This is a genomic window from Chitinophaga sp. S165, from assembly GCF_003182155.1.
Lineage (GTDB): Bacteria > Bacteroidota > Bacteroidia > Chitinophagales > Chitinophagaceae > Chitinophaga.
The window spans coordinates 1-230,686 of sequence record NZ_QGTG01000010.1 but is presented as its reverse complement, the minus strand read 5'-3'; the positions used below and the strand labels follow the sequence as shown (position 1 = coordinate 230,686).

The window sequence follows — 230,686 nt, the reverse complement described above, 5'->3', positions numbered from 1 at the left end:
ATGGATGTTATTACGCATCAAGACCTACCCGCCGCTTTATATTGGGTTTTTCGATCTTCATCTTTTACTGGATCGTGTTCGATTATATGAAGGCTTTCCCGAACTATCTGACGGGACCAGTTCATATCAAGGACATTTATGAAACGGAAAAAGCATGGTTCGGTGTCATGATGGATGGAGTGAGAGTAACGCCGAACGAATATTGGTTACATCATACCCAGGTATGGCTTGATGTGCTGACCGGATCATTTTATCTATGCTGGGTGCCGGTGCCACTGGCATTCGCTGCTTACCTGTTCTATAAGGACAGGCTCGCATTCCTTCACTTTGCGTTTACCTTTATTCTTGTAAACTGGCTGGGATATATCATCTACTATACTTATCCCGCTGCACCGCCATGGTATGTACAGTTGCACGGCTTTGACTTTATTGCAAGCACGCCGGGTAATACAGCCGGACTGGCAAGGTTTGATACCGCGTTGAACGTTAATATCTTCGGATCATTATATGCAAAGGGATCGAACGTATTTGCTGCTATGCCATCACTGCACTCTGCATATCCGCTGATCGTATTCTTCTACGCCAGGAAGACCACTAATCTGTTCTTCACGACCGTGTTCGGCATCATTGCATTGGGCATCTGGTTCTCAGCTGTTTATACCAGCCATCACTATGTACTGGACGTTCTGGCAGGTATTGCCTGTGCCAGTGCAGGGATTGCTTTATACAGACTGGTGCTGATGAGAAGTGTTGCTTATAATGAGCGGATCGGTAAGTATTATGCAGCTGTTACGAAGTAACTTTCTGCTTATTCAGGTTGCACAACAATTCATCTACCTCATTACCATAGTTACGTTTAAAGTTAAAACGCTTTGCTTTCAGGAGCATCTCCCTGGCAGTGTCTTCATCCTGTTCTTTCAGGGCGAGCAATGCCAGGTTCCGGTAGGCGTAGGCGTTACCTTTATTGAACTGTAGTGATTTAAGTATAAGCTCCCTGGCAGCCACGGGGAAACCCAGATGCATCAACACATAACCTTTATTGTTGTACGCATAGGCACATTCCTCATCGTATGCGATAGCCTGATCAAAATAAGAGATCGCTTCTACGTACAATTCCAGTTTAATACACTCAAAGCCAAGACTGTTCAATAGTTCGGACGATCCCGGATTTAACGACAGCGCATGTTCGTATAATCTTTGCGCCCACGCATGGTTACCCAGCTCACTATGGCAATGCGCTACTTCCGCGAGTACGCCTGTATGCTGCGGATGTTTCTTATGCACCTTCTCATAAAAGGGGAGGGCCTTCTGAAAATTCCTTTCCACTCTCCATGTAACGCCAGACAGCCATAACGCATTGATATGATCGGGCTGCATCTGTAATACCAGGTGACAAAGCGCCCGGCACTTATGTGTATCATTATACTGCAGCAGCGATTGTGCTTCCCTGAAATATCTCTCAACGGCGGCATTCTTCTGCTGCGGGCCATAAAACAGCCGGATCAGCGGATGGAAGAAACTGATGTGAGAAGTTTTGATGCGCGGACTACGGAAAGGGATATCTGTCTGTATATTTCTAAGTGCCCGGATCTGTTCCATGTAACCGTCGAAGATAATGCCGAGTGACTGGAATTTGTACTGACAACGGTTTTCTATGCTAAGCAGGGAGAGAATAATGTGTTGAGGATGAAGCTGTTCATCGCCCAGCTTTTTCTGGTAGTAGGCTGCATTCTCCAGCATCCTTTCTGCCTCCGTCATAATAGGCACTTTAGGCCTGTTACCGGTAGGGATAGGAGTGCCAGGACGTTGTTCCCAGTTCAGGGCGTGTAACCACTGGATCAGCTTTTCCCGGTCGGCGGTATCAATGGCGATATCGCTGGCATAAGAGTCCAGGATACCCAGCAGTATCATCTGGCTATCTATGTAAAAAAGTTTCCTTTCCAGGCTAAAAGTCCTGGCATAGGCAAATGCTGTCTTCAGTTCATAGGAGGAAGTCAAAAGCATCAGCAATGGTTAAGTACAGTATCAAATTTATATTATTTATGGGTATCTACCAGCTATCAAATTACCATAATTCAATGCGCTGATACCTCAATCCGGGGGCGTTTCCGGTGAACCATCACGAACGCAGCTCCTCCGTTAAAACAAGTATACCGTTTTTCGCTGCAATGGAATTGTAACTGAAGGGTTTATCTTAAGGAGAAGGGTTATAAATAGTTCAGTCCGTATAGGCGTTAGCCATTAGATAAGATCAGGGCCGATACAAAAAATAACGATCGTCCGGTCAATATTGCTGCTCGTAGTAAAAATTACGGCTACAATTTTAATGTTTGATATTCATATCTGCCAGTTTTTCAATAATTACTACCTTCAGCTTATGGAAGAATCAGACAAATTAAAAAGGGTCGTAGAGGCCCGTATGAAGCTGAAGGCCCGTTTTGAGGATAAGATCCGCCAAACGCCTTCCGTGGCTGATAATAAGCCTATGGGGTCAGGTAATCCTAACCGTCATGGTATGCCGGTCGTACCAGTAGGGCAGATTCTTACCCATAAGTGGCCTGTACTGGACCTCGGCATCGAACCCGAGATACCTCTGGATGAATGGCGGCTGATCATAGACGGCGCTGTGGAACATCCGGTGGAACTGACCTGGGACGATTTTTTAGCCCTGCCGCAAACAGAAGATACTTCCGACTTCCACTGCGTCACTACCTGGTCCAAACTGAATATGAACTGGAAAGGCGTGCGTTTACTTGACTTGGCAGCGCTGGCCCAGCCGAAAGAAAATGCTACCCACATCCTGTGTTATGGATATGACGACTATACTACCAACGTATCACTGGAAGAGGCGCTGAAACCGGATGTGCTATTAGTGCATACTTATGAGGGCGCACCTTTGCCAATTGAACACGGAGGTCCTGTAAGAATGATCACGCCACAGTTATATGCCTGGAAGGGATCGAAGTGGATCCACAGGATTGAATTCCTCACAGAAAACAAACTGGGCTTCTGGGAAGAACGGGGGTATTCCAGTACTGCCTACCCCTGGAGGAATGACCGTTATAGCTGACATCACTGCATGGAAAAGATTCAATATTCGCTGATATACTTTATGTATAAGAGCGGCACGTTCAAGACCAGTAAAGCGTATTTTTATCGTGCTAATCAATCGCTGGCCTTCGCGTTGGTCCTATACATCAGCGCACCCATTTTTGTAATATTTAACTTTGCACCGCCCACTGCTTTGGTGTTTGTTGTTTTTGTGATTACCTGTGTGCTGAGTCAGATCCTACTGGATCAAAATGTGTCAAAGCGTAAGCTATTTAAACACCGGCCAACATATCTGAACAGGCGAAAGTATCTGCGCCGATATTTTGTCTCAACAGCCGTCTATGCATTGCTGATCGCCGCGTGTTACTTTATACGGAAGTATAGTTAAATCTTTCAGTGCAAAATGGCGGGATATCGTTTCGCCATTTTGTTTATTATTATCTCATTCCACTGCCCCATATCTTTCTAATTGTTTGATTTTTATCATTAATACTTTGTTATGTGTAATTCTGTTGATGTGACGAATTGTAGCTTTGCCATCTCAAAAAGTGAGTACTCCGGGTGAACACATAACATAAATCACTAAAATAGGGGATGGAAATGACCAGGTTTGGTAATTTTTAATGAGCACAGATATTTTGAGCTTTGCATACTCAAATCAGAGTAATCATTAAAAATTCAAAAAACTCAACATGAAGTTTAGAAAAACCTTAGCTGCGATGTCCCTCTTTGTTTTAGCAGCAACTTGTATTGTAAGCTGTGACGATGATGATGATCAGAACACACCTCCAACCAATACTGCAGATGTAAGATTGCAGACCAATGAAAAGCTTGGAAAAATTTTGACAGACGCCCAGGGACGTACCCTGTATTCCTTTGCACTGGACGTAAGCGGGCAGTCAGCTTGTAGCGGCGACTGTATCGCTAAATGGCCTGTATTCTACAAAGCGGATCCTAGCCTTGAAACAGGTCTGGACGCGAAAGATTTTGGTGTGATCACCCGTGCAGACGGCGCAAAGCAGTCAACTTATAAAGGCTGGCCGTTGTATTATTTCCAGAACGATGCTAAAGCCGGTGATATCAAAGGTGACAGCGTAGGCGGTACCTGGTTCACTGCAAAACCTGACTACTCCGTAGCATTGGGTAAAGCGCAACTGGTGGGTAAAGATGGTGTTAAATACACCGGTAAGTATGTAGCAGGAGAAGAACTGACTGAATTCATCACCGATGCATATGGTAGAACATTATATCAGTTCTCAAAAGATTCTTTCAACATCAACAAATACACTAAGCCTGACTTCAGTAATGACGCCGTATGGCCAATTTACCAGCAGACTGCAGTACAAAATATTCCTACTATCCTCAAAAAGGCTGACTTTGGAGTGATAGATGTACACGGTAAGAAACAGCTTGCCTACAGAGGTTGGGCACTGTATTTCTTCGGTGACGACGAAACTAAAAGGGGTAACACCAAAGGTGTGAGCGTTCCGACACCTGGCATCTGGCCGATCAATAACAACGGAACGTTATCAGCGCCTAAAAAATAGTAGCTGATAACACCCCGCTGTCTTGACAACTGTGACAGAGAACTTATGTTACATGAACAGTGTAAACAGTTGTAGGTTTAGCAATGGCTGGAGTATTCTTACTTTAGCCTTTTTTTATTCTTCCGGTGTCAGCCACACCAGCCTCGCTTTCCTTTCTTTGCGTGTAGCTTCCAGTTTCAGCGTTACATAGGTGTTGGTCGTGCTGTTATAGTCAGATAGATTGAACACGGCTAATGCATGCGTTTCATCTTTTCTCAGTTTGCCAAAAAACAAACTCCTTTCGGGTGCCGGACTTCCGGTTACATAGGTAAAGGCCTGTCCGTTTGCAGGTACCCGCAAGGGCACTAAATCTCCCTTCTCCGGATGTGTGTTTTGTTCTGCATCATTCATGAAAATATACAATTTGCCCTTTGCGGCCAGATAAGCGAATGAGCGGTATTGGTCTGCCGCGATCAACTGTTGTGTGGACAGTTTTCTGTGAGCGATATAAAAAGATGGATAGGAACTGTTTTTAAGGAACTGCTTTTTAGGAATGAAGCTTGTATACAAAGCCTTGCTATTCACATCAAATGCCGTCACTGCTGCATTATCCAGCATGTAATAAGTATACGGGGTGGCATCTCTCGGCGTATGTTTTTCAGTACTCAGCTCTTCGTAAATGATAGAAAAGCTGCCGTCATCGTTGATAACAATATCCTGTGGCATTCCTGTAAACGTTTCTTTGGCCCCATACAGCTTCTTTTTTTGAACATCTGCCTCTGTCGGGTATATATTCACCTCCTGCTCGACTTTTGCCTTAAAAGGGTCTATAATGACCAGGAATCCTCCATAAGGCTGCGGGTTGGCATCCTCAATATGAGCAGTGCCCAGCAGCATCAGTTTTTTGGTGACGGGATTGAAGCGCACGACAGCGCTATCGGCGATCCGGTTGTCGGACAGGTCCAGCAATTCAGATGTCATACGTCTTCCTCCTTTGGTCAGGGTGGTCATCACCAGTTGTCCTTCCCTGTCATTGGACGCGATCTCGTTGTATGCAAATCCCAGGATGCACACCCGGTCATCACCTAATACGGCCATGTCCAGGTAGTTGAAGGATGCATATTTATATGCCGGCTGATAAAAGGCCCGGCTTATTTCCAGGTGTTCTCCGCTATATACCACTACCTCCATCTGATTTTTATCTGCCAGTTCATCCTTGAAGCGGTGGATAAATATGGCATAATTATCACTGGCCGGATCTTTACTTACAGAGAAGGAATTTACCGGATCAAACTCCGGGATCCAGCGTACATCTTTGAACGGGTACCGTTCCGCTTCCGCGATCTTTTCTTCCCTGTCCAGGTTGCCGTTATTACCGTCAAACAACAGTCTGTAAAGCACCGGCGTCCGGTCCTGGATCTCGCTGATCAGAACAGTAACGGTGCTGCCACTGGTTTCGAAAATAGCATTCACGCGTCCTCCTTTCAGCTTCTCGAAGGATGGATCATGGTGTTTATTGCCGGCAAGTTTATGGTCGGGATTGTAAACTGTAATGTCGATCCCGCTTCTGTTGCTCAGGCGTACTACAACAGTATTGCCGTTTTTAAGTTGGAGGAGTCTCGCATGACCGGATTCAGGTTCGTCAAATAAAGGTGTTTCAGCAACAGTTTTGAATTGCGCATAGGCAAGCGCCTGCAAGATCGTGAACAGGCACAATAGGGTAGTTCTTTTCATAGGTTCAGTTGTTAGGATAGTATTCGGAGTATAAAGGTATCAAAATTTCGGGCCTAGTTATCCATAAATTCCCAGGCGCTCTGGTAGGCGTTCTGCTGCTCTGCATAGGTAATAAACCCTGCATAGAATGGCAGTTGCGAAAGTGTGGCGCTGTCGCCTATGACCACCAGCTTCTTACGGGCCCTTGTCATGGCCACGTTCATACGCCGGATGTCGGACAGGAAGCCGATCTTATTGTCGTTATTACTCCTTGTCATACTGATATAGACGATATCCCTTTCCTGACCCTGGAAACTGTCGATCGTATTGACAGAGATCTTGTCCCCGTAAGACTGCAGTTCCGGGGAATGTTGCAGTTGTTCCTTCAGTAGATGGATCTGCTGTTTATATGGCGAAATGATGGCGATGGAAGGGAGGTCCTGTTGCTGGTAATGAGTATTAAAGCCCGTCACAAGCTGTGTCAGGTGTTTGAACAGAAAGGCAGCTTCCTCCGGATTGGTGGTACTGGTACCTTCTGTCTTCTCGTCAAATCCGCAACCGGCGGTATCCACGAAGGAAAGCGGCATGTCTTCAGGGAACAGCGTATGACCAGCTACTGAGGCATGCGCCTTCAGCTTATTTTCATAGAAGATAGCAGAAGAATAACCCATGATCATCTGGTGCATGCGGTACTGTTCTTCCAGCAGCACCACCGCTTCAGGATACAGGGCAGTACATTTTTCCAGCAGGGTGGTACTCAGGCCGTTCCTGGCTGCTTCGTCGGATTTGACAGTAGGAGATAGCTGGCAATGATCGCCCGCCAGCACTACTTTCTGCGCCTTGAGGATGGGTATCCAGCAGGCAGGCTCCAGGGCCTGTCCCGCCTCGTCGATGACGATGGTATGGTATTTCAGCTGGCGTACTGTATAGTGATTGGCGCCCACGAGGGTAGCAGTGATCACCTGGGCCTTTGCCAGCAGGTCGTCCATGATGTATTGTTCGGTATTTTCGATGGATTTCATGATGCTGCGGGCCTCGTCAAATAAAGCTTTGCGTTGCTCTCTTTCAGCCTTTCCGAAATTCCGCTTGTACTTGTGGGCCATATCCCTGAACTCATTGGCCTGCTTTTTCAGGCGTTTGATCTCCTTCATGCTGTTGTGCTCAGCCATCCGGCTGTCCAGCGTCAGGGCTGACAATCTCTCGGAAACACGGGCGGGATTACCCACACGCAGCACGTTAAGCCCTTCGTCGGACAGTTTTTCGCTCAGCAGGTCCACGGCGGTATTGCTGGGCGCTACTACCAGTATCTGTTTATTATCCTGTTTGATCAGTGCTTTGATGGCCTGTACGAGGGTGGTGGTTTTACCGGTACCGGGAGGACCGTGTACAATGGCCAGGTCATTTGCCGCCAGTATCCTGTTCACAGCCGCCTGCTGGGACTCATTGAGGCGGGGAACGGTAACGGAAGGGAGATTTTCCTGGAAGGTAGGTGGTTTCTCACCTGTCAGGATCCGGATAAGACGATCATTATCTTCCTTACTAACGCGTGTTTCAGCCTGTTTAAGGGCATTCTGCATCTCGTCGTAGCTGTTATCGTCAAACAGCAGGTCGATGCCTAGTTTGCCATTATTGGCCCACTCCGGCAGTTCATCTGTACGAAGCGTTATTTTCAGGCGATTACCGCCCTGGTAGGAGATGGTGCCCTCTACCCGGTCGGTTTTAGGATCATGGTTCGAAAAAAGGACTGCTGACACGCCAAAACGGAGCTGGTGCACAATATCCTGGTGCGTGGTACGCTCTACTTCGACAGTGAGATAGTCTCCCCGGCTCATCTCGGAACCTCTGATGGCAATAGGGTACCAGGTAAGTCCATTGGCCCTGCGTTCGGCTACGGACGTTGATGCTGTCATCTCCAGATATGCTTTCCTGTCTACTTCCCGCTCTGTTTTCAGTAATTCAAGCAGCTTTTTGAAATAATCCATGCCGCAAAGGTAAGACGAATCAGGAATAGATTGGGAGATGGAGGAATATGGCAATATATTTACATCATAACCACCATCCCCAATGTTAAGAGAAGCGGATAACTATTTCATGAAACAGGATGAACCTGTGAAAAGCTGCCTGCTGGCGCTTCGGGAAATCATCCTTCATTATGACGAGAACATTACAGAGGCCTGGAAATACGGAATGCCTTTTTACTGCTACAATAAGAAGATGTGCTGTTATCTCTGGACGCACAAAAAATATCTGCAGCCATATATTGGGATAGTAGAAGGTAAAAGGATAGATCATCCGCAGCTCATAATTGAAAAACGTGCGCGAATGAAAATAATGCTGTTTGATCCCGAGAAGGACATCCCTGTGAAAACGTTGAAAGGTATTTTAAAAGAAATGGTGGCCTTGTACAGATAATATCAGATAAAACACCGGATAGTGCGTACCCATCCGGCGTTTCCATTGATTATTTCTTCAGCTTATTAATAATGTTCGTTGTGTAACTCACATCCTTTGTAATATTTCCGTTCTGATCTTTGTTATTATAACTACATCCGAAAATGAATTCCATCATACCACTGCCAGGGGCAGAAGCGCGCAATGTATCTGCTATTTTCAGTTCTTCACCGGGTAATGTGGCCTGCCCGGCATTGATAGCACAACCGGCGCCCACACCGATCAGCACATTTTGACGATTGCCAATGCCATCGCCGTATGACTGTACCCACTTCATAACATCAGCAGCCTTATTCCAATAAGACATGGTCATGACGTAGTCGATATATTCTTTTGACCTTTTGATCTGGGCCAGGTTATAATTGTTATAATCAACTACGGACAGGATCCTGCCGGTCTTTGACGCGGGACCAACATATTTGCCCAGGGCAATGAGGCCACTGTCAATATTTGCCGTCCTGACATTACCATATTCCAGGTCAAGATCTATACCATCGAATTTCCATTTGTCCAGGGAATCTTTTACCACTTTAGCCATAGAATCGGCAGCAGCCGCAGATAGTTTTACCAGTCCGCCGGCAAAAGAAGTCGCTACTATCCTGATACCTCTCTTTTGGAGGGCATGAGCTTTGGTCAGCACGTCGCTCCACTCATTCTGACCGGATACGCCTCTGTGCTCAAATTCCCATGTTCCTTCGGCTGTTCTCCCAATGCCCAGGGTGAATATATTAACAACGTCTACGCTGTCAGGAATGGCGTCTAAAGGACCTACGGACGACCTGTCATAACAACAGCCTCCCCAGTATTCTACCAGGAGGGGCCTTTTAGTAAGTGTTTTACCATAAAAAGGGGAGGTCTCTTCGTGATTGGTGGTGTCTGGACCTGGTTCCGGCGGATTGTTAGTACCGTCTTTCTTACAGGAATGGGATAAAAAAAGTATTGTACCTAAACAGGATAGCAGCACAGTGTACTTTAACATAAAGTAGAATTTGGGTCTCATGTGTAAGCAGATAAATTTAATGTTGATGAATTGTTAAAATATAGGTATCAGCAATATCGACATCGGTAAATACGACCCAGTCAGCAGGTGTATAAAAGAAAGCAATAAAGTTCGGTGATTGGGAGGATATGAAGGCAATCGCTGATAGCAATAATAAACGCATGAAATAAGATATTCGTATAATCTGAAAGATTTTTCCATACAGAGTAGTCACTCTTTAACAGTTGACACCTCTTTGAACAACACGAAAGAAGATATATACCCTTATGCCGGGCCTGGAAATTAACATTTATCGCCATCCGGAAAGGCTTATAGGTAAAGCCGGACGCAGAAAAAGACAGAATGTTTACAGAATTAGCCCCGATATTTGGTTAAAGTCATTCGGGAACTTAGATATTGAAGGACAATGGAATTAACATATACGGAGTATCTCGCTGAAAAATATGTCGTTGACCTTTTTACCAGGTTGACATCCGCCTATCTGGTATATCACAATCTTTCACATACGGAACGCGTGGTGGTCCGGGCCATGGAAATTGCCGACTATTATGAGCTGAATAACAGGGACAGATTCGTCTTAAGTATGGCGGCATGGTTTCATGATACAGGCCACCTGGTAGCTGATATTGATTCACATGAAGAAGCTGGCGTACTGTTGATGAAAACTTTTTTCATGGACAAGGATGTTGACGCCAGATTGATTGACGTGATCTCTGATTGTATAATGGTAACCAAATTTCCGCCGGCGCCTAAAACGCTGCTCGAAGAAATTATATGTGATGCAGATACTTACCACTTCGGGACGAGAGAGTTTGAAATAACTGACAAACTTGTAAAGCGGGAATTCCAGTTAAGGACAAAGAAAAAATTTACTAACTGGTGCAATGATACTTTGAAACTATTAGAAACGCATCGTTTCTTCACTACCTACTGTCGCAATACACTGGAGCAGGGAAAACAGACAAATATCGAACGCCTGAAAAATGAAATCAGGTCTAATTAAATCCTGTTCACCAGTTTCTCTACAGATTTACTATTTAAGTTTGTACGGTCAAAACAGGATGACCTTCAACTGGTGTTTTCTTATTCCTACAACTGTTATACATCTTATCATGTACACATTTTCGGATAGGCATTAAGGGTTAATCTGAGAATTATTCAGGCTTTCTTGTAAAATATTATTTATTTTCTTTATATTGTCCTAATAAATTGAATAAAGGCCGAGAAGCCAATATTGAATATATGAAACTGAAATCTTATTAGATCCAGTTCCCGGGTTTTCGAGAGAATCCGGGAACGACCTACAACTATTGCTATACCTATGACTATGCCTATGCCTACGCACAGCATGCGAAATGCTGTATTGTGTCTTTTACTGTCTGTGATATTTCTGCTTCCTGATTTGTCAATAGCACAGGACACAGCTACTGCTATGAATGAAGCACCGTTGCCAGATCCGCTTTATCCGCATTATCCTGAAAAGACGAAAAAAGCCTGTAATGGTTTGCTGGCGGTGCCTGCCACATTTGTTGTATATGGTGCTGTTTCTTTGAAATGGAATAAGTTGAAAGAAGTAAATCATCATTTCAAAAAAGAAATGCATGAAGATGGAAAGCGGGAGATCAATGAAATGGATAACTATCTGCAATACGCACCGGCCTTTATGGTGTATGCCTTAAATACTGCAGGTGTAAAAGGCAAAAACAATTTTATAGATCGTACGATCATTTATGGAATGGCTAATGCCATGATGGGAGCGGTTGTTATGACTACCAAGAAATCTACGCACGAACTTCGGCCTGATGGCTCTAATTACATGTCGTTCCCTTCAGGACATACGGCTACTGCATTTGCCGCGGCTGAATTTATGCGGCGCGAGTATCAGGATGTGTCTATATGGTATGGAGTAGCAGGTTATGCTATGGCAGCGACTACAGGATATATGCGTATGTCGAATAACAGGCACTGGTTTAGTGATGTAGTAGCGGGAGCGGGTGTGGGCATATTATCTACAGACCTGGCTTATTGGGTGTATCCATCTATAAAGAAGTTGTTTAAGAACAAGAAATCAGACGGAGAAAATATAATTGTACCAACGTATCAGCAGGGGGCTATAGGTCTCAGTATGATACGTACTTTCAGATAAGCACGATTGATGGCAACATCCCCATAAAAGGGGGACCATATCCCCACATTTGGGGATATGGTTTTTTCCTGTTTATTTATTGACTACTGGCATTAGTCCGTTAAATTCTCCTGATACTTTGGCATCGCCATAATCGAGGATATATGTTATCCGGTAGCTTTCGCCCGGATCTTTTTTAATAGCTATTCTGCCACTCTGCAGGTCTGTCAGTTGTTTTCCGGTGCCGGGAACAATAGCGTTGTTTGTGAAGTTAGCGCCAACTACAACATCGGCAGCACTGAAGTTCACCTTTTTGTCGAATGCCGAAGAATCTGCCGGCATGAACGTATAGGTTTGTCCGTTCACAAATGTGTCTACCGCAAATGAAACGCCATCGATTTTACCCGAAAAGGCAGGATCATTGATATTTACATTGGAAACCAGCATCCTGCCTCCTTCTTCAACACTCCATTGTACACGGAATCCGAAAGGAGTTTCAGTAGTTTTTCCATCCTGTCCGTCAATAGTGAATTCGCTTTTGGGAGTGGGATTGTTGTTGTTGTCATCTTTGTCACAAGCAGTCAAAAGTGCTACAGCAGCAATAGCGCTGAAAAGTAAATTTCTCATTGTTTTGTTGTTTTAATTGAATTCAGGTTCTTAATGTATGGTTATCTATTCCATCGGAAGGTCTTGTTGTGTCTCTTGGCATAGTCCCGTGCAAAGATATATTACGGTATATTTCTGCGTTCGGTTTCTATAGGCAACAATGATGCCAGATCACGGAAGGAAGGAGGAATGAAAAAGGGCCGATCTTATCTGATCAGCCCCTTGATTTATTTTATTTGTTGGGTCCATTCTTTCATCACCTGCAGAATAGTTAGCAGTTCTTTCTCACTTATTATATAAGGTGGCATCAGGTATAACACGTTGCCGATAGGACGAAGCCATATACCTTTCTGTTGCGAGAATTCTTTGAATCCTGACAGGCAGGCTGCATCTTTCATTTCGAGCGCGCCTATTGCGCCTATTGTTCTTTTCGCAACAATAGCAGGAGAGGAGAAGGTGTCAAACTGTTCCCTGATGATAGTCTGTATGCGTGCTATTTTTTGCAGATAGTTTTCTTCTTCAATGAGGGTTATACTTTGCAATGCTACTGCACATGCAAGTGGGTTGGCCATAAACGTCGGGCCATGCATCAATGCTTTCTCATAGTTGTTACCCAGGAAGCTGTCGAATACTGCTGTTGTGGCAAGTGTGGCCGCATGTCCCATGTAACCGGCTGTCATGGCTTTACCGAGTATCATGATATCGGGTGTAACACCTGCATGTTCCGCCGCGAATAATTTACCTGTACGGCCAAAGCCTGTGGCCACTTCATCAAAGACAAAGAGTACGTTGTATTTTGTACAAAGGTCGCGTGCTGCTTTCAGGTAAAGCGGAGAATAGATATTAAAACCGCCTGCACATTGTACTATCGGCTCGACAATAAAAGCGGCAATATTTTGATGCTCTTGTTGCAGCAGCGCTTCCAGTGCATCAGTTGCTTCTTTTACCTGTGCAGCATCCGCATCAAATCCTCCTGTTGGGATATCCAATATGAAACCCCTTTTCAGTACATCTGAAAAAGCGCGTGTAAAGTCAGAGTCATCACTTACTTCCATTGCTTTGAAAGTATCGCCATGATAGCCATTACGTAATGATATGATCTTGCTTTTACCACTGTATCCAATATTCTTCCAGTATTGAATGGCCATCTTCAGCGCTACTTCCACACCGATGGAACCACTGTCGGAAAAGAAAACGTGATTCAAACCCGCCGGCGTAATGCTGACAAGTTTGGCTGCGAGGTCCAGTGCAGGGTTATGTGTCATGCCACCAAGCATCACGTGGGCAAACTTATTTGCCTGTGTCAGTAATGCGGCATTAAGCACCGGATGATTATAGCCATGTATAACTGCCCACCAGGAAGAAATGCCATCAATTAACGAACGGCCATCTTCCAGGTGCATGATCACGCCTTCTCCGGAAATCATCTTCGGTAATTCACTTACCAGCCTCATTTGTGTATAAGGATACCACAACATAGTCATAAAAATTCCCGGCAAAGATATACTTAATCTTCTTTTTCCTGCAGCACAGACAGGATGTTGCCTGCGGGGTCTTCAAACCAGGCTATCAACGGTCCGCCACTCTGGCGGCAAATACCTTTCTCATCCGTTTTAATAGGCTCGTCATATTGCAGGAACCGGACACCTTTTGCAGTGAGTGCATCTACAGCCTCGTCTATATTGTTCACCGGGAAATTGAGAACGGTAAACGTAGCAGGCGAGTGGTTCGGCTTCGGGTAAATGATGATGGGATTATTACCACTTATGTTAAGCTGCAACATGTCTTCCATTATTACGGCTACATCAAGCCCTAAAGTCTGGCCGTAAAATTCCTTCGCCTTGTCTGTGTCATTTACGGAAAAGCCACTGAATGCTTTGGTGTTTCTGAACATAGTCTTAAGGTTTGGTGAGTACTAAGTTAACATCAATAAATGGGCCTGACAGGGGGCAAATGCGGCATATAGGAGGGGAGTATTGGTCAATTGCTGCTTGATGGATAATTAAAAATGTTTATATTTGCGGCGCTTATCTATATACCTGGCCTCTATAGATGAAATAAATCAGATTCGTAACCCAAAAGGCTTCACATTCAGAAGTAAAGAAATGGAAAGAAAGTTGGTATCCCCCGTTGTCATTGACGACATACAACCTATTGTTGGGGCCGACCTTATTGAGGTGGCTACCGTTAAGGGGTGGAAATTAGTTGTTAAGAAAAATGAATTCAGCATCGGCGATCATGCGGTGTATTGTGAAATAGATTCATTCCTGCCAATCAGGGAGGAGTTCGAATTCCTAAGAAAGAGCTCTTACAGGAAGATGGGAGAGCAGGAAGGCTTCAGACTGAAAACAATGAAGCTAAGGGGACAGATCTCCCAGGGCTTATTATTGCCTGTTAGTTTGCTGGAAGGGTATACTTACCAGATAGGGGAGGATGTATCTGCTCGTTTAGGCGTCATTAAATATGAACCACCTGTACCGGCTGCATTAGGTGGCATCGCAAAGGGATTGTTCCCTTCTTTCATGCCTAAAACCGACGAGGAAAGAATACAGAACCTGAGCGGTCAGTACGAAGAGTTCAGGAAACATACATTTTATGTTACAGAAAAACTGGACGGTTCTTCTGCGACGTTCTACCTGAACGAGGGCGTTTTTGGTGTATGTTCCCGTAACCTGGACCTGGAAGAAACAGAAGATAACACCTTCTGGAAGATAGCAAGAGTTGAAAAACTTGAAGAGAAACTGGCTGCCCTGGGCAAAAATTTTGCTATACAGGGAGAGTTGATCGGAGAGGGCGTACAAGGTAATGCCTACGGCCTGAGAGGACAAACAGTAAGGTTCTTTAATGCTTTTGATATTGACCGATATGAATACCTGGGCCTGGATGAGTTTAAAGCGTTGTTTGCGTCATTGGGCTTGCAAACAGTACCTATCCTGGATGAGGAGTACGTTTTACCTGCATCTTTGGATGAGATGCTGACTATCGCAGATGGCGCGTCGGTGTTAAGCCCGAAAGGGAAGGAAGTAGAAAGGGAAGGATTAGTGATCCGGTCGAAAGACAGGAAGATCTCATTTAAAGTGATCTCAAATAAATTCCTTTTAAACGAAAGATAGAAAATAGTCCGCCATCGGCGGACTATTTTTTTATTAATTGAACCTTTTCAGGAAGTATCCTACAGTTAGTCCCCAATATGTGTTACCACCTGGTCCATTGTAATACCCCAACTCGGTGATGCCCTCGCTGTAAGTTACATTAAAGAAGAGACCATTTTTCAGTTCATAACCTACCAGACAGTTTATGCCCAGATCATACGGTTTTGCATAAGTGTCATAGGGAAAAGTACTATTTGCAGGTTCTTTACTTCTGAATTTTATGTTATTGTGATCGATGAAGTGGACTTGTCTTCCATCGATATCCATATAACCTGTTAATCTCTCTTTACCGGTTATGCCACGGCCAATATAGTGGCCTGCTCCAACAATTAGCTTCCCCTTACCGAGTTGTTGTTTAAATATTAGGGAGGCTTGTAATTCGAGATAGAGGAATTGTCTTTCTCTCTTGCTGTAGTCGCCATTTACCTCGTTATGAAAGGAATAATTGTAGCCCTTCCTGTTGAGCAATAATTGTGGTTGCAGATAAAATTTACTCCACAAGTGGTGGTCAGTTATCACGCCTGCGCGCCATCCTGATCTGGACGATACATCATACCCCCAACTTTCTAAATTTCTTTTAGGGACGATCGATGACAAATTATATCCTCCTATAATGCCCAGTGATGTTTGGGAATAGGTGGGTGACATGCAGGCAAGCAGCAAGGCTAACAATATAATTTTTCTCATGGGATGTTTTGACTTGATCGGATTATAATTGCAAACTTTCAGCTAATTGAATTTTTTAAAGAAGTAACCAACACTTAGTCCGAAATAATTGTTCTTAACCTTTACTTCCGAATCATAACCTAAGTTGGATAATCCAAGACTATAGACAGCATTAAAAAAAAGACCATTCTGAAGTTCATATCCAGCCTGGAAACTGAGACCGGCATCATAAGGTTTTTGATAAGCAGCTTTATTCTCTTCACCTTGTTTGCTGCTGAAGATTATATCTGTCTTCGTATCGAAATCTGATTTCTGATTGTCAATTATTACATAACCTTTATCATAATCCCTACCTTTTATACCACGGCCGATATATGGCCCTGCTCCTGCAAAAAATGAACCTTTGCCCCATTGCTGCTTAAAGATAAAATTGCTTTGTAATTCGAGATACAATAATCGTGAAATTGACTCATTGAAATAAACATATCCGGGCCTTGTGTCATCAAACGCTTTGGAATTTTCGCCTTTAGCATTCAATAATAATTGTGGCTGCAGGTAGATTTTCTTCCATAAATGATGGTCTGCAATAAGGCCCGCGCGCCATAGGGACGCTGATGATTTGTCCAAATATCCAACTGAATACGAATTGCTAAAATGTACCTCGGTCCGGTTATATCCTCCTATAATGCCTATGGACGTCTGGGCATAGGTGGGCAACATGCTGACAAACAGCAAGGCTAACAGTAGAATTTTTTTCATGAACGTATGGGTTTTAATGTTGGTGGAAAAGTAAGCCAATCGTTCTAAAAGAAAAGTTAAACAATGTTAGTTTTTATGCCGCGTTAACGTTATTTAACTATTCACTTTATAATATGGAGAGGAGTTAACATAGAGCAGAAAAACAAAGGTCAGGAAAAGGATATTCCTTTCCCTGACCTTTGTTAAGAAAGTACTTTTAGAATGTAATGGTAACTGGTTTTACGATCACAAACGTTTCACCTGTCACATAATGGACTGTCATCGTCACATCATATGTGCCTGGCTGATAGTACGCGTGATTTACAAGCAGTGTGTTCAATGCGGGCGGGGTCCCATCACCGAAATCCCAATCAACGGATTCAACAATGTCACGCTCACCGGGACCGGGTACAGACAGCAGGAACGAAGCAAGCCTTGCGCCTGGAATAGTCTGGCCTAATGGACGAATGAAGTAAAAGAAATCCGGTGTAACCACTGTACTTGTAACGGGGGTGCTTAATGCTGTTCTGTTAGTGGTAGATTGAGTGTTAGTATTTGCATACATGCCAATGCTTGCAAATACCATGAGGGTGGCTAACAATGATCTTTTCATAGTAAAAGGGGTGTTTTGGGTAACAAAGAAATAAAATATTGTCGCGGTAAAAGTAGATAGTTGCTGGTGATATAAAACGTTAAAATAACGCAGTTGAGTATATGCACTCAGCTATATGGCCGGCACATATACTCAACAAGAAAAAACAGACACGCTTACTACTTAGGCTATTGATAACTAATTATATAACGACTGAGCGTTTGTTCCAGTTAGTATCTTTCATAATGTCTGAGCCGATTGTTGATGGCCATAGTAGCCGGGCGATTAACAATATCAAAGGTAGCGGAAGCGCGTTGTTATCTTGTTCACCGAATGTGGGGAGCGGGGATCACCAAACATGGAAAAGAATGCCTCGCGAATGCGGACGGCCTTCTTTGTTAACGGATACTCACTACGCATAGAAAATACGTAGTCATCCATTAAAATGTGTTAAATTATCTTCTGCTTTCAACGGTATAAATAAAGCTGTCTGACTTGTAATATCCCATGTTCAGTTCAATAGGTTTTTCCGCCTGATCATACACGAAACGTTTACGGAATAATACTGGGCTACCCGTTTCTATCTCAAGTTTTCCTGCAATAAAATTATCTGCTGCCTTTGCACTGATCTCTTCTTTTGAGAGAGTGGCAATGACATTATAATCCTGTTCCAGTATCTCGTACAGGGGGCGTTTAAAATCCTCTTCACCAGTGAGACCGATGACAGGATGAAAATAAGACACAAAATAGACGAACGGACCTTCAGGGCGGCCTCTTAACCGTTCCAGCTTTAACACCTTTTCCTCCGGTTTGATGCCAAAGAAATGGGCGAGGTCCTCATGTGGTTTCACCCAGCTGATATGCAGTTCAAAATTCCTGATAGGAATGCCCCTGGCAGCCATTTCCTGCGAGAAGCTTTTCCAGTTCATAGATTTTGAGCTGACGGTTTTCTCCGACACCCTGGTGCCGATCCCTTTCTTGCGTATCAGCAGCCCCTCATATACCAGCTTGTTCAATGCCTGCCTGAGCGTAGTGCGGGAAATTTCCAGCTGCTGGGATAATTCCACCTCATTGGGCAGGAACTTGCCATTCCTGAACTGAGGATCTTCAATCATTTTCCGCAATAACTCCTCCGCCTGAACATGGAGGGGAACAGCACTGTTATGGTCAATAGAAAACTTCATATTCTCAAAAGTAATAGACTGGATCATAAAGGCTGCAAAAAATAATTTGCTTTCTATGACCATAGTCTATATGTTTGTACATATAAAATGTCTTAAAGCCCCTAATTTACGGTTGTTTTTCTAAACATGGGGTCATTTTAGATGTTTTATAAATAAAATGTATGTACATATAGCTTAATTATAGAAATATGGCAAAGTATTATCTGTTTTTGCTGATGTGGTGTGGTTACTATACCGCTGCAAATGCACAGGATAAACAACCCGCATTCACTTCAATAGAACTTAAACCTACCGTCGCTTACCTGAAACATGAAGGCCGGGCTGCGAGGATGGTGCGTCTCCTCTTCCACGGAGGAAAGAACAATGTGGCAGCTACCGCCTTCATTAGCTTCAACGGACTAAAAGACAGCATCCGGATCAATGGCGGCAGCGAAGGAATGAACGTTTTTGAACTCCCCCTGCCAGGCGGTCCTGTACAGCACGAAACACAGTTAGATGTGAAACTGGCTGCCAGCGGGAGAGAATACACCGCACACTGTATGGTGGCGCCTGCACCCGAGTGGAAAGTCTACCTGTTGCCTCACTCTCATGTGGATATCGGTTATACCAACGTGCAGGAGAAAGTAATGCGCCTGCATATGAACAATATCGACGAAGCAATAAAGATTGCCCAACGTACACAGGATTACCCCGCAGATGCTCGTTATAAGTGGAATACGGAGGCTTTCTGGGTAGTTGACCACTACCTGGCTGCTGCAGATGAAACGAAGAAAAAAGCCTTCTGGGAAGCCGTTAAAAAGGGTTGGATCAATATTGATGGTGCATATGCAAATATCAATACCAGTGTGACCGATTCCCGTCAGCTCATGCAGATGTTCCATACTGCCGTTAAAACCGCGAAAGAACATGGACTGGATATCAGTACGATGTTTCAGGGAGACATTCCGGGCGCCTCCTGGGGACTATCCAGCCAGTCTGCCATTACTGGTATCCGGTACTTCTGGGGTGCGCCTAATGCGGGCGACCGTATCGGGAACTCGCCTAAATGGCGTGACAGGCCTTTCTATTGGCAGTCGCCCGCCGGTGAGAAAATGCTCTACTGGCAAAGCGAGCCTTATTCGATCGGCTATACACTGAAAGGCAGCAAGATCCCTAACTTCTTTACTATAGAAGACCCTGTGCCATACTATACCGGTAAGCCTTCAGAGAACTTCCTGAACCCATATCTGTTTGACTATCTCGCAGAGCTGGACAGGAAGAAGTTTCCTTACAATATGACCATCATGACATGGGCTATGAGCGACAATGCACCCATAGACCCTGAACTGCCGGAAGCCGTAAAGGAATGGAATGAAAAGTTTGCCTCTCCACGGTTGATCATCACATCAGTAAAACAATTCTTTGGCGATTTTGAAGCGGCTTATAAGGATAAGATTCCTGTGGTGTCGGGCGACTATACAGAGTTCTGGACAGACGGTATCGCTTCCGCTGCAAAAGAAACCGGCTACAACAGGAATGCTTCCGAGCGACTGCAACAGGCAGATGCTATATGGGCGCTTCGTAACAAACCGGGCTATCCTGCAAAAGATTTTGACACGACCTGGAATAATATCCTACTGTTCAACGAACATACCTGGGGAGCTTACAATAGCATTTCTCATCCAAACGATCCTAAAGCCGTTTCACAATGGGGATATAAACGTTCTTTTGCTTTAAAAGGAAAAGAGCAATCTGCCGCCCTGCTGGCAGAAGCTGTGGAAGGACAAGCAATTGCCAATGCTGTGGATGTTTATAATACCATCGGCGATACCCGTTCCGAAGTGGTGGTCCTGTCTGCCGCACAAAGTGCTGCCGGAGACCTGGTAAAGGATATTAACGGAAAGAGCGTACCGTCCCAGCGACTGAGCACTGGCGAACTGGCGGTAATGGTAAAACAGATCGCTCCTTTCTCTAAACAGCGTTTCACTGTTCATGCAGGTAAAGCTTTTGCCAATACAAAGGCTGCTGTTACAAACACTACACTACAGAACGGCTTGTACAAAATAGCACTCGACGAAACAACAGGTAACATCATTCGCCTGGAGCGAACAGGCATCTCCCGTAACCTGGCCGATTCCGGTGGCTTAAACCAATATTCCTATCTGCCGGGCGATTCCCTCGCGAAGATCCAGTATGCCGGTCCCGCGAAGATCAGTATAAAAGAAAGAGGCCCATTGGTAGTTAGTTTACTTGTGGAATCTTCCGCGCCCGGCGCTAATGCTTTAAGCAGGGAAATAAGGCTGGCAGCAGGTGTAGATCGTATAGAGATCATTAACACCATCGATAAAAAAGCAGTCACTGCGAAAGAAGGCGTGCACTTCGCATTCCCTTTCAATGTAGCAGATGCACAGGTGAGATACAGTATCCCCTGGGGAAGTATTAATGTGGAAGCAGACCAGTTACAATATGCCAACAGGAACTGGTATACCGTACAGCGATGGGTGGATGTATCCAATAAAGACTACGGTGTTACCTGGTCAACACCCGATGCGCCGCTGTTTGAAGTAGGTAAACAAACAACGGCCGATCTGACAGGAGGATTGTACGATTCTCCGAAATGGATCAGCTTCACGGAGCAACATCCTGCACTATACTCATGGGTGATGAATAACCTGTGGCATACAAACTTTCGGCACTCACAGGAAGGCCCTGCTACGTTCCGTTACTATCTGCAGGTACATCATGCATATGATGCATTTGCTGTAAACCAGTCAGGACTAGCTAATCACCGGCCGCTGATAGCTGCCGCTGCAGCAGGAAATGCCGGTGAATCATTGTTTTTTAGCATCGATACTAAGCCGGTATACATAGAGAGTATTAAACCTGCCGATGATGGAAAAGGAGTGGTATTGTGGCTGGTGAATACATCAGACATGGCTGCCCCTGTCACCTTTACGGCGAAAGATAAAACTGCTGCCCTGAATATATGGGAGAGCAACATGCTGGAAGAATATAAACAGCAATTAACTAACAAAGTAACACTGCCTGCGAAAGGTATCATGATGTTGCGTGTGGAGACGAAATAACTGTAATACATGTCGAACAATGTAAAATCAAATCCTGCTACTGGCAGGATGGAAGATGAAAGAGAAAGCTGGCGTACTTCCGGGCAGTACCTGTTACCGTTGCAGCAAACGGAAACGCCAGAAGGATATAACATTTATCCGGCGCATGCTTTAGGTAAAGGAAAGATCAATGCCGGTTTTGAAACGCTGGCGGCCTGGATCATATCACAGCAGCAGGTACAGATAGATGGTTATACTGGTATACTATGGGATGAGGTGCAGACCTCGCTGGATGAGATCTTCAGCAGACAGGCGTTAAAAGTGAAATGGCATTTCGCAGCAGAAGCGCTGAAAGAAGAAGGAACGATCGAACAGTTGGTTGCTCCCTTCCTCGGTGAACGTGGCGCTGTGTGGGGTACACGTACTACCTTGCAGTTGTCTGATTTCTTTTATCCGGAGATGCTGGCCGCTATGCAGCCTGCCGCCGGGTACGACCTGCATATTGTAATTGGCCCTGGCGCTGCACTCGTAAAACCTGGTGTGCCATTGGTCTATCTTGATATGCCGAAAAATGAGCTGCAATACCGCATGCGCGCAGGTGCTGTGACTAACCTGGGCAGCAATAAAACAGATGCAGCCGCTGAGATGTACAAACGTGCCTACTTCGTTGACTGGGTGGTATTGAATGATCATAAACAATCGCTGGCAAACAGGGTGGCCATATTTGCAGATACGCAATGGGGCAACACACTCACATGGATAAAAGCGGCAGACCTCTATACCGGCATACAGCACATCTGCCGTGATACTTTCCGTGTACGACCATGGTTTGAGCCTGGCGCCTGGGGGGGGCAGTGGATGAAAGAACATATTCCACAGCTGCCACAGGAAGAAGTGAACCTCGCATGGTCTTTCGAAATGATCGTACCGGAGAATGGAGTATTGTTTGAAAGTGACAGTTATCTCTTCGAGATTCCTTTCGAATGGCTGATGTTCCTGCAACATACAGCTGTGCTGGGAAAACATGCGGACATTTTCAGGTATGAATTCCCTATCCGTTTTGATTTCCTGGATACCTTTGACGGAGGCAACCTGTCTATTCAGTGCCATCCTGCATTGTCTTATATCAGGGAGCAGTTCGGTGAAACTATCACACAGGATGAAACGTATTATATCCTGGATTGTAAAGAAGATGCCAGTGTATATCTTGGTTTTGCGAAGGATATTGATCCGGTACAGTTCAGGACTGCACTGGAATACAGTCAGCAGGAAGGCAAAGCTTTGCCGATCACAGATTATGTACAACAGCATAAGGCGAATAAGCATGACCTGTTCCTGATACCTAACCGTACCGTGCACAGCGCAGGAGCTAACAATATGGTACTGGAGATCAGTGCCACACCGTATATCTTCACGTTCAAAATGTATGACTGGGTACGCCCCGGACTGGATGGCAAACCAAGACCGATCAACATTGAGCATGCCTTTAAGAACCTGGACTTCAGCAGACAGGGAGAGGTAGTAAAAAATGAATTGATCTCCGTTCCGGCGCTGATAGAAAAAGGTACAGACTGGGAGTTATGGCATGTGCCTACACACCAGCAGCATTTTTATGATGTGCACCGCCTGGAAATAAATAGTGAGATCACCGGCAGTACAAATGGGCTCTGCCTTGTAATGATGCTGGTAGAAGGTACTGCTGTTGCAGTAAAGACAGCTAATGGAAAGGAAACAGTGTACCAGTATGCAGAGACATTCGTGATACCAGCAGCAGCAGAAAGTTATACCCTTGTTAATAAAGGACCGGGGAAGGCAAAGGTGGTAAAAGCCTTTATCAAAGAAGAACATCCGGTCTTCAGCACCATTCAGTTATGAAACAACAATCTAATTTTCTCCTCGTTATGACCACTGTGGTAGCCTCCCTGGGAGGTTTCCTCTTTGGATTTGATATGGCAGTCGTATCAGGTATACTGCCTTTTGTAAGAGTACAGTTCGAATTAACCGCCTTCCAGGAGGGATGGTTTGTATCGTCCGCACTGGCTGGCTGTATTGTGGGTGTGATCATCTCAGGTAATCTGAGCGACCGCCTGGGTAGAAAGAAACTGCTTTACATGGCAGCTTTGCTTTTCCTGCTGGCGGCCCTGGGCTGTTCCTTTCTTTCTGAGCTTTCCTGGATCATTGCAGCCCGTATTACAGGCGGGGTGGCAGTTGGTATTGCTTCGAGCATTGTGCCGCTATATCTGTCTGAAATTGCGCCGGACGATAAGCGGGGCCGTCTCGTTACCTATTACCAACTGGCCGTTACGATCGGCATCCTGGTGGCCTATTGCAGTAACGCACAGTTGCTGTCTTATGCAGAAGCACATAAAGCAGATACCGGCGGCGGCTTGATACACTTCCTGTTTGTACAGGACGTATGGCGCGGTATGTTCGGTCTCGGTATGTTACCTGCGGCCCTGTTCCTGTTAGGATTGTTATGGGTGCCTGAAAGTCCGCGGTGGTTGCTGCAACGCGGACGTACCAGTGAAAAAGAAGGGTATGCACCATTGTTCGCACCGGCTATGCGCCGGGCATTATTGATAGGGATATTATTGCCCTTGTTCTCACAGTTCAGCGGTATTAACGCCATCATTTATTATGGGCCTACTATCCTGAACAATGCAGGTATTACACTCAGTAATTCATTCATCAGCCAGATCATCTTCGGGGCTGCAAACGTCTTCTTTACCATCTTTGCGATCTGGAAAGTAGATAGTCTTGGCAGAAGACCGCTATACCTCTGGGGAACAGCAGGAGCTACTGTCAGCCTGATCTTGACCGGCATTTGTTTTTATACCGGCGCTACAGGTGTTGCATTACTTTGTTGCGTACTGGCCTTCCTTGCCTTCTTTGCATTTTCAATCGGCCCGCTGAAATTTGTGATCGCTGCGGAGATCTTCCCTGATAATATCCGGGCCAGGGCATTATCTTTAAGCATTATGGTGATGTGGATATCAGATACGATCGTAGGACAGCTAACACCTGTGCTACTGCGTAACCTGGGTACCGCACAGACCTTCTGGTTCTTTGCAGCATTCTGTCTTTGTGCGTTCATCGCCGTTTACAGACTGCTGCCCGAAACGAAAGGACAATCTTTTGAACAGATAGAGCAATATTGGAAAAACTCAGTGAAACAAACAGCATGAAAGAGACAGTGGTTTTAGGTGTGGATATTGGTGGCTCACATATTACAACTGCATTGGTGGATATGCATCGCAGGACTTTCCTGCCTGGATCTGTTCACCGTGAACATATCGACTCGCATGCCGGCGCTGATGAGATCATCAGTCGCTGGAGTTATGTCATGAAAAAAAGCATGCTGGCCGGCAATGGTGTTCATCATATTGGCATTGCTATGCCGGGCCCCTTCGATTATGAAGAAGGCATCAGTCTTATCAAAGGATTGCACAAGTATGAATCCCTGTATGGACTGAATGTGAAAGAATTGCTGTCGGCACAACTGGGCATCGATAAGAAAGACATCATGATCATGAATGATGCTTCTTGTTTTCTGCAAGGAGAATTGTTCAACGGGGCAGTGAAAGGAGAGAAGGAGGTACTTGGGCTGACGCTTGGTACAGGTTTCGGATCATCCGTAGCTGATAAAGGCATTGCACAGGAAGGAACTTTCTGGAAGACCCCTTTCCTGGATACCACTGCAGAAGAATACTTTTCCACCCGCTGGTTCCTTCGCCGTTATGAAGAACTGAGCGGTGAAAAAATAAAGAGTGTAAAAGAACTGGCCGGTATGGCGCAGCAATCGTCATATGCCCTGGATGTATTCCAGGAGTTTGGATACAATCTTGCCATGTTCCTGCTGGAGCAGCAGCCTATTCCTTCATTGGTAGTATTAGGTGGAAATATTGCCCAGGCGTTTGACCTGTTCCGCGCTAATCTCCAGTTTCATATGGAAGGCACCCGGTTTGTGGTGTCCCAGCTCGGGGAAGAGGCGATCCTCTTAGGCGCTGCCGGTTTCTGGGAATTAAATGGTAAGTGATATCTCTATTGTTGTTCCGGTTTGTAATATAGAATGACCACCCCTGAACTGAAAGTCCTGGCTTTCATGAATCTGAGGTAAATATTTTCTTCCATGTCCCTGAACATCGGTACGCCCTGTTGTATAAAGACAGGATGTACCCATATCTGGAATTCATCGATCAGGCCTTCCTGTATGAATGATCTGACTATGCTGCCACTGCCATAGATGATCATATCTTTACCGGGCGACTGTTTCATCTTCAGTACTTCTTTACCTGCGTTCTCTTTCACCAGCCTGGTGTTGCTCCAGGTAGCACTTTCCAGTGTCTGGGAGAATACGACTTTTGTATGATTGTTCATCATATCTGCGTATTCCAGCGCTATTCCGGTGAATGTCTTATTTGGCCAGTATCGCGCCATTCTCTCATAACTCACGCGGCCAAGCAGGATGGTATCTGTCTTACCCAACTGATCGCAGAAATAGATGGACATTTCCTCGTTCCACATAGGAAAGTGCCAGTCCAGCTCTCCATTGGTCCCCGCCATGAAACCATCGAGCGTAACATTCATAGATACGATTATCTTTCTCATTCAGTTAGAGTTCTTCTCAATTTCAAAGATAGGATGACTGGATAGGTTGAAGGGGTTGTATTCCGGACTTGTGAAGGGGTTGTTTCTGACATCTAAATTTCCTTATTTTTGCCATACAACCTGTTTATTAAATACTGATCCCAGATGAAACACATTTCCATTCTCGTGCCGGATGAGGCTGTATTAGGCACCATATCTGATACGCGTTACATGTTCACTACGCTGAATGAATTTCTCGAGGCCGATGGTAAGCCTGCCATGTTCAAAGTACAGCTGGTGGGCCTGACCCACGAAATACCTCTGAACCAGGGTCTTTTCTCTGTACATCCTGAAATCCTTATCAAGGACGTAAAAAAAACAGACCTGATCGTCATTCCTGCATTAAGCGGTAATCTGAAAGCGACCCTGGAAAGGAACAAAGCGTTCATTCCCTGGATCGTCGATCATTATCATAACGGGGCTGAAGTAGCCAGTTTGTGCATAGGTTCTTTCATGCTGGCATCTACCGGATTACTGAACGGGAAAGAATGTTCCAGTCACTGGGCTACTGCTGCCGAATTCCGGGCAATGTTCCCTGAGGTGGAGCTCATGGATGGAAGGATCATTACCGAAGAACAGGGTTTGTATTCAAGTGGCGGTGCTTCTTCTTACTGGAACCTGCTGTTGCATATCGTTGAAAAATATACGGACCGTGCGCTGGCCATCAGGATAGCTAAGTTGTTCGCACTGGAAATTGACAGGAAATCTCAATCACCTTTCGTGATGTTCAACGGTCAGAAAAAACATGAAGACGAGCCTATTAAAAAGGCGCAGGAATTCATTGAGTGTAATCTCACTGAAAGGATCTCTGTAGATGATCTGGCTTCTAAATTTGCTATTGGCAGAAGGCATTTTGACCGTCGTTTCAAGAAAGCTACAAACAATACACCCGCTGAATATATTCAACGGGTGAAGATCGAGGCCGCGAAGAAATGGCTGGAAAACAGCCATAAGAATGTGAATGAAGTTATGTATGAAGTAGGCTATAACGACACCAAATCTTTCAGAACAGTTTTCAAAAAGATCACGGGACTGTCACCTATCGATTACAGGAACAAATACAATAAAGAGGCTGTGGTAGCCTGACCTAGTCCAGGAAATTGGAGGTCAGCGTATCCCACACTTCTTTACCATTACCATTGAATACCTGTTTCAGTGCATACATGCCGAAACCTTTCGCCTGAGAAAATTCTATCTTGGGCGGCATCACCAGTACAGACGGATTTACAACGGCGTCTATCAACACAGGGCCGTCGTGTGCAAAGGCCTTTTCAAGCGCTGTATCCACATTAGTAGGATCTTCCAGGCGAATACCCTTTATACCTATCGCCTCGGCCATGCGGGCGAAATCAGGGTTCTTCAGATCGGTGCCAAAGGGTGGCAAACCTGCTACTTTCATTTCCATCGCTACAAAGCCTAAAGAGCTGTTATTGAAGACAATGATCTTGACCGGCAGGTTATATTGTGCAATGGTGAGGATATCCCCCATCATCATCGCAAAACCACCGTCACCTGAAAGGGAGATGACCTGTCTTCCGGGATAGGTCAGCTGTGCGCCGATAGCCTGGGGCATAGCACTGGCCATTGAACCATGATTAAAAGAGCCTAGCAGGCGTTGTCCTTTTTTCATCTTCAGATACCTTGCAGCCCATACAGTCGGTTCGCCTACATCTGCCGTAAAAATGGCATTATCCGCCGCCATCTCATTTATCCTGTGGGCCAGGTACTCCGGATGTATAGGAGACGTATTGAACTTGCCTAAAGCGTGATCGTCCAGCGATTCCCGGCTCTTTTTGTAATGTTCCACACATTTGTCCAGGTAAGAGTGATCAGTCTTTTGTTTTACCATAGGCAGCAGGCAATGAAGGGTTTCTTTTACATTTCCTACGAGGCCCAGGGAGATATTACAGCGTCTGCCCAGTCGCTCAGCCCTGATGTCAACTTGTGCAATTTTTGCACGGGATGGGAACCAGTCCTTATAGGGGAAATCTGTGCCCAGCATAATCACCAGGTCACTATGTTCCATAGCGTGATAACCGGAAGAGAACCCGATCAGCCCGGTCATGCCCACATCAAAAGGATTATCGTATTCCACATGTTCTTTTCCACGAAGGGCATGCACCATGGGGGAGAGCAGTTTTTCACCTGCGGCAATGAGCTCATCATGGGCGCCGGCACAACCGCTGCCACAAAGGAGTGTGATCTTTTCCGACTGATTGATCAGGTCTGCCAGTTTGCGTAATTCATTATCTGAGGGCCGTATGGTAGGACGGCTTATAAGCAGGTCATGTTCCAGCCCGTTGCTTTCCACCGTCTGCATGGCAACATCTCCGGACAGGGCGACTACTGCAACGCCTCCCAGTCCGACGGCATTCTGCATGGCGATCTGTAATACTCTGGGCATCTGCCTGGCAGAGGCGATCGTTTCGCAATAATGGCTGCATTCCCGGAACAGGGCCTCAGGCCGCGTTTCCTGGAAATAGGAGGTACCTACTTCCGTACTGGGGATCTGCGCAGCAATAGCCAGGACAGGGGCCATGCTCCTGTGGGCATCATACAATCCGTTAATAAGGTGCATATTGCCGGGACCGCAGCTACCTGCACATACGGCGAGTTTTCCCGTTAGCTGTGCTTCCGCACCTGCCGCAAAGGCAGCAGCTTCCTCATGACGATAATGAATCCAGGTTATCTCCTTATTTTGGCGGATCTCGTCTGTAATACTGTTGAGGGAGTCCCCAACTACGCCATGTACTCTTCTGACGCCGGCGGCTATCAATTGTTCAACTATTTGTGCAGCTATTGTTTTGGGCATAAACAAGGTGTTGTTTTATTAAATTTACATTTAAAATCAATGTCTTATACTTCGAAAAGGCAGTAAAGGGATTTAGACCAACAAGAACCACGATCTTTGCATCAAATACTGAAATGGTCACCATTTTTTTGCTGACGGATGTCTTATAATTGCTAATTAAACGTAAACGCCATGATCAACGTCTCAACAACTCCTGCCGGAACCAATTGTCTGTTATTGGGAATCTCACCGGAAGAGGCAGCGCAGATCAAATTGCCCACCAGATATATCGGCCGTAAGGAAGAGATCTACCAGGATTATCTCCGGTTGATAGATGAGCATCTTGCGGATATAATAGCGGGCAGGGTAGATGAAATGTTTGAACTGAAACAGTTTGCCGAAGCATTGTTCATTCATCCCACACATCTCAGCAATGTGATCAAAGAACATACCGGGTATCATCCCTGTTATTTCTATGAGCAAAAGTTGCTGAAGATGGCAAAGGAATTATTATTAGATAATAAGCATTCCGTAGCGGATGTTGCAGCGATACTTACCTATGATCCTTCCAACTTCACCAAATGGTTTAAATCGTTCGAAGGAATAACGCCTTCCAAATTCAGGCGCTTACATGAGCAACGATAGAAATACTGAAAAGGGTACCATTTTTCCTTAAATGATCACCATAACCAGGACCGCTGTTTGAGTCAACTTTGTATTGTAAAAACAAACACAGTACAAAATGAAAACAACGAAGAAAATAGCACTGGTAACAGGCGGTAGCCGCGGATTAGGTAAGAACACTGTGATCGAACTGGCTAAAGACGGACATAACATAGTCTTCACTTATCACAGTAAAAAAGAAGAAGCGCAACAGGTCATTGCAGAAATTGAGAAATTGAACGTAGAAGCTATTGCACTGCAACTCAATACAGCAGATACTAAATTATTCCCCGCATTTAAAGCTGAGCTGCAGAACGCGCTTAAAGACAAATGGGATACATCTAATATTGACTTCCTTATCAACAACGCCGGTATTGACCGTTACGGTATGTTCACCGATGTAACTGAGCAGGACTTTGACGACCTGGTGAACATCCACTTTAAAGGCGTGTATTTCCTCACACAAACATTACAGGACGTAATTGCCGATGGTGGAAGGATCATCAACATTTCCACAGGTCTGGCAAGGTTTGTAACACCCGGTTACTCCGTTTACTCTTCTACAAAAGCAGCCATTTTCAACTTCACGAAATACCTCGCTAAAGAATTAGGTGGAAGAAGGATCAACGCGAATGTTGTTGCTCCCGGCGCTATCGAGACAGATTTCACAAAGAGCGCTTTTGAAGCCCATCCCGGTGCAAAAGATTATATCGCTCAACATACAGCGCTTGGTCGTGTAGGCCTGGCGGAAGATATTGGTGGTGTGACTGCGTTCCTTTGTAGTGAAAGAGCAAGATGGATCACTGCACAAGCTATAGAAGTATCCGGCGGAATGTTTCTATAGGCTGTGGACCATGTACAGGAAAGGTTGTAAACGATCGTTTACAGCCTTTTTGCTTTAGCCAATATCGAACACGAGATGTCTCAAAAATGAACACATCTGTATATAGATAATGTATATTTCTGTTTATAGTAATTAACTGTAGATTGGCATTCGCTTGGCATGTTGGCATCCTGAATAATGACATTAAATAAACGAGATGTTTTTAAACTATATCAAGACTGCCTTCAGAAATTTTCTTCGTAACGGTAGCCATTTCTTTGTGAATATTACAGGACTGATGGTAGGCTTTTGCGCTTTCCTTCTGATTGCTGTCATTGTACAATATGCGAAAGAGTTTGATAGCTTCCACACTAAAAAGGATCGTATTTACCGTGTGCTGAGAGCTAGCCAGGGAGAAGCATCGGGTGGTTATGGTACTGGTGTACCCTTCCCATATGCAGCAGCTTTGCGGAAGGATTATTCCCAGTTGGAGAAGGTGGCGGCTATATATGGCGACAAAGATGTCCAGGTAACTATTCCCGGTACCGGAGCAGAAACGGGAAAGAAATTCAAGGAACGAAAAGGTACCTTTTTTGCAGAACCGGAGTTCTTTGAGATGTTTGATTTTAAAATGCTGACAGGAAATGCCGCCAGCGCCATCAGAGAGCAGAATACAGCATTGCTGACCCGGGAATTTGCGACAAGATATTTTGGTGACTGGAAGCAGGCCGTTGGTAAACACATCAGTGTATATGGACTGCACATAATGGTTACAGGCATATTGGAAAATCCGCCTGCCAATACGGATTTCCCATTAGGGCTTGTCATTTCTTATGCTACCCTGACACAGGTGGGTTTTGACCTGAATGACTGGGTGGGTATTACAGACAACTATTGCTTTGTATTGCCCAGGGCCGATTATGTAGCTGACCAATTAAATGGATTACTAACGGGCTTTGTATCGAGACATGTTCCTCCGTCCCATGCAGGTTACAAGTTGCTGCTGCGGCCACTGGCAGAAATGCATAGCGACAATCGCTTCGAGACATTCTCTGGTCGTGTATTCAGTAAAGAACTGGCAACCGCATTAAGCCTGATAGGTTTGTTCCTGCTGATCATTGCCTGCGTTAATTTCATCAATCTGTCTACAGCTAATGCCATTAATCGCGCAAGAGAAGTAGGAGTAAGGAAAGCACTTGGAGGCAACAGGCAACAGCTATTAATACAGTTCCTGGGCGAAACAGGTTTTACTTGCTTCATTGCCATGGCGGGTGCCATTATTCTGGCAGCTATCCTGCTTACACCTTTAAACAGACTGCTGGACATGAAGATATCATTACTGGTATTTTCGCCTGCTTCATCCATTGTATTTGTCGTGTTGTTGTGGGTTGTTGTAACCATACTGGCAGGTTTTTATCCTGCCCTTGTGCTGTCCGGTTTCAGTCCTATGAACGCTTTAAAAAGCAAGATAGGTATTGAAAGCATAAAAGGGATCAATCTGCGAAGAGGATTGGTCGTATTACAGTTCGTGATTGCACAGGTGCTCATCATTGGCACATTGATCGTCATTTCACAGATGAACTATTTCCGGAACGCAGATATGGGATTCAATAAGGAAGCTGTCATTACTGCAGGTTTTCCCAATGATAGTATTAACCGTTTGAAGCTGGACTACCTTCGTAGCGAGCTGCTGCATCAACACGGGGTAAAAGATGTGAGCTTCAGTATTTTTGCACCGACCGGTAATAATTTCTGGGCGACCGATCTGAGGTTGAGTACTAATCATACTGATGTAGCTGATATGGTCGTGAATATGAAACCAGCTGATACCAGTTTTTTTAATATCTACAAGTTTCAGTTACTTGCCGGCAGGATCTATTATGCTTCCGATACTATAAGTGAATTTGTCGTAAATGAAACCCTGGTAAAAAAGGCCGGATTCGGAAGTCCGGAAGCAGCTATCGGACAACGTATCACAATAGGGGGGCGTACACGACCGATCACTGGTGTTGTAAAAGACTTTCATGTGAGTTCCCTGCGGGAACCTATGGCGCCGGTGGTCATGACAACTATAAAGCGGAGCTACAGAACGGCCAATATCAAGATTGAAACAAAAAATGCTAAAGAAGTGGTGACCGCTATGGCGGGCATCTGGAACAAGACCTTCCCGGACTATGTCTTTGAGTATAGTTTTATTGATCAGACAGTGGCTGACTATTACAAACAGGAAGACCAGCTGGCGCAGCTCTTTAAGATCTTTGCCGGCATTGCGGTCTTCATTTCTTGTCTGGGACTATACGGCCTTATATCTTTTATGGCGGCACGTCGGAGAAAGGAGATCGGTATCCGCAAAGTATTGGGCGCAAATATTAGGGGCATCATCCTGTTACTTTCCAAAGAATTCCTTATCCTGATCGTTGTAGCTTTTGTGATTGCGACCCCTATAGCCTGGTATGTTATGGACAAATGGTTGCAGCAATTCAGTTTTGGCATCAGCATAGGAGCGGGTTTCTTTATAATCACACTACTGGCATCTGTTGGTATAGCCTGGCTTACGATAGGTCATTCCGCTATAAAAGCCGCTATTGCTAATCCCGTAAAAAGTCTGCGAACGGAATAATTGATGCAGGCAGAAATACAAAGAAGGAGGTGTCTCATTGTTGAGGTGCCTTTTTTTTCTTATTTGCAAGACGGGGTAGGAGAAAGTTACTGATATCTCCGGGATGTGGGGACGATCATCTACTGAAATTGGTGAAGAAGGAGCTGGATAAGAATACCCAGCTTTCATATCTCACGTTATGAAGAGACACGCTTATCGCATGTCTATCAGGTGCGCAATATAGTTACGTGTACCGGAATCTTCTATTAATAAGATGTTAAATAGTAGGAGTGCAGTATAGTTATTTACATTAAACTGATCATGTGAGTGCCCGTTGTTGTTGAGGATAGCTTTAAACCGATCTTTACCGCGGATCAAAGCTTGAAGTATCTGCAATAAAAAAATGACCGGAACAACGTTGTTTAATATAAATAATTATATATTGAGGGAATTTGTATATTTATAGCCATAAAATCCTGTGAATAAATAAAGTAGAAGTTTAATAGATAAATGCTAGCAACACGAAAAACAAAAATTGAGGAACGGCTCTCACAACACGGCATCAACAATTATCAGATCTCTTATCCGGAATACCTGAACTTTGATCACGACCTTTTTGCTACTCCCAGAGAGGTGGGTTGCAGGGTGATGATCCTTACTGCTATTGCTTACACGATACAGGACGAGACAAAGAAATACGGGATTGTTAAATGGTTAAAGGCAGAAAATATCTGGTCGCATGTCAGCGAAAAGGAAGTAGCATACCTGAATAGCAGAACATCAACGGAAGACGAGATACTGGACCTTTCCTGGAAGATAGAAGCTGCCTATATACTGGCCTGGGCGCTTGGACTGGTGGAGGATAAGCCTATGCCAGGTGAAGAGGCCACAGAGGAGCAGATCAATACCATGATCCAGCATCTGCCGGCGTTGGGAGAAGGGCTGGAAGGTTTTCTCAGTAGCCTGAACTTCCGTGACCCGGTCGAGATCTACGACGAGAATATCTTTTACGAACTGACTACCACTCATTTCAGGGATACATTGTTCAGCGGCGGGAAAAGCAGGGCTGACGTACATGTCCCGGCTTCATTTGAGCGGCACATGGCGCTGAACTGGCTAAGACGTTTCATGAGCATTCATGACTGGGACGATACAGATACATCTACCTGATATTATCCTTTCTTTATTTTTCGCCCGGTTACGGGCATGTGATACTCCTTTTCAGGGGTAAGTGGCTATTTTTTCCCATAATTCCGGCCGGCAAACTATATCTTGTTAGTAAAACCATTTTACTATGCAACGAGGGTATGTTCTTCTGGCATTGTTCTTCATATTGCCATTTTCCACCGTTATAGCCCAGGATACTGCGAAAACTTTCCATTTATGGCCTGATGGTGCTCCCGGGTATGAAAACCGGAAAAACGAGCCGGAAGAGGCCAAAGATTACTACGTTAAGAATATTCATAACCCCTCTGTCACCATTTATCTTCCACCGAAAGAAAAAGCGACAGGTGCAGCTGTTGTGATCTGTCCGGGAGGGGGCTTCCGTTTGCTGGTCTATAATTCCGAAGGACGAGACCCTGCCCGTTTCCTGAACAGTATCGGGGTGGCGGCTATCATCCTGAAGTATCGCTTATTCAGGGAGGAGAACTCTTCTTATACACTGGAGAAGGAGATCCGGCAGGATGCATACCGGGCCATGCGTTTCGTACGTAGCCATGCTGCCGAATGGGGTGTTGACACTAACCGGGTCGGTATCTGGGGATTTTCTGCAGGGGGAGAGGTCGTATCGCAGGTGGCATATGGTCCGGGTTACGGGAATCCCCATGCTAAAGACCCGATCGACCGTCTGAATGGCAAACCTGATTTCCAGATATTAGTATATCCGGGTCCCCTGGGCATTCCTGAAAAGGTGCCTTCAGATGCACCTAAAGCCTTCCTGATCGCTTCTAATGATGATGAATGTTGTTCTGCCCCTATTGTTAGTCTGCTGGAGCGCTACCGGCAGGCAAAGGTGCCTGTGGAGGCACATATCTTCGCTAATGGTAATCACGCCTTCAATATGGGTTACCGTTCAAATCTGCAATCTATCAAGGCCTGGCCCAGTTTACTGACAAACTGGCTGACGGATTGTAAGATCCTTTCGCCCGCACCTTCCTCCGTAAAATAAGACTCCTTCTTTATTTCAGCCTTATCAGATGCCGGTTCATATGGTGGCTGATAAGGCTTTATATTTTGAGACTTCTTTCCAATAACTCATTTATAAGCTGTAGTTAACCCATATATAACCCGTATATAATCCGTATCTTTTAGATATGGGTTATATACGGGTTATATATGGGTTATATACGGGTTATATATGGCTTATATACGGGTTATATACGGGTTATCTCTGAGAAAGCGCTATGACAGGGTATTTGCAAGGACAGTATAAATAGATATCTATGTACTATTAATTATAGCATGCTATTATAGTATATATTTAAATGTTATATGATGTCTGAAGACATTCTCAGGCAATAAAAAATATATCGGTATTTGACATTTTAATGACATTATTAGAGAGTGAGTACAGCCCATCGACAGGGCATAATCGATAAATTTGCATCGATGAATAAGAAATTAGACATTAAAAGAATTGAAAAGATCTCCAAAGCTTTAGGTGACCCATATCGTATCAGGATTGTAGAAGCTATCCGGAAAGAATCGGATTGGACGCCATGTACGATGGTCCTCGAGATGCTTGACCTTGCACAATCTACAGTGTCGCATCATATTAAGCAGCTGGTAGATGCGGATCTGCTGATAGCTGAAAAAGAAGGCCGTAATACCAAATACAGGATCAATAAAGAGGTTTTTGAGGATTATATAAGGTTCCTGTCGCTCTTCACTGCATAACGTTTATTTCCCCTTCTCCGGACTATGCGCAACAATTACGAAACATTAGATAACCCGGTATGGCATGCATTACAAACGACACATAAGGCGTTTGCACAAGGAACTCCTGCCGTTCGGCGATATGCAGCAGGTACACTGCAATTCGTTGGATGTGCTGACCCTCTGCATGCTGATCTGAATGAAATATTACCCTGGACTTCTGCCGGAGAAAAAATGATCATCATTGGTGAGTTACCTCCTTTGCCGGATAACTGGAAACTGCTTCGTCAGTTAGATTGTATACAGATGATCTGTGATCAACCAGTATCGCTGCTAACTCCTGATGTTGTTCCGCTGGATGATGTTGAAGAAATGCTGGCACTTGTTAACCTGGTACAACCAGGATTTTTTTACAGGGATACTCCTTTGCTGGGGAATTACTTTGGTATTCGACAGGAAGGAAAGCTGGTTGCCATAGCCGGTGAACGCACGAAGATAACAGGACTGGTAGAAGTGAGCGCCGTTTGCACCCATCCAGAGTTTACCGGAAGAGGATATGCACAACAGTTAGTAGCTCATATTGTGAACAGGAATGTGGCGAATGGAGATGCGTTGTATCTACATTTTCTGACGAGTAATGACAGGGCGAGAAAGGTGTATGAGCGACTTGGGTTTAGTGACAGGAGGGCAATTGTTTTTTGGGAGGTTGTGAGGGAGAGATGAGTCCCGGGAATACTTAACACACAACAATATCCAACCAATTAACATAAAGTTTATTCAAATGAGGATATTCGATCTTCATCGAATGTATTCAGGATTATAACTATTAAATCAAGGTGATAATTTTTCTTTTATCTTTTTTGATTTCAAGTCAGGAGAAAAAGTAATATGCCCGTAAGAAAAAAAGTCGCGATGTTAAAATAACAATATCGTCAATATTAAATAACGTCAAAGGACCATTCAAAAAATCTGTGCATTTGAATACGCAGGCTGATTTATACTATTGAAATCATTAAATTGCACCCCTTGAAAAAGCCATTTTTCTTACTGTTAACAACCAATCAAGTCTCACTTTATGAGCATTACAACCATTATCTGTACCTTACCTGAAATTCGTCATCAGTTAATTCAACTCATCCAGGACGAATTTTCAGTTCCTCAACAAATTTCGGAGAAGATATATGAGAAAAGATTAGATCCACACTTTCGAAGGTTTAAACCTAATATCTGTTTCGTAATTGAATATCCTTATGTGGATAGAGTTTACCGGGATAGCTATTACTCTTACTTTTCTTCAAAGCTAGGTGACTATAAAAAAGATTGCATCAGGTTATCTTTTTTTAGTGAAGAAGTGACAATAGATAAATTCAGGGATCAAGCTCAGTTCTCAGAACTTAGAGATTGGTATCTCGGATTTATGATACTAAGGCCTACAGTACCCAATGTTGTTGGTAGAAGCGTGATTTCACCTCTAGCATTAACGCAACATGACTTTTTATGTGTAACTGGCAAATTTCAAACTACAGTATGCTCAGTTAAATTTGAAGTATCTGGCTTCCCTCATTCTTCTCAGGATACAGAAACTATTACATGCGCAGAAACTTCTATTTGGGCCGTTATGGAATATTTCGCGTCTAAATATCCGGAATATAAGCCAGTACTTCCGTCGGCAATTATCAGTACCTTAAAAAACTGTTCCAATTTTCGGCAAATACCATCTGAAGGCCTTAATATAGATCAGATGGGATATGCTTTAAGGGAGTTTGGATTTGGAACTAAGATCTACTCCAAAACCAAATTTGGTGATAGATTCGAAAATTTGTTATCCTCATATATCGAAAGTGGTTTGCCTTTGATAGCTGCTATATCGAATGTACATAATGGGGGTACTGTAGGACATGTCGTACCAGTTGTCGGACATAATGGCTCAACTAATGCAGACATTGACCAATTACAGGAAAAAAACGAACATGATGCTAAAATAGCTTCGCTTTTGAAGCAAAGAAAAATTGTGATAATTGATAATGATGATATAGAAAGAGATTTTGTCTTGGTTGATGATAATCATCCGGTTTATCAGCTCGCTCTATTAAAGCGTCCGGTACAATACTATCAAAATTCGGTTTGGGCTGGATGTGAGATAGTTCACTTTTTAGTTCCATTGTATCCGAAAATATATCTGGACGCATTTGTAGCAAAGAAATATATCAAAACATTCCTGCTAGAGAATCAGCTTAATATCCCGGAGGGGACCGAACTTTTTTGTAGAATCTTTTTGACATCCAGCCGGTCCTATAAAGATTTCTTATCGCATGATCAGAGTTTTAACCCTGATTTCAGAGACTTCATTCTGGATACCTCGATGCCGAAATTTATTTGGGTTGGAGAAATTTCATCCAGAACGCTAATAAAACGAAAAAAAGCAAATGGACTTATAATAATCGACGCTACGGAACCTAAATTAACTAATTTTAATGCACTTATAGTTAGCGGTTATAATGACTGTTTTTATTATCGTGATGAGGGCAGTAAGGAATTAGTTAAGAATTCACTATCTTTGGGAGAATTTAACATATATACTAATAACTTGAGGAGCTTCTGATATGGCAAGTAAAATTAATAGGCGAGAAGAAATTAAAGCCAGATTATTTGCGGAAGGAAAAGCCGAAATAATGGACTCTTCCGAGGCATCAGAGATCAGAGAATCCATTAATGAATATATGGAACTAGTAAAAAGGGAATACCTGCAAAAGGAACGAGAATCTCAAATAGAGGCATCTCTACTTGTGTTAACAACATAAATCTATTACATTATTTAGAAAGGCCGCCATTTGGTGGCCTTTTTTTATCCCCACCTTTTTCCGCATAGCGTAAATCTTTTTTCCATTTGCGTAAATCATGAGATAGTTTCTTTAAGAATTTCGCGGTAGGTGTAAATACATCCGTCATTAAATTTTGTAAAGCAAATTATCCTCCATGAGAAAATATCTACTGATATTCTTCTGTTTACTGTTATGCATGAACTTTAATGCGCAGGCGCTTGATGAAGCCTCCGGCACTATTACCGGTTATGTAACCACATCTGATGGTGCACCAGCTGCCGCTGTTACTGTAGAGATAGAAGGTATGAAGCGTAACACCATTACCAACAGCAAAGGGTTCTTCCAGATTAAAAATGTAGCCGCTGGCACTCACCGTGTACGGATCTCTTTGATAGGTTATGAAACCGCTATTAAAGAAGTGATTGTGCAGGACAATGCCACCGTTGCTATAGAAATGCAATTGAAAATCTCCAACACGCAACTAAAAGAAGTTGTCGTATTGGACAGCCACAATAAAGTGGCGGATAAGAGCAGTGACTATGTCGCCCGTTTGCAGCTTGACAATCTTGAGAACCCGCAATCTTATAGTGTAGCTACCAAAGAACTCTTACAGGAAAAGAACGTCATGAGTTATGAAAGTGCCGTGCGTTCCATACCTGGTATGGTATTGAGCGCAGAAGACTATCAGGGATCTTCCAATGCCTTTGTACGTGGTTTCTCTACAAACCCATACATCCGTAATGGGATCTATTTTATGAACCTTGTGTCGGGAGATCCGCAGAATATTGAGCGGCTGGAAGCTATCAAAGGTCCTTCTGGTACGCTATATGGATCACAGGGTATAAGTTATGGTGGATTGATCAACAAGGTTACCAAAAAACCTTTCAGCACCCGTGCGGGAGAGGCCGGATTGAGCGTCGGTGGTTTTGGATTCAGCAGGTTGATTGCAGATATCAATACACCGGTAAATGAAGATAACATAGCCCTGCTTCGTGTGAATGCGGCCGCTACCTGGCAGCAAAGCTTCCCGAATAACGGTACACAACGTACGTTCCTGTTTGCACCAAGTTTCTCCTACAAGATCAATGACAAGCTGGATATCCTGATAGATGCCGAGTTGAATAGCAACAAACGTACAGCACTTATTGCATATCCGGTATATTCTGCAGGAGGTTATACCCGATATGATCAATTGCCGCTCGATTACTTTGCAGGATATGGTTCTAATAAAGCTGATTATCCTCCCAGCACAACCTACAATTTCTATACGCAGATCAATTATAAGTTAGGCAATAACTGGCGCCTGAGCACAAACATTGCTTATAGTGATTTCAATTATAACAGTGGAACTATCGGCCTTTATATGCAGGGACCGGATACGCTGCTGCGCGATATCTACGATTTCTACTGGCAGTATAATAGTGTCGAGATCCAGCCTAACCTTACAGGCGAATTCAAAATCGGCAGCGTAAAGAACAAACTGCTGGTAGGTCTGGATTATCAGGATATACAAACGCTTGCAACAGGTTACTCCATTTATCCGGTAGATACCATTGACCCGCGAGGTCCTTTTGCATCCTTCCCGATAAAGAAAGTGAGAGCATCTGACGCTTACAGCGATTCTTATTATGAGGCGGCTTTCAAACAGAAAACATATGGCGCTTACATTACGGATGTGATCAATTTCAACGACAGGCTAAACCTCCTGTTAAGTTTGCGCTACGACCATTATAAAGATGGCGGTTATCAATACAGTAATACGCCCGGCAGCGATGGAAGTGGTCCTAACACCAGTGCGCTCGCTCCTAAATTAGGTGTGACCTACCAGGTGCTGAAAGACCATGTTACTGTATTTGCCAACTATATGCAGGGACTAAATTATGTCGCACCAGATATGTCGGGTAAAACCTTTAAACCTGAAAGGGCCCAACAGGCAGAGGGAGGTGTAAAGATAGAACTGGCGGATGGTAAACTGTCTTCAACCATGAGTTATTATAATATCAGGGTAAAAGACATCGTGCGTACAGACCCTTCCAATCCTAACACTTCTATTCAGGATGGCACACAGGAAAGTAAAGGAGTTGATGTAGACATTATAGCAAGTCCGGTGAGAGGGTTGAGCATTGTGGCCGGCTATGCTTATAACAACAGCAAATTCCTCAAGTCTGACACTGGCAAGGAAGGCAAACGCCCTTATGGCACACCTGAAAACTCAGGTAATATATGGGTTAGTTATACACTGCCACAATCAGCATTGAGTGGCCTGGGACTGGGCGTTGGTGCGGTATATACAGATGATTTCTTTGGTACTGACGACAACGATATCACCATACCCGGTTATACTGTTTTCAATGCGAACCTGTTCTATAATCAGCCTAAGTTCCGTGCAGCCCTGAGTGTAGACAACGCAGGTGACCGCAGGTACTGGAATGTATTTGGCGCACCACAGATGACAAGAAGGCTGATAGCTTCTTTGACTTTCAGGTTCTAAGTGAAACATATATAAACCTATATAAGCCGGAGCTATTAAACTCCGGCTTTTGTTTTTTTAATTTTCCTGCCAGCATTTTTCAACTCGTTAAGATTAAATTGCAGAAGTACCAAAAGATAATCTTGATAGGGTCAATAAAATAACCCTAAAAAATAATAACCTGCTATTTTGATGGATTATTAAATGCCTGCGAAATAACATACGACACCGACGTTCGGGGATCCGTATCTGGCATTACTAACTTAGCATATTTTATCCCGCTTACTTCACTATTGGGGAGATCTTATTTTCTTCCTTATTACGAGGTTGTATAAGAGTGTCTTTGGGGGGAGTTTTTTTCGATACAGATACAGGAAAGTACTTATCCTTTTCTGGCTTCTTTAAATAAACAAGGATCGATACAATTAGAGCTAGAGACGAAAATATAAATGGAACATATCTGGTCCTGTAGATAAACTGTTTACTTAGAACATCATACTTCTCTTTTTGTATGGACATTTCTTTTTCCCTGGATATTTTCTTTCTTAGGTCTTCAAAGCCGCTGAATTGCCAACCATCATCACTTAGCATAGTACTTTCCTCTATGAAAGGTTTGATCAGGCTCTTTTCAATTAATTCTTTTTTTATAATTATTTTTTGAGTCTCATCATATTCGATTGAATTCCAGTTTAAAATTCCGTTTGATGACTTATGATAGAGGAGTATTTGCTCCGCCATTTTTTCCTGATCCGGGGACATAACAAATTGCGTTTATTCAACTATTGAATGAAGGGAATTATTTAATAATTACTTAAATTTACTAAAATAAGTAACCCCATGCAAAAGAATAGCTCCCAAGGGGAATTAGGCTTCAATATAGATGATAATAACACATTAAGTAATAGAAGTGTATTTACGATTGATTTTACGTCAGAAGATCTATTTGGTCATCATGATGCAGCTTACGAAGAAATATCTCTTCTGCAAAGTTATAGTGTGCGCAGAACTGATTGCCAGGATTTCTTCGATGAGAAACGCCAATTTATGATTCTATGCGCTCCAAAAGGAACAGGTAAAACAACTATTTGCAGGCTTTGGCAGTTGGACATAGACAAAAAAAAGAATACTATTAGTGATGTTAAATTCGATACAGAAGTTTCTCCCGATTTGAAAGACGCATCGTTGACACAATGGATAAGGGCCTGGAAACATCAGATCACGAAGGTAATAATATCTGGTATCGATGAAAAGATATTGCCTGTAGTAGATATTGAGCAAGTGGTTGAAATATCAGAAAGAAAGCAAAACAGGAGAAAGCGGTTATTTGAATTACTAATTGAAAATTTTAATTCGGTTCTTGGTAAAAATACTAAGGCTTTGACATACGAGGAACAAACTAATATGTTGGCCAGGCTGAAAGAAATGAGTGCATATAATATCTGGATTTTTCTTGATGAAATTGACCAGTATTTTACAAAAGAAGAGTATTCCATCAGGAAAGTGGGGGGAATGTTACTTGCGGCAAGAGAATTGACCGGGCATTTGTCTAATTTATACTTAAGGACAACAATTAAACCAAATGTATTGGCGATTCTTTTATCTAAAATTGACAATATCTCCAATATTCGGGAATTAATTGTGAATCTGTCTTGGAACGATGAAGGTATCCGGGCCATTTTGGCGAAACGTGTAGAGAGCTATTTGGAAAGAAGAGGGCTTTACTCAAAAGCGTCTGACCTTTTTCCGATAAAAGAAGTGGCCTTAAGAGAAGAGTGGCTTGTCAGCCAGGTATTCTCGACTAGTAACTTTGACTTGGGAAAGAATAATCGGCCGCCTCATAAAATCCTTTCGGTACTTTCCTTCAGACGCCCAAGATGGTTACTCGATTTGTGCAAAACGGTCACTAGCGGCGTTAAAGATAACAGCGTACGAACAATTAGCTTCGACTACGTTGAAGGCCGCCTACCCGATTACGGAAAGGATCGGATGGTGGATCTTACTACAGAATATGGAACGCAATGTCCACAGTTAAATCTTATTATACAAGGGTTTCGCAACCGTAAGTCTAGTTACTATTATCAGGAACTGGAGGATATGGTACAAGCAAATATAGCTTCGAAGATCAACGTTGAAATTGTGGGAGTATCTGTTCAATGCAGCGGCAGGCAAATTATCCAATTTCTCTTTGAAATTGGATTTATAGAACCAGTGAAATACTTTAAAGATAAATCATATGATGTGATCCATTTTGATAAGTCGCCGAATTTTATTGATGAGGAGGGAACAATTGATGCAAACCAGCCTGACTACGACTTGTTTTGGAAAATTCATCCGGCATTCAGAAATGCGTTGTTTTTAACTAAGCCTTCCAAAAACAACAGAAAATAAAAAGGAGCATTGAAATAACTGTGAATATTATAATGTAAGTTTTTTCAAAAGAAAAAGGCTTTCAGGCATTTGCCCGAAAGCCTTTAATCTGTAAAAGGAATATACTTAACTAACCACTATCAATGATACCCGTTATTCTGTCTCAGCGTAGGCGTACTTCCATTGGTGGAAAGATCGATCTGCCGCTGCGGAATGGCGAAGTATTCATTCGTCCCCTTTGCAAAGCTGGCTCCCTGAATATCCAGTGTTCTTGCCCCTTCAAAATTGAAGAAAGCATTCAGGACCTGGTCGGCGATTCCCCAGCGTACGAGATCAAAGAAGCGGTGCCCCTCCATGGCCAGTTCCAGCTTACGTTCAAAATAAACGGCTTTTAAGGCGTAATCCTGGCCTTTAGAGGCAAAGGTGCCTGCTGGGTAGGGCGCAACCTTATAACTGGCAGCAGGGACGTTAGAAAAGCCATTCATGGGGTTACTATTGTCCTTATACCTGTAAACTGTACTTGCCGGTTTAGCCGCACGTTCCCTGACGAGGTTCACATACGCTTCTGCGGCATCATAATTATGAAGTTGGGCTTCACATTCTGCCGCCAGCAATAGTACATCCGCATAACGGATCAGGTTATAGTTGATGGCATTACCCGGCGCCCATCCACGGGGATCGTAATACTCGTCCTGTGTTGCCTGCCAGTATACGTTCTTTTTAGGAGAGTAATGACCGGCAGTGGAAGCTTCCCTGATCCAGGTATCACCAGGATGTACACCCCAGTCAAGATAGGGAATACCCTGACGGCCTACTGTCCAGTCCAGGCGCGGATCGACGGTTTCTGTATTTACATTATGCGTATTGTAGCTGTCGAGGAAGGGCAATCCCTGGGGATCGGTAATGTAAGAGTTCACGAGGTCCTGTGTTGGCTGAAAAAATCCGCAGCAACTGAAAGGGCCGTTATAGGGATAGTTCAGCATTTGTCCCTGGTTGGCATTGGCCGAAGTACCTGAATTGTCATTGGCATCAAACTGTATGGCGAAAACAGATTCAGAAGTATTCTCGGTAGCAGCGTCGAAATTATCTTCAAAACGGTCCCTCAATGCATAAAGATCACCGCTTGATGTAACACCCTGTGTTGTGATCTGGTCAAAGAGAGGTTTAGCTTCTGTGAACTTGTGCTCAAACATGTATGTCTTCGCCAGATAAGAAGCGGCTGCCCATTTATTGGGTCTGCCTACTTCTGTTTGTGTAATGGCGAGGTTGTCCATGGCGAATTTAAAATCAGCTTCGATCTGAGGCCAGATGTCCTGGTCATTTGGCGCCTTCATATCTGTGGTCTTTTCATCTATCCACGGTACCATGTTAAACATCTTTTTCAGATCGGAATAGTAGTGGCCGCGTAGGAAACGTGCTTCGGCCGCTGCTTCTGTTTTTTCTGCTTCGGTCATGTCGGTAACATCAGGTAGTAGCTTCAGTACAGAGTTACAACGTGTCACACCCTCATAGTTTACCCGCCATTTGTCATTCAGGAAGCTGTTGGTAGCTCCTGCACTGAATCTGGCAAGGTCCAGGGTGGGAGGGGAATCGAAATGATCGCTGCCTTTATGTGCGTCACCGCCACACACACTGCCATAGATCCAGTTGTCGGGAGATACTGCAAAGCCCGCGCCTCCAGACAGATTGGTCATATCGCCATCTGTGAAGTCCTGTCCGTCAAGTGCTGCATAAGCACCTACTAACAAAGCATTGACGCCTTTCTTATTGGCAATGAGCTCTTCTTTCAGAGAAGAGGGGGGGACCCTGTCGAGAAAATCACTGCAGGAAGGCATAAGAATACCTATGCCTGTTATGAAGAGTATCGCTATATGTTTAGTCAGTTTCATGGTTTTCAAGTTTAACATCAGAACGTAAGATTCAGACCTGCCAGGAACTGGCGCTGACTTGGGTAAGTGCCTTCATCAATACCAAAACTCCGTACATCACTGCCGCCTATCTCCGGATCAATACCTGAGTACTTTGTAATGGTGAACAGGTTTGCCGCCTGTACATAGATGCGTAGTCTTTCGATATGCAGCCGGCCTCCCAGTTGTTGAGGGAAAGTGTAACCCAGCTGTATATTCTTACAGCGGAGGTAAGCGCCGTTTTCAACGTAGTAGGAGTTAGGCACGGCATTCGTGCTGAAAGAGCCTTCGCCTTCCTGTATCGGAGCTTTGGCATTCATACGGTCGGGCAGCCAGGAGTCATATAAAGCAGTTTTACTCTTAGCACCGTCAAATGAAGAGGAGAAGTCCGTCCACCATTTTACCTGGTTCCAGATCTCATTGCCCTGTACGCCAAACAGGAACATACTGAAGTCAAATTGTTTGTATGTCAGTCCCAGGTTGATGCCATAAGAAACTTTAGGGTTCGGGTTGCCCAGGAAGGTACGGTCATCAGCGTTTATCACTCCATCATTGTTTAGATCTGCATACCGGAAGCGGCCGGGAGCAGCATCTTCCTGAAAACTGGCCGATGGATCGCCGGTGGTTGATTGTGCTGACTGGTCAGCTTTATCAATGTCGCTCTGACTATTCCAGAAGCCATTGATCTTATACCCGTAGAAGCTGGAAATAGGCTGACCAACGGCATTACGGATGATGCTTTCTGCGAAGTTGCGGGGCTGGCTGTCAAAGTAGTCCACACCCTGCGCGATCTTCACGATCTTGTTTGTAAATGTGGTGAAGGTAACATTCGCATCAAACTTCAGATCTTTGGCAATGTCTGTATGGCTGCTTACAGTAAGGTCCACTCCCTTGTTCTTCATGTTGGCCACATTGGAGTAAGGGGCAGGTGCTGTACCATAGGTGCCTGGCAGTTCATTGTTGTAGAGCAGGTCTTTGATATTCTTCTGATAATAGTCTGCGGAGATCTCCAGTTTCCCGCCAAAGAGCGTCGCGTCTATACCAATGTTGGTATTAATATCGCTTTCCCACTTCGCATTCGGATTGCCGATCTGCACCTGTTGGAAACCCAGTACGATGCTGTTGTTCGTACCCAGCAGATCATAGTACGAAGTGTTCTTGTTACCGCCATAAAGTGTAAAGGCATTACCAGGAGTAAGGCTCAGCTGATTACCCATAATACCCCATCCTCCGCGTATCTTCAGGTCTGTTAACCAGCTGACGTCTTTGAGGAAAGATTCCTGTGAAATACGCCATCCTGCGCTGGCTGCAGGGAACAGTCCATACCGGTTATTGATACCGAATTTAGAAGAACCATCACGGCGCAGTGTTCCACTCAACAGGTACTTGTCTTTAAAACTATAATCCACTCTGCCGATGAGTGATAACAATCCCGCGGAATAGCGGTTAGCAGTAATGACCTGTCCACCGGCGCCTGTGCCGTTATCTACGTAATCAGGATCGAAAATGAAGAAGTCCTGGGTGGTGCCTATTTGCTGACGGGAACGCTCATCATAAGCTTCCGCACCTACCAGTATGTTGAGTGTATGTACTTTATTAAAGCTGTTATGATAATTCACGGTGTTTGTCCATGTCCAGTTATGTTCGAAGTTGCTGGACTCTGTATAGGCATTCACTCCCGCGTTCTCTTTGTTCTCGTATTGCGGATAGGTGAAGTTATGCCGCCATCCGGAATTGACCTCACCGCCAAAGCTGGTGTGGAAGGTGAAGTGGCGGAGGAAGTCGATATCAGCATAGATATTTCCGAATACCCTGTTCACCTGTCCACGGTCATTCCTGGTCCGGTACTGCATGGCAACGGGATTCATGGCATCTCCAAGCCCCAATCCGTTAGATCCGCCAAAATTGCCCCTGATGTCATATACAGAGATAATAGGCTGTTCACGTAAAGCCATGCCCACGGCACCACTGGCAGTAAGCAGATCTACGGTCGGGTTGTCTGTAATAGAGAAGGAAAGGTTTTCTCCTATGCGGATATTTTTACTGATACTGAACTGGCTGTTGGAACGCACGATATATCTTTTCAGATAAGTGTTCATCAGTGTTCCCTGCTGATTGAAATAGTTCAATGAGAAGAGGTAACTGCCTCTGTCGGTGCCTCCGCTGACAGACAGGTTATGACTGGTCATAGAGGCAGGATTGAAGATCTCATGGAACCAGTCAGTACCTTTTTTGTTAGCTTTTGTGATATAATAAAAACTATTATAATCGTCCTGGTCAGTATAGTTGGGATTAACATAATAGAGATCAGGATTTACGCGTGGATCACCTTCCGTTAATCCAACGGGCTGGATATAATCAGGTAATACTGGCGTTGCACCATTGCCATATAAAGTGTCGCTTAACGGAATGCCGGTGTTCTTATAACGCAGCCAACGCAGATTTGCCATTTCCTGTGAATTGAGCGTATTCCAGACATTACCGCCTTTCGGGTACTGGCGACCGTAATAAGCGTCGTACCTGATCTTCACTTTACCATTACCTTTTTTAGTGGTGATGATGATCACACCGTTAGAAGCGCGTGAACCGTAGATGGAAGCAGCACCAGCATCTTTCAGTACTTGCATGGATGCTACATCATTAGGGTTGAGGTCATTGATACTTTGTGTGGGCACACCATCCACTACGTAAAGGGGGCTGTTGTTGTCAAATGTATTTACACCACGTATGCGTACTACAGGTTCTTCGCCGGGCTGTCCGGAGCCAATAACGGTCACACCGGAAGCTTGTCCCTGTAGCTGACTGGTGACTTGCCCTGATGGCTGTTTTACCATTTCACCGATGTCTATGACAGTAACAGCACCAGTCAGGTCTTTCTTACGTTGTGCGGTATAACCCGTTACGATCACTTCGTTGAGTGTGCTTGTATTTTCTGTTAAGGTAATATTGATCTCTGATTGGGTGCCTACAGGAATTTCCTGCGACTGGTAACCGACAAAAGTGACTTCTATGATATCATTGCCGGTACCGGAAATATTAATTGTATAAGAGCCGTCGGCTGTTGTTACAGCACCAATATTGGTGCCTTTAACGCGAACGGTTACACCCGGTAATGCAGCGCCTTTTGCATCAGTGACCTTTCCGCGCACCGGCCGTTGGGCGGTCATGGTGGTGATGACCGGTGCTTTCTCCTTTGCTTTTACGAGGTAGAATTTCTCACGTACTTTTTCAAAGGAAAGATTGAAAGGGGCTAGTGTTCGTTCCAGCGCCTCTTCGGGTGATTTGCAGGAGGCAATATCTACGTTGTTTTTCTGATCGGTGATCAGTTCACTTTTGTAAGCGATGGAAATACCGAATTTTATTTCCGTTTGCCGGAATAATTGCCTGATGGATATTTTATCCTGCTGTTTAAGCAAGTGCAGAGCAGGCGTAGCGTCCGGACTATGAGCCAGCGCATGGGAGCATAGGGCGCCTGATACAAATACATGCATCAGCAGCACACGTAAACATTTTTTCATGTGCGATCTAATTTTGGTTAATAAAAATCTGGGTATCAGTTTTTCGCCTCGTGGTCTGTATTATCCTGTTTGTAAAAGCGTACATTAAAAGCTTTTTCAAACTGTATCAACATTGTATCTGCGTTATAAATGATCGGCATAGATCCGGAAACCTTGTATCGCAGCGCCCTGGGATCTTTTACCGTAACACGCCGGTCAAATACCTGCTGCATGAACAGTATCGCATCCGCAATAGTGTATTCATCCATGATCAATTGCCCACGTGTCCAGGCAATCACTTTCTCTGCGTCAGTCCTGCTTTTGGTATATTCTCCATCCGTTTTATCATAACGCAGCATTTCTCCCGGTTTGAGGTACAGTTGTGTCGGATGTTCAGATTGTTGTTCCGTGATATTCAGTTTAATACTTCCTTTATGTAAGACAACGGCAATTTTATTTCCGAAGTTATTCACGTTGAATTGTGTGCCTAATACTTCTACCGAGAGGTGATCATATGTGTGCACTATAAATCCTGTATGCTCTTTGGTATGCCGTACATTGAACCAGGCTTCACCGTCCAGCCATACTTCCCTTAGATGCGCTTCCTTCTGTGTATAGAGCAGGCGGGAACCAGCATTCAGTAATACTTCAGAGCTATCTGGTAATAGCAGTCTTTTTGTTTGTCCCGGCAGTGTGGACATACTCGCAGTAACAGGGCGGAATGATGGAGTTCTCATCGTTAGCCACAGTATGCCCATGAAAACGAACAAGAATACCGCTGCGGCATATTTCCATGAAAAGAGCCTGCGGAAACGGCTGACTTGGGGGGCGATGGGAGTTTGCAGTGCAGCTATATCATCCGTAGCAATACTGTCCCATATATTGTCCCACAGCTGTTCTTTCTGTGCTACTGTCATCTGGTAATCACGGAAATGAATGGACCTTACCAGCTGAACCGCAGCGTCGACGGTCGCTTTTTTCTCAGGATACTGTTTCAGCCAGTTGTCCCAGTAATAAGTATTCTTCACATCCGGGCGCAATACCCACTCCTGGAAATATTCATCCATGGCAAAGTCGCGGGCGGTATATAAATGGTACTGCTGCAAATGGTCGCTTTAATATAAAGAGACGGGGATGAAAAGAATCTCATCACTTTTGGAGAACTTTTTTTTAAAAATATCAGGGTGATAGATAAGATGGGGATTATCAGCTATTTACCGGGATGTAGTAAAAGGAGCAGAACTGCCGGAGGGAGTGTTTTTTTGAGCACACCGATGGCCTTTGAGATGGTATTGTAAACAGAATCAACCTTCATGGACATCATGTCAGCTACTTCCTGGTAAGAGAGCTCATGGAAAAAGCGCAGGTAGATGGCTTCCCGCTGTCTGGAAGGCAGGGCATTCAACGCGGCGTGCAGTTGCCGGACCTGTTCCTGCTGGTTCTCATCCTGTATGATAGCGTGCTCCCGGCTTGGGATCAGTTCAAAGTCAAAAGGGATTTCTGTTGTTTCTGCTCTGAAGCGACGGTCTCTTTCCAGGGTACGTAACAGGCGCCTGCGTAAGCTGGAGAGCAGATAATAACGGATATTCAGGAGTTGGTCTGCCAGGTGTTCCCTGGTCTGCCAGAGGTCATGAAAGAGCTCCTGGAGGCAGTCCCTGACCAGTTCTCCGTCACCGCAAAGATGGACGCCATAATGGTACAGATCATCGACGTACTCCTGGTAGATCATGGCAAACGCATCCCGGCTGCCTTGCCGGAAGCTGTTCCAAAGCTCTTCCTGGGGAGAAGGGGAGTGGGAAGCAGTGATATTTGTTTTTACTGCTTTCATACTGATTTAGTTGGTTGATATATTCCTCTAGCCAGAATAAATGTAAGCATTTTGAGAAAATATAGGAAGTATGTTGCCGGAAGGGGAGGTACCTTCAGGATAGAAATGCTTGTTCCCATGAAACCTCAACTCTCTTTATTACTCCTTTTATTGATTAGCCACCTTCTTCCGGCACAGGATACAACACAACTGATCTCCGTACATGACCCTGTGATGGCAAAGCAGGGAAACACTTACTACTTGTTTTGCACAGGCCGTGGTATAGCTGCCTGGTCATCCAAAGACCTGCAAACCTGGAAAAAGGAACCAGCTGTATTTACTGCGCCTCCACAATGGGCTGTAAAAACGGTACCAGGCTTTAAAGGGCATATATGGGCGCCGGACATCAGTTATTATAACGGAATGTATTACCTGTATTATTCTGTGTCAGCGTTTGGAAAGAACACTTCCTGTATCGGGCTGGCTACGAACAAAACACTGGACGCCTCAGATACAGCGAATTATAAATGGGTGGACCATGGGAAGATCATTCAATCATCCCCCGGGAAAAGCAACTGGAATGCTATAGACCCGAACCTGGTCGTGGATGCTAAAGGGCGTCCTTATCTCGCCTTTGGATCTTTCTGGGATGGGCTGAAGCTGGTGAAACTGAATAAAGACAGAATGAGTATTGCGGAAAGCCCTGATGCAATTCCCACTATTGCCAGCAGGAAGCAGTCAGCGGCCAAAGAGCTACCTGCCATTCCTGGTAACCCTCCGGATGCGGGGGGGAATGCCATTGAGGCGCCGTTTATTTTCAGGAAGGATGGTTACTACTATTTATTCGCTTCTATAGACTATTGCTGCAAAGGCGTGAATAGCACGTATAAGATGATAGTAGGTCGCGCGAAAGAACTCGAAGGACCATACCTTGATAAAACAGGGGTGGATATGGCGATAGGGGGAGGCACGGTCCTGTTACAGGGAGATGCTGCCTGGCATGGTGTAGGGCACAATGCTGTTTATAAGTTTGATGATGATCCGCATTATTACATGATCTTCCACGGCTATGATGCCGGGGATAACGGACGATCTAAGTTAAGGATCACGCGGCTGACATGGGACAATGCAGGCTGGCCGGTTATTACACTATAGCAGGCGTTTTTGCAGCCTTGACTTGATGATGTACACAACAATACCTGCCATTGTTACTGTGGCGCCGGCAAGCATCATATGCAGACCGGTAGAAATAAATATGCCTATCCAGATCATAATTGCGAGAATAACCGGTAGTGGGTACAAGGGCATATGCCATTTGAAGAAATTCCTTCCCTCTCTTTTGCTGAGCAGTATCAGGCCTACAGCCTGTGCAATGAACTGTATCATGATACGCATTGCGAGAATGGCGCTGATCACTTCTTTGATCTTGAATAGCAGGCTGAATATAAATGCGATCGCTCCTAAGAAAAGCAGCGATACATAAGGGAAATTTTTGGTAGGGTGAAGACGTGCGAATATTTTGAAGAAGGCGCCATCCTGCGCCGCTGCATAGGGAATACGGCTGTAACCCAGGGTAGCAGAGAATACGGAAGCGAAAGCCACCCAAAGTATCAGGATAGTGGCGATCCTGGCAGCCGTGTATCCGCTAAGTACCTCAATGAACTCACTTACTACGAACGGACTGTGTTGAACACGGTCAAACGGTAATACGGAAGCCACGCTGATATTCATACAGAGATATAGTACTGTGATGCCTGCAATGGAGATTAACATGCTGCGGGGAATATTCTTTTCCGGTTGCCTGATCTCGCCACCCAGATGGCAGACGTTGTAATAGCCGAGATAACTATAAATAGTTTTCACACTGGCAAAACCGAGTGCAGCTGCAAATGCAGCGTTGAGCTCCAGTCCGTCGTTTATGTGTTTAACAGGTTCCAGGAAGCGGCCATGTGCGATGCCGCCGGCAATGATCCACACCATAGTAACGAGAACGCCTACCCACAACAGTACACTGATCCTGCCGATAGTCTCGATATTGCGATAAAGCAGGAAAATGATCAGGATGACCATGCCACCACTGACGGCCTTCGTACCCCAGAAGCCTAAGGGGAAGATATAACCGGTGTATTGTGCAAAACCGATAGCTGCAGAGGCAATAACTAGCGGCGCCTGTATCATGGTTTGCCATACGAAGAGGAAACTCATGAGCTTTCCTGTTTTCGGACCGAAGCCCTCTTTCAGGAAATTGTAACTACCGCCAGCTTTTGGAAAGGTAGCGCCCAGTTCACTCCATACCATCGCATCGATGAACGATAGTACGGCCCCGGCTATCCAGGCATACAGGAAGCCCGGACCGTGCATGGCTTCAGCTACTACGCTCAATACAATGAATGGGCCTATGCCCACCATATCTGTCATATTAATAGCAGTAGCCTGTAACAGACTAATGCGCCTGGATAGTTCTGGTTGCTTCATTTGTGGCGTAAAAGTAAATATTTACACCGCAGCGAAGAAATATTTATTGAAAATTATCGATGTTTAGCATAATCCTTTCCCGCCGGGTGCTTTTCTTTTACTTCAATACTTTGTACTTCATCCATACAACATCTTCACCCAGTTGTTCCAGATGAGCCAGTTTAAGGTGTTTATACGGAATACTTTCAATAGTAGGCAGACCTGTATCATTAAAGGTAGCAGTACTCGTACCATCAGCGATAGGATAATAGAGGATGCTGAATTCATCTATCAAGCCGGATCTGTGGAATGAGCCATTGATGCCTCCGCCGCCTTCCAACATTATTTTATTGATATTAAAGTGCTGTTGGAGCTTTGTGAGAACAAGGGAAAGATCTACCTCAGTGGCGCCACCAAACAGGTAAGAAATACTTTTTGATTGCAGATACCCCAGGTATTCAGCCGCCACCTTTTCTGTCAGCACAACTATCAACCTGTCGCCGTCAAGATCATTGGAGTCCCATCCCAGCTTACCGGCAGCATCAAGTGCGATCACATAAGAATCTGCCTGTGCATCAGCAATGAAATCTGTTTTATCCTGTATTTTTCCAAAGCCAGATAAGTCGGGTAGTTCAGTCGCAAAATGTTGTTCCATTGTTACTCTTCCGCAGAACCATGCATCTGCGTTTTCCTTTTTTCCTCCTGTTTGTTCGTAGAATTCAACTCCTTTAAACGGTTTCCAGTTCTCTGTAATGATCCTGCCGTCAATTGAACAAAGCATGTGACAAATAACGTATGGTTTCATAATCCTCAGTATTATTATGGTACAAAGATGAGGCAAATTGACGAACAGGATCTGATGAAAAACAAAGTATACGTTACTCTTTTCAAAGATAGTGGCCTATTTGGTGCTCTTAACAAGTGCTTTGTTGTTTTTACCCCATTCATATACATCTCTATGGAGACGGCCTATATGGATCTATTGGCCTGAGTAAATTCAGGTGTTTTACTAAAGGGATTGTTTCTAAGCAGTTTTCAGTATATTGCTGATACATCCCGTTCCACGACAGAAAGCAAACCATATAAAGACAGCACCAATGAAACTATTGTCAACCTTTTTACTATTGACCGCCTTTTCAATAAGTAACTTGTATGCGCAGTCAATACCTGATTCTACCATCAAAAAAGTAAATGCGCTTTTTGAGAAATGGAATAAACCAGATGGGCCAGGATGCGTGATAGGCATTGTTCGGAATGATTCGCTGATCTATTCAAAAGGATTTGGCCTGGCTAATGTAGAAGATAGTGTTATGAACACTCCGCAGAGTATATACTACATGTGCTCTGTTTCCAAACAATTTGCAGGTTATAGTATAGTGTTGCTGGCAAGACAGGGAAAGGTGAAACTGGATGAGGATATTCATACGTATCTCCCCTGGATGCCTGATTTCGGGAAGAAGATAACAGTGAGGAACTTATTGAACCATACCAGTGGAATACGAGATGACATCCATATGGCCATTATAGCGGGTTTACCAATGGACGGAATGCTTACGCAGGAAATTGCATTGAACATACTGAAGGACCAGCGTTCGCTGAATTTTGATCCGGGTACAAAATATGCTTATTCCAATTCGAATTATGTGTTATTGTCTGAAATCGTTAAAGCAGTAAGTGGACGTCCCCTGACAACATTTGCAGATTCAGCGATATTCAGGCCGTTGTCAATGACCAGTACCCGTTTTGTGGATAACCCCAGGGAAATGATCAAAGGAAGGGCTGCTTCATATAGTAATGATGATGCAGGGCGTTTGGGGAACAGTTACCAGAATGTATACACATTGGGAGATGGTGGTTTATTTACCAATGTTGTTGATATGTCGCATTGGATCATGAATTTTTATACACCTAAAGCAGGAGACAGTAAAGATATTGAACAACTGACTGAAAAAGGGAAACTCAGATCAGGCAGGGAGATTAGCTATGCTTTAGGAGTTGCTGTAGATAAAGACAGGGGAAACAGGAGGATCATACATAACGGCGGACTGGCGGGCTACCGCACTGTTATTACTATATATCCGGATGTAAAAACAGGCTTCATTATTTTCTCTAATGCCGGCAATGGTGAAGTATATGGAAGGGTGGACCAATTGGCTGCACTTTTTATTCCCGAGGTACTCACTACTGATATTAACCGGACAACCGACCTGACGAAGAAGGACTCTGCAGATGCGGTACTGAAGGATACCATCGCGGCGAAGGCATTAACCGGTATTTACTACGCAGAAGATAGTTACCAGGCAAGGTTTACTGTGCGGGACGGCCGCTTGTGGATGAACGGCAATGACCTGATGATAAGAAAGGCAAAGGATACATTTTCATTATTCCGGAATATGCGGGTAGAATATGCATTTAACAGGAAGACCGAAAGCCTGGACCTTATCACACCTGTTTCTCCGGGAGAGCCCATTCATATGGTAAAAGTACATGAGGTGCCTTCCATGAGTGATGGACAGTTAAAAAACTATGTAGGGACCTATTATAGCCGGGAACTGGATTGTAACTATCATATCACGTTAAAAGATCACCAACTGTTTTTAAATGCGCACAAGCGGGATCCGGGGAGGATTACATTGACAGGCACTGATCATATGGAAAGCCCATATCCGCTGATGTACCATATGCTGATATTAAGAGATGCTAATAAAAAGATCAAAGGCTTTGAACTGAACATTGGCGGAACGACGCACCTGTACTTTGAAAAGACCAGATAGATCTGTTAGTCATTTATTGCTATTTCCCTTTTCTTCATGGGTGATAGCATTCTTCCAAACAGCCCGGCAATCAGCCTGATCCTCGCCATGATCTTTTTCTTGAGCGGGCTGGCGCCATGATCGAGCAAGAGGTCAATCACATCATTACGCCCGAAGGTGGCTGCGTAGGTAAGAGCAGTTGCACCATGGTCTGTTTCTGTGCTGACAGAAGCGCCTTTCTTCAATAGCAGTTTTACTATGTCTGTATGCCCCTTGAAGCTGGCACCCATTAAAGCGGTATGTCCCAGGTTATCTTTCAATTCTGTTTTAGCACCCGCTTTAAGTAGGAATGATACAGCCTCGCTATGATCATAATAGGCAGCGATGATCAGTGGTGTTGAACCCCTGTCATCTCTCGCATTGAGTTGCCCTTTTGCTACAAGCTCTTTCAGAACGAAAACATCGTTTGCCCTTGCTGCTTCGAATATGTCGAGTTCCATGGTTGTAATGTTTAAATGGTAAATGATGTGCAATATTATTTATTCTGTTCAGTTGGTAATACTGAATAGAATAATATCATGGCTGATAGATTTTGTCTATTGATTTGAACAATGTCAATTCGTTTTTTGATAGAGGTAATCTATAAGCCATTTTATTTCTTTATTCTCTTTTCTCATGATGAGCGCAAGGATACTTTTGTAACCGTAAACCAAACAAAAAAAAATACGCCTTATGAGTCAAGATCTGAATACAACGCAGAACGGGCAGGGGGGAGCCAATCAGGAGAATCGTCATCTAACAACACGTCAGGGACATTCTGTACACAACAACCAAAGCATGCGTACATTGGGTAACCGTGGGCCGGCTGTCATGGAGAATTACCAGTTCCTTGAAAAGATAGCTCACTTTGATCGCGAGCGTGTACCGGAAAGAGTAGTGCATGCACGTGGTACAGGAGCACATGGTGTATTTGAAGCTTATGGTACCGTAGGAAATGAGCCAGCTTCAAAGTATACCCGTGCAAAATTGTTCCAGGAAAAAGGAAAACAAACGCCTTTGTTTGTTCGTTTTTCGACAGTGATACATGGAGGTCATTCTCCCGAAACATTGAGAGACCCGAGGGGCTTTGCCGTGAAGTTCTACACAGAAGATGGCATATGGGACCTTGTAGGTAATAACCTGAAAGTATTCTTTATACGTGATGCTATTAAATTCCCTGACTTCATTCATGCACTGAAGCCGGATCCGATCCACAATCGCCAGGACGGTGGCCGTGTAATGGACTTCTTCAGTAATTCTCCTGAAGTGATGCATATGATCACCTGGGTATTCTCTCCGTGGGGTGTTCCGGCAAACTATCGTCAGATGCAGGGTTCTGGTGTAAATACTTACAAATGGGTGAATAAGGCAGGTGAAGCAGTTCTTGTTAAATATCATTGGGAGCCGGTAGCGGGTGTTAAGAATCTGACACAACAGGAAGCGCAGGAAATTCAGGCAGTGAATTTTAACCATGCAACGCAAGACTTGTATGACGCGATTGAAGCGGGGAATTATCCGCAGTGGGAACTGTTCGTACAGATCATGAGCGATGATGAACATCCTGAACTTGATTTTGATCCGTTAGACGATACTAAGATCTGGCCTAAGGAGCAATTCCCATGGTTGCCTGTGGGTAAGATGACCTTGAACCGAAATCCGGAGAATTATTTCGCAGAAGTGGAGCAGTCAGCGTTTGGCCCGGGAGTATTGGTAGATGGTCTTGAATTTTCAGATGACAAAATGCTAATCGGCCGTACCTTCTCTTATTCAGATACACAGCGTTACCGTGTAGGAACTAACTATCTGCAGTTACCTATCAATGCGCCTAAGAAGCATGTAGGCACTAATCAACGCGATGGTAATATGACATATAAGGTGGACGTTCCTGCAGGAGCTAACCCTCATGTGAATTACGAGCCATCCAGCCTGAATGGACTGGTAGAAGTACCGGAAACAGAAGTGGTTTATGAACCGACTTATGCTGCAGCCAGGATAGTACGTCAGAGTATTGACCGTACCAACAACTATAAACAGGCAGGAGAGCTTTACAGGTCATTTTCAGAACTGGAACGTGCAGATCTGATCAGCAATCTGGTAGGGACACTGGTAGCCGCTACGCCTGCGATACAACAGAAAATGGTTGAACATTTCTATAAATGTGATGAGGAGTATGGACGCCGTATAGAAGAGGGATTGAAGAACGTGAAGAAGTAGGGTAATTCAGGATGGAGTGTTGATATAGCACAGAATATACGGGATAAGCGAAAGGAAAAGGCCCGGTGAACGCCGGGCCTTCCTTTTTATACTGCTTCAATTAATTCCTTTCTGTTCTTTGTTTTCAACTTTTGCGGTACAGATGCAAGTATTTCTGTTTTCAGCGCTTCTATCATTTTTCGTTTCACAAAGTTTTTAGGTGTGATCAACCCAATTTCGCGAGCCGGTTCCGGCGCCTGGAAGTATCTCAGTTTCTCACGCTGTTTATCGGTCAGGTCATTCAAAGCCAGCTCTGGAAGGATAGTGGCACCATTGTTCTCATCTACCATTCGTTTAAGCGTTTCAATGCTTCCCGTATTGTACTCATAATGTTGTGAACCTTTGGTTGTTTTGCGGTGCTGACAGAGGTTTAAAACCTGATCCCGCATACAGTGACCATCATTCAGTATCCACAATTCTTCGATATTAATATCGGATGGTTTTAGCTTTTTCTTCTTGGCAAGTACGCTATCTTCAGAAACATACGCCACAAAGTTTTCATAGAACAATGGTGTTTCCGTGAATTGCGGTTCATGTATCGGCGTGGACACAATACCGCAATCTATTGCACCAAGCTTGAGTTGTTGTGTGATCTGTTCTGTATTCTGTTCGCTGACTATTAATTTAACCCCAGGGTATTTGCTGATGAATTGTGTGATGATCTTGGGAACGATATAAGGCGCTACTGTGGGGATGATACCGATCTTCAGCTCTCCCGTCAGCTCTTTGTTCCTGTCCATCACCAGATCCTGGATTTTCTGATATTCGGCTAACAGTACCCTCGCCTGCATAATGATCTCTGCTCCGATTTCTGTCGGTACCACCGGGGATTTGGTCCTGTTAAATATTTTTACGCCCAATGAGTCTTCCAGTTTCTGGATCTGCATACTGAGCGTGGGCTGTGTGACAAAGCAATTTTTCGCCGCCAGATTAAAGCTGCGATACGTATCTACTGCCACTATATATTCGAACTGTACTATTGTCATACAAAAATTTTATCCTGTGCAAAGATAGACATATCCGGGGTCAGCGTTTTATTGCTGCAACCATTGTCTCATAACCTGTAGCATTCTCCTGGAGCAATGCATAGTCGATAGGGTTTTTGCCAAACCTGTCTTTTTTAATAGGAGAGGCGCCGTGCTGTAGTAGTACCCTGATAATGTCGTTATGTCCAAATGTAGCGGCGAAGGTCAATGCAGTAGCACCGTTACCATTTTCAGCATCTACCACGGCTCCGTTTTCGAGTAACATCTCAGCTAACGCTGTATAGCCTTTAAAGCTAACGCCCATGAGAGCTGTATTGCCCATGCTATCCTGTATTTCGGTATCGGCGCCTGCCTCTAACAGCGCGGCTACGGAGGCTGTATTATTATAATAAGTTGCTAAAATGAGGGGAGTCGATCCTCTGGCGTCCTTTTCGTTTATCTGTCCGTCTTTGAGAAGATCGCCTAATACTGTTACGTTGTTGGTCCGGGCTGCTTCGAAGATATCCATGTCTTAATTGGTTTAATTACCAATATTAGACAAAGCTGCCGGAAAACGGCATGAGATCAGATAATATCATAGGCTATAGATTTCGTCTATAGATCCTGGCTCGCATGATAGTTAAAGTTGAATGGTATAATTCTTATATTTGTCTTCTGGTGGTATGGTTTAAGGGAAGAATGCTGCATGTGTCACGGCAGAGGTCCAGGTTCGATTCCTGGTTGCCACCGTTCTTTTAGGGAGATAATTTAAACGCCCCTTTTCGCCATTCATACCCCAGCCTTAACAACTGCAAGGCATAATGTTTATCCTTTTCAGTGCGAATATAGAAGCTTATCCACCCGGTATTTTTAAAAAAATGATGATCTTCCACATGTCCTTCCTTTATTAAGGTCGCTTTTAGTTGGCGGTTGAGGGGTAGATCCAATAGCCCATTGCCGTGTAAATGACCAATTTCTTTGTGTTTAAGATCGAACTGTATACCACCATATTTATGCGTGTGGCTAACAATATCGGGCCACTGCCGTACTTCCTCGGAGATCTCATCCATCCAGTTGAGTAACTCCATGTTGGTCATGAAAATGTAGACCTTCAGCCAGGTGTCAAATAACAATGGCAAACCGGGTACAAATTTCAAAAAGCCAAGATATTTAATAACGAATCTGAACATTAATGTTGCTCGCTGAGTAATTTGATGTGTTCCATTACCCGCAGATGTACATTCCGCGTAATGCTTTCAGCCCAGATATTATAATACCAAACCGGAAATACATGCAGCTGGTACCAGCTATTACCTGTTAGTGTGGTAGTGCCGTCGCCGTTGTCTTTCAAGATAAATTGCCCTTTCAGAATATCTATATGCCCCATAATTTCTGGGTCGCGCGGCTGTTGAGTAATAGCGAAGGTGAGATTTTTGTCCTTATCATAGGTGGTAATCTTCTCATCAAATATATAGCCATTACTGAAGATGCATTTACGTTCCGCTCCTGCATAATTTCCCGAAGCGGTAGCCTGCACCGGACTAGGCATGCCTATTTTGAACAACCAGTACTTATCGGGCGTCTCTATTCTTTCATATGCGACAACATATTTCCAGACTTCAGAAGCTGGCGCCTTTATGAGCATAGTATCGGCTACCATATTCTCAAAATGATGATGCATACGTACATCCGTAAAGAAAGTGAGTAATAACAAGAGGAACAAACTTATATGTAACGTGTCATTACGTTGTTTGAACATGCTTCTGCCTAAAAATAATCCAGTCAAGATAAATACGATGATAAGGGGCGATACAATGACCAGGCATATGGTACCTTCCCCCAGGAAAATGGCACTGAGCGCTATGCCGATAAGGGCATTTATTAAGGCCCTACCTATCAATTGTTTAGTGGTTAAATGCTGATGGCGCCAGTACCAGGCACAGATTAATCCCATCAAAATAGGCAGTGTTACAAATTCAGAGAAAACAAGGGTGTTGGCTTCAATCACCAGGAGCTTAGTAAGCCACATTGCACAAACAGCAAAGACGTTTGAAATGAGGTAGCCTTTCATCGTATAGGAGTTTTATACTTCAAAGGTATTAATTATTTAAAACTTTCAGAACATTTTGAAAATAAAATATGGTTATTCGCTATTGAATATAATGCTCCTGGCAAAAAACAACGGCACCATTTGCCTTCAAATGATGCCGTTGTTTATAGATTTTGCCGGGATCTAACCCATTTGAATTTTTTGCTGATGTATTTTTATCAGTTACTTGTCCATAATTATATACGCAGGATATGATTCACGATTGGGCAAACGAAACTCCTCATCGTAGGGTTGTGTACCCGCACCATTGTTGTATGAAGGCACACGATTTACACCAGTTGCCGTACTACCCCCAATACCATTGATAACGTTTTGGATGTTACCCGGACCAGCAAAACGAGTGATGCACATTTTTTCTAGGGTCACATTTGGGCTATTGGGTATTTCAAAGCCATTTTTCTTATTCACATTGCCGTCAGTTCCTGTGAAAACAGCATATGAACCCATTCCTATACTATGATGTTCTTTTACAGTATTCGCTACCTTGAATGCTGCGTAACCGTCAACTCTTCCTCCCTGACTACTCCAGCTTGCCTGATTTGGGGCATCGTATGGCGGTTCATTCTGTAAAAAATAGGTTCTGCCACGTTCTCCTAACCATAAGACCTCATATTCCTGGTAATGCTCGGCAAATAAGGCATAAAGTGTAACATCATCGCCGGTAACGATAAGTCCGTTTTTGCATCGGTCTCTTACCCAACGCGCATTTCCGCCACGTTGTGAACCATGGTCGGCACGCCACAGCCAGAAGTGGTCGCCCACCACATTGTTGCTGTTTATTTGCATAGATGCCTGTATCTGGATATTTTTTGATTGAACCCCGCCTACTCTGCATGTGATGTCTGTGAGCAAGATAGGATTGGCAGCATGATCTGCATTTGCTTCTTCATTACCGACTCTAACCTGATAAGTTGTACTATTAAAAGAATCCATAAGAAGTCCGGCAATGACAATTCCATCCTTGTCATCAGCATAGATACATCCCCAGGTATTTTTCTCAGTAGGTTCCAGCGTTACCGAAGCTATACCGGCGCCTAGCAATATGGCGTCTTTTCTATTCACCTGAATAGGAGCATTCAATGAGTAATGTCCTGGTGTGAAAAATACATTTTTGCCAGCTTTTAATGCCTTGTTGATTTCTACATCGGTATCGCCTTCTTTGGCAATGTACCAGTTAGTAAGCAGATCCTGAACTTTGCCTTTGCCCATGTCTGTTGTTGACCAGGAAGGCCCTACTCTGTCCTTTTGCCAGGCTGGAACAAATACTTTGTATTCACCATCGTCATCTATAAAAAGGAAAGGTTTTTCTCTGATAATAGGTGTAGCAGGAATAGGAGAGTTGATATTATCTGCTTGTGGAGGGTTGACGCAACCTTGCCAAACCATGTTATATGAACCACCCATAGCTCCCGAACCTGAAGGGAATACAGTGTTTCTTGTGTACCATTGTTGTTGTCCGCCCCAGTTAGGTCTGGATGATGTATAACAGGCGTCGGCGATAAAACCACCGCTACCCCAAAAGTTACTGCTTCCGATATCTGAAATATATTTCGAAGTGCTTTCAATTAACATTCTTCGTGCACTTGTTGATTGAGAAACTGTCCAGGAAAAATCCCGCATCACTGTCACGTTTTCTATAGAACGCCAAAACGTACAAGTAGCATTTGCTCCTCCTGAGAGGTGAGGTCTGGTAAAAATAGCGCCCAATTTAACATCTGCCGGTATCTTGCCTAAACCTCCAATGTGAGAATAGAATCCTAATTCTATTGAATTAGCCTCTGCCGATGATGCAGAACCCGATCCACCGGAATCGTAAGTCTGACCATTAACATTTGCTTTGAAATAGTATGCCTGACGCTTTGTAGTCCACTCGCCGTTGGGCCCACCCTGGCCAATTGAACTAAAGTGAGAATTCATTTCGTTCCGTGGAGTTTCTGCTTTTTCATATTTTCTGTCGTAGAAGTACATATTGTCACCAAAAATCTGCTTCTCCAGCGAAACTATTATCGTTATATCGTTGCGGGTAATTTTATAATAGTTTTCATACTTGTCTGCATTGGGCTTATTATCTGTAAATGTCAGTCTGGAAGTTGAACCTACCGGCACAAAATCAGATGCCAAGCGACTGCCACCTCTTGTGATTACATAATTTCCGGAAGACCCGAATGCCGACCATGATAATGTTACGCTATGTTTCTTTTTGTTGTAAACAATCTTGTTCTCTATCTTATTCTCCTGTTGTTTTTTATAAGGTGAATAGGAGGTTGCAAAACTGCCTGGAGTCAACATAAACATAAGCGCTGTAAACACAGGGATTACTTTTGTGCTCATAAGACTATTCTTTTTAATGATTTCTATTGCTTGTTATAACGTTGAATTTTTAGATTTCCCCAAGATGGTGAATAATCCTTTAATCTATTACTATATATTTTCAATTTTCCCAATTTTTCTCAGTATATATGTAACTCCTACTGTGATAAATACAAAGCGAAGATATTTACCCACTATTAGTCTTTCAAAATTTTCTATATATTGCTTAGAATGAAGCTGACAATGCCCCGTTGAATATGAAAGAAGTCTAAAAGCAAACCGTGTGACAATTTGAAAATTCCATGAATCAGGATTATATCAATATGTATACGAAATGAAAAAAAGCGTCTTTATACCTAATCTGTTTCTTCTGATAACTTTATTGTCTAACAGCATTATCTATGCTCAATCATACACTACGGCCGGCTATGCTCCTTTGAAAGCCGATGGTAAGGTCCACCCGCATATGAAAGGGTATTGGAAATCCGTAGGTGACGGTTATATTCTGGATGCCACAGGTGATAGTATCCTTTTATACAGTTATACTACTCATTTCTGTTATAAAGAAAAGAATGATTACATTGAAGGGCTACTCAATTCACAAGCCAGGTTTAAAACAGATGGCAGCCAGCTTACAATCCTTTCAACAGACTATGGAGGTAGGTCCGCCGATCTTCAAACACCGCACCATTACGTTCGTATAGCCAATCTTCCGAAAGGTACAATGACGTTCGATCAGATGAGGGGATCGGGGCCTGTAACTTTGTTTCAACTCTATATTGAAACTATGCGTGAGAATTATGCTTTCAGTAAGGAGCGACAATTAAACTGGGATTCTATTCAGTCAAAATATGGTAAACAAATAAGTAATACAACTACTAATGCGGAACTTTTTAAGGTGCTGGGGGAAATAGCGACGCTGACGAAGGACCAGCATACAAAGGTCATTGCAGAAGACGGAAAAACTCTCCAGTATCGTGGGGTGAGGAGCGCTGCACTGCTGGCGGAGGCTTTTAATAAACAATCCATCGTAAAGAACCTGGACCAATACTTTAATCAGTTCTTTGACACCGGTTATAAAAACATAAGCGACAGTCTGCTTCAAGGGAAGGGACAAAAGGTTACTAACAAACAGATTGAATGGGGGAGTTTAAATCAATCTGTAGGATATATAAATATTCATTCCTTTAACGGCTTTGCTCCGCGGCAATACTCACGGAAACAACAAATAGACTCCGTTGATGCAAGTATGAAAGACATCATTCGTTCATTACAAGACAAGGATGCGTTGATTATCGATGTCAGCTTTAATTTTGGTGGCTATGACGCGGCGTTTCTAGCTATAGCGAGCTTCTTTACGGAGAAGCCGGTTTACGCCTATACGAGCGAAGTTTTTAACAATGGCCGGTTCAATAAAGAATCTATGGTTTACATAAAACCATACGGTTCTGTTAGCTTTACAAAACCAGTATATATTCTGATGTCAGATATAAGCAGAAGTGCAGCAGAGGGGTTTGCTATGACTATGAAATCTCTTCCCAATGTCAAGTTGGTTGGTACGAATACATTGGGTACCTTATCGGCAATGTTAGGTAAATCTATCGGCGATTTTTATGTCACATTATCCAATCAACGATTTGTAGATGCTGATAGTAAGTGCTATGAAGTCACAGGGTTGATACCTGACATACCATTGGTCGTATTCCCGAAAGAGAATCTTTTTAATGGCCACATGGAAGCGGTCCGCGCGATTGTCAGCAGGATTGATAAACGCTGAATGCGATAGGTCGCAGCAGCCCAGCCTGACATTTCACTCACTTTGGTAACACCAGGATGATCTGGATAAATATCCTCCGTAAACATAGTATGTAGCTACTTGTAAACGTCAGTTATGTATTCTTCTCTACACTTGTAAACCAGCCCGCACTTATTGCAGGATAGATATGCCTGGTATGATATTCGAAACGCCTAAATGGTTATAGGGGAAAGCAGCCGGACTTCCTGTTAAGTCCGGAGCCTCGTCCCGATCAATTATGTCATTTAAGCGTTTTCTATGAGCAATAAAAATGTATTCACCCGCCGCCAGGCTATTGGCGGGATAAGTGCTGGTCTTGCCTCTCTGGTTGCGTTACCAGCATTCAGTTCACCAGGCACTTCTTCTTCAACAGATGTAGCTCCGGTATTAGAAGATCCGATAAATAAATACCCCAAGCCGCCCTTTAAGGAGCAATCACAGCCCTGGCCGGGACTGGCAGGTAAAATGGAACCCAGACCCGATCATGGAGAAACGAGTTACAAAGGATCAAACCGGCTGGCAGGAAGGAAGGCGCTAATTACCGGTGGCGACTCCGGTATGGGGCGTGCAGCTGCCATAGCATATGCACGGGAAGGTGCGGATGTGGCGATCAACTATTTGCCTGCTGAAGAAGAAGATGCAAAAGAAGTAATTGACCTGATTAAGAAAGCTGGTCGTAAAGCCGTTGCCATACCGGGCGATCTGCGGGATGAATCTTTCTGTCAGAAAATGGTAGCTGAAGCTGTGAAACAGCTCGGTGGGCTCGACATATTGGTGAATAACGCAGCACGCCAGCAAACCAAACCAAGTATACTGAATATATCGAGTGAAGATTTCGACGCAACAATGAAAACAAATATTTATGCGCCGTTCTGGACTACGAAGGCAGCGGTGCCACACATGAAGCCAGGAGCTGTCATAATTGCTACATCCAGTGAACAGGCATATGATCCGTCAGCGGAGTTGTATGATTATGCACAGACGAAAGCGGCGACGACAAACTATGTAAAGTCGCTGGCCAAGCAACTGGCGGAGAAAGGCATTCGTGTAAATGGAGTAGCGCCAGGACCTATATGGACCCCTTTACAGGTAAGCGGCGGTGCTACTATGGAAAAGCTAAAAAGTTTTGGAGGTGATACTCCGTTCAAACGTCCCGGGCAACCCGTGGAGCTGGCGTCCATCTATGTCCAGCTTGCAGCGAATGATGGTAGTTATGCTACGGGGCAGATCTACGGATCTTCCGGCGGAAAGGGACAACCATAAGATAATCGCATATAGCCGGGCGACCGGCTATATGGCTCCTAAAAAGGAGTAAGATGATGCTATTGGAAACTGTATCATTGGCTGTGTTCCTTACGGTATAGCGTCGGCCTGATATTCTTCTTTTGTTTGAAGTATTTGGATAAGTGGCTCTCATCGGTGAAGCCAAATTCATCTGCAATTTGCTTCAGGGACGTCTTCCCGGTAGCGATCCTTTTTTCAATCAGCTTCAGTTTATATTTCTCAACATATTCGCGGTAGCTCATTGAGAAATTGCGTTTGAAATAAGCGCTGAAGTAACTTGCCGAAATATGGAAATGGCCTGCAATACTTTTGATCTGTATGTCTTCAGGATTATAAATATGCTGGTGAATGTATGACAGCAAACGTTCCTTGCTGGGCTGCTCATTCGTCAGATCTGCATCCATTCTGAGCAACTCTTCCCTGACCATTCCCAAAATGGTCATTATCTGATAGAAAATAATAGCCGAATCAGAAAGGTCCACCTTGCACTTGTATGCGAGGATATTGGCTATGGTATTGCTTAAAATGCCTGAACAGGGTCCATTGAAAGTGATGATATTCTCTTTGAGCACCTGACTGCGGATCAGGTCTGTTGGATGGATCACAAGTGTTTCGTCGGTGGTCAGATGACGTTTCTGAGTAAAATAGTGATCGGTAAACCTGATAATGGCGAACCGGCTCTTTTCTTTAATATCGAAATAATGTTCGTCTTCCGGGCTTAATAAGAATAGGTTGCCCTGTTTATAAGGTAAGGCGGTCTTATTAATATAGTGATATCCCTGTCCATTAAGTATGTATATGATTTCAAAAAAATTATGCCCATGTTCGGAAGGTGCTTCTTCCGATGTTTGTTCTACTTCCTCCACGATCAGCGTTTCGAACTGCTTGATTTTTCCCATAACATAAATTTACAACTTTATAGCTGGATTGTACAAAAGCTAAAGGGTTCGCGTCACTGACCTTTGTATCAAAGAATATAATTATGGAATTATCTGATATTTTACTGTGGCGTTATGCTACAAAGGCAATGAACGGACAAAAAGTGAACAGTGATAAAATAGAACGCATCCTGGATGCCATCCGCTACGCACCGACGTCGAATGGTCTTCAGCCTTTTGAGATCATTGTTATCTCGAACAATGAGTTGAGAGAAAAGCTCCAACCAGTTATTAATAACCAGCAGGTAGTAACAGGCTCCTCTCATTTGATCATTTTTGCTGCATGGGACAATGTTACGCCGGAACGGGTTAACCGGGTATTCGACCAGGTTGTGGCGGAACGCGGTAATAGTCAGGGGCTGGTGGACTATCGCCAGTTTTTGTTGATGAAGCATACAGAACAAACAACCGATGATAATTTTAATCATGCAGCCAGACAAGCCTATATCGGTTTGGGATTTGGTTTGATAGCAGCAGCCAATGAAATGGTAGATGCTACGCCAATGGAAGGGTTTGACCCGCTTGCCGTAGACAAGGAACTGGGGCTTCCTGCCAAAGGTTTGAGGAGTGTTGCTATGATGGCTGTAGGTTACAGGGATGCAGAGAACGATTGGCTGGTTAATCTGAAAAAGGTTAGAAGACCGGTTGCTGACTTTGTAACTGTTTTGAAATAGCGTAACCAGTATTTATAGGGGCTTCAGTGGAAAATGCTTTCCTCACTGAAGCCCATTATTGTTCCCCCGATAATAAAGTCATTTATGGTTAATGCAGCATGAGAAAAGCTTTTATACCCTGTAACATCAATCCGGGGAATATCCCCAGCCAGCATAACAATCCCGCCATGATCACCAGTGTAATATAGGTGGAGAAGTGAAAGAAGGGATGTACAGGTTTGGGAATCGCTTCAGTTGACACCGTAGTAGAGAATAAAGTATTAATGATGCGCAGGTAATAATACAGGCCGATCACACTGGTAAGTACCAGCACCAATAATGGCAGCCAGACAGCTTGTTGTACACCTGCAGAAAGTACAAAGAATTTCGCCAGAAAACCAGCTGTTAAAGGGATACCTGCAAGAGACAAAAGGGAGATGGCAAGCACTGTTCCCATAATTGGCCTCCTCCAGATAAGCCCTTCATAGTTCTTAAGGTCTTCTGCTTCATGCTGGCTTGGCGACAGCATAATGATCACTCCAAAAGCAGATAACAAAGTAATGGAATATGCAGTCAGATAAAAGATAGCCGCTTCCGTACCGGCGTTATTACCGGGAAGAAAAGCTACGAGCAGATAGCCGAAATGTGCAATAGACGAATATGCCAGCAAGCGTTTCAGATTGGATTGTCTAAGTGCAAGTATATTACCCGTTATCATAGATGCAATAGCAATGACGGAAAAGATGGTAGTGGCCAGCTGATAATGCTGTAGCTGTATGCCTTGCGCAAAACGGAGCAATACTGCGAATGTTCCGATCTTTGAGATAGTGGCAATGAATGCTGTCACAGGAGAAGGAGACCCCTGATAAACATCCGCTGCCCAGAGATGGAAAGGGACCAGCGCAAGTTTAAAACCTACTGCAACAATGATTGTGCCCAGTCCCATCAGGAACAGGGGAGAAGACCCTATTGTCACTAACTTTTCGGCTATACCGGAAAACTTCATACTACCGGTTTCCATATAGATAAGCGCCATTCCAAACAACAGGAAGGCAGATGATAATGCGGCCAGTATCAGGTACTTCATGCCCGCTTCCACTGCGTTGTTCCTGTTACGCAGATAAGCTATCAGCGCATATAAGCTAACGCTCAATAACTCGAGACCAATGAAGAAGGATATAAAGTGCTGGCTGATCGTGAGGATAGCTGCACCCAGTGTGGCCAGAAACAGAAGTATGTAATATTCTTTGGGATTCTCTTCCCGTTCTTCAAAGTAGATGTACGAGAACAACCCTATCACCAATACGCAGAAGATAATAAGTCCCGTGAATACTGCCGCCTGCCCATCCACAATAAATAGCGGTGGTATTTCCTGTGGCAGTGTATCCCTGACATACCATGTGGCGAAGACAACAAGGCACATCATCAGGAATCCTACTACCTGGATAACAGTATGACTTAACCGGAAAGCGATCAGTAATATCACAATTACCGATGCCATTGCCAGTACAATGAAAGGAAGGAGGGCTGATAGTTGTAGCTCATTCATGGAGTAACGGATGAATAGTAGATAAATGTTGCACAGTGTCGATAACAGGTTGCGGGAAAAGGCCGAGTGCTACTATACTGATGCTTAGCGCGGCCATGATCACCAATTCCCTGGCGCTGATATCTCTTATCGGTTCAGTGGCAGTCTGTTGTCCCATAAATACTTTCTGCATCATCCGCAGCGAATACACGGCTGAAAGGATCAGCCCGAGCGTGGCTATGATACTGAAAGTTGGATGGGATGTGAATGTTCCCAGCAGGATAAAAAATTCTGCTATGAAATTACCTAACGCGGGAAGTCCGGCGGAAGCCATTGTAAACAATATAGCGATGCCTCCCATAGCCGGCATGGCCGTCCAGAGGCCTCCCATTTTTGTGATATCTCTTGTATGCAGTCTTTCCTTCAGCATACCTGCCATGACGAAGAGCGCGCCTGTGCTTAGACCGTGTGTAAGGATCTGCATGACCACTCCCTGCATGGCGATGTTACTAAAGGAAAAGATACCCACCAGCACAAAACCCATATGACTCACTGATGTATATGCGATCAGGCGTTTGAGATCAGTTTGTGAGAAGGCCAGTAAAGCGCCATAGATAATACCAATAACCCCGAGCAATATCATCCAGGGACCAATAGCGGCAGCACTTTCGGGGAAAAGCGGTAATACAAAACGAATGATGCCATAGGCCCCCGTCTTCAATAACAGGCCTGCCAGTACAAGGCTGCCTGCGGTAGGCGCCTCTCCATGCGCATCAGGTAACCAGTTATGAAAAGGTACTACCGGTAGTTTAATGGCAAACGCAATGAGGAAGCCCAGCATGATCCACATCATTACAGGCGAGCCAGTAGACGTACGCAGCAAGCTGAAATAATCAAAGGTGTAAGTGCCCGTCTGATCGCCATGAATGAAGTACAGGGCCAGCAGGGACAATAACATCAGCAGGCTACCCACCTGTGTGAAGATGAAGAACTTGAAACCTGCATAACGGCGGCGTGCATCACCCCATATGGTGATCAGGAAATACATCGGTATCAGCATGACCTCCCAGCAGAAATAGAAAAGTATCATGTCCATGGCAATGAACACACCACTGATACCTGCAAGGGTCCATAACAGGTTGAAGAAATAGAAGCCGGTTTTTTCCCTGATCTCTTTCCAGGAACAGAGTACAGCCAGGATACCGAGAAAGAACGTCAGGAGCAGCAATACATGGCTGAATCCATCCATTGCCACGTGGAAGCTGATACCTAGTGCCGGTATCCAGTCTGTCTGGTAGTTAATGAACCAGGACGTGTTATCCGGGAAGGCCTGGTAAATACGGAACAGCCAGCATGCGATCAACAGATCTGCGGTGACAGTAAGCAGGGCGATCCATTTGGCCAGTACTGCGGACTTCTGTGCCGTCAGCCAGCATAGTATGCCGCCTGCAAGTAATATGCATATCATCCATATCAGTATCATAACAGTAATTGTAAGGTGATGATAAACAGGATTCCCACCAGCACACCCGTCACATACCATCGTAATGAGCCGTTCTGAGATACGGAGAACAGCTTATTGAGATGCAGGTTGATATCTGCGATGGCTGTGTATACTTTGTCGGATACGTCCGCTTTATTAATACCGGTGATGAACAGGAAAGGCTTCACCAGTAATGTATCATACAGCTGATCGAACTTCCATCCTTTGAACAGGAAATTCCGTACGTCCATAAGACCTTGTGATTGCTTCCAGCGCATGAGCAGCGGACTTTCTCCGTAGTACAATACGTACCCGCTATAGATCCCGAAAAGAGATACCCCGACGGCGATCAGCTGGAATACTATTTCAGGCGGCAGGCCGGCCTTCAGTGTCGTGGCGGGCAATGCATGCGCTACATGTTCTGAAAAAATGGAAACGTGCAGCAGATTATGTGGCCATTCTATCCAGCCCGCTGCTATTGAAAAGAAGGCCAGTATCACCAGCGGAACTGTCATTGCTGCTCCCGGAAGATGGCCCGGTGTAGTTTTCATCTCTCCGAAGAAAACTACCAGTATCAGTCTGGTGGAGTATAATGCGGTGATAAACGCACCAGCCAGCCCAATAGCCCATAGTAACGGATGACCACCTTCAGCGCTCCACGCATACCAGAGGATCTGGTCTTTACTGAAGAAGCCTGCAGTGATCAGTGGTAATGCAGCCAATGCTGCTGCGCCTATTGTGAAGGTGTAGTAGATGACAGGCATTTTCTTTCTCAGCCCGCCCATTTTAAAGATGTCATGTTCATGGTGCAATATTTCTATGACAGCACCTGCGGCAAGGAATAATAAGGCTTTGAAAAACGCATGCGTGAAAAAGTGGAAGATAGCAGCGCTCCAGGCCCCTACACCAAGCGCCAGGAACATATAGCCGATCTGGCTGATAGTGGAATACGCGAGGATCCTTTTGATATCTGTCTGCACCATGGCGCTGCAACCGGCAATAAACAGGGTTACAGCACCGATGACGGCAGTAATATGCATGGCGGTAGGAGAGAGCTCAAATAAGGTATGCATCCTTGCTACCAGGTAGACGCCGGCGGTTACCATTGTTGCTGCGTGGATCAATGCACTTACGGGAGAAGGCCCCGCCATTGCGTCGGGTAACCACGTCTGCAATGGAAGTTGTGCAGATTTGCCGATACCTCCCGAAAGAAGTAACAGTGCAATAAGCGTAATGGTGGAAGAACCGCTGTTGAAATGTTCAGTAGCTTTCGTCAGGATATCAGGAATATACAATGTGCCCAGCTCTTTGAATAGCAGGAAGAGGCCGATGATCATGGCTGTATCGCCGATACGGGTGATCACAAATGCTTTGTTTGCCGCCCTGTAATTGCCCGGTGTTTCATACCAGAAGCCGATGAGCAGGTAACTGCATAACCCTACGCCTTCCCAGCCCAGGTACATTAAGACCAGGTTATCGGCCATTACTAACGTCAGCATTGCACAGACGAAGAGGTTCATACTGGCGAAGAAGCGGGCGTAGTCGCGGTCATGCCGCATGAATTCAGCCGAATAAATATGGATCAGTGCTCCTATGAACGTAATGATGCAAATGAAGACGAGCGACAATGCATCTACACGCAGGCTGATATCTGCCGATAAGTGATCGGTAAGGAACCAATGCCATAATATCTGCGTATATGCGCCTGACTCCGGAGGTGATTGCAGGAAGCCGGCGCTCAGGATCAGGGCGATGAGTGCAGAAGCGCAGATACTGCCGGCGCCTATACCGGCAATCAGGTTGCGGGACAGGTGTTTCCCCGCCATTGACAACACCAGGAAGCCAAAGAGGGGAAGAGCAGGTATCAGATACAGGTACTGTTGCATAAAAACTTAATCTTTTAGTGCTGTAAGCTGTTCAACATCCAGTGTCTTATGCTGATGCTGGATCTGCAACACCAGGGCCAGCGCAACAGATACTTCTGCAGCAGCCATAGCCAGGATGAACAGGTACATGATCTGTCCGTCCGCTTGCTGCCAGCGCGAACCTGCAGCCACAAAGGCCAGTCCGGCGGCATTGAGCATGATCTCAATAGAGATCAGCATGAAGATGATGTTCTTCCTTGTGAGTACGCCTGCCAGTCCCAGTACGAACAGGATCGCGGCGACTATTAAGACCGTATGTGCGTGAACAGTTGACATCAGTTCAGGTTTGGATATGTTTGAAGATATCTGTGCAGGTTCTTTTTCTTGTGCTTGCCGATATGTGCCGCGCCTACAATGCCTGTCATCAGCAGGAAGCCCACCAGCTCTACAGCAATGATGTATTCTCCGTACAGTGATAGCGATACCTCGCGTGGCGTCACCACAGCGGCCGGCATAGCAGTGGGTTGCGGTTGCAACAGCACTACGATCATCTCTGCCAGTAATACCAGTACCAGTATGGATGGCCCCAGCCATACCCGCAATCGCAGCCAACCCTTTTCCTGGTTAGCCGTTTCCTTACCGAGATTGAGCATCATTACCACAAAGATGAAAAGCACGATAATAGCGCCCGCATATACGATCACTTCCAGTGCGGCCGCAAAAGGTGCGCCCAGCGAAAGGAACGTAACGGCAATAGCCAGGAAGGATGCTACCAGGTATAGTAGTGCATGGATAGGATCATGACGGGTGATCACCATAATGGTAGCCAGGATCGCAACGAATGATGAGATATAAAAGACCAGAGACATATCTTGTGTATTTTCAGGGTAATAAGCTTTTTACATCTACAGGTTTTTCTTCGTCTTTCCCCTTACCTTTTTCTTTCACACCTGCATCAAGACCTGCTACGTTGTAGAAGTTATAACCGGGGTATTTCCCCTGGCTGTTGATAAGCAGGTCTTCTTTCTCATACACGAGGTCCTGGCGTTTATATTCCGCCATCTCGAAATCGGGAATGAGCTGAATAGCGTAAGTAGGACATGCCTCTTCACAATATCCGCAGAAAATGCAACGGGAGAAATTAATGCGGAAGAACTCCGGGTACCGGCGTCCTTCTTCCGTTTCAGTTGCCTGCAGGGCAATACAATCCACCGGGCACGCAGCGGCACACAGGTAACAACCTACACAGCGCTCACCACCATCCGGGTCTTTAGTCAGTACGATACGTCCCCGCCAGCGCGGTGGCAGTTCTACTCTTTTTTCAGGGTATTCGATAGTGACCTTCTTTTTGAAGAGGTGGATGAAGACCAACCACATTGTACGCAGGTGACTAATCATTGTTATTCGATTTTATGTTATTATCATTTAAGATCTAAGCCAGAGTGCAATTGCGCCGGTAACCAACAGGTTAAGCAGTACCAGGGGCAAGAGCAGTTTCCATCCGTAGCCTATCAGCTGATCATACCGGGGGCGTGGCAATGAAGCACGCATCAGGATGAAGATGCCGATGAATACAAATGTTTTGAGGAAGAACCATACAACGGGAGGGAGGAATGCAGGCCCAAGCCATCCGCCGAAAAAGAGTGTAACAGTCATGGCGGAGATCAGTGATATACCCAGGTATTCACCGATAAAGAACATCCCGAATTTCATCCCTGAATATTCTGAGTGGAACCCTGCTATCAGTTCACTTTCTGCTTCGGGGATATCGAAGGGCAGGCGATGGGTTTCTGCAAGACCTGCGATAAAGAAGATAACGAAACCCACAGGCTGTGTTACAATAAACCACATGTTCTCCTGTGCGGCTACAATATCTGTCAGGTTAAAAGACTTGCTCAGCATCACTACGCCCATGAGGGAAAGGCCCATGAACACTTCATATGCTATCATCTGAGAAGCGCCGCGCAACGCGCCCAGCAGGGAATATTTATTGTTGGACGCCCATCCTCCCAGTACAATGCTGTATACACCCAATGAAGACATGGCGAGGAAGAACATCAGTCCGACATTCAGGTCCGCTACAACAATTCCTGGTGCAAAAGGAACGATGGCGAGACCCATCAGTACACTGGCTACTACTATGGCGGGAGCGAGAATAAATACCCACTTGTCTGCGAATGGCGGGATCCAGTCTTCCTTGAAGAAGAGCTTCAAAGTATCCGCCAGTACAATAAAAAGCCCCAGTGGTCCGGCTCGGTTAGGTCCAAGCCTGTCCTGCCACATAGCGAGTAATCTGCGTTCCACCCAGATGAGCCCTGCGGCAATGTTCAGGAATACAAAGAGTACACCCAGAACGATCCATATGTGTTGCATTACAGTCATACAATTACAGTTGAGATGTTCACCCATGCTCCCCAGTCCTGTGCTTCCAATCCTGTCAGACCTGCGGGCAGCAACATGATGCCATCAGGTAATGATTCGTTGATTGAAAGCGGAAATGCGTATGTCTTTCCATTGGTCTTTACCGAAACAGGATCTCCGTTATTCAGCCGGGACGTTTCTGCGTCACGTTTAGATAAGGAGATGTAAGGTTCAGGGGAAAGCGATGCAATTCCCTTTGTATATATGCTCAGTTCACCGGAACCGAAGAGATGATACTGTGGTAACAGCATCCATTTGCCTGGCCGGGGAGCAAATGCGTCTGGAATATCTTTTGAGAAAACCGGTGCTGCGGTTGTTTGCTCAAACAAGCGGACACCGGGATCTCCACCTTTTAATGAACCGCCGGTTTCCTGTTGATATTTATTTACCGATTGGCAGGAGTTCCATCCGGGCGACCAGAAGAAAGGAATGAGCGGTGATGGCGGCATACCTCTGTATCCTTCCATTGTATAAGACAACGATGAATCATCATCCTGCAATGGTTGTGGCTCGCTTACGGATAGATTCGCCAGCATAGCAGTACGGCCGCTATAACGATGTGATTCCCGTGGAATACGGGCACCATGTACGCGATAGTCGTGTGGCGGCGCCACCCTGGATACGCCTGCGAACTGTGGCAGTTTGCTTTCCAGTGCCAGCATCAGGTCGTCCGGATGCTTGTCGTGGCCATTGGCAGTGATGGTCCTTGATGATTTAATGTCCGATAGCCATTTAAAGCTTTCTTTGATCTCTTTGTTGGCGGGCATGAACACCTGGGAACTACGTTGGGCGCGTGCTTCGTTATTCACGAAAGTGCCGTCTCCTTCAGCGAAGGTGGCTGCGGGGATAAGCACATGCGCTTTCTCGGTAGTGCGGTTATGTAGAGTATCGAGTACGATAATATTTTTGCATTTGCTGAAGAAGGCATCTACTTCAGCAGCCGGTATATAACGATACAGATCATTTTCGAGGATGATAGCTGTTACATTAGCTGCGTTCCGCACGTTGGCAACGACTCTGTCAAAAGAAGACGCCCGCATCATTGCAAGCCCCATGCTGTTACATTCCTGCATTACAAATGCAAGTCCTGCCTTCTTTTCATTCATGTCCAATGCTGCGGCAATATCAAACGCAGCCCTTATCAATGCGTTACTCCAGCAGGAAGTTCCGGTAATGATCACAGGATGTTTGGCCTGCTGCAGGGCTTTGCTGATGTTGCTGGCATGACTGATCAGCGCTTCACTTGCGTTAGGAACTTCAGGCAGAGAGGGGTTGAGTAGATGCGCGATCGCAAAACCTAACCTAGCGATATCATCAGGGGCTGCCTTCATCGTAGCTGTGGAGATCTCATCGAGCGGGGAGGGTAGCAGTGTGATGTTTGCCAGAAATCCTTTGTCTTCCTGCACCAGTTCTTTCACTGCGTTATCATGCCATGCGGGGAGCGGCACCTGTTCCGTGGAATGGGTGGCCGCAGTCTTCATGACTGACTGGCGCACTGCCAACGCCATTACCGGCGCTGTATTCCAGATGTCTTCGCCCAATACAAGAACGGCATCTGCCTGTTCAATCTCTTTCAGGGAAGGGGTATGAATGGTACCGGATTGCAGGATGTCCACTATTTTTTGTTCTATATATACCAGGTCATCCGTTATACCCTGGTAGAAGTTTTCCTTACCTACCAGTTCCATGAGGGCGAAATTGCTTTCAAGGGAAGCCCTCGGAGAACCAATGCCTATCAATGTATGCCCTGATACCAAAGTGCGCACGTGTTGCATCACTGCATCATGTCCGGCTGCTTCCACTGTACGGTTGCGGATAAGCGGCTGTGTGATGCGGTTCTCGCTGTTCACGAACTCATATCCAAAGCGACCTTTATCGCACAGGAAATAACCGTTCACTTCACTGTTATACCGGTTTACAACGTTACGTAGTTTACCATAACGTTCACCGGAAATTGTATTACAACCAAGACTGCAATGCTGGCAAACGGTGGGAGCATTGGTGAGGTCCCATTTGCGGGTATAGTGCTCTTTTAATGTCTTGTCTGTGAAAACACCTGTAGGACATACTTCTACGAGGTTGCCGCTAAAGGGACTTTGCAGTACGCCGTCTTTTTCCCTGCCAAAATAAACATGGTTATGTGCTGCAAAAACGTTGAGATCTTTTCCTCCTGCATAATCACGATAGTAACGTACGCAGCGGTAACACTGGATACAACGGTTCATTTCGTGATTGATGAGTGGGCCCAGGTATTGATTGGGATACGTACGTTTCTTAAACTCATAGCGCCGGTAGTTATGTCCTGTCATGACAGTAATATCCTGGAGGTGGCAGCTGCCGCCTTCATCGCATACAGGGCAATCGTGCGGATGATTGGTCATTAGCCATTCTACTACCTGGGAGCGGAATGCTTTGGCTGCAGCGTCTTCCACAGAGATGCGCATTCCATCTTTTACACCCTCCATGCAGCTCATCACGATCCGGCCACGGGTATCTTCTTCGTCTTTAAATACTTTGATCGCACACTGGCGACAAGCGCCGATGCTTCCCATGGCGGGGTGCCAGCAGAAATAAGGCAGATCAAGACCGAGGCTAAGACAGGCTTCCAACAGGTTCTTGCCAGCCTTCACATCGAAAGGTTTGTTATCAATATAAATTGTAGGCATGGTGAAGATGTATTTATACTATTCTTCGTTAGTCGTACGGACACTTTTTATGATGAATATGTTTTTCAAAGTCATCGCGGAAATATTTTAAAGCACTCTGTAATGGCTCCATCGCACCGGGCGCCAGCGCACAGAAGGTGTTACCGGGACCGAGGAGCTGCGTATGCATATCCAGCAGCTCAAGGTCTTCCTGTTTTCCTTCTCCTTGTTCGAGCGACCACAAGATCTTTTCCACCCAGGGCAGGCCTTCACGACAGGGAGTACAGAAGCCGCAGCTTTCCTGTGCAAAGAAGTGCTGGAGGTTATGTACAAAACCGACAGGGCAGGTATCGCTATCCATCACGATCATGGTGCCAGTACCTAAACGACTGCCGGCAGCTGCAACAGATTTATAATCCAGTTTGATATCGAGGTGTTGAGTGGTGAGAAAGTCTGTCGATGCACCGCCTGGTAATACGCCTCTTAGTTCTACACCGTTTTTCATACCACCTGCGTGCTCTTCGATCAGTTCACGCATGGTGATACCCATCGGCAGTTCCCAGGTGCCGGGTCTTTTTACTTTGCCGCTTACGCCATATAGTTTAGTGCCGCTATCTTCGCTATAGCTTAGTCCTTTAAACCAGTCAGCGCCGTTGTTGACGATATGGGATATGCAACACAGTGTTTCCACATTATTGACGATAGTAGGCTTGCCAAACAGGCCGCTGATCTGTGGGAAGGGAGGTTTGGCCCTGGGCGTGGCGCGTTTTCCTTCCAATGCATTCAGCAAAGCAGTTTCTTCTCCACACATGTAGCGGCCAACACCGGTGTGCAGGTGCATATCGAGATGGAAACCACTTCCCAGGATATCTTTTCCGAGGTAACCGGCATCATATGCCTCCTGGATACTCCTGCGTATTATCTCTGCCGCCTTATGATAGGCCCAGCGGAGGAATACATAAGAGACTTCCGCCTGGATGGCGTACGCGGCCAGGATCATCCCTTCCAGCAGCTGGTGCGGGTTCCCTTCCAGGAGTAACCTGTCTTTGAAGGTGCCGGGTTCCATTTCGTCCGCATTACAGATCAAATATTTTGGGTGGGGGGCATTGTCGCCCATGGGGACGAAGCTCCATTTGATACCCGTATTAAAACCTGCGCCACCACGTCCTTTCAGATTACTGTCCGCCACCAGCTTCTGAACAGCGGCAGGCGACATCCCGCTGCACACTTTGCGCAGGGCAGCATATCCGCCGGTCATTTCATATTCCTTCAGTGTGAGGGCCGGACGGTTCGGATGAATGTTCCTTGTAAGCGGGCGTTCCATTTTATTATGTATATTTTTTAAAGATATCGTCGAGCATTGCAGGCTCCACATCTGTGTACAGGTCTTTATCTATCATTATTGCCGGCGCACGATCGCAACAACCGAGGCAGACGTTGGGCAATAATGTAAAACGTTCATCGGGACTTGTTTCTCCCATGCGGAGTTGCAGCTTTTCTTCCAGTGCTTTACGCAGCGGGCGGTAGCCCATTACATAACAGGAGATGCTGTCGCAGATCAGGATGACGTGCCTGCCAACAGGCTGGCGGAAGATGAGATTATAGAAAGTAGCTACGCTGTCTACTTCAGCAGGGCTTATTTCCAGATAGGCTGCAATTGCTTCAACACTTTCATCACTGATCCATCCGCGGTGCTGCTGAACGATCTTCAAAGCCTCTATGACTGATGCTTTTTTGAAAGGCACCAGGCTTATTTCGTGATCTATTTCTTTTTTTTCTGTTGCTGTAAGCATAAAATTTGATTTCACTATCTGTCTATGTCTGCCAGCACATAATCCACGCTTCCCAGGATGGAAAGGAGATCTGCCACTGTATAACCTTTACTGATATACGGGATCATCTGCATGTGTGCAAATGATGGAGTGCGGATGCGTGTACGGTAAGAAGATGTGTTGCCATCGCTGACCAGGTAATAGCTATTGGCGCCTTTGGTAGCTTCCACACAGCTCATGGCTTCACCAGGCGGAATAACGGGTCCCCAGCTCACATTCAGGAAGTGGTTAATGAGGGTTTCAATATCCTGCATGGTATGCTTCTTAATGGGGGGAGTGGTGAGGGGATGGTCTGCTTTATAGGCGCCTTCCGGCATATTGTTGAGGCACTGTTCGATGATGCGGAGGCTTTGTCTCATTTCTTCGACCCTTACGAGAGAGCGGTCAAAACAGTCGCCATTCTGTGCAATGGGAATATCGAAATCAAACATTTCGTAGCCTGAATAGGGCCGTTTTTTACGGAAGTCCCATTCAAAGCCGCAGGCCCGCAATCCGGGGCCTGTCACGCCCCATTCGATAGCTTCTTCAAGAGTGTATACGCCGATGCCTTTAGTACGTGCCTTTATCAGGCTGTTCCGCAGCACCATGTCGTTGTATTGTTTGAGTTCTTTTGGAAAGTGGGTGATGAATTCGCGTACCAGCCTGTCCCATCCCTGTGGGAGGTCCTGGGCTACGCCGCCGATACGGAACCAGTTCGGATGCATGCGGTCGCCGCATACAGCTTCAATAATATCAAAGATCTTTTCCCGTTGGGTGAACATGTAGAAAACGGGAGATAGTTGTCCGAGGTCTTGTGCAAAGGTGCCGAACCATACCAGGTGACTGTTGATGCGGAATAGTTCGCACAGCATGACCCGGATCACTTTTACTTTTTCGGGCACTTTTATGCCGGCCATTTCCTCAACGGCGAGCAGGTAGGCCAGGTTGTTCATGACACCGCCCAGATAGTCTACACGGTCTGTATATGGGATGTAGGTGTGCCAGCTCTGACGTTCCCCCATCTTTTCAGCACCACGGTGATGGAAGCCGATCTCGGGAACGGCGTCTACGATCTCTTCACCATCCAGTTGCAGGATGATGCGTAATACGCCGTGAGTACCGGGGTGTTGAGGACCGATGTTGAGGAACATGAAATCGGAGTCTTCACTATGCGATTGCAGGCCCCAGTCTTCCGGCTTGAAACGGAGCGCTTCCTGTTCAATATCCTGCTTTTCGTCCCAGAGGCGGAACGGTCCCATTTCGGTGGCTCTTGCCGGATATTCTTTTCGGAGGGGGTGACCTTGCCAGGTGAGTGGCATCAGGAGGCGTGTCAGATGTGGATGGCCTTCAAAGCGGATGCCGAACATATCATAGATCTCGCGTTCGTACCAGTTGGCATTGGGAAAAAGAGTTGTTATGGAAGGCAGTGATGGGTATTCACCTGTTAATGCAACTTTGAGCCGGACGAACTCATTTTGTTTAAATGAGAACAGGTGATAAACAACGGTAAAATCAGCCACAGGGAGTTTCTCTTTACCGGCCCGGTCCCGTTCGTCTATACCACATAGATCGTACAGGAAGGGAAAGTTGTTTGATTTCAGATATTCAATAACGGAAACAATGTTACTCTTACTGGTCCATAGTGTGAGTATCCTGTCGGCGGTTATTTGCTGTTGAAGTGCATCCGGGCCGAAGCGTTGTATCAGTTGTGCGTGTATGTGATCCGTCTCCAGCATATTTATACCAATTTTATATTTCATCGACCCCCCGGAAGGAAGTCATATTAGAGCGTTCTTCACGTTTAGCTTCTTTCATTGAAAGCATATGAGGTTTGATGACGCCTTGTTCACCGATGGTCCAGCTGAGCGGACGGGCTTCCTTGCCTACTGCATCGGCCAGTAACATCAGTCCCTGCATAAATGCATCGGGTCTGGGAGGACAGCCGGGCACATACACATCAACAGGGAGGAATTTATCTACGCCTTGTACGACGCTGTAGATATCATACATACCGCCACTGTTGGCGCAGCTGCCCATGGATATGACCCAGCGGGGTTCCATCATCTGTTCATGAAGCCGTTTGATAATAGGGACCATTTTGATAAACACGGTCCCTGCAATGACCATGACGTCTGCTTCGCGTGGAGTACCGCGGATCACTTCAGCACCGAATCTTGCAACGTCGTATTTACTGGTAATGCTGGTAGCCATTTCAACGAAACAGCAGCTTAAACCGAAGTGGAATGGCCACATGGAATTTTTGCGTCCCCATCCCAGGAGATCCTGTACGGTGGTCAGCATAATACTTCTGCTGACAGCTTCTTCCATGCTGCCGTTTCCCGAGATATGGCCTGACTGATCGCCTGCTTTACTTAACCACCATTTCATTTTGTTTCTGTTTTAGTTTATGGGCTTTTAATATTTTTTTAGCATCGGCCCCGATGTTGAGAGCGCCGATACCCCATTCGTATATAAGGACAACAACAAGTTGTGCGATAAAGAGTGCTACCCCTACGTATCCGGGCCATCCCAGTTCATAGAAGCCGAGTGCCCAGAGCATAATAAAAACGGCCTCCACGTCGAAGATGACAAATAACATGGCGACCAGATAAAATTGTACGGAGAAACGAATGCGTGCGGAGCCTGTTTGCTCTATTCCACCTTCGTAGGGTCTATTGGTGGCGCGGTCATTATGGCGTTGACCTAATATATAGGACAAAGAAAGGATAGCAGCAAGTAGTATCACTACAAGGCCGGAATAGAGCAATAAAGGCCACAAGGGAATACTTTGTTCGTTTCCCATAACGTAAAATTTTTTTCCTGAGGGAGGGGTACAGCGTATCCACTCCTTTTTAATAAAAAGAAATTGGTCCTAAATCCAGTTGATGTACCAAATACCTGACGATAGCGCAGAAGTTGTACAGACAGTCTGATGTACTTAGCTGACGATGTAATGCTCGAGGTTCTGAATGATGAAGTCTTTGTTGTTGATGACATATTTCATAATGTCACCGATGGAGATAAGGCCTGTCAATTGATTGTTTTCGATAACGGGGAGATGGCGGATGAACTTATTCGTCATCAATTGCATGCAATATTCTAATTCTGTATCAGGTGTAACAAATACCGGGCTATCCGTCATAATGTCCCTGACTAGTGTTTCTTTAGAGGAGCGTCCTTTCAGGATGACTTTGCGTGCGTAATCCCGTTCAGTGAATATTCCTACCAGTTGTCCACTTTCGTCTACTACTACAAGTGCGCCTAGATTTCTTTCTTCGAGTACTTCCAGTGCTTCGTATACACTGCATGTGATGCAGGTTGTGTAAACCAGGTTCCCTTTTATTTGCAGGATATTTCTTACAGTATCCATAACAAAGAATTTAAGGAAGTGACTATACTATTAAGTTAGGCTTTTTTTGAATAATAACAACTTTAAATGTGGATTTTAAGTTTAAATGGCTGAAGAACGGCTACCGGATGGGGTCGCAGCGTTTTGTAATAAGTGTAAAAACGGGTATTATAGAAATATTTACCTTAATATATCGGCAATTATTATCTTGCGCCGTCTGTCAAATTGTTCGTAACGCTGTCGTATAGTACGCTGGCGCGGCTAATATGGATAAGTCTGTTGCCGGATCAACTCAAAGAAAATAATAGCTACTGATGTCCCGACCTATTAATCATCGTATTTTAATTATTGCCGCTTGCGTTTTATGGTGTATCTCCCTTGTTGCTGAATTTATTGGCATCAGCACGTATACATGGACCGGTGTGATAGCTGCTCCTGTACTTTTATTCGTGGGCATTGTATACTGGGCCAGGAACTACAAAGCAAAAAAAGGACATTATCCAAGAGGGGAATCTCTTTGGAAGAATATGACGACTTTAGGGGGCAGCGTCAGTTTGAGGCCTGCATATCTTAAAGAGAAATTCCCGGAATTTGTGACGTTCTGGTTTGCATTTTTAATGCTCATGACTTTAGCGGGATATTTAGTGTTTAGCCGTTCCGACGCATTTAAGGCTACTCAGGCTTATTGCGAAGCTAATCAGACCGTATTGGAAAAAACTGGTAAGATCAAGCGTTATGGGGTGTTCGTAACGGGATCAATTTCGACTTATAGTGCAAGGATATCATTTTCTATTTTTGGTGAGAAAGGGTATTTCGAAGGGATGGCAAACCTGGTAAATTATGACGGATCGTGGAAGGTCGAATCTGTGAAATTCTGATCAGATGCTGATGCAGCGCTTTTTGTAATGACGCACAAAAAAAATACGTACCTTGCTTTAAGATTCTCCTTAATAAACAACTCCAAAAAGAACTACTAACTTCTATCTGAGCGGAACAGTGTACGCGTATTGTCGAATGGGCAATTGAATTGAATAACCAATTTGTTACTATTGAGCAAATCCACGTGTTGACAATGCTTTTGTTAATGGAAAGCATGGCGTTGGACTATTATGTTCTAAACTACAGCATGGAAATATAACCTTTAGCTAGTCTTAGCTTTTGTCTGCTATTTATAGCATCCGCCATTTTATTCATCAACCAAAAACTCATACACCATGAAAAAGTTGTTCTTCTTCTTTTTACTTATTCCGCTATTTGTAACAGGGCAAACGAAAACAGTGCTGACAGCGAACCGCCTCTTCTCTAAAAATGATAAAGCAGTCCAGTTTGAGAAGGCGCTGACCAGCCATGCGCAGAAGTATCATACCGGAGATGTGAGCTGGCGGGTATGGAGCATTGAGTCCGGACCAGACTATGGTGGATATCTGATCACGGAAGGTCCCAGTACCTGGGATGCGTTGGATGGCCGTGGAGATATTAGTGACGAACATACGGCAGATTGGATGAATAATGTATTACCACTTACTGAAGGTCATGGTGAGGGAGGTTATTTTGTTTTCCAGGCGGATCTGAGTACTGTACAACTTACTGATTATGCCGATAAGATCGTTATAAACCATATTACGGCTAACCCGGGTAAGATCGCTGATGTGCAGGAACTGACAAAGAAACTGAAAAAGGTATGGGAAGCCGGTAAGGAATCTGTGGCAGTTTATTCTGTGATGGCATCCGGAGAACCGGGTTATATTGCCGTAACCCGTTTGAGGGATGGCTTTAAAGAATTATCCGTGGAATATCGTAAACCGTTAGCCGCAAGGTATGATGAAGCCTATGGTGAAGGTGCGTTCGATACCTGGTTGAAAGACTATGCAGAGGCGGTACAACACCGCTGGACCGAAATACTGATCTATAAACCCAAGTTGAGTTCTAAATAGATATTAAGGCTGATATGGAATAAAAAAAGGGGCAGATGGAAACATCTGTCTCTTGCATTTTAGGCGACACCTGAGTTTTTGAGATAGGAAAATGCATTCTCATTGTTTTATGTATATTTATTGCCATAATCCTATACACTATGCTGCTTACCAAAGAAATCTATCGTGACGATTCCTTCCAGCGAATTAAAAAGATATTTTACAATGAGAAAGATCAGATCATCGGTACTTTGGAGACCTTCAAAGGGAAGGAAGAGGGAGATGAATTTGGCAGATTGGATGTGCATGAATATACCGATGAAAGTTACCGTTTGATCCAATATAAAAATGATACAAAAGCTTATGCGCATTTTACTTCACAGGGACATAAGGTATTAGGCAAAAACGGTTGGTATTCGATAGAGGAAGCTGCTTCCGTTCAGGATTTCAAATATGAAAACGGGCTATTGCTGGCTAGAAATTGCCGTAGTGAAGATGGGACGACATATTCTTATCACTATACGTATCAGAATGGTGTGAAGGTTTCTGAGAAATCTGTAGCCGTAGATGGTACTGTAACAAAGATCAATTATACCTATCAGGGCAAGACCGTGTTGTCACAATCGACCATTATCAACGACCGGTTTTCTGATCAAATCAATTACAGGTATGACCAAAACGGTTTGTTAGTTGAGGAACAGAAATTTCTGAAGCATGGGGAAAGTCTTTTCTTATCTACGCAGAAAAACTTTTTTTATAATGCAAAGAAAGAACTTGAAAAGACAGAACATCATGGCAGGTATGATGGAAAAATGTACTTATATAAAGTAGAAGAAACGATCCGTAAGGGGAATGAGCGGAATATTAAACTTTACCTGATCCCGGAGGTTGAGATGGTGATCGGGCAATATGATATGGCAAGCATGCATGATTATATGAAGCGGTCACATATGGAGTTTGCTATTCCGATATTCAATAAAGAATACATCACGAAAACGAAGTTGCAATTGCTTGGTCATAATACTGAGACAGTTGATGAGCAGGGGAAGGTAATAGAATCGAAAGTTATAAATCCTGAAAATAATGAAGAGATAGGGAAGGTGCTGTACCGGAATGAGTATAATGAGAAGTCGCTGTTAGAGTTTGTAATTTGTTACCGGGTGCTGGAGAATGGGAAGGCGGAAGAGAGTAGCATCGAAAAATATTATTATAAAGAATAGGTAGGACAGTAGCGGGTTTGAGACCTTCTTGTGTTTGCATAGATACAATGTTGTATGCGCTGTTATCTTTGATATGAATCAAAAATAATCAGCATGACAGTTAATAGCTGATCTTTATGTACTGAGTGATACAGCAGAAAGCCGCCTTCAGTAGTTTGAGGGCGGCTTTCTGCTGTATCAACAAATGCTAAAGATTGTTTATTCTGCTTTTTATCGAATTAACGAGTCTGTGATCGGGTATTGAAATATTAGTTCATCCAACCTGATTACCAGGGGATTCATACTATAACACCCGACGTAACATAGCTGTAAACGTGGACTTGATCCGGAGGCATTCCGTTTGTCTGTAGAAGTAGTGATATCTGCTGGTGAGGTATGTGATAGTGCTTTAGGGCAAGGGAAGGACGGCTGAAGGGAAAGCCTGCAGGGGTAACATGTGGAAAATCTATGTTAAAATGTATTGTTCGGGTATTACGCTCAATGGTTATTCTTACTCATCAAAATACATCTTTAAGGCGGGGCGGTTTATTCGCGTTGTACAGCAGGCAGGGAAATGTGCGCATATAAAGGAGCGAACATTGCGTTGAATGACTGCTGATATATTACCTGTTGTTGAAGGTCTGATTTAGGCAGGACCGGTTGTGCTTGTGGAAGCAACACGGCTATCACATCAGCGGCCATATACTTGCTGTTGCAGGATGGGTTTTCCCCGTTTATTGCCCTGACCTGCAAGGTCACTACGAGTATTCCTCTACCGGGTACGTTCACCGGGAGTGTTGCGCCGGCAAAAGGTTCTGAAAGATCCAGCACGGTTATAGCAGTTTCGACATCGACTACCTGCTGTGTTCCAAAGTTTACGCGGGTGGCGATCACTTTTACCTCCAGGGCCGTGACGCCTTTAATTTCAGGCAGTACTTGTGCCGGAATGTGCAGCAGATCAGTACCTGATAATTCGGGTGCTATGGAAAAGAACCTTTCCGTACCGGTTTGCTGATTGAAGCGGAATCCCTTCAGAGCTGCCATGATGTTGTTACCCGACCGGATGAAGGCTTTGTTTAGGCGGTTGACATGACCGCCATCGCAATGAATATCCAGCTCATTAGTGAACGCACTGCGGATGAGGGCGCCTTTTCTGCTGGCTGCCCCGAAGCGCCGGGCGGCACGAAGGGTACCTGTTGTTTGTCTTACTGTTTCCGGCATACTGCGGAGGAAGTGTTCGCCGTCCCGGCAATAACCGATCACGTTCCCGAGCCTGCCGGTAAAAGTGATCAAAGATGTTTGTCTGGCCATTAAAAATGTTTTGGTGATGTATAAAGATATACTAATCCGTGCATTAGGTCCTGTGTGGAGAATTAAAGACTGTCTAATGTCCTTCGTGTTGATATTGTGAATTTTGTAATATTTGTAACGCGGGGTTTGATAATATTAACCACCATTCGGGTGAGGTTTTGAGACTGTCGAAAATCGAAAAGAAACGCCCTAATTTTGAATTTGCCCTTCTCAAGGGTATATTAGCTCAAAAACGTCCTTTAAGGCCCGATAATGAGCGATAACGACACCAAACGGCTTTCCCGGCTCACTGCCATCCTGATACAGTTGCAAACGAAACGGTTATTAACGTCAACCGAGCTGGCTGATAAATTTTCGGTTAGCGTCAGGACCATTTACCGGGACATAAAAGCATTGGAGCAGGCAGGCGTGCCTATCCTGACAGAAGAAGGGAGAGGGTATACGCTGATGGAAGGGTATAAGATCCCTCCCGTGATGTTTACAGAGAACCAGGCCAATGCATTAATACTTGCAGAGCAGTTAGTCCTGAAAACGAAAGATGCTTCATTTATCAGGGATTATTCAGCTGCTATTGACAAGATAAAAGCCGTATTAGGACATCAGGTGAAAGACAAGGCGAACCTGCTTTCTCAAAGGACCCAGTTTACACAGATCCTGAACAGTGAAAGGAATAGCAATAATCTATCAGAACTGCAATATGCACTGACAAATTTTTATCTGACTAAGATTGACTATACGAACGAACAGAACGAGACAAGCAGCCGGTTGATCGAGCCTTTTGCACTATTAAGTAACCAGGGAAGCTGGCTATTAATAGCATGGTGCCGGATGCGGAGTGAGTTCCGTTTTTTCCGTCTTGACAGGATCCAGAAGCTACATGTGCAAACAGAGCAATTTACCCCCCATAAAATGACCTTACAGGAATATTTTGATCGTTATCACTGACCCCTGACATAAGGCTGTCATATGTCCCCTTTAGCTTTGCAGCATAAACTTTTAAAAAATTAATTTTATGCTCAGTCAATTAGCGAACTTGAACTGGATCAGTGTTTTAGTGGCCTTTGTAGTGTATTTTTTACTAGGAGCCTTGTGGTTCACCCAGTTTTTCAGTAAGCCGTACAAGATCTCCCTGGGACGGGAAAACGAGACTTTAGAGAATAAACCTATCTTTATTGTCGGCCCGGCGATCTGTTCTCTTGTGATCACTGTAGCCAGCGCATTTTTGATCTATGCGTTGAATATCTCATCTGTTGGAGATGCCTTAATGTTTTCATTACTTGTTGGCATTGGATACCTGTTCGCGAATACAGTTAATATTGCCATCAACCCCAATATTCCACGGCCAATTCTTTATGGGATCATCAGCGGAGCTTATCATTTAACAGGTATTTCGATTGTAAGTATTGTTTTAGTTGTTATGAAATAATTATCCATGATGGAGAGGAAAGATATAGAAACTTTGACCCCAAAAAACAAGCAGCAATGGCGGCGGTGGTTAGAAAAGAACCATGATAAAAAGCAATCTGTCTGGCTGATACTTTATAAAAAGAGTGCGAACGTTACTACTATCAGCCGGAGTGAAGCTTTAGATGAAGCGCTTTGTTTCGGATGGATAGATAGTACTGCCCGGCCGGTAAACGATGATCAATTCATGCAGTCCTTTACCCGGAGAAAGCCCAATAGTGTTTGGTCGAAGATCAATAAGGGAAATGTGGAGCGGCTGATAGCAGAAGGGCTTATGATGCCGGCGGGTCACCAGAGTATTGAGGTGGCGAAGCAAAATGGCTCATGGTCGATCTTAGATGATGTAGAAGAGCTGAAGATTCCTAAAGACCTTACTAAAGCATTTAAGACACAACCGGGGGCAAAGGAATATTTCATGGGCTTAAGCAAGTCTGTCAAAAAAAGTATGCTGCAGTGGATCGTGCTTGCAAAACGCCCTGAGACGAGGCAAAAGAGAATTGAAGAAATAGCAGTACTTGCGGCGCAGCAACTGAAGCCTAAACAGTTCACGTGACAACCGTTGGTAGAATAATGCATATATTTACGTTATAACCTATACCGTGTAATTGCTTATATGAAACGCCTGTTACTGTTTTCCTTAATTCAACTTGCTGTTATGCAAGGTTTTGCACAGGATGCATTGATCCCTTACCGTGTGAAAGACAAATGGGGCTATGCTTCATTGGATGGTACACTCAGGATTCCCGCACAATATGATCGTTGCGAGTTGTTTCAAAACGGTTATGCAGCTGTCAATAAAGGCAGCATGGTGGGAGCAATTAATGCTAAGAACGAAGTGGTAGTCCCTTTCGACTATTTTATGATTTATTTTCCTGTTCCGGCGGAAAGGCGTTATCCAAGAGCAAACAATTACGCAGTAGTGGCTACCAGAGACAACAGATATGGTGTTTATGATATTGTCTCCCAACGCCTGATCCTGGATACTGTTTATAGCGGTGTAGATAATCAAGCGGGTACATTGTTCACGGTTGAGAAGAAGCGGCATGAAAAGGGCGTTTTTGACGTCAGCAGCCGGCAATGGATAGCAGAAGCGATATACTATGAAGCCGATCCTGTTTCTGATACCATTGTGAAGGTAGAGAAAGATGGAAAGGAGTTTGTGATACCAGTTCGTGACGGCAAGCCGGGACCAATGAGTGACTGGGCTGTAGCGTCTTTGTCACCAGTTCCGCCGCCTCCTGCTCCGGGAACATGGGAAGAGAAAGGCGAAGTTGTGGATGTAAACGGGTTGCCATCGAGATCTAAGCCAGCAGTACCCCGCCTTACGTTTAAAGAACAGCTGATACGTAAAGATGGTAGATATGGGTTCCGGTTCAATGCCCCATTTGCCGGTGACGTTATTCCTGCTATATATGACAGCATTGACTGTGCAAATGGGAGTGAGTCAGAAGGGTTGATGGCGGTTAAAAAGAAGGGCAAATGGGGAGTGGTGAATACAAAGAACGCAGTTGTTCTGCCTTTCATTTATGAGGGCCTTGATATGACCAGGGGCGATCACAGGAATGGTTTCTTCGTTATTGTAAGTAATGGTAAAAAGTCGATCATTGATAGGAAGGGCATCGTATTGGCAAGCGGACTGGATGATATTTACCTTACAGGCGCTGGTTTTGTACTGACTGCCGGAGAAGATCATGGTGTGCTTTTTACCGTTGAGGGAACGCAACCGCTGCTGGTCAAGCCTCAGTTCTATATTGTGATAACGCCGTCAAAGGAGGTGCCGCTGGGTAATGGAAAATCGATCCACGTTATTGATGTAGTAGCTAACAACAAGGCGCGCTCAAGAGGATATTTAGCTAGTACAGGACGGCTTTTCTTTGAAGATTAATTGAACCGTCAAAATGTTATCAACCCGTATCCATGTAAAGTTAGATAGATACGGGTTGATCGTTTTATAATTATTTATTGTGAAGCCTGAAATCAGCGAACTGCCCTTCCTCCCTTTCATTACCGCTGTAATGCAGGCCTAAACGCGGACTTCTGTCCCATTGAGGTAAAGAGCCTGCTGCAATATCTGAAGCGAGCTTAGTCCATGCTGCCGTACCTGTCTTATAGGAAAAGTCGCAGGTCTTGCCTCCGGACATTTCGATCTTCAATCCGATAGCAGACTTTGGTACCCTTGCTGCTTTTATAACCACACGTTGCTTATTTTCTGTTTTCCATACTTTAACACTGTCGCCTTCAATACCAATTCCTATAGCAGCATTTGCATCACCATAAAAGGCAAGTCCTTTAAGGGCCTTGTTCGTGTTAATAACAGTAGTTGTCATTTCAAAATTATCTGACGTTGGCCTAACCGTTAAAACAATGCCTGTAGGGTTTTCTTTCGTTGGTGCTCCTGACAGGTAAAGAGCCCCTTTTTGTTGCTTCACGACCGGAGTGGCATGGCGGAAGTCCCATTGCCAGTATCCGGACAGGTTACGGCGGTTAAAATCATCATAGAGATCTGCACTGTCGATGGAACTATGAGGCTGAGTTTTCAATTCAGGCCAGCCTGTTGCTCCCTGCCAGCTTAGTTCAGATAGTAAGCCCTCGCGACCCGTAAATACGTTACTTTTCTTATTATAGGCATGGTGTAAATAATACGTGCCACCGTTTGCTGCCGTCACGAAGGTGCCATGTCCCATACATTTCCAGGCGTCATTCTCGCTTAAGATAGGGTTACCGCTATATAGTTCATACGGGCCTTTGAAGTTCCGCGAACGGGCCACATTTACCGCATAACTGCATCCTTGTCCGCAACAATTACCAGCAGAATAGAACATGTAATAATAGTTATCCTTTTTCAGGATGCTTTGTCCTTCCATGCCGGCGCGATTGCTATCCTTGAGTAAAGAGAAAGGCTCACCTTCAGTTCTAAGACCGTCTTCCGATAGCTTATACCCCAGGAGCTCGATAGGCCTGTCTTCCAGTCCATATGCCTTAAAGGTAATGTAGAGTTGTCCTCCGTCGTTGAAGATAAAAGGATCTATTGCCTCTTTCCCGTGTTCAATTATTACGCCGTGGTCTGTAAATCCATGGTCAGGGTAGGGAGACGTAGCAACTCCGATAAAGGATTGGTTGTCCGACTTTCTTCTGGCGGTATAATAAACGAAATAGGTATTGTCGATCTTATAAAACTCAGGCGCCCAAAAGGAGCCGGTTGTCCATTCAGGCGCCTGGTCGAACACGTAGCCTGACTGACGCCAATCCTTAAGATTGGCAGACCTGTAAATAGGATAATAAGGCGCCCATTCTGATGATGTTCCTGTGGCGTAATAAACACTATCCACCCTTATTATTGACGGATCTGCAAAGTCGCCCGCAATAACTGGTCCTCCGGTTTGTGCATGAAGCGCAGCACAGTTTAACAAACAGAAAATAGAGAGTATGGAAGTAAGCAATCTTTTAGTCCGATCCATATGGTTCTGGTTATAAATATGATGTAATCAGGTCCTTGCGGCCAATTAGAACGGGTAAAATAAAAATTAAAACCGGTAAATTATAGATTATGGAACGGGGAGGGGCATAATTGGGCATGAAGCAGGAGAAGAGCTTAATTTTACTTAAGCTCTCTCAGTTTTGCAAGATCTTCATCGGTACGGTTACCATGAATGGCAATCTTACCAAGTGCATCCTCAATCCGGCTATATTCCGCATCTGTCAGTTCTACATCTGCTGCGCCAAGATTTTCGCTGATACGATCGGGGTTCCGTGAACCGGGAATAGGTACAATGAAGTCTTTTTTATGTAACATCCATGCCAGCGAAACCTGTGCCGGTGTAGCTTTTTTTGCTGTAGCAAATTGATGTATGAGGTCGAGCAGCGGCTGGTTGGCGATGATATTATCCCTGTTAAACCGCGTGATCACTCTTCTCGCATCCTGCCCGGTATATTGGGCGTCAGCATTCACTGTTCCTGATAAAAAGCCATTAGCCAAAGGAGAGAAGGGTACGAAGCCTATACCGAGTTCTTCACATACCGGAATGACATCTTTTTCAAATGTGCGCGCCATCATGGAATATTCACTTTGTATAGCGGTTAATGGCGTTACTGCATGTGCACGCCTGATCTCATCGGCGGTTGCCTGTGATTGTCCCCAGCCGAGGATCTTACCTTCCCTGATAAATTCGCCCATACAATATGCCACATCTTCAACAGGGAGATCCTTGTTCACCCTATGCTGATAATATAACTCTATGCGATCAGTGCCCAGTCTTCTTAAAGAGCCTTCCAGGTTAGTTCTCAGGTCCTGCATAAGCCGTTCCCTGGAGCTGTCTTCGCTATTCTTTTCGATAAAGAACTTGCTGGCAATAACAACCTTGTCACGGATAGGCTTCAATGCTTCTCCAACTAATTCTTCATTGGCGCCCATGGCATATCTTGCCGCTGTGTCATAGAACGTGCAGCCCAGGTCAAATGCCTGGTGAATAAGCCGGATACCTTCTTCTTTTCCGGGAGTGGGAATATATCCCTGGCTAAGTCCCATACAGCCATAACCAATGGCCGATACTTCCAATCCATTCAGTTTTCTTTTTTTCATGTCCTTTGTATTGATGATAATGTAAGGACACAAAGGTCACCTTAAAGGGCGCTCATTGTTAAAAAGAATCAAACTAAAAAGTATGATATTCAAACCTTATGTTTTCTGAGCGATTTAGGTGTAAGGCTGGTCATCCGTTTGAAAAAGTTATTGAAGTAGGTTGGGTATTCGAAGCCCAGGCTATAGGCGATGTCGGCAATACTCCAGTCGGTATGTTGCAGCAAGGCCTTCGCTTCTGCAATAATACGCTCCGCTATGTGTACAGAGGTGGGTTTAGCGGTAACGGTCTTTACCGAGCGATTAAGATAGTTAACATGCACGGAAAGGGCGGTAGCGAAATCCTGGGCCGTTCTTAATGTAAGAGGCGCTTTGGTGTCTTCTATGGGAAATTGACGTTCCAGTAATTCCAGGAACAAAGAGGTGATCCTGGTAGCGGCATTTTTCTCCTTCATCCCCTTTTGCGGCTGGATCCTCAATGCCTCGTGGATGATGAGCTCTACACAGCTTTTTAGCAATTCCTTCCTGAATGGATAGTCGTCGTCACTATGCACGGCTATCATCTTCTGGTAAAGCCCGGTTAGAAATACGGCCTGTTCATTGTTTACAGGGATGACGGCTATCCCGTCAAACCGGAATAGGGGCGATTTTTGTAAGAGCTCTTTACGTTCCCGGTTTACAATGAAGGCTTCGGTAAAGAGACAGGCATAACCTTTCCGTTCTTTCGAGCGATGAACAACAGTATGGGGTACATGGGGGTTGGCGAAAAAGAGGAAGGTGCCGTCTGTAGCGATGCTTTGATCACCATAGTGGATCACCATATCGCCGGTTACCAGCACTATCTTGTAATAATCGCGTCTGTCGTGAACATGCGTGGGCGTATCGGTACGTGAGACTTCGTAAACTTTAAAACCTTTCGATCTTAAACTTCCGCTATTAGTTTGTGAAGTGTCAGCTGCTTTATTTGTCGCCATCTCGCAAAATTAAGAAAATCAAACAAAGCAGTACAGCGATATATTATACCAGTGTGGCCGGGCGAAACTTATAACTTTGGTTTTGAAAATGCCATAAGTTAGTCCCAGACACACTGGTATTTAATGGTATTATCGTTTTACAGTAACTCTTAAGAATGTTGCGGGAATAGAAGTCTTACCAGGATCGTCACTCCTGTTCTCACGATTGAATAAGTCTTCGAGCTCACGCTGCAGGTCTGCAGCTTTACCATCTTTTTCCGCAGCGTCAAATGCATTCATGGTAGGACCATAATAGTTCCTGAATGTTTCGAGGAATGCGGAAGGAGGGTAGGGTGCATTGAAAGTATATGTATCCTTTTCGAACGAAATATTTTCCGCAGGAATACCTGCCTGCACAAACCGCTCGGTCACATGATTTTCCACGCCCCATAAGATAGGGCTGATAAACCCTTCCGGTGGAGGAGGTGTATAGGCCGCGCTGATCTTCAATATCTGGGCTACAAGTGTAGGATCGCCCGGAATCCAGTTACCCATAACAATGCGACCGCCGGGCCGTGTAACCCTTACCAGTTCTTTTGCTACATCAAATGGTTTTGGTGCAAACATGGCACCGAAAATAGATACAACGAGATCAAAACTTCCATCACTGATGCCTTCGAGGTTTGTAGCATCGCCTTCCCTGATGGTGATATTGGAGAGGCCTTCTTCCTGAATGCGTTTGTTACCCGCTGCGACAAGATTTCTGGCGATGTCCACACCTAATACTTTGGCGCCAAGTCTCGCTTCAGGAAGGGCTGTGGTTCCATCACCACAACCAAGGTCCAGTACTTCCATGCCGGGAGTGATACCGAGTTTACTAACCAATGCAGTGCCGCTTTCACGCATCGTTTCGGCAAGGCGTGTGAAATCACCTTTTTCCCATAATGCCTTGTTGGGATTCGCAGTAACAGGCTGCGTAGTTGTTGCTTCGCTCATGAGCTTTGTTTTGAGGTTAAAAATAGTGGGGCTCTATTGTGGTAGTAACAAAGAAGATAATGGGGTAAGGCGCGGTGAAGATACAAAGTTTGCAAATACAAAGAATATCTGTTGTCACATAGAATGCATGATCCGTAGCAGATCGGATTGTGATGGGGCTAAAAGTATAGGTAAAACGGGCATTACATCCTATGTAAGCCCGTTTTTAAAAATTTAGTTAAAGTTTGAAATGAAGTTATTTACCGGTCGCGAGCCGAAGTGCCGTATCCATTACAGGATCACGCTGTTGCAATATATCGGTGACTGATGGTACAATTACATGATCAGCAGGAATGCCTTTACCAGCTGCATAAGGATTTTGCAGGCGCATATGGTATCCCAATAATGGAACGTCCAAACCGAGGCGGGTATTAGGAAGGGTTACCATTGCAAAACCTCCGCTGGAATTACCCTGCATAGCACCGCCGCTTTCTTCTCCGATAAAGACAGCCCTGCGGTTGTCTTTCACAATGGCCGCAAATTCTGCTGTTACAGAGAAGCTCCGGCCGTTCTGTAGGATGTAGACGTTCCCACCGAAGGCATTTTCAGCAGGGTTGATCATTTCCAGCCCTTCCTTGAAATATGTGAAGTGATATTCATCTCCTTCTTTCTTCACAAACTGTTTGAGGTATTCCATTTCGGAAGGAAAGGTAGCTTGTGAAGCGAAAGAGTAAGGGCCGACACCTGCTACTGTAAGCTTGTCATAATACCGGAACGGAGCGCGGGCGATAAAGGTATTAAGCAGCATTCCTAGCCGGTCTGTTCCACCTTCATTATTGCGAAGGTCTATGATCAGCGACCGGACCTGTTTTTCCCGGATCTGGCGGAATGCGCTGTCCAGGAAATCCCTGAACGATGGCAATCCCTCATTTTCCATAAACACCGCAATACGTAACAATGCTACATCCTTTGCAGGAAAAGATATGCTGTAGGATGGTTCCGGAGATGTTACTGTTCGTATATCATTTGCGCTGACCGCTTTCAGTACGATCTTTCCTCTTTTTCCTGCCACTTCTTTATAACCGATGGTAAACTGTGGTGAAGGACCTGTAAATAGACCGTAATAGCCGGCAAAATCGGTATTCAGGGCGGCATACCTGGCACTCTGTACCGCGCCGTCTGCAAAAATGTTCCTGAAAAGGCGGGAAGTGATATCCTCAATATCTTCACCGTTTATACTGAGTATCCGGGTACCTGCCGGCAGTTCTTCCTTGCCGCCGTAAGTCTTCAGTACATAAGCATGGCCGTCTTTAAAATAGAGCTGGAGAGGCAGATAGCCATTTTCAAAAAAAGCATGGAGATCATCCGGCTTTTGTTCACGGTGGAACTTCGCATGACCATCGCCAATGGAAGCGATCAGCGGATTGACCAGCCTGAAAAACTCATACTCGGTCATTCCTTTTTTTAGCTGCTTCTCCGTAGCAGCAAATCGTTTGTCCAACTGTTCTTTTGACTGGAAGCGATATATACCCGGATGGGCTTCTTCCAGCGCCTGACGGATAATGGTAAGGTCCACCTTTAATTCCTGCGGTGAAAATACCCTTTGTGCAATGCCTGACAGACCTGTCAGCAACAACCCAAATCCCAAGATCATCTTTTTCATACAATTCAAGTTTTTTTTCACAAAACTAGACGGGACTTAGGGTTCCGTCGACCGCGCCGACAGGATTGAACGTATCTTTATGCAATTTCTGGTATGCCGACGGAGTCGTACCTGTCAGTTTTTTGAATGTTGTATTGAAGGTTGCCTTTGAATTGAAGCCGCAATCCATCGCGAGGCTTAATATGCTGTAATGTGCTGAAGCGGGATCTTCCAGGCGGAGTTTGACTGCCTCGATACGGTAGTAATTAACGAAATCGTGAAAAGTTTTTCCTGCCTGCTCATTAATAGCCTGCGAGAGATGGTGGCGGGATACCTTTAATTGCTCTGCAAGTGTAAAAATGGTCAGGTCGGGGTCAAGGAATGGACGTGCCGCTGTCATATGTTCCAGCAGCCTGTCATAGATGGTCTTCTCCGCTGCTGCCTGAAGCCCGGACTTCCTGTATTTCCCGTCGGTTGTCTGTTTTATGTCGCCGGGGCTGAATATTTCGGGCTGCAACAGACATTTGGCTGCCAGCCAATACACCAGGGCCACAACCAGGAAGTAGTTATAATGATAAAAATGTGTAATGACAGGTACCTGCCATTTTCTTCCATAAAACCCCAGGGCAGATACTACCAGGATACCCAGTATGCCATAGATGAACTGCCGTAACCACACCAACCGGCGATTGCTGATATCTGAAAAAGTGTTCTCTATTGTTTTCCCGAATTTCCTCAACAGGGCAAGCGACAGTAAAAGATACCCGGTGATCATACAAAGGCTTAACTGGTTCAGCCAGCCGAAATCGAGACGGCTTAATCCATCAAAGTCCATCAGCAATGCTCTTTTGGTTGCAGCACTTTGCAGCAGCCAGGGTGACAGGACGGCCAGGTAGAAAAGGAAGGGCAGTAAATGGACCGCATCTTTCAGCGCCAGCCGCTTGCCCCCGTCCGTCATCTTTTTTGTAAAGAGGTAAATAAGCGGCCCAAACAGGCTAAGCTGCAACCATGATATCCGGCTCAGATGAGGAAAGGTGAGGAAGAACTCCCGGGTATCGAAAGCGTTCAACAGCGCCTGAAAGGACACCACCAGCATAAAGCAGATCAGCAGGATACCGGCGGTGCTGTTCTTTTTGCGAATGAACAGCAGGAAGGCAAACAGTGCTGCATTGATCAGGCCTGCAGCTACAAAATAGCGGAAGAGAGAAACAGCTGTCATTTTTTTGAAATATAAATGAGCAATGAAAATCCCTCTAAAGACGTGTGTATCAGTGAAGAGTTGCTTTCGGAAAAGTTAAGAAAGATTGCCGCTAATAAAAATGGCCGCATCATATGCTGATGCGGCCATTTTTATGTAGTTGATATGAATATTAATTATCTGTTTTCTGTTCGGCCAGGAAGCTTACCACATCCCTGATCTCTTTCTTGGACAGGATCTGTTTCATATCGGGCATACTGGATTGCGCATATTTTTTATTCGCTATCTGATCTGCCGCAATAGTACGTTCGGTTTGTCCTTCTTTGATCGTTAACCCGGCTTTAGTTTCTCCCTGCAGAATGCCATTCAACTTTTTACCATCCTTCAGTTCGAGCGTTATCATGCCAAATCCGGGCGCTAAACGGGCGCTTGGGGTAATGAGTGCCTGCAGTATCTGTTCCCTCGAAATTCGGCCTGCAACACCATTTAAACGAGGGCCTGCGTTACCACCACGATCGTCATAAGAGTGACAGCGCATACATTGGGCATTTTCATTACGGAAAAATATCTGGCGGCCACGTCTTGGATCACCACCCTGCAAACAGCTGTTGTAAGAGGCCAGGAGTTCATCGGGCGACAACTTACTATTCGATGCTTTGTAACGGGCGGCAAGTGTAGTAGAACGGCTGCTGTCTATCGCTTCGCCCAGCTCCAGATAGATGTCCGGGTCCAGTTGTCCTGCATCCATCTTGTTCAGCAGGTCTGTCAGTGGCTTTTCTGTATACTGCACCGGCAGTTTACCCAGTGCGAGCAGGGCCGCTTGTTTTTCTTCCATGGTCTTGTTGGCAATTACGCCTGTGAGCAGGTTCACCATCACACTTTCGGAGATATGCATTTTTTCCAGCAGGTCAAGGCCGGATACGCGCACTTTCTTTTCCTTGTCTGACAGCGCAGCTGTAATGCCTTGTTCCATACCTGCGTCCTGCAGGGTTACCAGTGCTTCTAATGAAGCTACCCGCATATCTGCATCCCGGTCAGTTTTAACAGCTGCCAGCAGTTGAGGGCCTGCCTGTTTGATCTTTAATTTTGCGATGGCTTTGGCTGCGCTTACGCGTACCGGCAGCTCTTTATCCTTCAGGAGGGTAGTGAGCGGTGCGGTGGAAAGGTTCACTGCTGGCGCAGGATCTCTTTTTATTTCACCACGCAGTCTGCCATCTACACGGTCCAGTACAGATGGTTTGGCCCATACGCTTAAAGCGTCTATTGCTTCTGCACGCATTGGCGCAGGGCTGCCTGCTTTTTGTGCATAAGCCACCAGGTTATGCAGGGCAGCGTCTGTACCTACGCGCAGGTTCGCGTTGATAGCACGACGGATCAGTGCTTCATTTTTAAATGTGGTTGTGCCCAGCAGGTTAGCCAGTGCCGGCAATGCCTCTTTAATGGAAAGATCATCGTTGATAGCGCGGGCTGCTTCTGTTACAACAAATTCGTCTTTATCATTCAGGAATGCTGCAATACCAGGATGGCTCATCCTTCTCAATGCTACTACAGCAGCTATGCGCAGTGCACGGGAAGGATCGTTGGCCAGGGCTATCAGCGGTTCCGCCTGGCCTATGCGTGAAAGCGCCAGAGCGCCTGCATGCCTTTGATAGGCGTCTTCATCGTTATTAGCTTTCAGGAATGCGATCAGCGGTTGTACTGCCGGAGCGTATTGTATCCTACCTAAAGCTTCTGCAGCAAAGAAACGTGCGCGGCTGGCAGTATCTGCCAATACCGGCACCAATGCCGGTCCTGCTTCCTTATACTTGATATCACCCAGCCATTTGGCCGCCTGGGCACGTATTTCAGGATCACTATCTTTTAACAGGGGCAGTAATGTTTTGGCATACTGTTTATCCTGGCGGGCCAGCTGGCTAAGACCCCATATAGCATGCACTCTTGCCAGTTGGTTATCAGTCTGTTTCAATGCCTGCTCAAACAGCGGAGCGCCTTTTTGTTTGCGCTTCACCAGTTCAAACTGCGCTTTCAAACGAACGCGCATGTCGGGGTTCTTCAGCATTTCTCCGAGCTCCGATTCCTTACGTTTGCTGAAGTCTTCCGCCAGCAACGATTTGGTAGTTTTACGTTCAGGAGTATTAGCTTCTCTCTTATCATCCAGCTTCCAGATACGGCCATAGTTATGTGTATCCCAGCCGTCTATCCAGTCGGCTACATACAATGCGCCATCAGGTCCGAAGTCAATACCGGTAGCTAAGATGCCGCCCAGTACTTTCTTATGTTCACCCAGTTCAAACGTGGCGCCTTTCGGGTTCAGTTTAAAGGAGTGTATGCCAGAGTTGGAAGGATTGCCCACAAACTCCGCTACAAAGAAAGTGTTCTTGTAAGCCGCACCCAAAGCGGTACCGGGATTGTACACAAATCCCGCAGGACCGTTTACGAAGTTGCTGATACAAGGAGTGATATAAGCGGCTTGTCCTTCAAAACGAGGAACATACATCTTTTCATCCATCCATACCTTGTAGGTATTATTGTCCTCGTCGCGGTATTTACCGTATTGCCAGTTGCTGCGCCAGCCCTGGTCACCACCGTTCACCAGGTAAACCAGTCGCTCGCTTTCACCGGGATGATCGCCATCATTATCTTCACTGATGATATTACCGTATTGGTCAAAGGCAAACTCGTGTGTATTACGGATACCATGAGCGAATATCTCAAAGTCGCTGCCATCAGGATTGGAACGGGCCAGTACCCCGCAGTTGGGGAAAGACCATTGTTGTCCGTCAGGTCCTTTACCATTAAAACCGATATCACCTATCTGCCAGTAGATACGTCCATCAGGCCCCATTTCCACACCAGACATACCATGACCGCTAAAGCCTACATGGATGCCATATCCGTGGGAGATAGAAGTTTTCTCATCGGCAATACCGTCATGGTTTTTGTCTCTTATACGCCATAGGTCGGGGGCAACGGCAAGGAACAGATCATCGCCTTCGGCCAGTACGCCACCGGCAACATCGGTCACTTCATCATGAAAGTCGTCCACTACCATTTGTGCCTGGTCGGCCACGCCATCTCCGGATTTATCGTCCAGGCGGTATACATGTTCCTTTTCCAGGGTCAGGTCTCGCCAGTCGTGAGAGCTGTCGCCGTTCAGGTCTGCCAGCCAGCCGTTCTTTTTACTGTTCTCGGGCGACAGTTCCTTATGCAGGAAGGCGCGGCGTTCTTCTACCGTTTGCAGGCTGATGGAGGGTATTTCCCAGTCCCTGTGACCGCGTATGTCAAACTCAGAATGTTTCTGCCGGTCTGTGGTCGTATAATAAACCCTTCCCTGATCATCTACATCAATAGCGATGGGAGAGATCACAAGAGAGTCGATACCCCAGAGCGTAAGGGAAAGGCTGTCCGCCAGTTGAGGCTTTACTATGGAACCAATTGAGTCAGCCAGGTGGGCTGTCAGCGTGGAATCCATCTGTTTGATGCGCTTATCCGCCGGTCCACTGTCCTGTTTACAGGCCGGAAGGCAAGCCGCAGAGAAAAGCAGTGATGCCAGAATAGGATCTTTTAAAGCAAGCAGTTTTTTCATATGAGGAAGCATGATTGTCATATACACACGTTTTTTTAACGTCTGCGACTGATTAAGATAGGGCAAAAAAAATGTACAAGTGAATATTTTTTTTGGATGGAGATAGCTGGTCTTTCCGGGAAGGCATAGAAATGTGTCCGTAATCGGCTTGTGATGTCCATATCCGGACATGCTTTATTATGAAAAATATGTGGAATCTCCCTGTGATAAAGGATCTTTGGTTTTGGCAACCTTCTTGCAAATAAAGGAACAAACAAATCCCGGTTATGAAAAGATCTATTGTTATAATTATCCTGACGTTTTGTTACTCACTATCAATATTTGCACAGTCAGAACAGCATGGCATAGTAGCTACGCAAGCCACAAAAGTTGACAATCTGTTTAACGCATACAACAACATAAACACAAGTGGTGTGAGCATAATGGTTATTAGAGATAGCCAGGTCATTTATAACCGTTCATTCGGCCTGGCTGATGTTGAACATAAGGTACCCGCTACACCTCAGACTAATTACAGGCTGGCCTCTGTTACTAAACAATTTACAGCAATGGCTATTATGATACTGAAAGATGAAGGCCGGATATCTCTTGATGATCCATTAGTGAAATTTTTCCCCAATATCCATAGCTATGGAAAGAAAATAACGATCCGGCATATGCTGAATCACACATCCGGGTTGCTGAACTATGGAGATCTCATCCCTGAGGGAACGACTATCCCTCTAACGGACAAGGATGTATTACACCTGATAGAGCCGTTGGATAGTACTGATTTTGAGCCGGGAACGAAGTTCGCTTACAGCAATACTGCCTACTCCCTGTTAAGCCTTATAGTAGCAAAAGTATCGGGGATGCCTTATAAAGATTTTTTAAAACAGAGAATATTTGAGCCGCTTGGAATGACATACAGCATCGCCAATGTGATGGGCGATAGTATCTATAACAGGGCCTACGGATACGATCAGAAGGCAGATGGTCTGAAAATGAGCGATCAGAGTATTTATAGTTATATACTCGGAGATGGCGGTGTTTATTCTTCTGTAACAGATCTGTATAAGTGGAACGAAGCACTTTATAAACCCGTGCTGGTGAAGCAGGAAACACTGGATGAGATATTCACAATAAGTTCAAAAGAACACGAGCACTTAGGATATGGGTACGGATGGTACATAGATACAAAATACGGAAAAAAGAGAGTATCACATACAGGAGGTACCTCGGGGTTCTCAACTTATATTATCAGATATCCTGAAATAAAATTCTCAGTGATCATCCTGGCTAATCTCGACGAAGGGTTTACTGTGGCAAAAGTAGGAGACGCCATTGAGGATATTTACCTGAAAGAAAAGGAACTATCTGGTAGTAGCATATCATTCAGGCAGTGACATCTATACTGGCAAGCATAAATTGGAGGAGATGGAAAAGCCGGAGTATGATCTCCGGCTTCTTCTGATTATTATACCCGAACAAAGCAGTGCCTATGAATATTGCATATTGTCTGCTGCTTAGTAAGGTGTGCGGAAGATCTTCGCCCTGTAGAACTTCGCTCCGCTCTTTGTTCTGTAATACTGGAAAGTACCGGTACTGGAATAGAAATCAACATAACGGGTACACCAGGTAGGATCGGTTACCGGGTCAGGTAATTCAGTTGTTTTCTCTGAATCCGGACGGGTAAGTACAAAGATGCCTGAGTTCTGTCTGCTGATCGCTTTTACCATCGTTTTATTGATGCCTGTTGCGCCACCAGGACCATCAGTCAACACCTCAGTTGTTTTGTTAAAGGAGTAAACGCCGCCATTGGTGCTTACCCATAGAATGTTGTTGTCATTCAGGTCTCTGGCGATGTCATGACCGTAAGGATTACCGCTGCTGGTAGTATTGAACTTACCTCTTCTTGCAGGTAGCTCCGTTAACGTAGGTGCTGCAGCCGTTCCGCCGACCTGCATGGCAATCACAAAATCATTGCCTGTCGCCCAAAGGATATTCTCAACCGGGTCGTACAGGACAGAATGTGCTTTGTTCAGACGAACGGATACATGTATCAGATTATCTGTACCGGTAGAAGAAGCAAATAACAATACAGAGTCTTTATCAGTAGCTGCCACTGCGATGTTACCATTCGGAAGCAGTTCTACACCATGGGGATTGAACCCGAGATTATAAGCCCATTTCTTTGTGCCTTCCGGATATTTCGCGATGGTAACCAATCCGCTTGAACAGGAAGATACAAGATGATTGCCTCCCCATGCACTGATAGTACGTACTTTAAAATCTGTCGGAAGTCCCCAATGATCGATAGCATATTGGGAATAACCCTTCGTGGTTGCAGGCTTCCATGACCATTTAAGCGCACTGGCGCTGTTCCAGTCAGCAACAGCGGGATCATAGATCTCAATCTGATTGCTGGCCTGGTTGCCTGTCCATACCCAGTCATCAGCAGCAAGTGCTACCTGCTCTGTTCTGGATTGCGATACTTTTTGAGTAGTGTCTTTTGCTGGGACCAGGCTTTCCTGTGTGCAGCATACAAAGACCGATGCGATACTTAAAGCTAGTAATCTTTTCATTTCAGCATTGTTAGTGTTTTCAAATAGGAATTAGTATCCGTCATTCTGCGGCAGCAGATTTGGATTTTTAATGATCTCTGCATCAGGGACCGGGAATATGGCATGCGTTGGTTTCACATTTCTTGCGCCTATCGGATTATCGTCAGCAACTGATTTTACCGCATCTACCAGTGTTCCCCAGCGGGCGAGGTCCCATTTGCGCTGGAATTCACCTACAAACTCGATAGCGCGCTCTTTCATGATCTGCTGACGTACAGCATCCTGGCCGAGACCTTCCAGTGCATCAGACAGCCCGCCATGTTCCAGCCGTACTTTATTGATCAGCTGTAACGCTTCGCCTGGTTTACCCTGTTCGTTCATAGCTTCTGCGAGGATCAGCAGCACATCTGAATAACGTTGGAAATACAGGTTCTTGCCACTGTTACGGTCATTGGCCTGGAGGTCCCAGAACTTAGCGCCGAACCAGGGACGATCTGTCTTTAAGAAGCGGGTGAATGGCTGATCTCCAAAGCTTGTAGCCAGCGTAACATCCTTTCTCTTATCGCCCGTTTCAAACATCTTGATGAATGCATTGGAAGGGTAATAGTTTTCGTAGCCTCTCAATACTGTAGTACCAAAATCAACTCCGGCGTGTGTCTTATTGTTGGCATCTTTCAACGGCATGAACCAGGTATAATAATAGTTCACCTTCGTGTTAGTATTGCTGGCTGCGTTCCTCAGGAACTGGATCTCAAAAACCGATTCCTTGTTATTTCTGAACTTGTTGTTCGGATCAAAAATATCTGCAAAGCTGATCAGGCTATATACACCCAGATCAACTACCTGCTGTGCGTATTGCTGTGCATTCGGCCAATCCTTTTCAAACAGGCTCACTTTCGCAAGCAGAGCTAATGCGGCGCCTTTGGTGGTCCTGCCTACATCACTGCCTGTCCATGTTGCAGGTAAATTAGCAGAGGCGTCCAGGAGGTCCGTTTTTATCTGTGCCCTTACTTCTCTCACTGATGTTCTCGGCAGCTTGCTTACTTCTTCTACAGATGCTTCTGTCGTCCACAAAGGCACATCACCGAAGGTATTAACGAGCATATAGTAATAGAGTGCTCTCAGATATTTCGCTTCGCCTAACAGGCGGCTCTTGAGCGCATCAGGGATCGGTGCGGCAGATACGCGATTGATGACCATATTGGCATTGCTGATAGCCCTGTAACACTTGGTCCAGATCCCTGTAACATTACCCGGAGCTGCAGCCGTGAAGGTATATTCCTGCGTGAAATCGTTGGTCGGCATATACATGATCAGGTCTGTTCCCTGTTCAATTGACTTCCATAGATCTTCCTGTCCAAAAATGTCATTGAGCGCAGAGTAAACGCCATTCACTCCCTGGATACATTGTGCCTCCGTTGAGAAGAACTGGTCAGGCGCAATGATACTGTGAGGTTTTTCGTCCAGCATATCGGTACATGCAGAGAAAAACAACATGGTTCCGGCTATAAGAGATATTGATATACTTTTAAATTTCATGACATTACATTTTAAAATCCAACATTGATACCGAAGGCATATGTCCTTGCGTTTGGATAAGTCCCATCATCCTTTGCACGGACAGTGGAGCTAGTTCCTTCTTTATTCACTTCAGGATCGAAGCCATTGTATTTAGTGGTCAGGAATAAATTGGTACCCGTAAAATAGATACTGGCCGATTTGATGGCCTTAGGAAGGAATCGTTGAAGGTTATAACTCAGCTGCAGCGATTTCAGGCGGATGAGTGATGCATCGTGCAGGAACCTTGAACTTGGTACGTTGTCCCTTGAGTTAACCGCAGGGATATCGGAGGTCGGGTTTGACGGCGTCCAGCGGTTTGCCATATAAGCAAACTGATTGGTATACTCTGCACCGCTTCCCATGAAGAACTCGATATAGTTATACATCGTATTGCCCTGGTTGTACTGAAAGAAGATATCGAGTGACAGATCTCTGTAGGTGAATGTGTTGCCGAAGCCACCAAACAGTTTCGGATTAGGTGTTCCCAGGTAAACATAATCATCGATGTTCAGCAGGCCATCACCGTTCTGGTCGGCATAACGTGGTTTACCAGGTTTATAGAAGCCTGATGGAGATACCAGTGTACGCTCACCTTTAGCCTTTGCCAGCTCGGCGTCAATTTCCTCCTGGTTGTGCCATACGCCGCCATAGGTTGCTCCGAAGTTAGCGCCGATAGGTACACCTACTTTCAGATAATTTGTATTAGCACCATACCCGTTATTATCAATAGAAACCATTACGAGCGGACCGACATCCAATACTTTCTGTTCGTTGGTAGATATAGTCAGGGTGGATCTCCAGTTGAAGTTTTTGGTCTTGATGATATCGCCGGAGATCAGGAATTCAAATCCTTTAGATTCTGTCTTACCAAGATTGACCAGACGCTGGCTAAAGCCTGTCTGCTGCGGGATCTGTACACTTAGCAGCAGGTCCCTTGTTTTCGTCTTGTAATAGTTCGCATCCAGGTTAAGTCTGCCATCAAACAAAACCACATCAGCGCCTATATCGATCTGTGAAGAAGTTTCCCAGGTCAGATCAGGATTTGACAATAAAGACTGTGTAAAGCCTAATACAGGAGCAGGGGAGCTGCCGAATACATAACTGCCGGCATTGGGCGCCAGTGTAGCTAATGACTGATAGTTACCTATACCCTGATTGCCTGATCTTCCGACACTAAAGCGGAACGCGAGATCATTCACTACATTATGAATAGCCAGCTTCTGGAAGAAGGGTTCGGAAGAAGCTCTCCATTTCAGACCGAGAGAAGGGAAGAAGCCCCATTTATGATTTGCAGCGAAGTTAGAAGCTCCGTCAGAACGGCCCGTCAGGGTCAGGTAATAACGCTCTTTGAAGTCATAGTTGATGCGGCCGAGGTAAGACAGTCTTGTATTTTCTCCTGCGTCAGAATTTACACCACGATTTGCCTGGATAGAAGCACCAAAGTTGTTATACTTCATGATGTCGTCTGTAAGACCTGTTACTGAGATGTTCATCCAGTTGTTCTCACGATGCTCATATGTAAAACCACCCAGCACATTGATATGGTGATCGCCGAAATTGCGGTCGTACGTAGCTGTGTTTTCATTCAGCACATAGGTGGATGTACCCATTTGAGAAGATGCATTCGCTGTTGTATTTCCCGTGGCTACCTTGTTAGGCATGTAGGAAGGAACGAAGTAGACACTTTTATTGTTTGACAAACTGGTACCTACAGCCGACTTTAATTTCAGTCCTTTCACAACCTCTGCCTGCAGAAAAAGATTAGCCTGCAGATCATTTACTGTGTTGTAGTTTTCAGTCAGCGCTGCTACTGCAGGAGGCGTATCGATATCACCACCGGAATACCAGATCGGGTTGTATGACACAAAGGTCCCATCTGCTTTATATACAGGCATAGTAGGAGGAAGTGTGATCATTGAACCCACCCAACCTGAGTTGGCGCCATAGTTGACGTTGCCATCATCGATACGATAATGACTACCGTTCAGGGTCAGGCCCATATTAACGCGGTCAGAGAATTTTTTGTTCAGGTTCACTCTTCCCTGGTATTTTTTAAAACCGGTACCAATCACGATCCCTTGCTGGTTGATAACATTACCTGAGATAAAATAGGTCATTTTATCACTTCCTCCGGAAGTAGACAGGTTGTAGCTTTGATAAACTGCGGCGCGTGTTGTGGCGTCTGTCCAGTTTGTACCCTGCTCACCTACAATAGCAATGGCAGAATCAATATTTGTATAAACGGGCGCACGATTCTGGTCTTTCCTTGATTCATTAATGAACTCAGCAAACTGCCTGGCGTTCATAAGATCAAGTGTTTTCGGGAGCTTTTGTACGCCGGTGATCACACTAAGGTTTGTTTTGTCTTGATTAGGCACGCCTTTTTTAGTAGTGATCAATACTACGCCATTCGCAGCTCTTGAACCATAAATAGCGGTGGCGGAAGCATCTTTCAGGATATCTATAGAAGCAATATCTTCCGGGTTTATCGTGTTGAGGTTCGCAGCGTCAATAAGTCCGTCTATGACATACAACGGCTCGTTGGTAGCAGTGATGGACCGTGAGCCACGCACACGGATCGTTGTTCCTGCACCTGGTGCACCATTGGTAGATTTAACATCCACACCTGCTGCCCGGCCCTGCAACATCTGATCTACCCTGGTAACCGGCATATTGTCGATGTCTTTTGGCGAGATGCTGGATACTGCACCCGTCAGGTCTTTTCGTTGTACAGTACCATAACCTACTACAACAAATTCTCCCAGTTTTTGCTGATCTACTTTCAGTACTATCGAGAGAGAAGACTCACCGGTTATTTTTATTTCACGGGTAACAAATCCTGCATAGGAAATGACGAGTACATCACCTTCGGATACATTTTTGATGATAAACCCTCCGTCTGTATTAGCAGCTGTTCCGTTTGATGTGCCTTTTAACCGGATAGTTGCTCCTATTAATGCATTCCCTTTTTCATCCGTAACCTTTCCTGATACATCTGAAAAGAGTGAAGCGTTTATTTCTGCGGGAGCAGTAAAAGGTGCCTTTCTTGTTACTACAATCGACTGATCTTCCAAATTGTATTTCAATGGCTGATCATCGAAGATCTTTTGAAGTACTACAGCTAGGTCTTCGTTATTTACCTGGATATTTACGGGCCTTGTATTTTGCATGGTCTTCCTGGTGAAGAGGAAGTCGTAACCCGTTTGTGTGCTGATCTTGTCAAATACTTTTTCTAAAGAAGTGTTCTTTTCTGATAAGGTTACTTTTTGCGCAAATGTTGTTGCGCTAACCTGAAGCGTCGTTAAGATGATTAGCAAGGTTGTGAGCTTCATAATCAACAAGCTTTGACGTATACAGCGTATTCGCCGTACAGATTTGTTAAGGTAATTTGTGTACATTTGTAGTCTGGATTGGACATGCGAAGGACCCTCCGGCATCTTGATGGAGATCCGTCACATTGATTAATGATATTTAATTGTTAAACATTCCAGGTAATTGGTCATCCGGCGGCACCCGTGATGGCCTTTTTTATTGGAATATGGAATAGGTTATTAGTATCTATTATGGCATAACGGTGACCCTCCTTCCTTCAATTTTAAAGTGTATACTTTCTGTTTTTTGAAGCATTTGCAGTACCTGACTGATATTCTTGGACCGGGATATTTTACCATTAAATAATTCTTCGGATAATTTCCCTTCATATTTCACCTCTTCTATGTTGTACCAGCGTTCCAGCTTTCTCATGATATCTTCTATCTTCTGATCGTTGAAGCGGAAATACCCGTTCTTCCAGGCAACAGCCTCTTCCACGTTGGCTTCCTGTATTGTGAATTGATTACCGGTGAGTAGCAATTGTTGGCCTGGTTTTAGTACAGAAGCTTTTTCCGAATGGGTTGATTGTACTTTTACACTACCTTGTAATAAAGTAGTAACGACAGCAGGCTCGTTACTATAAGCGTTTAGATTGAACTGAGTGCCCAGGACCAGTACTTTTTCCTGCACTGTTTTTACGATAAAAGGTTTACCGGCATTATGGGCCACTTCAAAGTAGGCTTCTCCGCTTAGCTCTACCTCCCGTTCATTGCCTGTGAACCTGACAGGGAATCTTAATGATGATGCAGCATTGAGCCATACCATCGTGCCATCCGTCAGCTGTAATTTATATTGTCCTCCTTTAGGCGTTTCTGCTGTATTGAAGCCGGCAGGCTGATTGTCTGCATTGTTCGCTGCACGGTCGTAAACAAGCGCTCCTTCGTCTGTCTTGACTACGTTGATACCCGATTGTGTAGCCAGTGTTCCTTCCGCTGTATCATCAAGGGTGATCTTCTTTCCGTTCGACAGTGTAAGGACAGCTACATTACCACCCGGCGCAATATCCTGTTGTTCAGTTTGTGCCAGCTGTTTAACAGATTTTTTATTGGTAAATAATACGGTAACTATTGAAGCGCATATCAGGATACTGGCAGCTACTGCATAGCGTAATATTTTGCCGGCTAACCGGTATTTCGGACGGGGAAGTTTTTTAAAGATGGCTGCTTTAGTGGTGTCATAATCTATTTGCTGCAGATCATCTGACTGCTGCTGAATCAATTCATCATACAGGTTTTCAAGCAAGATCTTTTCTTCCGGTGTACAGGTCCCTTTGATATATTTATCTAATAGTTCCTCAACATATTTTTTATCCATATTATAAACAGTAATGTCCCGTTTATAATAAGACCCCTAACATGTACTTAGGTATACATCGCCTGAAAAAAATATTTTAGAAGAAGAAAAGCGAGAGGAAGGGAGATAGTTTAGTTCGCAGAGAGGTTAAAGTACGGTGCATGGTGGTTTTAACACTGTTTTCAGCGATGCCCATTTCATCAGCAATCTGTTTATGAGAGAGCCCTTGTTCGCGGCTTTTAATATATACTTCCTGCATACGGGGAGGCAGTTTTTCGATCTCCTGTTGCAGGCGGTATTCAAGCTCCCTGGAATCCAACTCATTCACAGTAGCGTTTGTACCTTCTTTAAAAAGGGATGTCAGCTCATCGACGAAAGCTTCTCTGCGATTGCCTTTGGCGATCGCTTTTAAGCACCGGTTGCGAACGCCGGTATACAGATACGCCTTCAGGTTACTTTCGATGTGCCATTGCTCTGATTGTGTCCAGATGACAGTAAACAGGTCCTGTATCACATCAGCGGCTTCATTTTCATCTTTGAGGATCTTCAGTGCATGGATGAACAGTACTTTCCAGTATCTGTTATAAATCTCGGTAAAAGCTGAATGGTCCCTTTCCTGTACCAGGAAAACGAGTTCTATGTCCGTTGTTTCACCGTGATCCGGCATGATGGTTTCTGATTTGTCCCAATTAATTTGAGGACAAGTTTACCAACTATACCGTTTAGCTTCAAGGCCGGGACCATTATCATTATATTAAATTAGTGTTAAACAGTGGTAACATACACATCACTGTTCTGCGAGCTCATAATAGCGCTGGGCTACGCCTCCTACGATTCCCAGACCGTTTACAATATTATTATACACGATCACTTTTTCGGATAATGGATCTTCATTTTTTTCCCAGGCCATGTATGCGCTATTCAGGTAATTGTAGCTATGATAAGTAAGAGATGTTACTTCCACGGCCATCTTCAATTTATCACCGTAGACGTTTGACCTGAGTACGAACCGCGGACTACGACCGTTGAATAGCGCATCTGTTATATAGAGATCGCTGCGCATTTCATCGTTGAACAACGGCAGTTCTGCTTCATCTGTTTCGAAATATTGCAGCTGTTTATGTAGTTCAATGTTACCATAACTATCTTTCCATTCGTAGATCTGGTACAACCGTATGCGGTAGTAGTTTTGTACATCCGGATCATCGTGCAATTGAACGGTGACAGTAGCCTGTGTTTGCCAGCCATTGACCTGGGCTACTACCAGTTTTGTTTCACCTATTTTCACTGTGTCGGGAATCTTATCCGTGCCTGACACTTCTGCAAACCCGGGGATGGCAGCTGTTACACGATATGATGCGCCTGCTCTGGGCAGGGTGTTAGCACGATAATATGTAAAGCCCTGATTCACGAAGGGTGTAAGTGTTTCTTTGAACGTTCCGTTCTCGTACAGGTCCACGGTGGCATTTTTAGCTTCCTGCATCGGCTCAAAGTTATGAAGACGGCCGGAGAAGGTTACCCGGGCAATCATGACGCTATCTTTATTCATGAGCAGGTTCAATACCGGTTTGTTAGACTCTTCAGGAATAGCGATGTCGATGTATTTTTCGCAACTGCTGATCGTGAGTATAAGTAAGAAAAATAAAAGAGATCTGATCTGCATGGTTAGAATTTTAAGCTATAGGAGAAACTGGGTGTAAGTGGTAAGAGTATTGTACCATAGAGCTGGACTGAGGCAGTGGTTGCTGAATATTTATCCACGAAGTAAAAGAACGGGTTCATTTTATTATATGCATTCAGCGCACTGATATTCCAGGTACGTATGTTGCCGTTCTTTTTTTGTTTGATGAAATTGATACCAAGATCGAGACGATGAAAGGCCTGGATCCTTACATTATTCCTGCTGCTGATATAGTCTATGGTTGGAGGAAAGGGAGAAGTGGTCGGTGTGGTTGGTCCGGTCGTCCACTCATAGCGGGCAACGGGGAGCGTGAAAGGAGAGGCGGATTGATATGTCCAGCTGCCCGAAACCTCAATATTCTTCCGGAGTTTGTACACAGTTACGATATGAAGATCATGGCGGCGGTCGTATTTATAAGGGAATGTACGGCCATAATTCACATCAGGCAACCGGCGGTTCGCCTTCGCCCATGTGTATCCGAACCAACCAGTAAGCCGGCCTGTTTTCTTTTGCAGCAGCAGTTCCAAACCATAAGAATCGCCCATACCTGCAGTTACCTGTTCCTGCCAGCTATCGCCTTTGCTACTGGTAAGATAGTCTGCGCCTTCCTTGTATTCTATTACGTTGTACATTTTCTTGTAGTATACTTCCGTAGAGAATTCAAATTTGTTTTTAAACAGGTTACGGGAAATGCCGAGTGCGTATTGATCTGACTGTTGCGGTGCTATTTTTTTTGTAGCAGGCACCCATAGATCTGTAGGCAGTGAAATGGAGTTGTTAGCCAGCAGGTGAATGTATTGGGTCATGTGGGTATAAGAAGCTTTCAGTCCCCAGTCGCCGGGCAAAAGAAAACGCATGCTGGCACGTGGTTGCAAGGAATGATAAAACCGCTGCTGTACGCTGAAGGCGCTCCAGTGAAGACCTGCATTGAGTTTCAGGCGACGGGAGATCTCCCAGTCGTCTTCTGCATATAAGTCTGTCTCCATGCCTTTAATGTTGCTGTTATTGTTGACTGTATCCACTGATACACCTGTCTCATTGGTTTGGCGCATACGAAAGGTGCCCGGCGTAAATACACGATACATGTATGCAGCACCCATCTTGATGGAATGGGCAGGAGAGGGACGGTAATCAACATCTGTTTTGATGCCATAGTCCCTTATTCCGGAATTTAACTTGAGTGAATTGCTGTAGATCTCTTCATCATACTTATCTTCTGAGTAAATAGCAGTATTGAATTGATAACTGCTACCGATCAACATTGTATTAGCAAACAGCTTCGGTGAGAAGATATGGTTCCAGCGCAGGGTACCGGTGATATTTCCCCAGTGCACATCCAGGTCTGAAGTACTGGAGCTATCCACAGCAGGATTCATGGCATAGGAATATTTATCACGTATCCTGAGCTTATCTTTTCCCACATAAAGGCTGAGATAAAGCTTATCCTTATCTGAAAACTGGTGATGTATTTTTGTATTTAGATCGTAAAAGAAAGCACGGAATTTCTCGGGACCATCTTCCATACCTTTTATGATCGGGCCTGCTATCAGATCAGGATATGAGCGTCGGCCGGATACCACGAAAGATGTTTTTCCTTTTTTCAATGGCCCTTCTACAGTCAGTTGTGTTGACAACAGGCCAATGGAGAAATCGCCGTGCAGCTGATGCATGTCACCGTCCTTTGTAGAGATATCTATTACGGAAGAAAGTCTGCCGCCATAACGTGCCGGAAACGCGCCTTTATAGAGAGTCACATCTTTCAGTACGCTGGTATTGAATGTGGAGAAAACACCCAACAGGTGAGAGGGATTATACAATGGCGCGCCATCCAGCAGTATCAGGTTCTGATCGGGCGTACCACCACGTACAAGCAGCGCGCTGGTAGCTTCAGTGCCCTGTTTCACACCTGGCAGCAGCTGCAGTGTTTTTAACAGGTCAGCTTCTCCCAACAGGCGGGGCATGGAACGTACCTGTGAGGCGGGCAGATTGATGCTGCTCATCTGGGATGATTCCTGGATCCGTGTTACGCGTGTGGCGCTGACTGTTATTTCCCCCAGCTGCGTTCTACTGGTTTGAAGCCTGAAATTGATATGCGTATTGCCGTTCATCGGAACGACAGTATCCAGTCGCTGGTAGCCGATGTAAGAAACTTGTATATGCAATGAGTCGCCAGGTACTGTGAGGCTGTAGAAGCCGTAGTTATTGGTGGTAGTACCGGCCTGTTGTTGCTGTGCTACTAAAGAAACACCGATCAGCTTTTCACCACTTACCGCATCTTCCACAAATCCACTGAGTGTTTTTGCGGGGCGTGGTTTCGGTGTAATGAGAATATTGCCGCCTTTCTGTTTGAAGTCAAGCTGTGTCCCTTCCAGTAATTCTTTAAGGATCGTTTCCAGTTGAACATCCTTATAGACATGTGCTTTCACCTGGAAGCCTTTTACGCGGGTAAACTCAAAGGATATCGGAATACTGGTTTCCTGTTCCAGTTGTTTCAGTGCGGCTTCCAGCGACGTGGCCGGAATGCTGATACTGACTTTAGGATTGGTCTGTTGCGCATGGGCGCTAAACCAGATGGTTAGCAGTACAAAGGTTAAATAATAACGCATAGATCGTATTTAAGTAAAGGCATAGTTTCCCCTGCCGCTATTGCAGCCGGTAATGGTTTGTAATAAATTGTTTGTTTTTATGAATTAGTGTATGGTCACTTTGCCGTTGTTGAGTGTGTATTTTAGTCCGCTGATATCATGCAGGACCTCCAGCACCTCTTGTGCAGAAGACTGGCTGCTGATGCGGAGGTTAAAGCGATAAGCAGCAACATCCGCTTCATTGAAAACTACCTGCAGGCTGTAGTAGTTCTCCAGCATGCGGGCCACTTCTGCAAAGGTGGCGTTGTTTAAAGATATATTGCCTTTACGCCAGTCTGCCATTTTCACTTCTATCGGCGTGATGATGTGCGTATCCGGCCGGTAGCTGAGTTGTTCTCCTGCTTTTACTGTGCCCAGCAGGTGTTTACTGTCGGACACCTGTACAGCTCCTGAACTGACGAATACCTGCATAGATGTTAATTGCCTGTATGCTTTAATGGTGAACTCCGTACCCAGCACTTTCGTTTGCACACGGCCCGGAACATTTACTATAAAAGGATGCTCTGTTTGTTGCGGCACGGAGAAAAAGGCCATCCCATCGGTCAGTTCTATTTCGCGGCCGGCTTTACCGAAATCTTTCGGGTATCGTATAGTGGTACCCGGTTCCAGCCATATCTCAGACTGGTCAGGCATTTGCAGTCTCATGGCGCCTTTACCTGCAGGAGCTTCCAATACAACGTATGCCGGTTCCTCTTTGTTACTATACTTTTTATACATCAAAAAGGTAGCTACCAATAAGGCGACAGTTGCGGCAGCCTGCCACCAGATCCTTCTGCTTTTTACAGTGACAGGTGTTATGGAATGTATTTCATCAGATGATATAACATCGAATATTCCTGCCTTCAGCGCATCTTTCATCGCCGATCTTTCCTGGCCATCGCGCCATACCTGCCCGTTTTCCGGGAAAGCCGCATACCATTGCTCCAGCAATGCTCTTTCTTCGGGCGTACAAATGCCGAGGGCATGCTTTTCCAGTAAGGACGTTATGATATGCTCATCAGGTTGCTTCATATGTGCCAGTGTTTATTAGACAGTGCTCAAAATGGGTAAGTACTATGCCGGGTAAAAATTTATTCCATAAAAAAGTTACCCAGTCCTTCACGGAGTTTCTTTAAGGCGGTAGATAGCTGGTTTTTAACGGTTTGTGTGGATATGCCCCGTTTCTGCGCGATCTCTTCAATTGAAAGGCCATGATCACGGCTATCTATAAATACCTCACGCATCTTATCGGGCAGGCGTGCCAGTTCACGGCGATAGCTGGCCTGCAGGTCTGTCTTCGCCATGTATTCACCTGCGCTATGCGTTATCTGCGGTAAAGCCTGGCCTGCCAGCTGCTGGTATTTTTCCCGGGTGTTTTCAGATTTCAGATGATTGAGGACCTTGAAGCGGACGGCTGCACGAAAGTAGGCGGGAACAGATTCATTGATCTGTATTTGCTCCCGCTTTTGCCAGCAATACACGAATACTTCCTGCACAATATCTTTGGCGGCGTCTTTATCGTATAAATGCCAGAAAGCGGTCTCAAAAAGGGATTCCCAGTAACGCTCATATAATTCGCCGTAGGCGGATACATTGCCTTCCATGACAAGCTGCCAGAGTGTAGCGTCGGAGATATGTTGCAGGTCAGACGGAGGCATGATGAGTTCACAAAATGGTGGCGAAGGTAATAATTATATAGGTAGATTTGTAAAATCGTTTTAAGGGGTTAAATTTAGCCCATATCGAGGTTTGTACCTATGAAATTGAGATCATTTTTTTCAAAATATAGCGGACGTATTATCATCTGCGTAGTATTATTGCTCTTGTGGATCTTTTTTATACCCGGTCAGGAAGCATATTATCTCAGAAATACGGTGAAGCATTTCGAACGTCACATTTTGCAGCCAGGCCTTTTAGGGCTTTGTATGCTATTGTTCCTTATTATCGCCGTGCTGAGAATTATCAATGTAAAACCGTTGAAGGATGCACTGGTTGGAGCCTTTGCTTCACTCATCGTGCTTATTATAGTAGCGTTTATTTTTGAACGGCTGTTGTTAAGCGGGCTCCTGTTTATAAACAGGTTGATTACAACAGACAGGGACATAGAAAAACAGTATGTTGTTAAGTTCTCTGATGATTCCGCTGGTGTAAAGCAGATGCTTATCTATGATCCCGTTACAGACGAATATTCCGGTGATGAGGTTTTAATTAGAAGCATTCGTCTGCAAGGCAATCCTCAAAAGGGTCCTGTTGCCGTTCTATTCGATAAAGGCATTTTTGGTATCGAACATCCTCACATGATTGATGTGAAACAGTAAGGTGAGCACAAGCGGCTTGATCTTTATTGTATACTGCAAATTTGTTATATTTGAGTATGTGTAAGATATCTATCCTGAAAATCCTGCTACCCTTATTTCTATCCTGTGCGGATGCCCCTGATAAGCTATCAGAACGGGAGCAACCGGTAATGCTTATGGATGATTCACTTGTCGAGGTAACTGATACGACTATCGCAGTCAGTGGGTCCAATATCAAAACTGGTAGCATCACTCCGGCGGAGGTTATCACATTCTCAAAAACGCTGAAAGGTATCAAATATAAATACAGTTCTACCGATCCTAAGAAAGGATTTGACTGTTCCGGCTTCATCACTTATGTTTTCAATCATTTTAAGATAGAAGTGCCCCGTACTTCTGTTGGTTTTACCAACGAAGGGCAGGAGGTCAAACTTGCGGATGCAACACCAGGGGATCTCATCCTCTTTACCGGGACAGATAGTACTATCAGAACAGTGGGACATATGGGGATCATCACGCAGTCGGGCGATAGTGTCGTATTTATTCATTCTACTTCAGGAAAAGCGAACGGGGTAACTGAAACAACGCTTAACCCTTATTATATGGGACGATTCGTAAAAGTGATACGGGTTTTCCAAAGTATTAAATAACTGTATTAGCAAGTTCTCCAACTTCTGTTGTTACACAGAAGCAGGAGAACAGCTTTTAAATAATTAAGCCATTTTGAAGATCACACGTTTTACAGTGTATCCTTCGTCAATTTTTTTGATACAAAACTCACCGACATAACCGGATGGTTCGTCACGGTAAATAAAATCAGCCCACACATACCTATCATTGATCCATTCCATTTCGGGCTTAATAGTCAGGTCTTTTAACCAGGTCAGGTCATTCAACCATTCTTTTCCATCAAAAGAGGAATCCTTTGGTATTTCATGGATCAGGTAATGGTCTTCCCAAACTACAAAGAGGGAATCTAACCAATCATCATATTCACTACCGATCAATTCAGTGGCATCATCTAATTTTCCGTTTTGCAGCAGTTGGAAATATTCAGAGATCAATGCTTCAACTTCTGGTTTGGCTGGTTCGTTTGTCCAGGTTTTCATGTTGTTTTTGGAGATTATTTGTTGGTGAAATAAAATATATTAGGGATAATTGAAAGTAGGTGCGTTATGAAAGTTATCCTGAAGCACAATAGGGTTTTTCAAATGAGATACTCTTTAAACCAGAGATTGAGTTTATTCGGAAAGCGAAAGGAACTATAATTCAGGCTGACGTTAAAATGGATCAATTATAACAGCACAGCGGATAATTGGACATATTAGTTCTTTCTTGATATGGATATGTAAAGCTTATTGCAATAAATCAAATGATTTGGCATCGATTTTTTCGGACTGTTTGTTGTTCGATTTTTGTACCGTGTTCCAAAACAAAAAAAGCGAAGCATTATCCTCCATAAATTGTTTGAGTCTTTCTCCGGGGGATTTAGAGAGCCATATTTTTAATTGCAGCTCTTTTATATGTTGAGGTGTGTCATTCATGTCCTAATAAATTAAAGGGATTTAACTTGAGTTTTTTAACCCATTGGTTAATATATGGCCAATCTAGTTGTTCAATAGCAGTAAGGTTTTTGATATCGTCCATCTGTTGTGGTGATTGAAAATCCTGTATCCAAATGAGCTTTGAAATAAGTAAATCTTCTGGAGATACCACATAGATTGGCATATCCAAAAAATCTACTTTCCTTCTTCTATTAAATTCTTCTTGCCTAAAAGCTTGGTTCTTTAAAATTACGAAATCAGCTTTAAAACCAGATGCATGATCAATGATATTGAACATACTTCGATTTCTAATTGCATCTTGTATTGCATCTTTGTCGCAATAATAGCCTTCTTGGAAATGCTGAATAAAGCGATCGATATTTTTTTCTTCAAGATGAATTATGAAGTCAAAATCTCTTGTCGCTCTTGGTACGATATATATACTCATTGCAACACTGCCAGAGAGCATATACGGAGTATTTGATTCTCTTAATACATCTATTATTTTTTGAAAAAATGCGATCATATGAGGTGTAATTTACTTTAAATCCTTCATTTAATCAAAGTGCGTTGATTAAGTAGTTGATTACTATTGGTATATAAATATATATAGCTGGTTCAATAGTTTAACATTTTAACATAATAAACGCATTATTATGCAATGCGTAAGCTAGGTGCTGCTTACGATTGTACGGTTTTTAGAAGCGACAGCGGAGAGGTTTAATGAATATGAAATATGCTGCCGGCGATATAATTCCAATACTTCGATGTTCTTGCGGTTTTGATGTATGTTAGATTCTTTGAGCAGGCTTTTTTTCTATTGACTGTGTTTGGAAATATAGCGACACGATGATCAACTATGTAGTTATCCTCTTTGAAATTCTCTTTTTTCTTTGCGGGTTCTACGCAATTTTAACCCGAAATGAAGCTCTTTTTAACCCCATTATACAAGGTTTATACAAGGCTTATCTTACGTTCATCTTACGTCTTTGAACGTAGGATGAACGTAAGATAAGCCTTGTATAAACCTTGTATAATCAATGTTTTATGGAGGTTTTTTCGGAAGAAAATTAAAGCTGGTGTGATCTTTTTAAGGCCGTTTTTTCGTATCTTCGCAAGAGTATAGCAGAGAGGTTGGAATTGCCTATGCGCCCCAGGCATTTTCAAAACAGAATAAATCTAAACTTTTTTTATCATTTATAAGTTGCATCATTTGCGACAGAAGAGAAGCGCCTTCTGTATGTCAAGTGCGTGTGCTTTGATGATCTTTATTTTTTAATCTTTAAAACTAAAATATGGCTTATGTAAAACGAAATATGTTCATAGATGGTGTGTCCGGCACTATCGCTAATCAAATGACCCTTAAGGTCAGAAAAGGGAAGACCGTCGTATGTGTTAAACGTGGTGCTGACACGATGGCGCCTACGGAGCGGCAATTAGTTGCGAGGGATAAGTTTGAAGATGCCTCTTTGTACGGGAAGGAGGCGATAGCTGATCCTATAATGAAACTGATGTATGCCGCAGCGGCAGAAGGCGGGCAAACTGCTTATAACGTCGCTGTTATGGATGCTGCCAGACCGCCTAAGATTGTTCTTATCAACACAGAAAAGTATAGCGGAGCTATTGGCGATGTTATCACTGTCGCTGTCAGAAATGTGGTCCGCGTTAAAGCAGTGGAGGTGAAGATTCTGTCAGCAACAGGGGATGAGGTGGAACAGGGAAAGGCTGTACCGGGTGGTGGTAAGTCTTATTGGACGTATGAAACTACCGTCGTTAATACTATATCGAAAGGTGTCCGTATACTGATCATGGCGACTGATTTTCCAGGTAATGTTGTCCATGCAGAGAAACTGATCTAAGCCGGGAAGTATTCTAACTGAGCAATACAAAATGTAGCGTTGTACTAAGAGTAGATAGGAGATTATTGTTTAAATTTAGAGAAAGCTCCCCGCCGCATGAAAAACTGGATACTTCTTTTTGCCCTTTTTACAAATCTTACAATGTACGGACAGTCCGGGTTATACACTATGGACGATAATAGTAAACTGATCATCAGTCCTTCGTATAAACCTGATTTCAGATATAGAAGGACAGATGGTACATCTGGCAGGTTATACAGGCAGAAAGACAGTTCTTTTATATCTGCTCCGGGGTGGGCGAAAAAAGAGAATCCAAATATTTTTGTATGGTTTAAGGGGGGTGATATTTCATTCAGTGAGAATGGAAAAGTGCTACATGGAAAAAAGGCAGTGCCCAGGAACATCCCGCTTACTTTTGGAGATAGTCTTTACGGAGAATTGTTTCTGCCGGTTAAGGGATCACCCAATGCTGTAGTGGTCTTGCAATTTGGCTCCGGACAAGAGTCCGCCGTTGCAAGTAATTATCTGCAATATTTGTTGCCGATTGATAATATAGCCGTTTTTGTATTTGATAAGAGAGGAACGGGGAAGTCTGCCGGTAAGTATACAGCAGACTTTATAACGATGGCCAAAGACATGGCTGCTGCCGTTGAGAAGATAAGAGAGCAGCCGGAAGTAAAGAAGATCCCTCTTGGTGTGATGGGCGAAAGCCAGGGAGGATGGGTTGTACCGCTCACAGCATCTCTCACCAAAGTAGATTTTGTTATATCGAGTTATGGATTGGCTATTAGTCCGCAGGAAGAGAACAGACAAGAAATGATCAATGGACTGCCAGATACGTCTTTTCTGCGCCCCGCATTAGAAGTAGCTGCTGTTACCGATCGTATTGTGAAAACTAAGTTTCGCGAAGGTTTGCAGGAGCTGGCGGTGCTGAAAAGTAAATACGGGAACGAGGAATGGTATAAAACACTCAATGGCGACTACACTGGTCTCGTGGCCAATGCCACTGAAACGCAAATGTCGCTGTATAAAGCAATGTTCAATTTTGATATTGACCTGGAGTATGATCCGATGCCTGCACTTAGAAAGGTGAAAGAACCTATGTTATGGGTGGTTGCCGGGAAAGATACAGAGGCTCCGAATACAGAAACCATTGCGCGACTAAAACAATTGCAATCAGAAGGATCGCATCTGGACCTCATCATATTCCCGAATGCAGATCATGGTATGATAGAAATAAGAGGGAAGGAGCTGCTGGGGAAACAATCCGATGGATATTTCAGACTGTTGAAAGACTGGATATTGACGAGGAAGATTAGCAGGCAGTATGGGGATGCGATACAATTGCCGTTTAAAAGGTAGTGTAGTTTTGCATCTATGAGCAGAATGCAGTTAATTGTTGAATAACGTCATGGATATGCATCCTCAACTTTATACACTAGAAGTTCATCGCTTTGGCAATGAATAACTTCAGATGAATTGTACACGTGAACTCTCCAAAGGAATGACAGATCTTCTTTTGTCATTGCAGAGAAATACAATTTTGCGGACAGTGTCCGCAAAATATCAGAATATACTTTATAAAAGTCTTTACATATATGGAGATGCCTTTCCCGATGAGATGTGATACCAGCTTTTTTAGATTCGCAGCAATCTCCTTATAAAGTCTTTGACCGTATTTTGAATGATGTTTCAATGGTACATCGCTCAGCTTCTATAGCTAACGTTCTGGCGAATATAGCGCGGGACTCATACGGATAATTTAAGAAACCAGATAAAGATCTGATTCCGTTTAATCTTTCAAGATATTAATGAAGTCTTTCAATATTTTTATCAGCGTAATGATTTAAATGCTGCCCTTAATTCTTCACTAAATGCTTTAGGCTGTTCCCAGGCTGCGAAGTGTCCACCCTTAGGGACTTTATTAAAATAAATGAGTTTCGGATATGCCTGTTTCGCCCAGTTTTCGGGGGCTGCATATATTTCATCCGGGAAAACACTTACGGCAACAGGGATGGTGACATTCCTCGGATCGAAGAAACCACCCTTTGCGATCTGAAAAGTTTCCCAATAGAGACGGGCTGAAGAAATAGCTGTATTTGTTAGCCAATACAAGGTCACATTATCAAGGATATCGTCTCGGGTAAGTCCTTCTTCCTTTCCATCAAAAACCCTCGCAATGAGCTCATAACTGCGAATATCATGATCAAGCATCCAGGCAGCTAGTCCGATAGGGGAATCGTCAATTCCGTAGAGCGTTTGCGGACGCAGGCCCATCTCCTGTGCATAAGCGATGCCCTTTTTAAAGAAGTAATCCAGCTGTTGATATGCATTCTTTTCATCAGCGGAAAGATCAGAAGGCATTACGCCGGCTGATAACGCTTTTGTAATAGCTGCCGGGACTGTTGCAGGCATGTTAGTATGAATACCCGCCAATTCCGGAGGAGCTATCAACGCCATTGTTTCTGAAACAGCATTACCCCAGTCTCCCCCCTGCGCTACATATTTTTTGTACCCCAGCCGCTTCATCAGTTCGATCCATGCTTTGGCGATGTGAACAGGTTCCCAGCCCGTGGCTGTTGGTTTGCCGGAAAAACCATGACCGGGAAGTGAGGGTATAACAACATCGAAAGCGTCTTCAGCAGTTCCACCAAAAGCTGTTGGATCGGTGAGCGGGCCAATGATCTTTATCTGTTCGATGATCGAACCGGGCCAGCCATGCGTAATGATGACGGGAAGGGCGTTCTTATGTTTCGAACGGACGTGGATAAAATGTATATCCACTCCATCTATATTGGTCGTGAATTGTGGTAAGGCGTTCAACTTAGCTTCGATCTTACGCCAATCATAGTCTTTTGCCCAATAGGCGGCGAGTTTCTGCATTGTGGCAAACTGCACTCCCTGTGACGCATCACTGACTGTTTCGGGTTTAGGCCACTTGGTAGCCTGCACACGCCGCCGTAGATCGTCTAGGTCTGCCTGTGGGAAATGTACCTGGAAGGGCCGGATCTCTTCAACGGAAGTGGATCCGGAGGAAGACGTTGTCTGCGCATCAACGTTAGTGCTCTGGGGGGCAATAGCTCCTGCCAGGATTGTACTTAGCAGGATTTTTTTGCTTGTTTTCATTGTTTTCGTTTTTACATTTTTTGAGTAAACGGCATGACGGGGCACTGCCGGTTTGTGGCTATTGTTCAACTGCGGATCAAAGGGAGGGAATTATGTTGGTGTTGGCTACCACTGTTTTAAACACGGAGGAGTTTAAATTGTTTGCGGAAGGATCAAGATAAGCAGATCGAAGACGTGAGATTAATTAATAACAAGAGGGGACGCATAACGCCCCCTCCAGATATTTTAGCCGCGGGAAAAAGTGTCTGTTTATTGGCAGGTAGGGCTATCAATGAACAGGAAACGATATGTGCCACAACCCTTGTCGAGATAGACGCCCAGGGCTCCAGTTGCAACGTTAAGTTTTTGTAACCTCGCTTTTATTCCGGAAAGGGATTTCTATATTTAAAGCTTTTATGTTCGGGAAGATGAATGCAGCTTTCTCTCTTTAACAACTTAACTATGAGATATATTATTGCAGGTATCGCAACATTGTTATGTACTTCGATGTCCATATCGAAGTCTGATCTGGCAATGAAGATCGGGCGTGCTTATACCGTCGATTCTTTGGGAGCGTGCCAGGGTATTTCTTACCAGGAGGGTAAATTCTTTCTGTATGGAGACAGGGAAACAGGCGTGATCAGGGAGTATGCCTTGCGGGGCGATAGCCTGGTTTATGCAAACAAGGAAATGAAGCTGACCGTACATGATACGGATGTGATCAACCATCCTACAGGTTTTGCTTATCGCAGGAATGCACCTTTTTTTATTGGCAATAGCATCCGGCTTAATAAGGAAGGTACCAGCTGGCGCGCTGTGATCTATTGCGTGGATTGGAATGGACTGCAGCGGACCGGTACCCTTGATGGTAACCTGCTCAATACGATCGAAGATGACGCCTGTATTCAGGGCACACGGCCTGAATACGTTCAATATAAGAAGAACTGGTATGTAGCCACCGCCGACTATGGCGGCAAAGGGAATGAGGTACGTTTATATGATCCTGCTGCTTTACGAAAAGCAAAGAAGACTTCGGATAAGGATGTGCTCTATAAGAAGTTCACCTGCTCGCCGTGGGTGCAGAATCTATACTGGATGGCTGACAACGGACTGTTGGTACTTATCCAGAACCAGATAGAAGGAAGAAAATGGCGATTCACATATGTGGACCTCGCCGCCAGCATTGCTACCGGTAAACAGCAGGTAGTGAAAGTGATTGATATTGACGAACGGAATGATGAGCTGGAAGGATTTACTTTTCTACCGGGTTACAGGAAAGGATTTGCAGTAAGTTCCTCCCGTCGTGATAATGTGAATATGATGAATATCTCTCAGTAAGATTATGGTACACTGAAGACTAAGAAGTCTTCAGTGTACCGATAATAGTATGATATCAAAATAACCAGAACGTCTGGCTAAATGCGCCATTGGCCGCAACATCCCAGGCTTCTATACGTACCCATTTCCGGCCGGCCAGTTTGCTGGTGAACCGGAAACTTTTTTCTCCGAAAGCTTCAGTATCGGTCAACGTTATCTTCTCCCTGTATACTTTCTCACCGTCGCCGGAGATGATCTCAACGAAATTCATCGGGTAGGTCCATTTGAGTTTGAGCTCGATGGTCGCAATACCATTAGCAGGAAGCTGCAGACTATCGCCCGAAACATGACCATTTACCTTTAGTGATGGCATCAATACTTCGCCTGTGCTGCTAAAGAAGCGCCCGTGCTGCATGGCGTCGAGGATAGGCAGCCAGCTGTCTTTATAAGCAGGCAGTTTATCAAGCATGAGATAATTCACGTTCATGTGTGCATACATCTCGTTGCGCTGTGTTATAGTGAACAGGTCAGCTTCACTGATGACAGTCTTTTTTGTGCCCCAGTTGTTCATGTCATCCATCAGATCGAGCACCCTTTTGCCAAGACGAGGTTGCGAAAGGTCTGCCGGCATGGCCTTCCAGGCAGCGCCCATAAAGCGGTCAGATAAAAAGAAGGCTTCATGGTTATATATGTCGGGAGTATTCACTGATCCTTTTGTACGGGGATGTGCCGTCCAGGCCAGTCCCTGTTCATCTTTCAGCAGTTGCAGCATTTCTTCCTTGTTACCGATATGATATACTTTTCCATAACCAGGTTTATCTTCTACATAAGGCTGGCCCTGCTTGCGGGACATTACCCAGTAAACCGGCTTTGGAAAAATGTCAAGCCAGTGGCCACCGAAGAATTCATTAGGTTCTTCTCCGGGCAATAGCAGGAACTTATTGTCTGACTGCTTTTCGCACAGGTCAAAAAGTGCTTTCAGCTGCGGCAGGCGTTTCTCATCAGGACCACGGGGATCGGCAGTGTAATGGAACTCCGCAAGATGTACAATGTCCACTCCCAGGTTCTTGAAGACCTTTACGAACTCAGGCTGTTCCGGCACAGGCTTGCCAGCCATTATAACATTCATCACAAACTCATTGTGGAAATGGCTGGACATGGTCTTGAAGCCAGGTAATTCAGCATACTTATCGTTATGTGTAAATGTTTTCAGTGCAGTAAATGCGGCAGCATCATTATCCTGGCTGAGCAGGCAGAAGAAATTAAGACGTTGTTTGGTACCGGGAGGCGCATTGAACCAGGGCACGAAGCGTTTATCTCCCTGTAGTTCCTGCCGTATGCCAATGCCATAGCCATTCACCATTTTCCGGTATTGATCGCCATACCAGGTGAAGTCAAGGTTGAAAGCTTCATCCAGTGGATAGAAGTATTGATGAGGAGGAGGAAATACGGCAATAGCGCCTTGTCTTCCTGATGCAGCAATAGCCCTGTACTTCACAGCAAGATTGCGCGCAGTATCACTGGAAATGACCTTTGTCTGCTGCAGACTATCACCCGTGTTCATCCATGAAATGTTTTGCCAGTCGGGTTTAGCGCTCACCATGCCGGCATCGAAGACGATAGCGTCGGCTGGTGCTTCCGTGCTGATCACAGCAGCCACATTGAATAGCGGACTTCCATTATAGAACGTAATTTCCAGCATGCCGGAAAACTTCTCTGCCGCAATGGGGCCAACACTGGCTATCGTACGGCTTCCTTCCGTTCTCACAGATACCGATGTCTTTTTTAGGCTCAGTAGATAACTTTGATATGGCCTGTTAGGTACCTTATCAAAAAATATATTCCAGCCATTCTGTGAAAGCAGATCTCTTTTACCAACGGTCATCACAAATGCAGGATCTACACCTGCGGTGATCTGTTGCTGACCGAGCGATATCGTTTTGAAGAGTGGTTGTGAAGCAGTGAGATCCAACACTACCTTGCCTTTAAGTGAATTGCCCGCAGGCCAGTTAATCTCCAGTGATTGCCCTTGCCGGGTAACTATTGCGCCATTAGTCTGCTTATAATTTTTCAGATCTACTTTTGTCTGCGCAATGGCAAACACGGTCACGAATAAGGCGATCACGGATAATACGTGGAATTTCATACGCTACATTTAGCTCCCCAAGATAAGTTATCAATGAGTTATGTGCAAGCATATGAAAATAGTCTGGAAAAGTTTGGTCAATTTATATGAGATATTCTCAAAAAAAGAAGCCTTATAAATCATCCGATTCATAAGGCTTCAGATCTTTATATGTTATAGTAAATACCTGATTTAACTGGTATTATTAGTTATCTGATCACTGTGATAGTGCCTCTGAAGAGGAAGGTCGTACCGTCTTCGCACATTGTCTCCATCGCATATACATAAGTACCGATCGGTGCAATCTGGTTCTTCCAGGTGCCATCCCAGCCTATAGCAGAATTATTAATCGGGAAATGCGTTCTTTCAAATACCATGCTGCCCCATCTGTCATAAACACGCATCCATTTCACTTCTTTTATACCACGCCCTTTAGGATAGAAGCGCTCGTTCTGTCCATCCCTGTTAGGCGTAAATGCAGTTGGCAGGAATACAGCGCCTTTGTCGCACGTTACCTTTACGAACACTTCATCTGTAGCCTTGCAGCCATAACTGTTCTCTACCTCTACAGTATAATTTGTGGACAGGTTAGGCAATGCCTCTGGTGCCGGGCAGGTAGGACAACTAAGGTACTCTGGCGGCGTCCAGCTCCAGTTCAGAATATCCGTGCTTCCTTGTCCGCGGAGTGTGAAAGGTACACCGGCCATCACTGCACGATCAGGTCCTGCGTTGACAGTAGGCGAAGGGTGTACAGCTACTGACAATGATGTATCGTGTGTAAAACATCCGTCAGCGTCGTAACCGGTTACCTCATACGTGTAGTTGCCCACAGCACCGATCGTCGCGATCGGATAAGGAACGTTCGCGTCGTTCAGTCCTTCTCCTTTCCATACATAGTGATCGGCGCCAACTACCCATAAAGGCAGTATATGTCCCAGGCACAATATGGTATCCGGTGTGGCCTGTATCCTGAAGGGCTGGGCTACGCGGATGCTTACCTCATCTGTATTGCTGCAATTATTGGCATCGGTTACGGTCACCTGGTAGGTAGTGCTTTCTTTAGGTGCTGCCACAGGATTGGATATTGTCGCATCGCTCAGGTCCAGGGCGGGCGACCATTGATAAACAACACCACCACCGGCATTCAGTGTAGTGCTGTTGCCCAGGCATATGACTTCAGGTGTGGCAGTGGCATTGATCACCGGTTTAGGCAGGATGTTAATATTGTGGAGGGCTGTATCGCTACAACCATCCTTACTGATAACAGTGAGCACTACTTGTGCAGCGCCGGTTTTGCTGTATGTCTGGTCGGCTGGTTGTTTTACATTGCCGGTATTGCCGTTGCCGAAATCCCACTTCCAGGTAACATCATTCACCTTTGTTACTGCTGCACTGAAGCTTACCGGCGCATCCTGACAGGCTTGCGGAGGACCGCTTACAGTCAATACCGGTTTCGGATAGGCATATACTGTTTTGCTCACCGTTTGTATACAACCAAAGGCTGTGGTAGTGGTCAGCGTGAAGTTATATGCCTTTGGTTTTTCCAGGTAAAAACGAGGAGTGCCGGTGGTATCTTTTTCAGCCTGCATACCTGCTTCATATGTCCATTTGTATTTCGCTTCTTTCTTCAGTTCATCAATGGAATAGCTGTTGAATTTAGGTGCAAAACTGATCCAGCCTTCATCACATACAAACTCCGGCACAGATGCCAGTTCTACATCGAGTTTGTCTATCACGATAGGGTCCTGGAGGAAGGCAGTTCCTTTACAGCCTGCCTGGTCAGAGAGGATGAGGCGAGGTTTATATATACCAGGATCTTTGAAGGTATGTTTGATGATAGAATCAGTTGTTTCCATCACGATACCATCTGTAAAGTCCCATGCAAAATTAATAGCAGTTGCCGCAGCCGTTACTTTGAACTCGATCTCTTTTGTAAGACAGCCGCCATTGGATGATGTGGCAATAGTAGCATAAGGGCCTTTCACTTCCACTATTTCCTCATACTCATCTTCAGTATCGGCGTCGCCTACCACTTTCAGCTTCACTTTATACTTTCCTGCATACGTGTAGGTATGGGAAGGATTGCTTATAGTAGAGAAACTGCCATCGCCAAAATCCCAGTATGAACTGGTGGCGTTCACGGACGTATTGGTAAAACGGGCTATCACCGGTGGACAACCACTATTGTTCACAAACGAAGTAGTAAAGGTATAGCTTGCACTGACACTGGAAACCTTGATCTGTTTTTTGGCGCTATCAGAGCACCCGTTATCGTCTTTTACGAGCAGCTTAACTGTATATATGCCCTTATTAGGATAGTTCTTTGACGGGCTTTCATCCGAAGAAGAAGTATTATCGCCAAAGTCCCACTGGTAGGTAGGATACCCGCCAGTTTCTGTAGTGTAGTTATAGAACCATACATCGCCGCCCGGCGGTATCAGTGAAGCGCTCGGTTCAAAATTAGCATTGGGGCCATTCACCTGTAGTACGGAACCACCAGCGGAACTGGTACAGCCATCCTGGTCGGTGACAGTTAATGTCGGATAGAAGTAACCGGATTTATTATACGTGTATTTGAAAGGAGGTGCGGTAAATACTTTCGCAGGGGTGCCATCGCCGAAATCCCAGCTCCATGTCTTTATCGGTTTTCCTTTGGATATATCTGTCTGGTCCTTGAAGGTGAGCTCTGTGCCCCGGCATTCAAGCACGGGCGGAGAGAGGAATTTAGCGATAGGCCCGTGTACATTTACAACTACCTTATTGCTGCTATCAGGGCATCCCTGCAGGTTATACCCAACAAAGCGGATAGTATTCTTACCCGGCTGCATATTGGTGAAAGTCGCCGTTTCATAATTGTTATTCCAGTCGGGGAGAGTGCCGTCTGAAGATAGCCATGTATAAGACCAGGTGCCATATATACTTCTGTCCATAGCCGTTACACTGGCCTTGAGCGTTTCGTTGCCGCACAGTGTTGATTTATCGGTGGTAATTGTAATGGGCGCAGGAGCATACACATTAATGTTCATGGAGTCTGTGCTGGTACAGGTACCGTCGGTAACGGTGAGCCTTACCAGGTAATTACCTGTCCGGTCATATTTGTGCTTAACAGGAGTTGTTTTTGTCGTGTATGCGTTCTGCTTTCCATCTCCCCAATCCCATGTCCATTTGGTAATGGTGCCGAGCGATTGTTCATCGAAGCCGATCTCCGTCCGGTTGTCACAGTCTATATTCTGCATAGAAAAGCGGGGGAACGGGTTTACGGCTTTGATATATGCTGTTTTGGTAATTGATTGGCTACAGCCATTGTTTGAAACGGTCAGTGTCACTGAATAGGTGCCGGGCTCGTGGTAGCTATGCGCTGTGTTTTGACCGGATCCATAAGAATAGTCACCAAATTCCCAGCTCCAGGTATCGCCTACGTCACTTTTTCCATTGAAGTGTACCCAGTTGTTACCACAGATCTGTGGCGCTTCGGGGGATGAAAAATCAGGTGTAGGTTTTTTATACACGCGGACAGCGTTTGTGTAATACAGGCCTACTGTTCCTTTACAACCATTGGCGGTTGTATAGGTCAGTTTTACCGGGTATGTACCTTCTTTGTTATACGTGTGTGTGGGAGTTGGGGCAGTCGATTTAGGGCTGCCATCTGCAAAATCCCATTCATAGCTGGTGATGGCTTCGCCGGTATTTACTGAAGCGTTGAATGTTGGTGTAAGTCCTACGCAACCTTCAGTAACATTCGCGGATACATAGACCTCCGGTTTCAATACATTCACGTAATGCTCAGCAGTACTGGAGCAACCTGAAGCATTGGTGGCGGTAAGTCTTATATTAAAATATCCCAGGCTATTGTAAGTAACGGTGGGATTCTGCGAGGTAGATGTTTGTCCGTTACCAAAGTCCCAGCTCCAGCTGGTAGCACCCTGCGATTGATTGGTCAGTTTCACAGTAGCGGGCACGTCACAGATAGCCTGCTGATCGGTAGTAAAACTGGCCTGAGGCGTAGGTTTGACTACATAATCTTTGGTCACTTTTTCCTGGCACTTGTCGTAGTCGGCCGTCATGGTCACCTTTACCGTACCGGCGCCGGCAGGGTAGTAAGTGGCAGTCACGTCGGAACCATAACCATAGATAGAACCCTTGTCAACACTCCAGGTAACGTTGGCCAGTGGATTATTAGTGGCGGTAAAGGTAGCGGTACTGTTCTCGCAGATACTGGCAGGCAGCTGAAAATCTGTTTTGAAGTTCGCTACATTGATATCTTCAGATGTTTTGGTAGCAGTACATCCTCTATCGCTGGTAACAGTCAATTTTATCTTGTAGACTCCTCTGGCGGTATACTTATGTGCGCCAGGGTTAGCACCTGCGGCGGTGCTGCCATCTCCGAAATCCCATTTATAGGTAAGGTTACCCGGACCGGTAGAGGTATTGGTAACGGTCAGTGATCCAGGGGCAGTACAAAGGAATTTATCAGATGGGGTAAAATTGGCTACCAGGGAAGCACCCGCATCTACAATATTGCTGATCTGTTTTGATGCCGTACAACCATTACTATTGGTAATGGTGAGCGTAACAGTGGGGGACAAGACGTTATTGTAAGTATGAACAGGATTACTGCCTGAACCGGTAGCGCCATCTCCGAAATCCCAGGTATAGGCAGAGATAGTGCCATTCACAGGATTTGATTTATCCGTGAATGTAACGTCAAAGGGAATACAACCTTTGGCGGGGCTGGCGGTAAAATCCGGTTTAGGTTTTCCCCATACGGTAACAGTATTTGTAGCAGTACTCGTGTTGCCTGCGGCGTTCTTCACTGTCAGTGTTACCGTGTAGTTGCCGGGAGCAGTATAAGAAGCGCTGGGGCTCTGCTCTGTAGAGGTAAAACCATTACCAAAATTCCATTGCCAGGAAACGGGGTTGCCTGTAGAATTATCTACGAATTTAGTGATGAGACTTTCGCAATCACTGGTCTTACTTGGCGTAAAATCAGCTTTTAATTGCGCACGAACAGAAACGCTTAACAAAAGCATTATAAAAAGTACAGAACAGGCAAAGGCAACTCTCGGGGTTGCGTTGGCATAAAGGGACATAACTTGTAGTTGGCGCGGGGAAAGTAAGCAAAAATCCCGATACCAGTTGTTATCAGTTGTTAATGTTAGCCTTGAATGGCTCTACGAAGAATAAGATAAGGTCATATTATGGGTTACGTGTATGTATGATTGTCTGCTTCCCTTGATACATCGTTGCTTGTGTCTTCCCGACAACAATAGAGGTATCAAGAGAAGCAGATAAGAGTATCATCATCAGCTATTCAGCAATTTTGCTTTTTCCTGCTGGAATTCTTCCTCCGTCAATACGCCGGCCGCTTTCAGTTCCCCCAGTTTTTTTAATTCGTCCATTTTACTTGATGCAACTTGCGGAGTGCCTTGTTTATTCTTTTTAGCTTCAGTGAGCTTCTTCATGATCAGCTCATATACTTTCTCCATTTCATCGCCAACTTTAGAGGTGAATGCTCTTAACACAACGGTATTTTGATCTTTCATGCTTTCATTCGATGATGATAAAAGACCTACTTTGGCATTCGTTTCACTTGTTCCTGGAACGATAACCTTGAAATACCCGTTTGCGAAAAAACTGGGCTTCTTGTATTCAACAGTGGTTATGTCGCTGAAGAAGAATTTTCTGTCTCCTGAAGATCCGCCCTGGCTTACAAAGCCTCCAAACGTTGCGCGGGAAATGGCGATGTGGTCGTCAAAGACCATTATTTTACCGTTTTGTCCTTTGAATTCTGCTAACATGTATTGTTAATTAAGGTTAGGGATACTTCAAATATATTTAAAATTTATATTTATTTCAGCTGATTTTCAACTTCATTCCTCCTCATGACCCATCTTGATTAGTTTATGAATGAGAAAGGAATCAAACCGGTTCTTGAACCAGATTAAGATTCAGGAAAAATTGCACCCCTACTTTTGTGGAGTAAATAATTAGCAGGTCAGGAGCCGGCGTTTGTGCCAGTAATAAGAGCAATGGAAAAACACGCCGGAACTGACTTCATTAATAACATCAAATAGATTTTATGAAAAAGATATTACACATCAATAGCCATCCTTTATTTGAAAAGGGGACAAGTTCAACAGTTCAATTAGCGAAGCATGGATTAAGCCTGCTTCAGGCACTTCCTGATGTTGAGATTGAGACTTTAAACCTATATAGTAAGGACATATTCATTCCACGGGTGGATGAGCTGATGTTCTCTATGTGGAGTAAACAGGGGAATAACATTACCCGCGAAGAACAACTTATTTTCGATGTGCAGAACCAACTGATAGATCAATGGATAGCGGCGGATTACATATTCATATACAGTCCGCTTCATAATTTCAATGTGACCGCTAAATTCAAAGATTATGTAGATAACCTGATGATCGCGGGAAGGACGTTCAGGTACACAAAGACAGGTTCTGTGGGCTTACTGGATCCTGCCAAGAAGGTTGTATATGTTCAGAGCAGTGGAAGTGATTACCGATCAGATATCACTTATGTGAATGCTGATATTGCACCTCATTATGTTCGTACGATATTGAGTTTTATGGGCATCAAACATATGCACCTGATAAGCGCACAGGGATTAGATATGAGTAGTAACGACCGTGATGAAGTGATATCAGATGCAAAGCGGGAGATCACTAAATATATCCGGACCCAGATTGAGGCCCCCCGGAATTACCGGATGCTTAGCAGTGAGGTGTAACTTTTACAGCACTTGACCGTTTTAAGAATGAGGTGCTTTGATGTACTGTAGAAATCCCGGGACCTATATGTAGGGGTAGCTGTCTGAGAGACAATCGTTAATCATTTCTCACTATCTTAAAACCAAAAGAATGAAGCTGTCAAAATCGCTACTTAGCGCCATCGTGATCGGCATTGCCATCCAGACGACCGTCGTTTCCTGCGGGAAGGACGATCAGCCCAAACCCAAAGATAAGACCAAGCAAAATCAGCCTCAACCCATGGGAAGCTGTCCTGCATGTGGCATGGGTTGATAACTGTATTCTGATATTCACGCTGTAATTCCAAAAAGGTGCCTAAAATATTATCCGCCGTTGCCTGTAACCTGGATACAAACATTCTCGCAGCATGTTTGCCTTTGATGGAGGAGTCCAGGGTAGAAGCCATAGAATGGTCTTTTGATGCATTATACAAGGTAAAAGAAGTGCCTTCCTGGTTCCGGGAGCTACTGACTGCCTTTAGCGATGAGAAACGGCTGATCGGCCATGGTGTTTTCTTTTCCCTTTTTTCCGGCAAGTGGTTGCCTGAACAGGAAAACTGGCTGAAGCAGCTGGAGCAGACCGCTGCGGAGTTCCGGTTTGACCACATCACGGAACACTTCGGCTTCATGACAGGTAAAGATTTTCATCATGGCGCTCCGCTGAACATTCCTTATACTGCTACTACGCTCAATATTGGGAGGGATAGGTTAAAAAGGATCTACAATGCCTGCAGGGTACCTGTCGGTTTGGAGAACCTGGCCTTTTCTTATTCGCTGGATGAGGTGAAGCGGCATGGCGCCTTTTTGGAACAGCTGCTTGAGCCGGTGAACGGATTTATTATTCTTGATCTTCACAACCTATACTGCCAGCTCCGGAATTTTGATATCGCATTTGATGAAATGATAGCCCTGTATCCATTGGACAGGGTCCGGGAGATACATATCTCAGGTGGCAGTTGGGAAGACTCTGCAGCGGCTCCTGAACGCAGTATAAGGCGGGATACACATGACGATGCAGTACCTTCTGAGGTTTTTCAATTGCTTGAGATGACCATTGGAAAATGCCCGCAACTGAAATATGTGGTGATGGAACAACTGGGAAATGGTTTGGTAACAGATGCGAGCAGGCGCGCCTTCTATGATGATTTTCTTCAAATGGAGGAGATCGTTCGTAAGAACAGTGATGAGAGTAACACAGGTTCCTCCGATCTCTTTCTTCCGTTGTCGTCGTTCTCAACAGATATCGCAGTTGAAGATATGGCGTTATATCAGCAACAGCTGGAACTTTCTTCCATTCTTGAATCAGCTGTTTCCTATGAAGATGCTATGCAGGTGCTCACACACTCTTCTCTGGCCAATTCAGACTGGCAAATAGAGCAATGGGAACCTTATATGATCGAAACTGCTGTTAAGATTGCGCAGAAGTGGAAAAAGTAGGTAGCCTGGAGTTATTGACGCGCGACAATCTTGATCTCTACCAGCTGATCTGGTAGTGCCAGTCCACTCACTACGACAATCGTACTGGCTACGCTTTTGGGGTTGGTATAAAAGGTGGCTTTATTATCCCGCCTGGCCTCGAATGCCGTCTGCATATCCAGGACGTACAAGACTTCTTCTACGACATCATCCATCGTCATATTGAAGCGGGATAATAAGGTTTTAATATTCGCATAAGTTTGTTTCATCTGTGCTTCCATGCCTTGTGCCAGTACACCTTTTTCATCATGGCCGAGCTGTCCTGCTATCCATACCGTATCTCCTTTCTTTACCGCTTGTGCATAACCATAATCGTCTTCCCAGGGCATTCCCAGGGCTTGAGTTTCTTTGTTTTGATGTTGCATATGTCTTTATTTTATCGTTAATGAATGATGATATCATTATCATAAAGCCAGCGCCATCCGAAATAAACTATGGTAAGGTAATTATATCGCCAACGCTGATAGTGCCACTCCCGTTAAATAACAGATTTTGTCCAAAGTAGATCTTCTGATTTTTTGCACGGTAGGTACTGAGGGTCTTCAGCGGTTCTTTTGCTTTTACACCTGTTTCCTGATCAATAGTGGTAATGACGCAACGTGCACAGGGTTTCACGCCGGAGAATTGTATATCCCCAATGTTAAATTGTTTCATGTCATCTTCCTGGAACGGTAACCCTCCCGTAAATACTATATTGGGCCTGAAACGATTCATGGGCAATGGTGATGTTAACCTGCTATTGAGGTCATCAAGAGAAGCCTGGCCAATGATCAGCAAAGGATAGCCGTCAGAGAAGCTGGTGATCTCCTGGTTATGTGCATAGTTAGCGTCTACTGTCCTCTGTGTACTATCAGGCATATAAACCAGTCTGCAGGGCATGCCGAGATGTTGACTAAACCAGGTATCGGCTTCGTCGCTTACACGTTGAGCTACGCAGGTATCATCCCATACAGATACCGTGATGGTTTCTGATGTTAAAGGCTCATAAGGGATCATGATAAGATCTCCCGTTCTTTTATCAGTAACAAGCAAATGTTCTTCCCCGATAGTGGCATTCAGGAATGCCATGACAGCTACTTCCCGTTGAGAAATAAAACGATCATTTTCATCTATGAGCATCCATCTCCTGTCGTACTTAAAACCACGATCTGTAAGTGTGGCTGCCGGCAATGAAAATCCTCCTAATGATTTAACGGGATAAATATATAAGGCGCTAACTGTAAGCATAGGTGTAAAGCTACTTAAAAATTGTTTTTCCGGATTGTATAAGCACTGGCATCTGATGCATTGTTACTCACTACAATAATCCCTATCTTTAAAATTAAAACCCCGGGGTTATGACTTTCGCTGACTTTTTCCACATCCTTATCCTGCTGGGCTTTTTCCAGGGCGCTATTATGAGCGTGCTGCTTTTCTTCTCTAAAAAGCGATCGCGTCCAAACCGCCTGCTGGGCGCCCTTATATTATTGATAGCGCTGGCCTGCCTTAACCTATATCTCTTTGAGTCCCCCTGGTTCACTAATAATCCCGTTCTGAACCTGTTGGGCAATCTTATTCCACTTGTTATTATTATGCCCGTTGGCCCACTGTTGTACTTCTACATTAAAAGTACAATAGATCCTGCCTTCAGGATCACCCGTAAGGAAAAGCTTCATTTTTTGCCTGTAATAATTGATCTGGGGACGGAAATAATTACTGTAATATATATCGCAGGATTATTCTTAGGCTTTTCAATGCCTGAACCGTCTACCCTGGGTCTTTTTATAGACGATTATAATGTGTATGCCGATATTCCCCGCTGGGGCTCAATAACTGTATACCTGTGGTTATCGGCCAGGTATCTGGCAGGAGTAGGACCGGAGAAAAGTTCCCACAGCCAGTGGCTGCATCAGTTCATTCGTCTTTTCCTTGTTTTTCAGATCATATGGTTCGCCTACCTGGTGCCTTATGTAATACCATCGCTGACCAATAAAGTGCTGGATGCCGTAGACTGGTATCCGGTATATATTCCACTGGTAGTTTTGATTTACTGCCTGGGAATAAAAGGCTACCTGATGGCGCCGGAAGAATTGCCTGTTGCCAGGAAAAGTGTTACGCCTCCTTCTGAGGAGGTGGTAGGAGAGGCCGTACCATTATTGTTGAAGGCTATGGAAGAAGATCGTCTGTACCTGGACCCCGAGTTGAACCTGACGTTGTTATCCAGGCATACCGGCCTACCCCAGAAAACCATTTCACTTGTGCTGAACCAACACCTGGAAAAAAGCTTTAATGAATTTGTGAACGGGTACCGGGTAGAGGCCTTTAAACAAAATATCGGGCAACTCCAGCAGGATAATATGACTATCCTGGCTATGGCTTTCGACGCCGGCTTTAATTCGCAGGCTACTTTCCAAAGAGCCTTCAGGGCCAATACCGGTATGTCGCCCCGGGAATACATGACCAGGCACCTGGAAAAAGTTGCCAAAACCGGAAAATGAGCACTAAAATGTTATTCAAGTCCGGATTTGAGTAGACATAACAGTCTGAAATAGCTTGCTTTGTTGGAAAAAAGGAAGATGAAACACCGCTTGCGTCTTTGTTTGTTATTATTGATCCTGTTGGCTAACCAGGTTATTGCGCAGGAGAAGTTTTTAACGCTTACCGGGAGAATAACCGATGCCGGTAATCAGCAACCCGTTATTTCTGCCAATATCCAGGTAAAAAATGGCAGTATTGGTACAGTAGCCAATGCCGAAGGAGCGTTCATTTTTAAAATAGCTGAAAAATTCTGGCAGGACACTCTGCTGATCTCCTGCATAGGTTATAAGTCCATTAAGATGCCCCTGCCTTCCGCCAACTTACAGGATATGGATATCCGCATGGAGCCTTCCGTTTACCTGCTGCCCGCAGTATCGGTAAACATGCGTGATGGCTTTGGCATCCTGAGAAAGATGCTCAGCCGTATTCCGGAAAACTATGACACTGCCGATGTCGGCCTTACCGCATTTTACAGAGAGAATATCCGCCTGGCGGGAGATACGATCAACTTCAATGAATCTGTACTGGATATTTATAAAACGTACCATACCGACCGGGACCATAAAGATCAGGTCCGTATTCTTAAAGGCCGCAAGAAGAAGGTGGACTGGAGTAAAGATCCGCAATTGTACAATTGGATCGGTAATATTTTGAACACGGCTTACTCTTCTCTTAATGAAGACTTGCAAAAATACCTTGACGCAAAACGTAATATTCTGAATGAGCGCAATTTCAGGTACTATATCTGCGACTATAAGGAAACGATCAGGGAGGGCGATCGAAACCTGTTAGTGTTGCAACTGCTGCCGAAGGAAGAGAGCCGTAAAGCACTCGTAAAGGCAAAGTTTTATATTGATGAAGCTGACATGGCACTGGTAAAGTGTGAGATGGAGACGACCCCGGCCGGAGTCGATTATTTGAACAGCCATCAGAAGGGAGGTATCAGCTATACGATCATGTCTAAGGTGGTAAAGGCGACCCTCGACTTTACAAGGATCACGATGGTGATCACCTATAAGAAGTACCGTAACAAAACCTACCTGAGTACCGTACAGCGTCACTGGGAGTGTGTGGTGAACAGCAGGAAAAGGAATATGCAGGATGTACAATGGATCGGCGATTTTCATCTGCTGGTCACTGATGTGAATAAGGACAGTATGCAACGTTTTGCTACCGGCATCAGCAACGACAGGTCATCCATGAACAATGAGGTTGGAAATGAATACGATGCTGCTTTCTGGGAAAATTACAATATTCTGTTGCCTGTACTAGCTGATTCATTGAAGCCCCAAAAAGAAGCTGCGCCACCTGCCAAAAAAGTTACACATGTATCTAATCGTCAGAATGGCTTTACCCGTGGGGATACACTACGAGGTATGCTTTCTCCGCTTCGTACTTGTTATGATGTCAGCTTTTATCATCTTGATGTAGACATAAACCCCGATGCCCATTTCCTCAAGGGTAATAATACGGTCCGGTTTAAGGTAATCACTCCGTTTGACCTGATGCAGTTAGACCTGTATGCGAATATGCGCATTGAAAAGATCCTGTATGGGGATCAGCAGTTATCATATACCCGTCAGGATGATGCTGTATTTGTCAGGTTCCCGGACGCTTTACCTGCGGGTGGAGAAGAAACGATAGTTGTGTATTATGAGGGCATACCTCAGTCAGCCGATTTTAATATCCCGATGTGGGGTGGTATACTGTGGGATAAGGACGAGCAAGGTAATCCGTGGGTACAGGTAGTATGCCAGGGATCTGGCGCCAGCTTATGGTGGCCGAACAAAGATCACTTGTCTGACGAACCTGACAGCATGCGTATCTGGATCACCGTGCCGGATGGTTTTGCTGAGATATCCAATGGAAGATTACAAGGGAAGACACCGATGGGGGGTAATAAAACACGCTATGAATGGTTGGTAAGTTACCCGATCAATAATTATAACGCCACCTTTTGTATCGGTAAATACGCTCATTTTAAAGATGCCTACATCAGAGGTGCCGATACACTGACACTAGACTATTATGTGATGCCTTATAACCTGGAACGTGGCAAAGCAATGTTTGCACAGGTAAAGCCAATGCTGGCTTGTTTTGAACAGCATTTTGGAAAATATCCCTTCCCCCGTGACGGTTTTACATTGCTTGAAAGCCCGTATGCCATGGAACATCAGAGTAGTGTATGTATAGGAAAGATCAAAGAAGGGATGCGCCTGGATTATTGTCCAATGATCTGGCATGAATCTGCGCATGAATGGTGGGGCAATGCGATCAGCTGTAAAGACATTGCTGACATGTGGATGCATGAGGCGTTTGCCACCTATGCAGAAGGTCTGATGGTGGAATGCAGTATCAGTAAAGAGATGGGCGTGGCATTCATGGGGGAACAAAGAAAACAGGTAAGTAACCGGGAGCCGGTAACGGGTATATATAACGTAAATCACATACACTATGATATCGGTGATATGTATACTAAAGGGAGCCTGATGTTAAATACATTGCGCTTTGTGTTAGACAATGACACGTTATGGTTTAACCTGCTAAAGGATGTACAGGCGCGTTTCCGTTATCAGACACTTTCGGCTGATGAGCTGGTAGGTTATATTAACCGGCGTACAGGAACGGATTATACGGCATTCTTTAATCAGTATTTGAAGTATACCAGCCTGCCTAAACTGGAGATATCATTGAAAGAACAGGGACGCAATTTGCAGCTGAAGTACCGCTGGCAGGCAGATGAGCCAGGGTTTAAAATGCCGGTGAAGGTAACGGTAGCGCCTGGCCGGTTTGGCTTCATCTATCCAACAGCTAATTGGCAGATGATAACGCTGAAGCAGATGAAGGACGATGACTTTGAGGTGGATGAAGATCATTTTTATATAGAAGTAACGGAAGCCTGAAATATTTTTCAGGATTGACTGTAATCAAATTATTTCCGTAAATTGAATATCCGGATATATCTACCAGATGAATTGTACCTCAATAACCAAAAAATCGAGTAACATCACAAACCTCAAGTAACATCACAAACCTCAAATTCCATTTCTTATGAACAACACACAAACCAGAATTTATGCCGGAGGCGCGTTTGCCTTTGGCCAAAATGGCGCTGTAGAAGCAATCCAGACCGGTGAATATTCAACACTGGTACTTTGGTCTGTACATGTGAATTCAGACGGTAACCTTATTTTTAACAACACCCCATTTGTAACGAACGGAGTTTATTCAGAAGCTCAGCCGATGAATTTACCTGCACGTCTGGCAGAGCTAAGAAGTAAAGGCATTGGTATTATTTTCTCTGTTGGCGCCGGTGGTACCAGCGACTTTCAGAACATTTCGAAGTTTGTACAAAACGGTGTACCTGGTCCCGGAAACCCGTTATACGACAACTTCAATGCGTTGAAACAGGCAATGGTTGCAGCAGGTGGAGACATAGACGCTATAGACTTCGATAACGAAGACTATATGAACACTACGACTATGGTGAACTTCGGATTGATGTTAGGAAATATAGGATATAGCTCTGTTACATTCTGTCCGTATTACGCCAGTGAAACCTGGAGTGATACCTTTCAGGACCTGATCAATCAAAGGGGGAATAACTTTGTTAGCGCAATACATCTGCAATGCTATTCAGGTGGCGCCGGAATGGACCCCCAAACATGGGGTGCTATTATTAAGAGAATTAATCCCGGTACGCTGTTAATTCCAGGTCTGGGGGCTATGCAGTCGAGCGGTTGGTGGCAGAATAACGCTCCAGGCTCGAATGTTGTAACCAAACAGGCAGTAGCGATGTATGGAAATGCCGACTGGTCGGGTATGCTCCGCCAGGGCACTTACAACAGCCCCGATGCGGCAATGCAGAGCATGTTAGGCGGTGAAACTTTCTTCTTCTATTGTAATGAGACTATCATACTACCTACAGGTACATTTCAGCCGAATACGGCAGTATTCTTCGGAGGAGCACCATGGTGGGGAAGTGCACCTCAGTGTACAGGATATGAGTTAAGCGGACAATGCACGAATACTTATAATGAGGGAGGTGCATGCCCGAGTGACTTACAAAACCAGTTTCAGGCCTGGGGCGGTCAGAAGTATCCTGTTGATGGAGGATTTATCTGGATGTATGATTCGATAGTGAATTGTACATTATCTACCTGCTGTAATGGAGTGAGTGAGAATAATACAGGAGCGCTGGCATTGGCCTATAGAAATGCCATTTACAATGGGTTGAACGCGGGAGCAGGGAACGCCTCCGAACCTGCGGGAGCGAAAAGGAAAAGTGAAAAGATAAGTTAGTAAATAACGTATAGGGAATTATAAAATGGCTACTTTAATCTTTAGGTTGAAGTAGCCATTATTTTTTCTTATTCCCTGGAGCCGAACATCTCTCTGTCTCTTTCTTCAGCCTTTCGCTGCTCCTTGTCGGCGGATGACTTGAAGACGCTTTTATTTGTGATATTAAAGTACTTTGTTTTGCAAAGTTATCGGGAAAGATTTATCTTTGTTAAAGAATCCAAAAACCTTTTGTTATGCGTACCTCAAGAATAAAATTTGTAGTCCTCTTTCTCGTTGCCGCGTTTGTCTTTCTATTTGGCACTACCGGGCTTTTAGATCAGGCGCCAGAGGCGTTCCTGGGATCAAGTGCTCAGCAAGGATGGCAATCTGTCGTGTCAACAATTTTATCTCCTGTCAAAATTATTCTGATAGGGCCTTTGTTACCTTTTATTAACTTTTTACATCAGGACCCGGATACACCACCTCCGTTTTTTCTTATAGGTTTTGCCTTTTACTGGACGTTCCTGGCCCTCGCGATCCATTATCTTCTCAGTAAAATGAGACACCAGCAGGTGAAAGGATAAGCGTCGTATGGTACGGATTCCGGCTCAAAAAAAGAAGCCCGCAGATATTGCTATCTACGGGCTTCCTTTTTTGATATCACCACTTAGATCTCGAATACATTCTCTCCGGCTTTAAGCTGGAACCTCTTCGTTTTCCATACAAAGGCGCCGGTGGTTTTTTGTGGAAGCTGGATCTTTATCTTCCACTTGCCTTTATCGAAAGTGTAAGCCGCCGCAATCTTTCCATTTGGGTGTGGTATCTCGCCGCTCACATTCTTTAAATCTCCCAGATGCGGTTCTATTTTTATTTTACGGAAGCCGGGCGCATCACTATCAATACCCAGCACTATTCTGAAGAACTCGATATTGGGACTGGCGCCCCAGGCATGGCAATCGGAACGGCTATTGGGCAGATCGGATATTTCGGCCCAGGTAGTTAATCCCATTTTGATATTATCGCGCCATACATCCAGCCATTTGAGGTAATCATTACCAAGTCCGCCTTTAGCCAATGCCAGGTGCAGGTAATACTTGAAATAGATGGTACATTGGGTCAGGGATTTATTGTTTAAAAGTTGCTTACATGCCTCGGGCAGGTCCTGTCGATTTACCATGCCTGTCAATACCGCCAGTGAATTCGCATGTTGTGAATAGACATCTTTTTCATTCGTGTCTGCATACAGTTTCTTGCCTGCATTCCAGTACTTGTTCCGGATGGTTTGTTTTAGCTGTGCTGCTTTCTTCCTGTACAGGTCAGCATATCCTGGCATACCCATATGTGATTCCAGTTCAGCTGCCCATTGATATGCCATCAGTAATTGAAGGTCAAGAATGGCTGATGCACCATCTGTGCCTTTTGGCGGCATTGCGAAATTCCATCCTTTGCCGCCTACCCAGTCAATAAAGTTCCAATAAGGCGTATTTCTTAACGAGCCATCTTCTCCCTGATACCTGCTGAAAAATTCCAGCACAGCGCGTGCTCCGGTCAATTTATTTTTAATGAAACTACTGTCAGCCCTATACATCCAGTAATCGTGCAATATGCCGATATACCACAAAGAAAAGGTGGAGATGATCTGTGTACTGCGGGTGGGCCATCTGCTTTGTGTAGCGCCTTCGGTGATACGTGAGTGGTCCATCAGATCAATAGCATTACGGGCCAGTCTGTCGTCACCGCTATTGTAGTAGCTAACCATTGCCTGTATGCGCGTATCGCCGATGTACTGCAACTGTTCATAATAAGGGCAATCGAAATAAGTTTCCATGGCGCAAAGGCGGGCGGTGCGCCATCCTATATCCAGTATATCCTTTATTTCGTTATTGCCGCTATTAAATGCAGCATTGAATTTGAAAGGGTAGCCGGTAAATACACCTGAGATATCATCTATCACCAATGGCTCACTTTGTGTATGCACCGTTACCAGGATATAGCGGAATGTTCTCCAGTAAAGGGTTGTATAAGACTGACCTATACTGCCGGCGGAGACGATGCTATCCATTCTTCCGTTGAAGTCTTTGCCTTCTACATCATTGCGGTTGCCTTTCCGGTCGCCAAACTTCTTTACGTTATCATAAAGGGATTCCGCATACCGCATTGAAATGCCTGCATTCTTACCCTTGCTAAAGTTTAAGTTGATATATGCATTGGTCAGGTGCGTTTGGTCCAGAAGGAAAGTAACGGTCGTATCGGCTGGAATGGTAATGGCTGTTTTTGCTGCCGGGAATGCAGACGGAAGCGTGATGCCGGTCGCCTTACGCACGAGAGGTATCCGCTCATAAGTTAGTTCCATCTGTGGCAATGATGAGGGGACCAACATCCAGGCCAATCCATCGCCATCACCTTTTAAATGGCCCTGGAACAGATGAGCGGCAGGTTGCCAGTTATTATCATTATAATTAACGGCCATCCAATCCTGCACGGATTGATCCATATTCACAAACTCACCTTTGCTGGCGGCAAAGAAGAAACCTCCGATGGGCTGACGTCCATTGTCGCGCATAAACTTCCAGGTGTTATTGGTATTAAGGACCTCTTCATTGGAAGAATTGCCTTGTATAATGAAGGCGGTCCTTACTGATATCTGGGCCTCGGGACGGTACTCAGATTCGTTAAAAACCAGTGCTGCCACTATATTCTTACCTGTTGTAAGGTATGGTGCGAGATCTACTGTTTCATAATTCCAGTAATAAGTATCTCCGCGTGCAGGCCCTAGTGATACCAGTGTACCATTGACGTACAGTTTATAACGGTTATCAGCCGATACATGGATAATGAAACTGGAAGGTTTTGCAGCAAGGTCAATTTTCTTACGGAAATAATATACCCCATATCCGGTACCTGGATCATTCTGCGGAGCAATCCAATGGGCATTCCATTGCCTTTCAGGTTGCGCGGCAGATTGGGCGGAATTGATTGCAGGAAACAGGAAACTGCAAAGCGTTAGTGCTAAGAAAAGAAACTTATTCATTCAGGACGTGGAATTAATTGAATGACCAATATAACAGTCTGCCATGTACTCAGTATCCTATACTATCCTGTTTCTGTAAAATATAGTAAGAAAGGACGGATAGAAGGGAGGAGCGGTATTCTTGCCGATGCATAAAGATGAAGGAGAGGGCTTTTGTGGATACTATTGTCTTTGCAATATTTTCAATACATTTAGAGACGCTTGTTTCACCTAAGACTATCCAAAATGCGATTGCCTGTCTTTCTGCTGCCATTACTCCTGTTTTTTTCAGTTGATGTATTCGCACAACAGCTGCCTGTCAATCCTTCATTGCTGAAGGGACAATGGCCGGCCAGTTGGATCACTTATCCGGATGTTCCGGGGCGTGCCTATGGCGTCTATCATTTCCGGAAAACATTTACACTAACACAACAGCCTTCGCAATATATCGTGCACGTATCGGCCGATAACCGCTACCGCTTGTTTGTGAACGGCACTGCTGTATGTAACGGCCCGGCCCGGGGTGATTTGTACAAATGGTACTTTGAAACGGTGGACATTGCGCAGTATCTAAAAGCAGGGGACAACAGTATTGCGGCCCTCGTCTGGAACATGGGAGAGGAGGCAGCAGTGGCGCAGATATCCAATCAGACGGCCTTTTTATTACAGGGCGATACAGACAATGAAAAAACTGTCAATACCGATGGTACATGGAAAGTTTGGGAGAACAAAGCTTATCATGCCTGCTCGAAAGATAATGGCCCTCGTTTGCACTCTTACATGGTGATCGGGCCGGGTGATAGTGTGCAGGCTGCCTTATATCCCTGGCAATGGGAGCAGACCGGTTTTAATGATGAACGCTGGCTATCTGCCAGAAAGCTGGTGGCTCCGGCTCCTTCAGGTTATGGAACAGATAACTTCTGGACACTTGAACCGCGCAATATTCCTTTGATGGAAGAATCAAAGCAACGTATCAATACGGTACGCCGTGTTAATGGTATTAAAGTGCCTGAAGGTTTTGCACAGGGTAAAGAATCATTGACCATTCCTGCAAATACGACTGTAAGTATCCTGTTGGACCAGAACTTTAATACGGTAGCTTATCCTGAACTGATAACAAGTGAGGGGAAAGGTTCCCTGGTGAGGCTTACATATGCGGAAGCCCTGTTTGGCAAAAATGGAAAGGGCAACAGGAATGATATAGAAGACAAGCAGATCATGGGTAACTATGATGTATTTGAGCCGGACGGAGGCAGTAAGCGATTATTCCGCCCGCTATGGCTGCGTACATGGCGCTACCTGCAGCTTGATATAACTACTAAAGAAGAACCATTGGTGATCGATGACCTATATGGCATGTACACCGGGTATCCTTTCGTGCAAAAAGCGTCATTTGCAAGTAGTGATACGTCGTTACAGGAGATATGGAATGTGGGCTGGCGTACAGCGCGTTTATGTGCAGGGGAGACCTATTATGATTGTCCTTATTATGAGCAACTGCAATACGAAGGAGATACACGTATCCAATCGCTCATCTCTCTATACGTTACAGGTGATGATCGTCTGATGCGCAAAGCATTACTTGACTTTTATCATTCCCGTGTGCCTGAAGGGTTAACGCAAGGGAGATATCCCAGCAACCGCTTACAGGTCATACCACCGTTTTCCCTTTACTGGGTGTCGATGATCTATGATTACTTCATGCATCGCCGGGACGATGAATTCGTTGGACAGTTCCTTACAGCAGCCGAAGGCGTATTGAACTGGTATGAACAGCATATTGATACTACAAAGAAGATGCTGGGACCTATGAAGTGGTGGAACTTTACAGACTGGAATCATGCATTTCCCAATGGTGTACCGGATGGTGCTACTGATGGTAATTCTTCCGTGATCACTCTTCAGTATGTATACACTTTGCAACAGGCGGCAGAGTTGTTCAGTTATTTTAATAAGCAACCGCAGGCTGCACGATACAGAAAGATAGCAGCCAGTCTGAGTAAGGGCGCTTACGATGCCTGTTTTGATAATGCTAAAGGGTTAATGGCCAATACACCTGTTCATAATACTTTCAGCCAGCATGCCAGCATTATGGGCGTGCTTACGGGTGCTATTCCTGTGGCCCGGCGACAGGCAGTCATGCGCAAAGTATTGTATGATACTACCTTGAGTCAGGCCACCTTTTATTATCGCTTTTACCTTACCCTCGCATTGAAAAAAGCAGAGATGGGAGAGTTATATTATTCACAGCTTACGCCGTGGCGTGATATGTTAAAGAACGGCCTCACCACCTTTGCCGAAAATCCTGATCCCACAAGATCAGATTGTCATGCGTGGAGTGCCAGTCCTAATTATGATTTTCTTGCCACCATTTGTGGCATCACTCCGGCAGCGCCCGGGTTTAAGAAAGTGCAGATCAAACCGCAACCGGGTGAGCTGCAGGAGGCAACGGGTAAGATGCCTCATCCAGATGGAGAGATTGCCGTAACGCTTGTAAGGAAGGGAACACAGGGTATTGATGCCACCGTTCTACTTCCTTCTTCAGTGACAGGAACTTTCATATGGCATGGTAAGTCTGTTCCATTGAAAGGCGGCAGACAGACGATTCGCTTATAATACCCTTACTAGATAAAATTAACTGCGTGTAAACTGCGTCACTGGCGTTAGTATGGTTATGTTAATGGCAACAGGTGAATGCAAAGCAGATCATCTGAAGAAATAAAAATTAATCTCTCAGAATATATTATTTCTGTTTTTCAGTACCTTTAAGAAATAATAATAATCCCAAAATTTCGTTACGCCAATTCTTTCCTTTCCGGATACCCCTACCTCGCGGACATAATAATCATTCATCAATCAAATCCTCAAAATGCGGACAGTAATTCTGCTGCTGTTTCTGACCATTTACAGCGCCTTTATCTATGCACAGAGTTGTACTACTCCTTATCGTATTGTTGTATTAGGATCTTCTACAGCCGCCGGTACCGGCGCTACTCCCAATCGCGGATGGTAAGCCTTTACACGCAATACCTGAAAGGTATCAACTCAGGTTACCAGGTATATAACCTGGCAGTAGGCAATTATACAACCTACGATATTAATCCGACCGGCTATGTACCTCCGGCATCAAGGCCATCGCCTGATACGGCGCATAATATCACGAAAGCTTTATCATTACAGCCCCATGCCATCATCATCAATCTGCCCACCAACGACGTTGGCCGGGGTTATACATTAGCGGAACAACAGGCCAATTACCAGCGTGTGCTTAATGCTGCAACCGCGCAGGGAGTGAAGGTATGGGTTGCATCAACCCAGCCCCGAAACGATTATTCTGCGCAGATGGTGGCTAATCTGAAAGCAATGCGCGATTGGACCTTTTCCTCTTTCGGAGACAAGTCAATTGATTTCTGGACAGGCATGACGCAGCCAAATGATTCCATTAAACGTGCATATAGTTACGGTGATGGTATCCACCTCAACGATTCGGGGCATTATGTACTTTACACAAGAGTAGTTGCCAGAAATATTCCCCAGGCACTCTGCAATGGCAATCCACCACAGCCGCAGGTACCTGTTGTGCTGAATGCGTTTACGCTTAGTAATAATGCTAATAAGTTCCAGCTGAACTGGAGCACTGCATACGAAAAGAATGTGAGCAGGTTTGTTGTTCAGCGGAGTGCAGATTCTGTCAACTTCAATAGCCTGAGCAATGTCACTGCAACAGGGAATGACAGTACGGGACGATCCTACACTTACCTGGATACTACCCGGCACACGGTCAAACAGTTTTACAGGCTGGATGTTATTGTGGCCGACACACATTATATCTATAGTGGTATCGTGAGGGGCATTCCGCCGCCACCACAGGTACCTGTTGCATTGACGGCGTTTACGGTCAGTAATAATACAAATAAACTGCAGCTGAACTGGAGCACTTCATATGAAAGGAATGTAAGCAGATTCATTGTTCAGCGGAGTGCTGATTCTGTCAACTTCAATAACCTGGTCAATGTTACTCCAACAGGTAATGACAGTACCGGACGATCATATACTTATCTGGATACGACACTGTATAAAGTAAAACAGTTTTACAGGCTTGATGTGATCGTAGCAGATACACATTACATCTACAGCAGTATTGTGAGGGGGATTCCAGATACAAGTTATGGCGCCAACACTTACTTTAATATCACCAATTTCCTGGTGCAGCCTAATAAAGACAAACTGCAATTGTTATGGTATAGCAATAACGAAAAAAGTACCAGGTGGTTTATTGTAGAGAATAGCAGTGATTCATTAAATTGGCTTACTGTAGGTACGCTGGCTGCCGCTGGTAACTATCCCGGCTCACGCTTTTATAATTTTACCGATACCAATACTTACAGGAGCCGGCAGTATTACCGGTTGAACATGGAGACAACGACAGGTCTTCATTTCTTCAGTACCGTTGTAAAAGGTATGCCTGATACTATGTATGCGCAACCTTTCAGAATAGCCAGCTTCAGCGTCGTGTTACAACAGTCTAAGGCTCAGTTAAGGTGGACGACAAGCGCGGAGAAGAATACGAAGAACTTCACGATAGAACGTAGCCTGGATTCCACTATATGGAGTGCCATTGGTACTGTCAATGCCGCCAGCAATTCAACGACAACGCGTTCTTACACCTTCCTGGACCAGGCGGTGCTAACCGGTACGGTCTATTACAGGCTGAATATGCTGACACATGATAACCGGCGGTTCTTCAGTGCGGCAGTGAAGTTTACATTCCCCGGGGCGCTGCGCATGGCGAGTATGCAGGTGGCGGATACGCATGATGCGGTGGAGGGCCAATCTGTGAGGATAGCGCCTAATCCGGTTACAGAAAGTGTCCAGTTACTGGGATTATCAGCCGTGAATCATGACGTGAGGATATTTGATGCTTCCGGGCGACTGATATACTGCAATCCACAGTTCCAGTCGGGCAAGCGTATTGATGCCAGTTCGTGGGCAAGGGGCGTGTATATTGTTATTATAGACGAAGGTAAACGGCGTCTGAAGATCATAAAACAATGACATTCAGGGGGCTTTCTCTTAATGGGAAGGCCCTCTTTTCTTAACGGGCTTAAGCATATAGCTGCTTATCCTGGAATGATAAATTATGATTATGTTAGCAATATTAATAAGAAAGGATGTTTATCTTTATGGCGATGACACGGATAATCCTCTTTATTGCTATTTTGATGTCGGCTATGGTTGTAAAGGCACAGTCGCCTTTGTCTTATGGCGGAATGAATGGCACACGATCTGCCTTAACAGACCCTCATCAAATGACCGATACCAATAACCTTCAGAAGAAGTTGTTTATCACGAAGTATGCTGCTATTTCCACTGGTTTTGTGGCCTTTAAAGGCGGCGGAGGCAGCTTCCTGTCTGTGCCGATGGGATTACAGGTGAACAGGCAACTGACCAATAATGTAATCGCATTTGGAGGCGTGTCGGTTGAACCTTCTCTTTTTAATTTCAATACCCCGCTTTATCAACGTGGAATAGGTAAGAACAATGGTATGATGTATGGCAATAATGGCGGAACGGATGGCAGGAACTTCAGCATTAATCCGGCTGCAAGAATAGGCGTGATGTACATCAGTAACAGTGGTGCATTTTCTATTTCCGGTAGCATCGGTGTAAGCAGAAGTGCCTATAACGGTTATTCACCTTTTTATGCGCCAACTACTTTTTCTACGCTGAGAAACTATCAGCAATAATAATTCCTATACCTTTCTGCACGAGGAATATCCCTGTATTCCCTGAATCGTAAATACCTATGAATTACCAGATCATCAAGGACGTAAATATCCTCAAAGAATTTATTGAATGGCTGCCTGACCTCGAAGAAGGAGAGACTTATTATGTAGGGTTATTGGCAAGAGGCAAGTATGCAGAAGGTGATATCATCAAATCTGACAAGCAGCAACTGAAAAGGTTCACCAGCCGGAAGGAGGACCTGTTTTATAAGATCTGGCAACTGGAATGTCCTGTAGGGGCTTATACGCAGAAAGGTACTCCCATTCCGCAGGAATCACTGGCGATATACGTGATGCCTAATCCGCGTAGTATGTATGATGCTACATTCAGTGGTCTTACTACACTCGCCAAATGTATACAGCACCAGAAGAGAACGCACAATCCTCACCAGGAAGTGATGAATGAGATACAACGATCCAAAAGCAGAAGCTGTTTTGTTGATTTCGATATTGATTATAAAGAGGCCGGCTATGAACAGTTCCTGCGGCCCTGGATAATTGAGCGCGTGGGGAATACAGCTAATGTAAAGATCATCGAGACAAGAGGCGGCTATCACGTGCTGGTTGACCCTTCAACAGTGGAAGAGCCGTTTAAGAAGAACTGGTACCAGGAGCTGGCGAAACATCCGCATACCGATCAAACAGGAGACCTGCTGATACCGGTACCCGGATGTACGCAAGGGGAATTTATACCGAGGTTTGTATAGGGAGGAAGGATTCCCTAATGATTGGGCGATAGGAACCAGCGATCAGCAGCCTGCTGTAGTTCGCTGTAATCCGGGTCTTTATCAGTAGCCCAGGCTACAATTCCATCGGGACGTATGAGGGCCGCGGTCAGCCCCAAGTTGTCTTTTACACTTCCGGAAATATACCTGATCCTATCGCTGCATTTACCTGCCCATGTTTTAAGTGAAGCATTCGTATCAAGATCAAGTAATATCCCGCGACCATCCTGCATGAACTCTCCAAGTTTAGTACTGTCTTCGAACTCAAAATCAGGAATGCTGTGACCTACCAGTGCGTGGTTGCCATTGAGATGATAGTGCGTATGGACACCCCATACTCTTCCAGCCATATATGTAGCGCCGTCTCGTGTATTTATGAGGTCGCGCATAATTGCGTTCAGCGCGCGGGCATGTGGATCCGGCCTCATGATCGCCACCTGTGCTCTTGACCAATCCAGCACCTGTGCACCAATCGGATGCCGTTCAGTAAAATAGCTGTCCAGCAGGCCTTCCGGGGCTTTATTCTGAATCGTAGCAGCGAGCTTCCAGCCAAGATTCATAGCGTCGCCTAATCCGAGGTTGAGGCCCTGGCCTCCTAAAGGGGAATGAATATGGGCGGCATCACCGGCCAGAAGGACCCTTCCATTGCGGTAGGCCGTAGCCTGCCTTGCGCGGTCAGTCCATGTAGTTCCGATATGCAGGGCGTTGATAGTAACGTCGGTGCCCGATATACGGCGTATGAGCGTCTGGATGTGCTCTTGGGTGACCAGTTTCTCTGTACTATGGAATGCCCCGGCATCAAAGTCCTGCATGATCAGATAACCCGGCTGGGATTGGAAGTACATGCCTCCAGGCGTTACGATCCGGCCCTGGCGTAGCTTCTCAGGATCGGCAATGTCAACCAGGGCAGAGTAACCTGTAAATTCAGGCTCTGTACCGGCGAATTCGAAACCGCCTGTTTTGCGAACAACACTGCGGCCGCCGTCGCAACCTACAAGCCATTTGGCTTTAAAGGACTGTCCGCCTGAATAGACGGCCACCTCATCTTCAGTTTGATGAAAGTCAGTAACGGCAAACCCGCGTTTGATTGCTACGCCCAGGGCTTCCGCCCGGCGGGTCAGCACTATTTCAACCTCTTCCAGTTCAGACAATAAACTGGTGTCGGTCGAACCTGGCAGACGGTACTTCCATTGTGAGGTATCGATATTAGCGTGGTGAAACGGGATGCCGGCGAAGTGTCCTCCGAGACGGTGGAGACCTGATGTTGGTTTGGAAGCCGGTGGGCCAAAAGGTGTTTTAAGCCGTTTAGGCACTCCCAGTTCTTCCAGTAACCCGCGACGGTAAAGTGATTCAATTGTAGGGGTAGAAAGACCCCGTATCCCGAAAGGAAGTTGTTTCAATGGTGATTGTGGATGCTCCGCCTTTTCCAGTATGAGGACGGAACATCCGGCCAGCGCCAGTTCACAGGCCAGGAACAGGCCTACCGGGCCTGCGCCCGAGATGATCACATCGTAGATAGAATGATCCTGCGTGGATTTGTTGTTTTCAAATGTCTCTGTCATATAGCATGATTAAGACACAAAATTCCGGAATGCACTTCCATCCGGCTTGTATAAACGCGACAAAATATCTGCTTACAGGTGATAGCCCTCTTTATGTATCCGTGCAAAGGCAGCAGGCGTAGTACCGCTATAGCGCTTGAATTCCCGGCTCAAATGAGATTGATCAGTATAACCCAGGTCATAGGCTAAACCGGCAATATTAGCCTCAGGGTAAAGCCATAGCTGATTCCGTACCTGTTCGAAGCGCATCAGACCAGATACGTCTTTAACCGTATAACCGGAAGATTGTTTGAATTTCCTTTCCAGGGTACGAACCGTAGCATGAGCTGCTGCTGCTACTTCGCCTACGGGGATCGCGCCGTTTGCCTCCCTCATAGCTACTCCCGCTTTGGACAACATACTGTCAATAGCAACCCGCGACCGCACCTGCAGGAAATACTGTTTCAGGTAGGCGAGCGCTTCATCTATCCTGTTAGTATATACTAACCTGTTCAGAACAGGCTGAATTTGGGCAATAGGATGCTCAAATAAGCGTACTCCGTCTTTAGCCGAGGGTAGACCCAACAGATCGAATATCGTCCAGGGAAAGCACCTTATACCGATAATTTCCACGCGACCTTTACCACGTAAGAGAACAGGCTGATTAAGCAACCCCATAATAAACGGCGATTGCAATGGTTGCAGGCCTCCATTGTAGGCAATGCTACAGGTGCTTCCGAAAAGGAAGATAATCTCAGCATGACCGTCTGGCAGTATCTCAAAACCCGATTGCAATTCTCCGAAGTCCCTCTTGTTATACCAAAAGCACTTTATGGTATCCTTTAATTCTTCAGGAGTTTCAAATTCCTGGTGTAACATTTTATTTGTGTCTATTGCTATCAAATGTATTAAAAGATCAGTTTCGCCTGATTAAATACTTTTGCGACTTTCCCTTTTTCTTCGTCAGATAGCTTATTATATTCCAGATTCAGGTGTTCCAGCTTAGACAATGTATATACACTGTCAGGTAGTGTTGTCAGTCCATTGAACGACAGGTCCAGGTATCTTAAATTGGGGAGCTTTTTAAGGCCTTCGAGGTCCTGCAATGTAATACCTCTTCTGGTTAGAACGGAATAGCGCCCATCAGGTTCCAACTGTTTGTTTTTAATAACATCTGCGAGGTGCCCAAACTTTTCAGGTTCTTCTGCTGCCATCTCTTTCCAGATGGCAAGTGTGTCTTCGTCAAAGTATTCTTTCTCTTCCTTGTTTCTATCTATCTGCAGGTGTTCAAGGGAATGGATGTTAAATACTATATTCTTCCATTGACTAAAACATCTGCTGATCACCAGTGTCTTTAATGATCTACATAAACTGAAGTCAGGCAGTGGAGATGCTGTAGCACTGTCTGTCCAGCGTATCTCCTCCAGCAATGGCAGTTGGACGAGTGCTTCCGGTAGTGCCTGGAACATGTTCTTACGCAGATCAAGCTTTCTTAGCTTTTTTAATTTCGTCAGTGCTTCCGGAAATACTGTTGGCTCTTGCGCATCGGGGTAACAGCTGTACATGCCTATTTCTTCCAGGTCGGAAAGGTGTTCAAAGGCCGGGGAGAAATTCATGTTGATATAGTCAATTTTCAGCCGCTGTAGCTTACCCAGTTGACCTATCGTATCCGGTAGTACTGTTAATTCCCTGTTGAGGCTAATATCCAGTACACGGAGGTTCTTCAGATCCCCTATTGCTGCTGATATATTTACCAGTGCACAATCATATAAGTAGAGCTCTTCCAGGTGTTCCAGTTTGCCGATATCGTCGGGAATGGTTTTCAGTTTGTTTTTGGAAAGGGTTAGTTTTCGAAGATTTTGCAATGCTGTCAGGCTTTGTGGAAAGGCCTTAAATTTCTGCTCAGACAGGTCTACTTCAGTTACAGACAGTGGATCTTCTGTTGTCAGTTGTTCCAGTCTTTCGTCAAAAACCTGCCGGGGAGTTTTTGCTCCAGGTTTGAAAGGTGATTTGCCTGCTTTGAGCATGTCTATAAAATCCCAGGCCTCCAGTCTTCCTCCCTTACCCAAAATCTCTGGTACCAGGACTTCAGGGAGATCCTGAGCGGTGAAGTCATATTCAAAGAAGTCGTCGTAGTCACTGTGTTTATTAATTAATACCGCTCCCACAGGGTTTATCTGTGAATGATGATCTGAATTCAGTACATAAGGCACTTTTGTGATGCCTTCAATAGTGATCGTACCGTCATTGTAGTAGCCATAGAAGGCATATTTGATCGTTGCATTACCCGTGATGAGCATACATTCATCGGCACTCTGCAATACATGACATGTTACGTCTCCCAATACCAGTAATGCCGGGCGATATTCGCTGAACACTATATCGCCGTCAACATTCAGATTGCCATTGACTACCACCAGTAGTTCCCCCATTTCGGAAGGGCCTCCTGCTTCCTGCAAAACGCGGGTGACATAGTCGTGATCGAAATGGCCAGGGATGTCGGTGTCACCTTCAAAAAGAAGGATCATTTCATTGTCTATGAGACCAACGGGATCATATTTACTTATCTGGAAACGGTTTTCGGCTTCTTCAGCAGACAGGATCAGGGGCATAGGTGTTTTATATTCAGTTATAAATGGCAATAGGTATTTTTCACATGAATGGATGCAAAGATAGGTAATCACATTGAATTTCTTTGGAAAGAGCGGTTTATTGCAGTTACCTGGTGTTTCAGGTATTTCAATAAACCGCTCTTCCTTCAAAGTTACTTTACTACTGTTACTGCTCCTGTAAACATAAATGTTCCTCCGTCTTCGCACATCGTTTCTATCGCATATACATAACTTCCGATAGGCGCTACCTGGTTCTTCCAGGTGCCATCCCATCCTGCGGTGGCAGTATTGATCTGGAAATGGTTCCTTTCAAATACCAGGCTGCCCCATCTGTCATACACCCGCATTGATACCACTTCTTTTACGCCACGGCCTTTAGGATAAAAATATTCATTCTTACCATCTCTGTTAGGAGAAAAGGCAGTGGGGAAGAATATAGCGCCTTTATCGCAGCCTATCTTTACGAATACATCGTCGGTGGCTTTACAACCGTAAGCGTTCTCCGCTTCGAGGGTGTAGGTCGTAGATAAATTAGGCAGGGCTTCAGGTGTTGGGCAGGTTGCACAATTCAGATATTCTGCGGGAGTCCAGTTCCATTTTACAATATCTGCGCTACCTCTTCCGGTCAGTCTAACAGGTTGACCCGCCATTGCTGTCTGGTCAATTCCGGCGTTAACAGTAGGAACGGGGTTGACTGTTACTACCAGTGAAGTGTCGTGCGTGAAGCAGCCATCAGCATCGCGACCGGTTACTTCGTATGTGTAAGTGCCTGTTGTGTTGAGCGTAGCAAGGGGATACTGACTGTTTACATCATTTATCCCTTGTCCGTTCCAGGTGTAGTTATCAGCGCCAGACACCCATAATGGCAGCACATGTCCTATACACAATCCTGTATCCGGTGTAGCTTGTATTGTGAATGGTTGTACCACACGGAGGCTTACATCGTCAGTATTAATGCAGCCATTGGCATCGGTCACTGTTACCTGGTAGTTTGTACTAATGCCCGGGCTTGCAAGCGGAGAAGGCGCTTTTGGATCACTGAGATTATCAGCGGGCGACCATTGATAAGTGACCCCGCCACTTGCGCTTAACGTGGTACTCTTGCCCAAACACACGAACTCAGATGCTGCAGTTGCATTAACGACAGGTTTGGCTACTATATTGATACTATGATATGCAGTGTCTATACAGCCGTTGGCACTGGTAACGGTGAGGGCTACATTTGCAGGTCCGGCCGTATTGTAGGTCTGGTCGGCAGGTTGTTGTATGTTAGCCGTATTGCCATTAGCAAAGTTCCAGTTCCAGATAATATCACGTGCATCGGTCACATTTCCGGCAAAGCTGACCGGTGTTTCCACACAAGCCTGTGAAGGACCGCTGATGGTCGCTTCGGGTTTAGGGAACACCGGGATCGTTTTACTCACTGTTTGCGTACAACCGTAAGCGGTTGTGGTTGTGAGCGTGAAATTATATTCCTGTGCTTTGTTCAGGTAGAAACGGGGATTGGCGGAAGTATCATTTTCTGCCGAAACACCCGGGTCATATGTCCATTTGTATGTTGCCGGTTTTTTCAGCTGGTCAATGGAGAAGCTGTTGAACTTCGGTGTAAAGGAAACCCAACCCTCATCGCACACAAATTGTGTTGATGGCGTCAATTCTACCTCCAGTTTGTCTATAACAATAGGATCGGGCAGGAAGGCAGTTCCTTTACAGCCTGCCTGATCTGAGAGGATCAGACGTGGGTTATAAATGCCGGGTTCTTTGAAGGTGTGCTTAATGATAGAATCATTCGTTTCACTCACAGTACCATCTGTAAAGTCCCAGGCAAAGTTAACGGCCGATCTAGCGGATACTTTAAATTCGATCTCTTGTGTGAGGCATCCTCCATCGGATGATTTGATAATAGTGCCGTATGGCCCTTTTACCTCTACTTCCTGTTCATATGTGTCTTCATTGCCGGCTTCACCGATGGCTCTCAGTTTCACTTTATACTTACCGGCGTCGTTGTAAGTATGGGAAGGATCATCAATGGTAGAGAAGCTGCCATCACCAAAATCCCAATACGAGCGCTTATAGTTAAGAGATGTATTGGTGAACTTTGCTATCACCGGCGGACATGTACTATTATTCACGAAAGAAGTGCTGACTTTAAAGGCTGCGTTAACGGTAGATACCTTGATCTGTTTCTGAGCACTATCCGTACAGCCGTTATTGTCTTTCACCAGTAACGTTACCGTATACAAACCTTTAACAGGATAGGTTTTGGTCGGGCTTTTCTCTGTAGAGGTAGTATTATCTCCGAAGTCCCACAGGTAAGCAGGTGAACCGCCTGTTTCAGTTGTATAGTTAGTGAACCGCACGGTACCACCCGGTGGTATCAGTAACGCGCTGGGCACAAAGTCTGCATTAGGGCCATTCACCTGCAGGATAGGTCCGGCCGCCGTGCTGGTACATCCATCCTGATCTGTAACGGTTAGCTTCGGTGCGTAAAAACCAGACTTGGCATATGTGTATTTGAAAGGAGGTGAAGTAAATTCTTTCGCAGGGGATCCGTCACCAAAATTCCATGACCATGTTCTTATCGGCTTGCCTTTGGAAATATTTGTCCTGTCAGTAAAAGTAAGCTCTGCACCACGGCATTCAGGAACAGCGGGAATGAGGAATTTAGCTATTGGTCCGTGTACATTCACAACAATCCTATTGCTGGTATCAGGGCATCCCTGGAGATTATACGCTGTGAAGCGGATAGCGTTGGCGCCGGGCTGCAGGTTGGTGAAAGTAGTGTGCTCGTAATCATTGATGTTTCCGATAGGCGGGGTACTATCGGATGAGGTCCACTTATATGACCAGACATCTACGCCATAGATGTCTTTGTTGAGATCTGTTACGCTGGCTTTGAGCGTGTCACTACCACACAGTGTTGTTTTGTCTGTGGTGATGGTAATGGGTGAAGGCGCGTATACGTTGACGTTTATAGAGTCAGTACTGCTACAGGTCCCGTTTGAGACGGTCAGCTTTACATTGTAACCGCCGGATTTGCTGTACTTGTGTTTAACGATGCTTGTTTTAGTTGTGTATGTGTCTTTCTTTCCGTCTCCCCAGCTCCATTCCCAGCTGGTGATATTGCCAAGCGACTTTTCATCAAAGCTGATCTCTGTGCGGTTGTTACAGTCAATGGGCCGCATGCTGAAGCGGGCGAAAGGATTGACTGCTGTGATATATGCTACTTTCGTAACCTTTTCACGGCAGCCTTTATTTGAGACTGTTAATGATACTGTATACGTACCGGGGGTTCTGTAACTATGCTGCGTGTTCTGTCCGGAACCTGGTGAAGAGTTGTCTCCGAAGTTCCAGGCCCATAAGTTACCTACATCTGTTGTGCCGTTGAAATGCACCATGTTGTTACCACAGATCTGCGGCGCTTCCGGAGATGAGAAATCAGGGTGAGGTTTTTTATAAACGTGAATACTTTCGTAGGATGTCAGCTTTACTGTTCCTTTACAGCCATTCATGGTTGCATAGGTAAGTGTAACAGGGTATGTGCCTTCGTCGTTATATGTATGAGACGGAGTCGCGGCAGCCGATGCAGGGCTGCCATCGCCAAAATTCCACTCATAGCTGACAATAGAATCGCCTGCGCTGATGTTTGCACGGAATGAGGCGGTCATCCCTACGCAGCCTTCCACTATGTTGGCGTATGTGAGGACTTCCGGTTTCACCAGGTTGACATAATGTTCTACGGCGCTTGAGCAGCCGTTTGTGCTGCCAACTGTAAGTTTGATATTAAAAGATCCCAGGCTGTTATAGATAACAGATGGGTTTTGCTGCGTTGATGATTGACCGTTCCCGAAATCCCAGTTCCACTTGTTAGCTCCCTGTGATCTGTCGGTCAGCTTTACTGTAACAGGGGCATCGCAGATGGGTTTTATCTCACTAGCGAAGTCAGCCTGTGGGGCAGCTATCACTACAATATTTTTGGTCACTGTTTCCTGGCATTTTCCATAGTCGGCTATCATGGTCACTTTTACGGTGCCTGTGCCGGCAGGGGTGTAAGTGGCGGTAACGCCATCCGTTGTGACGGTGCCTTTGTCGACACTCCAGGTAAGTCTGTCGGCCCTGGGTGTATTGGCAGGAGTGAATGTGGCGGTGCTGTTCTCACAGACGTTGGCCGGCAGCTGAAAATCCGATCTTAAACTGGCTACATTAATATCTTCTGATGTTTTGGTGGCAGTACATCCCTTATCGCTGGTGACATTGAGTTTTATCTTGTACGTTCCTTTGGCAGCATATGTATGCGGACCAGGGTTGACACCTGTAGCTGTTCCGCCATCGCCGAAGTCCCATGAATAGGAAAGGTTGCCGGGACCGGTGGTTGTATTTTTAATGGTCAGTGTACCGGGCGCGGCACACAGGAATTCATCAGATACCTCAAAATTTGGTTTTAATGCTGCTGAGACCTGTACAAGGTTACTGATCCGTTTGGAGGCCGTACAGCCGTTGCTATTAGTAACGGTGAGGGTAACAGTAGGGGACAGTACATCGTTGTACGTATGCCTGGGGTTACTGCCGGAGCCTATGGCGCCATCACCAAAGTCCCAGGTATAAGTGTTAATGACGCCGTTTACGGGGTTTGATCTATCCGTGAAGGTCACCTCCAGCGGCATACAACCTGAAGCGGGGCTGGCGGCAAAATCCGGTTTAGGTTTTTCCCAGACAGTAACTGTCTTCGTTACAGTACTGGTATTCCCTGCTGCGTTTTTCACTGTCAGCGTTACATTGTAGGTGCCTGGAGAAGTGTAGGCTGCACTGGGGCTTTGATCTGTAGAAGTGAAGCCGTTACCCAGGTTCCATTGCCAGGAAACGGGGTTACCGGTAGATCCGTCTACGAATTTGGTGATCAGGCTTTCGCAGTCGCTGGTCTTACTAGGAGTAAAGTCTGCCTTTACTTGTGCATTAACTCTAACATTCAATAGCAGTACAACCCAAAGTAGAACAGAGGTACATGCAAGGCCTGAGGTCGCCTTGGTTTTTAAGGACATAGCAATATGGTTCTAACCTGAAAATAAGCAAATTCCTGCTAATGATCATAGCACGCAAGTGTTACACTATGAATGAGTTAGGGGTGGTGTGCCCGTTATGTTGGAATGGTAGAGTATGCTATAGGGTTAGATAGCTGATTGTGTGTTTTCAAAAGATAATGTTATTATCATATTCTAAATGATTGTTAGGTATTCAGGGGATAACTTTTTTTATTTTTTTAGGATCAAATGAATTGGGGAGGAGGAAAATGGCTTTGTAATCGTTGTTTGCATCGCCGGATTTTATTACTTTACCACTACTGCATACATAAACGTTAGCACCTGTGTTTCCCGAATGTACAATTATGAACTACCAGAAAGAACAACTCACATCATACTAAGACCATGAAATCAGTACTCTTAATTCTCACGTTCCTATGCCAAAGCATCGCCTCTGCACAAACGACGGCAAAACAAACCACAAAATATGTCGGTCAGGATCCACCAGGTAAGACACCGGTTAAATTTGCTTTTGGTGTTGTATCAGTGGCTGGCCAGCATGAATTCGGTTCAATATTTTCAGGTGATGGGAATGAATGCTATTATGCCGTTGACGAAGGCGGGAAGGCAGAGATCAGGTATATGAAGCTAACTGACGGGCTGTGGAGCTGGCCTGTGCCAATACTCTCCGATGATACATTCAGTTACAATGACCCGATGTTATCTCCTGATGAGCGTAAGCTGTTTTTCATATCTGACAAGCCGCTGGACGGATCAGGAAAAAAGAAGGACTACGACATCTGGTATGTAGAGAAAAAGGAGGATGGCTGGTCTGCACCTATCAATGCAGGCGCAATGATCAATTCCGACAAACATGAATACTATGTTTCTTTCTCAAAGAGCGGAACAATGTATTTTTCGTCCAATCGGAATGCTGATACAAAGAGAACGGACAACTTTGACATTTATGCTTCGGTTGCTGCAGAAAGGGGATTTCAGCGGCCGGTTCCTCTGGGAGATTCTATCAATACTAAAGAATATGAAGCTGATGTGTTTGTGGCAGGTGATGAATCTTACCTGATCTTTTGTGCAACACGTCCTGATGGATATGGTGCAGGCGATCTTTATATAAGTTTCAAAAAGCCGGATGGCGCATGGACAAAAGCAAAGAACATGGGAGACGTGATCAATACGCCCGGGCATGAATTATGCCCTTTTGTGACGGCGGACGGGAAATATTTCTTTTATACCAGTAAACGGGACATCTATTGGGTGGATGCCAAAATAATAGACGATTTAAGAGAGTAAGATACCAGGCATTTAGCAACCCGTTGGGGCCAGTCGGTTAACTGGCCCGCTTCAGGGTGAGTACTGTTATTTCAGGCCATATGCCAATTCTGCCTTTTAAGCCATGGAAACCGAAGCCCCTGTTAACGTAGAGGTATTTACCTTTTTGTTTGTAAAGGCCTGCCCATTGTTTGTAGAAATACTTTATCGGGCTCCATTTAAAACCGAACAGCTCAATTCCGAATTGCATGCCGTGCGTATGTCCGGCTAAAGTAAGATGCACGTGCTGGTCATGATCTACCGTTACTTCATCCCAGTGCGACGGATCATGTGACATCAGTATTTTGAACGCGTTGTCGTGAACCCTGGCGGTTGCCTTTTTGAGATCGCCATATTGGTGGAAGCCGCCTTTGCCCCAGTTCTCAACGCCAATGAGGGCAACGTGTTCTCCCTGCTTCTTTATTTCTACCGCTTCATTAAGTAATAGTTTGAAGCCTGTTTCTGCATGGACGTCCTTTAAGCGGTTAAGATTGGCCTCTTTAGCGGCATTAGTTTCCCACTTGATATAATCGCCATAGTCGTGGTTGCCCAGCACAGAATATTTTCCATAAGGCGCTTTCAGTTTCGTAAACATCGGGATCCACTGGTCCATTTCTGAAGCCATATTGTTGACAAGGTCTCCTGTAAATAGCAGCAGATCGCTGTTCTGTGCATTTACGAGATCCAGGCCTTTTTGGACGCTTTTTGCGTCACTAAAGCTCCCGGAGTGTACGTCAGAGATCTGCGTGATCGTGAAGCCGTCAAACGCCTCGGGAAGGTCGGGAAAATGGATCGTTTCTTTTCTTATCCTGTAAAAGTGCTTGCCACGTGTTACGCCGAAAACGATCATGAGGAAGATCAGACCGGCCACTGCAAGTGTTACTTCACTTACGTAAAAGCTTCGTGGAGGGAAGCCCCGGAATAAGCGAAATACATCTTCGGCCATCAGGATGAGTGAAGAGAATATTTTCGGAATGAAAACCAGTAACATAGCAGTCATCAGCAGCGGAAGGACCTGCTGTACCTTTTTACCTGACCGGAGCATGGATATTGTTATTATTATTCCGGATATCAATAAGATGTCAACAAACCAATAGCTTAGATGCAGCTCCGGATTTTGCGTAAGTGTAGTGACAGCCTGGAAGAAATAAACATCGCCTACCAAAAAAATTAATAATATCAAAGACAGCCTTTTAGCCATACGAATAGAAATATGTTTAAATCAGTAGACGAAGGAAAGACGGAAATATTTTAATTAAATGGAAAAAATGTGATATTTATGGCTGGGGATGGCACCCGGCCTTACCAGTCCGGTGATTTGAGGTATCTACCTTAATAATGAGCATGAATATATACATGCGCAACCTTACCTTTAAGATCGAACCAAAATACTCAAGCATCAGGATTTGACTATGAACAAATTACTTTTAACGGCATCTTTTGTCGTTGTGGCCTGCAGGCTTAATGCACAGCAGGCTGTTTCCGTTGAGGATTACCGCTTTGCAGAAAGCAGGCTTCTTTACAATACTTCTCCTTTAGTAGACAATAACGCAGTCTCTCCCGAATGGCTGGAAGACGGCCGCTTCTGGTACCGGGTGCTTACCGCCCGTGGCAGCGAATTTATACTGGTCAATCCGGCCAAAGGTACCCGTGGCGCAGCCTTCAATCAGGATAAACTCTCGGCGTCATTGTCTAAAGCTGCTGGTCAGAGCTATAAACCCTATGCCTTGCCGTTTCATTCTTTCAGGTTTGTGAATGGTAATAAAAGCATAGCATTCAATGCAGCAGGTAGTGAATGGACTTGTGACTTACAGTCTTATCAATGCCAGAAAACCGGTGAGCAGGCATCTGGATCCGGTGGTGGAAAAAGTCATAAAGAAAGCGGCGTGATCTCTCCTGACGGCAAGCTCATTGCTTTTATAAAAGACTACAACCTGTGGGTGCGGGAGCTCCCCAATGGCCCTGAACGGGCGTTGACTACCGATGGTGTTAAAGATTTCGGTTATGCTACTGACAATGCCGGTTGGAAGAGTACCGACGGACCTGTATTACGCTGGTCGCACGATTCCCGTAAGATAGCCACTTTCAAACAGGACCAACGTGAGGTGAGCGACATGTATCTTGTTACTACCAATATAGGTAAGCCGACACTGAAGGCGTGGAAGTATCCACTGGCGGGTGATGCTGTTATTGCGATGATCCACCGTGTTATTATCGATGTAAAGGATGCAAAGGTTATTCCTTTACAGGTAGCGGCTGATGCGCACCGCGGAACACTGAGCGACGATATCTCTTCCAGCGGCACTTTCGACGATGTGGACTGGAGTGACGATAATACCGAACTGGCATTTGTATCTACTTCACGCAATCACAAGGAGGAGAAGTTCCGTATCGCTAATGCTGTTACCGGTGCTGTTCGCGAAGTTTTCGAAGAAAAGGTGGCCACACAATATGAATCGGGGCAGGATGCTATTAACTGGCATTATCTGAAGAAAACAAATGAAATCATCTGGTATAGCGAACGTGACGACTGGGGACATCTGTATCTGTATGATGCTGCTACCGGAGGTTTAAAGCATCAGATCACTAAAGGGAGATGGCTTGTTACCAGCGTTGAACGGGTTGATGAGAAGAACAGGGTGATCTTTTTCAATGCCTGTGGACTTGACGCACGTAATCCTTATTTCAGCCATTTCTGCAGGGTGAATTTCGACGGTAGTGGTTTTTCTGATCTTACCCCTGAAGCGGGTAATCATAAGCTGACCTTCTCACCGGATGGCCAATACTTTATCGACAGCTATTCACAGCCAGATATCCCTGTTACGACTGTATTACGCAACAGGCAGGGTAAACAACTGGTTGGTTTAGAGAAGGCGGATATTACGCGCCTCAAAGCCACAGGATGGAAAGCACCGACGCCTTTTTCTGTGAAAGCACATGACGGTAAAACTGATATTTATGGTTTACTGTTTACGCCCACGCACCTTGATAACAAGAAGAAATATCCTATTATAGATTATATATACCCAGGCCCACAGGGTGGAGGTGTGCGTGACTGGTCATTCCTGGCGGGCCGTCTGGACCATCAGGCACTTGCAGAGCTGGGATTCGTAGTGATGGTGCTGGAAGGTACCAGTAATCCATTGCGCAGCAAAAGCTACCATGATATGAACTATGGTAACATGGCAGAAAATACATTGCCTGATCAGATCACCGGTATCCGTCAGCTGGCGGCGCGCTATGCATATATTGATACCAGCCGTGTCGGTATATGGGGACATTCGGGAGGTGGTTTCGCTACTGCCGCTGCTATGTTCCGTTTCCCTGACTTCTTCAAGGTAGGCATTGCAGAATCGGGCAATCATGAAAATCGTAACTATGAAGACGATTGGGGCGAGCGTTATAATGGTCTTACTTCAGAAGCCGATTACGCCAAACAAGCGAACCCGCTTTACGCAGGTAACCTGAAAGGAAAGCTGTTGCTGGCTCACGGTTTGATGGATGATAACGTACCTCCTTATAACACTTTTCTGGTGGTTGACGCTTTAACAAAGGCAAATAAGGATTATGATCTGATCGTATTCCCGCAAGCCAGGCATGGATTTGCGGCAGATGCTCCTTATATGATGCGTCGCCGTTGGGATTATTTTGTGCGCAACCTGCTACATGCAGAGCCGCCAAAGGAATATCAGCTGGTGAATAAACCTGATCCAAGAAATTAATGATGATAGAATGTAAAAAAGCCAGTGCCTGGAAAGGCACTGGCTTTTTTATTTTATTCTGTACTTGTTTTTATTGTTTAATGATCTTCGTCATACTTACATCTTTTGCTCCATTCTTAATCCTTACCATATAGACACCTGCAGGTAATGCAGAGATATCGAGTTGTGTGTTAACCGCATTCATTTCACGACGCAGTACCACACGGCCGCTTACATCGAATATGCTCACCTCTGATTTTCCTTTGAATCCTGTGAGGTTGATATTCACCAGGTCTTTGGCAGGGTTCGGGAATACGATCACTTTTTGTGCTTCGGTGGTGATAGCTTCTTCAGCGTTACGGCTGGCAGTACCTAATTGTACACGTAATGTATAACAAGAGGTAGAACTATTGGCGCCATTGTAACCAAACACCTGTGCATAATAAGTGCCCGGATTAACGGTCCTGGTAATCGTTTCATTGCTTGTGCCGCCTAACTGGGAAATAGCAACCTGGTTACCTGCGCTGTTCAGCAGTTTCAGGTCATAGTCGCCAGGCAGTGTGCGCAATGTGATAGTAATACTGCCACGGGAGCTGATTACGAACTTATAATGATCGATATCGCCGCTTGGTGTGATGAGACCTGTAACATCGGTATTAAATGGAATGGTTGCAGCGCCACCAGTTGTACCATTGGTTGAATTATCCAATGTATTTGCACAGGTCGTAGTCAGGGTAGTGAATTGTGCTGTAGCATATGCACCGTTACCACCTGAACAAGTAGCTCTTACTCTCCAGTCATATAATGTACCAGATGTTAATCCGCTTAAAGTAGCCGATGTAGAACCGGTACCTGTTACAGCATTGGTCCATGTTGATGATGAATTAGCTTTGTAGTCCACATCGTAACTCAATGCACCGCTTACGGCTGTCCAGCTGACGCTGGCACCTGCAGTTGTTACAGTAGTGCTGTTTAAGCCGGTTGGCGTACCGCAGGTTACCAGTGGAGTGGTTGTAAACTGTGAAGCTGAATAAGTACTGCTGCCACTGCTGCAATTAGTTCTTACCCTGTAATCGTAAGTAGTGCCGGACGTAAGACCTGTTAAGCCCACAGAAACAGCTGTTGTAGCTGTTGCAGCATTGATCCAGGTTGAAGATGTAGTTGACTTATAATCTACATCATATGATACTGCGCCACTTACTGGTGTCCATCCAACTGTAGCAGATGTAGTGGTGATTGCAGAAGCGGTCAGACCTGCCGGAGAAGCACAGGAAGAGCCGGATGTGATGGTGAAGTTAGCATTGGAAATATCAAAGAAAATATTTCCTACAGCTTCCACTTTTATTCTTGCTGTGGTAGTGGCTGTATTCGGAATGGTTACCGCTTCGCTACCATCATTAGGGGTGCTTGCCACTAATGTGCTGAATGTATTACCACCATCTGTAGAGATGGAGATTTTTACATTGGCACAACTAACTGGTGAAGCGGTTGTGTTAGCTACGCTCCATGTGATTGTTTGAGATGAATTACCGGCCCAGGTTACACCTGTGTTAGGAGCAGTTACTGCGAAAGGACCAGAAGAACTGCTGACAGTTACTATCATATCAGCAAAATTGGTCTGACCGATACTTACAGGTGCTGTAGAACTATAAGGAGCATTATCCCTTACGGTTAAGCGGAAGTTCAAAGTCCTGGCAACGGAGCTCAATGCCTCTGTATTAGCTACAGCATCTCCTCCGGGTAATGGACCGGATACTAAGCCACCTGCAAGTATGGTGGCCAGTTTAGGGAAGTACCTTGTTGGTGATGTAGTAGGGGCATATGATATCCAGTTAGGACCGGTTGTTTTGGTAGGGCTGGCGACACTACTGTTTCCTGTTTGTGATGATGTAGCATTATCTCTTTGCTCCCAGCAATAAGTCAGCACATCGCCTGCATTGGCATCAGTAGCTGAACCTGTGAGAGCAAACGGGGTGCTGATAGGAATAGTAAAGTTACCACCGGCATTGACAACAGGTGTTGCGTTATTGCCGGATATAACGGTGGTTACCGGACAGGTCTTTCCTGACAGATTAGATTGGATCTGTCCAATGGAAGCTGCATGAAAAATGTCAATGGAATGTGGCGCCAGGTCCTGGCTGGTGATACCTGCATAACCCATGATAGTGATACCTGAACCAGGTTCCACATTTACGCCTGTACCTTCGTTGCCCATAGAGAAGGTATGATTAGCACCTAACTGATGGCCTACTTCATGCACGACATAGTCGATATCGAAATTATCGCCCTGTGGAATCGCATCGGCAGGGGAAGTGAAGCCACTTCCTTTCTGATTGTTGACGCAGATACAACCTATACAACCAGCGTTACCGCCGCCGCCGGATGCACCGAACAGGTGACCGATGTCATAGTTCGCCTCACCGATAGAATCTGTCAACGTATTCTGTAACTCGCCGTTCCATGCTCCACCGGCACCTTGATTGGCAGCAGAATATGGATCTGATGAAGGATTGAAAAAGATCACTTTGGTGCTTGCCGCGATCAGGTTAAGATGGATGGCCAGGTCCTTTTCATAAACACCATTGGAACGTGTAAGCGTGGCATTGATAGCTGCCAGCACCAATGAGATCTGAGAAGGGCTTGTAGCGCCGAAGTAATTCGAGTATTCAGCAGTAACCGATTGGGCCAGCCGCAGTGTTTTCATATCGCCGGTTGATCTGGCATTCACGTCAGGCAACTGCCTGGCAATATCGGTTGCCAGTTTTTGTTCCGGTGTAGAACACTTCCATGGTAAGGTTTTCGGTTGTTTTTTGAATACCGTGTAAACAGTGTGGTCGGCAGAATAAGGTTCAATGAATTCATTTTCCTTTCCTGTACGGAAGACCATTGATTGTATTCCCTGTGGGGAAACGCTCAACTTTAATGTGGCATGTTTGTCGGTGATACCTTTTCCGGAGAATGATCTTATTTCCGGAAATTTAGCCTGTAATGCAGGCTCGAAATTAGATGCTTCTACGATTTCGAATTGTTCGATCTGTCCGTCTGCATTAGGCAGAGAAATAACTGTATGTGCTGATGTATTGCCTACAGCTCTGAATACTTCGTTCCTTAAAGGGGCAAGATTAAGGTCGAACAATTTGAAGTTAGCAGGGAATGCAAGCCGGGCTACAGCTTTGTCGGTGGTGATCCTGGCGGCGTCTGTGTGCGGCCTCCAGTAATCCTGCGCATACGACATTGTACTGCATAGCAATGCAGTGACAAATAGTAAAACTTTGCTCATGTGTGGTTTAGATTAATGGTGAAATCTAGGGTTATCTGTATAAATGTAGTTTAATTCCCTGCGATTGTAATTATATCGGGGCATGATATGAAGATGATAGAGGTTGTGAAAAATTGATCCGACAGTTTATATTCCCGGCAGGCTAATTCGAGAAACCGGCCTCTGTATTGGGTATTGCTTTATAGCAGTTGGATCAGGGGAAGGTGCTGGCATAGATAAGCCCTCGGTTCGGTGCTACTATTCGAACCCAGATAATGTGTGTGTACGTAGCGTATATAGTGGATGTACGCAGTGCATATTTTGTAACTTTAGGCAATTCAAATCTTAATGCAAAACTGATGGCGCCTTCTGCTGATATAGAAGAGATACTTTTTAAACCCTCAATTGATCTCATGGCATTACGGGATTTTATTGGAGAGGAGGGGGACTTCGGATCTGGTTGTTTTCAGGATATACATTGGCTGAACACTCCCGGTCCAATTTATACAACATGTACAGACAACTGCGGAACCGGCCAAATTGAGGCGATAAACAATGTTGGTGGAGATGAGGATTATCGTGAAGTCATCTTTAAACAGCCTTTCACAAAAGAAGAACTTAAAGCAACCGCGATTGCAGGAATGGTCGATGCTTTTGGTTCGTATTATATTGATGGGAGCCAGTATTGGAATGAAGATAATGTTTTAGAATGGTGGAATAAAAGTAAGGAGCGCGTTGATTACATCATTGATCGGTATAATGAAGAACTTAACTTGCCTGAGATACCGCATATTTCCACCTGGGAGATAGGCGGAAAGAGCTTTACGGGACGCTTATATGGGCCGGTAAGACCAGTGCCTGAAAATTATAAATACTGGCTGGACTTTTATCAACAAAGTATGAAGAGCTATTTAGAATGGTATGTATGTAAGCTTCATGGGACAGACATTGTGCTGCCGCCATTTATATTTGATTGGTCCCGAAAGGAAAGACTGGATAAAGTTTTTGCAGGCCGGTCGTAGGGGGGACGTTGTTACAAAATGCCTATGAGGTAGGGATAAACATGGAGGATAGGTGGAGTTGATCTGGTATTGATCTTCTGTTGTATAGTGGCGGGTGGATTTAACGGGAAGATGTGTCGGCGTGTGAATTGGCAATGGGAGGAGAGCTACAGTATGATACTGAGGTTATAGAAAGAAATATAATTCATATTCAAAGGAAGAGGGCATAAAGTTTTATTCAGCAAAATTCATCTCTGAAGGCTGCATTTATTCCCGTTGAATTACAGACTGAGATGCGTGTGCATCTGTATTGTACGGAGCTGTCCGGGACGGCAATACGCCGACCTGTGGATATTTAGGCTTATTAAGGGAACCCGGAGCCTGTTGCTCAGTCACGGCGATAATATCGGCTGCCAGGTATTGCCTGTTGCAGGATGAGCCATCTTCGTGCATACCTCTTACCTGGAGGGTCACTACAAGTGTTCCGTCTCCGGTTACATCCAACGGGACGTTTATTCCTTCGAAGGGCTTGTTGGCGTCAATCTTCAGTATAACAACTTCTGCACTGCTCACCTGGTGTGATGTGAATGAGAAACTGGCTGCAATTACTTTTACTTCTAAGGCAGTAATGCCTTTGTGTCGGGCCAGGGTTTGAGGCGGAATATGCAATGTGTTATTCCTGAAGAGTTTAGGCGCTACGGTAAAGAAGCGATCTATCCCAGCATGCTGATTGAACCGGAAGCCTTTTATAGCGGCATAATTACTACCGGCCGCAATGAGGGCCTTATTGAGGCGATTGATATGGCCGTTATCACAACGGATATCCAGGTCGCCATAGAATGCATGCCGGATAAGGGCGCCTTTCCTGCTGGCCAGGCCGAAGCGGCGGGCTGCGCGCCGGGTAGCAGCTGTTTGCCGTACTGTTTCGGGCATGCTGCGCAGGAAGTATTGGCCATTGCGCTCATAACCTATAAGGTTACCGAGTTTGCCGGTAAAAGGAATGATGGATATTTGTTTTGCCATCAGTGATGAATTTGATGAGATATAAAATTACCATAATCTGAGGAACGCATGGAAGGGAGCGATTAGAGGTTGTCTAAGACTGACATGAATGGTGTTGCAATATGTTTAAAGGTGATTCGGGTAGTGTTTGATGACGGTCAATGCCAGTCGGGTCAGATTTCGATAATATCGAAAATTTGGGTATTAAGAATTTAAATATCCGGCTTATGGAATCACTTCTGAAGCTGCATCATGGAGACGAAACCAAAATATGATCAGTTATGGGTAATTGCAAGTCGTTGAAAATTAATATACCAGAACCTTGTACGGAAGCCTGGAACGAAATGCTTCCTGAAAATGACGGACGTTTTTGTCTGAGCTGTCAGAAGAAAGTGATCGATTTTTCTGCAATGTCTGACTATGAGATCCTACAAACACTGAGTACGGTGGGAAAGGGTGGTTGCGGACGTTTTGATGATCGTCAATTGGACCGTCTTATCATACAGCCGCCCAAACCATCGAGGCCATTCTTTCCTATGGCGCTGTTGGTAACCTTACTGAGCGCCATTATTCCCGAAGTAGGAAAGGCGCAGCATGTTACAAATATCACGGCTTCAGTAACCAACGCTTTTGAGATGCATTTACCCGCAAGTATTGAAGGACGGATTATTGATGCTGCAAGCGGAGATGGCTTGCCCCATGTAACAATACTATTAAAAGGTACAGCGACAGGGTGTACTTCCGATGAAACAGGTCATTTCAAATTAAATATTCCGGAGTCAGTTTCTGACAGATCACCCGTTTTCCGAATAAGCTGCATTGGTTATGATGAGATAGCATTCAGGCTCGATTCGTCGAATATCTTGCCTTATACAATAAGCTTAAAGAGAAGTTTGAATATCCTCAGGGAAGTAGACGTGGTGTCGTCCGTACCCTATAGAAAAGGTGGTTACACTACCGGTGTGGTAAGATGTATATCCCGTACAACGGTCCACCATGCTAACTGGTGGCATAGGCTTACCCAGATCTTCCGGAAAAAGGAAAAGTACAATGTAGAATAGAAGAGTACAAACATTTTTAATGCGCTGAAGCTTAAACGCTTTATTAACCATGTTGTATTATTCCATATGTTTATGGAAAATTAAAAAGACTGGCATCATATTCCAAACTATACCGAATGAATAAAGTAAAGTACTTTTTTTTGTTACTGGCGGGGTTAATAAGTCTACAGGTACATGCACAACGTACGTTTAAAGGCATTGTAATGGATAGCAACCGGGATCCTCTTCCGGGAGCATCTGTGGTAATCAAGGGCACATCTAAAGGCGCTACTACAAACGAGCTTGGAAGATTTACCATCACACTCCCGAATGGAAATGTTACACTGGAATTTTCCTTTATCGGATGTATAAGACAGGAAATAGCGGTCAATGCAAAATTGGATACGCTCGTTGTAATAATGCAGCCTGATCAAAAAGAATTACGGGACGTTATTATAACAGCAGGGGGGATCAAAAGAAACCAGCAGCCTTTAGGCTACAGTGTATCTACAATTCCTGCGGGACAACCAGTACCAGCCGGTCAATTATCCGGAAGAGTGTCAGGTGTAGATATACCTCCAGGTGACGGGCATTTCCGGGCACGTAAGATAAAAGTGAGATCTCAGGGAATAAAGGGTAATGCGGCGATAGCGAATGAAGAAGATTATGGAGCGATCAGTGAAAATGATTTTCATTCCACTAAAGATAAGCCTTTGAGTACTTTTTCAATAGATGTTGACAAGGCAGCATATTCAAATGTCCGCAGATTTCTCAACAATGGAAATTTGCCGCCAGCAGATGCAGTAAGGATTGAAGAGTTGATCAATTATTTCGACTACAACTATAAAAGTCCGGCTGGTAACGACCCTGTTGCAATATATACAGATATGGCCAGCTGTCCGTGGGAGCCTGCGCACCAGCTCGTGAAGATAGGACTGAAGGCGAAGGAAATACCTTTGGAGAACCTTCCTGCAGCCAATATCGTATTTCTACTTGACGTATCCGGTTCTATGAGTACGGAGAACAAATTGCCTCTTGTAAAACAGGCGCTTAAGGTATTGGTACAGCAATTACGGCCATCCGATAAAGTAGCCATTGTGGTATATGCAGGTGCCGCGGGAGTTGTGCTTCCGTCTACATCGGGCAGTGAGAAAAAGAAGATCCTGGATGCATTAGAAGACCTGGAGGCCGGAGGCTCAACTGCCGGAGGAGAAGGTATTCAGCTGGCATACAAAACCGCGGCTGACGCACTTATTAAAAATGGTAACAACAGGATCATTCTTGCTACTGATGGAGATTTCAATGTAGGTGTGTCTGATAACAAGGAACTCGAGAAGCTCATAGAAAGTCAGCGGAACAGTGGTATCTATTTGTCAGTATTAGGGTTCGGTATGGGCAATTATAAAGATTCCAAACTGGAACTGCTGGCAGATAAAGGCAATGGCAATTATGCCTATATTGACAACTTTGAAGAAGCCCGCCGCATTTTTGTGACAGAATTCAGTGGCACACTATTCACCATTGCTAAAGATGTGAAATTACAACTGGAGTTTAATCCTAAGTATGTGCAGTCATACCGCCTGATAGGATATGAGAACAGATTGCTGCACGATAGAGATTTCAATGATGATAAGAAGGATGCCGGTGATATGGGTGTTGGCCATACTGTAACAGCATTATACGAGATCATCCCTGCAGGTAATAAGAGTAAAAAAGGGAAACCGGAGGTGGATACACTGAAGTATCAACAGCAGGTCCTTTCCAACGGATATACCGGAGAAGTGCTGACAGTAAAACTACGTTATAAGCAACCACGGGTTGATTCGAGTAAGTTGATCAGCGAACTGATGTCCTGGAAGCCTCAAAACATCTACCAGGCGTCAGATGATTTCAGGATAACTGCCGCTGTAGCAACATTTGGATTATTGCTGCGGAATTCCAGTCATAAAGGTCAGGCGAATTATAAACAGGCATTATCTCTTGCAGAGGGAGCGAAGGGTGAAGATAAGGAAGGATACAGAGCAGAGTTTATACAAATGATCAAAAAGGCGATGGTACTTAGTAATGACAATACTTCAGCGGCTGATAAGAGTGAGTAAATGACGCGGTCAGATTTTGTCTGAAGGAGGATTGCATAGGACAATACAGGGGGACATAATATGATTATGTTAGTATGAAACGATAGACGCCGGAGATATGGTCTCCGGCGTCTTAATTTTGTGCAATGAAGTAAGCTTGAAACAGCATCAGGCATCTGGTATTTCAGGCTCTACTAGCTTCGCAAGCTTTTCCAGTGATTCCTGCCAGCCGAGATAACACATTTCTGCCGGGATCATAGCTGGTATACCTTCCTGGGTTATCTTTATTTCTGTGCCTGCAATATTTTTTTTGAGCGAGACAGTGGTGATCATTTCTCCTGGCAGATTGGGATCATCAAATTTGTCAGTGTATTTCAAGAACTCATTAGGTTTGAGTTCCACATATGTGCCGCCAAATGAATGGCCGTTGCCGGTGGTAAAGTTTTGAAATGACATTTTAAAAGTACCTCCGGTAACTGCATTCATTTCATGTACAGTACAAATGAACCCATAAGGAGGTAACCATGAAGCGATTGCCGGAGCTTCAGTAAATGCGCGATATACCTTTTCCGGAGTTGTCTTGAGAACCCTGTGCAGTGAAACGGAATTGTTTGACATAAGATGTATTTTTGCTCCTACTCATCTGGCTTTTCGGCTTCGCCCGTTTTTAGAGTGGTCGCTGCTCCACTTGTTTATCGATTAGCTTCGACACGACAAAGATGGCTGGAAAATTGGATTTTGAAGGAGGGTGGATACGACATTATAAGGGGGGATTTTCGACCTGCCGTATGGAAGTTAACATTGGCAGGTATTCGTTTCCGGTGAGATCGCTTGGAAGATGAACACAGGCACCAGCAGGATGGAATACTTTATTTATAATACTATCTCCCGATAAAAAATTATATATATGCCCTGGAATCCCGATGTATACAACAAGTTCAAGGAAATAAGGTATGCACCCTTTTACGACCTTATCAGAGATATTCATGCAAAGCAAGGCATGAGTATGATCGATCTCGGGTGCGGAACCGGAGAACTGACAAAAGTGCTTGCTGATAAGTTCCCGGTAAGTAGGGTACTTGGTATTGACACATCTGCGGAGATGTTGGCAAAGGTCCCAAATCAGGAGAATATCTCTTTTGAGCAGCGGTCTGTTGAAGAGCAGCTAGCGCTGCCGGATAAGTGGGACGCTATCGTAGCCAATGCCTCGTTGCAATGGGTAGAGGACCATGCTACACTTTTTCCGCGGATTATTGAGAAGCTATTGCCGGGAGGTCAGTTGGCCATACAGATGCCATCGCAAAAGGAGAATATCCTTAACCAGCTCCTTTATAAACTGGTACATGAAAAACCATTCCATGAGCTGCTGGAAGCATCGATCCGGCATTCGCCGGTACTGTCACTGGATGAATATACGAGGTTACTGATCAGTAATGGCGCGGAAGATGTGGTCGTGTATCAGAAAGTTTATCCGATCATAGCTGGATCTGTAGAAACGCTGTATGAGTTTATTGCAGGTTCTGCCCTGGAGCCATATATGGAAAGGCTGCAGGAGCCGCTGCGATCAGACTTTGCGCGCGTGTTCAAAGACAGAATAGCCCAGTCTTTTCCTGCATCCCCTATGATCTATTCTTTCAAACGGATCATTTTAATCGCCCGCTTCTGACAAAAGACAGTTTGCCCCTAACAAAGGAAGTTCCCTCCAGGTAACTAGTTACCTGGAGGGAACTCATACCGTTCTTACCTGGATTCTTCGGTAAGTTTGCCCCGAATTAATAAGCGCTGATAGAAAAGAGCTAACGCTAAATCCGATTAATAATGTCATTCAGATTAGTGGTGACTTTGTTTCTTACTGTCTCCTTTCCGGGATGCCAGGGGCAAATTAAAACACCAAAAATGGAAAAAGAAACGTCAAAATTGAATCCTCTGTTATGTGATCCTGAAAGCGGGGTCTGTGAAATGCCAACAAGCGGGAACGGCGGCAAAACGCAAAACATTGTCTCTAAAAACAAGCCGGTTAAAGTGATCTACTTTACTGATCCTATCTGCTCTTCCTGCTGGGGAATAGAACCACAGTTAAGAAGATTAAAGCTTGAATATGGCGGGGATGTAGAGATAAGTTATCATATGGGCGGCCTGTTGCCGGACTGGAGCTACAACAGTGGTGGAATAAGCAAGCCGTCAGACGTAGCTCATCATTGGGACGAAGTAAGTAAGTATTATAAAATGCCAATTGATGGAGATGTATGGCTGACAGATCCTCTTGATTCTTCATATCCTCCTTCCATTGCATTTAAGGCGGCTCAGCTGCAGGATAAGTCAAAGGCCCTTATCTTTCTCAGATTGATGAGAGAAATGGTATTCCTGCGAAAGAAGAACATTGCTAAATGGGAGCGTATCGAACAAGCCGCTACCCAAGCTGGTTTGGATGTTGAACAATTAAAAGCTGATTTTGAAGGTAAAGGAAAGGAATTGTTTAATGATGATCTGGCACTGGGAAGAAAGCTGGGAGTAAGAGGTTTTCCAACAATATTCGTTACCAATGCTTCCGGTGAAACCGAAATGATCTATGGCGCTAAGCCTTATGCGAGCTTTGAAAGCAGTGTAAGAAAAATATATTCTGACGCCCAAAAGATACCTTATGCGAAGAATTGGGAAAAGCTGTTTGAAGTGTATCCGACGCTGACATTGCGGGAGTTTGCTGAGTTAAGTGAGATCTCTTTTCCGGATGCGGAACAGCAGTTAACGGATCTGGTGAAGGAAAAACAGCTGACAGTTTTTGAAACTAAAAATGGTGCTATCTGGACCAGGATGTAATATAAGTTTATTGTCCGCGGGGTATGTTATCCCGCGGATATTTGCATCTATTTTTTGAACATGGATGTGCGATAGGCTATTCCCCAGTTGGCAATTTCATCAATGATTGGCTTGAGTGTTTTGCCATATTCAGTAATTTCATATTCTACCGTTATCGGTTTCGTGTTACAAACATTACGGCTAATGAGCTGGTTAACCTCCATATCCTGCAACTCCTTTGACAACATTTTCGGCGCAATGCCTTCTACTTCGCGGAGCAGGTCCATAAAACGCAATTTATCGCCCTGTAACAGCGTGCCGAGGATATGAAACTTCCATTTTCCTGATAAGATCTCCATGGCATCTTTAATGGCCTGAATCCGAACTTTGCAAACTTGTGTAGTGTTTAATACCGACTGCTTCTTCATACTACGTCATTAAATGACGATATAAAATTATTATTTTCTATGTTACTTTCCTAGTTATCCGGGTTCCTTATATCTTTGCATCTTACTTAACATTTTACTGCTATGGCCAACCCATATATATCCCTGTTACGAACAGCCTGGCGTTATGCACGGAAGGAACGGAAAAAGTATGTATTGGTATATGCCATGTTTGTAGTTTCTGCTGTTATTTCCGCATTATACCCTGTGCTGTTGGGATGGTTTATCAATAAGATCCAGCGGGATACGCAGCAGGTTTTGCATTATGCCTTCTTATATGCTGCCAGCTATTTCGGTCTCAAGGTACTGGAATGGTGTTTTCATGGCCCTGCCAGGGTTATGGAGCGGGAGCTTGCTTTTAATCTGAGCCGTAACTTTTTGCAGGAACGATATCACCAGGTATTACATCTGCCTGTAAAATGGCACCAGGACCATCATAGCGGCGCCACGATCAATCGTATACGCAAAGCGTATGAAGCTTTGAAGAGTTTCTTTGATCAGGGTTTTATGTATTTACGAGCAGTGGGCAAGCTTGTTTTTTCTGTTGCAGCGATCTTGTATTTTTCACCGCTATTTGGTGCTATCGGTGTTGTACTCGGTATGATCAACATTTGGGTCATCTTCAAATTTGACAAGCCTTTCATCCGTACGCTTGATCAGGTAAATGAAAAGGAACATGTGGTTTCTGCGACCTTATTCGATAGCCTTTCCAATATCATGACTGTTGTTACCCTACGCCTTGAAAAGAGCATGGAAACGGGATTGCTGGCTAAAGTGCACCAGATATTGCCCCCGTTTAAAAGAAACGTCCGGATCAATGAATGGAAGTGGTTTGTAGCCGATATGCTGATAACGGTTATCTATTGCGTAGTTGCGGTAGGGTATATTCTGCAGTATTGGGAACCGGGAAAGGTCTTTTATATAGCAGGGCTGGTAACATTACTGGGATACGTAAACCAATTCACCAGCGTGTTCTATGACTTCGCCTGGCAGTATACAGATATCACCCAATACAATACTTCGGTACAAACTGCTACCAATATAGATGAGGCGTTCAAACAGCATCACCGTCCGGATGCGTCTACCGATCTGCCGGATACCTGGCAGGTTATCCGTATGAAGGACTTAAGCTTTTCACACCGTGATCGCTATGATGCTGCACATGCGCCGCAAAGCCTGCACGGACTGAATATCGCTATACCGCGTGGTAAACGTATTGCGCTGATAGGAGAGAGTGGCAGCGGTAAAAGTACGCTGCTATCGCTACTTCGGGGACTATATGATCCAGAGCCAGGCATGGAGCTCAGCGTAGATGGAAAACCATATGATCTGGACACGCTCAATGAGACAGTAACGCTTTTCCCACAGGAACCTGAGATATTTGAAAATACCATCGCTTACAATGTTACACTCGGTCTGCCTTTCAGCGAAGCTGACATTGAACAGGTGTGTGAAAGCGCACATTTTACAGAAGTGATCAAACAGCTGCCACAGGGTCTCGAATCTGATATACGTGAAAAAGGGGTAAACCTTTCCGGAGGACAAAAACAACGACTGGCCCTGGCCCGTGGTATACTGGCGGCCCGTGAAAGCGAAGTGGTGTTGCTGGATGAACCTACGAGCAGCGTTGATCCCAAGACGGAGGCCATGATCTACAATAAGTTATTCAAAGCTTTTGCAGATAAGGCAGTGATATCTTCCATTCATCGTTTGCACCTGCTGGCACAATTTGACTATGTATATGTGTTGCAGCAAGGGCGTATTGTGGATGAGGGCACGTTTGAGCATCTGCGGAATAACAGCCCTATTTTTCAGGACTTATGGAAACACCAGAAGGATATCATGGGTGAGCATTACCAATAGAATAAGGAAGCTACTGATGTGAGGCGAAGAGGGAACGATGCCCAATCACCGGCTACTCAGATCACTTTTAATATAATCCAGCCAAAGGTGGTGAGGTAAGTGGGAAAGGTTTTTATCAGGTTGAAATCCTGTACGGTTAATTGGAGCACTGTCTGTCCAGGAAGATTTCCTATCGGGAATTAAAAGGTGATATTCGCTGGCAGGCAATCTGGTAGGCTGCGACATGCCAAGGTAGTCCATCATCCCCAATGTATTCGTACCATAACGTACTACCTTGCTACTCTGCCTGGAGAGGTAAAAGAAAAACTCTGTAGAACTTCCACCAAGATCATCAAAAACTAAGGCTATCCTTTTAGGGTTCCGAAGTACCGAATCCTGGTATATTTTTATTGCCGGAAGCGCATAAAACGTTTCTTTCGACCCGGGAATTTCTTCAAAAGCGCGTTTGTAAACTGCCAGGTATTCCGGTGTAAAAGATTTTTTCCAGGCTGGATCAGCAGGCGGATTTTCGTAAAGAGATTTGATATCTGGTAAACTAGCCTGGATATTATCAGGAGATAATCTTAAATAAGCATTTCCCTGATCTATAGGTTGCGTATAAAAGTAGGGCAACAGATATGCCCATCCGGCATTGCCGCCACCGTTGCCTCTCAGGTCTACTATCAGATTTTCAGTATTCCGGATGAGCGAATCATTTTTCTGAATGATCTCCTGTACTTTGTTGTCGCGGTTAAAGGAACCTATTGTCAACAATACATTTTTGTCGTCAAGTTTCTTCAAGCTAAGTCCCAGGTTATAGTTCCGCCAGGTAGAGAGCTCCGATCTTTCAGATTCAGTCATTGCATCGGGATAGACCTTACCCCAAAGTTCGAAATTCCAGAGTTTCAAAAGACCTCCGCGTTGCCTCGCAGGGAAATCTGGTGTTAACCAATTATACTTATCGAATGTGAACCCTTTGTTATCTTTTGTCAACGTACTGTATACAAGGCCGGTCCGGAGTTTGGCGTCAGTGCTCTGTATGATAACGGCCTTATAGGTCTTAGTGTCCACTTTATAAATGCCTATTTTTACAGATGAATCCGGGTTGATCCATAAGCCCTCAACTGCATCACGTTTTTCCTCTTTGAACTTTTTTATAAAATCGGCTTCCCCTATGCTGACGTACTGATATCTGCCAGTGTCTTCGACGTTATATTCAAGGTCAAAATGTTTGTCATTGAAGAAGACGACGTATTGTTTAATGATAGCGAAACATTTGATCGGATCAGATTCCGATCCGGCATTCCTGCGAAGGCTTTTGATAAGTTGCTGGTATTCCGGTCTTGTTTTTCCAGTGACCCTATCCGGAAATCCGGCGTAATTAAGTTCTGTCTTTTTTATTGTGGTATCCAGGTTGGCGAGGCAATCACATTTCTTCTGGGCGTTCATCCTGCCGGTGCATAACAACATCACGAGAGAAAACAAACTAACTTTTGACTTGATGGTACTGAGCATATTATTTTTTTTAACTGACCCCGATATAAATATAGAAACTGCAGTTAAACCGGCATAATGCTTCCGTAATTTTATTTTATAGATATGGACCTAACTAGCTGCAATATATCATGAGGAGCCGGTCCATATATTTGATAATCATGCCCGAATAGCACTTTCTTCGCGATATTTCTAATGATTTAAGGCACTTTATCGGGGAAAGTAAGGCATAAAAATTGTGTTTGGTATACTACAACCGCGAACTTATAGAAACCCTTTTCAAGTCACAATTCAATCAAAACAATGAGAAACCTATTCTTGATCCTTACTGCAACTGCTACACTTGCTTTGCATGCATGCTCTAATGACAATGACGGACCCAATGAACCTAAGTATCCGCCTGTAGAGACTGAAGACCCTAACACTGATTATCAGCCGGCTTTTACAGGGCAAACCAGAGGCCCTGGTGTGCGTACTACAACTAAACTGGATACAACAGTCATTACATCGTCTCTAACGAGTCCCTGGGGTGTAAAAAGCCTTCCGGATGGAAGATTGCTGGTAACACAAAAGGGAGGTACTATGCGTATTGTTACACAGACAGGTACCGTGAGTAGTCCTATCACCGGATTGCCCGCAGTTAATGCCAATGGCCAGGGCGGGCTGCTGGGCCTGACGCTGGATCCCGCATTCAGCACCAGCCGTATGGTGTATTGGGTGTTTTCTGAAAATATTGCAGGAGGTACTGTTACAGCAGTCGCCAAAGGACGCCTGGCGAATGATGAAAAAACAATAGAGAACGCGACAGTTATCTATCGTGCTATTCCGGCCTATAATGGCACACTGCACTATGGCGGACGTATTGTATTCGACGCACAGGGAAATCTTTTTGTGAGCACGGGTGAACGTTCAGACCTTGTTACAAGGCCTCTTGCACAATCCACCACGGCTGCCCTGGGTAAGATATTACGCATTACGAAAGATGGTCAGCCAGCACCAGGTAACCCGGCCTTTGGTGAAGGCGGATTGCCCGAATTGTATACTATCGGGCACCGCAATCCACAGGGATTGGCTATTCATCCGGTTACGGGTGAGTTATGGCAGGCAGAACATGGTCCGAGAGGTGGTGATGAAATAAACCGTATACAGGCGGGCAAAAATTTTGGCTGGCCGACCATCACGTATGGAATCGAATATAGTGGTCAGAAAGTAGGAGATGGCATTCAGCAGAAAGATGGTCTGGAGCAACCTGTATACTACTGGGACCCGGTGGTATCGCCAAGTGGTATGACTTTCTATGCGGGCGACCGGGTGCCTGAATGGAAGAACAATCTGTTTATCGGCGCTTTAAGCGGCCAGCATATCGTACGGCTTGTTATCGAAAACAATAAGGTTGCCGGAGAAGAAAGATTGCTTGCCGGAGAAAACCAACGCTTCAGGGATGTAACACAAGGTACGGATGGAGCCTTGTATGCTATTACTGATCAGGGAAGGTTATACAGGTTGGATAAAGCGGAATAACAGTTATCAGAAGTTTCTTAAGACGATCAGATCTCGTGCTGTGAATAGCACGTTTAACTTGAATAACGTTGATTCCCGGTTAAATAGAAATAAAGCCCGCAGTGACGCTGTATGTCATTGCGGCTTTATTTTTAGCAGTAATTTATTGGAACAAGAAGTTCATGGAATTATGGGTAGTGTGATCTGCCCTTTTTTATACTCAGAAATGCTTTGGCCTGTCGTCCTTTTAAAGAACCGGCTAAAATGTCCTGCGTCTTCAAAGCCAAGTTCATAAGCGATCTCTTTCGCTGACTTATCCGTGTAATAGAAGAGTCTTTTGGCTTCGTTAATTATACGATCGTGAATGATCTGTAACGGCAGTTTATGATGATAACGTGTGAATAAATTTGATAGTGTCTTAGGAGACTTATTTAATTCATTGGCATAAAACTGAACCTGGTGCTGTGTTTTAAAATTCCTGTCCACTAATAAGTTATACTTTCTAACGATGTCGAAGTTGTCAGATCCAACGGGCTGCTCTTTGATGTATTGATCTTTAGCTAACCTGGTGCCGATGATGATCAACCGTTTCAATAACATCTTCAGCATTTCCGATTTTGTGCTGTCTTCCGTCTCAAACTCTTCAATAAAAACGCTTCTCAGCATTTTCAGTTTTCTCTGATTGGATCTGTCCAGCTTAATGAACAGGTGGCCGTAAGAACCAAAGAATAGAAATCCGGCACAACTTACTTCATTATCATGATCAACGATACAATAGAAATCCCGGTTATATTGCCAGGCAGTAATCTGCCCGGGCTCCTCAAATGTGAACGACTGATTGGAAAATAGCGGCAAGAGGCACCAGGAGGGAAAGGTATATCCGACATTATCGATATAAACCTTCTGCGCAGGACCGCTATTTAAAGCGATGGTAAAAAGCCGGTCTGCTGCCAATTCTGTTCTCCTGCCAGAAAATACTTCATCCTGTAAAAAATGAATTACACCGCCTGATCTCTGATCTATGTGTGAAAATTTCATCAGTTCATTTTGCCTTTAAAATTTGTAGTTAATAGCGTCAAGATTGGTCAGTGATTAAACTTCTGCAAGGTAGCTTATCTGATATTCGTAATGTGGTGTTTTTTACCGACTGTATGGTGTAATTCAATTGTCTTCAGCGGATTAAGCTGGGGATGGCCGAAGAGATAGAAGAAGCACACCACTTTCACCCTCAGTTATGCCTGAGTGGGAGCATGCTTCTTCTGTTATAAATGAATAAGAACAATTGCCTTAAATTTCGGGTGCAACGGGAAAGTCAATCGGCACCTTCACAATAGCGTTCAGATAATTACTAAAAGTTCTTTCAGAGATGATCATTAGCGTATCAACCAGACTTTCATTGGTATATCCCACTGCAAAGAAGTTATCAATAGATTCCTGGCTGGCATAGCCCTTTTTATTGGTTACTTCTTTCACAAACTGAGCTAATGCATCGAGCTTGTGATCGAAGCTTATGCTACCACGACGGATCTCCAGAATTTGTTCATCTGTAAAGCCGTTTAGCTTTCCGATAACGGTATGTGCGCTGGTGCAATAGTGGCAGTCGTTTATACCGCTAACGATAAGATTAATAACTTCTTTCTCTTTGATGGTGAGAGAACTTTCTGCATTAGACAACGTAAGGTAGGTGGCCAGGCCATTTTCCGAACTTGCCATGAATGCATAACTGTTAGGGACCTTGCCAAGCTTTTGCTTAAGCTTATCAAATATTGACTGGTTGGCAGGACTGACTTCGTCGCGGGTTGGTACTTTAAATGTTTTCATCGCTGATTGAATATTATGTTTTCTATTAATTGACAATACAAAACTGCATTCAAATCATCCTTCAAAAAATGGATTTAATTCCCTAAAACTTGCCAATTTTCCTATTGACCAAGCAGGTCCAGACGGATCAGGCTTTCAGCTGTCGCCAGTATTGCATCTTCAGTGGAACGTGGCGACCAGCCCAGCATTTGGATAGCTTTGGCGCTGGTTACGTTCATCACCTTACCAAGCAATGGGATTATTGCTTTAACCTGCGGATCTTTGAGCGCTGCAATACGCAACAATGTACCAGGCAGCTCTTTGGCATTGACCTTATTCGCAGCTTCACCCAGATGTTGTTTCAGGATTTTAGCAACTTCGACCATCCAGATGCTTTTACCTGCAGTAGCAATAAAGCGTTCGCCTTTAGCGGCGGGATCGGTCATTGCGCGCAGGTGGAGATCTGCTACGTCGCGAACATCAACAAAACCAGAGTTGATCTTTGGACAACCAGACATTTTGCCGGTCAGCAAATTTTTGATCAGGTGAATGGAATGTGAGTAATCGGGGCCTAATACAGGACCCATTACCGCTACTGGGTTGACGGCAGTTAGTTCCAGTCCGTTACCTTCCCGTTCAATAAATTCCCAGGCGGCCTGCTCTGCCAAAGTCTTTGATTTCTGATAAGCCGGAGCTTTACCCGAAGTGTTGGTCCAGTTGGTTTCGTCAAATGGTGCAGTTTGAGGAGGATTGCCATATACCACGGCACCGATAGCGGAAGTCAATACCACACGTCTTACTCCGGCGTCTCTGGATGCACGCAAGACGCGCAGCACGCCTTCACGCGCAGGAATGATCATTTCATCTTCATGCTTATAATTAATAATTGGGGTCGGTGAGGCAACGTGCAGAACATATGTGCAACCGTTTACTGCCTTTGTCCAGTTAGCATCTGAAGACAAGTCAGCTTCAATGAATGTTAAACGGTCTCCGGCTTCCAGGCCGCCTTCTTTCAGCATGTTTCTTACTTCTGTTTCACGGCTTAAGGAGCGGAGTGTAGTCCTTACCCGGTAGCCTTCATTTAATAACTGTAAAATACAATGTACGGCAATAAAACCTGCCCCTCCAGTCACAAGAACTGTTTTTTCGGTATTCGAATCTGTATTCATCATTGTTAATTTGATGAATCAAAATTCGGATTGAAACAGCATAGTCGTTTTGTTAAAAAGGCGCAATTTGCTTTGTTAAAAAGGCGGTCTACCGCGCTTACTATAGAGATAGTCCGAGTTACTTCTCAGATTATGCCTGTTATAATTGCCTCGTTATTTTCGGCTGCGGTTGAATAAAATGTCTGGATTTCCATAAAGTATGCAAGAAAGTAATACAGGGCTTCCTGGTCTTGCCAGATGTCAGGGTAGATTCCCAATTTTATCATTCGTGCGGCATCGTATTTTTCTGCAAGTTCTTCGTTAGTTATTTTGGATAGGACCAATGTTGTGAATTACCTGGTAACGTTCATGGTCAGGAAGCCGGCGGCAGTATTAGTGATGTTCGCTGGGGGGAGAAAGCAATAAAAAAGGGGAGGAGAGCTTTTAATATTTTGCATGGGGCATCATAAGCTTCACACGCGAAGTGTCTTTAGCATTAGGAAAAAATTCGTTGTCCGTTACAATTCTTAATATCAGTGCTGATAATTGAAGATCATCTGTTTTACGGTACAGCGCACGTGGCCATGTATTAGATTTCATAACCAACAGTCCGGCCGTATGGTCAACCATGTAGGTCATTTCTCCATCTGTTACTCCTTTATCTAAAATAAGTTTGCTTATAGTATGATGGGCACTGTTTACAGTAAAGATTTCTTCTTTTTCCAGGAACAGAACTGCGCTGTCATATTGGTCTCTGAATAGCCATTGTTGCTGTGCGGAGTTGTATAATAGTGAAAATGATTCACCGGGCCTTGCATAGCGGTACTGCCTACCATCATGACTAAGATGATACTTTTTTATAGAAGCTGCATCTTTATTTGTCCAAATGAATGTAATCGAGTCGTCCCGGATTTCCTGCCGGGAATTTGTGTTGTTAACACAGCTGGTACAACATACTATCAAAAGAAATAGTAAAGCCTTCATGTTCTAAATTCATAAAAGTGCTGAATTCTGCGATTGGAAGCGCATTTTCGCGGGCTTTGTGAGGCTCAATAAAAACCATCCCGTTTGTGGGAATGGCTTTTATTAGTGAAGCAGAAATCTCCTAACTAACAGATTCTTCTTCTTCTTTTTGAAATTTTGACCAGATGTAATTAAAGAACCATGCACCCAAAATTGCATAGACAGGCATTGCCAGATATGATTGAAATAAAAAGGTTAGCAATAACAGATTTACTGCTAAAGATCCAACTACCCCTAAAATAATTGCTATAAGAGCGCCGTTCTTTCTACTTTTATTTCGTCTGAAATAGCCAAATACTCCTCCAATAATTGTGCAGATCAATAAAACTTCTGTACCTCCCAGGAAAAACATGCTAGAGTTTTTTAGTGTTAAATGATTTTATTACAGCCCGGTATGGATAATTATCAATCTGGTTCCGCGATGTGCCCGTTATGGCCCAATAGCTACTTGTTGATATGTTCCCATAGTAGTGCTGCTGTAAAAATATATAAATATTTAATATGATTACTGTTGTGCGTTATCCCGTATAATATATAGCTGGAAGGGTCATAATAAAATGCGGTGCCGAACGTAGTTTCTCAAACAATGTCCTGGGCTGGTCTAAAATGCGTCCTGGAAAATTTCGGCTGCATTTTCACGGTTTTAACTATTTTTACGGGTAAAGCTGCTTTCTGATTCATGCATACGGGTATGAAGGACGCGAGCTGATATTCCGAACGATAGAAATTCTAAGCAAACCGTTGAAAATGAGGAAAAAAAAAGAGAATGTACGAGAGGTATTTCCTGCAACTATCGACAGATTAATAGAGCGGGCACAAGATGCCGGTAAAACCTTGACAGATACAGCCATTGCCGGCGAACTTGGCATCTCGATAGAAACATTCCGATTATACTATCAGAAGGACAAAGCTCCATCTGAAATTTTCGACCAGATGCGGAAGACATTTAAACCGTTTATCGGCACTCTATATATTGAGCGTGTGGTCCTCACCGATGAATTTGATGACTCCGATGAATCTGATCTGGATGATGAAGAGTAGGAAAGTGAAAGCAGTAAGCTTAAATAGATTTATTCCATTTTGGAAATACTCCGAAGATATCCTGGTGCTGCTTTAATAAGGTTCGTTTTAAGATTTCGGGGCAGTCCGTATGTCCGGAATCGTAGGTTACATACCAGTAGATATTTAATGCCTCAATGTTTTCTCTGGTCATCTGCTTTTTCCAGGCGATATGCGCGGGCGTTTTACCAAACTGTTCACCATTGATGATTTCATCTTTCAGGCCACAGAGGCCTTTCTTGAATGAGAGAATGCCGTCTTTTTCAAGTTTTCCGGAATGCCCGATGTAGACCATTTCAATTCTCCCTTTTTTTAAGGCGTATATGATATAGACCCCGCTCTTATCAGCAGGTGCATTGCATACTGTTTGGAGATCTTGTTCCGGTTTGAGGAAGAAATGGTCCTGCGTTTCGTATTTTTCTAATATGTCGAACATGTTGTAAATATAAGATATCTGATCTTATACAGCGTCAATTGATCACTCATTTATCTTTGGCTTTCTGTTGCCGGCCTCCGATAAAGTAGCAGTTACTGCTTTGAAAAGTTCCAAAACAATAAGATAGCTTAATTTTTCTTTTTTGACTATTGCAGATCTTTATTGTTAATAAATACGACTACCAGCCCATGAGAGAAGTAATTTCAGCAACCGGACAGTATTTAATCGGGCTGAAAAGAACAGACACTGAACAATTGCGTATCCCTGCTCAATTTTCCGAATATACGATCCTGTTTATTCCGAAAGGTGAAGGAATCTATCATGCCGATTTTGGCACCTTTCATTATTCCAGTCCGGTTATATTGTTTTCTACTCCGTTACAAATGATTTCTATCGAGCAAAACCAGCCGACGCCAGTGACGATGCTGCAGTTTCATGGCGATTTTTATTGTATCGAGTATCACCATAGCGAAGTTGCCTGCAACGGCTTGCTATTTAATAACGTTTATATAAAGCCTTGTGTCGCCTTGACGGATCAGAACGTCCATACGCTGGCGGATGTACTTGAGGATATTGATCAGGAATTCAAACAAGGGCAACCTGCCGATATTGTGCTGCGGGCATATCTGCAGCTGTTCCTGGCAAAATCAAGCAGTATCAAGATGAAACTGATTGATAGCCCATACAAGCCAATACAGAAAGATGAGCAGATGGAGCGGTTCAGACAACTTTTGGAGGAACATTACCTTACACTGCACAGCCCCAATGAATATGCAAAGTTGCTGGCAATGACCCCCAATAATCTTTCTAAACGCTGCAGCCGTTATTTCAACAAAACGCCTTCCCAGTTGATCCAGGAAAGGATAGTACTGGAAGCAAAAAAACAACTTCATCTGACCCGTCAGAGCATTAAGGAGATTGCCTACGCGTTGCAATTTGAAGATGAATTCTATTTCAGCCGTTTCTTCAAAAAGGTTACTAAGGTATCGCCACAAACCTTTCGTAATAAGACGGGGATTTCCGTAGTGGCAGATTTGTCCAGGCAATAGTCATCATTATCCATGTTCGTGGGTAGCTGTATACTGTACCTTTGATTAGATGGTAAGATTAGCGCAATGGCTACTTATCTCTCTGATGTAGATGGCATCAACCGATTCTTTGTTCCTGGTATCATCGATTAAGTAACCTTATTATATTTTTAGAATGAAGTACATTAAGAGTCTGCTTGTACTGCTGGTAATAGCCGGTATGCAGTCAGTAAATGCTCAAAATAAGAAAACAATGCAGTGGATCGGTGGTCCCACCTACGTATTACAGCTGGGTAGCTTTAAAATACTGACGGACCCGATGTTAAGTCCCAAAGGTGATTCTGCATTTATAATCAAACAACATCCGACTACCGGACAAATGAATGCGCCTATTACAAGGCTGATCGCTCCCGCCTCATTCAGTTTGGCCAACATCGATCTACTGCTGATCAGCCATCCGCATGCCGACCATGTAGATAAGCAGGCAATAGAAAAGCTGGATAAAGATCAGCACCTGGTCGGGCCGGAGGAGAACTACAGTGTTTTTAAAAACTGGGGGTTTAAAGATATCAATGGCCTGAAATGGGGCGATAGCACAATAATGAAGAAAGGAACGGAAGTCCTGAAGATCATTGCGGTGAAAACAGTTCATGCAGCTAATGAACCCCTGCACACAGCTTTAGGCAATGGGAACGGCTATATCATTGAATATAGCGCTGGCGACAACTACTATCGGATATATTGGACTGGCGATACCGTATGGTTTGAAGAGATGAACAACTATACCAGCTATGGTAAAATAGATCTGTTGATCCCCGACATGGGTGCTGTCGGTTCAGATGGTAATCTGGGACGGAGAGGACTGAATAGTGAAGATTGTCTGCACCTGGCGAATGTGTTGCAGCCTACCAGTATCATTCCGGTACATCATTCTACTTTTTCTATGTATGTCGAGCCGGTTTCAGTACTAAAACGCACGTTCTCATCTGCCGGTTTCGGTGATCGTCTGCATATTTTGAAAACCGGCGCAACTACAAAGCTTTAATAGGACTAAATACAGGACAGGGGTTATAAACAAAAAGGGTCGGAGATATTTCTCCGACCTTTAATGCTTAATAAATAGTCTCCAGTGAAGGAATTTAATTACAATTTTATTTTCTCATACTCGTCGCTTAACATTCCTGCTTCTTTCAGTTTCAACTTTTCAATCTTTGCGACCACCTTCTCAAGGTCTTTTCTATATGCGGGATCGAAGCCCGTTGCTTTGTACAGCAGCAACGCCTGTGTTTCATAGAACCCATTCAGGGAGCTTTTATCTTCAATAGGCGCTATCGTCTTCATGGTAGTTTTAATATAATTGAGGCCCTCTTTCACTCTGGCAAGGTCTGTTGCTGTCAGATAACATCTGTACGCCAGGTTATTGTTGGCGGCTCTTAGTGCGGCTCGGATAGGATTAAAGTCTTCAAGATAATCCCACATGGTTATACTGCCCAACTCAGAGATGATGCGGTGGCACAGATCATAAGACGCTTCCTGTTTGCCGGCTTCATAGAGGGCGTAACGCTGATGATCCCATACATAAGCCCACCACGCCATTTCTGAGCATTGTGAATCGGTAAGCTGTTTCTCCATGTTTTCCAATAATGCGAGTGCCTCGTCGTAGAAGCCGTTCTGTACAAGTGCTGAAGCTTCCTTCATTTGTACATCAAACTGCGTTTTGTTGAATGGATAGACATCCGGCACTTGCGGTAACTGAAAAGACGCGTAAGGGAATGCCAGCTTATTTCTTCCGTCAATATCCTTTGCTTTTGCAATGTCCTGAGACTGGGTGAAGTATTCTTTAGCCGTTTTCAGGTCTCCTTCCAGGAAATAACTCCAGCCCGTGTAGTAGACTGCATGCTGATGGTACTCGGCGTTCGCAGAAGTTACAGCCGCTAGTTTTTCCCTGGCAGCGCTGTAGTTTTTATCTATGATCAGACCTAATCCCCAATGTAACAGCAGGTAGTCTTCGGAGAACCTGTTTTTTCTATTCTTAAAGCTCCACTCAAACACGGCTGTATACTGAGCGTGCGGGATATATGGCGTCCTGCTATTTTCCCTGGCGATCACATTTGCACATCTCTCAACTGTACGAAATTTAATTGGTACAAATTTGATGTTTTCTGCACTCCTGACAATAGCTATATCACAAACCTCCTCGGTCCGCATCGCTAATGGTACGTATTCAAGTGCGGCGCCGTAGTCCCTGGAGCAGGCGTCCTTACACATCTGCTCAGTGACAAACTGTTCGGGAACGAATTCGAAGTCGTAGGAGTCCATCTTTACAGCGAGATCGCAGATCTGCTGTGTGAGGTATTTTTTAGGCAGGTCGTAGATACGTTCCCTGTCTGATTTTCTATCCAGTGCTTTGAGGATAAATTCTTCGGTCCAGAAACAAGCCCATACTTTCTGGAAAGTATCGTAGTCGAATTCTTTCCCTTCGTCGTATTCACTGGTCTTTTTGCTGTTCTTTTCCCAATCATAGGACTTCACTTTCTCTTCGAATGCAGGCAGATGTCCCAGGTGCTTTTTGTAATAGCTATAGCTTTGTTTAGAGATATAATTCGCGTCTACGTGATCGAAAACATCAATTCCAAACTTACGTACCTTTTTACCTAATTCTTCAACTGTTGAACGGGAACCGAAGCGCCAGGTGTTTCTGTCATAGCATTCTACAATGAAGGGCCACATTGGATCGCTACCATACTTTTCAACGGCATGGTCGTAAATTTCCTTGTCAACAAGCGATACAGGGATATTGGTGATTGCCTGGATGTGGATATCGATCGCCTGCTTAATGTATTCGTTGGTGTGATATTTAGATGGAAGGTTTTTATAAGGGTATGCTCCGAGACATCCTCCTGCAATCAGTGCAATATTCATCCGCTCGTCCTGGAACTGTTTAGGTACGAATTTATAATTATGCTGATTTTGGCTGACAGCCTCGAAACAAAATTCATAGCTCAGCTGATCAGCTGGGAGGAGAGCGAGGTCAATGCCTCTTGGATGTATCCTCAACAGCTTTTCAGAATAGAACTGTTCAGGAATATCGTCATACTGCGCAGGCTCTTCTCTTTGCACCGCATGGAAAATGATCTCTTCCGTCAGGAATGCAGGGTCGAAAGATACGATCAGGCTTCCGCTAACATCCAGTTCTCCTTTAGTCCTGTGATCCAGTAAAGCGTGCAGCATCTCTTTGGTTCTAAACTCTACAGGTATTTTACCGAACTTTCCAAACAACCATTGGGAAGGCCACTGGCCTGTCCTTTTATAAAGATCAGGGCCATAGGTCCTGAGGGTTTCGGCTAAGAAGTTGTCCCAGTATTCCTGTCCTTTTTCTGCCAATACCGGTTTCTTATTGTCCCAGTCTACAGTGACTGGTTGACCGTAAATGTATTTAAGGTCTTTATGTTCTGAGTAAGGTTGAGCATTGGCGTTTTTGTCGGCTGCCTCCTTGTAATAGGTGTCCGCTTTTTTTGTAGCTCCCTGGAGAAAGTAGATAAGGCCTAATAACCAGTTGTTGGTGAAAATGCTTCTTGCTTCGATTGACTTTTCAAGGTAGGATTTCGCTTCATCCAGTTCTCCCATGTAGATCAGGGCTTCTCCGATTACCCTTAATGGGAAATAGGCATTGTTATTCTTTTCAACTCCCAACTGAGACCATTCAATTGCTTTGTCGTACTGCCCCACCTGTATGGCGGCTATTCCACCCTTTTCGATACAGTCAAATTCATACAGCACTTTTTCCGGGGTAAGAGGAATGGCTTTAGCGTAGATCTCCATTGCCTGCGCGTAGGCCTTTTGATCATACAGGAGTTTACCGGCTGCCTGGTAAGCAGGGTAGTACCCCGGTGACTTGCTGATAGCCTCCTTATAAGCCTGGTAAGCTGCGAGATGGTCATTTTCTTCTTGTAGCGCTGAACCTTTCTTCACTAAACTGACGCCTTCTTTTGTTACACCATCCAGGAATACGGTCTGTCCGGCCTTTACTGCCTGATAGAAGGACCGGGTGCTTATTTGCAGCACAGCATATTCGGACTTTTCGATATTGTAGTAAAACTCCGGCTTGAATACGAACGCATAATCATGCCACATTAAGAAGACGTTGTTTGTCTGATAGGCGGACAGCTTGTCGTAGTCGTATACAGCCGTTATGATGGTTTCGGGTGCAAAGTTAAAACATTCGAGGTCGTAGTACCAGGAGAAGAAATATTGGGCTGTAATGTCTCTGGATGGCATTTGATGCAACATTTCGTCATCTTCGCCCGAGGCCACTGCAACGTATCTGATGCTTTCTTTACCAAGTGTCTTCTGGAAATCCGACAGGGCTATATAATCAACAGTTGTATCGCCGGTCACATAATAATGGGAAGAGACTATCCCCTGAATATTCATATTACCGTGTACGATTATAAAGTCCTGGATCTTCAGATCGCCATCAATATTCAGGTCACCATCGTGATAATGGATAGTAATGTAGTCATCGAAATATTCACGTTCGCTCTCATAGTTGGAGGCGTAGCTGCTGTCTTCATCTTCCCAATAATCAAATAGCTGGTCTACTCCCAGTAACGTAAGTGCCTCATCGTAAGAGATTTCTCTGAAGCCATCATCATGTCCAGGTTCAGTTTCAGCTTCAACATCATCGGTCACAGGGGCATCCGTGCTCTTGCCAAGCATCATACTGAATTTAGCTCTTGCGTTCATGAGGGATGCCACTGCTTCCGCAAACCCATCGTCATCAGTCTGTTCAAACCCTTTAGGCAAATGGACGATGTGTACTTTTTCCAAAGGATCAGCTACATATAACCTGACTTCCTCACCGGCGGCAATCAGTCCAAGTACCCAACAGCACTTTGTAAAATAGTCTTTCTCCTGTTCTGCCAGCTCAAACTTAACACCATAGTAACTCTGATAGAAGCGCAGGTAAGTATACAGATTGTTGCCGTAATCTTCCATTGCATTGAACGCATAAACGTTACAGCTAAAATCTTCCTTCCTGAAAAGGAAACATCCTTTGTCCAGCCAGTAGTCTACGAAGTGGGAGGGCAGTTCAAATCCGGCCATATCCTCCATCGCTTCAATGTTCTCACCTTCTACCTTTTTGAACTCCTGCTCATCGTTCGGGTAATTGGCTTCCAGGTATTCTGCCATTGCTACAAGGTCTTCATATAGTTCCACTGGCGGGGCAAATTTTCCTGTAACCTGGATGGGCCTGGCGGGGGCGTCTTCCTGTTCAGGAGCAGCGGAGGTATCATCCACCTTGTTATAACCTTTTTTGACTTTTTCAGCGATCAGTTTGTCGGCGGCTTTTTTGCATTCGTCTTCTGATGCGAAGTGTTTAGTTTGGGATTGTCCTGTTGTTCCAACTTTTCCATATTGTACAGTAAGGTCGGTACCATTAGTTTCGATGTCCCAGAATTTGTTTGATTTCTCGTCCTGATAAATAAACCTGGCTTTCATAAGTACTTTTAATAGGGCTTTTTAGTCTAAAGGTTTTGGGGCGGTAAAAGTAATGTATAAAACGATAATAGCATAGTTATCTTATCGAGTCATTATGTTTTTAGTGGATATATAGTTGTATGATAGGCAGGTCTGGAGTAGTCAACTGCCGATAGGCCAATGTATAAAGGAATGGTATTACGATCATTTGCGATAGTTTCATACCTTTGCATCCCAATTGAAGATTATGCTTGAAAATTTGAAAATAGGAATATTAGGGGGCGGTCAGCTGGGAGGTATGCTTATACGGCATGCTATAGATTTCGGCCTCAACATTTCCGTACTGGATAAAGACGCAAATGCGCCTTGTGCACGTTATACTTCTTCTTTTTCCTGTGGCGCTCCTACCTCTTACGAAGCTGTTTTGGAATTCGGCAAGGACCTGGATGTTATTACGATAGAAATGGAGGCGGTAAATATTGACGCCTTACGCGAACTTGAAAAGCAGGGGAAAAAGGTGTTTCCGGCTCCTGATACCATTCAGGTGATCCAGGACAAATTCACCCAAAAGCAATTCCTGCTGTCGCACAATATACCTGTAGTGCCAGGGGAGGCCGTTGAAGGTAAAAATGATCTGCATAAGTACGAGCATAAACTACCTGGCTGTCTTAAAAAGCGCCGTAACGGATACGACGGGTACGGAGTAATGGTTTTAAAGACAAGCGCAGATATTGACACTGCTTTTGATGAACCATGTGTGCTGGAAGAGCTGGTGGATATTAAACACGAACTTTCTGTAATTGTGGCAAGAAATGAGCATGGCGCTGTAAAATGCTATGATCCTGTGAAGATGGTGTTTTCCGGAGAGAAGTTCGTACTCGATTTTCAGGAAGCGCCGGCTCAATTGGAGGAAGGAATACTAAAAGAAGCTACTGTCCTCGCTGAAAAAATAGCAGATGCGCTCAAACTTGTTGGTATCCTCGCTGTAGAAATGTTTGTTACAAAAGATAATAAACTTTTGGTGAACGAACTGGCTCCAAGACCTCATAACAGTGGTCATCACACGATAGAAGCCAGCACTACATCACAATACGAGCAATTGCTCCGGGCCATATTAGGTTTGCCGCTGGGCGACACAAGCCTTCATTTCCCATCTTTGATGATGAATATACTGGAAACTGATGCACTGAATTCAAACAGACAGGAGAAGGTACAACAGCTGTTGGACATTGACGGTGCACATCTTCACTGGTATGGTAAAAAAGGCAATAGATTAGGCAGGAAAGTAGGGCATATAACCATTACAGGCAGTACAATGGAAAGTATTGTTGTAAAGGCTGAAACCATTCGGAAAATTTTAAACTAAAAATATGAAACAGGTAGAAGTAGGCATTATTATGGGCAGTAGTTCTGATGCGCCTATTATGCGTCAGGCAATAGAGGTGTTGAAGAAATTTGATATAGGCTACGAGTTTAGCGTTGTGTCAGCACACCGTACCCCACAAAAAATGTTCGAGTACGCAGCTACCGCTGAAGGGCGTGGACTGAAGGTCATCATTGCAGGTGCCGGTGGTGCAGCACATCTTCCGGGTATGGTTGCTGCTATTACAACTTTACCTGTAGTAGGTGTTCCGATCAAGTCTTCAAACTCCCTTGATGGCTGGGATTCCCTTCTGTCTATCGTACAAATGCCTGGCGATATACCTGTAGCCACAGTAGGTGTTAATGGCGCCCGTAATGCCGGTTTACTGGCAGTACAGATCCTCGGTACCAGCAACAGTGAACTCAGGGAAAAGCTGGCAGCTTTGAAAAAGGAAAACAGTGATAAGGTAGCTAAGCAAAATGAAACCTTAGATCAGTTTGAATAGGCTATCATATCAGAATAATAAAGTATTACAGAAAAGCCCGTAAACTTAATGTTTGCGGGCTTTTTTATGTGCCTTGCCTTTGAATGTATTTATCAGTTCACGTCTTTCCACCAGTCTTCAAATACCTGTTTATCATTGTGCAGATCTACCGGTTGACCTATCATAGGTGTTGCCAGCGGCATATCTGCAATTGCCTTTAATCTTCTTAGAGGCTCATCCCAGGGATGATTACCGAGGGTGAACTTCGAAGAATGCACCGGCAGCAGTCTTTTTGCTTTCAGGTCTTTTGCCGCCTGCAAGACTTCTTCAGGCTGCATATGAATGTACTTCCATGCGAGGTCATACTGGCCGTTTTCAAGGATAGCAAAATCTATCGGACCGAATTTCTTTCCTATCTCTGCAAAATGAGTATCATAACCGCTATCGCCTCCTATATAGATCTTCAGGTCCGGCGTCTGCAATATATAAGATTGCCATAGTGTATTATTCCGGGAAAAACTTCTGCCTGAAAAATGACGTGTGGGGGCTGTATGTACAACAAATCCTTCTCCCAGATTAACGTCCTGCCACCAATCGGTCTCAATGATCTGGCCGGGCGTGTAACCCCATCTTTCCAGGTGCGCTCCAACTCCCAGTCCACAGATCACTTTACCTACCTTGCTTTTTAGCGCGAGCATGGTTTTATAATCCAAATGATCGTAATGATCGTGAGATATAAACAGGTAATCTATTGCCGGAAAATCATTAACTGTGTAAATATCGGCGCCTTTAAATGCCTTAGTTCCTCCGGGGATGGGCGAGGCGCTGCCGGAAAACACAGGATCTGCCAGGAAACGCTTTCCTCCCGCTTGTATAAAATAAGATGAGTGTCCAAACCAAACCAGGACATCCTGACCGGGGGCAAGCGCCAACAGATCAGTTTTTACAGAGGGTAATGAATCTACCGGACGTAAACGCAGACGTTTTTTGAATACAAAATCGTATAAAACGCCCCCCATGTTATATCCTTCTGAAAGTTGCGGCGTATTGTGAATGTTCTGGAACTGGCCGTCTTTATAATGCGGCGATTGCTTGATCAATGCTAATCTCGCTCCCGAAGGCTTATTCCCGAATAGTGGATGTCTCATATATATTAACACTGTGATTATCAATAATACTAATAAGGTAAGTACTATCTTCAGGCATTTGATAGTTACCCTGATTAATTTTTTCATATGAGTTAATGACGAATCAAATGCGTGAATATTTTAATAAAAGAGAAAAAAACTGGTAAGGTATTATAGGCGCTATCTTGTCCGGAAGCGGACATGCTCCATCCGTATACGGACAGAAATCTTTCCGGCGGATGATCAGATGAGCGTGTGTAGCAGCATATTCCGATTTGGCAGTCTTATTGTACTGGGAGAATACACTTAAGCCGCATCATTAAATACTGACACATGCTAAAAAACTATTTTAGGATTGCCTCCCGTAATATCTGGAAGAGTAAAGGTTATACAATTATCAATGTTACGGGGCTTTCCGTAGCGTTTTGCATATCCATTTTTATATTCCTTATTGTTTACAGGCAGATTTCCTTTGATTCTTTTCATCAGGATGGAGACCATATCTTCCAGGCTTACTTATTCTCTAATGAACCTGAGAAGGCCGACAGAAGCGGCGGAATGCCCTTACCGCTCACTCCTGCGTTAAAATCGGAATATCCGGAAGTGGCTGCTGCGGCAAGAGTTATGAGTGGAAAGAACCTGGTGGAGTATAAAGGTAAATATTTTGATAAGCTGATCACGATGACTGATCCTGATTTCATGCAGGTGTTCTCGTTTCCGGTAATCAAGGGCAACCGTGCAACTGTCCTGAATGACCTGAGTAGTATTGTTATCAGCCGTAGTATGGCAAAAACGGTATTCGGCGCCGAAGAACCAATTGGCAAACAATTACAGCTGGGGAATGATGCAAACAAAAAAACATACCAGGTTACGGGTATTCTGGAAGATTGTCCTGATAATTCATCTATCCAGTACGATGCGCTTATCCGGATAGAAAATTTTTCCAATTACCAGGTAGATAAGAATAAATGGGATGCTTACATGCTAACCGCCTATGTAAAGCTGGCTTCAGGGACAACAGCATCTACACTGGAGCCTCGTTTAAAGCCTTTCACTGCTAAGTATTTTCCCGGTGAAATGGAAAGGCTTAAAAAGAAAGGCGCTAAGCCTGATGAACGCGGGGACCTTTTCGCATTAAGATTATTACCTTTTTCGAAAGTTCACTTTGACACAGAAGTATCGGGCGGAAGGGGAGCTCCTCTACCACTTATCTTTGCATTACTGGGTATCGCGTTTTTCATTCTGTTAATTGCCTGTATAAACTTTATCAACCTGAGTATAGCAAGGTCCTTTACGCGCGCAAAGGAAGTTGGTATCCGTAAATCTCTGGGCGCATTTAAATCACAGCTTTTTTTACAGATCTGGGGGGAATCCACAATCATATGTTTCATCGGCATCATTGCAGGAGGAATATTATCATATCTCTTGTTGCCATCGTTTAATGCGCTGTTTGAGGCAAGGCTTAATCCGGCCGATGTACTTCAGCCTGGCTTATTTGCTATGATATTTGGCGTATTTGTTCTGGTTACGCTAATGGCAGGTGGCTATCCCGCATGGAAAATGGCAAAGTTTAATACGGTGGAAGTATTGAAGGGAAAAGTCACCATGAAACGTCCGGGTGTGTTACGTAATTCGTTGATCGTCGGACAATTTACGATGTCAGGTTTGCTCATCTGCTGTACGGTAATCGCTATTCAACAGGTAGATTATCTGCGTAAAAGACCGGTAGGGTTCAATAAAGAGGAAGTGATCAGTATTCCTGTAGGACGTAATGTAAATGGCAGAATGGCACTTGAGCGGATGCGTAACAGACTGGCCGGTGATCCTGATATATTGTCTATGACAGGCACAGGTGTCAATCTTGGCAGGGGAAAAGACCGTATCAGCAGCAGGTCCGTGCTCGGGTTTACCTATAAAGACAGGGAAGTATTTACTGACTGGCTATTGGTAGATTACGATTATCTCAAAACACTGGATATAAAACTATTGGCAGGCCGCGAATTCGATCCTGCCTATCCTGGAGATTCTGTACGCCGGGTAGTTGTTACAGCGAGTATGGCGAGAATGCTGGGAGAAAAAGATCCGGTGGGCAAATTTTTTCAACCCGATGGAAACGCTCCGGGATATGAAATTATAGGCTTAATACCGGACTTTCATCTGCATTCATCAGCGGGTAAAATAACGCCCGTTACAATGTTTATCAGCCATAGTGATCCTATTGCCTATATCTTTATAAGAGTAACGCCACATCATTTGCTTGGCGCTATGGATAAGATCCAGCAGGTCTGGAAAGAAGTAGCACCTCAATCAGAATTTATCGGTTCGTTCCTGGACGAGAACGTCGATGCCTGGTATCATGATGAACAATCTCTTTCTCAGGTTTTCAGTATTGCTTCCGGTGTTGCTATCCTGTTATCGTGTATGGGTTTATTTGCTGTTGCATTGATGATCATTGAACAGCGGACCAAAGAGATCGGTATCAGAAAACTACTGGGCGCCAGTGTTAGCAATATTCTTTTTATTATCTGCCGCGACTTTGTGAAGATGGTGCTTATTGCATTAGCCATTGCGACACCTCTCGCATGGTTTGGTATGCAGAAGTGGCTGGATAAATATCCTTACCGGATAGAAATAAGCTGGGCCGTTTTCGCAATCGTCGGTATTGTTACTTTGCTGATTGCACTGCTGACGGTGAGTTTTCAAAGTATCAGAGCGGCATTGATGAACCCTGTGAAATCGCTTAAGACAGAATAAATAGCCGGGCTTTTTTCAGTGAATATCATAAAGCAAGGGAACCGCTCTATAGCGGTTTTCTTGCTTTATGCCTGGTAGCCGCCCGAGCCAATGCCGGGGATAAACACATTACATCTGGCGGTTCAGGTCAGGATAACGGGAAACCAGTTCTTCATGCAAAAGGCGCATACCGCATACATATGTAGATACCAGGATCCTTTTGCCCTTCCCCTTGTGTGGAACGATATGCAGATAGTTCCAGGCAAACTTGAATCCTTTTACGTCTGTCAGCAGAATTTCCCTGTTAACAAGTCTGGATACTTTACGTACACTATGATCATTCCAAAATATCTTCTCATCCGCCTGTAAAATACCACACACAGAAACACCAATAACAATAAGCGATAGAGGTAAAATGAAAAAGATGCCTTGCCTGAGAAAAGGATCGGAGAATGAGTAGACCGGCAGGAAAACGAATACACATATCAGGGCGCTGAACATAATATAGGTGGCATTCCTCCAGCCACGGGTCAGGTAAAAAACGTCTTCCATAACGTTAAATTTTAGGCGTTCTTTTTATTTTAACAATTTTGTCTAACAAAAATAAATATTTAATACCATATTTGCTTCATTAAAATACAGTATTAATATTTAAATCAAAATCACGTGGGCTTGATTATAAGGTCATTGAATTATGTTCATCCGGATAATGCAGCGCTATTCCATGACCTGAACTTTATTTTAAATGATGGAGAGAAGGCCGCTCTGGTTGGAATAAATGGTGCTGGTAAATCAACATTGCTTCGCCTGGTTTCGGGAAAGCTTCAACCAACATCAGGAGAAATTATTTCTTCTGAGCTGCCCTGGTATGTACCACAACACCTGGGAGAGTTTGATACATGGTCTGTCGCTAAAGCATTAGGTGTAGATACGAAACTTGATGCACTACATGCAATTTTAAGAGGAAATACCGATTTACAATACTTTACGGCGTTGGACGATGACTGGGATATTGAAAATAAAGTAAAAATAGTACTTGATAAATGGGAGCTGGGTGATCTGGATGAAAACCGGTTATTAGGAAGCTTAAGCGGCGGACAGAAGACAAAGGTTTTTCTGGCCGCAATGGATATGAATAGCCGATATCTTGTTTTGTTAGACGAGCCTTCCAATCATCTGGATATGAGAATCAGAACGAAGCTTTATGATCTGATCCTTCAAAGCAAGTCGACGATGCTTATAGTAAGTCATGACAGAACGTTGTTGAATCTTATGAACAAAACTTTGGAACTCAACGAAAAGGGGATTGAAGTATTTGGAGGGAATTTTGAATTTTATCAGCAGAAGAAGATGGAAAAGGTAAATGCTTTGCGCTCCCGGTTAAACGCGCAATCCAAAGCATTGAAAGAGTCGGAGAAAAAAGCGGAAGATATGGGAGGACAAAGGGCACAGCAGGAATTAAAAGGCCGGTCGGTGGGGCTTAGTAACTCCATACCGCGTATTATTGCCGGTGGTTTAAAGAATAAAGCAGAACGTAGTACTGCTAGAATGCTGAATGCACACGAGGAAAAAATAACGAATCTTCGGAATAATATTGAAGAGACCAAAGCGCAGATCGAGGAGTATGAAGTTCTGAAGATCGACATCAAAGCGCCGGAATCAGAGAGTGGCAAGCTGCTTATAGACATGGCAGATGTTGGCTTCGGATATAACGATAGATCACTACTGAGCAATCTTAGTTTTCAGATCAGGTCCGGAGAGCGGGTACAGATAGACGGGGAGAACGGAAGTGGAAAGACGACGCTGCTAAAAATTATCACAAGAGAACTCGAACCTTTTGAAGGCAGCTATGACAGTGCGGCATTCACTTATGTCTATCTTGATCAGGATTATTCAATGATTGATCCCAGGTTAAGCATTTATGAACAAATAGAAGAATATAATAAGCGCGGATTGGAGGAACACGAATTAAAGGAATTATTGGTTAGTTGCCAGTTTGATCCGGAAACCTTTGATAGAAAGTGCTCGGGATTGAGTGGTGGAGAAAAAATGAAATTATCTTTGAGTTGTTTATTAGCGGGTAATCAGGCGCCGGAGTTATTGATACTTGACGAACCGACAAATAACCTTGACATTAAGAGTTTGGAAGTGCTGACTTTGGCGGTGAAGAATTTTAAGGGTACTTTGTTGGTGATTTCACACGACAATGATTTTATCAACGAAATCGGAATTGATTACAGCATAAGTTTAACTTAGAAATATGCCACTCAAAAATACGGGTACTGAACAGCTTATAAAAGATACCGCAAAACAGCTGCTTTTTGGAGAAGGGAAACTCCATGCTACCACACAGGAAATTGCAGATGCTGCTGGTGTTAACAGGACCGCATTACATTATTATTTCCGTTCGAGAGATCAGCTGATCTCTGCCATATTTCAGGATGCTATGCAGGGTTTGAGCCAACGCCTTGACGAATGCATGCTATCTGAAGAATCTTTTAAAGTCAAGACGGAGAATATTATTGCAGTTTTCCTGCGTGATATGCTTCGTTTCCCTTATCAGGAAACATTTCTTATTACTGAGATCAACACTTTTGGTAAGAAACTCATAGGTAATATACAATCGGGACCGGTGAAGTCTTATTTAAAAGAAGCTGCTAATGAGATGGAGAAAGGCACCATTGAAAAGATGAACCCCATTCATTTTCTGATGAACTTATTTTCGCTATTGTCATACCCGATAATTATGGCCCCACTTTACAAACCGTTATTCCGGGTTTCTGAGAAAGAATTCCAGAAACTGATAGATGAGCGGGGAAAACTTATTATCAATCTGCTATTTAAGAAGAAATAGATGTAAAGCGCTAAATAAGGCTGATGCTTAAAATGGCTGTAATAAAGTGTGTAAAATTACTTTTGTCCGGGCGCCTGTTGGACGTATTTTTACTACTGACTGCAATGCATATAGGTTTTTCGAGAAATGATTAAAAGCGGTAATGTGTGAGTCGCAATATTTATAATACCAGGGGAAATACTACTCAGATACATTTTCAGATTTTTTGTAAACGGCAGTAAACAATCGGAAATGAACAGTTGTTTACAACTTGGATTTCGGCGAATTGACAGTCTGTTAATACCAGCACCATATTCATGAATACCAAAACAATATCCACGACAATAAGCCTCTGAATAACCAAACTCCAAAACTTCCCATATGGCAACAAAACAAATGGCGCAGACTTCGCGCCAGACCAGTGACGATATGATCGAACATGCGTTCGACCAAACTACACGCTGGACGCGTGACTATGTATTCGATATCCTGAAAGATCTGGGTATCCATTACATTTTCGGTGTACCAGGGACCAATGAAATTCCTATTATAGATGGAACTTCTTATCCGGAAAATGAAGTTCGCTACATTGAGTGTCTTCATGAAAACATTGCCATTGGTGCAGCAATGGGATCGGCCCGGATGACAGGCAAACCAGGTGTAATGGTTGTGCACGTTACTCCGGGTATTGCCCATAGCATTGGCAATCTGTTCAATGCTTACCGTTCCCAGGTACCGCTGGTGATCCTTTGTTGCCAGCAACAGAATGAGCTGGTTACACAGGAACCGCTACTGGCATCTAATCTGGTGGACCTTGCCAAACAGTACACTAAATGGGCGCATGAAGTGCGTACGCCTGATGAAATTCCATTAGTATTACAACGTGCTTTTAAAGAAGCCATGGCACCGCCTAATGGCCCTGTATTCGTATCGATCCCGTGGGACTTCACTATGGTTGCTATTGAAGACGACGATAAGATCAAGGGTGTGACCCGTATCTCTCCGCATTTTACAGGAGATGACGCGACTATTAAACAGGCGGCAGGTATTCTCTCAGCAGCTAGAAACCCGATCATAGTAGCCGGCGATGCAGTAGGTTATGCAGATGCCTGGAATGAATTGCAGGAGCTGGCGGAACTACTGGGCGCACCGGTAGTGTTACAAACCTTTAGCAGTCTGGCTAATTTCCCGAATAATGACTATCACTGGCAGGGAGAGTTGCCTGGTAGTCAGGCGGGCGTTCAGGGTGTGTTCAAAGATCATGATGTGGCATTCCTGATCGGGTTTGGCGCACAGGCGCAGCTGGCGGTGTATAAGTATTCCGACGGACCGTTATTTCCTACTGAACTGAAACAAGTGTACCTGACTAACAACACCTGGGATATTGGGAAGAACTATTATGGTGAGGCTGCAATATTCGGTGATATTAAAGCAACGTTGCCTGTTCTGAACGGTTATATTAAACCAAATCCTCCGGCAGGTGCTGCTGCCAGAAATGAAGAGATGCGCTTGTTATCTGTTAAGAGAGCGGCGGACTGGGATGCGTATCTGGCGGAAGCCATGGAACAGGAAGACATCTGGTCTGTCGTTATAGCTAAAGCATTGAAAGAGGAAATTGAAGAAAGGCAACTGGCGGACAACTTCGTATATGTGCATGAGGCAGTATCAGATGGAGCTCCTTTTCAATATTATCTGCCATTCGGTACCAATGGTGCGAAACCAGTAAGTTATTACTGTGTAGCCGGAGGTTCATTAGGTTGGTCAATGCCGGCGTCCCTGGGTATTAAACTTGAAAATGCCTCATCGCAAGGTACAGGTACAAAGCTTGTGATCAATGCAGTTGGGGATGGATCTTCGCTATTCTATCCGCAGACCTACTGGACGGCTGCACATGAGCAACTGCCTATTCTGTATATCGTTACGAATAATCAGGAGTATCATACCCTGCAGCTGGGATTACAACAGGTGGTTGCTGCTTATGGAAATTCACTTGGATATGGCTGGAAGCCCAAAACGATGGACCCTCCTTACCTGCGTCTCGAAAGGCCCAAACTCGATTTTGTATCACTGGCAAAAGCATTTGGTGGTGAGAACGGAGAGGTGGTTGAAACGCCCGGAGCAGTTAAGGACGCGATCAAGAGGGGAATTGATCATGTACTTAGTGGTACTACTTCTTATATACTCGATATGAGAATAGCTGGTAATACTCCGGCAGTGCCATCCACGTCTGATACGATCACTGCGCATTACTGCAAGCAACCGGCATTGAATTATTTTCACCAGGATGCAGTAAATGAAAATTTGTTATCTACAGGTAATGAATATATACCATCCAACATTCCTGTAATTTTCTAAAACTATTGTTATTAAAGCAATAAAACCTGCTTGTATAGCGGGTTTTATTGCTTTTGATTTCTAAGACGTTGTTTGTTTATCTTCAAATCCGGTACGGTTCGGAATAAGAAAATCTGCTTTTTAAGCTTTCTTATAATGCATACATATTACCCCATTGGTGAAGGTCTTTGAGCTTACTAGTGTGAGCGGTGTTATTTCGGAGATATTTTTGAAAAGAGGCATGCCCTTACCCAGCAGAACAGGGTTTAATGCCTGTTTTCAGACTTCCTTTATTTTTCTTCGAACCTCTTTTGGGCTTCCTGTGATACAGGAGTAAAGAAGTTTACCAGGTTGCCGTCAGGATCCCTGAATAAAAGCGAACGATTTCCCCATGGCATTGTTGTTGGTTCCTGTACAACGTCTATGCTGGTTATATTTGATAATTGTTGGTATTTATTGTCTACATCATCAACCAGGAACTCAATAATAACGGACCTGTTACTAGCTGCATCGGCAATACTATTACCGCCGAATAGAGACAATGTACGGGTGCTTCCTATAGCTAATGCCCCTGAGGATGTCCGTATTTCTGCAAAATCATCAGTGTACCATCTAAATGGTATTCCGGTGGCGGTTTCATAGAACTGAACAAGGCGTTTGATGTCGGCAGTAATAATGCGAATTGATGAAAGATTCATGTCGTGTTGGATTTTAATTGAACACGAAATAAATCTAGCCAGGTGACAACCCTATGTCAGTAGGGGAATTCCAAATGACAAAATAGTCACTGATCAGCTCAGAATTGTTCTTATCATAAAATGGGATAATCGGGAATGATGGGCGTATATAGGTGGCAGTTGAACCGCCAAACCGTTTGTTATTGGTTCGCTGTTTTTTCGTCATTTACATATTCCAGGATGTCACTCGGTTGGCAGCTTAAAGCTTTACAGATTGCGTCTAATGTGCTGAAGCGAATTGCTTTTGCCTTTCCTGTCTTTAAGATAGAAAGGTTGGATAATGTCAAATCAACTCTTTCAGAAAGTTCATTTAGAGAGATTTTCCGCTTCGCCATCATCACGTCCAGGTTTACAATAATTGGCATAACTTAAATTGTTAAGTCATTTTCGGATTTCATATCTATAGCATTTTGTAATAGTTTTTCAAATATCGCTGCAGCAGTTGCAACTACGACGGCAGCAAAAGTGGTTACGATACACATGGCAAGAAAGCCTGCAGGGTCGTCGTCTTTATTATGGAATATCTTGATGTATAATCCTGCCAGCACAATTAAAATGCTTAATACGATAGCACAATGCTTTATGCTCCTTAAAGTCTTGACTGAGTTGGAAGAAAACACTTTATTTTGTCCGATATATCCAAGTAATCTGAACGCCTTATATAGTCCAACAAAAAACGCGATCGACGCTGCGTATCCATACAAGATGAACGGATCAGCGTAAATACTGAACAGGTCTAAGTTGGTGGCTCTTCCTTCGGTTAAGGGGACCCGGATCAGAATGGCAAGTGCTACAAGGCCAATAAGTACGATGACTGCCTGAAGAAATATTATTGAAATTCTTTTCATAATGATGGTAGGAATTTTAGACTACACCTCAAAAATAATAAATAATTATCGATAAACAATAAATATTTATTGCTTTTTGGGAAATGTATTCCATTTAATGCCATTCTTATCAGACTGATCTACGATTTCAGGTTGATTGGCAGACTGTTAGGATTAGGATTTGTGGTCAACAGATCATCAACAACCTGTTCTGTCCGGATTTTTCCACTGGTGCACGATGAACACAGGGAGGAACCTTACTTTCAGGATGATCAACCGCCAGCCTCCATAGGTGGCCAAGACCTAAACTTATTGGATGTGCATTTGGCCTGGCCTGATAATGCAGATCAAAGAAATGTTCACTTAAGAATGATTCAAATCCTTCATCTGCTCCATCATATAGCTTTTTGAGTTGGTCACGTATTTCCGGAATAAGTACTTTCTTTTCGACTTGTGAATTTGGTAATATTTCACTCGGATCGCCATAGTAGGTGCATAAAAAGGTATCGACAGGTATGGGAGAACGGTCCACATGAAAAGAATAAACATCCGTAGGAAAGAAGGGGTAGGCTTCATCCCGATCATAATATTTGATCACGTTAAGGATTGGTGATGCGCCATGGGCTCTCAATACTTCGAAGTCATTAAAAAGGGTTTCACGGGCAAGCTGCCCTTGTTCACTCAGCTTAAGTTCACGAAGTTCCTCTTCTTCAATTGTTGTTATATTTCCGCTTAGCGCTACCTTTTTAACGATCTCAGAAAAATCGCCCGTTAGCTTACGCGCCCAACAGAGTGCATTAGTTACTCCGCTAAAAGGCGTAGAAACCAGGTCATTAAAATTTGTGACACATTGAATTTGATTCTCTGCATGAGATAGATCTATCATATTGATAAATAATGTAAAATTATTTGAGAACGAAGCACAGAAAAGTAGCTGGCTTAGCCAGAACCAATGCTGGTTGAAAACTTTTTGATGAAGATAGCAACAAAAAAGTTGAGCGCTCAATTTCAGATGGCAATATCCGGGATGTTATTTCAAAAAGGGAACAGGGGATTAATCTACGGGGTATATAGCAATGTCATAGAGTAACTTATTTCCGGTCAGGGATTTCAGGATCATTTAATAATGATCCTGAAATTTTTGTCAAGGTATAACATGATCGGTGTAGTTACGGTAACATACAACGCATTGAAATAGTGACTATATTCGTGATGAGCCATGTGGGCGGTAAAAGCACCAACGGCGAATGGAAATAACAGCAGCAATCCCAGGTTCCTGAATGGGGCTTGATACAAACCGAAAAGTACTATCAGCCAGCCGCCCAGTTCACCGTAACCGATCAGTGTGGTCCAGGTGTAGTCAAAGCCCAGGAAATTCATTCCTTCCATCATTGATTTGGTATGAAACACTTTTTCAAGTGATGCATAACCGAATACATAAATGTAATAACTGAGTAAAAGCCAGTATGCTATGTTTTTGAACGTTTTCATAAATTTGTAGTTATAAATCGTCTGAATAAATTTTCAATTATTTTCTTGCACAAAATTAAATCGCAACTGGTAGTTTTGTAAGTACTAACGAAATTCTCCAGTACTAACAAAAAGGTAAGAAATGAGAAAACTCACATCAACGAACGCGCTTAATGAGAAGCTCATTAATGACAGCTGTGGTATGGGCAGGGCATTAAATGTTATTGGAGGGCGCTGGAAGCCTGCAATCCTATATAAACTGAACAATTCCACGATGCGTTACAGCGAATTAAAGAAATCCATTACAGGTATTTCCGAGCGAATGCTTGTTGCCCAGCTCCGGGAATTGGAAGAGGATCAGGTGATCGAGCGGATCGTTTATCCGGAGATCCCACCCCGCGTGGAATATCGTATGACCGAGTTGGGGAAAACCATGGGACCAATGCTGGAAGCGATGTCAGACTGGGGAGATATCCACCGGGAAAGAGTAGCTGACAAGTACGCAGCGTCTGCAAATAGCCAGGATTAAGAATTGCATGAGCCTCACATCCCGAATGGATCGCGTATTAGTCGTTCAGGTAATGCGTGATAATTTTACTAATGGTATCTGCTTTATTAAAAACCATGAGATGTCCTCCGCCCTTAATGCGATAATCAGGATGCACGAGCCTATGGGTTATTACCCTATCGGCCGTTCCGTGTATCTGGATAGTTCTCTCCGGCGCTGCTTTATTATCCCAATAAGCAATACTTTTCAATGCCCAACGAAAGAACGATACATCTGTATGTGCCAATAAATTGGTTAAAGTCTTTTTATCTTTGGGGGATTTGGCGCCAAAATATTGATAGGTGAGAAAGTTAGCCCGTCGTATCAGTGAACCGGGAATGATCCGATAGAATCCCAATTTCATGAAAAAAAACTGTTTCCTGTTCAATTCACTTTTTGTTCTGACGGAAGATATCAGCACCATTTTGTTTACCTTAATTTGCTTGGATACCTCCACCGCAACGATTCCTCCAAAGGAAAGCCCGATGATATCCGGATTTTCAACTGTGATCTGGCTCTTGATCCTGCCCGCATATTCCCTTATTGATTCAGTTCGCAGTGCAGGGATCCAGTTTATGTAAACTTTATGGTATCCAGGAAGTTCCAGGTTCATGAAGACACTTGAGTCTGCCCCTAAACCACTAAAAAGATAAACAGTTTTTTGTTCTTTTTTTGCTGTATCCTGCGGTGTTTGAGCGCCCGCCACAAGACTACTGACCATAAATATAATCCCAAAAATCACTTTCACGCTTTGCGTCATATATTCCTTTACTTCCTGCCTGCCAGGCACTTTTAGTATAATTGTTCACAATATTACCCCAGTTCAGCATATAGTATTCTGCAATGCTACTGCTATCTGCGGTACAAGTTACCTTCCGGTAGTTCGCCATACTTTTTATGGAAAAAGTTCAGGAGAACCGCCGAAGGGTATTACCTAAAGCAAGTATAATACCATTTCTTAAATTGAAGCAGGGAATTATTGTATTGAAAATGGAAGATGATTAATTTTTCAATTATTTCCGGTTTAGTTCATTGCCCGCGTTTATCACAGCGTCATTCACAGCTTTCACCCTTTCAATATCCATTTTCTCTATAGCTCTGTCATAGGTCAGTATGCCATTCACCTCATGTTCAACATCCGTCGTCTGCGTGTATATGGCAATACTTAAACCCTGATATCGCATCAGCTGTTCTACCTGGTCCATCAGGAGCACGTACCTGTCAGTTAATCGGTCTCTGGTTGCTTCATAAGCATATGCGTTATTTTCCACCGGCCACATATGTCCCCGTACAAACAAACCGACGCCGCCAAATTCACCAAGTGATGCGGCGCGCGTGCTGTCAGGTTTTGAAGCACCTTTGGGTCCGACATAAATATGTGTATCTACAAAATCGCCATTACCGGGATCTCCGGCTGCTTTTTGATACCCCGGATTATTATTAAATCCTGAATTGCCGTTTACCAGTCTTGACGGATCGAGTTTTTTCACCCAGTCAGTTATCTCTTTTACGTCAAAAGCACCCCAGTTCTCATTGAAGGGTACCCAGGTAATGATAGAAGGGGAGTTATAAAGATCATCGATCATCGCATGTAATTCCTTCCGGAAAGCGCTTCTTACCTTTGCCGTGTCTTCATGCTGATACCAGATAGCCGGCATATCCTGCCATACCAGCAGACCAAGTTTATCCGCCCAGTAATAGAAGCGTTTCGGCTCAGTCTTCATGTGTTTTCTGATTAAATTGAAGCCCGCTTTTTTGGTGAATTCGATGTCGTATTTTAAGGCGTCATCTGTAGGTGCCGTGAGAATACCATCAGGCCAATATCCCTGATCAAGTAATCCGACCTGCATCACAAACTTGTTATTCAACAGCGGTCTTATGACGCCGTTTAACTTACCAAGTTTGATATCACGCATACCAAAATAGCTCCTGATCTCATCAGTGATCTTCCCTTTGTTATCTGTCAGGGTAATGGAGAGGTCATACAGAAATGGATTATCGGGCGACCATAACTTTGGATTATTTATTGGAATATATAATTTCGTTCCGGATCGTCCGGAAATTTCAGACACCATTTTTTTTCCATCAAATGCAGTTGCCCGCACCTGTGCAGCATCAGCATCTACAAATACTTCCAGTCTGTTGTTTGCAAGATCAGGCAATAGCCGGATGTTTTTAATATAATGTTCACTCACCGGCTCGAGCCATACACCTTGCCAGATGCCTGAAGTAAAAGTATAATCTCCCCTCGGACCGTTTTTGCCGGATGGTGTCGTGCCGTCGTTTGCATCATGTGCGGCAACGACGATCGTATTGGTACCTGCTTTTAGAAATTTCGTAATGTCTATATGAAAAGATGTATAGCCACCGGAATGTGCTCCTGCTTTTTCTCCATTAACAAATAACGTTGCATCATGATCAACCGCATCGAAATTTATAATGATCTGTTTGCCATTCCAGGTAGCAGGAATTTCGAATGTGCGGCGGTACCACATGTTTATTTCCTGGTTGCGCTCAATGCCTGAAAGAACTGATTCAGGACAATATGGCACCAGTATCTTTTCGGTCTTATCACTAAAATTCACTGGCTTTACAGGAGCTAATGCACTGGCGACGTTTTTACCGCCAATATAATCCCACTTCCCGTTTAAGCTCATCCATTCCTTGCGTTCCAGCTGTGGACGCGGATATTCAGGAAAAGGAGCTGTTGACTGCATTGCAGCCTTTGTCCATTGGGTAGGTAGTTTAGGTTGCTGCGCTAAAGAAGTTTTAACAAAGACTCCGTGGAACAATATGAGTCCCCATAAAAGCAGGCATTTTTTTGTTTGCATATATTTGTCAAGGTTACACCTGAGACAAAATACATTTTTTTCTTCATTATCATGGTACTCCGCAGATCATCGTAAAGGGCACTATCTTTTCAGAATTTTTCTCTCTATCTTATGCGCCATATGAGCACACATCCTCTTCCTACAAAACCACATTATCTTGTACTGGACGGGCTACGTGGTGTAGCCGCATTGATCGTTGTCATTTTCCACGTATTAGAAGCGCATTCCACGAGTCATCTTGATCTGATGATCAATCACGGTTACCTGGCCGTTGATTTCTTTTTCCTGCTTTCGGGTTATGTTATTGGTTATGCCTATGATGACCGCTGGCAGAAAATGTCTATCGGTACCTTTTTCAAACGCAGGCTGGAGCGGCTTCAGCCTATGGTGATCATGGGTATGATCATAGGCGCTATTTTCTTCTACGCATCTGATTCGCCACTGTTCCCGGCCATTCACACCGTGCCGGTATGGAAACTATTGCTGATCATGCTTATCGGTTTCACCCTCATACCGATCCCTGTTTCCTGGGATATCAGGGGATGGCAGGAAATGCATCCGCTGGATGGGCCAGCCTGGTCACTGTTCTTTGAATATGTCGGTAACATTCTTTATGCACTTGGCATCAGGAAATTATCAAAATCAGCGCTCTCTATACTCGTCGGCCTTGCCGCTATTGCGCTTATCTATCTGACCGTATTCGGTCCTACCGGCGACGTTATCGGCGGATGGTCTATAACCCCAGAGCAATTAGGCATCGGCTTTACCCGCCTGATGTTCCCTTTCTTTGCCGGTCTGTTGTTGTCCAGAGCTACTAAACCCACGCGTATTAATAATGCCTTCCTGTGGTGCGGCATATTACTGACAATAGTGTTGGCCATTCCTCGGATCGGCGGTGCAGATCACCTCTGGATGAATGGTATTTACGAATCTTTTATCATCATTCTCGTATTCCCGTTGATCGTATATCTCGGCGCAAGCGGCCAGATCCACAGCAACAGAGAATCTAAAATATGTAAATTCCTTGCGGACCTTTCCTATCCGTTATACATCACACACTATCCGTTCATTTACGTTTATACTGGCTGGGTAAGCGCACACAAGGGCACAAACATGCCATTGGCAGTCGTATATGGTATACTGACATTTGTCGTATCGGTATTAGTAGGCTATCTCAGTCTGAAATACTACGATGAACCTGTAAGAGCCTGGCTGAAAAAAAAAGTAAAGGCATAGTTCTTTAGCGGCTATGTAATCTGCTTAGGATTTGTCATCTTGTTGATCATCAGTTAATAACTAATTACGTGAACACACAGGTAACAAGAAGAAATTTCATTGGTCTTATTGGCATGAGCGGACTAGGTGTCGCTTTGAAAGGCGGCGCTTTTGCAGCTGTCCGTTCCGTCATTACCGGCGCTCCGCTGGAGGCCAGTATTGAGATCGACTTCACGCATCCGGAGGGCACTATAGATGATGGTATTTATGGCCAGTTCATCGAACATCTTGGTAGGGCCATCAATGGAGGTATCTTCGAAGAAGGTTCTCCGCTGTCTGATGCCAAAGGCTTCCGCAAAGACGTGTTGGAGAAGTTCCGTGGTTTGCAACCAAGCATACTACGATATCCCGGTGGCACCTTTACCAAGATCTATCACTGGATGGATGGTATCGGTCCGCTGGCAGAAAGACGCAGCCGTCCTAATCTCATATGGGGTGGTGTGGAAGATAATCACTTCGGTACGGATGAAGCTATTGCCTATGCAAGAGCGTTAAAGGCAGATACCTATTTTGCGGTCAACATGGGCACGGGGACGGCAGAAGAAGCAGGTAACTGGGTCGAATATTGCAACGGTACACAAGATACCTATTATGCGAATCTGCGCCGTAAAAACGGCCATTCTGAGCCTTTTAATGTAAAGTACTGGGGAATAGGCAATGAGGAAGCTGCCGGTCCGGATATCGGTCGTTTACAGGATGTTAAAGAGTTCGTTAAAGAAGCGTGGTTGTATACCAAAGCAATCAAGCTGCAGGATAAAAACGCAAAACTCGTACTCTGCGGTGCTGATGATACCTGGAATGAATATGTTCTGAAAGAAATGGGCGCAGTATGTGACTACATCTCCATGCATCATTATGTCAGCTCTGATAAGAGTAAACCGGCGTCATTGTTCCCGAAGGTCGATCATATGGAAAAACTGGTCCTCACTCTAAAAGGACAGATCCAGGCACTGACACCTGAAAAGGTGACGGACTTCAATAAATGGTACCGCTTCCCGCACAGGGCCAATCCGGTTAAGATAGCCATCGATGAACTGGGGATCTGGGAACCCGGTGGCACGGGCGCGTATCAGCTGGAAGAATATTATACCTGGGAGCACGCATTAGGTACCGCTACCTTCTATAACATCATGCTCAGACAGGCTTCAGTGGTTGGTATGGCCACCTGGGCACAGACAGTCAATGTACTGGCGCCGATTATGACCAGTAAAACAGCTGCTGTTTGTCAGACCATCTATTACCCGATGCAATTCTACCGCCAGCACGCCGGTAATGTAAGTTTGAAAACACAGGTGGTAACTCCCGATCTGAAAATGGCGGGATCGAAGGATTCCAAAGCATTAGACGTAGCCGTCACCCTGCATGACAACGATGGTAGTCTGGTGATCTTTGCAGTGAACCGTCATCCGGAGCAAGCGGTCAAAACAGATCTTCGCAGCATCGATAGTAAAAAGTATGCGCCTGCTGCTGTATACGAACTGAATGCAGCTTCGATCAACGCGATGAACACACTGGAAAATCCGGCGAAGAATGTAGTGACATCAATTGAGAAAAAGCTTGCTGATAACCTTTCCGAGTATACTTTCCCCGCGCATTCCATTACGGCTATCAGGTATAAAAAGATATAAGTATTTTAAAGCGGGAGGTCCCTGCATTCTTATAGGCATAGCATTTGTAATTCAACATTCAATTGGATTGACTATTATCAGCCTGTCAACCATAGGATACAGTTCCTTGCTGTTTGATCGGCGTAATAAGGTCTCTGGAGCATAGGTGATCAATTTGCAAAAGGAGAGTTCTAAAATTACTATGATATGATAATAAAAACAGCTTCGCCAATGGATCAGGCCAGTGCTATTTGTGTATTGACTTTGGCGTTCAGCAGTGATCCGATGGCACGATGGAGCTTGCCGGATCCGGCAAAATATCTGGCAATATTCTCGTCCATAGTAAAGGCTTTCGGCGGAAGCGCGTTCGGGAAGGGGACAGCTTACATTGCCAGTGATATCAGCGGCGCTGCCCTATGGTTGCCGCCCGGTGCGAAATCTGATGAAGAAAGTTTAAAGAGGCTGTTCGATGAGAATACAGACAATAGTATAAAAAAAGACATGCAGGGAATTTTTGAGCAAATGGAAGCGTTTCATCCAACCGAACCGCACTGGTACTTGCCGATGATAGGTGTGGACCCGACACATCAGGGGGCAGGCGTGGGGTCCGCACTAATGACGGAAGCGCTGAAGGCCGTTGACCGTGATGGATCAATTGCGTATCTTGAATCTTCAAATCCCAGGAATATTTCGCTATATGAACGTCACGGTTTCGAGGTTATCGGTGAAATTCAATCTGGCAGTTCACCTATTGTACGGCCCATGTTGAGAAAGGCGCGATGAAATGAAGGAAAATCCAAGCCGGCTAAACTGAAGGGAGACGTTTTTTTGATTATCTAAATTCAGTCACAATGCTTTACTAAGCATCACAACGTTGCCTTCCTCCTTTTCTTTCTGAAAGCCCAGCTTTTCAACCAGGCGAATTGCATGGTTATTGTCTGCCTGCGTTTTGCCTATGATTTTTTTTGCCTGATAATGTTTCCCTGCATATTCCATAAGAAGTGTAAAAGTAGACTGCATATAACCCTTCCCCTGATAGGCTTTGAATAGGGATCCTCCAATTTCAATTTCCTTATTCTTCTGATTCCAGTCATGCAAGGCGCAATCTCCGATGATTATTTCCGGGCGGTCTCTAAGTCGTATAGTGAATAAGCAATTGCACAAATTGAGAATCCGGGTTGTAAATGCCCACGGGGTTTCATCCGGGAGAAAAGGTTGCTCATCTGCTCTTTCGCAATAGAGTTGGTAATATACCGCAGCATCTTTTTCAGTCAGTGGATGCAGAAGAATCGTATCGTTTTTTAAATCCATCATCGATTTTTTTCAGAATACCCGTGAAATTACAGAATAAAAAAACAGAAAGCCCATGACAAGCCATTTATAGAAAGGCATCTCAGGCAGTAGTAAGAGGTCTGTTTTGTTATCATCCAAATAATGACGATTATAAAGTATTTATTTACAAAGGTTACATTTTTATTTACAATCCAGGTTTTACTCTCTAAAGGGTATCAAAGTAACTTCGCTGGATGAAATACACGTCGCCATTAAAAAGCAAAAAAATAAACAAATGAAAAATAAAAAAAACGTTTTGTCCTGTTTTATTATTCTGTTAATAGGAGTAATTTATTTTGCCGTACATGCTCAACAAAAAAATGGTACTCATCGCGCTGACTTTTCTGGCGAATGGAAATCCAAAGAGTCGATAAGTATGGGCGGAAATATTGTTTGCGTATATGAAGAGGGTGATCGTATGCGCTCAAAAACAATGAAAATAACAGAGCAGGCAGATTTTCTAACCATAGAAATACCAAACCCGTCTCCCGGAGCAGCGTCGGATACAAGGCAGGAGAAACTGACCTTCGACGGTAAAGAAAGCCGCATTAATTATGACAGGGAAAGAGGAAAGAAGTTTACCGTGAAGTTGTCAGCTGAGGGACAAACTATGACTGTTAACTCAATTGTACACCTGATGGTTGTCACTCCTTTCAATATAAATGTTCAGAAGCAAGCATTTGTTTACTTAACAGAGGTTTGGAAGTTGAGCAATGATAGCAAGTCTATTTCTGTTCAGGCCAATGCAAAATCAACCTCATGGGGCGGCGAGCGTTCCTGGAAGACCGTATTCGATAAAGTCCCTTAGTATTCAAAAACTTTTTTGTACAGACCCGACTTATTCGGATCGCCCCTTTTTTCTTTGAAATGAGTTTTGGTTATGTAGAGAAGAAGTCAAGTGAAAGATTTTGGGAATAATATAGACAGATATACGATGCATAGAAACTATATGTCAGGTTAATGGCAAGAATGGTCTTTGACGCTATTCGGGGCTGGCCTGGTTTAAAACGCTTGATAAAACTATTCAACAACACTATCTGGGCATCTGAACTTCTTTGATAATAGGAGCACTAACGCGGCTGCGGAGTCATTCAATGCAAAAATTAAAGCCTTTAAAAATGCCCTCCGGGGTGTGAGAGATGTAGAATTTTTCCGTTATAGACTAATCAAAATCTTGCTTAGATTCCTAATCCCCCAAGTTTTCAAGGATCATGTTGAATTCTTGAGGGATTTGTATGTTCAGCATAGATTTCAGAACATCCAAACAAGGCAAATTTCTATAACCGTTACCCCTCGCATCGCAGTTTCGAACCGAACGGTTTTGACAATTCGGAACTTCCCTGATAATAGCCTCGCCCGTATAGTTAATCCTTCTGAAGTATTCGAATAGGCTTTCTACCGGCTTCATATAAGCTTATTATAAGGTTACTAAAAGGATATTTAAAGGTCATTTATATATCAAATCGATATTGAAGTGCTCTTTAAATGATATTTTAATGACCATTTAATATACTTATACGTACCTTAGATAAACGATACAGGAAACTTGTATTACTAACCTCAAAACGACCTTTTTATGGCCATTGTTAAAGACAATATCCTCATGCAGCTTGTACGGGGTTCTCTCGGCAAGCAAATCACGATCTACGAAAGGAATGGGCAGATCATTATGGCGAAGAAACGCGGCCCTTCAAGGAAAAAACCTACACAAAAGCAGCTGGAGGCAAGGCTTAAGATGACCATTGCCTCGGCACGTGCGCAGCTCATGCTGGAAGATCCACAGATAAAGGCTTACTATCAGTCGCTGGCAGGACCAGGGCAAAATGCCTATAATATAGCTGTGAAGGATGCTTACCGCAGCCCTGAAGTCCAGAATATCAGGTTAGAAAAGGAGGAAGTGGTAGTGGCCGCCCAAAATGAGTTCCGGGTAGCAGAAGTGGAGGTAAAGGTAGTAGACGCTGACGGTGTTATTACAGAAAGCGGGCGTGCAATTTTGGGCCGGAACGGCGTAGATTGGTATTATAAAGCAGCCACATTGCCTGCGGGTGGTAAAATCATTGTGGTGGCGAAAAGTTTGCCGGGGAATCGAACCGTAAAGGAATTGCTGGTTACATAAAAAACGTCTTCACTGTTTATGAATGGCCTCTTTCCGATTGGGGATCATTCTCGAATACGCTTTAATTTGCCAGCTGGCTTGGGTTATTTTAATATGTGTTATTCCGTAACAAAAGCGGATAGGCGTAACAGTGACTTAATCATACCAGTGCTAGTACTGATTCCACCTTCCGCCTGTTCGGTATAAAATATTAATGGGATGATTATGTGGTTAAATAGAAGCATTGTAATTCTGGTTTACTATCTGGATATTTGTTTTCCGTAACTTCAGGATTGTTTTGACAGCTAAACTGAAAACTCATGACAACTAAAAAATGGATTCTACTAACTGGGGCGACATTTTTTCTGGTACTTGGATTTTTAGCATTTAGACCAATACCTACGCCAGACGAAAATGAGCTTTTACATGCAAAAGGACTTGTAACCGAAATAAATGAATCCGGAACCAAGGACATTTTTTTCAAATTACAAGGATTTGACAGAACATTTTATGCAAACAGAGGGCTTGAGAAAGGGTTGGACCTAAAAAGGTTAAGGGCAGTCTTTATCAATAAAGAGATTTTAATAAAGTACCCGAAATACTGGACGCCTTTAGATCCCACTAATTCACAGAGACATATCTCTAAAATTGAGTTCAACGGGCAAACAATTTTTACGGAGCTGAACAACTAAAATGCCTTGACAGGTTATTATTATAAACTACTACATCGGTGGGCAAGTGCCTGCTTTGCATAGTTTTTGAGTTACTATATGTCAAGATCAAGCGCCCAGGAGTTTTATTCTTATAAATAGAGCATTTTAGCTTTTTATAAAGAGGAAAAGAAAAATGGAAGCTGTTAATATTTGTAATAGGAAATGTCCGCTAGTTTTATAAGTAATTTATAAAATGGTTGTATATAGCATAAAATACAAAATCCGCTGCTAGAGCGGATTTTATATTTTATGTGCCCAGTAGCGAATTATTCTCGAACCAATTGTCAATGATATTTAATAAGTTAGGTAAAAGTGCTACTCCTTAAAATCTATATAAATGTAATATATGTAGCGTCTCACTTTTTGTAAATTTGGATCCAGTCTTCGTTCCTTGGCTTACCATTTATATGACGTCTTTTCCATAAAAGGTAGTTGATACGATATATCTAACCAGCTGGCCGAAATTGCTGATGTTCAAACATATACTCGCCATAATTTTCCCAAACAACAATTATTTCGTTCTTATATAGATCTTCAATAGCTGGCCCTATTTTAATAATATCGAGCGGAATATTATGAATAAATTGATAATGGATAAACAGTTCATCCCATTGGCCTTTGAACCACACAATTGCATTGTAATATATCATTACTTGTTCGTAGTTAGACAATTGAGCTCTGAGCATTTTGATATATTCTCTTTTCTGTTCAAAGTCCAAAATTTCCTGATTGAGAATATATTGGCAGCTTCTAAATAAATGCCTGTAAAGATGCCCTAGTTTATTGTCGTATCCATTGAATGGGACGTTTTCAAATAGGCAAGTTTTTATTTTATTATTAGCAGGATCTATATAGCTAAATCGAAAGGTTTTCCGTGAGGCGTTCAGTCTTTTTATTCGCTTTTGGTCATTACGAATTTTGCGGAAGTATTGCATACTACTATTAAACATTTCCTTCTGAAAATCGCTCAATTTTTCGATGTTTTGCTTACTACTAGCAATTTGGATTCCATAAAAAAATATAAAGTATGCTAATTCCAAAAGTTCCATTTCTGAAATGCTATTATGAGGCTTGAAAATGTACTGGCCACTAGCATCTTTCACTCCGCCTTTAAGGAGTTGATAAATTACCCTAAGTTCATGATGCATAACTCTAAATAAAGTTCTACCATTAATTTCATCCGAAAATGTTAACTCGTTAATATTCTCCTTGTGAATTTTTAGTAACTCAAAAAAACGGTTCTCTATTTGTTCCAATTTATGAGTTTTGGATTGCTCCTTGAGTGTTTTTTCAAAATGTTGTTGCTGCTGCACCATCGATCGCTCAAATTGTTGTCGTTGTTCGGCATTGGCCCGGTATTGAATGAAAAATGCGAGAAATGTTAGGATTACTCCTAGAATAGCAATTGGCGGTCCCATAATTCCACCAAGTGTATCACCAATCTGGCCTGTGTCACAATAAATCTGATAGTTCTTGCTATCGTGAATCCAGAAGGGAAAATGTGCTACCCAGTAAACAAAACCTATTATTATTAGAAAACCACCAAGACCAATTAGAATTGGACTATGTATTATGGAACTTAGTTTCTTAAACCAGCTTTTAACTAAAAGTTTTATGGAATCTGAGTCGAATGACATCGTATAGAGATATTAATTATACAATCTCCATCTTTTTATCTAGATAACCAAAAGGTCCTTTTCTCGTTAATATGAGCAGCTATATGACACTAGTCAAGGTCAGACAAGCATTTTGAAGATTTCCTGTGATAGATAGCCGTTGTAGTTACGAGGAGCCTGCAGAGCAACTATAGTTTTTTTGAAGCTTTTGTAATTAAGCTTTCTTTTTCCGCAGCTCATTCAATTTAGCCTCCGTAGTTGTAAATCAAATGAACTTAAAGGAAAAATGAGTAGAAGGAGAAAGGGGATTTGCCGAGCTAATTATACAACCGAGAATTCTTTCAAATTTTAAAACACGAGTCCATCCATTACGTACGCTTACCTCCATCGAAGAAGTTCTCATTTAATCTAACAGCCGGTTATCAATTATACAAAGTCACAACTGTACGATATGAGAGGACAATCAGACTATTACCGCTTATCGAACCTGTTTTAAATTGAATATGAAACATTTGTAAAATTTAGTAAGATAACCAAAAATGCAAAAGCCGCTCGTAGAGCGGCTTTTGCATTTTACGTGCCCAGAACTGGAACGAGTTCAGTTCTGAAAATCAAGTCGTTATGGAGCCTGTGTGTCAAATATGTGTCACGGATTTAGAACTTTTCGAAAAGTAGCTTATTCTGCACACTTTCCTACTCTTTCTACCTGTCACGCTAAATTTACTGAAATTTTTGCGATCGAATACGTAGAAAATCAATTTGGGGTGTAAATTAGGATGATCTTCCTCTAGCTTACAAATCTTATTATTCTGACTATATCCGAAACGTCCATAGTACAAGCAATTAACTTTCTATTTTATATTGCAATTCGACTTGCACTTTTTCATTATCATTAAAGCTCTTTAGAATTGTCAATTATTACAATTTCTGCAATTAATCTTAATAGATAAATTTCTTTTGTTAAATATTGGTCATCGCGAAATGGAGTGTATTTGCTCTTATCAGTTTCTTTACTATGGACAATAGAGTTTCTAGTCAAATAAATTCGTTTTGCTAGATTTACATAAATTTCATTTGTATTAGTGCTTTCAAAATTAACTTTATTGCCTCTTGAAAAAGAAACTTCAGTAGTCTTGAAATATTCAACAAGTGTGCTTGAAATTGTTATTAACTCGCTGGACAAAAATGGTAAATCTCTTACAAATTTCTTAAGCGTTAATTCTAAGGCTTCGAGTTCATTCAATTGAAATTCATCATTTTTATATTTAAGTCTATTTTGTATTAGGCTGATTAGACCTGCAACATCTTTGTTCCTTTTATATGAAAAATTAGGTTTCGTTAGCTCTGATTTAATACTGTTTAGAATATCATCATTGTATATTTTTTCAAAGAAGTGTTCCAATACATGGTAAAAGGACAAAAACTGATGATCAATGCTTTCACTAGAAATTCCTTTTTGGTAGTGTAGTATTAATTCATTTAAATAAATTCGTTTGGGCGGCTCTAGATCGGAAAAATTGGCTCTTCTTAGATGGCCAATTCGGTACGGTTGTGTGAATTCATCCATAAATCTTAATGGTAGAAATGTGTAGTCAAGGTTGTATCCTAAATTAAACAGAAAAGCATAAATAAGTTGCTCAAATTCTGGTTTACGTTTTGCATTTCCACTACTTATTTGTAATGTCTCGAGCCTTGGCACGATTTCCTTAATTACGTCAATAACGTTCGGCTCATATGGCAAATTTTGCTGTTCTCCTCTGTCAAATATCTTTCTAAGTTTGTAAGGTATAATGCCACCTCTCAGTATTTTTGGGGTATTTTGCTTTGATAGATTATGGATGAAAAAAATCAAATATCTGTCAGAAGGTGCGGCTATTTTATATTCGATTTTGTTTATCGCATCATTTTGTTCAACATCTTTTGAAACAGGGACTCTTATTTCATCACGAACTAAAATTTCATACGAATTACTGTTAAATAGTTCTACATCTTGTTCTGTGCTAAATAAGGTAAGCTCTTCTATTATATTATTTACTTGTTCCTTTAATAGGAACGCCTTTTTATCTGAAATCAAATTAAACAAAACCTTGCTTTCAGTTTCTTCAATTATTTTAAAGTTGAACAGAATTTGTATAGCATCTTTAATTTCTTCAAATTTCATATTGATTGTATAGATTTATAATAATTTAGTATGTTCAAATATTGAGCTGATGTGACATGAACTAGCAAAACTTTCGTAGATGATTAGTTTCCATGGCTGTTTAAACCGATTAGATCCTTTAGTTGTTAAATTAAATTATAACAATAATGTTAGCGTTTAATTCGGTACTAGTTAGGCTATTTTTTTTCAAAAGAAGTTAATATTACGTTAATGAGCTAAGAAAGCAAACATGTTGCTATTTTAAATCAGACCTAATGCTAAAAATGATGAATGGCAAAAATCAGACTTCAATAATATACTTATCTACTACATCGCATATTTCAAGAAAAATAGTGACACAGTCGGATAATCTTATCAGTTGTATTAAAAGTCAAAACAAAAGGAATAAATAGCAGGATAAACATTGTATTTGTATTTTAACTGATTTTTTCAAAGAAAGGATAAAGAGATTAAATTGTGGTGCTAAGTTGTATCAAAAAGAAAACTTTTCATGACTAATATCGGAATGATAATTCTGCTCAAGGAATAATGCCCGTGAGAGTACTGAAAAAGAGATTACTAGCGTCATTTAGAAATATAAATCCGAGTCTCATAGGGGAAGGAAAATGATGAAAATATAGAATTTCAAGTTGATTGCGAAAAAATCGCAAGTCCCAAAACTATATTTGGAAGAATTTTTATTCAAGAAACATTTCTATCTTATCTATGGTATAACTGTTACAGTTTTCTTACTATAGTTCTACTCAGAATTGAGAATGCATTGTCTCCCACGAAGAGTATGTCCCTCAATGAACTATTTCTGTTTTCGGAGGCTGAGGCTACATGGGCTTACGGATTTTCTTTAATTGATAAATATAGTGACTGGAAGCTTGATATGCCTAATCCGGAATACATTAAGTCTGGTTATGAGAATCTTATTGAGCGAACAAATCTCGCATATCTTTCAACGGTTAATTTCATTTTGGCTCATGAATTCGCTCATCAAGAATTATCACATTGTTTAGCTATCGATAGTGACCATCTTAAATCTATTGAACAAGAAAAAGAAGCTGACTTAAGGGCATTTGAAATAATAATGGCTGGAGAGAAGAATGGTGATGTTAATAATATAAAACTCGGTGCTATGATTGGAGTATGGTGCTTAGCAATGGTTGTTATATTACATAATGAATTTTGAAGTCCTATTTAGTTCTTTAAAAAGCTTCACTATTCTAATTTTAGTTTTTGTTGAATTATTTTATTAATTATAATGTAAAATGACCTTTTCCATGAAAATGGTCTTCTCATATCAAGGAAAAACGTAAATTTGCGCAAATTTTTTGCAAAATCATTATTTTATAGTATATTAATATGTAAACTCTCTTGAATAGACCTGTTTATAACATAAAGTACTACAGTTGGTAATAGCTTTTTTGGATAGGCAGATTCGGGCGCTTTGTGAGGATCCTGTTATTTCAGCAACCAAATTTGGTGTGGCAATATCAAAAAATCTCCAAACTCGTCTGGCAGATATTAGTGCTGTTGAGAATTTAACAGAACTTCCTCCTGAAAATCAAGGACAAGCTGGTAATGAAGATCATTCCATATATATTCTCGACCTCGGGGAGGGATATGGGCTTGTTTTTTGTTCTAATCACATAAAAAATAAGCCTAAAAATTCTTTCGGAAATATTGATTGGAATAGGGTAACACGTATTAAAATATTGAAAATTGAAAAGATATGAACAAATCTGAAAGTTTTCAACCAATGTGGGCATCAGTTCCCGGCGATACCATTTTGGATATTTTAAGTTCAAAAAAAATGTCTCTCCATGAGTTTGCTAAAGGAATGGATAGTGACGTTGAATATGCTAGAGAACTTTTGCATGGATTCGTTGAGATAAATAGAGATGTTGCTCAAAAATTGGAAAAGACTGTTGGCGGATCTGCCAACTTTTGGGTTAATAGGGAAAATCAGTATCGTGAAAGCATCACGAGATTAAGAGAATCCGAGGAAAAGGAATGGCTGAAAGAGCTTCCCATTAAGGAGATGAAAAAGTTCAATTGGATTGGTGAAACCTCAGATATCGTTCAGTCTTGCCTGCGTTATTTTAATGTACCAGATGTATGGGCTTGGAGAAAAAAATATGGAGTTGTAACATCTTTAACCGCATTTAGGAAATCCGAGAAGATCAGCTCAAATCCAGCTTCAGTTGCTACATGGATTAGGCAAGGTGAGATTCAGAGTGAATTTATTAAATGTAATGATTGGGACGCTCAAAGATTTGAGAAAACCCTTAAAGCATTACGTGCTTTAGTAAAATCTAATAAGCCAAGTGAATTTCTTGTGAAATTAAAGGATGAATGTGCTAAATGTGGGGTTGCTGTAATCATTGCTCAAACTCCTACAGGTTGCGCTGTTAATGGTGCGACCAAATTTCTAACGGAGAAAAAGGCAATGATTCTTTTAAGTTTCAGACATAAGTCGGAGGATAATTTCTGGTTTACTTTTTTTCATGAAGCAGGACACTTATTGTTACATGGAGAAAAGTTAATTCTTGAAAATTCCCCTAGTACGCAAGAAAGTATAGAGGAAAAAGAGGCCAACGAGTTTGCACTGGATATTCTTATCCCTAAAAATCTTCAAGTTCGCCTAAGAACAATGCCAGTTAACGCGAGGGAGATTAAAAACTTTGCTAAAGATGCTGACATATCGCTGGGAATTGTTGTGGGCCAGCTTCATTATTTAGAGCGTATGCCTTACAGTGCATTTAAGGGTTATATACGTCGATATGAATGGGAAGAGATTTTTCATAATTAACCTCTAAATGGAATGTAGGTATTGGGAGATTTTTGCCAATTGCAGATTGCATCTTCTAAGACTTGCATTCCGAAACGTAATTGGAGTTTTTCTTGCAAAGACATTAATAAGTCATCTAATTCTTTTTCAGTAAGAACTCCATTTTTTTTTCCTTCAAACAACAATCGGCCACCTGTAACAGGGCCTGTTGCGTTTTCCATATATGCAGAACCCGGTTCTATATCAACAATTCCGAGTTTACCGCACATAGTTAAATAGTCGAATTTGGCCATTCTTCCAAAACCTTTAACTTGGTCTATACCTTGATAGAGTATATCGAAAAGAGCTTGTGGATTATTTCCACCATTTTCGACAGCATTTTTTACTAAATCATGATGGTCTTTTGTGTCTCCTATCCAACCGATGTAACTCCTCACTGTAGAACCCGTACCAGCATTAGAATCTGCATTTAAACTTTGATATTTTCGGTGATTTCCGAAACTACCGATCCTTTTTAAACGAGCAGTGTTTAATCTTAACCACAAAATAAATCCCTCAATATCATTACTCACATGTTGCCAATCCCAATGATGTGCATTACCTTCCGCTCGATATACTTCGCGAGCAAGTCTCCAACCAGACTTGAGATTTTTACCAAAATGAATAGCTAAAAAAACTTGCCAATGAGCTTCATTGATATTACCATTTTGACGAAAGTATGCAGCTGCTTTTACAGGATCATAATTTGGATTATTAGGATCTGTACATGATGCTGATAATTCTTTATCGCGAATTGTTTCAACATATTTTACTCGTCTAATGCTATCAACCATTTGTGCAACAAGACTTTCCATTGCCTGGGGTTTTGCTATACCTGGTAATGGATGAGTTTTTTTCGCAAATTCTATTAGCTTTTGTGAAAGACTATTTGCTATTTCTATATCTTCTGGTCTCATATTCCAACTTCATTTGTTATCCAATTTCTAATTGCTAGCTGGACTTCCTTTGTTACACCATAGCTACTCTGAATATTATGATTATACCCTAATACTTTAATAGCTTTTTTAAATTTGTGTCCTCCTAAACTTCTAATTGTCCCTTTATAAGCGTACCCAGCTACTCCACCACCTTTTCTCGGCAGGGTCCAACTATCCATCCTAACCTTTTCAAATGAGACATTTGAAATTTTCTGCAGCGTTTCAACTACTGTTTTTCCATTTAAAATAAGCATTTCTATCTTAGATCGCTTTAATAATAATCCTAAGGTATCTCCGCTAATCTCTAATAATAATTTTTTCTGTTCTAATGTCAAGTCAGTCCATTTAGAAGACGTAGCATATGGAATTAAATCCAAATGACACGCTTCACCAGAAGGAAAGTAGTACGACATGCTTGTTCCGGAAATTATATTGTCTAATTTTTTAAACCATCCATCGTACGGATTCCGAGAGAAATATTCAAAACACAAATTGACGATAGAAGACAAGTGACTTTCATCTATTTCTTCCCACTTCTTTATTCCCAGTGAATTTAAAGTATGAAATCTTCTATAAGAGCCCTCTAGCTCTTTTCCGCTTAAATCAACAAATTCACGATTACTGGGATTTAAGCCAACGGTAGCTATTTTTGACGAAACTAGGTTTCCGAACGAAGGAATAGGACTTCCCCATTCTATTACAGCTGTTTTTTTTATTACAGGATCCTTCAACCGCTTAACTAAAATCGACACTTCCTCATTGAGCATTATAATGTACCTTTTTTGTTATTTATTTTTTTATCAATATATGTATGATATACAGAATCAGATACTTTTCTTCTGAATTCCTTGACCTCATTAGTTTTATCATTCTTTGCGAGGCTAAAAATTACTAACAAATATGCAATATCCTGCCAATAATTTGGTAAATCATAGTTGGAAATGTCAATCTCTTCATTTTTTCGAATTTTCTCTTCTATCTCCAATAACTTGTTTATTGAATTCCATGGATCACCGTCTGGCATGCTTGCCATGTAAATTTTTGTCGATTGTGCTCCCTCATCCAAATAATTATTAACCATTGATTTAGACGATTCATATAAATGTAAACTACCAATTGAATGAATATAGTCGCCAAGTTCCACACCTAGGGTTTTGGCGATTATTTCCTGCAGCATTGTAAATGCAAATACATCATGTGGTAAGCCTTTATATGCGTCATTAGAGCGCATATATACTACCATACTTAGCTTATTTTGTCTAATTAAGAATTGCAAAGTACATGTACACGGTATGTCTTTATAATTGAAATCCTTTAAATCTCTTGCTTCAAATATTTGAATTGCTGCACGTCGCGAGGATGGTTTCTTTCTCAAAAGTTCTATGACATTGGCAATTTGATCTATTTCATCTTGAGCTTTAAACAACCTTGGACCATAGCCTCCATGGATAGTTATTCCGTCATCAGTTTCATTCTCATAAGCTTGAATGTAGTATTTAATGAAATCCAAGCTATTGTCTCCTGACAGATACCATAATAGTTCACCAATTGCGCTAAATACAGTTCCTTTGGTTTCTGTGCGGCTTAGGCGGGACCGTGGGTTTAATAATTTTAGTGTAGGACCGATGATCTCACTTGAGTTACCATTTTCGTTACTACGTGTAGATTGATTATCAAATGGAAGATTGATTAATGATTTAAATACGTCATTTAAAATATCATCAAGGGTGGGGCCTTCAAAATACATACGCTAGGGAATTAAAGAGTTTGCCAAATCAACATTTATTATTTATAATTCAAAAATTTATGTAAAATGGGTATATCAGCGGGTGCCCAATTTAAATCAAGTAACTCTTCTTTTTTAAACCATCTTGCATCCTCATGCTCTTTTAAGTGAATTTGTCCTCCTGTATAAATTACTATGTATGCAATTAGATTAATAGAAATATCATTATAATGATGAATATTTGACGTAAAACGTTGTTTAATTCTAATGCTTATATTAAGTTCTTCCTTTAGTTCACGTCTTAAACAATCTTCCTCCGATTCATGTTCATTCTTTTTTCCACCAGGAAATTCCCACTTACTGGGTACACTCATTTTGCTACTTCTTTTCGCAACAAAGACTAATTCGTCTCGTAAGATTATTCCACATATAACAACTTTCATAAGCCAAAGTTCTAAATTTCTATCATTTTATTTCTAATTTGTTTCAATTAGCTATGAAAAGGGTTCGCTATCTAGCGTAACTGCGTCTATAATGGGTGATGTCTTCTTCGAAAGTATTAAGGTACTAAGAAGCCCATGTTCCTACGTGAGAAGGAGACAAGGGCTTGTTGGAAAAAGAAGGGGCGTTGTGGTGGTGCTATTGCCAGAAGGAAATACCAAAATATTCATTCGATTCGCTCTGCATAAGCAATATCCGTTGGTAACTTCTTGTATATTTAAGTTTTGTAAATCGAAGCAGGCTATCTATCACTTTTTTTGCGGCTTCTCCAGAAATCCGAGGAAGTATTTTCATTAGGATGATCTCATCTAAACATTTGTAAATCGTCTCCTTAGTATTTGGATTTCCAGACAATTGCGAATTGTAGGCGCAATAGATAAGGGATGCGTCACGAACACGGTATCCAAATCTAAACGACGTTCCGGTAAATATTTTGTTTAAAGCTTGAAGTTCGGATATAATTAAATCTCCGTTTTGTGGAGATAACGTGTAAGCGTCTTTACCAGATAAAAGCCGTCCCAAAATTTTGTCGTTTGATATAGGGGTGGCTGGGAACTTCAACGCTACATCATCGGATCTAATCCCTGCATAAAAGTCTATTTCATTCATTTCCAGTACCGAAACTCTATCGAGTAGCTTCGTACTAAACCTTTGACCAGCATCATCCATGTTGGCGGTTCCTATTACAATCAAGTTGGGAGGTAACCTTATGCCATGGGAGAGAAAGCTATTTTGCAGTCCACTATCTAATTTAAGTCCGATTCTTTCCCACATATTTGGATCTCGATCTGAGTAAAACTTCATTTGACTTCCGCTGATAAAAGCGTCTGAGGCAAATTCGTTATTTATCCATTGACGGCTTTCAATGATAGATAGGAAATCCGCGAAGTATTGTTCCACTTTCGCTAAATTAACTTCGTCAAGGCATAGGATAAATGGTGTATCGGTATATCGCCATGATTTTATGAGAAAATGAAGAAAAGGGGTAAATTTATAAGTTCCTTGAAGAGTAAGCCAGCCTAATAATTCAGTCGAATCAGACCACTCTGGTTGAACAGCAATCATTTGGAAGTTGCCAGGTATTCCATCTTCCTGAAGGTACTTCGGGCATGTTTGATACGCAAGAGTTCGCGCGAACCGAGATTTTCCGGTTCCACACATACCAGTTATTAGTAAAAAGGGTTTTGTTTTTATTGCCATTATTACTTGGCGATATGGATGATTAAAGTCAATTTCACTTGGAAACGTCGAATTTATAATTATTCCAGATTTCGATCCTTTTTTTCGTTTGCGCGTCTTTTTAGCCGGTAACTCACTATTCGTGTCCTTACTAACTTCACTCGTCTTTTCTTGCAATGCCTGGTTGTTCAATTCCTCGATTCCATCTTCAATTTTATAAATCCTGTCCCTACGATGTGTATTCCGGAGATGCTGACCAGCGGAACGGTATCTTGACCACCGACAAAACTTAATTCCTGCCGAAGGCAGGCCTTCCATACTTTTTGTGGA

186 protein-coding genes and 1 tRNA gene (1 of these 187 cut by a window edge) are annotated in these 230,686 nt (G+C 44.0%); 84 read left to right on the top strand and 103 right to left on the bottom strand.

Annotation, left to right across the window (positions count from 1 at the left end):
- Nucleotides 1-800, top strand: the 3' portion of a protein-coding gene (locus tag C7475_RS28705) for a phosphatase PAP2 family protein (RefSeq protein ID WP_110056869.1). Its footprint begins 151 nt before the window's first position; the window shows 800 of its 951 coding nt (coding positions 152-951); its start codon lies off the left edge, out of view; it ends in the stop codon at nucleotides 798-800.
- On the opposite strand, the gene C7475_RS28700 is transcribed toward C7475_RS28705, so the two are convergent.
- Nucleotides 790-2,004, bottom strand: a complete 1,215-nt coding sequence (locus C7475_RS28700) for a tetratricopeptide repeat protein (protein WP_110056868.1) — start codon at nucleotides 2,002-2,004, stop codon at nucleotides 790-792. The two genes, C7475_RS28705 and C7475_RS28700, sit on opposite strands and share 11 nt — an antisense overlap.
- Nucleotides 2,005-2,377: 373 nt before the next feature.
- Here C7475_RS28700 and C7475_RS28695 point away from each other — a divergent pair, with 373 nt between their 5' ends.
- Both C7475_RS28695 and C7475_RS28685 read left to right on the top strand, forming a co-directional pair.
- The gene (locus C7475_RS28695) at nucleotides 2,378-3,070 is read left to right on the top strand and encodes a sulfite oxidase-like oxidoreductase (RefSeq protein WP_110056892.1); all 693 of its coding nucleotides are present in this window, start codon (nucleotides 2,378-2,380) and stop codon (nucleotides 3,068-3,070) included.
- A 673-nt stretch (nucleotides 3,071-3,743) separates the two neighbouring features.
- Nucleotides 3,744-4,598, top strand: coding sequence for a hypothetical protein (locus tag C7475_RS28685; protein WP_110056866.1), 855 nt, complete (start codon nucleotides 3,744-3,746; stop codon nucleotides 4,596-4,598).
- Nucleotides 4,599-4,712: 114 nt separating this feature from the next.
- Here the strand turns inward: C7475_RS28685 and C7475_RS28680 are convergent, their stop codons facing one another.
- Together C7475_RS28680 and C7475_RS28675 are read right to left on the bottom strand one after the other, a co-directional pair.
- Nucleotides 4,713-6,311 (bottom strand): hypothetical protein, encoded by a 1,599-nt coding sequence (locus C7475_RS28680; protein WP_110056865.1) that lies wholly within the window; start codon nucleotides 6,309-6,311, stop codon nucleotides 4,713-4,715.
- 53 nt (nucleotides 6,312-6,364) lie between these two features.
- A complete protein-coding gene (locus C7475_RS28675; protein ID WP_110056864.1) occupies nucleotides 6,365-8,272 on the bottom strand; it encodes an AAA domain-containing protein in 1,908 nt (635 codons plus the stop codon).
- Nucleotides 8,273-8,354: 82 nt separating this feature from the next.
- Between C7475_RS28675 and C7475_RS28670 the strand changes: the two genes are divergently transcribed.
- On the top strand, nucleotides 8,355-8,702 hold the full coding sequence (locus C7475_RS28670) for a DUF1801 domain-containing protein (RefSeq protein ID WP_110056863.1): 348 nt from the start codon (nucleotides 8,355-8,357) through the stop codon (nucleotides 8,700-8,702).
- Nucleotides 8,703-8,751: 49 nt separating this feature from the next.
- Here C7475_RS28670 and C7475_RS28665 read toward each other — a convergent pair whose 3' ends face one another.
- Complete coding sequence (locus C7475_RS28665; RefSeq protein ID WP_158286644.1) at nucleotides 8,752-9,720, bottom strand: glycosyl hydrolase family 18 protein; 969 nt, start codon at nucleotides 9,718-9,720, stop codon at nucleotides 8,752-8,754.
- A 427-nt stretch (nucleotides 9,721-10,147) separates the two neighbouring features.
- Here C7475_RS28665 and C7475_RS28660 point away from each other — a divergent pair, with 427 nt between their 5' ends.
- Together C7475_RS28660 and C7475_RS28655 are read left to right on the top strand one after the other, a co-directional pair.
- Complete coding sequence (locus C7475_RS28660; RefSeq protein WP_110056861.1) at nucleotides 10,148-10,744, top strand: HD domain-containing protein; 597 nt, start codon at nucleotides 10,148-10,150, stop codon at nucleotides 10,742-10,744.
- A 324-nt stretch (nucleotides 10,745-11,068) separates the two neighbouring features.
- Nucleotides 11,069-11,887, top strand: coding sequence for a phosphatase PAP2 family protein (locus C7475_RS28655; protein WP_233259994.1), 819 nt, complete (start codon nucleotides 11,069-11,071; stop codon nucleotides 11,885-11,887).
- A 72-nt stretch (nucleotides 11,888-11,959) separates the two neighbouring features.
- Here the strand turns inward: C7475_RS28655 and C7475_RS28650 are convergent, their stop codons facing one another.
- The 3 genes from C7475_RS28650 to C7475_RS28640 form a co-directional block, all read right to left on the bottom strand.
- Nucleotides 11,960-12,493, bottom strand: coding sequence for a hypothetical protein (locus tag C7475_RS28650; RefSeq protein ID WP_110056860.1), 534 nt, complete (start codon nucleotides 12,491-12,493; stop codon nucleotides 11,960-11,962).
- A gap of 206 nt (nucleotides 12,494-12,699) precedes the next feature.
- Nucleotides 12,700-13,950, bottom strand: a complete 1,251-nt coding sequence (gene bioA, locus C7475_RS28645; RefSeq protein ID WP_233259993.1) for an adenosylmethionine--8-amino-7-oxononanoate transaminase — start codon at nucleotides 13,948-13,950, stop codon at nucleotides 12,700-12,702.
- A 29-nt stretch (nucleotides 13,951-13,979) separates the two neighbouring features.
- Nucleotides 13,980-14,366, bottom strand: coding sequence for a VOC family protein (locus C7475_RS28640; RefSeq protein WP_110056858.1), 387 nt, complete (start codon nucleotides 14,364-14,366; stop codon nucleotides 13,980-13,982).
- 211 nt (nucleotides 14,367-14,577) lie between these two features.
- On the opposite strand from C7475_RS28640, the gene C7475_RS28635 reads away from it, so the two are divergent.
- Nucleotides 14,578-15,585, top strand: coding sequence for an RNA ligase (ATP) (locus C7475_RS28635; protein ID WP_110056857.1), 1,008 nt, complete (start codon nucleotides 14,578-14,580; stop codon nucleotides 15,583-15,585).
- 33 nt (nucleotides 15,586-15,618) lie between these two features.
- Here the strand turns inward: C7475_RS28635 and C7475_RS28630 are convergent, their stop codons facing one another.
- From C7475_RS28630 to C7475_RS28615, 4 genes are all read right to left on the bottom strand, one after another.
- Nucleotides 15,619-16,311 carry an outer membrane beta-barrel protein gene (locus tag C7475_RS28630; protein WP_110056856.1) on the bottom strand — a complete coding sequence of 231 codons (693 nt, stop codon included), beginning with the start codon at nucleotides 16,309-16,311 and terminating at the stop codon, nucleotides 15,619-15,621.
- 42 nt (nucleotides 16,312-16,353) lie between these two features.
- Entirely contained in the window at nucleotides 16,354-17,049 is a 696-nt protein-coding gene (locus tag C7475_RS28625) for a hypothetical protein (protein WP_110056855.1), read from the bottom strand.
- Nucleotides 17,050-17,245: 196 nt separating this feature from the next.
- Nucleotides 17,246-17,641 carry a PKD domain-containing protein gene (locus C7475_RS28620; protein WP_110056854.1) on the bottom strand — a complete coding sequence of 132 codons (396 nt, stop codon included), beginning with the start codon at nucleotides 17,639-17,641 and terminating at the stop codon, nucleotides 17,246-17,248.
- A gap of 434 nt (nucleotides 17,642-18,075) precedes the next feature.
- Nucleotides 18,076-18,867, bottom strand: coding sequence for a GntR family transcriptional regulator (locus C7475_RS28615; RefSeq protein WP_233259992.1), 792 nt, complete (start codon nucleotides 18,865-18,867; stop codon nucleotides 18,076-18,078).
- 125 nt (nucleotides 18,868-18,992) lie between these two features.
- Between C7475_RS28615 and C7475_RS28610 the strand changes: the two genes are divergently transcribed.
- The 4 genes from C7475_RS28610 to C7475_RS28595 are packed head-to-tail and all read left to right on the top strand — an operon-like array spanning nucleotide 18,993 to nucleotide 25,884.
- Entirely contained in the window at nucleotides 18,993-21,869 is a 2,877-nt protein-coding gene (locus C7475_RS28610) for a glycoside hydrolase family 38 C-terminal domain-containing protein (RefSeq protein WP_110056853.1), read from the top strand.
- 9 nt (nucleotides 21,870-21,878) lie between these two features.
- Nucleotides 21,879-23,723, top strand: a complete 1,845-nt coding sequence (locus C7475_RS28605; RefSeq protein ID WP_233259991.1) for a class I mannose-6-phosphate isomerase — start codon at nucleotides 21,879-21,881, stop codon at nucleotides 23,721-23,723.
- Entirely contained in the window at nucleotides 23,720-25,033 is a 1,314-nt protein-coding gene (locus C7475_RS28600) for an MFS transporter (protein ID WP_110056852.1), read from the top strand. The genes C7475_RS28605 and C7475_RS28600 overlap by 4 nt, the downstream gene beginning before the upstream one ends.
- Nucleotides 25,030-25,884 carry an ROK family protein gene (locus C7475_RS28595; protein ID WP_110056851.1) on the top strand — a complete coding sequence of 285 codons (855 nt, stop codon included), beginning with the start codon at nucleotides 25,030-25,032 and terminating at the stop codon, nucleotides 25,882-25,884. The genes C7475_RS28600 and C7475_RS28595 overlap by 4 nt, the downstream gene beginning before the upstream one ends.
- Before the next feature lie 5 nt (nucleotides 25,885-25,889).
- Here the strand turns inward: C7475_RS28595 and C7475_RS28590 are convergent, their stop codons facing one another.
- Nucleotides 25,890-26,456, bottom strand: a complete 567-nt coding sequence (locus tag C7475_RS28590; RefSeq protein ID WP_110056850.1) for a dihydrofolate reductase family protein — start codon at nucleotides 26,454-26,456, stop codon at nucleotides 25,890-25,892.
- Between the two features lie 144 nt (nucleotides 26,457-26,600).
- Here C7475_RS28590 and C7475_RS28585 point away from each other — a divergent pair, with 144 nt between their 5' ends.
- The gene (locus C7475_RS28585) at nucleotides 26,601-27,581 is read left to right on the top strand and encodes a GlxA family transcriptional regulator (protein ID WP_110056849.1); all 981 of its coding nucleotides are present in this window, start codon (nucleotides 26,601-26,603) and stop codon (nucleotides 27,579-27,581) included.
- Nucleotide 27,582: 1 nt separating this feature from the next.
- Here C7475_RS28585 and poxB read toward each other — a convergent pair whose 3' ends face one another.
- Nucleotides 27,583-29,307: a ubiquinone-dependent pyruvate dehydrogenase gene (gene poxB, locus C7475_RS28580; RefSeq protein ID WP_110056848.1), complete on the bottom strand. Its 1,725-nt coding sequence runs from the start codon at nucleotides 29,305-29,307 to the stop codon at nucleotides 27,583-27,585.
- Between the two features lie 171 nt (nucleotides 29,308-29,478).
- Between poxB and C7475_RS28575 the strand changes: the two genes are divergently transcribed.
- The 10 genes from C7475_RS28575 to C7475_RS28530 all read left to right on the top strand — a co-directional run bounded on the left by C7475_RS28575 (nucleotide 29,479) and on the right by C7475_RS28530 (nucleotide 41,561).
- Nucleotides 29,479-29,931 carry an AraC family transcriptional regulator gene (locus C7475_RS28575; RefSeq protein WP_110056847.1) on the top strand — a complete coding sequence of 151 codons (453 nt, stop codon included), beginning with the start codon at nucleotides 29,479-29,481 and terminating at the stop codon, nucleotides 29,929-29,931.
- Between the two features lie 97 nt (nucleotides 29,932-30,028).
- The gene (locus C7475_RS28570) at nucleotides 30,029-30,793 is read left to right on the top strand and encodes an SDR family NAD(P)-dependent oxidoreductase (RefSeq protein WP_110056846.1); all 765 of its coding nucleotides are present in this window, start codon (nucleotides 30,029-30,031) and stop codon (nucleotides 30,791-30,793) included.
- 196 nt (nucleotides 30,794-30,989) lie between these two features.
- On the top strand, nucleotides 30,990-33,392 hold the full coding sequence (locus C7475_RS28565) for an ABC transporter permease (protein ID WP_110056845.1): 2,403 nt from the start codon (nucleotides 30,990-30,992) through the stop codon (nucleotides 33,390-33,392).
- Between the two features lie 489 nt (nucleotides 33,393-33,881).
- A complete protein-coding gene (locus C7475_RS28560) occupies nucleotides 33,882-34,541 on the top strand; it encodes a DUF4272 domain-containing protein (RefSeq protein ID WP_110056844.1) in 660 nt (219 codons plus the stop codon).
- Between the two features lie 124 nt (nucleotides 34,542-34,665).
- A complete protein-coding gene (locus tag C7475_RS28555) occupies nucleotides 34,666-35,541 on the top strand; it encodes an alpha/beta hydrolase (protein ID WP_110056843.1) in 876 nt (291 codons plus the stop codon).
- 440 nt (nucleotides 35,542-35,981) lie between these two features.
- Nucleotides 35,982-36,269, top strand: a complete 288-nt coding sequence (locus C7475_RS28550; RefSeq protein ID WP_110056842.1) for a helix-turn-helix transcriptional regulator — start codon at nucleotides 35,982-35,984, stop codon at nucleotides 36,267-36,269.
- A gap of 24 nt (nucleotides 36,270-36,293) precedes the next feature.
- Nucleotides 36,294-36,971, top strand: coding sequence for a GNAT family N-acetyltransferase (locus tag C7475_RS28545; protein WP_110056841.1), 678 nt, complete (start codon nucleotides 36,294-36,296; stop codon nucleotides 36,969-36,971).
- A gap of 352 nt (nucleotides 36,972-37,323) precedes the next feature.
- Complete coding sequence (locus C7475_RS28540; protein WP_110056840.1) at nucleotides 37,324-38,850, top strand: hypothetical protein; 1,527 nt, start codon at nucleotides 37,324-37,326, stop codon at nucleotides 38,848-38,850.
- Nucleotide 38,851: 1 nt separating this feature from the next.
- The gene (locus tag C7475_RS33355; protein WP_110056839.1) at nucleotides 38,852-39,049 is read left to right on the top strand and encodes a hypothetical protein; all 198 of its coding nucleotides are present in this window, start codon (nucleotides 38,852-38,854) and stop codon (nucleotides 39,047-39,049) included.
- Between the two features lie 175 nt (nucleotides 39,050-39,224).
- The gene (locus C7475_RS28530; RefSeq protein ID WP_110056838.1) at nucleotides 39,225-41,561 is read left to right on the top strand and encodes a TonB-dependent receptor; all 2,337 of its coding nucleotides are present in this window, start codon (nucleotides 39,225-39,227) and stop codon (nucleotides 41,559-41,561) included.
- A 261-nt stretch (nucleotides 41,562-41,822) separates the two neighbouring features.
- Here C7475_RS28530 and C7475_RS28525 read toward each other — a convergent pair whose 3' ends face one another.
- Nucleotides 41,823-42,299: a hypothetical protein gene (locus C7475_RS28525; RefSeq protein WP_110056837.1), complete on the bottom strand. Its 477-nt coding sequence runs from the start codon at nucleotides 42,297-42,299 to the stop codon at nucleotides 41,823-41,825.
- Nucleotides 42,300-42,377: 78 nt separating this feature from the next.
- Between C7475_RS28525 and C7475_RS28520 the strand changes: the two genes are divergently transcribed.
- Nucleotides 42,378-43,928 carry a P-loop ATPase, Sll1717 family gene (locus C7475_RS28520; protein ID WP_110056836.1) on the top strand — a complete coding sequence of 517 codons (1,551 nt, stop codon included), beginning with the start codon at nucleotides 42,378-42,380 and terminating at the stop codon, nucleotides 43,926-43,928.
- Between the two features lie 119 nt (nucleotides 43,929-44,047).
- On the opposite strand, the gene C7475_RS28515 is transcribed toward C7475_RS28520, so the two are convergent.
- The 4 genes from C7475_RS28515 to C7475_RS28500 all read right to left on the bottom strand — a co-directional run bounded on the left by C7475_RS28515 (nucleotide 44,048) and on the right by C7475_RS28500 (nucleotide 51,139).
- Nucleotides 44,048-45,796: a RagB/SusD family nutrient uptake outer membrane protein gene (locus tag C7475_RS28515; protein ID WP_233259990.1), complete on the bottom strand. Its 1,749-nt coding sequence runs from the start codon at nucleotides 45,794-45,796 to the stop codon at nucleotides 44,048-44,050.
- Between the two features lie 17 nt (nucleotides 45,797-45,813).
- Nucleotides 45,814-49,332 (bottom strand): TonB-dependent receptor, encoded by a 3,519-nt coding sequence (locus C7475_RS28510; RefSeq protein ID WP_110056834.1) that lies wholly within the window; start codon nucleotides 49,330-49,332, stop codon nucleotides 45,814-45,816.
- Between the two features lie 35 nt (nucleotides 49,333-49,367).
- A complete protein-coding gene (locus tag C7475_RS28505; RefSeq protein ID WP_146217687.1) occupies nucleotides 49,368-50,417 on the bottom strand; it encodes a FecR family protein in 1,050 nt (349 codons plus the stop codon).
- 104 nt (nucleotides 50,418-50,521) lie between these two features.
- Nucleotides 50,522-51,139, bottom strand: coding sequence for an RNA polymerase sigma factor (locus C7475_RS28500; protein WP_110056832.1), 618 nt, complete (start codon nucleotides 51,137-51,139; stop codon nucleotides 50,522-50,524).
- Between the two features lie 51 nt (nucleotides 51,140-51,190).
- Between C7475_RS28500 and C7475_RS28495 the strand changes: the two genes are divergently transcribed.
- Nucleotides 51,191-52,273 (top strand): family 43 glycosylhydrolase, encoded by a 1,083-nt coding sequence (locus C7475_RS28495; RefSeq protein ID WP_199236306.1) that lies wholly within the window; start codon nucleotides 51,191-51,193, stop codon nucleotides 52,271-52,273.
- On the opposite strand, the gene C7475_RS28490 is transcribed toward C7475_RS28495, so the two are convergent.
- Nucleotides 52,268-53,593: an APC family permease gene (locus C7475_RS28490; RefSeq protein ID WP_110056830.1), complete on the bottom strand. Its 1,326-nt coding sequence runs from the start codon at nucleotides 53,591-53,593 to the stop codon at nucleotides 52,268-52,270. The two genes, C7475_RS28495 and C7475_RS28490, sit on opposite strands and share 6 nt — an antisense overlap.
- Nucleotides 53,594-53,690: 97 nt before the next feature.
- Nucleotides 53,691-54,377 (bottom strand): RibD family protein, encoded by a 687-nt coding sequence (locus tag C7475_RS28485; RefSeq protein ID WP_110056829.1) that lies wholly within the window; start codon nucleotides 54,375-54,377, stop codon nucleotides 53,691-53,693.
- Nucleotides 54,378-54,669: 292 nt separating this feature from the next.
- Between C7475_RS28485 and C7475_RS28480 the strand changes: the two genes are divergently transcribed.
- Nucleotides 54,670-56,346 (top strand): serine hydrolase, encoded by a 1,677-nt coding sequence (locus tag C7475_RS28480; protein WP_110056828.1) that lies wholly within the window; start codon nucleotides 54,670-54,672, stop codon nucleotides 56,344-56,346.
- 5 nt (nucleotides 56,347-56,351) lie between these two features.
- Here the strand turns inward: C7475_RS28480 and C7475_RS28475 are convergent, their stop codons facing one another.
- A complete protein-coding gene (locus C7475_RS28475; protein ID WP_110056827.1) occupies nucleotides 56,352-56,825 on the bottom strand; it encodes an ankyrin repeat domain-containing protein in 474 nt (157 codons plus the stop codon).
- A gap of 232 nt (nucleotides 56,826-57,057) precedes the next feature.
- Between C7475_RS28475 and C7475_RS28470 the strand changes: the two genes are divergently transcribed.
- On the top strand, nucleotides 57,058-58,578 hold the full coding sequence (locus tag C7475_RS28470) for a catalase (protein WP_110056826.1): 1,521 nt from the start codon (nucleotides 57,058-57,060) through the stop codon (nucleotides 58,576-58,578).
- Nucleotides 58,579-58,664: 86 nt separating this feature from the next.
- Here C7475_RS28470 and C7475_RS28465 read toward each other — a convergent pair whose 3' ends face one another.
- A complete protein-coding gene (locus tag C7475_RS28465) occupies nucleotides 58,665-59,603 on the bottom strand; it encodes a hydrogen peroxide-inducible genes activator (protein ID WP_110056825.1) in 939 nt (312 codons plus the stop codon).
- A 40-nt stretch (nucleotides 59,604-59,643) separates the two neighbouring features.
- Complete coding sequence (locus tag C7475_RS28460; RefSeq protein WP_110056824.1) at nucleotides 59,644-60,111, bottom strand: ankyrin repeat domain-containing protein; 468 nt, start codon at nucleotides 60,109-60,111, stop codon at nucleotides 59,644-59,646.
- Between the two features lie 148 nt (nucleotides 60,112-60,259).
- Between C7475_RS28460 and C7475_RS28455 the strand changes: the two genes are divergently transcribed.
- Nucleotides 60,260-60,332, top strand: a tRNA-Asp gene (locus tag C7475_RS28455).
- Nucleotides 60,333-60,337: 5 nt separating this feature from the next.
- Here C7475_RS28455 and C7475_RS28450 read toward each other — a convergent pair.
- The 3 genes from C7475_RS28450 to C7475_RS28440 all read right to left on the bottom strand — a co-directional run bounded on the left by C7475_RS28450 (nucleotide 60,338) and on the right by C7475_RS28440 (nucleotide 64,023).
- Nucleotides 60,338-60,739, bottom strand: coding sequence for a luciferase family protein (locus C7475_RS28450; protein WP_146217686.1), 402 nt, complete (start codon nucleotides 60,737-60,739; stop codon nucleotides 60,338-60,340).
- A gap of 32 nt (nucleotides 60,740-60,771) precedes the next feature.
- The gene (locus tag C7475_RS28445; RefSeq protein WP_110056822.1) at nucleotides 60,772-61,653 is read right to left on the bottom strand and encodes a hypothetical protein; all 882 of its coding nucleotides are present in this window, start codon (nucleotides 61,651-61,653) and stop codon (nucleotides 60,772-60,774) included.
- Nucleotides 61,654-61,854: 201 nt separating this feature from the next.
- Nucleotides 61,855-64,023 carry a hypothetical protein gene (locus C7475_RS28440; RefSeq protein WP_110056821.1) on the bottom strand — a complete coding sequence of 723 codons (2,169 nt, stop codon included), beginning with the start codon at nucleotides 64,021-64,023 and terminating at the stop codon, nucleotides 61,855-61,857.
- A 313-nt stretch (nucleotides 64,024-64,336) separates the two neighbouring features.
- Here C7475_RS28440 and C7475_RS28435 point away from each other — a divergent pair, with 313 nt between their 5' ends.
- Both C7475_RS28435 and C7475_RS28430 read left to right on the top strand, forming a co-directional pair.
- Nucleotides 64,337-65,779 carry a S41 family peptidase gene (locus C7475_RS28435; protein ID WP_110056820.1) on the top strand — a complete coding sequence of 481 codons (1,443 nt, stop codon included), beginning with the start codon at nucleotides 64,337-64,339 and terminating at the stop codon, nucleotides 65,777-65,779.
- A 276-nt stretch (nucleotides 65,780-66,055) separates the two neighbouring features.
- Nucleotides 66,056-67,060 carry an SDR family oxidoreductase gene (locus C7475_RS28430; protein WP_110056819.1) on the top strand — a complete coding sequence of 335 codons (1,005 nt, stop codon included), beginning with the start codon at nucleotides 66,056-66,058 and terminating at the stop codon, nucleotides 67,058-67,060.
- Nucleotides 67,061-67,134: 74 nt separating this feature from the next.
- Here the strand turns inward: C7475_RS28430 and C7475_RS28425 are convergent, their stop codons facing one another.
- On the bottom strand, nucleotides 67,135-67,980 hold the full coding sequence (locus C7475_RS28425) for an AraC family transcriptional regulator (RefSeq protein ID WP_110056818.1): 846 nt from the start codon (nucleotides 67,978-67,980) through the stop codon (nucleotides 67,135-67,137).
- An 83-nt stretch (nucleotides 67,981-68,063) separates the two neighbouring features.
- Between C7475_RS28425 and C7475_RS28420 the strand changes: the two genes are divergently transcribed.
- Entirely contained in the window at nucleotides 68,064-68,693 is a 630-nt protein-coding gene (locus C7475_RS28420; protein WP_110056817.1) for a nitroreductase family protein, read from the top strand.
- An 88-nt stretch (nucleotides 68,694-68,781) separates the two neighbouring features.
- Here C7475_RS28420 and C7475_RS28415 read toward each other — a convergent pair whose 3' ends face one another.
- From C7475_RS28415 to C7475_RS28350, 14 genes are all read right to left on the bottom strand, one after another.
- Nucleotides 68,782-70,221: an NADH-quinone oxidoreductase subunit N gene (locus tag C7475_RS28415; RefSeq protein WP_110056816.1), complete on the bottom strand. Its 1,440-nt coding sequence runs from the start codon at nucleotides 70,219-70,221 to the stop codon at nucleotides 68,782-68,784.
- A complete protein-coding gene (locus C7475_RS28410) occupies nucleotides 70,214-71,683 on the bottom strand; it encodes a NuoM family protein (RefSeq protein WP_110056815.1) in 1,470 nt (489 codons plus the stop codon). The genes C7475_RS28415 and C7475_RS28410 overlap by 8 nt, the downstream gene beginning before the upstream one ends.
- A complete protein-coding gene (gene nuoL / locus C7475_RS28405; RefSeq protein WP_110056814.1) occupies nucleotides 71,680-73,569 on the bottom strand; it encodes an NADH-quinone oxidoreductase subunit L in 1,890 nt (629 codons plus the stop codon). Before nuoL ends, C7475_RS28410 begins: the two co-directional genes overlap by 4 nt.
- 6 nt (nucleotides 73,570-73,575) lie before the next feature.
- A complete protein-coding gene (gene nuoK, locus C7475_RS28400) occupies nucleotides 73,576-73,884 on the bottom strand; it encodes an NADH-quinone oxidoreductase subunit NuoK (protein ID WP_110056813.1) in 309 nt (102 codons plus the stop codon).
- Entirely contained in the window at nucleotides 73,884-74,417 is a 534-nt protein-coding gene (gene nuoJ / locus C7475_RS28395; protein WP_110056812.1) for an NADH-quinone oxidoreductase subunit J, read from the bottom strand. The genes nuoK and nuoJ overlap by 1 nt, the downstream gene beginning before the upstream one ends.
- A gap of 13 nt (nucleotides 74,418-74,430) precedes the next feature.
- Nucleotides 74,431-74,946: an NADH-quinone oxidoreductase subunit NuoI gene (nuoI, locus tag C7475_RS28390; protein WP_110056811.1), complete on the bottom strand. Its 516-nt coding sequence runs from the start codon at nucleotides 74,944-74,946 to the stop codon at nucleotides 74,431-74,433.
- 27 nt (nucleotides 74,947-74,973) lie between these two features.
- The gene (nuoH, locus tag C7475_RS28385) at nucleotides 74,974-75,930 is read right to left on the bottom strand and encodes an NADH-quinone oxidoreductase subunit NuoH (protein ID WP_110056810.1); all 957 of its coding nucleotides are present in this window, start codon (nucleotides 75,928-75,930) and stop codon (nucleotides 74,974-74,976) included.
- Complete coding sequence (gene nuoG / locus C7475_RS28380; protein WP_110056809.1) at nucleotides 75,927-78,635, bottom strand: NADH-quinone oxidoreductase subunit NuoG; 2,709 nt, start codon at nucleotides 78,633-78,635, stop codon at nucleotides 75,927-75,929. The genes nuoH and nuoG overlap by 4 nt, the downstream gene beginning before the upstream one ends.
- Before the next feature lie 28 nt (nucleotides 78,636-78,663).
- Entirely contained in the window at nucleotides 78,664-79,938 is a 1,275-nt protein-coding gene (gene nuoF / locus C7475_RS28375; protein ID WP_199236304.1) for an NADH-quinone oxidoreductase subunit NuoF, read from the bottom strand.
- A 4-nt stretch (nucleotides 79,939-79,942) separates the two neighbouring features.
- Nucleotides 79,943-80,407, bottom strand: coding sequence for an NADH-quinone oxidoreductase subunit NuoE (nuoE, locus tag C7475_RS28370; RefSeq protein ID WP_110056808.1), 465 nt, complete (start codon nucleotides 80,405-80,407; stop codon nucleotides 79,943-79,945).
- Nucleotides 80,408-80,421: 14 nt separating this feature from the next.
- The gene (nuoC, locus tag C7475_RS28365) at nucleotides 80,422-82,161 is read right to left on the bottom strand and encodes an NADH-quinone oxidoreductase subunit C/D (protein ID WP_110056887.1); all 1,740 of its coding nucleotides are present in this window, start codon (nucleotides 82,159-82,161) and stop codon (nucleotides 80,422-80,424) included.
- Between the two features lie 13 nt (nucleotides 82,162-82,174).
- A complete protein-coding gene (locus tag C7475_RS28360) occupies nucleotides 82,175-82,813 on the bottom strand; it encodes an NADH-quinone oxidoreductase subunit B (protein WP_110056807.1) in 639 nt (212 codons plus the stop codon).
- Nucleotides 82,794-83,228, bottom strand: a complete 435-nt coding sequence (locus C7475_RS28355) for an NADH-quinone oxidoreductase subunit A (RefSeq protein WP_110056806.1) — start codon at nucleotides 83,226-83,228, stop codon at nucleotides 82,794-82,796. Before C7475_RS28355 ends, C7475_RS28360 begins: the two co-directional genes overlap by 20 nt.
- Before the next feature lie 135 nt (nucleotides 83,229-83,363).
- Nucleotides 83,364-83,795, bottom strand: a complete 432-nt coding sequence (locus C7475_RS28350; RefSeq protein ID WP_110056805.1) for a CBS domain-containing protein — start codon at nucleotides 83,793-83,795, stop codon at nucleotides 83,364-83,366.
- Nucleotides 83,796-84,088: 293 nt separating this feature from the next.
- Between C7475_RS28350 and C7475_RS28345 the strand changes: the two genes are divergently transcribed.
- The 3 genes from C7475_RS28345 to C7475_RS28335 all read left to right on the top strand — a co-directional run bounded on the left by C7475_RS28345 (nucleotide 84,089) and on the right by C7475_RS28335 (nucleotide 86,907).
- Nucleotides 84,089-84,652 carry a hypothetical protein gene (locus C7475_RS28345; protein WP_110056804.1) on the top strand — a complete coding sequence of 188 codons (564 nt, stop codon included), beginning with the start codon at nucleotides 84,089-84,091 and terminating at the stop codon, nucleotides 84,650-84,652.
- A 336-nt stretch (nucleotides 84,653-84,988) separates the two neighbouring features.
- Nucleotides 84,989-85,708 (top strand): hypothetical protein, encoded by a 720-nt coding sequence (locus C7475_RS28340; protein ID WP_110056803.1) that lies wholly within the window; start codon nucleotides 84,989-84,991, stop codon nucleotides 85,706-85,708.
- Between the two features lie 140 nt (nucleotides 85,709-85,848).
- Complete coding sequence (locus C7475_RS28335) at nucleotides 85,849-86,907, top strand: hypothetical protein (RefSeq protein ID WP_110056802.1); 1,059 nt, start codon at nucleotides 85,849-85,851, stop codon at nucleotides 86,905-86,907.
- A 525-nt stretch (nucleotides 86,908-87,432) separates the two neighbouring features.
- Here C7475_RS28335 and C7475_RS28330 read toward each other — a convergent pair.
- The gene (locus tag C7475_RS28330) at nucleotides 87,433-88,197 is read right to left on the bottom strand and encodes a hypothetical protein (protein ID WP_110056801.1); all 765 of its coding nucleotides are present in this window, start codon (nucleotides 88,195-88,197) and stop codon (nucleotides 87,433-87,435) included.
- Nucleotides 88,198-88,449: 252 nt separating this feature from the next.
- On the opposite strand from C7475_RS28330, the gene C7475_RS28325 reads away from it, so the two are divergent.
- The 4 genes from C7475_RS28325 (at nucleotide 88,450) to C7475_RS28310 (ending at nucleotide 91,546) form a co-directional block, all read left to right on the top strand.
- Entirely contained in the window at nucleotides 88,450-89,142 is a 693-nt protein-coding gene (locus C7475_RS28325; RefSeq protein WP_110056800.1) for a YafY family protein, read from the top strand.
- A 67-nt stretch (nucleotides 89,143-89,209) separates the two neighbouring features.
- The gene (locus tag C7475_RS28320; protein ID WP_110056799.1) at nucleotides 89,210-89,623 is read left to right on the top strand and encodes a DUF1761 domain-containing protein; all 414 of its coding nucleotides are present in this window, start codon (nucleotides 89,210-89,212) and stop codon (nucleotides 89,621-89,623) included.
- A gap of 6 nt (nucleotides 89,624-89,629) precedes the next feature.
- On the top strand, nucleotides 89,630-90,214 hold the full coding sequence (locus C7475_RS28315; protein WP_199236303.1) for a YdeI family protein: 585 nt from the start codon (nucleotides 89,630-89,632) through the stop codon (nucleotides 90,212-90,214).
- Between the two features lie 102 nt (nucleotides 90,215-90,316).
- Nucleotides 90,317-91,546 (top strand): WG repeat-containing protein, encoded by a 1,230-nt coding sequence (locus C7475_RS28310; RefSeq protein ID WP_158286643.1) that lies wholly within the window; start codon nucleotides 90,317-90,319, stop codon nucleotides 91,544-91,546.
- Nucleotides 91,547-91,616: 70 nt separating this feature from the next.
- Here the strand turns inward: C7475_RS28310 and C7475_RS28305 are convergent, their stop codons facing one another.
- The 7 genes from C7475_RS28305 to C7475_RS28275 form a co-directional block, all read right to left on the bottom strand.
- A complete protein-coding gene (locus C7475_RS28305; protein ID WP_110056797.1) occupies nucleotides 91,617-93,119 on the bottom strand; it encodes a family 43 glycosylhydrolase in 1,503 nt (500 codons plus the stop codon).
- 140 nt (nucleotides 93,120-93,259) lie between these two features.
- The gene (locus C7475_RS28300) at nucleotides 93,260-94,240 is read right to left on the bottom strand and encodes an aldo/keto reductase (RefSeq protein ID WP_110056796.1); all 981 of its coding nucleotides are present in this window, start codon (nucleotides 94,238-94,240) and stop codon (nucleotides 93,260-93,262) included.
- A gap of 89 nt (nucleotides 94,241-94,329) precedes the next feature.
- Nucleotides 94,330-95,211, bottom strand: coding sequence for an AraC family transcriptional regulator (locus C7475_RS28295; RefSeq protein WP_110056795.1), 882 nt, complete (start codon nucleotides 95,209-95,211; stop codon nucleotides 94,330-94,332).
- A 129-nt stretch (nucleotides 95,212-95,340) separates the two neighbouring features.
- Nucleotides 95,341-96,186 carry a class I SAM-dependent methyltransferase gene (locus C7475_RS28290; protein WP_110056794.1) on the bottom strand — a complete coding sequence of 282 codons (846 nt, stop codon included), beginning with the start codon at nucleotides 96,184-96,186 and terminating at the stop codon, nucleotides 95,341-95,343.
- A gap of 235 nt (nucleotides 96,187-96,421) precedes the next feature.
- The gene (locus C7475_RS28285) at nucleotides 96,422-97,828 is read right to left on the bottom strand and encodes a S41 family peptidase (RefSeq protein WP_110056793.1); all 1,407 of its coding nucleotides are present in this window, start codon (nucleotides 97,826-97,828) and stop codon (nucleotides 96,422-96,424) included.
- Nucleotides 97,829-97,853: 25 nt separating this feature from the next.
- Nucleotides 97,854-99,026: an AraC family transcriptional regulator gene (locus C7475_RS28280; RefSeq protein ID WP_110056792.1), complete on the bottom strand. Its 1,173-nt coding sequence runs from the start codon at nucleotides 99,024-99,026 to the stop codon at nucleotides 97,854-97,856.
- A 151-nt stretch (nucleotides 99,027-99,177) separates the two neighbouring features.
- Nucleotides 99,178-102,591, bottom strand: coding sequence for a HEAT repeat domain-containing protein (locus C7475_RS28275; RefSeq protein WP_110056885.1), 3,414 nt, complete (start codon nucleotides 102,589-102,591; stop codon nucleotides 99,178-99,180).
- Between the two features lie 266 nt (nucleotides 102,592-102,857).
- On the opposite strand from C7475_RS28275, the gene C7475_RS28270 reads away from it, so the two are divergent.
- Nucleotides 102,858-103,976 (top strand): serine hydrolase, encoded by a 1,119-nt coding sequence (locus C7475_RS28270; RefSeq protein ID WP_110056791.1) that lies wholly within the window; start codon nucleotides 102,858-102,860, stop codon nucleotides 103,974-103,976.
- A 120-nt stretch (nucleotides 103,977-104,096) separates the two neighbouring features.
- On the opposite strand, the gene C7475_RS28265 is transcribed toward C7475_RS28270, so the two are convergent.
- The 9 genes from C7475_RS28265 to C7475_RS28225 form a co-directional block, all read right to left on the bottom strand.
- Nucleotides 104,097-105,155, bottom strand: coding sequence for a DUF6528 family protein (locus tag C7475_RS28265; protein ID WP_110056790.1), 1,059 nt, complete (start codon nucleotides 105,153-105,155; stop codon nucleotides 104,097-104,099).
- 30 nt (nucleotides 105,156-105,185) lie between these two features.
- Nucleotides 105,186-106,673: a RagB/SusD family nutrient uptake outer membrane protein gene (locus C7475_RS28260; RefSeq protein WP_110056789.1), complete on the bottom strand. Its 1,488-nt coding sequence runs from the start codon at nucleotides 106,671-106,673 to the stop codon at nucleotides 105,186-105,188.
- Nucleotides 106,674-106,684: 11 nt separating this feature from the next.
- Entirely contained in the window at nucleotides 106,685-110,026 is a 3,342-nt protein-coding gene (locus tag C7475_RS28255) for a TonB-dependent receptor (protein ID WP_158286642.1), read from the bottom strand.
- 229 nt (nucleotides 110,027-110,255) lie between these two features.
- A complete protein-coding gene (locus C7475_RS28250) occupies nucleotides 110,256-111,380 on the bottom strand; it encodes a FecR family protein (RefSeq protein ID WP_110056787.1) in 1,125 nt (374 codons plus the stop codon).
- 76 nt (nucleotides 111,381-111,456) lie between these two features.
- Nucleotides 111,457-112,026: an RNA polymerase sigma factor gene (locus C7475_RS28245; RefSeq protein ID WP_110056786.1), complete on the bottom strand. Its 570-nt coding sequence runs from the start codon at nucleotides 112,024-112,026 to the stop codon at nucleotides 111,457-111,459.
- Between the two features lie 120 nt (nucleotides 112,027-112,146).
- Nucleotides 112,147-113,022 (bottom strand): DUF4249 domain-containing protein, encoded by an 876-nt coding sequence (locus tag C7475_RS28240; RefSeq protein ID WP_110056785.1) that lies wholly within the window; start codon nucleotides 113,020-113,022, stop codon nucleotides 112,147-112,149.
- A 2-nt stretch (nucleotides 113,023-113,024) separates the two neighbouring features.
- Nucleotides 113,025-115,646: a TonB-dependent receptor gene (locus C7475_RS28235; RefSeq protein ID WP_110056784.1), complete on the bottom strand. Its 2,622-nt coding sequence runs from the start codon at nucleotides 115,644-115,646 to the stop codon at nucleotides 113,025-113,027.
- Nucleotides 115,647-115,730: 84 nt separating this feature from the next.
- Nucleotides 115,731-116,696, bottom strand: a complete 966-nt coding sequence (locus tag C7475_RS28230; RefSeq protein WP_110056783.1) for a FecR family protein — start codon at nucleotides 116,694-116,696, stop codon at nucleotides 115,731-115,733.
- Nucleotides 116,697-116,755: 59 nt separating this feature from the next.
- Nucleotides 116,756-117,322 carry an RNA polymerase sigma factor gene (locus C7475_RS28225; RefSeq protein ID WP_110056782.1) on the bottom strand — a complete coding sequence of 189 codons (567 nt, stop codon included), beginning with the start codon at nucleotides 117,320-117,322 and terminating at the stop codon, nucleotides 116,756-116,758.
- Between the two features lie 216 nt (nucleotides 117,323-117,538).
- Here C7475_RS28225 and C7475_RS28220 point away from each other — a divergent pair, with 216 nt between their 5' ends.
- Entirely contained in the window at nucleotides 117,539-117,982 is a 444-nt protein-coding gene (locus C7475_RS28220; RefSeq protein ID WP_146217685.1) for a hypothetical protein, read from the top strand.
- Between the two features lie 56 nt (nucleotides 117,983-118,038).
- Entirely contained in the window at nucleotides 118,039-118,611 is a 573-nt protein-coding gene (locus C7475_RS28215) for a C40 family peptidase (protein WP_110056780.1), read from the top strand.
- 63 nt (nucleotides 118,612-118,674) lie between these two features.
- Here the strand turns inward: C7475_RS28215 and C7475_RS28210 are convergent, their stop codons facing one another.
- The 3 genes from C7475_RS28210 to C7475_RS28200 form a co-directional block, all read right to left on the bottom strand.
- Nucleotides 118,675-119,070 (bottom strand): hypothetical protein, encoded by a 396-nt coding sequence (locus C7475_RS28210; RefSeq protein ID WP_110056779.1) that lies wholly within the window; start codon nucleotides 119,068-119,070, stop codon nucleotides 118,675-118,677.
- Nucleotides 119,071-119,316: 246 nt separating this feature from the next.
- Nucleotides 119,317-119,505: a hypothetical protein gene (locus C7475_RS28205; protein WP_110056778.1), complete on the bottom strand. Its 189-nt coding sequence runs from the start codon at nucleotides 119,503-119,505 to the stop codon at nucleotides 119,317-119,319.
- Nucleotides 119,498-120,031 carry a DUF6036 family nucleotidyltransferase gene (locus tag C7475_RS28200; protein WP_110056777.1) on the bottom strand — a complete coding sequence of 178 codons (534 nt, stop codon included), beginning with the start codon at nucleotides 120,029-120,031 and terminating at the stop codon, nucleotides 119,498-119,500. The genes C7475_RS28205 and C7475_RS28200 overlap by 8 nt, the downstream gene beginning before the upstream one ends.
- A gap of 769 nt (nucleotides 120,032-120,800) precedes the next feature.
- Here C7475_RS28200 and C7475_RS28195 point away from each other — a divergent pair.
- Both C7475_RS28195 and C7475_RS28190 read left to right on the top strand, forming a co-directional pair.
- Nucleotides 120,801-121,364 carry a hypothetical protein gene (locus C7475_RS28195; protein WP_110056776.1) on the top strand — a complete coding sequence of 188 codons (564 nt, stop codon included), beginning with the start codon at nucleotides 120,801-120,803 and terminating at the stop codon, nucleotides 121,362-121,364.
- Between the two features lie 96 nt (nucleotides 121,365-121,460).
- Nucleotides 121,461-122,726 carry a S9 family peptidase gene (locus tag C7475_RS28190; protein ID WP_110056775.1) on the top strand — a complete coding sequence of 422 codons (1,266 nt, stop codon included), beginning with the start codon at nucleotides 121,461-121,463 and terminating at the stop codon, nucleotides 122,724-122,726.
- 471 nt (nucleotides 122,727-123,197) lie between these two features.
- Here C7475_RS28190 and C7475_RS28185 read toward each other — a convergent pair whose 3' ends face one another.
- Complete coding sequence (locus C7475_RS28185; protein WP_110056774.1) at nucleotides 123,198-124,490, bottom strand: epoxide hydrolase family protein; 1,293 nt, start codon at nucleotides 124,488-124,490, stop codon at nucleotides 123,198-123,200.
- A gap of 441 nt (nucleotides 124,491-124,931) precedes the next feature.
- On the opposite strand from C7475_RS28185, the gene C7475_RS28175 reads away from it, so the two are divergent.
- A complete protein-coding gene (locus tag C7475_RS28175; RefSeq protein WP_110056772.1) occupies nucleotides 124,932-125,807 on the top strand; it encodes a hypothetical protein in 876 nt (291 codons plus the stop codon).
- Nucleotides 125,808-125,862: 55 nt separating this feature from the next.
- Here the strand turns inward: C7475_RS28175 and C7475_RS28170 are convergent, their stop codons facing one another.
- The 3 genes from C7475_RS28170 to C7475_RS33205 form a co-directional block, all read right to left on the bottom strand.
- On the bottom strand, nucleotides 125,863-127,932 hold the full coding sequence (locus tag C7475_RS28170; RefSeq protein ID WP_110056771.1) for a hypothetical protein: 2,070 nt from the start codon (nucleotides 127,930-127,932) through the stop codon (nucleotides 125,863-125,865).
- Between the two features lie 188 nt (nucleotides 127,933-128,120).
- Entirely contained in the window at nucleotides 128,121-132,941 is a 4,821-nt protein-coding gene (locus C7475_RS28165; protein ID WP_110056884.1) for a PKD domain-containing protein, read from the bottom strand.
- Between the two features lie 273 nt (nucleotides 132,942-133,214).
- The gene (locus C7475_RS33205) at nucleotides 133,215-133,709 is read right to left on the bottom strand and encodes an SHOCT domain-containing protein (RefSeq protein ID WP_199236302.1); all 495 of its coding nucleotides are present in this window, start codon (nucleotides 133,707-133,709) and stop codon (nucleotides 133,215-133,217) included.
- Nucleotides 133,710-133,990: 281 nt separating this feature from the next.
- On the opposite strand from C7475_RS33205, the gene C7475_RS28155 reads away from it, so the two are divergent.
- The 3 genes from C7475_RS28155 to C7475_RS28150 all read left to right on the top strand — a co-directional run bounded on the left by C7475_RS28155 (nucleotide 133,991) and on the right by C7475_RS28150 (nucleotide 136,120).
- The gene (locus C7475_RS28155) at nucleotides 133,991-134,665 is read left to right on the top strand and encodes an FMN-dependent NADH-azoreductase (protein WP_110056770.1); all 675 of its coding nucleotides are present in this window, start codon (nucleotides 133,991-133,993) and stop codon (nucleotides 134,663-134,665) included.
- A 130-nt stretch (nucleotides 134,666-134,795) separates the two neighbouring features.
- Entirely contained in the window at nucleotides 134,796-134,957 is a 162-nt protein-coding gene (locus C7475_RS33080) for a hypothetical protein (RefSeq protein WP_158286641.1), read from the top strand.
- A 38-nt stretch (nucleotides 134,958-134,995) separates the two neighbouring features.
- Nucleotides 134,996-136,120 (top strand): DUF692 family multinuclear iron-containing protein, encoded by a 1,125-nt coding sequence (locus C7475_RS28150; RefSeq protein ID WP_233259989.1) that lies wholly within the window; start codon nucleotides 134,996-134,998, stop codon nucleotides 136,118-136,120.
- Nucleotides 136,121-136,131: 11 nt separating this feature from the next.
- Here the strand turns inward: C7475_RS28150 and C7475_RS28145 are convergent, their stop codons facing one another.
- Both C7475_RS28145 and C7475_RS28140 read right to left on the bottom strand, forming a co-directional pair.
- The gene (locus C7475_RS28145; protein ID WP_110056768.1) at nucleotides 136,132-136,524 is read right to left on the bottom strand and encodes a Rid family hydrolase; all 393 of its coding nucleotides are present in this window, start codon (nucleotides 136,522-136,524) and stop codon (nucleotides 136,132-136,134) included.
- Nucleotides 136,525-136,591: 67 nt separating this feature from the next.
- The gene (locus C7475_RS28140) at nucleotides 136,592-137,386 is read right to left on the bottom strand and encodes an MOSC domain-containing protein (protein WP_110056767.1); all 795 of its coding nucleotides are present in this window, start codon (nucleotides 137,384-137,386) and stop codon (nucleotides 136,592-136,594) included.
- Nucleotides 137,387-137,496: 110 nt separating this feature from the next.
- Between C7475_RS28140 and C7475_RS28135 the strand changes: the two genes are divergently transcribed.
- From C7475_RS28135 to C7475_RS28120, 4 genes are all read left to right on the top strand, one after another.
- Nucleotides 137,497-138,636 carry an AraC family transcriptional regulator gene (locus C7475_RS28135; RefSeq protein WP_110056766.1) on the top strand — a complete coding sequence of 380 codons (1,140 nt, stop codon included), beginning with the start codon at nucleotides 137,497-137,499 and terminating at the stop codon, nucleotides 138,634-138,636.
- Between the two features lie 78 nt (nucleotides 138,637-138,714).
- Complete coding sequence (locus tag C7475_RS28130) at nucleotides 138,715-141,579, top strand: M1 family aminopeptidase (RefSeq protein WP_110056765.1); 2,865 nt, start codon at nucleotides 138,715-138,717, stop codon at nucleotides 141,577-141,579.
- 148 nt (nucleotides 141,580-141,727) lie between these two features.
- Nucleotides 141,728-142,978 (top strand): hypothetical protein, encoded by a 1,251-nt coding sequence (locus C7475_RS28125; protein ID WP_110056764.1) that lies wholly within the window; start codon nucleotides 141,728-141,730, stop codon nucleotides 142,976-142,978.
- A 233-nt stretch (nucleotides 142,979-143,211) separates the two neighbouring features.
- Nucleotides 143,212-143,541, top strand: a complete 330-nt coding sequence (locus C7475_RS28120; RefSeq protein ID WP_110056763.1) for a hypothetical protein — start codon at nucleotides 143,212-143,214, stop codon at nucleotides 143,539-143,541.
- 83 nt (nucleotides 143,542-143,624) lie between these two features.
- Here C7475_RS28120 and C7475_RS28115 read toward each other — a convergent pair whose 3' ends face one another.
- The gene (locus tag C7475_RS28115; protein WP_110056762.1) at nucleotides 143,625-145,988 is read right to left on the bottom strand and encodes an alpha-L-rhamnosidase C-terminal domain-containing protein; all 2,364 of its coding nucleotides are present in this window, start codon (nucleotides 145,986-145,988) and stop codon (nucleotides 143,625-143,627) included.
- 225 nt (nucleotides 145,989-146,213) lie between these two features.
- Between C7475_RS28115 and C7475_RS28110 the strand changes: the two genes are divergently transcribed.
- The 5 genes from C7475_RS28110 to C7475_RS28095 all read left to right on the top strand — a co-directional run bounded on the left by C7475_RS28110 (nucleotide 146,214) and on the right by C7475_RS28095 (nucleotide 152,460).
- Nucleotides 146,214-148,583, top strand: a complete 2,370-nt coding sequence (locus C7475_RS28110) for an alpha-L-rhamnosidase C-terminal domain-containing protein (RefSeq protein ID WP_110056761.1) — start codon at nucleotides 146,214-146,216, stop codon at nucleotides 148,581-148,583.
- Nucleotides 148,584-148,836: 253 nt separating this feature from the next.
- Entirely contained in the window at nucleotides 148,837-148,980 is a 144-nt protein-coding gene (locus C7475_RS33075; RefSeq protein ID WP_158286640.1) for a hypothetical protein, read from the top strand.
- Nucleotides 148,974-151,022, top strand: a complete 2,049-nt coding sequence (locus tag C7475_RS28105; RefSeq protein WP_110056760.1) for an SGNH/GDSL hydrolase family protein — start codon at nucleotides 148,974-148,976, stop codon at nucleotides 151,020-151,022. Before C7475_RS33075 ends, C7475_RS28105 begins: the two co-directional genes overlap by 7 nt.
- Before the next feature lie 134 nt (nucleotides 151,023-151,156).
- On the top strand, nucleotides 151,157-151,714 hold the full coding sequence (locus C7475_RS28100) for a hypothetical protein (RefSeq protein WP_146217684.1): 558 nt from the start codon (nucleotides 151,157-151,159) through the stop codon (nucleotides 151,712-151,714).
- Between the two features lie 59 nt (nucleotides 151,715-151,773).
- Entirely contained in the window at nucleotides 151,774-152,460 is a 687-nt protein-coding gene (locus C7475_RS28095; RefSeq protein ID WP_110056758.1) for a hypothetical protein, read from the top strand.
- A gap of 14 nt (nucleotides 152,461-152,474) precedes the next feature.
- Here the strand turns inward: C7475_RS28095 and C7475_RS28090 are convergent, their stop codons facing one another.
- The 4 genes from C7475_RS28090 to C7475_RS28075 all read right to left on the bottom strand — a co-directional run bounded on the left by C7475_RS28090 (nucleotide 152,475) and on the right by C7475_RS28075 (nucleotide 161,670).
- Complete coding sequence (locus C7475_RS28090; RefSeq protein WP_110056757.1) at nucleotides 152,475-154,040, bottom strand: FAD-dependent monooxygenase; 1,566 nt, start codon at nucleotides 154,038-154,040, stop codon at nucleotides 152,475-152,477.
- A 72-nt stretch (nucleotides 154,041-154,112) separates the two neighbouring features.
- Complete coding sequence (locus C7475_RS28085) at nucleotides 154,113-154,898, bottom strand: AraC family transcriptional regulator (protein ID WP_110056756.1); 786 nt, start codon at nucleotides 154,896-154,898, stop codon at nucleotides 154,113-154,115.
- Between the two features lie 29 nt (nucleotides 154,899-154,927).
- Complete coding sequence (locus tag C7475_RS28080; RefSeq protein WP_158286639.1) at nucleotides 154,928-156,631, bottom strand: leucine-rich repeat domain-containing protein; 1,704 nt, start codon at nucleotides 156,629-156,631, stop codon at nucleotides 154,928-154,930.
- A gap of 152 nt (nucleotides 156,632-156,783) precedes the next feature.
- The gene (locus C7475_RS28075) at nucleotides 156,784-161,670 is read right to left on the bottom strand and encodes a PKD domain-containing protein (protein WP_110056754.1); all 4,887 of its coding nucleotides are present in this window, start codon (nucleotides 161,668-161,670) and stop codon (nucleotides 156,784-156,786) included.
- Between the two features lie 384 nt (nucleotides 161,671-162,054).
- Here C7475_RS28075 and C7475_RS28070 point away from each other — a divergent pair, with 384 nt between their 5' ends.
- Nucleotides 162,055-162,957: a PD40 domain-containing protein gene (locus C7475_RS28070; protein WP_110056753.1), complete on the top strand. Its 903-nt coding sequence runs from the start codon at nucleotides 162,055-162,057 to the stop codon at nucleotides 162,955-162,957.
- Between the two features lie 37 nt (nucleotides 162,958-162,994).
- On the opposite strand, the gene C7475_RS28065 is transcribed toward C7475_RS28070, so the two are convergent.
- Complete coding sequence (locus C7475_RS28065) at nucleotides 162,995-164,158, bottom strand: metallophosphoesterase (protein ID WP_233259988.1); 1,164 nt, start codon at nucleotides 164,156-164,158, stop codon at nucleotides 162,995-162,997.
- Nucleotides 164,159-164,387: 229 nt separating this feature from the next.
- Here C7475_RS28065 and C7475_RS28060 point away from each other — a divergent pair, with 229 nt between their 5' ends.
- Nucleotides 164,388-166,697 (top strand): DPP IV N-terminal domain-containing protein, encoded by a 2,310-nt coding sequence (locus C7475_RS28060; protein ID WP_110056751.1) that lies wholly within the window; start codon nucleotides 164,388-164,390, stop codon nucleotides 166,695-166,697.
- Nucleotides 166,698-166,767: 70 nt separating this feature from the next.
- On the opposite strand, the gene C7475_RS28055 is transcribed toward C7475_RS28060, so the two are convergent.
- Nucleotides 166,768-169,956 carry a reprolysin-like metallopeptidase gene (locus tag C7475_RS28055; protein ID WP_110056750.1) on the bottom strand — a complete coding sequence of 1,063 codons (3,189 nt, stop codon included), beginning with the start codon at nucleotides 169,954-169,956 and terminating at the stop codon, nucleotides 166,768-166,770.
- A gap of 260 nt (nucleotides 169,957-170,216) precedes the next feature.
- Between C7475_RS28055 and C7475_RS28050 the strand changes: the two genes are divergently transcribed.
- The gene (locus C7475_RS28050) at nucleotides 170,217-170,957 is read left to right on the top strand and encodes a hypothetical protein (RefSeq protein ID WP_146217682.1); all 741 of its coding nucleotides are present in this window, start codon (nucleotides 170,217-170,219) and stop codon (nucleotides 170,955-170,957) included.
- Between the two features lie 246 nt (nucleotides 170,958-171,203).
- Here the strand turns inward: C7475_RS28050 and C7475_RS28045 are convergent, their stop codons facing one another.
- Nucleotides 171,204-171,959, bottom strand: a complete 756-nt coding sequence (locus tag C7475_RS28045) for a hypothetical protein (protein WP_110056748.1) — start codon at nucleotides 171,957-171,959, stop codon at nucleotides 171,204-171,206.
- Between the two features lie 260 nt (nucleotides 171,960-172,219).
- On the opposite strand from C7475_RS28045, the gene C7475_RS28040 reads away from it, so the two are divergent.
- Both C7475_RS28040 and C7475_RS28035 read left to right on the top strand, forming a co-directional pair.
- Nucleotides 172,220-172,999: a carboxypeptidase-like regulatory domain-containing protein gene (locus C7475_RS28040; RefSeq protein ID WP_110056747.1), complete on the top strand. Its 780-nt coding sequence runs from the start codon at nucleotides 172,220-172,222 to the stop codon at nucleotides 172,997-172,999.
- Between the two features lie 116 nt (nucleotides 173,000-173,115).
- Complete coding sequence (locus tag C7475_RS28035; RefSeq protein WP_199236301.1) at nucleotides 173,116-175,077, top strand: VWA domain-containing protein; 1,962 nt, start codon at nucleotides 173,116-173,118, stop codon at nucleotides 175,075-175,077.
- A 147-nt stretch (nucleotides 175,078-175,224) separates the two neighbouring features.
- Here the strand turns inward: C7475_RS28035 and C7475_RS28030 are convergent, their stop codons facing one another.
- Nucleotides 175,225-175,674: an SRPBCC family protein gene (locus C7475_RS28030; protein WP_110056746.1), complete on the bottom strand. Its 450-nt coding sequence runs from the start codon at nucleotides 175,672-175,674 to the stop codon at nucleotides 175,225-175,227.
- 289 nt (nucleotides 175,675-175,963) lie between these two features.
- On the opposite strand from C7475_RS28030, the gene C7475_RS28025 reads away from it, so the two are divergent.
- A complete protein-coding gene (locus C7475_RS28025) occupies nucleotides 175,964-176,722 on the top strand; it encodes a methyltransferase domain-containing protein (protein WP_110056745.1) in 759 nt (252 codons plus the stop codon).
- A gap of 230 nt (nucleotides 176,723-176,952) precedes the next feature.
- The gene (locus C7475_RS28020) at nucleotides 176,953-177,873 is read left to right on the top strand and encodes a DsbA family protein (protein WP_110056744.1); all 921 of its coding nucleotides are present in this window, start codon (nucleotides 176,953-176,955) and stop codon (nucleotides 177,871-177,873) included.
- A 47-nt stretch (nucleotides 177,874-177,920) separates the two neighbouring features.
- Here C7475_RS28020 and C7475_RS28015 read toward each other — a convergent pair whose 3' ends face one another.
- The gene (locus tag C7475_RS28015) at nucleotides 177,921-178,280 is read right to left on the bottom strand and encodes a helix-turn-helix domain-containing protein (protein ID WP_110056743.1); all 360 of its coding nucleotides are present in this window, start codon (nucleotides 178,278-178,280) and stop codon (nucleotides 177,921-177,923) included.
- Nucleotides 178,281-178,382: 102 nt separating this feature from the next.
- On the opposite strand from C7475_RS28015, the gene C7475_RS28010 reads away from it, so the two are divergent.
- Nucleotides 178,383-180,161: an ABC transporter ATP-binding protein gene (locus C7475_RS28010; protein WP_110056742.1), complete on the top strand. Its 1,779-nt coding sequence runs from the start codon at nucleotides 178,383-178,385 to the stop codon at nucleotides 180,159-180,161.
- Nucleotides 180,162-180,206: 45 nt separating this feature from the next.
- On the opposite strand, the gene C7475_RS28005 is transcribed toward C7475_RS28010, so the two are convergent.
- A complete protein-coding gene (locus C7475_RS28005) occupies nucleotides 180,207-181,655 on the bottom strand; it encodes a S41 family peptidase (RefSeq protein ID WP_110056741.1) in 1,449 nt (482 codons plus the stop codon).
- A 282-nt stretch (nucleotides 181,656-181,937) separates the two neighbouring features.
- On the opposite strand from C7475_RS28005, the gene C7475_RS28000 reads away from it, so the two are divergent.
- Nucleotides 181,938-183,155 carry a PQQ-dependent sugar dehydrogenase gene (locus tag C7475_RS28000; protein ID WP_110056740.1) on the top strand — a complete coding sequence of 406 codons (1,218 nt, stop codon included), beginning with the start codon at nucleotides 181,938-181,940 and terminating at the stop codon, nucleotides 183,153-183,155.
- A 159-nt stretch (nucleotides 183,156-183,314) separates the two neighbouring features.
- Here C7475_RS28000 and C7475_RS27995 read toward each other — a convergent pair whose 3' ends face one another.
- The 6 genes from C7475_RS27995 to C7475_RS27970 all read right to left on the bottom strand — a co-directional run bounded on the left by C7475_RS27995 (nucleotide 183,315) and on the right by C7475_RS27970 (nucleotide 187,457).
- The gene (locus C7475_RS27995; protein ID WP_110056739.1) at nucleotides 183,315-184,172 is read right to left on the bottom strand and encodes a helix-turn-helix domain-containing protein; all 858 of its coding nucleotides are present in this window, start codon (nucleotides 184,170-184,172) and stop codon (nucleotides 183,315-183,317) included.
- Between the two features lie 249 nt (nucleotides 184,173-184,421).
- Nucleotides 184,422-184,955 carry a carboxymuconolactone decarboxylase family protein gene (locus tag C7475_RS27990; protein WP_110056738.1) on the bottom strand — a complete coding sequence of 178 codons (534 nt, stop codon included), beginning with the start codon at nucleotides 184,953-184,955 and terminating at the stop codon, nucleotides 184,422-184,424.
- Between the two features lie 101 nt (nucleotides 184,956-185,056).
- Nucleotides 185,057-186,103, bottom strand: a complete 1,047-nt coding sequence (locus C7475_RS27985) for an aldehyde reductase (protein WP_110056881.1) — start codon at nucleotides 186,101-186,103, stop codon at nucleotides 185,057-185,059.
- Between the two features lie 125 nt (nucleotides 186,104-186,228).
- Nucleotides 186,229-186,426 (bottom strand): DUF1877 family protein, encoded by a 198-nt coding sequence (locus C7475_RS33595; RefSeq protein ID WP_110056737.1) that lies wholly within the window; start codon nucleotides 186,424-186,426, stop codon nucleotides 186,229-186,231.
- Nucleotides 186,427-186,526: 100 nt separating this feature from the next.
- The gene (locus C7475_RS27975; RefSeq protein WP_110056736.1) at nucleotides 186,527-187,066 is read right to left on the bottom strand and encodes a hypothetical protein; all 540 of its coding nucleotides are present in this window, start codon (nucleotides 187,064-187,066) and stop codon (nucleotides 186,527-186,529) included.
- A 121-nt stretch (nucleotides 187,067-187,187) separates the two neighbouring features.
- Entirely contained in the window at nucleotides 187,188-187,457 is a 270-nt protein-coding gene (locus tag C7475_RS27970) for a hypothetical protein (RefSeq protein WP_110056735.1), read from the bottom strand.
- Between the two features lie 395 nt (nucleotides 187,458-187,852).
- Between C7475_RS27970 and C7475_RS27965 the strand changes: the two genes are divergently transcribed.
- On the top strand, nucleotides 187,853-188,146 hold the full coding sequence (locus C7475_RS27965) for a hypothetical protein (RefSeq protein ID WP_110056734.1): 294 nt from the start codon (nucleotides 187,853-187,855) through the stop codon (nucleotides 188,144-188,146).
- Between the two features lie 19 nt (nucleotides 188,147-188,165).
- Here C7475_RS27965 and C7475_RS27960 read toward each other — a convergent pair whose 3' ends face one another.
- Complete coding sequence (locus C7475_RS27960) at nucleotides 188,166-188,600, bottom strand: hypothetical protein (RefSeq protein ID WP_110056733.1); 435 nt, start codon at nucleotides 188,598-188,600, stop codon at nucleotides 188,166-188,168.
- A 188-nt stretch (nucleotides 188,601-188,788) separates the two neighbouring features.
- On the opposite strand from C7475_RS27960, the gene C7475_RS27955 reads away from it, so the two are divergent.
- On the top strand, nucleotides 188,789-189,649 hold the full coding sequence (locus C7475_RS27955) for an AraC family transcriptional regulator (protein WP_110056732.1): 861 nt from the start codon (nucleotides 188,789-188,791) through the stop codon (nucleotides 189,647-189,649).
- Nucleotides 189,650-189,803: 154 nt separating this feature from the next.
- Nucleotides 189,804-190,673 carry an MBL fold metallo-hydrolase gene (locus C7475_RS27950; protein ID WP_110056731.1) on the top strand — a complete coding sequence of 290 codons (870 nt, stop codon included), beginning with the start codon at nucleotides 189,804-189,806 and terminating at the stop codon, nucleotides 190,671-190,673.
- Nucleotides 190,674-190,771: 98 nt separating this feature from the next.
- Here C7475_RS27950 and C7475_RS27945 read toward each other — a convergent pair whose 3' ends face one another.
- A complete protein-coding gene (locus C7475_RS27945) occupies nucleotides 190,772-195,130 on the bottom strand; it encodes a WGR domain-containing protein (RefSeq protein ID WP_110056730.1) in 4,359 nt (1,452 codons plus the stop codon).
- Between the two features lie 226 nt (nucleotides 195,131-195,356).
- Here C7475_RS27945 and C7475_RS27940 point away from each other — a divergent pair, with 226 nt between their 5' ends.
- Complete coding sequence (locus C7475_RS27940) at nucleotides 195,357-196,475, top strand: 5-(carboxyamino)imidazole ribonucleotide synthase (RefSeq protein ID WP_110056729.1); 1,119 nt, start codon at nucleotides 195,357-195,359, stop codon at nucleotides 196,473-196,475.
- Nucleotides 196,476-196,479: 4 nt separating this feature from the next.
- Entirely contained in the window at nucleotides 196,480-196,977 is a 498-nt protein-coding gene (gene purE, locus C7475_RS27935; RefSeq protein ID WP_110056728.1) for a 5-(carboxyamino)imidazole ribonucleotide mutase, read from the top strand.
- 92 nt (nucleotides 196,978-197,069) lie between these two features.
- Here purE and C7475_RS27930 read toward each other — a convergent pair whose 3' ends face one another.
- Nucleotides 197,070-198,104, bottom strand: a complete 1,035-nt coding sequence (locus C7475_RS27930; RefSeq protein ID WP_233259987.1) for an MBL fold metallo-hydrolase — start codon at nucleotides 198,102-198,104, stop codon at nucleotides 197,070-197,072.
- Between the two features lie 312 nt (nucleotides 198,105-198,416).
- Between C7475_RS27930 and C7475_RS27925 the strand changes: the two genes are divergently transcribed.
- Nucleotides 198,417-200,837 (top strand): ABC transporter permease, encoded by a 2,421-nt coding sequence (locus C7475_RS27925; protein ID WP_110056726.1) that lies wholly within the window; start codon nucleotides 198,417-198,419, stop codon nucleotides 200,835-200,837.
- A 108-nt stretch (nucleotides 200,838-200,945) separates the two neighbouring features.
- On the opposite strand, the gene C7475_RS27920 is transcribed toward C7475_RS27925, so the two are convergent.
- Entirely contained in the window at nucleotides 200,946-201,368 is a 423-nt protein-coding gene (locus tag C7475_RS27920) for a hypothetical protein (protein ID WP_110056725.1), read from the bottom strand.
- 114 nt (nucleotides 201,369-201,482) lie between these two features.
- On the opposite strand from C7475_RS27920, the gene C7475_RS27915 reads away from it, so the two are divergent.
- The 3 genes from C7475_RS27915 to C7475_RS27905 all read left to right on the top strand — a co-directional run bounded on the left by C7475_RS27915 (nucleotide 201,483) and on the right by C7475_RS27905 (nucleotide 206,004).
- Nucleotides 201,483-203,072, top strand: a complete 1,590-nt coding sequence (locus C7475_RS27915) for an ABC-F family ATP-binding cassette domain-containing protein (RefSeq protein ID WP_110056724.1) — start codon at nucleotides 201,483-201,485, stop codon at nucleotides 203,070-203,072.
- A gap of 4 nt (nucleotides 203,073-203,076) precedes the next feature.
- Nucleotides 203,077-203,670, top strand: coding sequence for a TetR/AcrR family transcriptional regulator (locus tag C7475_RS27910; RefSeq protein ID WP_110056723.1), 594 nt, complete (start codon nucleotides 203,077-203,079; stop codon nucleotides 203,668-203,670).
- 360 nt (nucleotides 203,671-204,030) lie between these two features.
- Nucleotides 204,031-206,004, top strand: a complete 1,974-nt coding sequence (locus tag C7475_RS27905; RefSeq protein ID WP_110056722.1) for a thiamine pyrophosphate-binding protein — start codon at nucleotides 204,031-204,033, stop codon at nucleotides 206,002-206,004.
- A gap of 269 nt (nucleotides 206,005-206,273) precedes the next feature.
- Here the strand turns inward: C7475_RS27905 and C7475_RS27895 are convergent, their stop codons facing one another.
- The 5 genes from C7475_RS27895 to C7475_RS27875 all read right to left on the bottom strand — a co-directional run bounded on the left by C7475_RS27895 (nucleotide 206,274) and on the right by C7475_RS27875 (nucleotide 209,038).
- Nucleotides 206,274-206,681, bottom strand: a complete 408-nt coding sequence (locus C7475_RS27895; protein ID WP_110056721.1) for a VOC family protein — start codon at nucleotides 206,679-206,681, stop codon at nucleotides 206,274-206,276.
- A 179-nt stretch (nucleotides 206,682-206,860) separates the two neighbouring features.
- The gene (locus C7475_RS27890; protein ID WP_110056720.1) at nucleotides 206,861-207,085 is read right to left on the bottom strand and encodes a helix-turn-helix transcriptional regulator; all 225 of its coding nucleotides are present in this window, start codon (nucleotides 207,083-207,085) and stop codon (nucleotides 206,861-206,863) included.
- A gap of 3 nt (nucleotides 207,086-207,088) precedes the next feature.
- A complete protein-coding gene (locus C7475_RS27885; protein WP_110056719.1) occupies nucleotides 207,089-207,568 on the bottom strand; it encodes a DUF2975 domain-containing protein in 480 nt (159 codons plus the stop codon).
- A 166-nt stretch (nucleotides 207,569-207,734) separates the two neighbouring features.
- Entirely contained in the window at nucleotides 207,735-208,433 is a 699-nt protein-coding gene (locus C7475_RS27880; protein ID WP_110056718.1) for a hypothetical protein, read from the bottom strand.
- A gap of 230 nt (nucleotides 208,434-208,663) precedes the next feature.
- Nucleotides 208,664-209,038 (bottom strand): DoxX family protein, encoded by a 375-nt coding sequence (locus C7475_RS27875; RefSeq protein ID WP_110056717.1) that lies wholly within the window; start codon nucleotides 209,036-209,038, stop codon nucleotides 208,664-208,666.
- Between the two features lie 121 nt (nucleotides 209,039-209,159).
- On the opposite strand from C7475_RS27875, the gene C7475_RS27870 reads away from it, so the two are divergent.
- A complete protein-coding gene (locus tag C7475_RS27870) occupies nucleotides 209,160-209,546 on the top strand; it encodes a helix-turn-helix domain-containing protein (protein ID WP_110056716.1) in 387 nt (128 codons plus the stop codon).
- Nucleotides 209,547-209,583: 37 nt separating this feature from the next.
- On the opposite strand, the gene C7475_RS27865 is transcribed toward C7475_RS27870, so the two are convergent.
- Both C7475_RS27865 and C7475_RS27855 read right to left on the bottom strand, forming a co-directional pair.
- A complete protein-coding gene (locus C7475_RS27865; RefSeq protein WP_146217681.1) occupies nucleotides 209,584-210,324 on the bottom strand; it encodes an alpha/beta hydrolase in 741 nt (246 codons plus the stop codon).
- Between the two features lie 253 nt (nucleotides 210,325-210,577).
- Entirely contained in the window at nucleotides 210,578-212,395 is a 1,818-nt protein-coding gene (locus tag C7475_RS27855; protein WP_110056713.1) for a glycoside hydrolase family 2 protein, read from the bottom strand.
- A 120-nt stretch (nucleotides 212,396-212,515) separates the two neighbouring features.
- Here C7475_RS27855 and C7475_RS27850 point away from each other — a divergent pair, with 120 nt between their 5' ends.
- The 3 genes from C7475_RS27850 to C7475_RS27840 all read left to right on the top strand — a co-directional run bounded on the left by C7475_RS27850 (nucleotide 212,516) and on the right by C7475_RS27840 (nucleotide 216,060).
- Nucleotides 212,516-213,631, top strand: a complete 1,116-nt coding sequence (locus C7475_RS27850) for an acyltransferase (RefSeq protein WP_233259986.1) — start codon at nucleotides 212,516-212,518, stop codon at nucleotides 213,629-213,631.
- A gap of 68 nt (nucleotides 213,632-213,699) precedes the next feature.
- Entirely contained in the window at nucleotides 213,700-215,298 is a 1,599-nt protein-coding gene (locus C7475_RS27845) for an alpha-N-arabinofuranosidase (RefSeq protein WP_146217680.1), read from the top strand.
- A gap of 186 nt (nucleotides 215,299-215,484) precedes the next feature.
- Nucleotides 215,485-216,060: an N-acetyltransferase gene (locus C7475_RS27840; protein WP_110056710.1), complete on the top strand. Its 576-nt coding sequence runs from the start codon at nucleotides 215,485-215,487 to the stop codon at nucleotides 216,058-216,060.
- Between the two features lie 63 nt (nucleotides 216,061-216,123).
- Here C7475_RS27840 and C7475_RS27835 read toward each other — a convergent pair whose 3' ends face one another.
- The gene (locus C7475_RS27835; protein WP_110056709.1) at nucleotides 216,124-216,591 is read right to left on the bottom strand and encodes a GNAT family N-acetyltransferase; all 468 of its coding nucleotides are present in this window, start codon (nucleotides 216,589-216,591) and stop codon (nucleotides 216,124-216,126) included.
- A 253-nt stretch (nucleotides 216,592-216,844) separates the two neighbouring features.
- Between C7475_RS27835 and C7475_RS27830 the strand changes: the two genes are divergently transcribed.
- The 4 genes from C7475_RS27830 (at nucleotide 216,845) to C7475_RS27815 (ending at nucleotide 219,396) form a co-directional block, all read left to right on the top strand.
- Nucleotides 216,845-217,417, top strand: a complete 573-nt coding sequence (locus tag C7475_RS27830; protein WP_110056708.1) for a hypothetical protein — start codon at nucleotides 216,845-216,847, stop codon at nucleotides 217,415-217,417.
- 237 nt (nucleotides 217,418-217,654) lie between these two features.
- Nucleotides 217,655-217,999 carry a transposase gene (locus C7475_RS33590; protein WP_199236307.1) on the top strand — a complete coding sequence of 115 codons (345 nt, stop codon included), beginning with the start codon at nucleotides 217,655-217,657 and terminating at the stop codon, nucleotides 217,997-217,999.
- Nucleotides 218,000-218,185: 186 nt separating this feature from the next.
- Nucleotides 218,186-218,725 (top strand): hypothetical protein, encoded by a 540-nt coding sequence (locus tag C7475_RS27820; protein WP_110056707.1) that lies wholly within the window; start codon nucleotides 218,186-218,188, stop codon nucleotides 218,723-218,725.
- Between the two features lie 299 nt (nucleotides 218,726-219,024).
- Nucleotides 219,025-219,396, top strand: coding sequence for a hypothetical protein (locus C7475_RS27815; RefSeq protein WP_110056706.1), 372 nt, complete (start codon nucleotides 219,025-219,027; stop codon nucleotides 219,394-219,396).
- 467 nt (nucleotides 219,397-219,863) lie between these two features.
- Here the strand turns inward: C7475_RS27815 and C7475_RS27810 are convergent, their stop codons facing one another.
- On the bottom strand, nucleotides 219,864-221,054 hold the full coding sequence (locus tag C7475_RS27810) for a putative phage abortive infection protein (protein WP_110056705.1): 1,191 nt from the start codon (nucleotides 221,052-221,054) through the stop codon (nucleotides 219,864-219,866).
- An 871-nt stretch (nucleotides 221,055-221,925) separates the two neighbouring features.
- Nucleotides 221,926-223,194, bottom strand: coding sequence for a hypothetical protein (locus tag C7475_RS27805; RefSeq protein ID WP_110056704.1), 1,269 nt, complete (start codon nucleotides 223,192-223,194; stop codon nucleotides 221,926-221,928).
- A gap of 616 nt (nucleotides 223,195-223,810) precedes the next feature.
- On the opposite strand from C7475_RS27805, the gene C7475_RS27800 reads away from it, so the two are divergent.
- The 3 genes from C7475_RS27800 (at nucleotide 223,811) to C7475_RS27790 (ending at nucleotide 225,994) form a co-directional block, all read left to right on the top strand.
- On the top strand, nucleotides 223,811-224,371 hold the full coding sequence (locus C7475_RS27800) for a phage exclusion protein Lit family protein (protein ID WP_110056703.1): 561 nt from the start codon (nucleotides 223,811-223,813) through the stop codon (nucleotides 224,369-224,371).
- Between the two features lie 220 nt (nucleotides 224,372-224,591).
- On the top strand, nucleotides 224,592-224,918 hold the full coding sequence (locus tag C7475_RS27795; protein WP_110056702.1) for a hypothetical protein: 327 nt from the start codon (nucleotides 224,592-224,594) through the stop codon (nucleotides 224,916-224,918).
- On the top strand, nucleotides 224,915-225,994 hold the full coding sequence (locus tag C7475_RS27790) for an ImmA/IrrE family metallo-endopeptidase (RefSeq protein WP_110056701.1): 1,080 nt from the start codon (nucleotides 224,915-224,917) through the stop codon (nucleotides 225,992-225,994). Before C7475_RS27795 ends, C7475_RS27790 begins: the two co-directional genes overlap by 4 nt.
- On the opposite strand, the gene C7475_RS27785 is transcribed toward C7475_RS27790, so the two are convergent.
- From C7475_RS27785 to C7475_RS27765, 5 genes are all read right to left on the bottom strand, one after another.
- Nucleotides 225,991-226,929 carry a hypothetical protein gene (locus tag C7475_RS27785; RefSeq protein ID WP_110056700.1) on the bottom strand — a complete coding sequence of 313 codons (939 nt, stop codon included), beginning with the start codon at nucleotides 226,927-226,929 and terminating at the stop codon, nucleotides 225,991-225,993. The two genes, C7475_RS27790 and C7475_RS27785, sit on opposite strands and share 4 nt — an antisense overlap.
- Nucleotides 226,926-227,717: a hypothetical protein gene (locus C7475_RS27780; RefSeq protein ID WP_199236299.1), complete on the bottom strand. Its 792-nt coding sequence runs from the start codon at nucleotides 227,715-227,717 to the stop codon at nucleotides 226,926-226,928. Before C7475_RS27780 ends, C7475_RS27785 begins: the two co-directional genes overlap by 4 nt.
- Nucleotides 227,717-228,697 carry a thymidylate synthase gene (locus C7475_RS27775; protein ID WP_110056699.1) on the bottom strand — a complete coding sequence of 327 codons (981 nt, stop codon included), beginning with the start codon at nucleotides 228,695-228,697 and terminating at the stop codon, nucleotides 227,717-227,719. The genes C7475_RS27780 and C7475_RS27775 overlap by 1 nt, the downstream gene beginning before the upstream one ends.
- A 38-nt stretch (nucleotides 228,698-228,735) precedes the next feature.
- Nucleotides 228,736-229,119, bottom strand: a complete 384-nt coding sequence (locus tag C7475_RS27770) for a (deoxy)nucleoside triphosphate pyrophosphohydrolase (RefSeq protein WP_110056698.1) — start codon at nucleotides 229,117-229,119, stop codon at nucleotides 228,736-228,738.
- A 196-nt stretch (nucleotides 229,120-229,315) separates the two neighbouring features.
- On the bottom strand, nucleotides 229,316-230,686 hold a 1,371-nt coding region (locus tag C7475_RS27765; RefSeq protein WP_233259985.1), incomplete at its 5' end, for an McrB family protein.

Bases quoted from the DNA above. Each gene is read 5' to 3' on its own strand.
- nuoI (WP_110056811.1), bottom strand. From the start codon at position 74,946: ATGATTAGTCACCTGCGTACAATGTGGTTGGTCTTCATCCACCTCTTC.
- C7475_RS28190 (WP_110056775.1), top strand. From the start codon at position 121,461: ATGAAAAACTGGATACTTCTTTTTGCCCTTTTTACAAATCTTACAATG.
- C7475_RS28585 (WP_110056849.1), top strand. From the start codon at position 26,601: ATGAAACACATTTCCATTCTCGTGCCGGATGAGGCTGTATTAGGCACC.
- C7475_RS28545 (WP_110056841.1), top strand. From the start codon at position 36,294: ATGCGCAACAATTACGAAACATTAGATAACCCGGTATGGCATGCATTA.
- C7475_RS28275 (WP_110056885.1), bottom strand. From the start codon at position 102,591: ATGAAAAAACTGCTTGCTTTAAAAGATCCTATTCTGGCATCACTGCTT.
- nuoK (WP_110056813.1), bottom strand. From the start codon at position 73,884: ATGTCAACTGTTCACGCACATACGGTCTTAATAGTCGCCGCGATCCTG.
- C7475_RS28530 (WP_110056838.1), top strand. From the start codon at position 39,225: ATGAGAAAATATCTACTGATATTCTTCTGTTTACTGTTATGCATGAAC.
- C7475_RS28350 (WP_110056805.1), bottom strand. From the start codon at position 83,795: ATGGATACTGTAAGAAATATCCTGCAAATAAAAGGGAACCTGGTTTAC.
- nuoJ (WP_110056812.1), bottom strand. From the start codon at position 74,417: ATGTCTCTGGTCTTTTATATCTCATCATTCGTTGCGATCCTGGCTACC.
- C7475_RS28055 (WP_110056750.1), bottom strand. From the start codon at position 169,956: ATGAGCAAAGTTTTACTATTTGTCACTGCATTGCTATGCAGTACAATG.
- C7475_RS28420 (WP_110056817.1), top strand. From the start codon at position 68,064: ATGGAATTATCTGATATTTTACTGTGGCGTTATGCTACAAAGGCAATG.
- poxB (WP_110056848.1), bottom strand. From the start codon at position 29,307: ATGCCCAAAACAATAGCTGCACAAATAGTTGAACAATTGATAGCCGCC.
- C7475_RS27790 (WP_110056701.1), top strand. From the start codon at position 224,915: ATGAACAAATCTGAAAGTTTTCAACCAATGTGGGCATCAGTTCCCGGC.
- C7475_RS28640 (WP_110056858.1), bottom strand. From the start codon at position 14,366: ATGTTCAGAAACACCAAAGCATTCAGTGGCTTTTCCGTAAATGACACA.
- C7475_RS27770 (WP_110056698.1), bottom strand. From the start codon at position 229,119: ATGAAAGTTGTTATATGTGGAATAATCTTACGAGACGAATTAGTCTTT.
- C7475_RS28235 (WP_110056784.1), bottom strand. From the start codon at position 115,646: ATGCGTTATTATTTAACCTTTGTACTGCTAACCATCTGGTTTAGCGCC.
- C7475_RS28475 (WP_110056827.1), bottom strand. From the start codon at position 56,825: ATGGAACTCGACATATTCGAAGCAGCAAGGGCAAACGATGTTTTCGTT.
- C7475_RS28245 (WP_110056786.1), bottom strand. From the start codon at position 112,026: ATGCCGGATCACGGTGAAACAACGGACATAGAACTCGTTTTCCTGGTA.
- C7475_RS28175 (WP_110056772.1), top strand. From the start codon at position 124,932: ATGAGATATATTATTGCAGGTATCGCAACATTGTTATGTACTTCGATG.
- C7475_RS28095 (WP_110056758.1), top strand. From the start codon at position 151,774: ATGAATTACCAGATCATCAAGGACGTAAATATCCTCAAAGAATTTATT.
- C7475_RS27820 (WP_110056707.1), top strand. From the start codon at position 218,186: ATGGCCATTGTTAAAGACAATATCCTCATGCAGCTTGTACGGGGTTCT.
- C7475_RS28120 (WP_110056763.1), top strand. From the start codon at position 143,212: ATGCGTACCTCAAGAATAAAATTTGTAGTCCTCTTTCTCGTTGCCGCG.
- nuoH (WP_110056810.1), bottom strand. From the start codon at position 75,930: ATGACTGTAATGCAACACATATGGATCGTTCTGGGTGTACTCTTTGTA.
- C7475_RS28630 (WP_110056856.1), bottom strand. From the start codon at position 16,311: ATGAGAAAAATTATATTGTTAGCCTTGCTGCTTGCCTGCATGTCACCC.
- C7475_RS28315 (WP_199236303.1), top strand. From the start codon at position 89,630: ATGATGGAGAGGAAAGATATAGAAACTTTGACCCCAAAAAACAAGCAG.
- C7475_RS28615 (WP_233259992.1), bottom strand. From the start codon at position 18,867: ATGGTCATAGAAAGCAAATTATTTTTTGCAGCCTTTATGATCCAGTCT.
- C7475_RS27925 (WP_110056726.1), top strand. From the start codon at position 198,417: ATGCTAAAAAACTATTTTAGGATTGCCTCCCGTAATATCTGGAAGAGT.
- C7475_RS28655 (WP_233259994.1), top strand. From the start codon at position 11,069: ATGCCTATGCCTACGCACAGCATGCGAAATGCTGTATTGTGTCTTTTA.
- C7475_RS28590 (WP_110056850.1), bottom strand. From the start codon at position 26,456: ATGAGAAAGATAATCGTATCTATGAATGTTACGCTCGATGGTTTCATG.
- C7475_RS28230 (WP_110056783.1), bottom strand. From the start codon at position 116,696: ATGAAGCAACCTGATGAGCATATCATAACGTCCTTACTGGAAAAGCAT.
- C7475_RS28510 (WP_110056834.1), bottom strand. From the start codon at position 49,332: ATGAAAAAATGTTTACGTGTGCTGCTGATGCATGTATTTGTATCAGGC.
- C7475_RS28060 (WP_110056751.1), top strand. From the start codon at position 164,388: ATGAACAAATTACTTTTAACGGCATCTTTTGTCGTTGTGGCCTGCAGG.
- C7475_RS28170 (WP_110056771.1), bottom strand. From the start codon at position 127,932: ATGAAATTCCACGTATTATCCGTGATCGCCTTATTCGTGACCGTGTTT.
- C7475_RS28250 (WP_110056787.1), bottom strand. From the start codon at position 111,380: ATGGATAAAAAATATGTTGAGGAACTATTAGATAAATATATCAAAGGG.
- C7475_RS28025 (WP_110056745.1), top strand. From the start codon at position 175,964: ATGCCCTGGAATCCCGATGTATACAACAAGTTCAAGGAAATAAGGTAT.
- C7475_RS28135 (WP_110056766.1), top strand. From the start codon at position 137,497: ATGACTTTCGCTGACTTTTTCCACATCCTTATCCTGCTGGGCTTTTTC.
- C7475_RS27805 (WP_110056704.1), bottom strand. From the start codon at position 223,194: ATGAAATTTGAAGAAATTAAAGATGCTATACAAATTCTGTTCAACTTT.
- C7475_RS28470 (WP_110056826.1), top strand. From the start codon at position 57,058: ATGAGTCAAGATCTGAATACAACGCAGAACGGGCAGGGGGGAGCCAAT.
- C7475_RS28130 (WP_110056765.1), top strand. From the start codon at position 138,715: ATGAAACACCGCTTGCGTCTTTGTTTGTTATTATTGATCCTGTTGGCT.
- C7475_RS27870 (WP_110056716.1), top strand. From the start codon at position 209,160: ATGAGAAAACTCACATCAACGAACGCGCTTAATGAGAAGCTCATTAAT.
- C7475_RS28240 (WP_110056785.1), bottom strand. From the start codon at position 113,022: ATGCAGATCAGATCTCTTTTATTTTTCTTACTTATACTCACGATCAGC.
- C7475_RS28090 (WP_110056757.1), bottom strand. From the start codon at position 154,040: ATGACAGAGACATTTGAAAACAACAAATCCACGCAGGATCATTCTATC.
- C7475_RS33355 (WP_110056839.1), top strand. From the start codon at position 38,852: ATGGCAAGTAAAATTAATAGGCGAGAAGAAATTAAAGCCAGATTATTT.
- C7475_RS33080 (WP_158286641.1), top strand. From the start codon at position 134,796: ATGAAGCTGTCAAAATCGCTACTTAGCGCCATCGTGATCGGCATTGCC.
- C7475_RS33075 (WP_158286640.1), top strand. From the start codon at position 148,837: ATGCGGACAGTAATTCTGCTGCTGTTTCTGACCATTTACAGCGCCTTT.
- C7475_RS28435 (WP_110056820.1), top strand. From the start codon at position 64,337: ATGAAAAAAAGCGTCTTTATACCTAATCTGTTTCTTCTGATAACTTTA.
- C7475_RS28210 (WP_110056779.1), bottom strand. From the start codon at position 119,070: ATGAAAACCTGGACAAACGAACCAGCCAAACCAGAAGTTGAAGCATTG.
- C7475_RS28625 (WP_110056855.1), bottom strand. From the start codon at position 17,049: ATGAAAAAAATTCTACTGTTAGCCTTGCTGTTTGTCAGCATGTTGCCC.
- C7475_RS28305 (WP_110056797.1), bottom strand. From the start codon at position 93,119: ATGGATCGGACTAAAAGATTGCTTACTTCCATACTCTCTATTTTCTGT.
- C7475_RS28255 (WP_158286642.1), bottom strand. From the start codon at position 110,026: ATGAAGCTCACAACCTTGCTAATCATCTTAACGACGCTTCAGGTTAGC.
- C7475_RS27780 (WP_199236299.1), bottom strand. From the start codon at position 227,717: ATGCTCAATGAGGAAGTGTCGATTTTAGTTAAGCGGTTGAAGGATCCT.
- C7475_RS28600 (WP_110056852.1), top strand. From the start codon at position 23,720: ATGAAACAACAATCTAATTTTCTCCTCGTTATGACCACTGTGGTAGCC.
- C7475_RS28565 (WP_110056845.1), top strand. From the start codon at position 30,990: ATGTTTTTAAACTATATCAAGACTGCCTTCAGAAATTTTCTTCGTAAC.
- C7475_RS27835 (WP_110056709.1), bottom strand. From the start codon at position 216,591: ATGATGGATTTAAAAAACGATACGATTCTTCTGCATCCACTGACTGAA.
- C7475_RS27920 (WP_110056725.1), bottom strand. From the start codon at position 201,368: ATGGAAGACGTTTTTTACCTGACCCGTGGCTGGAGGAATGCCACCTAT.
- C7475_RS28605 (WP_233259991.1), top strand. From the start codon at position 21,879: ATGTCGAACAATGTAAAATCAAATCCTGCTACTGGCAGGATGGAAGAT.
- C7475_RS28540 (WP_110056840.1), top strand. From the start codon at position 37,324: ATGAGCATTACAACCATTATCTGTACCTTACCTGAAATTCGTCATCAG.
- C7475_RS28295 (WP_110056795.1), bottom strand. From the start codon at position 95,211: ATGGCGACAAATAAAGCAGCTGACACTTCACAAACTAATAGCGGAAGT.
- C7475_RS27775 (WP_110056699.1), bottom strand. From the start codon at position 228,697: ATGTATTTTGAAGGCCCCACCCTTGATGATATTTTAAATGACGTATTT.
- C7475_RS28115 (WP_110056762.1), bottom strand. From the start codon at position 145,988: ATGAATAAGTTTCTTTTCTTAGCACTAACGCTTTGCAGTTTCCTGTTT.
- C7475_RS27875 (WP_110056717.1), bottom strand. From the start codon at position 209,038: ATGAAAACGTTCAAAAACATAGCATACTGGCTTTTACTCAGTTATTAC.
- C7475_RS28145 (WP_110056768.1), bottom strand. From the start codon at position 136,524: ATGCAACATCAAAACAAAGAAACTCAAGCCCTGGGAATGCCCTGGGAA.
- C7475_RS28485 (WP_110056829.1), bottom strand. From the start codon at position 54,377: ATGAAACCATACGTTATTTGTCACATGCTTTGTTCAATTGACGGCAGG.
- C7475_RS33205 (WP_199236302.1), bottom strand. From the start codon at position 133,709: ATGTTAGCAGAATTCAAAGGACAAAACGGTAAAATAATGGTCTTTGAC.
- nuoC (WP_110056887.1), bottom strand. From the start codon at position 82,161: ATGCTGGAGACGGATCACATACACGCACAACTGATACAACGCTTCGGC.
- purE (WP_110056728.1), top strand. From the start codon at position 196,480: ATGAAACAGGTAGAAGTAGGCATTATTATGGGCAGTAGTTCTGATGCG.
- C7475_RS27975 (WP_110056736.1), bottom strand. From the start codon at position 187,066: ATGAAGGCTTTACTATTTCTTTTGATAGTATGTTGTACCAGCTGTGTT.
- C7475_RS27945 (WP_110056730.1), bottom strand. From the start codon at position 195,130: ATGAAAGCCAGGTTTATTTATCAGGACGAGAAATCAAACAAATTCTGG.
- C7475_RS28080 (WP_158286639.1), bottom strand. From the start codon at position 156,631: ATGCCCCTGATCCTGTCTGCTGAAGAAGCCGAAAACCGTTTCCAGATA.
- C7475_RS28410 (WP_110056815.1), bottom strand. From the start codon at position 71,683: ATGATACTGATATGGATGATATGCATATTACTTGCAGGCGGCATACTA.
- C7475_RS28165 (WP_110056884.1), bottom strand. From the start codon at position 132,941: ATGCTTTTGTTAAGCGTTTCTGTTCGTGCGCAATTAAAAGCTGATTTT.
- C7475_RS28040 (WP_110056747.1), top strand. From the start codon at position 172,220: ATGGGTAATTGCAAGTCGTTGAAAATTAATATACCAGAACCTTGTACG.
- C7475_RS28340 (WP_110056803.1), top strand. From the start codon at position 84,989: ATGAAAAAGTTGTTCTTCTTCTTTTTACTTATTCCGCTATTTGTAACA.
- bioA (WP_233259993.1), bottom strand. From the start codon at position 13,950: ATGTTGTGGTATCCTTATACACAAATGAGGCTGGTAAGTGAATTACCG.
- C7475_RS28570 (WP_110056846.1), top strand. From the start codon at position 30,029: ATGAAAACAACGAAGAAAATAGCACTGGTAACAGGCGGTAGCCGCGGA.
- C7475_RS28260 (WP_110056789.1), bottom strand. From the start codon at position 106,673: ATGAAATTTAAAAGTATATCAATATCTCTTATAGCCGGAACCATGTTG.
- C7475_RS28695 (WP_110056892.1), top strand. From the start codon at position 2,378: ATGGAAGAATCAGACAAATTAAAAAGGGTCGTAGAGGCCCGTATGAAG.
- C7475_RS27985 (WP_110056881.1), bottom strand. From the start codon at position 186,103: ATGAATACAGATTCGAATACCGAAAAAACAGTTCTTGTGACTGGAGGG.
- C7475_RS28355 (WP_110056806.1), bottom strand. From the start codon at position 83,228: ATGGGAAACGAACAAAGTATTCCCTTGTGGCCTTTATTGCTCTATTCC.
- C7475_RS27970 (WP_110056735.1), bottom strand. From the start codon at position 187,457: ATGTTTTTCCTGGGAGGTACAGAAGTTTTATTGATCTGCACAATTATT.
- C7475_RS28440 (WP_110056821.1), bottom strand. From the start codon at position 64,023: ATGAGCACAAAAGTAATCCCTGTGTTTACAGCGCTTATGTTTATGTTG.
- C7475_RS28685 (WP_110056866.1), top strand. From the start codon at position 3,744: ATGAAGTTTAGAAAAACCTTAGCTGCGATGTCCCTCTTTGTTTTAGCA.
- C7475_RS27950 (WP_110056731.1), top strand. From the start codon at position 189,804: ATGAAGTACATTAAGAGTCTGCTTGTACTGCTGGTAATAGCCGGTATG.
- C7475_RS28085 (WP_110056756.1), bottom strand. From the start codon at position 154,898: ATGTTACACCAGGAATTTGAAACTCCTGAAGAATTAAAGGATACCATA.
- C7475_RS28100 (WP_146217684.1), top strand. From the start codon at position 151,157: ATGACACGGATAATCCTCTTTATTGCTATTTTGATGTCGGCTATGGTT.
- C7475_RS28035 (WP_199236301.1), top strand. From the start codon at position 173,116: ATGAATAAAGTAAAGTACTTTTTTTTGTTACTGGCGGGGTTAATAAGT.
- C7475_RS28500 (WP_110056832.1), bottom strand. From the start codon at position 51,139: ATGAAAGCAGTAAAAACAAATATCACTGCTTCCCACTCCCCTTCTCCC.
- C7475_RS28525 (WP_110056837.1), bottom strand. From the start codon at position 42,299: ATGTCCCCGGATCAGGAAAAAATGGCGGAGCAAATACTCCTCTATCAT.
- C7475_RS28310 (WP_158286643.1), top strand. From the start codon at position 90,317: ATGCAAGGTTTTGCACAGGATGCATTGATCCCTTACCGTGTGAAAGAC.
- C7475_RS28045 (WP_110056748.1), bottom strand. From the start codon at position 171,959: ATGGCAAAACAAATATCCATCATTCCTTTTACCGGCAAACTCGGTAAC.
- C7475_RS28280 (WP_110056792.1), bottom strand. From the start codon at position 99,026: ATGACAGCTGTTTCTCTCTTCCGCTATTTTGTAGCTGCAGGCCTGATC.
- C7475_RS28560 (WP_110056844.1), top strand. From the start codon at position 33,882: ATGCTAGCAACACGAAAAACAAAAATTGAGGAACGGCTCTCACAACAC.
- C7475_RS28285 (WP_110056793.1), bottom strand. From the start codon at position 97,828: ATGAAAAAGATGATCTTGGGATTTGGGTTGTTGCTGACAGGTCTGTCA.
- C7475_RS28300 (WP_110056796.1), bottom strand. From the start codon at position 94,240: ATGAAAAAAAGAAAACTGAATGGATTGGAAGTATCGGCCATTGGTTAT.
- C7475_RS28635 (WP_110056857.1), top strand. From the start codon at position 14,578: ATGGAAAGAAAGTTGGTATCCCCCGTTGTCATTGACGACATACAACCT.
- C7475_RS28415 (WP_110056816.1), bottom strand. From the start codon at position 70,221: ATGAATGAGCTACAACTATCAGCCCTCCTTCCTTTCATTGTACTGGCA.
- C7475_RS28575 (WP_110056847.1), top strand. From the start codon at position 29,479: ATGATCAACGTCTCAACAACTCCTGCCGGAACCAATTGTCTGTTATTG.
- C7475_RS28110 (WP_110056761.1), top strand. From the start codon at position 146,214: ATGCGATTGCCTGTCTTTCTGCTGCCATTACTCCTGTTTTTTTCAGTT.
- C7475_RS28005 (WP_110056741.1), bottom strand. From the start codon at position 181,655: ATGCTCAGTACCATCAAGTCAAAAGTTAGTTTGTTTTCTCTCGTGATG.
- C7475_RS27830 (WP_110056708.1), top strand. From the start codon at position 216,845: ATGAAAAATAAAAAAAACGTTTTGTCCTGTTTTATTATTCTGTTAATA.
- C7475_RS28105 (WP_110056760.1), top strand. From the start codon at position 148,974: ATGGTAAGCCTTTACACGCAATACCTGAAAGGTATCAACTCAGGTTAC.
- C7475_RS28290 (WP_110056794.1), bottom strand. From the start codon at position 96,186: ATGAGCGAAGCAACAACTACGCAGCCTGTTACTGCGAATCCCAACAAG.
- C7475_RS27840 (WP_110056710.1), top strand. From the start codon at position 215,485: ATGATAATAAAAACAGCTTCGCCAATGGATCAGGCCAGTGCTATTTGT.
- C7475_RS28020 (WP_110056744.1), top strand. From the start codon at position 176,953: ATGGAAAAAGAAACGTCAAAATTGAATCCTCTGTTATGTGATCCTGAA.
- C7475_RS27895 (WP_110056721.1), bottom strand. From the start codon at position 206,681: ATGAATCTTTCATCAATTCGCATTATTACTGCCGACATCAAACGCCTT.
- C7475_RS28675 (WP_110056864.1), bottom strand. From the start codon at position 8,272: ATGGATTATTTCAAAAAGCTGCTTGAATTACTGAAAACAGAGCGGGAA.
- C7475_RS28205 (WP_110056778.1), bottom strand. From the start codon at position 119,505: ATGAATGACACACCTCAACATATAAAAGAGCTGCAATTAAAAATATGG.
- C7475_RS28320 (WP_110056799.1), top strand. From the start codon at position 89,210: ATGCTCAGTCAATTAGCGAACTTGAACTGGATCAGTGTTTTAGTGGCC.
- C7475_RS28620 (WP_110056854.1), bottom strand. From the start codon at position 17,641: ATGAAAAGATCATTGTTAGCCACCCTCATGGTATTTGCAAGCATTGGC.
- C7475_RS27890 (WP_110056720.1), bottom strand. From the start codon at position 207,085: ATGCCAATTATTGTAAACCTGGACGTGATGATGGCGAAGCGGAAAATC.
- C7475_RS27855 (WP_110056713.1), bottom strand. From the start codon at position 212,395: ATGCAAACAAAAAAATGCCTGCTTTTATGGGGACTCATATTGTTCCAC.
- C7475_RS27865 (WP_146217681.1), bottom strand. From the start codon at position 210,324: ATGACGCAAAGCGTGAAAGTGATTTTTGGGATTATATTTATGGTCAGT.
- C7475_RS28270 (WP_110056791.1), top strand. From the start codon at position 102,858: ATGAAAAGATCTATTGTTATAATTATCCTGACGTTTTGTTACTCACTA.
- C7475_RS28650 (WP_110056860.1), bottom strand. From the start codon at position 12,493: ATGAGAAATTTACTTTTCAGCGCTATTGCTGCTGTAGCACTTTTGACT.
- C7475_RS27955 (WP_110056732.1), top strand. From the start codon at position 188,789: ATGAGAGAAGTAATTTCAGCAACCGGACAGTATTTAATCGGGCTGAAA.
- C7475_RS27810 (WP_110056705.1), bottom strand. From the start codon at position 221,054: ATGTCATTCGACTCAGATTCCATAAAACTTTTAGTTAAAAGCTGGTTT.
- C7475_RS28430 (WP_110056819.1), top strand. From the start codon at position 66,056: ATGAGCAATAAAAATGTATTCACCCGCCGCCAGGCTATTGGCGGGATA.
- C7475_RS28555 (WP_110056843.1), top strand. From the start codon at position 34,666: ATGCAACGAGGGTATGTTCTTCTGGCATTGTTCTTCATATTGCCATTT.
- C7475_RS27930 (WP_233259987.1), bottom strand. From the start codon at position 198,104: ATGAGACATCCACTATTCGGGAATAAGCCTTCGGGAGCGAGATTAGCA.
- C7475_RS27815 (WP_110056706.1), top strand. From the start codon at position 219,025: ATGACAACTAAAAAATGGATTCTACTAACTGGGGCGACATTTTTTCTG.
- C7475_RS28030 (WP_110056746.1), bottom strand. From the start codon at position 175,674: ATGTCAAACAATTCCGTTTCACTGCACAGGGTTCTCAAGACAACTCCG.
- C7475_RS28660 (WP_110056861.1), top strand. From the start codon at position 10,148: ATGGAATTAACATATACGGAGTATCTCGCTGAAAAATATGTCGTTGAC.
- C7475_RS28010 (WP_110056742.1), top strand. From the start codon at position 178,383: ATGGCCAACCCATATATATCCCTGTTACGAACAGCCTGGCGTTATGCA.
- C7475_RS27905 (WP_110056722.1), top strand. From the start codon at position 204,031: ATGGCAACAAAACAAATGGCGCAGACTTCGCGCCAGACCAGTGACGAT.
- C7475_RS28330 (WP_110056801.1), bottom strand. From the start codon at position 88,197: ATGGCCAGACAAACATCTTTGATCACTTTTACCGGCAGGCTCGGGAAC.
- C7475_RS28490 (WP_110056830.1), bottom strand. From the start codon at position 53,593: ATGAAGCAACCAGAACTATCCAGGCGCATTAGTCTGTTACAGGCTACT.
- C7475_RS28480 (WP_110056828.1), top strand. From the start codon at position 54,670: ATGAAACTATTGTCAACCTTTTTACTATTGACCGCCTTTTCAATAAGT.
- C7475_RS27960 (WP_110056733.1), bottom strand. From the start codon at position 188,600: ATGTTCGACATATTAGAAAAATACGAAACGCAGGACCATTTCTTCCTC.
- C7475_RS28200 (WP_110056777.1), bottom strand. From the start codon at position 120,031: ATGATCGCATTTTTTCAAAAAATAATAGATGTATTAAGAGAATCAAAT.
- C7475_RS28445 (WP_110056822.1), bottom strand. From the start codon at position 61,653: ATGAAAGGCTACCTCATTTCAAACGTCTTTGCTGTTTGTGCAATGTGG.
- nuoG (WP_110056809.1), bottom strand. From the start codon at position 78,635: ATGCCTACAATTTATATTGATAACAAACCTTTCGATGTGAAGGCTGGC.
- C7475_RS28465 (WP_110056825.1), bottom strand. From the start codon at position 59,603: ATGACAATAGTACAGTTCGAATATATAGTGGCAGTAGATACGTATCGC.
- C7475_RS28195 (WP_110056776.1), top strand. From the start codon at position 120,801: ATGGCTTATGTAAAACGAAATATGTTCATAGATGGTGTGTCCGGCACT.
- C7475_RS28070 (WP_110056753.1), top strand. From the start codon at position 162,055: ATGAAATCAGTACTCTTAATTCTCACGTTCCTATGCCAAAGCATCGCC.
- C7475_RS28670 (WP_110056863.1), top strand. From the start codon at position 8,355: ATGTTAAGAGAAGCGGATAACTATTTCATGAAACAGGATGAACCTGTG.
- C7475_RS28360 (WP_110056807.1), bottom strand. From the start codon at position 82,813: ATGAAATGGTGGTTAAGTAAAGCAGGCGATCAGTCAGGCCATATCTCG.
- C7475_RS28215 (WP_110056780.1), top strand. From the start codon at position 118,039: ATGTGTAAGATATCTATCCTGAAAATCCTGCTACCCTTATTTCTATCC.
- C7475_RS28425 (WP_110056818.1), bottom strand. From the start codon at position 67,980: ATGGGAAAAATCAAGCAGTTCGAAACGCTGATCGTGGAGGAAGTAGAA.
- C7475_RS27940 (WP_110056729.1), top strand. From the start codon at position 195,357: ATGCTTGAAAATTTGAAAATAGGAATATTAGGGGGCGGTCAGCTGGGA.
- C7475_RS28595 (WP_110056851.1), top strand. From the start codon at position 25,030: ATGAAAGAGACAGTGGTTTTAGGTGTGGATATTGGTGGCTCACATATT.
- nuoL (WP_110056814.1), bottom strand. From the start codon at position 73,569: ATGCAACAGTACCTGTATCTGATACCTGCTCTTCCCCTCTTTGGCTTC.
- C7475_RS28515 (WP_233259990.1), bottom strand. From the start codon at position 45,796: ATGAAACTGACTAAACATATAGCGATACTCTTCATAACAGGCATAGGT.
- C7475_RS28520 (WP_110056836.1), top strand. From the start codon at position 42,378: ATGCAAAAGAATAGCTCCCAAGGGGAATTAGGCTTCAATATAGATGAT.
- C7475_RS27995 (WP_110056739.1), bottom strand. From the start codon at position 184,172: ATGAAATTTTCACACATAGATCAGAGATCAGGCGGTGTAATTCATTTT.
- C7475_RS28610 (WP_110056853.1), top strand. From the start codon at position 18,993: ATGGCAAAGTATTATCTGTTTTTGCTGATGTGGTGTGGTTACTATACC.
- C7475_RS28125 (WP_110056764.1), top strand. From the start codon at position 141,728: ATGAACAACACACAAACCAGAATTTATGCCGGAGGCGCGTTTGCCTTT.
- C7475_RS28345 (WP_110056804.1), top strand. From the start codon at position 84,089: ATGTCCCGACCTATTAATCATCGTATTTTAATTATTGCCGCTTGCGTT.
- C7475_RS28680 (WP_110056865.1), bottom strand. From the start codon at position 6,311: ATGAAAAGAACTACCCTATTGTGCCTGTTCACGATCTTGCAGGCGCTT.
- C7475_RS28335 (WP_110056802.1), top strand. From the start codon at position 85,849: ATGCTGCTTACCAAAGAAATCTATCGTGACGATTCCTTCCAGCGAATT.
- C7475_RS28550 (WP_110056842.1), top strand. From the start codon at position 35,982: ATGAATAAGAAATTAGACATTAAAAGAATTGAAAAGATCTCCAAAGCT.
- C7475_RS28155 (WP_110056770.1), top strand. From the start codon at position 133,991: ATGAAAAAGATATTACACATCAATAGCCATCCTTTATTTGAAAAGGGG.
- C7475_RS27880 (WP_110056718.1), bottom strand. From the start codon at position 208,433: ATGATAGATCTATCTCATGCAGAGAATCAAATTCAATGTGTCACAAAT.
- nuoF (WP_199236304.1), bottom strand. From the start codon at position 79,938: ATGGAACGCCCGCTTACAAGGAACATTCATCCGAACCGTCCGGCCCTC.
- C7475_RS28185 (WP_110056774.1), bottom strand. From the start codon at position 124,490: ATGAAAACAAGCAAAAAAATCCTGCTAAGTACAATCCTGGCAGGAGCT.
- C7475_RS28000 (WP_110056740.1), top strand. From the start codon at position 181,938: ATGAGAAACCTATTCTTGATCCTTACTGCAACTGCTACACTTGCTTTG.
- C7475_RS28325 (WP_110056800.1), top strand. From the start codon at position 88,450: ATGAGCGATAACGACACCAAACGGCTTTCCCGGCTCACTGCCATCCTG.
- C7475_RS27785 (WP_110056700.1), bottom strand. From the start codon at position 226,929: ATGAGACCAGAAGATATAGAAATAGCAAATAGTCTTTCACAAAAGCTA.
- C7475_RS27965 (WP_110056734.1), top strand. From the start codon at position 187,853: ATGAGGAAAAAAAAAGAGAATGTACGAGAGGTATTTCCTGCAACTATC.
- C7475_RS28140 (WP_110056767.1), bottom strand. From the start codon at position 137,386: ATGCTTACAGTTAGCGCCTTATATATTTATCCCGTTAAATCATTAGGA.
- C7475_RS28460 (WP_110056824.1), bottom strand. From the start codon at position 60,111: ATGGATATCTTCGAAGCAGCCCGGACCAACAACGTAACAGTATTAGGC.
- C7475_RS28265 (WP_110056790.1), bottom strand. From the start codon at position 105,155: ATGAAAAGATTACTAGCTTTAAGTATCGCATCGGTCTTTGTATGCTGC.
- C7475_RS27885 (WP_110056719.1), bottom strand. From the start codon at position 207,568: ATGAAAAGAATTTCAATAATATTTCTTCAGGCAGTCATCGTACTTATT.
- C7475_RS28075 (WP_110056754.1), bottom strand. From the start codon at position 161,670: ATGTCCTTAAAAACCAAGGCGACCTCAGGCCTTGCATGTACCTCTGTT.
- C7475_RS28700 (WP_110056868.1), bottom strand. From the start codon at position 2,004: ATGCTTTTGACTTCCTCCTATGAACTGAAGACAGCATTTGCCTATGCC.
- C7475_RS28665 (WP_158286644.1), bottom strand. From the start codon at position 9,720: ATGTTAAAGTACACTGTGCTGCTATCCTGTTTAGGTACAATACTTTTT.
- C7475_RS27990 (WP_110056738.1), bottom strand. From the start codon at position 184,955: ATGAAAACATTTAAAGTACCAACCCGCGACGAAGTCAGTCCTGCCAAC.
- nuoE (WP_110056808.1), bottom strand. From the start codon at position 80,407: ATGCTTACAGCAACAGAAAAAAAAGAAATAGATCACGAAATAAGCCTG.
- C7475_RS27910 (WP_110056723.1), top strand. From the start codon at position 203,077: ATGCCACTCAAAAATACGGGTACTGAACAGCTTATAAAAGATACCGCA.
- C7475_RS28015 (WP_110056743.1), bottom strand. From the start codon at position 178,280: ATGAAGAAGCAGTCGGTATTAAACACTACACAAGTTTGCAAAGTTCGG.
- C7475_RS28225 (WP_110056782.1), bottom strand. From the start codon at position 117,322: ATGCCTCCGTCTGACCTGCAACATATCTCCGACGCTACACTCTGGCAG.
- C7475_RS27850 (WP_233259986.1), top strand. From the start codon at position 212,516: ATGAGCACACATCCTCTTCCTACAAAACCACATTATCTTGTACTGGAC.